Below are 230,686 nucleotides of genomic sequence, written 5' to 3'. Positions count from 1 at the left end.
ACAAGCAACCAAGCAGGCCGCCGCAGAACCAGGAAAGCCGGCGAACCGGCGAACAAGCCGGCGAAGAGCGCGCTGACATGCGAGCGAACGAGCAGGACACGGCAACGGGCCCCTTCACGCCGAAGGGGCCCGTTGCTCATCGGTCACATCAGGGTCGGGTCAGGTGACGCTCCTGCTCGCGACGCGCGCGCATGGCGACCTGGCGGGCGGACGGGTAAGCCTCAGAGTGGATCGCAGTCTGAGGCCGACGCATTCGCGCTCTCGACAGTGCTTCGTGCAGTAGTTGCAAGGACATCGCGGAACTCCTGGGTCGGTCGGTGACGAACTCGGTGGAACGAAGCCGGGTCGGCTGCGCGGCGCGCAGTCCTCGGCTGGCCGGTCGGCGATGTGCGCTCATCTCAGGCCGCCACACCGGCGACCACGGCCGCCGTACGGGCGGCAACCTCGCCACGCAGGACGGCGTCGCGAGCGACGTCCTCCTTGCGCGGGCGGCCCCGCGGACGCTTGCGCGGCACCACGGCGCCGCGCTCGAAGATCTCGCCACCCCAGACACCCCAGGGCTCGGCGCGCTCGATCGCGCCCGCCAGGCACTCGGCGCGGAGCGGGCACTCCACGCAGAGCGACTTCGCGAGCTCGAGCTCCGCCGGCGAGTCGGCGAACCACAGGTCCGGGTCGAAGGTGCGGCACGGCAGGTCGGACTTCACAACACCCCGCGCAGCCGCGCGGAGACGCTCGTCCGAGGCCGGGTCGACGCGCACGTCGATCGATGCCAAGGCCAGACTCATCCCGGTCACCCCTTTCTGTTGGTCGATCGTTTGGTGTGATCGTTCGGTGCAAATAAATGAGGCCGCGGATCCCGGTGTCGGGTTCCGCGGCCTCGAGGTGAGCCGGTGAGTCGGTCTTGTTAGACCGGCCTGCCTCGAGGTGGTATGCCGCGGACTCCGCCATTGGGCTTCGGAGCCGTCATGTCGTGCTTCGCGCTGAACCCAGTGGTCCCCTGAACCTGGATCCCGCGCGGGTCGAGCAGCGTGGTGCTGATATCGGTGTCGTCGATCCGGACCTCGGCCTCGGTCACCCGAACCGTCAGATCCGTCCGGACCGACCCGGTAGCGCGCTCGACGCGCGCGGCCGGAACCAGAACAGCCGGAACCAGAGCAGCCGGAACGACGGCAGCCGGAACGGCAACCGGCGCCGGAGCGACGGAGGAGGTGGCGAGGACGGACTCCTGCCATAGCAACGAGACGGTCGGCGAGACTGAGCGGGCCGGCGCTTTCGACGCGCAGAGGGCAGACAGCAGCGCGCGCCGCTCCAGGGTTTGATAGAGCTTCACGGGTGCCACCTTCTCTCCGCAGATCGTCGTGGTGCGACGGCCGGTCTTCCGGCGTCGTGTTCGCAGGCTATGCCGTGCCTCAACGGTAGGGCAAACGATTTATCGGGGAAAGTTTTTTGTCAGGTTCCAAGCCAGGAACAACCCCGGGGCAACCGCTCGCGCCGGTCCTCAGTGTGCCACGTCGAAGCAGCTCATGGTGGCCCGACACGGTCAAAGTTCATCGATGGATGCGGCCAGCTCGTCGACGCTCGTCCCCCGTACGAGCGCGAGCACGTCGTCGCCGTACAACATCAGCTTCCGCGGCCCGATCCCCCCGATGGCGGCGAGCTCCTCGCGGCGCGACGGCCGCCGCTCGGCGATCGCGGACAGGGTCACGTCGGTGAAGACCACGAACGCGGGCACCTTCTGGATCGCGGCCAGCCGCGCCCGCCAGTCCAGCAGGCGGCCCAGCAGCTCCTCGTCGAGATCCGACGGGCAGGTCGAGCACCGGCCGAGCTTGCGGTCGGCCCCGTTGACCAGCCCGGTGCCGCACACCCGGCACGACACGGCCATGACCCGCCGGACCCGCCCGGCCACCGCGGCCTTGTCCAGCGGCCGGCGCGGGCCCGCGGCGGCACGGCCCGCCGAGGAACCGGACGCGGCCCCCGCCGGGACCGTCGAGGGCACGAACCGGCTCGGGCGCCGGGGCCGGCCGCCCGGAGTCCGCGCCGCGGCGTGCGAGAGCCAGAGGGTGTGGCGGGCGCGGGTGACGCCGACGTACAGCAACCGCCGCTCCTCCTCGACCGCATCGGGCGTGCGGGCGTGGATGACGGGCAGCGTCCCCTCGGTGAGCCCGACGAGGAACACCGCGTCCCACTCGAGGCCCTTCGCGGAGTGCAGTGACGAGAGCGTGACGCCCTCGACGGTCGGCACGTGCTGCAGCGCCGCGCGCCGCTGCAGCTCGGTGTTGAACTCGTCCAGCGAGAGCGTGGGCATGCCCTCGGCCAGGCTCACGAGCGCGGAGACGGCCTCCCAGCGCTCCCGCTGGGCGCCACCGGCGGGCGGGGCGTCGGGGCGCCAGCCGACCCGCTCCAGCGCGGTGTGCACGGTGGCGACCAGCCCGTCGCCCTCCTCGCCGCGGTAGGAGCGCAGCGCGATCATCGCCTCGCGGACCTCGGTGCGCTCGAAGAAGCGCTCGGTGCCGTGCACCACGTAGGGGACGCCGGCCTCGGCCAGCGCCTCCTGGTAGACCTCGGACTGGGCGTTGACCCGGAACAGCACGGCGATCTCGCGGGCCGGGGTGCCGGCGGCGATGAGCTCCGCGCAGCGCGCCGCGACCGCCGAGGCCTCCTCCGGCTCGTCGGCGAAGGTGCGCACGGTCGGCTCCGGGCCGGGCGGGCGCTGCCCGACGAGCTCCAGCCGCAGCCGGGACAGCTCGCCGCGGGCCCGGGAGATGACGGCGTTGGCGAGGCCGACCACCTGCGGGGTGGAGCGGTAGTCGCGGGTGAGCCGCACGACCGTGGCGCCCGGATGGCGGCGCTGGAAGTCCACGAGGTAGGACGCGCTCGCCCCGGTGAACGAGTAGATGGTCTGGCTGGCGTCGCCGACCACGGTGACGTCGTCGCGCCCGCCCAGCCAGGCCTCGAGGAGCCGCTGCTGCATCGGGTTGACGTCCTGATACTCGTCGACGACGAAGTGCCGATACTGCGACCGCACCTGCTCGGCGACGTCGGGGTGCTCCTCGACGGCCCAGATCGCGGCCCGGATCATGTCCTCGAAGTCGATCACGCCCGCGGCGCGCTTGGCCCGCTCGTAGTGTGCGTAGATCTTGGCGACCAGGGCCCCGTCGAACGGCGGCTCGCGCAGCGCCTTGGCGGCCGCCGCGGCGTAGTCGTCCGGCTCGATCAGCGACGCCTTGGCCCACTCGATCTCGCTCGCGAGGTCGCGGAACACCTCGCGGTCGGTCTTCAGCCCGGCCTTGGTCGCGGCCAGGCTCACCAGCCGGGCCTTGCTGTCCAGCAGCTCGGGCATGTCGCGGCCGGAGAAGAGCCGGGGCGCGAAATACCGCACCTGGCGCAGCGCCGCCGCGTGGAACGTGCGCGCCTGCACCCCGCCGGCGCCGAGGCGGCCCAGGCGCTCGCGCATCTCGGCGGCGGCCCGGGCGGTGAACGTGACGGCGAGGACATGCTGGGCCCGGACCTGCCCGGACCGGACGCGATGGGCGATGCGGTGCGTGATCGCCCGGGTCTTGCCGGTCCCCGCACCGGCGAGGATGCACAGGGGCCCCGCCGGGGCGGTCACCGCGATGGACTGGTCCCGGTCCAGTCCCGCGAGAATCTCTGAGGAGTCCGCCACAGCTGGACATCATTCCAGCTGGGTACGACGTTATGCGGTATCGCCTTGTGTGACCCCGCCGATGCTTTCTGGAGGAACAACCCATGCTGACCATGTACTCGACCACCTGGTGCGGGTATTGCCACCGGCTCAAGACGCAGATGGACCGCGAGGGCATCCAGTACGAGGTCGTCGACATCGAGCGGGACCCGGAGGCGGCCAAGTTCGTCGAGACCGTCAACGGCGGCAACCAGACGGTGCCGACCCTGCGCTTCGACGACGGGACCTCGATGACCAACCCGACGATCGTGCAGGTCAAGAAGCATCTGGAAACCGTCGGTAGCTGAACGGGAACAAATCCGTTACGGTGGCTGGCTAGATAGCCGGGAGGCTATGCATTCCTGAGGTTGGGAAGGCCGGCCACCATGCGGGTTGCCCGTCTGTACGCCGTGCGCAACGCGCCGGAGCGCCCGCGGGTGGCGGATCCCGAGCGACGCCGCCTGATCGCGGACTACCTCGCCGGCGGCACGACCATCGGCCGCGGCCACGGGCCCTCGGTGCTGCACACCGACGGGCTGTGGCTGTGGCCGGAGCGCTTCGTGGCCGACATCCTCGACGACGGCCTCGCGCCCGAGCCGGACCTCCTCGTGCGCATGCACGCGTACGCCTACCGGCCTGGGCGGCCCGAGGCCGGGGAGCGGCTCAACGACGAGGCCATGCGCTCCTGGCGGGCCGGGCCGCCGGGCGAGCCGCGGCTGCTGGTGACCTACTTCGTGCGGGTCAGCGCCGAGACGACCCCGCAGCGCCCGCTGTCGCTGCTGCGCCGCACGGTCACGCCCGACGGCGGGGTGACCGAGGAGGCCGTCTGGCGCGACCTCGCCTGGCACCCCACCAACGCCTTCGTGAGCCAGCGCATCGACGACGAGCTGCGCGAGGTGCCCCCCGAGCACGCCGCCGCGGTGCTCGACCGCTGGTGCGCGGCCTGGCACCGGGAGGCGCTCAGCCGTAGAGCCAGGACGTGATCAGGTAATGCGCGATCGAGGCCCGGAACGGCAGCCCGAACGCCTTGGACTCGCCCTCGAGCACCGCCGCGATCTCGCGCCGGGTCAGCCAGCGCGCCTCCGCGATCTCCTCCTCGTCGACCGTGATCGCTGCGCCGGCCGGGGCGAGCGCGTGGAAGCCCAGCATCAGCGAGCCGGGGAACGGCCACGGCTGGCTGGCGAGGTACGTCACCTCGTCGACCCGGACCCCGACCTCCTCGAGCACCTCGCGCGCCACGGCCATCTCGGCGGACTCGCCGGGCTCCACGAACCCGGCCAGCGTCGAGAAGCGCGGCACGGTGGCGCCCAGCGCCTTCCACTGCGCGTTGAACCCGAGCAGGCAGCGCCCCTCGGGCCCGTCCACGCCGTCGTGCACGAGCATGATCACGGCGGGATCGGTGCGCGGCCAGAGCGTCTCCTCGCCGTCCTCGGTCACCCGCACCCACCCGCCCTGCGCGGGGCGGGTCAGCTTGCCGCTGAGCGGGCTGTACGGGTGCCGTGCGTGCCAGTTGGCCAGCGCGACCGCGGTGATGAAGATCTCCGCGGGCAGCGCGGTCAGCGCCGCGCCGACCTCCCGGACGTTCACCCGTGCGGTGCCCTCGGGCGCGGTGACGTCCGCGGCCACGGCGAAGTACACCGTGCCGTCGGCCTCACCGAGGAAGAACCGCTCCCCCGCGGGCGCCGCGGCCGCGTCGATCAGCACCAGCTCCGGCGGCTCACCCGGGTGGACCAGCACGTGCCCGTCGTCGACCACCACGATCCGGGCGCGCTCGAAGGCCTCGGCCAGCCAGGCCTCGTCGGTGCGCCGGTGCGCGGCCCGCTCGAGCGGGCCGCGCGCGAACGACGGAGCGTCCGGGACGATCGCCGTCATGACTCCGAGGCCCGCCGCACCGGGGTGAGCGCGGCCAGCGAGGCCTCGACCTTGGCCGCGTCGCCGAGCACGACGGCGGCGGCCCGGGACGGGGCCAGGTACTGCGCCGCGGCCGCGGCCACCTCGTCCTTGCCGGCCTTGGCCAGCTTGGCGGCGTGCTCGGCCAGGTAGTCCAGCCGCAGCCCGAAGCCCGCGTAGGTCGAGACCAGCCCGGCCAGCCCGGCCTGCGTGGACATCCCGAGCTGCAGTGTCCCCAGCGCGTACTGCCGCGCCTGCTCGAGCTCGTCGTCCTTCGGCGGCAGGCTGGCGATGCGGCCCAGCTCGTACAGGGTCTCCAGCAGGGCCGGGCCGGTCACCTCGGTGGCGACCTCGGCGGAGACCACGAGCGCGGAGCCGGCGACGGAGTGCTCGATGAGCGAGTGGGGGCCGTACGTGTACCCCTTGTCCTCGCGGATGTTCTCGACCCAGCGCGAGGAGAAGTACCCGCCGAAGACCAGGTTCGCCAGCTGGAGCGCGGCGTGGTCGGGGTGGCGGCGCGACACCGCCGGCAGCGCCAGGCGCAGCGAGGACTGCACCGAGTCGGGCCGGTCGACCAGGGTCAGCGGGCCCGGCTCCAGCGCCGGGGCGGGCGGCAGCTCGGCCGGGTGGCCGCCGCCGTTCCACGTGCCCAGCATCCGCTCGGCCGCGGCGATGGCCTGCTCCGGCTCGAGGTCGCCGACGATCACGAGCGTCGCGCCGGCCGGGTGCAGCCGCTCGCCATGCAGCGCCCGCAGCTCGTCGGGCACGACCGCCTCGACCCGCTCCGGGCTCGGGGTCTGCACCGCGTAGGGGTGGCTGCCGTACATCCGCTTGAGCAGGGCGACCCGGGCCAGGTGGCTCGGCTGGCTCTGCGCGACGCGGATGCGGTCGACGAGACGGGCGCGCTCGGTGCCGACCTCCTCGGCGGGGTACGCCGCGTCGGTGAGCACCCCGGCGAGGATCTCCAGCAGCCGGTCCAGCCCGTCGACCAGGGCGTTACCCGAGATCAGCAGGCGGTCGGGGTCGGCCCCGGCGGACAGCCCGCCGCCGACCTTCTGCAGCTCGGCCGCGATGTCGACGGTCGACATGGTCGAGGTGCCGGACAGCACCGTCTGGGTCAGCAGCGCCGCCCGGGCCAGGTCCGCCTGGGCGAAGGGCACCCGGAGGCGTACCTCCGCCAGCGGCACCGACGAGCGGCGCACGGCGATCACGGTGAGCCCGTTGTCCAGCGTGTGCTCGGTGGTCGCCGGCACCTTGAGGGCCCGGTTGGGGCCGAGCACCGGCAGGGCGCGCAGGGGCGTTGTCACAGTCACTTGGCTCCTCCGGCGATGACCTCGACCGCGGCGCGGCGGGACGGCACGAGCTGCGCCGCGGCGGCGACGATCTGCTCCTCGGTGACCTCACCGATCAGCGTGTGCAGCGTGTTGAGCAGCTCCGGCTCGCCGCGCTGCTGCTCCAGCACGGCCATCTGCAGCGCGCGCCCGAGCACCGCGTCGGTGTCACGCAGCAGGTGGGTGGCCATGCGCGCCTGGGTCCGGCTCAGCTCGTCGGGGGCCAGCCCGTCACTCGCGATCCGGGCGGACTCCTCCTCGATGCTGCGCAGCACCTTGTCCACGTCGCCGCCGGGAGGAAGGTGGGCCTGCAGCACCAGGGCGGTGGGGTCGCGCACCGCGAACGGCTCGCCCATGAAGCCGATGTACCCCCCGACGCTGGTCACCGACCGGTCCCGCAGCACCAGCCGCTCGACCAGCCGCGACGCGTCGCCGTCGGTCAGGACCTCGGCGAGCACCACGTAGGGCAGGTAGGCCTGAAGGTCGCTGACCGGGTCGGGCACCCGCCAGGCGGCCGCGATCGCGGGCAGCGGGGCCAGCCGGTCCTCGTAGGTGGAGCGGCGCTCCGCGGTGAGGTCGGGCTCGGCGAAGTCCGGGCGCACCGGCGCGGGCCGGGCCGGGACGTCGCCGAAGTGCCGCTCGACCAGCTCGGTCGCGGTGGCCACGTCGAAGTCGCCGGAGACCGCGAGCACCGCGTTGCCACAGGCGTAGTACCGGTCGAAGAAGTCGGCCGCGTCGGCCACGGTCGCCGACTCGAGGTCCTCGAAGGAGCCGTAGCCGTCGTGCGCGTTGGCGAACGTGTCGAACATGACCGGGGGCAGCCGCAGCCAGGGGAAGCCGCCGTAGGGCCGGTTGAGCACGTTGACCCGGATCTCCTCCTTGACCACGTCGATCTGGTTGCGGAGGTTCTCCTCGGTCAGCCGGGGCGCGCGCATCCGGTCGGCCTCGAGGAACAGGGCCCGCTCGAGCGCGTTGGAGGGCAGCGTCTCGAAGTAGTCGGTGTAGTCGAAGTGCGTCGAGCCGTTGAAGGTGCCGCCCGAGCCCTGCACGTGGCGGAAGTGGGCGAGCTTCTCGAGGTTCTCCGAGCCCTGGAACATCAGGTGTTCGAACAGGTGGGCGAAGCCGGTGCGCCCCTGCGGCTCGGATCTGATGCCGACGTCGTAGACCACCGCGACGCCGACGACCGGCGCGGCGCGATCTGGGGTCAGCACCACCCGCAGGCCGTTGGGCAGGGTGAAGCGCTCGACGGGGTACTTGGAAGCCGGGATCCGCACAGCGGGGCTACGACTGGACACCCACCGAATCTACTTCGTCTCGAGCCGAAATCCGGATCCGGCGTTCCGCGAGCCCGGCGTAGACGCCCACCCCGGCGATCACGGCGAACAGCGGCAGGCCCAACAGCCAGCCGTACGGCCCCCGCGAGCGCGGCGACGAGGGCGCCGCGAGCGGCGTGGCGGCCGGGGACACGCCGGGCCGCGACCCGCCCGCCGAGGGTGAGGGCGACGGGCTCGGCAACCGCCGCGTGAGCGCCTGCAGCAGGTCAAGGCGGCCGAGGCCGTATTCGGCGTCGGGTCCGGCCGCGCCCGCGTCGGCCGCGGTCAGCCGGAGCCGGCGGACGATCTCGGGCGCCTTGAGGCCCGGGTAGGCCGAGCGCACCAGGGCGACCGCGGCGGCGAGGATGCCGGGCGAGGCACTGCCGTCGTCGATGCGGTAGCGGTTGCCGGTGTTCGTGGTCATGATCTGCGACCCGGGGACGCCCAGGCCCAGCCGGCGGCCGCTGGTCGAGCTGACCAGCACCTCGCCGGTGCGGCCGAGCGGCACCGCGGCGAGCACGCCGTCGTAGGCCGCCGGGTAGGGGTCGAAGGCGCGGCCGGGCTGGTCGCCGTCGGCCGCCACGATGATCGCGTCGGCCGCCTGGGCGTCGCGGACCGCCTGCAGCAGCCGCTCGCTGCCGGCGACCGAGTAGCCGATCACGATGACCGCGGTGCGGTGGGCGATCGCCGCCTCGATGCCGGCCGCGAGCTCGTCGGCGGACGGCTCCCGGGTCGGGGGCGTGTCGAGCACGATCGGCTGGATCCGGGCCCCCGGCGCGACCCCGATGACCCCGTCGGCGTGCTCGGGGCCGTGGCCCTGGCCGGCGATGATCCCGGCGAGCGCGGTGCCGCGCCCGTCCGGGTCGTAGCCGGTGCCCTCGGCGACCGGCGGGCCCGACGGCGCGGGCGTGGCATCCGCGCCGGCGCCGGCCGGGGTGCTGACGGCGACGGGGTCGAGCACGGCCCCGGCGAGGTCGGCGTGGGCGCGGTCGACGCCGCGGTCGATCACCGCGACCGTCACGCCCTCGCCGCGGGAGTGCCGGTTGGCCTCGGCGACGCTGAGGTACCGCAGATGCCACTCGTCGTCACGAATGACATCGGCCGGGGCGGCGCCCGCGGGCACCACGGCCGCGACGAGTCCCAGACCTAAGCCCAAGGCCACCGCGGCCAGCCGCTGCTTCATGCCGGACAGCGTGCCGGATCGACGCAAGTGACGCCACTCGCGCCGCTCAGACGGGGCGGATGCTCTGCGGGGCCTCGTCGGCGACGGAGTCGAACTGACGGTGCGTGTCGGGGATGGACACGTACAGGATCGCCGCCTCCGGCTTGCCCAGGTCCACGAGGGCGATGGAGACGAGCTCGCTCTTGGCCCGCAGCCCCGGCGTGTTGAAGTGCAGCCGGAACTTGAGCAGCCGGGCCGGGCGGCCGCCCAGCGTCAGGTCCTTGGCCTCGATCTGCTCGAGCTGGTTGCCCTTGGGGTAGAAGCTGACCCGCACGTCCGCGGCGATCTGGTCGCCGACGCAGTGCAGGTCGAGCACCATGCCGTCGTTGACCGCGGCCGGCACGTGGCCCGACAGGATCGTGGCGTGGTAGTCGGAGCCGACCCCGTCGTAGTTGGGCTCGGTGACGAAGTCCTGGCCGATGCGGTACGTGATCTTGAGTTCGCCCTGGTCGCGCCAGTTCTCGGCGAGCGGGCGCCAGGGCTCGCCGAACTGCTTGTAGCTGATTCCGGACTCCCCGTCGGTCGTGCGCGGCCCCGGCGGGACCTCCTCGCCGCCCGGGCGCGGGTTGTCCGGCGGGATGGTCGGCGGCGGGCAGCGCCGCGCCAGCTCGGGGCGGGTGTCACTGGGCGCCTCGGCCTGCTTGTTGAACAGGCCGCCCGGCGTGGTGGCGTTGTTGGTCAGCACCGACACGAGGATCACGACGAGCCCGACCGCGACGACCAGGATGGCCCCGCCGCCGAGCCACTTCATGATCTTCTGGTTGCGCCTGACCGGATCGTCGTCGTCGCCGCGGCCGTGTTCCAGCACGTCCGGCGGCGGGACCGGCGGCGGCGTCCCCGACCGCCCGACGCGCCCCGACGCGTAGCCCGCCGCGTCCCGCTGCTCGCGCCGGCGCAGCGGCTCGGCGGGTGCGGCTGATGGCGACGCGGGCACGGTGACCGGCTCGATCACGGTCTGTGTGTCCGGCGTCGCCCACGGCGAACTGTGCTCGGTCATGTCACCACCAGTGTCTCAGCCGGATGCCACGACGACCAGCAGCCCCCTCCCCGCTCAGCTGGGGATTTGCTGGAGGTTTCGGGTCACGGCTGCGGCTGGGGCGGGGGGTGCAACTGGGTGACCTGCGGATATCGGTGCGACTCGGCCGCCGCGACCGGACCGATCACGACGAGCGCAGCGGTGAGCACCCCGGCGGTGGCGACGCCCACCACCAGGGCGACTTCGCGAACGTGCGGTGCCTGCATGGTGCGCACTCCCCCTCGCATGCCCTCTTGGACAGCTTCGAGGAGGAGCCGGTTCCACCGACAGCCGCGTGTCAGAACCTTGCCAAAGCATTGAGACTCGGCCGTGACCTACACGGCCGGCAGCGCGGTGATCAGCTCGAGCAGCCCGGCCTCGTCGAGCAGGTCGGCGGGGCGGACGGTCTCGCCGCTGCGCACGTAGAAGAAGGCGGCCCCGACCTGCGCCAGCGGCACGCCCCGCAGCTCGGCCCAGGCGAGGCGGTAGGCGGCGAGCTGCACCGCCGCGGCGGCCGCGTCGGCCCCGCCCGGGCGGGCGCCGGTCTTCCAGTCCACGACGTCGAAGCGGCCGTCGTCGTACCGGTACACGGCGTCCATCCGCCCGCGCACGACCACGCCGGCGAGCACCGACGCGAACGGCACCTCGACGTCCAGCGGCACCCGGTCGGCCCACTCGCTGGCCAGGAACCGCGCCTGCAGGTCGGCCAGGGCGGAGTCGGGCGCGGCGTCCTCGTCGGCCGCGCCGGGCAGCTCGTCGAGGTCGAGCAGGCGCTCCGCCCGGAAGCGCTGCTCGAGCCAGTGGTGGAAGGCGGTGCCCCGGCGCGCGTACGGGTCGGGGCGGGCGGGCAGCGGGCGGCGCAGCGAGCGGGCCAGGCGCTGCGGGTCGCGGCGCAGGGAGACCAGCTGCGACACCGAGAGGTGCCCGGGCAACGAGACCTCGATGATGCCGCCGGCCCGGGGCGCGAGCCGGGCGCGCTCGGCCAGCAGCAGCTCGGCCTCGCTCGCCCAGCGCGCCACCAGCGGGTCGTCCACCGCCGGCGGCGCGGCCGGGTCGGCGGTGTGCACGAGCGCCGCGGCCGCCTCCAGCAGCGGGCGGCGGTGGCCGAGCGGGTCGGCGGGCCAGCTCGCGCTGGGAACGTCGGCGGCGGTCGGGTTCTGCGCGTCCGCCTCCGGCCTGGGCGCCCAGGCGTCGACGACACCGGCCCCGGCCAGGCAGCGCTCGCGGATCTCGTCCAGGAACACCGAGGCGCCGCGGGGCCGCTTGATGCCCTCGCCCCACCAGTACCCGCTGGCCAGCAGCAAGCGGCGGGGGCGGGTGACGGCGACGTACGCCAGCCGCCGCTCCTCGCGGATGTCGTGGTCGCGCCAGTCCCGCGTGAACTGCTCCAGCGCCCGGACCACGCCCTTGATGTCGTCGGCCTCGGACAGCTCGAGCGCGGGCAGCCCGGCGTGGTCGCCGCGCAGGGGGAAGGGCAGCACGCCGAGGCCGCGCAGCCAGTGGTCGCCCGCGTTGCTCGGCCCCGGGAAGACGTCCGTGCACAGCCCGGCGACGGCCACGACGTCCCACTCCAGGCCCTTGGCCGCGTGCGCGGTGAGGATCTGCACGGCCCCGGCGACGACCTCGACCTCGCCCGGGGCCAGGCCGCGCTCCTCGTTCTCGGCCGCGGCCAGGAACGCCAGGAACGCGCTCAGCGTGGCGCCCTCCGACTCTGACGCGAAGCGCGCCGCGATGTTCGCGAACGCGTCGAGGTGGCCGCGGGCCAGACCGGCGTCGCCGGGCCGGGCGGCGACCTCGACGTCGAGGCCCGTGACGCGCTCGAGGTCGGCGACGAGATCGGGCAGCGGCTGGTCGAGCCGGCGGCGCAGGGCGCGCAGCTCGCCGCCGAGCCGGGCGAAGCGGCGGTGGCCCTCCTCGGAGTAGAGCTCGGGCTCGCCGAGGTCGTCGAGGGCTTCGACCAGTACGGCCTCATCCAGCCGGTCCGCGAGCTCCGGCTCGGCGGCACTGTCCCCGTGGCGGCGGGCGGCGGCGAGCGCCCGGGCGCGGCGGTAGAGGGCGACCAGGTCGCGCGGGCCGATCCGCCAGCGCGGGCCGGTCAGGATGCGCAGGAGGGCCGCGCCCTCGGCGGGGTCGGCGAGCACCCGCATGATGCTCACGACGTCGCGTACCTCGGGCGTGTCCAGCAGCCCGCCGAGCCCGACGACCTCGACCGGCAGGCCCCGCGAGCGCAGCGCGTTCTCCAGCGCCGGGATCTGGGCCCGGGTCCGCACGAGCACCGCGGTCGACGGGCGGTCCTCGACCGGGATGTCGTAGGGGAACGTGTCCGGATCGACCTTCGCCGCGAGCCGCCACGAGGCGAGCACCCGGTCGGCGAGCCAGGCCGCCTCCTCGGTGTAGGTGTCGAGCAGGGCGCAGTGCACGGTCGCGGTCGAGGCGGGCTCGGCGAGCACGTCGGCCGGGGCGAGCTCGGCGACCTGGGCGCCGTACGCCCGCAGCGGCGCCGACAGCGTGTTGGCCACGTCGAGGATCTCGGGCCGGTTGCGCCAGCTGGTGGTCAGCTGCCGCAGCGGCGCCGGCTTGCCGTCGGGCCGCACGAACTCGGCCGGGAAACGCTCCAGGGTGCCGGCCGAGGCGCCGCGCCAGCCGTAGATCGACTGGCAGGGGTCGCCGACCGCGGTGACGGGGTGGCCCCCGCCGAAGAGCGCGCGCAGCAGCACGACCTGGGCGTGCGAGGTGTCCTGGTACTCGTCGAGCAGCACGATCCGGAAGCGGTCCCGCTCGACCTGGCCCACCTCGGGGTGCGCGGTCGCGACCGTGGCCGCGCGCGAGAGCTGGTCGCCGAAGTCCATCGCCTCGAGCAGGGCCTTCTTCTCGCCGTACTGCCTGATCAACGGCAACAGTTGCAGGCGCGCCTGCTGCCGGGAGAGCACATCGCGCACCGGCTTGGCCATCTTGCCGCTCTTCGAGCTCATCTCGGCGAAGAACCGGCCCGTCCACGCGGCCACGTCCGCGGGCTCGCGCAGGTGCTCGGCCAGGTCGCCGGCGAGGTGCAGCACCGCGTCGACCACGGTCGACGGGGCGGCCGAGACGGCGGTCATGTCCCCGTCGTAGGCGCGCACCACCGCGTCGGCGAGCTGCCAGCACGCGGCCTCGGTCAGCAGCCGGGTCGACGGCTCGAACCCGGCGCGCACGCCGTGCTCGCGCACGACCCGGGCCGCGTACGCGTGGTAGGTGGCCACGGTCGGCTCGCCCGCGATGAGGTCGTCGCGGCCGAGCCGGCGCACCAGCTGCCCGAGCCGCTGGCGGATGCGGTGCGACAGCTCGCCGGCCGCCTTGCGGGTGAAGGTGAGGCCGAGGATCTGCTCCGGGCGGGCGTGGCCGTTGGCGACGAGCCAGACGACCCGCGCCGCCATCGTCTCGGTCTTGCCCGACCCGGCGCCGGCCACCACCAGCATCGGCCCGACCGGGGCGGCGATGACGCCGGCCTGCTGCGGCGTCGGCGCCGGCAGCTTCAAGAGCCTTGCCAACTCCAGCGGCGTCATGTGACGTGACGTCCCTTGCCCGAGACGGGGCACGAGGTCTTGACCGGGCACACGCGGCACTTGTTGTTCACCACGGCGCTGAAGGTCGAGGCGGCCATCGTCTTGGCCGTGCGCCGCACCAGGGCCTGGGCCCAGTTCGGGTCGTCGGCCTCGCCCAGCGGCGGCTGGACCTGCTCGCGCGCGGTGTTCGTCTCGCCGCCCAGCTGCACCAGCGCCGCCCCGCCGGCCACCGTGGACTCCTCGAACGCGCCGAGCTCGATCGCCGCCTGGTACGCGGCCAGCTGCGGGTGCTCGGCCAGGTTGGCGTTGGCCGGGATCGACTTGCCGGTCTTGAGGTCGACGACCACGAGCCGCCCCTGCTCGTCGAGCTCCAGCCGGTCGACCCGCCCCTTGATCTCCACCGGCGCCTCGGGATCGGCCAGCTCGACCAGGAAGTCCTGCTCGATCGCGACGAGCCGGCGCGGGTTGCCGGCCAGCCAGCCGATGAGCTTGTCGAGCATGGTCTCGGCGCGGTCCCGCTCCCGCCCCGCGAGCCATCGGGCCGAGAGCTCGATCGCGTCGAAGCGGTCGGCGACGTACGCCACCAGCTGCGCCCGATCCGCGGTGGCGTCGGCGGCCAGCATCGCCGCGGCGTGCACGAGGTTGCCGATGGACTGCTCCGGCGACGGGGTCAGCGCCCCGCCGTGGCGTTCGAGCAGCCAGCGCAGGCTGCACCGCTCGACGCTCTCCACGGTCGACGGGGTCACCTGCACCGGCTCGCCCGGGTCGACCAGCGGCCGCTCGTCCGACAGCGCCGGCAGGCCCCACCAGCTGCCGGGATCCGCCCCCGGTACCTCCTGCTGCGCGAGGCGCGCGAGCAGTGCCGCCGCGCTCGCCCGCCGCCGCTCGGGCGCGTCGGGGTCGGCCAGCGCCACCCGCAGCTCGGCGACCAGCGTCGGCAGCGTGAGCGCGCGGGGCGCCTCGAACGCGGGCTGCTCCTCGTCGACGGACAGCTCGGTGAGGAACCGGCTCGGCTGCTCCTCGCCGTCGCCGGACGCGACCGCGGTGACGAGCACCCGCTCCCGGGCGCGCGACACGGCGACGTAGAACAGCCGCCGCTCCTCGTCCAGCAGCGCCGAGAGGCGCCCGACGGTCTCCATGCTCCGCCCGGCCAGCACCTCCACCAGCAGCTCCGAGCCCAGCACGCTGCCGCGCAGCCGCAGGTCGGGCCAGACGCCCTCCTGCACCCCGGCGACCGCGACGACGTCCCACTCCAGGCCCTTGGCGGCGTGCGCGGTCAGGATGCGCACCGCGTCGCCGCGGTCGGCCATCGGGGCGAGGTTGTCGGCCGGCAGGTCCTGGCCCTCGACGTGGTCCAGGAAGACATCGGTGCCGGCCCCCGGCAGCCGGTCCGTGAAGCGCGCGGCGGCGTCGAAGAGCGTCACGACCGCGTCGAGGTCACGGTCGGCGGCCGCGCCCCGGTGCCCGCCGCGGGCGCTCAGCGCCGACCAGCGCTCGGCGAGCCCGCTGGCCTGCCACACCGCCCACAGCACCTCCTCGGCCGTCGCGCCCGGGCGGGCCGCGGCGTCGCGGGCCTGCTGCAGCAGCCCGGCCACGGCGCGCGCGGGGCCGGCCCAGCGCCGCTCGACCATCGCGAGCTCGGCCGGGTCGCGCAGCGCCGCGAGCAGCAGCAGGCCCGACGGGCGCCGGTCCCCCGCGGCCAGCGCGAGCGCGCGCAGCCCCTGCCGCAGCCGCCGCTCGGCCAGCGGGTCGGCCCCGCCCAGCGGCGAGTGCAGCAGCGCGACGGCGGCGTCCTCGTCGAGCCGAGCGTCGTCCAGCGCGCACCGCAGGAGCAGCAGCAGCGGGGCGATCGCGGGCTGCAGGTGCAGCGGCAGGTCCTCGGACTCGGTCGTCGTCGGTACCCCGGCGCTGTGCAGGGCGCGCTGCAGCGGGGCGAGCTGCCGCGCGGTGGAGCGGACCACGACCGCCATCCGCGACCAGGGCACGTCGCGCAGCAGGTGCGCCTCCCGCAGCCGGTGCGCGATGAACGCGGCCTCGGAGGTCTCGGACGCGAACGTGCGCGTCTCCACGGTGCCGCCGGGCCGCTGCGGGAGCATCCGCCGGTGCCGCGAGGGGCCGCGCAGCCGGGCCGCGACCCGCCCGATCGGGGCGAGCAGCCCGGCCCCGAGCCGGCGCGAATGGGGCAGCGTCACCTGTACCGCACCGGGGAAGTGCTGCTCGAAGTCGGGCACGATCCCCGGGTCGGCGCCGCGGAAGGCGAACGTCGAGGAGTCGGGGTCGGCGAAGGCCACGAGGTGCCGGCCGTCGCCCGCGACGAGCTCCAGCAGCTCGATCTGCGCGGGGTCGGTGTCGGGGAGCTCGTCGACGTAGACGTAGCGCAGCCGCCGGCGCTCCTGGTGCAGCAGGTGCTCGTCGTCGGCCAGCAGCCCGGCCGCGGCCCGCACCAGCTCGGCGTAGTCGTAGGCGACCGAGCCCCGGCCGGTCGCGTCGCGCAGGGCGAGCACCTGCAGGTATTCGCGGAAGAACGCGGCCGCGGCGCTCCAGTCCGCGCGGCGGTGGATGCGGGCCAGCTGCGCCAGCCCGTCCGGGGTCACGCCGCGCTCGACGGCGCGCAGCAGCAGATCGCGCAGCTCGGTGGCGAACGCGCGGGTGGTGAGCGCGGCGCGCAGCGCCTCCGGCCACGGCGCCCCCGACTCGGCCAGCAGCTCCCGGATCACCAGGTCCTGCTCGGGGCCGGTCAGCAGTCGCGGGGAGGCCTCGCCGCGGTCGACGGCGGCGCGGCGCAGGAGGCCGAAGGCGTACCCGTGAAACGTCCGGACCATCGGCTCGGCCGTCGTGCGCAGCCCGCTGGAGCGGCCGAGCCGCGCCTCGATCCGGTCGCGCAGCCGCACCGCCCCGCGCCGGCCGAACGTGAGCACGAGGATCTGCTCGGGGTCCGCGCCCTCGGCGACCCGCTGGGCGACGGCCTCGACGAGCGCGGTGGTCTTGCCGCTGCCGGGGCCGCCGACGACGAGCAGCGGGCCGCCCGTGTGCTCCACGACGAGCCGCTGCCACGGGTCCGAGAAGACCGGGACGGCCCTGACCGCGGGCCGGCGCACGAGCGTGTAGGCACGGCTGCGGCCCGCGGGGGAAGCGGTCGCGGTCACGCGACCAATGGAACCACGGCCGCCGTCACTCCCGGGACGTGCCCGGCAGAGACGCCTCGATCAGGTCCATCGAGGTCTGCACGTCGCCGGCGTGGAGGATCATCGACAGGGCCGTCGAGCGCACGAACTCCTGCGCGGCGAGGGTGCGCAGCCACTCCAGCAGGCCGCCGTAGAAGCCGTCGTGGTCCAGCAGCAGGATCGGCTTGCGGTGCAGGTCGAGCGTCGCGGTGGTCCAGACCTCGAAGAGCTCGTCGAGCGTGCCCAGGCCGCCGGGCAGCGTGATGAAGGCGTCGGAGCGCTCGATGAGCAGCGTCTTGCGGGAGGCCATGCCGTCGGTGACCACCAGCTCGTCGGACTTGGTGTCGGCGACCTCGAGGTCGACGAGCGTCTGCGGGATGACGCCGTACGTGCGCGCCCCGCCCTCGCGCGCCCCGTCCGCGACCGCGCCCATCATGCCGACGCAGCCGCCGCCGGAGACGAGCTCGTGGCCGCGCCGGCCGATCTCGACGCCGAGGTTGTGGGCGAGGTCGAGCCAGCGCTGCTCGAGCCGCTGCGACGAGGCGCAGAACACGCCGATGCGCGCCATCAGCTACCGCCGCCCAGCTTGGTCTCGTCCAGGTGCTCGGCCGCCTCGCGGATGTGCTGCACCGCGGCGTCCACGTCGTCGGTGAGGAACAGCAGCTGCAGGTCCTCGGGGCCGATCTTGCCGTCCGGGAGCATCGTGTTCTGGATCCAGTCGAGGAGGCCCTGCCAGTAGGCCGTGCCCATGAGGACCACCGGGAAGCGCGTGACCTTGCGCGTCTGGACCAGGGTCACGGCCTCGAAGAGCTCGTCCAGCGTGCCGAAGCCGCCCGGCAGCACGACGAACGCCTGGGCGTACTTCACGAACATCGTCTTGCGGGCGAAGAAGTACCGGAAGTCGATGCCGATGTCGACCCACTCGTTGAGGCCCTGCTCGAAGGGCAGCTCGATGCCCAGGCCGATGGACAGCCCACCGGCCTCGGCGACACCCTTGTTCGCGGCCTCCATGACGCCGGGGCCGCCGCCGGTGATCACCGCGTAGCCGGCGCGCGCGAGGGCCCCGCCGAGCTCCTCGCCCATGCGCCACTCGGGGCTGCCGGGCTTGCTGCGGGCCGAGCCGAACACGCTCACCGCGGGCGGCAGGTCGGCCAGGGTGTCGAAGCCCTCGACGAACTCGCTGAGGATGCGCAGCGCCCGCCAGGCGTCCTTGGTCTTCCACTCGTGGCGCAGGTGGGAGTCCAGCAGTCGCTGGTCGGCGGTGCTCGGCGGGATGGCGTCGCGTCGCAGGGTCACCATGCCGCGATGCCGCTCCCGCGGCCGGCTGCGCTTGGGCTCGCTCATGCCTGTCACCGTACGTCCTCGCATGGTCCAATACGGCCATGGGGACACGGGGCTGGGCGGTGTCGGCGGCCGTCTGCAGCCTTCTGGCGGGGGCACTGCTCATCTGGTACTCGGTGCGCCCTTCGTCACCGTCCGGCGCCTTCGTGGCCCCCTCCTCGTCGCCGGCCCCGTCTTCGAGCCCGTCGAGCTCAGCACCCCCGTCGATCTCCGCGTCGCCGTCGAGCTCCGCCCCGCCGCCGACCTCGGCCCCGCCCGCGGTGCCGGGGCAGGGCAACGGGAAGTTCGACTTCGCGGCCTCCGGCGGCGAGCGCGTCGGCGGCGCCGGGCACCTGGTGCACTACGTGGTCGCGACCGAGCAGGGCTCCGGGATCGACCCCGAGGAGTTCGCGGCGGCGGTGCAGCACACGCTCGGCGACGCGCGGAGCTGGATCGCGGGCGGGAAGTACTCGTTCCAGCGCGTCGCGGCGGGCAGCGCCTCCGAGCTCACCGTGCACCTGGCCACGCCGTCGACCACCGACTCCATGTGCGCGCGGCGCGGCGTGCGCACCCGGGGCGAGGTCTCCTGCCGCGGCGGCCGCGACGTGATCATCAACCTGAAGCGGTGGCTGCTGGGGGTCGCGTGGTACCCGAGCGTCGTGGAGTACCGGCACATGGTCGTCAACCACGAGGTCGGGCACTTCCTGGGCAACGGGCACGCGATCTGCCCCCGCGCGGGCGCCCCCGCCCCGGTCATGGCCCGCCAGTCGTTCGGGCTCGAGGGCTGTGTCGCCAACGCGTGGCCCTACCCGGACGGTAGGACCTTCGTCACAGGTCCACCCGCGCCGCGATGATCGGACATTCTCGGTAGGAAAACGGGTGCAGAGAGCAACGTTTCCCCTTACCGTCGCGTCCTACCCGATATACCGGTGGCAGGCGTGGGGGTGTGACCGGCATGACACGAGTCGAGGCTGACCGCCAGAGGCGGCAGATGAACCGACGGATTCGCGAGGTGCTCGCGGTGCGCCGCATGCTGCGCACGCTCGAGCCGGCCACCGATGAGCCGCCGGCCTCAGCCCCGTAGCCAGCGGCGCATGACCTCCGCGCCCTCGGCGATCTTGTCGATCTCGACGTGCTCGTCCTGCTTGTGCGCCAGGTTCGGGTCGCCGGGGCCGAAGTTCAGGCCGGGGATGCCCAGCACCGCGAAGCGGGCCACGTCGGTCCAGCCGAGCTTGGCCCGCGGCGGGCGGCCGATCGCGCCGAGCAGCTCCTGCGCCGCGGGGGCGTCGAGGCCGGGCAGCGCGCCCGGGGCCGAGTCCACGAACTCCAGGTCGAAGCCGTCGAAGACCTCGCGCACGTGCGCCTCGGCGGCCGCCTCGTCGCGGTCGGGCGCGAAGCGGAAGTTGACCTCCACCACGCACTCGTCGGGGATGACGTTGCCGGCCACGCCGCCGGAGATGCGCACCGCGTTCAGGCCCTCGTGGAACTCGCAGCCGTCGATGGTGACGGTGCGGTCGCGGTACCGCCGCAGACGCTCCAGGACCGGGGCGGCCTTGTGGATGGCGTTCTCCCCGAGCCAGGACCGGGCCGAGTGCGCGCGCTTGCCGCTCGTGCGCACCATCACGCGCTGCGTCCCCTGGCAGCCGCCCTCGATCAGCCCGTGGGTCGGCTCGAGCAGCACCGCGAAGGAGGCGTCGGTGAGCAGGTCGGGGCGGCGGTCGGCGAGGATCCTCAGCCCGTTGCGCGCCGAGTCGACCTCCTCGCACTCGTAGAACACGTAGGTCACGTCGTGGCGCGGCTCGGCCTCGGTGACCGCGAGGTGCAGGGCGATCGCGGTGCCGGACTTCATGTCGGAGGTCCCGCAGCCCCACATGAGGTTGCCCTCGGTGCGCGACGGGAAGTTGTCGTGCAGCGGCACGGTGTCGAGGTGCCCGGCGAGCACGACCCGCTGGTCGCGGTTCAGCTCGGTCCGCGCGACGATCGTGTGCCCGAAGCGCTCGACCTTGAGCGCGGTGCCGCTCAGCGCCTCCTCCACGCGGTCGGCGATCTCGGCCTCGTTGCCGGAGACCGACTCGATGTCCACGAGCGCCCTGGTCAGGGCCACGGGATCGGCAAGCACGTCACGGGTGAGCATGACTCGACCTTAGACGGGCGGGCGATCCCGCGCGTGCGGTAGCGTTCGCTCCCGTGACGACCGCGTACATCGACTCCCCCGCCTGGGGCCTTGGCCTGGCCACCGTGACGTCTTCAGGACAGGTGCTGGACGCCTGGTTCCCGGCCGGCAACCTGGGCCTCGGGGCGTTCCCGTCCACCACCGGACTCGATCCCGCCACGGCCGTGGCCGCCACCGCCGCCTCCGTCGCGGACCCCGGCGGCGCGGCCGCCGCGGTCGCCGCCTCGGTGGCCGCGACCGGCCCCGAGTTCGGCTCGTTCGTGGAGGCGGAAGGCCCCCTCGGCCTGCGGTCCGAGATCGTGCGCGTGGAGATCCAGTCGCTCGGCGACGCGCCCGCGAGCACGGCCGACGTGTACCTCCGCCTGCACCTGCTCTCGCACCGCATCGTCCGCCCGCACCAGGCGAACCTCGACGGGCAGTTCGGCCTGCTCGCCAACGTGGCCTGGACCTCGGCCGGCCCGTGCCTGCCCGAGCAGGTGGACGAGCTGCGCGCGCTGGAGCGCCGCGCGGGCCGCCGCCTCACCGTGTTCAGCCTCGACAAGTTCCCGCGCATGGTCGACTACGTGACCCCGTCGGGCGTGCGCATCGCGGACGCCGACCGCGTGCGCCTGGGCGCGCACCTCGCCCCCGGCACGACCGTCATGCACGAGGGCTTCGTGAACTTCAACGCCGGCACGCTCGGCAACTCCATGGTCGAGGGCCGCATCTCGGCCGGCGTGGTGGTCGGCGACGGCACCGACGTGGGCGGCGGCGCCTCGATCATGGGCACCCTCTCCGGCGGCGGCAAGGAGGTCGTCTCCCTCGGCGAGCGCTGCCTGCTCGGCGCGAACGCGGGCGTCGGCATCTCGCTCGGCGACGACTGCGTGGTCGAGGCGGGGTGCTACATCACGGCGGGTTCGAAGCTGACCCTGCCGGACGGGCGCGTGGTGAAGGCTCGTGAGCTCTCGGGCCTGCCGAACCTGCTGTTCATCCGCAACTCGGTGAGCGGCCGCCTGGAGGTCCGCGAGCGCCAGGGGCGCGGCATCGAGCTGAACGCCGCACTGCACGCGAACTGAGCACGGGCCGGGCGGGCCTCGACCATTTCGGGGCCCGCCTGGCCGCTGCTCGCTTGGAACCCGGTGAGCGGATCTCAGCCGGTCGCCGAGGCCTACGCGGCGCCGGTGGTGTCGGCGCGAGCCCGATATGTCGGGCGCTACGCGCCACGACATATCGCGCTCCGGTGCGCGACGGTGCCGGTCAGAGCCGCGACGCGGCCGAATCCACGCGCTCGTCCGTGGCCGTGAACGCGACCCGCACGTGCCGCTCCCCCGCCGGCCCGTAGAACGCGCCCGGCGCCGCGAGGATCCCGCGCTCGGCCAGCCAATCCACGGTCGCCCAGGAGTCCTCGCCGCGGGTCAGCCAGAGGTACAGTCCGGCCTGCGAATGCTCGACCGTGAACCCAGCGCGCTCGAAGGCCTCGCGGAGGACCGAACGGCGGCGACGGTACCGCGCGCGCTGCTCCTCCACGTGCACCTCATCGCCGAGCGCCGCGACCATGGCGGCCTGCACCGGGGCGGGCACGATCATGCCGGCGTGCTTGCGCACGGCCAGCACCTCGTCGACGAGGGCGGCGTCACCGGCCACGAACCCGGCGCGGTAACCGGCCAGGTTCGAGCGCTTCGAGAGCGAGTGCACGGCCAGCACCCCGTCGAAGTTCCCGTCGCAGACCGACAGGATCGACACCGGCTCCGACTCCCACGGCAGCGGCAGGTAGCACTCGTCGCTCACCACGATCGCCCCGCGCTCGCGCGCCCACTCGACGACCTTGCGCAGGTGCGCCTCGGGCAGCACCTTGCCGGTCGGGTTGGACGGCGAGTTCACCCACACCATGCTCACCCGCTCCGGCCCGAGCGCGGTCAGCGAGTCGGCGCGGACCACGCGGGCGCCGGAGAGCAGAACGCCCACCTCGTAGGTCGGGTAGCACACCTGCGGAATGACCACGGTGTCGCCGGGGCCGAGCCCGAGCAGCGTCGGCAGCCAGCCCACGAGCTCCTTCGAGCCGATCGTGGGCAGCACGCCGAACTCGCCCGAGCCGGTGCCGCACCATCGCGTTACCCACTCCCGGATCGCCTCGCGCAGGCGCGGGGTGCCGGCGGTGAGCGGGTAGCCGGGAGCGTTCGACGCCTCGGCCAGCGCCGCCCGGATCAGCTCGGGCACCGGGTCGACCGGCGTGCCGATCGAGAGGTCCACGAGGCCGTCGGCGTGGCGGGCCGCGGTGGCCTTGGCCGGCTCGAGGCGATCCCACGGAAAGTCGGGCAGCCCGGCCGCAAGCGCGCGCCGGGCCCCGAAGGCCGTGCCGGTCAGTGTTCGCGCTCCTGGGGCGGGAGGGAAGCGACGAACGGCGCATCCTTCTCGATCTTGCCGACCTTCGACGCGCCGCCGGGCGAGCCGAGATCGTCGAAGAACGAGTAGTTGGCGCCGACGAAGTCCTTCCACTTCTCCGGGACGTCGTCCTCGTAGAAGATCGCCTCGACCGGGCACACCGGCTCGCAGGCGCCACAGTCCACGCACTCATCCGGGTGGATGTAGAGCATGCGGTTGCCCTCGTAGATACAGTCGACAGGGCACTCCTCGATGCAGGCCTTGTCGAGCAGGTCCACGCAAGGTTCGGCGATGATGTATGTCACGGGTCGCCCTCTTTCGCACCTGAGGCTGCCAACCTGGGGCTGGCAAGCCCCGCCGCATCCCTACCGCGGCGGTACGAGCCTAGTATCCAGGTTCACGGGAGGTCGATCGTGCTCGGGCCACAACATGTGGGACAGCGCGTCGTCGTGCGCCGAATCGTCGGGATGCGCGACGCACGCCCCGTGTTTTCGGACATTCTGGGCCAGCTGCTCGAAGCGACCGAGACGCATCTCACAGTCCGTGCCCGCACCGGCGCGGTCCGCGTTCCATTGCATGAGATCGCACGGGCCAAGCCGGTCCCGCCGCGCCGCCGTTTCACGCCGACCGAGTCGCTGGAGGCCGCCGCGGCACGGGGCTGGCCGGCCCGCGAACAGGCCAACCTGGGCGACTGGCTCCTGCGCGCGACCGACGGCTGGACCCAGCGCGCCAACTCCGCCCTCGCGATCGGCTCCCCCGACCTGCCGACGCCGGACGCGATCGATTTCGTCCAGCAATGGTACCGCCAGCGCTCCCTCACCCCCGCCTTCTCGATCCCGGTCCCGCTCTTCCAGCGCCTGGACGACGAGCTGGAGCGCCGCGGCTGGACGGCGATGCCGATGACCCAGGTGATGACGGTCTCCCTGCCGCACCTGCTCAAGGCCCTCTCACCGGCCTCGGCGCCGTCCGAGCACGCGGCCGGCACCGTCCCCACCACCCCGACTTCGGCCGCCGAGCCGCCAGGGCAACCGAGTCCGGCCTCGTCCACCGGCGAGGCCACGGCCGGCACATCCCCCGCCATTTCACCCTCAGCCACGACCCCGTCCACCGCGTCCCAGAGCCCGGGCGAGGCCTCTCCCACGACCGGCGGACGGGTCGAGCTGGCCACCGAACCGTCGGCGGAGTGGCTGGCCGCGATCGCCGGCCGCAAGGGCCCTTTGCCCGACTCGGCCCGGCACTTGCTCACGGCGGTGCCGAACGTGCGATTTGCGCAGTGGTACGACGAGCAGGGCACCCTCCTGGCCACCGCCCGCGGCTGCGTGGCCGACGACGAGTCGCGCTGGCTCGGCCTGTCCGTGATCGGCGTCGACGAACGCCTGCGCCGGCGCGGCCTGGCCCAGCGCCTGATCGCGGCCCTGGCCGAGTGGGCCGTGACCCTGGGCGCCCGCGACGCCTACCTGCAGGTGGAGCAGCGCAACACGGCAGCCGTGGCGCTGTACTCCCGCCTCGGCTTCACGGTGCATCACGTCTACTCGTCGCGCCGCCTGCTGACCGACTGACCAGCAGCCGGACCTCCGGCCCCGCACACACAGGACTGCACATTCGCGCATCGGCTCCCAGCCGCCCGGGCGTTCGCGCCACAAACCCAGCGCCGAACCCGGCGCCGAGTTGCACGTTCGCGCATCGGCTCCCAGCCGCCCGGGCGTTCGCGCCACAAACCCAGCGCCGAACCCGGCGCCGAGTTGCACGTTCGCGCATCGGCTCCCAGCCGCCGGAGCGTTCGCGCGGCAACCCCGCGTCGACTGCACGTTCGAACGCCGCACAGCCGGCGGCCGAGCCGGCGGAGGCGGAACTAGCGGCGAACGGCCTTGCGGGGCTTGGTGCCGGCTTGCTCGATGTACCGCTTCCAGGACTGCGACCTGTAGTCCAGCCCGGCCGTCATGAGCACCAGCAGCCCGATCACCGCGCCGATCGCGGACAGCCCGACGAAGTAGAAGAACTGGCGGAACACGAGCCCGACGCCGTTGCTGAACGGCCCCACCCCGGACACGAACGGCCCGATGAGCACGGCCAGCAGGCACGCGACCACAACGGCCAGCCCGAGCTCGCCGACGACGCGAATCATGGGCACCCGGCGGCCGTACCAGAACGCGACGGGAATCATCACCGCACCGACCGCGAACAGCGCCCAGAGCCCGATGGTGATCTGCTTGGCGTCATCGTCCCCGGCCGCGAACCGCACCACGAGCCGAGCGATGAGATTGACCACGAAGAGACCCCCCGCGACGAGCCCGACGGGCAACCACCGCTCCTTCATAGCCAGCCTCCGTCACTTCAGTTCCCCGATACGCCGAACCCTCGCGATCCCGGCGCGGGAACGTGTTTACCCGTCTACACTGCGTGCGCGCAAGACCCGCCGCCTCAGAGTTCGCTGAACCTCTCCCGGGAGCCGCTTTCGCGCCAGCGGTGAGTCCCCATTCGGCCGAATATTTCCGCACCTCGAACCGACGCTCGGAATCACCACCCGCGCCGCGTTTCCGACGACGCACAACGCGACGCTCCCCCGCCACCCGAAATCCAAACACGACGTTCGCGGACCCCGACGGGAACCGGCACTGGCCGGCCACTCGAACCGCCGGTCCAGACCGCCCGCAACCACAACGACCGCGCGACCCGAGGCCGGCCGAGGACCCCGCACCGAACCAAGCGCCGAAGCCAGTAGCCAGGCCGCCCGCAACCACGACGACCGCGCGGCCCGGGGCGGCCGAGGACCCCGCGCCGAACCAAAGCACCGAGGCCAGTAGCCAGGCGCCGTTATCAGCGCAGACGCCGAATCCGCCGGACGTCAACGAGCCGGCGAGCGTCAACGGCCGACCGCTCAGGTGCCCGCCGGCGTGGGCGGAGTGGTGTCCGGCGCAGGCACGCGCGGCCGCGTGCGCATGGTCGAGACGTACATGCCGATCGCGAACGCCAGCGGACCCGCGAACAGCGTCAGCAGCCCCACCCAGTTGTCCTCGGTGATGATCATGTCGCCTTCGGAGGTGCGGCCCGCCGCCATGATCCACACCACGCACCAGGCGGCCGCCGGCAGCAGCGTCGCCATCCGCCGCCGCGTCGTGGTGTAGGCGAACCAGCCCAGCAGCGGGTTGGTCACCAGCGCCATGAGCAGCGAGACGGGCACGCGCCACCCGCCGATGCGCAGCGGCGAGTAGAGCGCCTCGATGATCGCCAGGGCCGCCCCGAGCAACGTGGCCACGATCAGCCCGGCGACCGTGATGGCGATGTCGAAGGACCGCCGGGCCTCCGGCGACAGGTTGAGCCACGACCGCGAGGGCTCCGCGGCGCCCGGCCACACGACGTCGGACGGCACCGCGAAGCCGCCGTCGGGTGCGGAACCCGCAGACGACGGCTCAACCGGCGCGAACTCGGGCCCAGCCGCGGACCCGGACGCCGACGCGGCCGCGGGGCCGGACGCCGACGCCGACGCGGCCGTGGGCCCGGACGCCGACGCCGACCCGGCCGTGGGCTCGGACGCCGACGCCGACCCGGCCGCGGACTCCGCAACGCCGGTGCCGGAAGCAGCCGCGGGCGCGTCAACGGATCCGGAGCCTCCCGGGCCGCCGTGGACCGGGCCAGCAGAGGCCCCGGAAGCGTCGGTGGGCTCAACCGCGGACTCGCGAGCGAGAGCAGGCCCCGAAGCCGAACGCCCCGGCCGGGGCGGCCCCTTGCGCTTGGTCGTCACGATGCCCCAGGCTCCAGTCCGGACGCCCCCAGCGCCGAGGTCCCCAGCACGGCGGCCGACGAGACGGGCGGCTCCAGCACCGAGGCCCGCGGCGCCGGCACCGCCACGTCGAGCCCGGCGAAGAGGTCTTCCTCCCACCCGTGCGGCCCGACGCCGGGGCCCTTGCTCCCGCGCGCCAGCTGGTAATACTCCACGCCCATGAACTCGGCGCCGAAGTTCCCGGCGATCGAGAACAGCCACGACGTCGGCGGGATCTGCGTGGCGTGCGCCTTGAGGGCGGCCGTCTTCTCCTCCGCGAACTCGTGGGCGTCCACCCGCGCCGCGATGTCCGCGTCCGCGGTGCCGAAGGGCAGGTCCTCCGGACGCTCGATCTCGGCGAACGGGTTGTCGGACGAGCCGCGGAACTGCTCCATGCCGGCCTGCAGGACGGATCGGGGCACGGCCGTCCAGTACACCTTGGCGGGTGCGATCCCCTCCGCCTCGGCCAGCTCCACGGCCCGGGTCAGCACCCGGTGGGCCTGGATGTGGTCCGGGTGGCCGTAGAACCCGTTGGGGTCGTAGGTGACCGCCACCTGCGGGCGGGTCTCGCGAATCACCTCGAGCAGCTCACCCGCGGCCACGTCGAGGTCGGCGCCCCAGAAGGCGCGCGGGTGTTTGTTGGCCGGGGTGTCCATCATCCCGGAGTCGCGGTAGCGCCCGGCCCCGCCGAGAAAGCGGTGGTCGGTCACGCCCAGGTGGCGACAGGCGGTGTCCAGCTCGGCGATGCGATAGCCGCCGAGCTGGTCACCCTCGGCGGCGGCGAGCCCGGCCAGCGCGGGCACGTGGATCTCGCCTTCCTCACCGAGCGTGCAGGTGACGAGGGTGACGTGGGCGCCGTCGGCCGCGTAGCGGGCCATGGTCGCGCCGGTCCCCATCGACTCGTCGTCGGGGTGTGCATGGACGAACAGGATGCTCCGAGCCCTCACGGGGGCAACTCTACGGCCTGCCCCCGACACTTTTCCCAACCGCCACGGTCCGTGTGAGCAGCCACTCACCAAGAGTGACGCCGATGCCCGGTTCCGGGCCAATCACATGACAATCCGCCGGGCACGAGTCAACATTCCGGGGTGGACTATCCGGAGCTGGCCGCACGAACCCGACGTTTCTCCTACGGGGCACCCCGCGCCGTCACGGTGAGCCCGGACGGGGCTCGCGTGATCTTCCTGCGCTCGTCGGGCCCCGAGGACCCGACCGACGCGCTCTGGGTCTTCGACGTCGCCACGCGCACCGAGCGGTGCCTGGCCGACCCGGCGGCGCTGCTGCGGGATCAGCCCGACCTGCCGCCGGCCGAGCGGGCACTGCGCGAGCGGCTGCGGCTGTCCGCGGGCGGCATCGGCTCGTTCGCGCTGGACGGGGCCGGGGTGCTGGCCGTCTTCCCGCTCGGCGGCCGGCTGTTCCGCGCCGACCTGCTCACCGGCGATGTGACCGAGCTCGACACCGCCGGGCCGGTCGTCGACCCGCGGCTCGACCCGACCGGACGCCGGATCGCCTACGTCACCGGCGGCGCCCTGCGGGTGATCGACGCCGACGGCACGGACTCGCTCCTGGCCGGCGAGGAGGGCGTGACCTGGGGGCTCGCCGAGTTCATCGCAGCCGAGGAATTTCACCGCTTCCGGGGATACTGGTGGTCGCCCGACGGCCACAGCATCCTCACCGCGCGCGTGGACGAGTCGCGGGTCCCCCGGTGGCACCTGCACGACCCGTCGCTGCCGGAGCAGCCGCCCACCACGATCGCCTATCCGCACGCGGGCGCGAGCAACGCCAAGGTCACGCTGCACGTGCTCGACCTCGATGGCGGCTGGGTCGACGTGCACTGGGACCGCGAGACCTACCCCTATCTCGTCGCCGCCACCTGGTCGGAGCAGGGCGGACCGCTGCTCGCGGTGCTGCGCCGGCTGCAGCAGCACGGCCTCGTGATCGCCGTCGACCCGCGCACCGGCGAGACGCAGGTCCACGCCGAGCTCGCCGATCCGCGCTGGGTGGAGCCGGTGCCGGGCACGCCCGCGCACCTCGCGGACGGCCGGGTGCTGGTCGGTGGCGAGCTCGCCCACGATGGATACGACGCCCGCTGCCTGTTCGCCGACGGGAGCCTGATCACACCGCCCAATCTGTACGTCCGCCGCGTGGCCGGACGCCTTGAGGGCGACCTGATCGTGGAGGCCAGCGACGGGGAGCCGAGCGAGCAGCACGTCTTCCACATCCCGGTCACCCAGTCCAGCCCGCGCGCGACGCGCCTGACCACGGAGCCGGGCTGGCACGTGGCCCAGGCGGCCGGGCGGACCATCGTGATCGGGTCGCAGACGCTGGAGCGGGCGGGGTGGGAGTACCGCATCATCCACAACGACGAGCAGGTCGGCGCGATCGCGTCCCACGCCGCGCCACCACCCTTCGCGCCGCGACCCGCTCTTGAACGGGTGACCGACCGGCGCGTCCCGACGGGCGTGGTCTATCCCCGCAGCCACGTGGCCGGGCGCCGGCTCCCGGTGCTGGTGGCGATCTACGGCGGCCCGGGCCATCAGGAGGTCGTCGCCGCCCGGGCCCGCTGGGTGGAGAAGCAGTGGTGGGCCGACCAGGGCTTCGCCGTCGTGACCATCGACAACCGTGGAACACCCGGCGTCGCGCCCAGCTTCGACAAGGCCATCCACCGCCGCTTCTCCGACGTGATCCTGGCCGACCAGGTCGACGCGCTCGAGGCGCTCGCCGGCAAGCACCCCGACCTCGATCTCGGGCGGGTCGCGATCCGCGGCTGGTCGTTCGGCGGCTGGCTGTCGGCGCTCGGGGTGCTGCGGCGGCCGGACGTGTACCACTGCGCGGTCGCCGGCGCCCCCGTCACGGACTGGGCGCTCTACGACACCGCCTACACGGAGCGATACCTCGGGCTGCCCGCCGACGCCCCCGACGTCTACGCGCACAACTCGCTGGTCGAGCTGGCCGCCGAGCCGCCGGTGCGCCCCGAGGACGCTCGGCCGATGCTGCTCGTGCACGGCCTGGTCGACGACAACGTGGTCGCCGCGCACACGCTGCGCCTCTCGGCCGCCCTGCTCGCCGCGGGCCGGCCGCACTCGATGATCCCGCTGACCGGCGCCACGCACATGGCCGCGGGCGGGCTGGCCGAGAAGCTGCTGCGCATCGAGCTCGACTTCATCCGCCGCTCGCTACAGGCACCGGGCTGATCGCCGGACCCACGCCCGGCCGCCGCCGATCAGCCGCTCGCGGTGGGCGCCAGGCTGATCACCACGTCGCCGCCGAGGCGCCCGCCCTCGGGTGAGCGCCGCACGGCGCCGGAGTGCAGCAGCGCGACGATGAGCTTCTGGGCGTCGGCGGCGCGGTACACCGTGTCCGTGAGCGCGAACCGCTTCAGCTCGGTGACGGTGAGCCCGCCGTCGCCGAGCCGCGCCAGCAGCTCGCGCCGCAGCGCGCCCGGGTTTGGCTCCAGCGAAATGTCCATCAGGTGCTCCTCGGGGTCGCGCGGGTCGCGATAGCGCACGCCGGCGTACTCGTCCAGCGCCCACAGCTCGCTCTTGAACGCCTCCAGGCTCTTGTCCGAGCGCGTGCCGAAGCCGACGAGCATTTCGCTGTCGCCATCGACCAACTCGACACCCACGGTGAGCCCCAGCCCCGCCGCGTGCAGTTCCGAGCGTTGTTTCTCCCAGGTACCGGCGGGGGCTGTGAGGAGTACGACAGCCGCTTTGAAGCTTTTCCCAACGCTGTCGTCGACCATTGCCAGCAGGGGCCCGCTCGCGGCCCCGGCCGCCTTGAGAACGGCGCCGACATTGCCGCCGGGCACAACGTGAACCGCCATTTCCGCAGGTGTACCGATTTCACGCTGCACAGCCGCGAACCGCCCCACCAACGCCTCGATTCCGGGCGCGACGAACAGCAGCGTAAGCCGCCCACGGAGCCGATCCCCGAACTCCCCGAACGCCCGCAACGCCGCCTCGGCCGCGTCATGATCGATCCCCCGCGCGGACGCGTAGAGAAACGCCGCACCATGCTGCGCATGCAGATTCCCGGGCGCCCAGGTGTCGACACAGCGCACGAGCAGTTCCCGGGTTACCGCACGGATCGACATATCGTCCTTTCTACTCCAGCACCAGTCCCGCTACCTTAAGCACGTCGATACACGGGACGGGGAGGAACACCGTGGCGGACAAGCAAATCAAGATCGACCCGGAGGGCGTGCGCGCGTTCGGCGCCGGCCTCCAGTCTTACGTGGACAAGGACATCGCCCCAACGACGGACTTCGTGACGTACCAGCTGCAGTCCTTCGGCGCCTTCGGCATCCACAGCGCCAGCCCAACGGTCCAGGACGCGGCCTTGCAGTACTGGAACACGATGAACCAGGCCATCACGTTCCTGTCTGCGCTTTCGCACAATACGGGCGCCCTCGCCCGGACGGCGCACGACCTGGTCACCACGTACCTCGATGCCGACATCGACTCCGCCGACTTCCTGAAGGCGGTTGAGGGCGGCGCGTCGAAGGGCCTGACCGCCTCGGAAAGAGCCGCCGACCAGGCAGAACAGGTCCAGACCCGCAACGCGCAGCTCGAGGAGCGGCGCAACATGCACGGCGGCGCCGAATGAGCGCCTACCAGCACTACACGGTGCGCGAACTCTGGCAGATGGTGGCCCACGAGAGCGCGGCCTCGCACGCCGAGGCCATGCGCGGCTGGGACGCCAAGCGCTCGATGCTCAGCGCCCAGATCGGCAATCTCCGACGGCTACGCCAGGACCTCGCCGACGCCTGGAGCCCAGAGGGCAGCCCTGCCGCGCAGGCCTACCTCGCCGAAATCGACCGGACCATCGATGCGATGGCCCATGCGCAGGAAGCGGCCGGCCAGGCCAGAACGATTTATGCCAAGGTGACCGATGCGTTGATAGCGGCGCAGCAGCGGATCAAGCCGTTGCACGATGCCTACGACGATCGGAAGGCGGCCTGGCGGGCGTACCTCGCGAAAACCCCTGCGGGTCCGATGGTCAGCTCCTTGCCCGAAAGCTGGGCACCAGACGTGGGTATGCCAGAGCTCGCCACCTACGCTGTGCTGCGCCAGCATCGAGAGGAACTCGACAAGCAGGCTCGCGCCATCATGGAAGACACCGACGCGAAGGTGACCGCCGCCACCGCTCAGCGAGTCGATATGCCACGAATCCAACGCTTTGACGACGGCGCAACGCCACCTCGGCCGTCGGTCCCGCACGGTGGCCGTAGCAGCGGCTCTTCCGGCACCAGCCGCCAGCCTGCTCCAGTGTTCGATCCGCCTCCGCCCAGTCTCGGGCTGATCAACACCGTCCCTGGCCCATTGTCCCAGCCGATTACCTTTGACCCCGGGCCGTTCCTGACTAGAACGCCACCGCCAGTCGTCCCGCCGGTGCTGATGCCGCCCCCGCCGACCGTTCCGACCGCCGCGCCTACGACCTCGGTGACGCCACAGCTGCCAATGCCGCCAATGACCAGCCGCAGACCGGGCCAGTTGATGCCAACCAACGGCGTCATCGAACGGCCCCTGGCCCAGCCCGGCGCCGGGTTGCCGGGACGCGCGCCGCTCGGTGAGCGCAGGGGCGCTGGCAGTGCCGAAGGGTCGGGCGTCATCCGATCCACGGGGCGCGACAATGGCCGGCGGGCCATGTCCGGCCGAGGCGCGGAGGGCGGCGAACGCTTGCCAGGGGGCGGCTGGCGGGATCGGAGTTACGAGGCATACAGCCAGCGTCGACCTGGACGCCAGCGCTCAGACGACGAAGTATGGCACGTACGGGAGGGCGTTGCTCCTGTGCTCGAGCCACCGCCAGCCGTACCTACTGGCGACGTACCCCCCGGCGTGATCGGTATCGACCGTTGACCCTGCGACGACTCACACAGCCGGTTGTGGTCGCGATGCTGGTGGCGCTGGCCGCACCCACGCCGGCGCTGGCCGACAGTGTTCGCGACCAGCAGTGGCACCTGGGCTTCATGCACGTCACGGAGGCGCAGCGCATCAGTCAAGGTGAGGGTGTACTCGTCGCCGTCGCCGATACCGGCGTCGCGGCGACCGTCCCGGAACTGGCCGGAGCGGTGGTACCCGGCAAAGACTTCGGCGGCAACACCGGCGACGGAACCCGCGACCCGGCCGGCCACGGTACCGCAATGGCCACGCTCATCGCCGGCCACGGCCGCGGCACCGGCAAGGGCGTGCTCGGCATCGCCCCCAGAGCCACGATCCTGCCGATTCAGCTCTCGCCCGACTTCGTCTTCGCCATGGGTTACGCGCGCGATGTGGCCGCCGCCATCGACTACGCCGTGAGCAAGGGCGCCAAGGTCATCTGCCTGTCGATCGGCAGCGGCGACGCCGACATCGTGCGCACCGCGATCACCAAAGCCCTGGCCGCCGACGTCGTAGTGGTCGCCGCGGCCGGCAACAAGCCCGACGTCGGCAGCGTCGACTTCCCAGCCAAGGTGCCGGGCGTTGTCGCGGTCGGCGCCGTGGACCGCAACGGCGACCGCGCCGCGATCTCCGTCGCCGGCCCCGAACTCACCCTGGTCGCCCCCGGCGTCGACATCACCGCGGTCGACGCCGAAGGAAGAACACGCATCGGCACCGGCACCAGCGACGCCAACGCCCTCGTCGTCGGCGCTGTCGCCTTGATCCGCGCGAAGTACCCACAGCTCAAAGGCCCAGAAGTGGTGCGCAGGCTGACCGAGACGGCACAGGACAAGGGCGAGCCGGGCAAGGATCCGGTGTACGGCTACGGCGTCATCGACCTCGTCAAAGCCCTCACCGCCGACATCACCCCCGCCCCGACCAGCGCCTCCCCATCCCCACCAGCGGCAACCGGCGCAGGTGGCGGCCGGACCGCAGCCGTGCTCGCCGCCATCAGCGCCGCCGTCGTCGTCATGGTCCTCATCGCCGTACTCCAGATCATCATCCGCAGCCGCCGGCGCCGCCCATGACATCGCGCCTCACCCCCGTGGTCGCGCTTCATGCTCGCCGTCCCGGGCGATCGGACTCCGCAGTCGTCCGCGGCGGGAGTAGGTTCGGGGCATGGCTGTCGTACTCGGCAATGACGACGTCTCCGCCGCGCTCGCTGAGCTCCCGGGCTGGTCCGGTGACTCGGGCGGCATCGAGCGCTCGGTGACCGCGCCCTCGTTCCTCGACGGTATCCGGCTGGTCGCCGAGGTCGCGCACGTGGCCGAGGCGGCCGACCATCACCCCGAGATCGACATTCGCTGGCGGACGCTCACCTTCCGGCTCTTCACCCACTCGGTCGGCGGGGTGACCGAGAAGGATCTCGCGCTGGCGCGGCAGATCAACGAGTTGATCGGGTAGCCAAGACATCGACGTAGGGTCGTGTCCGCCCAAAGTGTCATACCCCCTCGGTAGGGTCCAACCATGACCCACTTCGACGTGGCGACCGCGGCGGTGGAGGCGGCTCTCGCAGCCGGCGCCCGGTATGCCGATGCCCGCGTGATGCACCGCCGCTCCGAGTCGATGACCGCTCGCAACGGTGAGATCGAGGAGCTGAGCCAGGACGAGGACGCAGGCGTCGGTGTGCGGGCACTGGTGGGTTCGAGCTGGGGCTTTTTCGCGATACCGGACCTGGGCTCCGCGGCCGCCAAGCGCGCGGGCGAGCGGGCTACGGCGATCGCGCGGGCCTCGGCCACGGTGCCGGGGCCGGCGGTCGACCTCGTCGGCGTCGAGGCGCGCGTGGACTCCTGGGCCAGCGCGTGCGAGGTGGACCCGCTCGGGGTCGCGCTGTCGGTCAAGGGCGATCTGCTCACGGCCGCGACCGCGGAGTCGCACAAGGCCGGCGCAGATATCGCCGAGGGGCTCTACCAGATCTGGGACACGCGCAAGTGGTTCGTCTCGTCGCAGGGGCACCGCATCGACCAGCACATTCGCGAGTCGGGGGCGGGCATCTCGGCCACGGTCGTCGGTGAGGGCGAGACCCAGCGGCGGTCGTATCCGTCCTATCGCGGGCAGTACGGCACGCGCGGCTGGGAGATCGTCGACGAGCTGGACCTCACGGCGCACGCGGCTCGCATCGCCGACGAGGCGCGGGCGCTGCTGACGGCGCCGCAGTGCCCGGCGGGTGAGACGACGCTCATCCTCGGCAGCGAGCAGATGGCCCTGCAGATCCACGAATCCGTCGGGCACGCCATCGAGCTCGACCGCATCCTCGGGTGGGAGGCGGCGTTCGCGGGCACGTCGTGGCTGGACCTGGCCAAGATCAATCAGCTGCGGTACGGCTCCGAGCTCATGAACATCACCATCGACCCCACGATCCCGGGTGCGCTCGGGTCGTTCGGCTACGACGACGAGGGCACCCCGGCTCAGCAGCGGTACGCGGTCCGCGACGGCATCTGGGTCGGCACGCTCGCCGGTCGCGACTCGGCCGCGGTGGCGGGGCTGGACTACGCGGGAAGTGTGCGCGCCGACGGCTGGGCCCGCCTGCCGATGGTCCGGATGACCAACGTCGGCCTGCTCCCCGGCCCGCACACGCTCGACGAGATGATCGCCGCGACCGAGGACGGCGTGCTCATGGACATGAACCGCTCCTGGTCGATCGACGACAAGCGCCTCAACTTCCAGTTCGGCTGCGAGATCGGCTGGGAGATCAAGAACGGCCGCCGCGGGCGGATGCTGCGCAACCCGACCTACACGGGCATCGGCCCCCGCTTCTGGGGCTCGATGGACATGCTCAGCTCGGAGACCGTCTCCTGGGGCACCCCGAACTGCGGCAAGGGTCAGCCGGGCCAGATCGGCCACACCGGCCACCCGGCCGCCGCGGCCCGCTTCCAGAACGTCCGGGTGGGAGTCCGCGGATGACGCCCCCGAGCGGCACCATGAACCCGGCGGGAACCCGCCACCACCACACCGGCCAAACCGGCCCACTCCCAGCACCGCCGAACGGGAGCCCGCGAAACGCCCGGCCCGTCGCGACGAACGCGACGACAACGAGGGCGACGCGGAACGCGAGCGGCCCCGCGATGCACGGCGCGCGCGAACGGAACGCGGGAGAGCGCGGTGCGGGACAGCGCAACGCGGGAGAGCGCAGCGCGGGACAGCGCAATGCGAGGAAGACCCCGCCGGTCAGCGGGAACGGGAACGTGACGGATCTGGACACGTGCGTAGGGGTGCGGGGATGAGCGTGACGGCGACGGAGACCGACCTGGCCCAGCGGGTGCTGGAGCTGGTCGGCACCGGGATCGAGGCCGAGGTGACCGTCGAGCGGCAGGAGCTGGCGCTGACGCGGTTCGCCGGGTCGTACATTCATCAGAACGTGGCGGACGAGATCACCGGGGTGCGGCTGCGCCTGCACGCGGACGGCCGCACGGCCAGCGCCTCGACGACGGTGCTCGACGGGCTCGACGATCTCGTGCGGCGCACGGTCGCCTCGATGCGGCTTGCGCCCGCCGATCCGACGTGGCCCGGGCTCGCGCCGCCGGAGCCGCTCGCGTTCACAGGCAACGTGGACGACGAGACCGCGCGGGCGTCGCCGGACGATCGGGCCGCCCGGGTGCGGGCCTTCGTGGCGCAGGCCGAGGGGCTCGACACCGCCGGGTACTGCCGGACGTCCGCGGCCCGCGTGGTCTACGCGAACTCGGCCGGGCAGCACCTGGCCGCGGCGCGGACGAGCGCGGCGATGGACGGCATCGCGCGGACCTCGAGCTCCGACGGGCTGGCCCGGCTCGCCGCGGTGCGCCTGGGCGACATCGACGGCGCGGTGCTCGGGGCGCGGGCGGCCGCGAAGGCCCGGGCCGGTGTCGACCCGGTGGAGCTGCCGCCGGGGCGCTACGAGGTGGTGCTCGAGGCGGCCGCGGTCTCCGACGTGCTGCAGATGCTCGCGATGTACGGCTTCAACGCCAAGATGGTTCTCGACCGCCAGTCGTTCCTGCAGGTCGGGGAGGCGCAGTTCGACCCCTCGGTGACCCTGGTCGAGGACGCGTCGCAGCCGGACGCGACCGCGACGCCGTTCGACGCCGAGGGCACTCCGCGGCGGCGGGTGGTGCTCGTGGACCGGGGCGTGTCGAGCGGGGTGGTGCACGATCGCCGGACGGCGGCGCGGGCCGGGGGCGGGGCGGAGTCGACCGGGCACGCGATCCCGGGCGGGGCCAGCTTCGGGGCGCTCCCGTCGAGCCTGCGGCTGCTGCCCGCGGAGGGGCCGGCCCCGCAGGAGGTCGACGGGCCGGCGACGGACTCGACGGTCGCGGCGCTCGTCGCCGGGGTCGAGCGCGGGCTGCTCGTGACGGACAACCACTACACCCGGGTGCTCGACCCGCGGCCGCTCGTCGTCACCGGGCTCACCCGCAACGGCGTCTGGCTCATCGAGGACGGCCGGATCACGACCCCGGTCCGGAACTTCCGCTTCACCCAGTCCTACGCGCAGGCGCTCGGCCCCGGAGCCGTGCTCGGGATCGGCTCGCACGCGGTGGAGATGCCCGGGCCGTGGGCGGAAGCGGGATTCGTGGCGCCGGCGCTGCGGCTGGCATCGTGGAATTACACCGGGGGCGCATCGGGCTGAGGATTCTTCGCGACGCAAAACCCGGCCCGCCAAACCGGCGAGGCGACGGCGGCCGGGTCAAAGCGCCGACAAGTCGAACGACGGAAAGGCAAAGCGCCAACCACACGGCGTCCTAACCCCGGGACGCCAAGTAGCGGACAATGCGCCAACTTAGGTAAACCTATCCAAAGTTAGGATCATGCGAATGGCGTGGTCACCGCGCCAGGAGTGAAGTTCTCCACAACGGGCAACAGGCTTTCGGCGAAGGTCTTTCGGTATCGAGTCGGCACACGCAAGACTCCCAACGCACGTCGCTGCGGGATCGGGCGTAACGTGTGCACCGACCACAGATCGGTACATCAGAGAACTCTTCACCAGCCCGTCCAGGGAGTACTCACCATGACGACCACGCCTACACGGCCTCGGTCAGTTTCGGGCGCGGGGCCCCGCGCAGCGATCGGCGCCAAGACATTGCGGACGGACGGGTGGCGGACTTACCCGCTGTCCATCGCGGCGATTCTGCTGTTCTTCATCGTCTATTCGACGATCCGGATTTTCATGGCGAAGTGGTACTTCGTCGGGGAGCACGGATACCTGACCCCGCTGTACTCCCCGTGTCTGAGCGACTCCTGCATCAAAGGCTCGAGCCACTTCGGCACCCCCTTCGGCGCGTTCCCGCGCTGGCTCCCGCTGGGCCTGGCCGCGTTCCCGTTCGTCGCCGGCTTCCGGGTGACGTGCTACTACTACCGCAAGAGCGGGTACCGCTCGCTCTGGCTGTCACCGCAGGCGTGCGCCGTGCAGGAGCCGCACAAGAAGTACAGCGGCGAGACCCGCTTCCCGCTGGTCTTCATGAACTCGCACCGCTACTTCTTCTACGTGGCGTCGCTGATCCTGCTGATCAACGTCTGGGACGCCTTCCACGCGTTCAAGGGCACCGACGGCGGCTTCGGCATCGGGCTCGGATCGCTGATCATCGTCGTCAACGTGCTCGCATTGGCCGGCTACACCGCCAGCTGCCACGCCTGCCGGCACGTGATGGGCGGGCGGCTCAAGCACTTCTCGAAGCACCCGGTGCGCTACCGCCTCTGGACGCTGATCTCCAAGCTCAACACCCGGCACGGCACGTTCGCGATGACGTCGCTGTTCACGGTCATCCTCACGGACGCGTACATCATGGCCGTGTCCGCGGGCTGGATCACCGACCTTCGAATCTGGAATTAGGACCCCCCGATGACGAACATCGAGCGACACACCTACGACGTCGTGGTGATCGGTGCGGGCGGCGCCGGGCTGCGGGCCGCCATCGAGGCCCGGCTCGCGGGCAAGAAGACCGCCATCATCTCGAAGTCGCTGTTCGGCAAGGCGCACACGGTCATGGCCGAGGGCGGCGCCGCCGCGGCCATGGGCAACGTCAATGCGAACGACAACTGGCAGGTGCACTTCCGCGACACCATGCGCGGCGGCAAGTTCCTGAACAACTTCCGCATGGCGGAACTGCACGCCAAGGAGGCCCCGGAGCGAATCTGGGAGCTCGAGACCTACGGCGCGCTGTTCGACCGTACGAAAGACGGAAAGATCAGCCAGCGCAACTTCGGCGGCCACGAGTATCCGCGGCTGGCCCACGTCGGTGACCGCACCGGCCTGGAGCTGATCCGCACGCTGCAGCAGAAGATCGTCTCGCTGCAGCAGGAGGACTACGCGGCGCACGGCGACTACGAGGCGCGCATCCGGGTGTTCCAGGAGTGCACGATCACGGAGCTGTTCATCGAGAACGGCGCGGTGGCGGGCGCGTTCGGCTACTACCGCGAGTCCGGCGACTTCGTGCTGTTCGAGACCTCGGCGATCGTGCTGGCCACGGGCGGCGTGGGCAAGTCCTACAAGGTCACGTCGAACTCGTGGGAGTACACGGGTGACGGCCACGCCCTCGCCCTGCGCAGCGGCGCGACGCTGATCAACATGGAGTTCCTGCAGTTCCACCCGACCGGCATGGTGTGGCCGCCCTCGGTGAAGGGCATCCTGGTCACCGAGTCGGTCCGCGGTGACGGCGGCGTGCTGCGCAACACCGACGGCAAGCGGTTCATGTTCGACTACGTCCCCGACGTCTTCCGCAAGCAGTACGCGGAGACCGAGGAGGAGGCCGACCGCTGGTACTCCGACCCGGACAACAACCGCCGCCCACCCGAGCTGCTCCCCCGCGACGAGGTCGCACGCGCGATCAACAGCGAGGTCAAGGCCGGCCGCGGCACCCCGGCCGGCGGCGTGCTGCTCGACATCGCCAGCCGCCTGCCCGCCGAGCAGATCATCAAGCGGCTGCCCTCGATGCACCACCAGTTCAAGGAGCTGGCGGACGTCGACATCACCAAGCAGCCCATGGAGGTCGGCCCGACCTGCCACTACGTGATGGGCGGGGTCGAGGTCGACGCCGACTCGGCGGCCGCGGCGGTGCCCGGGCTGTTCGCGGCGGGCGAGGTCTCCGGCGGCATGCACGGCTCCAACCGGCTCGGCGGCAACTCGCTGTCCGACCTGCTGGTGTTCGGCAAGCGGGCGGGCGAGCACGCGGCGGCATACGCGACCGAGACCGGCCGGCGCAAGCCGACCCCGGCGGCGGTCGAGGCGGCCGTGGAGACGGCGCTGGCCCCGCTGCAGCGCGGTGAGGGCGGCGAGAACCCGTACGCGCTGCACCAGGAGCTGCAGGACATCATGGGCACGCTGGTCGGCATCATCCGCCGCGACGGCGAGCTGCGCGACTCGCTGGTGCGCCTGGCCGAGCTCAAGGAGCGGGTGAAGAAGGTCGGCGCGACCGGCGGCCGGCGCTACAACCCGGGCTGGCACCTGGCGCTCGACCTGCGCAACATGCTCATCGTCTCCGAGTGCACGGCGAAGGCGGCGCTGGAGCGCACCGAGTCCCGTGGCGGGCACACCCGCGAGGACCACCCGAAGATGGACCCGACCTGGCGCAAGGTCAACCTGGTCTGCTCGCTCGACGGGGAGGACGTCCGGCTCGAGCACAAGCCGCTGCCGGTCATGCGTCCGGAGCTGCAGGCCCTGTTCGAGCGCAGTGAGCTGGCCAAGTACATGACCGACGAGGAGCTGTGATGGGTACCAAGCGCCACTTCCGCGTCTGGCGCGGCGACGACACGGGCGGCCGGCTCGAGGACTTCCAGGTGGAGGTCAACGAGGGCGAGGTCGTGCTCGACGTCATCCACCGCCTCCAGGCCACCCAGACGCCCGACCTCGCGGTGCGCTGGAACTGCAAGGCCGGCAAGTGCGGCTCCTGCTCGATGGAGATCAACGGCAAGCCGCGCCTGGGCTGCATGACCCGGATGTCGACGTTCGGCGACAACGAGACCGTGACCGTCACCCCGCTGCGCACCTTCCCGGTGATCCGCGACCTGGTCACGAACGTCAACTTCAACTACCAGAAGGCCCGGGAGATGCCGGCCTTCGCGCCGCCGAAGGGCGTCGAGCCCGGCGAGTACCGCATGCAGCAGATGGACGTCGAGCGCTCGCAGGAGTTCCGCAAGTGCATCGAGTGCTACATGTGCCAGAACGTGTGTCACGTGATCCGCGACCACGAGGAGAACAAGCGGGCCTTCTCCGGTCCCCGCTTCTTCATCCGGGCCGCGGAGCTGGACATGCACCCGCTCGACGCGCGCGGCGACCGCAAGGAGATGGCCCAGGCGGAGCAGGGCCTCGGCTACTGCAACATCACCAAGTGCTGCACCGAAGTCTGCCCGGAGCACATCAAGATCACTGATAATGCGATCATTCCCATGAAGGAACGCGTTGTCGATCGGAGGTACGACCCGGTGACCTGGCTTGGGCGCAAGATCTTCCGCCGTGACCAGCTGGACGAGCCGGCCCTGGCCCACGCGTCGAGCCCGACGGGCGCGGCCGCGGACACGGCCTCGCACTGGCACCAGCAGGGCCCCGTGCCGCAGGACCCCTCCGTGGGCGCCGACGGCAAGCTCCCCGTGGCCGAGCTCTACCTCGACCGGGCGGCCGCGGCCTCCCCGTTCGGCGACGACCAGGAGTTCCCGCTGCCGCCGGAGAAGCTGCGGTACAACCACCCGGACGCGCACTAGCTCGCGGTTCGCGATGCGGGGCCTCGACCGGCGGTCAGAGGTCCCGCATCGCGGCCACGTACCTGTCCGTGACCCGGGCCTGCACCAGCCGGGCCACGGGCGCGCCGAGCTTCGTCCACCACTTCGCCGGGCGGCTGAACGCCCGGACCTCGAACCACACGGCGCCCTCGGCGTCGGTGGAGAGCAGGAACGCCTCCTCGCCGGTCTCCACGTGCCCCGGGAGCGTCCCGAACCCGAACCCGAAGCGGTCGGCCCGATCCTCGATCCACACGATCTTGCACGGCACCCACAGCCGCAGCGGCCCCGCCCCGATGCCGGAGGCGAACTCGACCCCGAGCCCGGCCCGCTCCGCGTCGGTACGCACCCGCAGCCCCGCCCCGCGCTGCGGCCGCCAGTGCGCGAGCGCCTCGGCCGCCTCGGCGAACCCCGCCGTGAGACGGACCCGCCGGGTCACATGCAGATAGCCGGCCGGCAGCGGCCCCTCGCGCGTCGCGCCGACCTCGGCGTAGGTGACATCCACGCGGTTGAAGGTAACAACGCCGCCTACGAGGGCAGCAGGGGCTCCAGCGCGTGCACGATCGGCGCGTCGGCGGGCAGCCACGGCACGCTGTCGAGCTCTGCGGCACCCAGCCAGCGCAGGTCGCTGTGCTCGAGCGGGAGCGGCTGCGCGTCGTTGAGCAGCGTCGCGACGTACACCCGCAGAATCGCGGTCCCGTTCAGCATCGCGATGTCGTCCCCGACGCGCTCGCCCACGGCGATGTCGACGCCGAGCTCCTCCTGGCACTCGCGGACCAGCGCCTGCACCTCGGTCTCCCCCGGATCGACCTTGCCCCCGGGGAACTCCCACTTTCCGGCCATTTCGGGCGGCTGGGCGCGCTCGCACGCCAAAACCCGCCCATTCGCGATGATCGCCGCGCCGACGATGATCCGTGGCATCAACCGTTCGGTCTGCACGGGCAACCAGGGTGCCAGATCCAGATGAAGTTCCGGTGGCGGGCTCTGCCCTGTTGTTCACCAGACGCGGGAAGAGTGGCCGTGGACAGATCCACCGGTTGCTCGTCAGACTTGCAGACACCGTTGATGACGGGCAGGCTTCGAATCGGCCACAAGCCGGCAACGATGCCGTGGGAGGGTAGGTCGACATGCGGGCCCGGTGGAGCGACGATCACCGTGACTATCTCAGCGATGCGCTGGCCTTACTGCAAGGCTGGACGCACGACGGCGGCGAGATCCGCCGGACGCTGCATCTCGACGATTCCCAGCATGCGGCACTCACCGAGCGAATGAAAGTGGTCGCCGACGCGGTCGGTGTCCGCCCGGACGTCCGCCGCCTGGACGGCCGCACGCAGATCCGCTTACGGGTGCCCGGCAGCGACGAGTCGGACCTGTCCCCGGGCGAGGTCACGCTGGCCGCGCGCATCGAGGATCTGTACAAGAACATCATTGCCGGAGCGGCATAAAATTTCTTGCTCGGGCCGCGTCAGCGGCGGACCGTAGCTCCCGCCAGGAATCCCGACGCCCGTAGTGCCAAGACCGCACCAGGCACACGCTTCCCGGCGGGCGGATATGCCGGGCGCTGGCGCGCCACGACATATCCGACTTTTCGTATATGCGCGGTTCAAGGTAAAGACAAGGGCGGCACCCACTCCGACGGTGCCGCAGTGATAGATGGCCCATGGCCCTGCGCAATTACTCCGCCGTCCCCAACCGCGACTCCCGCGCCTACTGCGACGCCGCGGTCGGCTTCCGCGCACGGCGGGCGAACGGGGCGCGCCGCCCGCGAGCCGGCGTCAGTACTCGCCCTTGATGACGAAGAACGAGCCGCGAATGGTGCCGGCCAGCTTGGACCGCTGACGAGCGAACTTGAAGCGCTCGGCCAGCTCGGCCGGGACGTCCATCCCGTCGGAGAGCTTGAAGCCCACGGCGCGCTTCTGGCCGGACTCGAGCGTGTAGAGCACGTTGACGGCCAGCCCCGAGCGGTAGAACACGTAGGTCCAGCGGATGCCCTCGACCTCGAAGGACGTCGCCTCCAGCGGCTCGGAGCCGATGGCGAGGTCGCGCTCCTCGCGCAGGATGCGGTGCACGTACTCCACCGCATCCGCCGCCTCCGACGCCGGCTCGACCGCGAAGACGTGGCCGTACTTGTTCCTGAAGTAGCGCGCCTCGTTGGCGCGCAGGCCGGCCAGGGCCTCGGCCACGGGCGACGACTCCAGCCCGGCGGTGGAGACGTTCTCGAAGTCGACGACGTACGTCACGTGTGCTCCTAGACGTTGAAGCGAAACTCGACCACGTCGCCGTCCTGCATCACGTAGTCCTTGCCCTCGATGCGCACCTTGCCCGCGGCCTTGGCCGCGTTCATCGCGCCCGCCGCCATCAGGTCCTCGAACGACACCACCTCGGCCTTGATGAAGCCGCGCTGGAAGTCCGAGTGGATGACGCCGGCCGCCTCGGGAGCCGTGGCCCCGATCGGGATCGTCCAGGCGCGGGCCTCCTTGGGCCCGGCGGTGAGGTACGTCTGCAGCCCCAGCGTCCGGAACCCCACCCGGATCAGCTGGTGCAGGCCCGGCTCCGGCTGCCCGATCGAGGCCAGCAGCTCCAGGGCCTCCTCCTCGTCGAGGTCGGTGAGCTCGGACTCGATCTTGGCGTCGAGGAAGATCGCCTCGGCCGGGGCGACCAGGGCCCGCAGCTCGCCGAGGAAGGCCTCGTCGGACAGGCCGGCCTCGTCGACGTTGAAGACGTACAGGAAGGGCTTCGCGGTCAGCAGGTGCAGCTCACCGAGCTCGGAGACGTCGAAACCGGCCGCGTAGAGCGTGTTGCCCTCGTTGAGCAGCTCCGAGGCGGCCTTCGCGGCCGCGGCGACGCCGGAGCGCTCCTTGCGGACCTTCGCCTCCTTCTCGAGCCGCGGCAGCGCCTTCTCGATCGTCTGCAGGTCGGCGAGGATCAGCTCGGTGTTGATCGTCTCGATGTCGTCGCGCGGCGAGACCTTGCCGTCGACGTGCACCACGTTGGGGTCCGAGAACGCCCGCACCACCTGGCAGATCGCCGACGCGTCGCGGATGTTGGCCAGGAAGGCGTTGCCGCGCCCCTGCCCCTTCGAGGCCCCGCGCACCAGGCCGGCGATGTCGACGAACGACACCGGCGCCGGGATGACCTTCTGCGAGTCGTACAGCTCGGCCAGCCGCCCGAGCCGCGCGTCGGGCAGCCCGACCACGCCGACGTTGGGCTCGATGGTCGCGAACGGATAGTTCGCCGCGAGCGCGTCACCCTTGGTCAGGGCGTTGAACAGGGTGCTCTTGCCCACGTTGGGCAGGCCGACGATGCCGATGCTGAGTGCCACGACATGTCAGCTTACGCAACCCGCCCTCAGCCCAGTTCGATCCCCAGCTCATCGGTCAGCGCGCGGAACGCCCGGGCCGCCTCCCCGAACCGCCGCGGCCCCGAGAGCACGTCCGGGAAGGCCGGATCGGACAGGTGCGGCTCGAGCGAGGCGAACCCCGCGAAGCCGTCGTCGCGCAGCGCGGTCAGCGTCTCGGCCAGCTGCCCGTCCCCGGCCCCGGCCGGCACCTCGATGCCGTCGGCGGCGCGGGCGTCCTTCACCTGGAGGTACTCGATGAACGGCCGCAGCATCGCATAACCCTCGCTGAAGGGCCGCACGCCCACCTGGACGAAGTTCGCGTTGTCCCACGCGACCCGCAGCGCCGGCGACCCGACGGACTCGACGAGGTCCAGCACGCGGCCGGGCGTGTCACCGTAGATCGCCTTCTCGTTCTCGTGCACGAGCACGACCGACTCCCGCTCGGCCACGTCGGCGAACCCGCGCATCCGCCGCAGCACCGTGTCGCGCACGTCCTCGGCCGCGACGCCGTCGGGCCGGTAGAAGGAGAACAGCCGGACGTACCGTGCGGAAAGCCTCCGGGCCACCCACACCACCCGCTCCAGCCGCGCCTGCTCGACGGCCGGATCGTCGAAGACCCCGCACTTGCCGATCGGCGAGGCGACGGCCGAGACCCCGACCCCGTGCCGAGCGAGCACGTCGGCCAGCCGCACCACGTCCTCGTCGCCCAGCTCGGCGACGTTGACCCCCCACGCGCTACGGACCTCGATGTGCCGGGCCCCAAGAGCCAGAAGCACCGGCAGCTGTACCGCCGGATCCGCATCGATCTCATCCCCGAACCCGGACAGCGTCCATCGCACCATGCCCAACATTCTGTGACACCGACACGAAACCCGCCGAGCACGGTCGGGAAGCCGGCCGCCCCTCTGCCAACGGCGATGATGGGCCGATGGAAGCCGATGCCGTAGCCCGCGCGACCCGCCCCGGCACGATCAGCACCATCGCCGCCGAGCTGCTCACCCTCGGCCTGCCCCCCGGCGCGACCGTGATCACCCACTCCTCCCTGTCGAGGCTGGGCTGGGTCGCCGGCGGCGCCCACGCCGTGGTGCTCGCCCTGCTGGAGGCGCTCGGCCCCGACGGCACCCTCGTCATGCCGACCCACTCACGCCACCTGACCGAGCCCGCCGACTGGGGCAACCCCCCGGTCCCCGAGTCCTGGTGGGAGACCATCCGCGCCGAGACCCCGGCCTACGACCCGCGCACCACGCCAACGGCCTACATGGGCGCGATCGCCGAATGCTTCCGCACCTTCCCCGGCACGCGGCGCAGCGCCCACCCGACGGTCTCCTTCGCCGCCCTCGGCCCCCTGGCGGAGCACCTCACCGCCGACCACGACCTGGACGACGGCCTGGGCGAGTCCTCCCCGCTGGCCAAGCTGTACGAGGCCGACGCCTGGGTCCTCCTGCTCGGCGTCGGACACGACAACAACACCTCGCTGCACCTGGCCGAGTACCGCGCGGACGCCCCGAAGTCCTACCACCGCCAGGGCTCCCCCGTCCTCGTGGACGGAGCTCGCCGCTGGGTCACCTATCGCGAGCTCGACGACGACACCTCGCTCTTCGAGCCCCTGGCCAAGGACTTCGCCACCATCACCGGAGCCGAGCGCGTCGGCCCCGTGGGCGCCGGGACGGCCCGCCTGATGCGACAACGCGAGCTGGTCGACTTCGGCGCTCGGTGGCTGTCTCAGCGGGCCGCAAACGCCACCTGACGCGCCACACCGCGCACCCACGCGTCACACGTCCGTGCGGCACACGAACGCGGCGCGCGGGCGCGGACGTGGGGCCGTGGCGCGCCGACACAGGGTGCGAGGCGCGAGGCGCGAGCGCAGCACGGCGCACGGACGCGGCGCGAGCGCGGGCTCGGGCTCGGGCTCGGCGCGCGGCGGCTGGGCGCGGACGCAACACGGGCGCGGGGCGCAGGGCGGGGACGCGGCGGCTGGGCGCGGACGCGGCTGGGCGCGGACGCGGGGCGGCACGTGGGCGCGGGGCGCAGGGCGGGGACGCGGCGGCTGGGCGCGGACGCGGGGCGGCACGCGGACGCGGGGCGGCACGCGGACGCGGGGCGGCACGCGGACGCGGGGCGGCACGCGGACGCGGGGGGCGACGCACGGACGCGGGGGCGACGCGCGGGCGCGGACGCGGGGCGGCACGCGGACGCGGGGGGCGACGCACGGACGCGGGGGCGACGCGCGGGCGCGGACGCGGGGCGGCACGCGGACGCGGGGGGCGACGCGCGGGCGCGGACGCGGGGCGGCACGCGGACGCGGGGGGCGACGCACGGACGCGGGGGCGACGCGCGGGCGCGGACGCGGGGCGGCACGCGGACGCGGGGGGCGACGCGCGGGCGCGGACGCGGGGCGGCACGCGGACGCGGGGGGCGACGCACGGACGCGGGGGCGACGCGCGGGCGCGGACGCGGGGCGGCACGCGGACGCGGGGGGCGACGCACGGACGCGGGGGCGACGCGCGGGCGCGGGGGCGACGCGCGGACGCGACCACGCGGGGGCGGGCGGGCACACGGCGCGGCGCAGCGCATGGCGCGTGGGCGGCGCACGGGACGCACGGGAGCGCGGCGCACGGGACGCCCGGGGCGCGGGCATGGGGCGCGGACGCGGTTGGGCGCGGGGGCGCGGCGTGCGGACGGCGGAGCACGGCGCGCGGACGGGATGCATGGCGCAGGCGCAGCGCATGGCGCGGATGTGGCACGGGGGCGGCGCTCCGCACGGGACGCAGGCGCGACGCGCCGCGCGGGCGCCGCCGCGCGGGACGCGCGGGAGCGCGGCGCACGGGGCGCGGGACACGGGGCGCGCGGGGTCCCGGGGCGGGGACGCGGCGGCTGGGCGCGGACGCGGCTGGGCGCGGAGGCACAGCGCGCGGACGCGGAGCACGGCGCGCGGACGGGATGCATGGCGCAGGCACAGCGCATGGCGCGGACGTGGCACGGGGGCGGCGTTATGCACGGACGCAGGCGCGACGCGCCGCGCGGGCGGCGCCGCGCGGACGCGCGGGGCGGCGCGGCGCGTGGGGGGCGGCACGGGCGCACGGGCGCGGCGCGCAGGCGCGGAGCACGGCGCGCGTACGGGACGCATGGGCGGGCGCAGCGCATGGCGCGGCGCGCGGACGCGTGGGGCGCCGCGCGGCGCGTGGGGCGGCCCAGCGCGTAGGGCGGCGCGGGCGCGGCGCGCAGACGGGGAGCCCGGCGCGCGGACGGGACGCACGGCGCGGGCGCAGCGCACGGCGCGGGCGCAGCGCACGGCGCGGGCGCAGCGCACGGCGCGGGCGCAGCGCACGGCGCGGGCGCAGCGCACGGCGCGGGCGCAGCGCACGGCGCGGGCGCAGCGCACGGCGCGGGCGCAGCGCACGGCGCGGGCGCAGCGCACGGCGCGGGCGCGGCGTGCAGCGTGCAGCGTGCAGCGTGCGAGACACGGACGCAGCGCACAGGGCGCGGACGCGAAGGCTGGGCGCGGCGCTCATACGCGGCGCATAGCGGGGGCACGCCGCGGGCGCGGAACCGGCGCACGGATGCGGAACCGGCGCACGGACGCGGCGCGGCGCACGGACGCGGCGCGGCGCACGGACGCGGCGCGGCGCACGGCGCGCGGGCGCGACGCACCGCGCACGGCGCGCGGGCGCGGGTGCGGAGGCGGCTCGGAAGCGGCGCGGGAGCGCGGGCACGGCGCAGGGGCGGCGGGGACGTGGCACACAGACGCAGCACACAGACGCAGCGGACAGACGCAGCGCGGGCGGGGCGGTTGGATGCGTGGGCGATCGCTCCGGGCGGTACGCGGTGAGCCGAGGAGCTGGGTGGGCCGCGCGGCGTCGCTGAGGTGGAGGGCTGAACGACGACGCGCGGCCCGGGCATGGGTGACCGGACAGTTGAGGGGGGGATCGTCCGAGCCACCCGACCGAGAAGTCTGAATCCCGAGGCATTCTCGCGACATGTCCGGCCTGTGCCCTAATCCGGACATGGCGCGATGTGGACATCCGCGGCGTCAAGCGGACAGATGCCACGCCTTCCAGAGTCGCCGCGCCGGCTCACACGCCAGACCCCGCCCTCGCATCCACGGCCGCCGACGTCGTCAGGCGTGCCGGCGACGAGACAACGCCACCAGGCCGTGAGCCCCGCAGGCCACGGAACAACGCCCCACGCCGATCACGAAACAGTGGCTCCGTGCCGGCCACGAAACAGAGGGACCGTGCCGGCCACGACACAACACCCCACGGCGACCTCGGGACAGCGCCCCCACGCCGGCCACGAAACGGAGGCTCCGCGCCGGCCATGAAACAACGTCCCACGGCGACCTCGCGACGCCGCCCCCGCGCCGGCCACGAAACAGAAGGACCGCGCCGAGCACGACAGATCAAGTGAGCCAGCCCTGGCGGCCCGCCTCATAGGCCAGCCCCGCCCGAGTGTCCACCGCGGCCGTCGCCATCAGCCGCTCCAACCGCCGCTGCACGGTGCGCTTGCTCACCCCCAGCTGCGAGGCGATCGACTTGTCCGGGAACCCGGCCACGAACAGCGACAACAGCAGCCGGTCCGCCCCGGCGGGGCCTGCTTCCGCATCGCCGGACAGCAGCGGGGTGGCCCGCTCCCACGTCGCCTCGAACAGGGCCACGAACGCGTCCAGCAGCTCGCCCCGCCGGATCAGGGCCGCCGTCGGCTCGACCAGGCCGCGGTCGCGGTCCGGGACCAGCGGGCAGAGTGCCACGGTGCGGTCGGCGATCGCGAGGCGGACCGGCAGGGCGTCGACCACCCGTGCGCGCTCGCCCCGGCGCACCGAAGCGGCGATGCCGTCGAGCTCGCCGGGCATCTCGACGAGGGCGCGTTCGTAGATCGCACGGTACCGAACCCCCCTCGCCAGCGCCGAGGACTCCTCGGTGTTGTCGGGGCCGGCCATCGCGATGGGGTTCACGCGGCAGAACCACAGGATCTCCTCCTGCGCCGACTCCTGCATGTCCCGCAGCCGCTCGCGCAGGGCCGAGGCGCCCACCACGATCTCGACGAGATGGTCGGCGATGCGCCGCCGGGAGGTTTCGCGGTACTCCTCCGTCAGCCCCGCCACCACCCGCCGCGCGGAGTCGAGCGAGCGTTGCCGGCGCAGGAGGGCGTCGCCGAGCGCGACGTCGGGCGGCAGCGGCTCGAAGATCGGGCCGCCGCGCGCGAGGCCCTTGGCCCGCAGCGACTCCAGCAGCCGGGTGACCTCGGCGGCCGGGATGTCCGCGCGGTCGGCGAGGTCGTCGGCGCCGGCGACCGCCAGGCGCACCAGCAGCCGGTACACACTCTGCTCGGCCGGGTCCAGCAGCTCCGTGTCCTCCGACATGATCGCCAGCCTACGAACGGCCGCCGCCCGTGACGAGAGGGGCGGCGGCCGGTTCGCTCAGGCCTGGGCCAGCGGGTCGTTCTTCGGGTCGTCGTAGTGCACGGTGTCGAAGCGGCCATCGTGGTCACTGTCCGTGACGGTGTAATCGCGGCGGCCGTCGCCGTCCTCGTCGCGGGCGATGAAGTCGGCCCGGCCGTCGTGGTTCGTGTCGCGGATGTCGGTGTCGATGCGCCCGTCGCCGTCGGAGTCGACGATCACCCGGTCGAACTCGCCGTCGCCGTCGGAGTCGAGGATCGCGACGTCCTTGTAGCCGTCGCCGTCGGTGTCCACGAAGACCGCGTCGATGCGCCCGTCGCCGTCGAGGTCGCGCATCTCGGTCTCGAGCGTGCCGTCGCCGTCGGTGTCGATCGCGATCCGGTCGATCACGCCGTCGTTGTCGTCGTCGTACGCGGCCGCGTCGGCCACGGTGTCGCCGTCCTGGTCCAGCGCGTAGATAGTCTCGCCGTGCTCGCCGTGGACCTGGACGATCCGCGGCTCGGGGTCGGCGGCCTCAAGTCCCTCGGTGGCCTCGTGGTCAGTCATGCGCACCAGAGTAGGGCCGGGGACCACCCAGATGGACGTCCGAATCCCGCCAGTCGCCGGGTCGTGCACGGGGCAGGATGGAGTCGTGGAACTCGACTTCGACACCTGCCGCAAGGCGGCCACCAGCCGTGACTCACGCTTCGACGGCGTGTTCGTCACGGCGGTCAAGTCGACCAGGATCTATTGTCGTCCGTCCTGCCCGGCCATCACGCCGAAGCGGGAGAACGTGCGGTTCCTGCCGACGGCGGCGGCCGCGCAGCGCGAGGGCTTCCGCGCGTGCCTGCGCTGCCGGCCCGACGCGGCCCCGGGCTCGCCCGACTGGGACGTGCGCGGCGACGTGGTCGGGCGCGCGATGCGGCTCATCGCCGACGGGGTGGTCGACCGCGACGGGGTGCCGGGGCTCGCGGGCCGGCTCGGGTACACCGAGCGCCACCTGCACCGCATGCTCACCGCCGAGGTGGGGGCCGGCCCGCTGGCCCTGGCCCGGGCCCAGCGCGCGCAGACGGCGCGGGTGCTCATCGAGACGACCCGGCTCGGGCTGGCCGACATCGCGTTCGCGGCCGGGTTCGGCAGCGTGCGGCAGTTCAACGACACGATTCGCGAGATCTACGGCCGCACCCCGTCGCAGATGCGCGAGCGGCGCACGCAGCCGGAGGTGGACGAGGGTGTGGTGACGGTACGGCTGCCGCATCGGGCTCCCCTGCACGCCGAGGCGCTGCTGACGTTCCTCGGCGACCGGGCCGTGGCCGGGATCGACGGGCTGGACGAGGAGGGCTACCACCGCAACCTGCGCCTGCCCAACGGCCCCGGCCGGGCGACGCTGACCCCGCGGGAGGGCCACGTCGCCGCCACGCTGCGCCTGACCGACCTGCGCGACCTCGCGCCGGCGGTGGCGCGCTGCCGGCGGCTGTTCGACCTCGACGCCGACCCGGCCGCCGTCGACGCCGTGCTCGGCGCCGACCCGGCCCTGGCGCCGATGGTGCTCAAGGAGGAGGGCGTGCGGGTCCCGCGCGCCACCGACGGATTCGAGATCGCCGTGCGGGCCGTCGTCGGCCAGCAGATCTCGGTCGCCGCCGCGCGCACGGTGCTGCGCAAGCTCGTCGCCGCCGACGCCGGGCTGTTCCCGACCGCGACGGAGCTGCTGGCGCTGCCCGACGAGGCGTTCGCGATGCCCGAGGCGCGCCGGCGTACCCTGCGCGGGCTCGCGGCCGCGGTCGCCGAGGGCGCGCTCGACCTCGACGGCGGCGGCGACCGCGGCGAGACCGTCGAGCGGCTCAAGGCGCTGCCCGGCATCGGGGACTGGACCGCGCAGTACACGGCGATGCGCGCCCTCGGCGACCCCGACGCGTTCCTGCCGACCGATCTCGGGGTGCTGCGCGGGGCGCGGGCCGCCGGGCTCCCGGACACCCCGAAGGCGCTTGCCGCCCACGCCGAGCGCTGGCGGCCCTGGCGGTCCTACGCCGCCATTCGACTCTGGAGGATGCTGTGACCGTGTTCTGGACGACGACCGACACCCCGGCCGGGGAGTTCACGATGCTCACCGACGCGGACGAGACGGTGCTGGCCAGCGGCTGGACCACCGACGTGCCCGGGCTCATGACGCTGGCGAAGCTCTCGGGCACGCTCGAGCGGCGCGCCGATCCGGGAGTACCGCTGAAGGCTCTTCTGTCCTATATGGACGGTGACCTGACCGCGATCGACAGTGTCGCGGTGCGCCAGCGCGGCGGCGCGTTCATCGCGCACGCGTGGGACGTGCTGCGGCAGGTGCCCGCGGGCGCGCCGGTGACCTACAGCGGGTTCGCCGAGCGGGCCGGGCGCCCGGCCGCGGTGCGCGCGGCCGCGATGGCCTGCGCGACCAACGCCGCGGCCCTGTTCGTGCCCTGCCACCGGGTGCTGCGGCTGGACGGGTCGCTCGGCGGGTTCCGCTGGGGGCTGCCGGTCAAGCGCTGGCTGCTAGATCATGAAGTCATCTGAATATCGGTTGGCGCCGATGTGATGTCGCCGTAGCTTGGAGGCATGCCGACGACCGCCGCGCCCCCGCAGGCGCGGCGGTCCAGCGGTGTTCCCGGCAAGGCCCACGCGCTGTGGCGGATGCGGGTCTACCTGCGGCCGTACTACCGGCTCACCGCGTGGTCGATGGTCGCCGCGGTGCTGTCCACCGCCGCCAGCCTCGCGATCCCCCTGCTCATCCAGCGCGTCGTCGACGGCCCGGTGCGCCACGGCGACGTGCGCGGGCTGTTCCTGCTGGGCGGGCTCGCGATCGCGCTCGGGGTGTGCGAGAGCGTGCTGAGCTTCGTGCGGCGCTGGGCCCAGTCGGCCTCCTCGGTGGGCATGGAGGCGCGGCTGCGCGAGGACCTGTACGCCCACCTGCAGCGCCTCCCGATCGAGTTCCACGACCGCTGGCAGTCCGGCCAGCTGCTCTCGCGCGCCACCGCGGACCTGTCCTCGATCCGGCGCTTCCTGTCCTTCGGGCTCTTCTTCTTCGTGCTCAACCTGGCCACCTACCTGGCCGTGTCGGGCCTGCTGATCCACCTGTACTGGCCGCTGGGCGTGTTCGTGGCGCTCAGCGCGATCCCGCTGTTCCTGATCGTGCGGCGGTTCACCGGGCGGTATTTCGCCGCCTCCCGCGAGCTGCAGGACGCCATCGGCGACCTGACCACGCGGGTCGAGGAGTCGGCCCAGGGCATCCGGGTGATCCGCGCGTTCGGCCGGCGCGACCACATGAGCGAGCACTTCACCAGCGGCGCCCGGCACGTCCACGACCTCGGCGTCGGCAAGAGCCGCATGGTGGCCCGCACGCTCTCGCAGTTCGACCTGGTGCCCAACGTGACGCTCGCGGTCGTGCTGGTCGCGGGCGCCGTGCAGGTCTCCCGCGGCCAGCTCACCGTCGGCACGCTGGTCGCGTTCGTGGCGCTGCAGGTGATGCTGGTCTGGCCGATCGACATCCTCGGCTGGATCATCGCCAACGCGCAGGAGGCGATGAGCGCTTCCGTGCGCATCTACGAGGTGCTCGACACCCCACCGTCCATCGTGGACCGTCCCGGCGCCCTCAGCCCGTCCACAGTGCGGGGACGGGTGCGCTTCGCCGGTGTGGCGTTCGGCTACGAGCCGGGCCGGCCGGTGCTGCGCGGCATCGACCTGGAGGTCGAGCCGGGCGAGACGGTCGCGATCGTCGGGCTCACGGGCAGCGGCAAGACGACGCTGGTCTCGCTGGTGCCGCGGCTCTACGACGTGGACGCCGGGGCGATCACCATCGACGGGCACGACGTGCGCGACCTGAAGCTCGACTCGCTGCGGCGGATCGTGGGCACCGCGTTCGAGGACCCGACGCTGTTCTCGATGAGCGTACGGGAGAACCTGACACTCGGGCGGACCGACGCGACCGACGCCGAGATCGCCGAGGCGCTCGAGATCGCCCAGGCCCGGTTCGCGTACGACCTCCCCTGGGGCCTCGACACGCGCATCGGCGAGCAGGGGCTCTCGCTCTCGGGCGGGCAGCGCCAGCGCCTGGCCCTGGCCCGCGCGGTCGTCGGGCGGCCGCGGGTGCTCGTGCTCGACGACCCGCTGTCGGCGCTGGACGTGCACACGGAGGCGCTCGTCGAGTCGGCGCTGGCGACGGTGCTGGCGGGGACGACGGCGCTGCTGGTGGTGCACCGGCCCTCCACGATCGCCCTCGCCGACCGGGTGGCGTTCCTGCAGGACGGCCGCCTGGCCGCGATCGGCACCCACTCGCACCTGCTGGCCACGTGCCCCGGCTATCGAGAGGTGCTGCGTGGCGCTTGACGTCCAGCGGTGGCGGGGTACCGCGACCGAGGAGCCCGACCCGACCGAGCGCGTGGCCAGCCGCCGGCTGCTGGGCTCGCTGCTGCGCCCGCACCGGGCCGCCATCGGCGTCCTCATCGCGCTGCTGCTGACCCAGAACCTGGCCGGGATGGCCGGACCGCTGCTGGTGAAGCTCGGCATCGACCGGGGCATCGGGCACCCGCCGACGCTCGTGCTGGTCACCGTGCTGTTCGGGGTGGCCACCGCGGCCGAGTTCGGCACCCGGCGCGCGTTCCTGGCGATGTCCGGCCGGGTCGGCAACGCGGTGCTGCTCGACCTGCGCACCCGCGTCTACGACCACCTGCAGCGGCTGTCGATCGGCTTCCACGAGCGGTTCACCTCGGGGCGGGTCATCGCGCGGCTCACCAGCGACGTCGACAACATCGCCGAGCTCACCGACGGGGCCCTGGACGACCTGGTGCTCGCCGCGCTGTCGGTGCTCTCGGTGGCCGGCATCCTGCTGTGGCTGGACCCGCCGCTGGCGCTGGTCACGCTCGCGTCGTTCCCGTTCCTGCTGTGGCTCTCGCGCTGGTTCCAGCGGGCCAGCGCGCGGGCCTACCGGCGGACCCGCGAGACGATCGCCCTGGTCATCATCCACTTCGTCGAGTCGCTGGGCGGCATCCGGGCGGTGCAGGCGTTCCGGCGCGAGCGGCGCAACGACGAGATCTTCGCCGCGGTCAACGACGACTACCGCGCGGCGAGCCTGCACGCTCAGCGGCTCGTCGCGACGTACTCCCCCTCGATCAAGATGATCGGCAACGTCTCGATCGCCGTGGTGCTCACCTACGGCGGCTGGCGGGTGCTGCACGGGCACACCGAGGTCGGGGTGCTGGCCGCGTTCCTGCTCTACCTGCGGCGGTTCTACGAGCCGATGCAGGAGCTGTCGCAGTTCTACAACACCCTGCAGTCCGCGACGGCCGCCCTGGAGAAGCTGGCCGCGGTGCTGGACGAGCCCCCGGCGGTCGCCGAGCCGCGTTCGCCGGTCCGCCTCGCCGCGGCGCGGGGCGAGCTCGCCTTCGACGCGGTCGAGTTCGCCTACGACGCCGGGCGCCCGGTGCTGCCGCCGCTGGACCTGTTCGTGCCGGCCGGGCAGACGATCGCGCTGGTCGGCGCGACCGGGGCCGGGAAGTCCACGCTGGCCAAGCTCGTCGCCCGCTTCTACGACCCGACCGCCGGCACGGTGGCGCTCGACGGCGTCGACCTGCGCTCGCTCGCCGAGGACGACCTGCGCCGGGCCGTCGTGATGGTGACTCAGGAGAACTACCTGTTCTCCGGCACCGTCGCCGACAACATCGCCTTCGGCCGCCCGGGCGCGACGCGGGCCGAGGTGGAGGCGGCGGCCGCGGCGATCGGCGCGGACGCCTTCATCCGCGGGCTGCCGCAGGGCTACGACACCGACGTTCGCAAGCGCGGGGGACGCCTTTCGGCCGGACAACGCCAACTCGTGGCGTTCGCGCGTGCCTTCTTGGCCGACCCCGCGGTGCTGATTCTCGACGAGGCGACGTCCTCGCTGGACATCCCGAGCGAGCGGCTCGTCCAGCAGGCGCTGCGCACGATCCTGGCCTCGCGCACCGCGCTGGTGATCGCGCACCGCCTGTCCACAGTGGAGATCGCCGACCGCGTGCTGGTCATGTCGGGCGGCCGGATCGTCGAGGACGGCCCGCCCGCGACCCTGATCGGCGGCGGCGGCCACTACGCCGAGCTGCACACCCAGTGGCGCGACTCGCTGCTCTAGATCTGTCGGGTACTTGACAGCGATCTGCCGCGGGTTGCGTGAATGGCGGGGTTCACGCCGTCGATCTACCGTGGATACATCGGTTCATGGGAAGATTCTCGTCACGCTATGGATCTATGGAGGGTCATCTCGGTTGTCTTAGGGCATGACCACGACTCTGATACGGCGCGGATGAAGAGGACCGATGACTGGCGGACGCTGGAGTGGCCAGACCCGATTTCTCGTCGTGTTCGTCGGGCTGGCGCTGGTCGGCCTGGGTGTGCTGACGACGGTGCAGTTCCGCAGCACCGCCGGGGCCGCCGTTCTGGTCGGTGCCGGGGTCCTGGTGGGGCTCGCGGGCCTGTCCGGCGGGACGATCAACATCCGCTCCACCGACCGCGAGGAGCGGCTGGCCTCCGCGGGCCGGGCGCAGCAGGACGGTGACGCCGAGGGGGCGTACGACCGCTTCGTCCAGCTCATCCGCGGGCACGCCCCGCAGGCCATCGCCTACCACGAGGGCGCCAATGCCGCCCTCTACGAGGCCGCCGGGCGCGAGGGTCAGAAGCTGCAGCCCGTCTTCGGCTACGGCCTGGGCCCGATCGCCATGTCCGAGGCCCACATCATCGTCGACATCCGGGCCGGCACCGGCTTCTCGATCTCGCGCATGCAGGCGACCCTCCAGGCCCTGCTGGTCGGCCCGACCGCCTCGTTCCAGGCCGCGCTGGTCATCGTCAACGCCTCGCCGGACGACTCGATCCTGGGCTCGGTCCGCCAGCTCAGCACCGCGCTGGACCGCCCGGTCTCGGCCGTGGCCTGGCGCATCGGCGACCACTGCGACGCCATCTCCGACGCCATCGTCTCCCTGCGCCGCGAGCTGCGCCGCCGCGAGCGCGAGTCCCCGATCGACGTGCCGTCGGAGATCCTCGACGACTACGAGCCGGCCTACGACCAGCCGGAGCCGTTCGAGCCCGCACGGTTCCCGACCCGGCCCGCGCCTGCGCCGCAGCCCCCCATCCCCCAGCAGCAGCCCCAGCGCATGGACGATGACGACGACGTCTACCCGCACATGACGTCCTCGACCGTCTACGGCTCCCCGGCCGCCGAGCACCACGACGACGAGCCCGACCCGGCCGACTGGCCGGCCCCCGAGCCGCGCCGCCGCCCCTTCCCCGCCCCGGCCCCGGCACCGGCACCGGCCCCACGCGTCTACGACGACTCGGCGACCTGGCAGCGCGCGACCGACCTGCATTGGCGGGGCCAGCTGCAGGAGGCCGAGGAGGCCTACCGCGAGATCGTCGACGCCCGCGCCCACGCCCTGGGCTGGGACCACCCCGACACGCTGACCGCCCGCGACCAGCACGCGACGGTCCTGCGCGACCTGGACCGCCTGGCCGAGGCCCTGGTCGAGTGCGACGAGGCCCTGACCGCCCGGGTGCGCATCCTGGGCGATGACCACCCGGACACGCTGACCAGCCGCAGCCACCTGGCCACGATCTACCACCAGCTCGGCGACCTGACCCGGGCCGAGGGCGAGCACCAGCGGGTCCTGGAGTCGCGCACCCGCGTCCTGGGCGCCAACCACCAGGAGACGCTGATCAGCCGCAGCAACCTCGCCAAGGTCTACCAGGACATGGGCGAGCTCGACCGGGCCATCGAGGAGCACCGCACCGTGATGCGCGCCCGGGCCCGCCTGCTCGGCCCGGAGCACCGCGACACCCTCATGAGCCGCAGCCTCCTGGCCTCGGCCCTGCACCACGCGGGCCGCCTGGGCGACGCGGAGTCCGAGCACCGCGCGGTCCTCGGCAGCCGGCTGCGCCTGCTCGGCCCCGTGCACCTGGACACCGCGGTCTCCCGGCACCGGCTCGCGAGCGTGCTGCACGATCTGGGGCGGCTGGACGAGGCCATCACGGAGTACCGCGCGGCCCAGGCCGTCTACGCCGAGCTCCTGGGCGCGTCGAGCCCCTTCGCCCGCGCGGCGGCGTCGGACCTGACGCTGGCGGAGCGGGCGTTGCGGGGGGCTCAGGGCAGTCGCCGCTACTGAGGGCCCGCTTGGTCATGGCTCGGGTCCGCGGGGGTGCGGACCGTCGCTCCCGCCAGACACCGCTGGGCGCTGGCGCGCCGACGCTGCCAGGCCCGCCGCCGGTCACCCTGGACTGATCCACCAGCTCCTACGACATCGCCACTCCAGCACCGACTCGACGACTCGGCAGGCCCAGCCCACCGCGGCGCGACCCGACAAGCCGAGCCCACCGCGGCGCGACCCGGCAGGCCCAGCCCACCGCAGCGCGACCCGACAAGCCGAGCCCACCGCGGCGCGACCCGACAGGCCCAGCCCACCGCAGCGCGACCCGACAAGCCGAGCCCACCGCGGCGCGACCCGACAGGCCCAGCCCACCGCAGCGCGACCCGACAAGCCGAGCCCACCGCGGCGCGACCCGACAGGCCCAGCCCACCGCAGCGCGACCCGACAAGCCGAGCCCACCGCGGCGCGACCCGACAGGCCCAGCCCACCGCAGCGCGACCCGACAAGCCGAGCCCACCGCGGCGCGACCCGACAGGCCCAGCCCACCGCAGCGCGACCCGACAAGCCGAGCCGCGGTCCCGCAGCCCGAAAGCCGGGAACTCCGCACCGTGATCCGCCAGGCCGAACGCCGCATGCCGTGACCCGATAAGTCGGGCACTCCGTGCCACGAGGTTCGATGGGCTCGCGGACTGCTGGCCGCTTGGGCTGAAAAGGCTCGGAGCGCCGGAGCTGACCTGGGAGGCTCCGGAGCAGCCGGGAATTTACGATCAAAGCCGGGCAATATGGCATTCGGTGTCGGAGGCCGTACTCGCCTCTGTCGCAGACATGATCGAGTCGGTGCTTGCGGGCACCTAAGGTCGCGCCATGTTCAGACTCGGCCGGAAACCCGGTGCCAAGGCGATCACCGCTCGCGGCGAGATCGTGCACGTCGATTTCGGCTCGCAGCACGTCGACAGCCACGGCGGGACCCAGTCGATTCGCTACACCGTGCGCGTCCGCGTCTACCCCGACGACATCGCCTCCTTCGAGGCCTCCATCAAGATCAAGCTGCGCGGCACGGCGGGACCGATGATCGGCGAGGAGACCTGGGTGCGCTACGAGCCCGGCAGCCCGACCCGCATCGACTTCGACCGCGACCGCATCAAGGACCGCAGCTACGACCGCGTCCAGGCGAACCCGGGGCTGCGCGTGGTGGTCGACACCCTGTACCGCCACGGCGATCCACCGGTGAGCGTCATCGCCACCGCTCGCTGAACCTGTCGCAGTCGCCCTGCGGAGCAGGCGCGCCGGCGATGCTGGCTGCCGCCGGGTCGGTGCCGGAGCGGCGGTGTCGTAGGAGCCGGCGGATCAGTCCAGGGTGACCGGCGGCGGGCCTGGCAGCGCGGGTCGGTGCCGGAGCGGCGGTGTCGTAGGAGCCGGCGGATCAGTCCAGGGTGACCGGCGGCGGGCCTGGCAGCGTCGGCGCGCCAGCGCCCAGCGGTGTCTGGCGGGAGCGACGGTCCGCACCACCGCGGACCCGAGTCATGGCCTTGTTCAGGCCATGACTCGGGTCCGCACCACCGCGGACCCGAGTCATGGCCTGAACAAGGCCGACGGCCCCGGGCACGCCGCCCGGAGCCGTTCGCGCGGGGATCGTCAGAAGTCGCCGCCGAAGTCGCCGAAGTCGCCGCCGTCGCCCCAGTCGCCGCCGTCGCCCCAGTCGCCACCGTCGCCACCGTCGTCCATGGCCTGGTCGAAGCCCTGGTCGTAGCCGGCGTCCTGGCCCTGCTCGAAGCCGGCGTTGTACGCGGCGTCGTAGCCGTGGTCGCCCCAGGAGTTGTCGAAGAGGGCGTCGAAGACGAGCACCGAGCCGATGCCCCAGGCGCCGGCCACGAGGGCCGTCTTCCACCAGGGCTCGGAGTACCAGCCGCCGGGCACGCCGCGGCCGGCCACCGCGCCGCCCGGGTAGTAGTAGGGCGTGGCGTTGCTGGGCTGGGGGCTCGCGCGGTACGAGTGGCCCTGAACCGAGACCTCGCGCTCCTTGGTGATCTGGCCGGCCCGGGCGCCCGCCAGCGGGGGCACGTCGGGCCCGGGGTCGAGGCCCATCGCGGTGCGGGCGGCGCGGATGTACATCAGGCCTTCCAGCGACGTCTCCCGCGCCAGGTCGTACTGCTTCAGGCTCGTCGCGCGCTCGAGCTGCCCGCCGGCCGCGTTGTACCGTTCGCTCGCGTCGACCAGCGCCTGCTTGACGGCCGGCTCGTCGCCGGAGAGGTTCATGAGCTGGCCGCCGAGCCGCTCGTACCAGCGCAGGGCATCCTCCCGCGCATCGGCCAGCTGCTGCGCTTCACGCTTCCTGCGACCGAAGCCGAACACCGTCACCACTCCAACCAGGACGAGGAACCCATGCCTTCGACGGTACCGGTTTCTGTCATACCCCTACGGCATGCTGAATACCGTGGATCTCGCACTCCTGATCATCGGCCTCCTGCTCGGCGCCGCGCTCGGCTGGTATGTGGCCCGATCCCGCTCGGCCGTCGACCTCGCCAAGCTCGAGGCGACGCTGCAGGCCACGCGGGAGGGCGAGGCGCGCCTGGAGGCCTCGCTGCGCTCGCTGACCCTGGAGGCGCGCGGGCAGACCCAGGACGCCGTGGCCGACGCGGTCGCGCCGCTGCACGAGGCGCTGCTGCGCTACGAGCGCCGGGTCGCCGAGCTCGAGCGGGACCGGGTGGGGGCCTACGAGTCGCTCCGCGAGCAGGTGCGGGCCATGCACGAGGTCTCGGGCGAGCTGCGCACCGAGACGCGGCGCCTGGTCTCGGCCCTGCGCGCGCCAACGGTCCGCGGCCGCTGGGGCGAGCAGCAGCTGCGGCGCATCGTGGAGGCCGCGGGCATGCTCGAGCACTGCGACTTCGAGGAGCAGGTGAGCGCCGCGACCGAGGACGGCGTCGTGCGCCCCGACCTCGTCGTGCGCCTGCACGGCGGCCGCCAGGTGGTGGTCGACGCGAAGGCGCCGCTGGAGGCCTACCTCGCCGCGCTCGAGTCCCCCGACGAGCAGACCCGCACGGCCAGGCTCACCCAGCACGCCAAGCACGTGCGCGCCCACGTCGAGGCGCTGTCGGCCAAGCGGTACTGGTCCGCCTTCGAGCCCGCCCCCGAGTTCGTCGTCCTCTTCGTGCCCGCCGACACGTTCCTGGACGCGGCCCTGCAGCACGACCCCGGCCTCCTCGACCACGCCTTCGCCCGCAACGTGATCCTCGCCACCCCCGCGACGCTGGTCGCGCTGCTGCGCACGATCGCCTACGCGTGGCGCCAGGACTCCCTCACGACCAACGCGCTCGCCGTGCACCAGACGGGACGCGAGCTGTACGCGCGGCTGAGCACCATGGGCGACCACCTCGCGAAGGTCGGCACGTCGCTGTCGACGGCGGTGACGTCGTACAACCGCGCGGTCGGCTCGCTGGAGGCCCGCGTCCTGGTGAGCGCGCGCCGGCTGGCCGAGCTGGGCGTGAGCGGCGACGCCCTGCCCACCCCGCCCCAGGTCGAGGCGACGCCTCGCCAGTTGCAGGCACCGGAGCTGGTCGAGAACGAGTACGAGGCGCTGCTGGCCGCGCTGCGCGAGGACCCACCGCCGAAGTAGCGCCCGGGCCGCGCCGGGCTCGCCCGCCGGGCCGGGTTCGCTCGCCGGGCCGGGTTCGCTCGCCGGGCCGGGTGGCGACCCGGGTCAATGCTGTTCATGGCTCGGGTTCGCGGTGGTGCGGACCGTCGCTCCCGCCAGACACCGCTCGGCGCTGGCGCGCCGACGCTGCCAGGCCCGCCGCCGGTCACCCTGGACTGATCCACCACCCCCGACGACACCGCCACTCCAGCACCAACTCGACGACCCGACAGGCCCAGCCCACCGCGGCGCGACCCGACAAGCCGAGCCCGCAGTGCCCGCAGCCGAAAGCCGGGCACCCCGCACCGCAATCCGATACGTCAAACGCCGCATGCCGTCATCCGACAAGCCCAGCCCGCCGATGCCGCAGCCCGAAAGCCGGGCACCCCGCACCGCGATCCGATACGTCAAACGCCGCTTGCCGTGATCCGACAAGTCGGGCACTCCGTGCCACGACTTATCGGATGTTTCGGTTATGCCCGAATGGCTGTCAGTCCGCGTCTCACACCGGCGGCGAGGCCGAACGGGCGCGGCCCGAGCCGGACGTCGACAACGGCGCGGATGCGAGGGGCACCGGGCCGACGGGCCGACCGCAGTCCAGCGCTCGACGGGTCGCTGCGGAGGGCGTCGCCGGTGAGGGCAGACCGACGCATAGGCGGCCTCCAAGACGACCTGCGCTGGCACCGACGCAGGCGACGTCCACGACGACCAGCGTTGGCCCAGGCCTCGGCGAGTCACCCATCCCCCTGCTTCGGCGTCGGTCGCCCAACACCTTCACACCATGGCCAGCGTCGCGATCACTGACGCGGGCTGCAAACGCGCCGGATCGGCGACCCCGGGCAACACGGCCGAAGCGGCCTCGCGACGTCGTCGGCCCCGCAGTCCAGGAAGCGGCCCGCGGTGCGCCATGGCCACGGCCGCGACGCCGGCCGGGCGCCGGGCGCCGGGGCCGGGCAGGATCGGCGGCACGGTTCACCGCGCGCGAAGGCGTGCGCGGTGGGGGCTCAGCCGAGGGTCTTGGCCACCTCGGCGGCGCGGGCCGCGGCCTGTGCCTTCATGTCGCGCTTCAGCTCCTGCGGCAGCGAGAACACCAGCTTCTCCTGCGCCGTCGTGATCTCGGCCACATCCGTGAAGCCGCGCTTGGCCAGGAAGTCCAGCACGTCCATGACCAGCTCGTCGGGGACCGACGCGCCCGAGGTCACGCCCACCGTCGTCGCGTCCGTCAGCCAGGACTCCTGGATCTCCGTCGCGTAGTCGATGAGGTAGCCGGCCTTGGCGCCCGCGTCCACGGCGACCTCGCGCAGGCGCTGGGAGTTCGACGAATTCTGCGAGCCCACGACCAGGACGATGTCGCAGTTCGGGGCCATCGCCTTGACGGCGTCCTGGCGGTTGGACGTGGCGTAGCAGATGTCGTCGCTCGGCGGGGACATGAGCAGGGGCAGGCGCTTCTTGAGTCGCGACACCGTCTCCAGGGTCTCGTCCACCGACAGCGTGGTCTGCGACAGCCAGACGACCTTGGACGGGTCCCGCACGGTCACCTTGTCGGCGCCTTCCGGGCCGTCGACGAGCTGGATGTGGGCCGGGGCCTCGCCGGTGGTGCCCACGACCTCCTCGTGCCCCTCGTGGCCGATGAGCAGGATGTCGTAGTCGTCCGCGGCGAAGCGGCGGGCCTCCTGGTGGACCTTCGTGACCAGCGGGCAGGTGGCGTCGATCGCGCGCAGGGCCCGCGCCTTGGCCTGCTCGTGCACCTCGGGGGCGACGCCGTGGGCGGAGAAGACCACGGTCGCGCCCTCGGGCACCTCGTCGTTCTCCTCCACGAAGATGGCGCCCTTGGCCTGCAGCGTGCTGACCACGTGCTTGTTGTGGACGATCTCCTTGCGCACGTAGATCGGCGCGCCGTACAGCTTCAGCGCCTCCTCCACCGTCTGGACCGCGCGGTCCACACCGGCGCAGTAGCCGCGGGGCTTGGCGAGCAGCACGCGCTTCGAAGCAGTCACCCCGCCATGGTACGTGCCACCCGCCCACCGCCCCGGCCCGCGAGGGCGGCGGAGGCGGTGCACGGCCGTCCGGCATGACCAGCGTCACAGCCGGGTTCCGTAACGCCAGCACTACCGCGGGCGGGGCGCCGCGCCGGTACGGTCGGCAGCATGCGGCCCCGTTCGGTCATGGACGCGCTGCGGCTGCCCCCGATGCGGTTCCTGCGGTCCTGGTGGCCGTGGCGCTCACTGCTGTACCTCACCAGCGGCGGCGCCCTCGGCGCGGCCGCCGGCTCGGCGCTGCTCGTCCTGCTGCTCGGCGGCGCGGCGCTCACCCTCGTCGTGATCGGGCTGGCCGGCTTCCTGGCCGCGGCGCTGTCGGGCATCGTGGTGGCCCGCGTCGAGCGCCGCCGCCTGCGCCTCGTCGACGACGTGCGCCTGACCGACCCTCACCGCCGTCCCGACCGCCCCGGCCTGCGCCGCTGGCTCACGACCCGGCTGTCGGAGCCGGCCACGTGGCGCGAGCTCGGGTACACGATGCTCATGGTCACGGCCCTGTGCTGGCTCGACGGGATGGTCGTGGCGCTGTGGGCGTGGGTCGTGGGCGCGCTCGTGGGCGCCCCGTTCTACGTCGCCGACGGCACCCCGCTCGCGCTCACGCTCGCCGGGGCCGTCTTCGGCGTCGTGCTGGGGATCGTCCTGCTGTACCCGCTCACCGCCTGGGCCGCCGCCCGCGCCGCGATCACGCAGGCGGTGCTCGGCCCGCGGATGGAGACCAGCCCGGAGCTCACCGAGGTGGCGCGCTCCCGGGCCCGGCTCGTCGACGCGTTCGAGGTCGAGCGGCGGCGCATCGAGCGCGACCTGCACGACGGCGCCCAGCAGCGGCTCCTGGCGCTGTCCATGCAGCTCGGCCTGGCCCGGCTCGAGCTGGCCCCCGGCGCGCCGGGTGCGCAGCCGGTGGCCCGCGCGCACGAGCTGGCCAAGGAGGCGCTGACGGAGCTGCGGGAGCTCATCCGGGGAGTACACCCGAAAATCCTGTCCGACCGGGGACTGCACGCGGCCCTGCTCGAGGTGGCCGACCGCGCCCCGCTGCCCGTCGACGTCGACGTCGCCCTGCCCGAGCGCTTGCCGGGCGCGGTGGAGGCCTGCGCGTACTTCGTCGTCGTCGAGGCCCTCGCCAACGTGGCCAAGCACAGCCGCGCCACCCGGGCCCGCGTCGCCGCCTCGGTGAGCGGCGAGTGGCTGCGCGTGCAGGTGCGCGACGACGGCCGCGGCGGCGCGGACCCGGCTCGGGGCACCGGGCTGTCCGGGCTCGCGGACCGGGTGGCGGCGGCGGGCGGCAGCGTGGCGCTGGCCAGTCCGGCGGGAGGGCCTACGGTGGTGCACGTGGAGCTGCCTTGCGGGTCGTGATCGCCGAGGACGGCGTGCTCATCCGCGAGGGCATCGCCGGTCTGCTGCGCCGCTTCGGCCATGAGGTCGTCGCGGCCGTCGGGGACCCGGACACGCTGGTGGCGGCCGTGCGCGAGCACCGGCCCGACCTCGTGGTCACCGATGTGCGGATGCCGCCCGGGTTCAGCGACGAGGGTCTGCAGGCCGCGATCCGGCTGCGCGCCGAGGATCCGGGGCTGCCGGTGCTGGTGCTGAGCCAGTACATCGAGCAGACCTACGCCGCCGAGCTGCTCGAGTCCGGCCGCCGCGCCGGCGTCGGCTACCTGCTCAAGGACCGTATCGGCGACGTCGCCGAGTTCGCCGACGCGGTCGGCCGGGTGGCCGCCGGGAGCACCGTCGTCGACCCGGAGGTGGTCGCCCAGCTCCTCGGCCGCCGCCGCGACCCGCTGGCGCGGCTCACCCCGCGCGAGCGCGAGGTGCTGGCGCTCATGGCCGAGGGCCACTCGAACGCGGCGATCGCGCGGGCGCTCGTGGTCTCGGAGGCGGCGGTCGCCAAGCACATCAACGGGCTGCTTTCCAAGCTCGACCTGCCGCCCGACGACGACGTCCACCGCCGCGTCCGGGCGGTTCTCGCGTTCCTGCGCGGATAGGGTGTGGCGGTGACCGATGAGGCGTCGAGCAGTGAGAAGCCCTGGCCGGTCCGGGTCGTCAGCCAGAAGATCGGGCAGTGGATCGGCCGGCTCGGCTGGATCTGGGTCGACGGGCAGGTCGCGCAGGTCACCCGGCGGCCCGGCACCAACACCGTCTTCCTCACGCTGCGCGACCCGTCGGCCGACCTCAGCCTGACCGTCACCACCAACCGCGACGTCGTCGACCTCGGCGCGCCCGGCCTCACCGACGGCGCCCGGATCGTCGTGCACGCGCGGCCCGAGTTCTACGCCGCCCGCGGGTCGCTGAGCCTGCGCGCCGACGAGATCCGCCAGGTCGGCGTCGGCGAGCTGCTCGCGCGCCTCGAGCAGCTCAAGAAGCTGCTCGCCGCCGAGGGCCTGTTCGCCCGCGAGCGCAAGCGGCGGCTGCCGTTCCTGCCCCGCCGCATCGGCCTGGTCACCGGGCGCGCCAGCGCCGCCGAGCGCGACGTGCTCACCAACGCGCGGCGCCGGTGGCCCACCGTGGACTTCCGGGTGATCAACGTCGCGGTGCAGGGCCCGTCGGCGGTACCGCAGATCATCGACGCCCTCGCCGTGCTCGACCGCGACGAGACCATCGACGTGATCGTCCTGGCCCGCGGCGGCGGCTCGATCGAGGACCTGCTGCCCTTCTCCGACGAGGCCCTGTGCCGCGCGGTGTTCGCCTGCCGCACGCCGGTCGTCTCCGCGATCGGCCACGAGACCGACGTGCCCCTGGTCGACTTCGTGGCCGACCTGCGCGCGTCCACCCCGACCGACGCGGCCAAGCGCATCGTGCCCGACCTCGGCGACGAGGTGCGCCTCATCGGCCAGGCCAAGCAGCGCCTCGACCGCGCGCTGCGCGGCCTGCTGGACCGCGAGCAGCACCGCCTCGACGCGCTGCGCTCCCGGCCGTCGATCGCCCGCCCGCTGTCGATGGTGGACACCCGGGCCGCCGAGGTGAGCGCCCTGCGCGCCCGCGCGACCCGCAACCTCGTGCACCGCCTCGACCGGGCCGGCACCGAGCTCGAGCACACCCTCGCCCGGCTGCGGACCCTGTCACCGTCGGCGACGCTGCAGCGGGGCTACGCGATCGTCCAGCGCGCCGACGGCGCCGTGGTCCGCGCCCCGGACGAGGTCACCGGCGGTGAGCGGCTGCGCGTCCGGCTGGCCGAGGGTGAGCTGGCCGCGACGGTGACCGACGCTTGACGTCCGGCATTTATGCGAGATGATGTCGGTCCGGTCCGTTTCTGGTGCTTTCTGGCGGAGGGTTGGGCTTTGTCGCGTCGTCTGCAGGAGTACATGCTGGCCAGCGCCAAGAACGGGCGCGAGGTGGTACGCACCGGGCCGTTCACGGTGACGATCACCGGGCACGACCCGAACGTGTACCTCAACTACGCCGTCCCCGACCCCGGCGCCGACCCGTCCGCGGCCGACATCGAGGCCCTGGTCACGGCGTTCACGACCCGCGGGCGCACGCCCCGGCTCGAATACCTGCCGAAGCTCGCCCCGGCCGTGGAGCCGGCCCTGCTGGCCGCGGGCTTCGCCGTCGCCGACCGCCTGCCGCTCATGGAGTGCGGGCCGAGCGACGCGACCGACCAGCCCGTGCCGCCCGGCTTCGAGCTCGTCACCCCGAAGACCGACGCCGAGATCGAGGCGATGCTGGCCGCCCAGCACGAGGCGTTCGGCGAGGAGCCGCCGACCCCGGCCCACGTCGCCGCCACGCGCGCCAAGGCCGAGTCCGGCCAGCTGCAGCTCCTGGCCCGCGAGCTCGCGACCGGCGAGACGGCGGGCGGCGGGATCGCCGCGGCCGTGCGCGACGGCATCAGCGAGGTGGCCGGGATCGCGGTGCGCCCGGCGTACGAGCGCCGCGGCCTCGGCGCCGCCCTCACCCTGCACCTGACGCGCGCCGCGTTCGCCGCCGGCGCGACCCTCGCGTTCCTGACGCCCGCGGGCGACGCGCAGGAGCGGGTGTACGCGCGCGTCGGCTACCGCCGCGCCGACGCGGTCCTGTTCCTGTCGCACTCCGCGTGACACCCAGTAGGGTTCTGCGCGTGAGTGAGCCGAAGATGGCCGAGCCGGGTTCGGGCTCGGACGGACCGACCCTGACCTACGAGCAGGCGCGGGCCGAGCTGGCGACCGTCGTCGAGCGGCTCGAGTCGGGCGGCTCGACGCTCGAGGAGTCCCTGGCGCTGTGGGAACGCGGCGAGGAGCTGGCCTCGATCTGCCAGCGCTGGCTCGACTCCGCCCGGGCGCGCCTGACCCCGACGGAGTCCTGAGCCGGCCTCAGCCGGGCAGGCCGATGTAGCGGGCCTGCGCGCGCATCTGGTGCTCGAAGAACTCGGCCGGGTGGTTGACCGTGTTGCGCAGCTGGCCGAAGATCTCGAAGCTCACCTGGCCGAACAGCGAGACCCAGGCCGACAGGGCGCGCGCCAGGGTCGCGGGCGCGACGGCGGGGGCGATCACGGCCCGGATGCGCTCCAGGTCGGCGGCCGAGTCCGCGGGCGGGAGCGGATCGTCGTTCGGCGCCAGGGCGTTCGCCTCCGCCGCGGCCTGCAGGATGCCGCCCAGCACCGTCACCGCGCGGATGCCCGCGGCCACGGTGTCCTCCGGCGCCTGGTAGCCGGGGACGGGGCTGCCGTAGATGAGCGCGTATTCGTGGGGGTGCTCGAGCGCCCAGTCGCGCACCGACGTGGCGAGGGCGAGCCAGCGGGTGGTGAAGGCTTCGGACGGTACCGCTGCCACGGCTCTTTCGGCGCAGCCGCCCAGGGCGTTGTAGGCGTCCAGGATCAGGGCGGTCAGCAGGTCGTCGCGGCTGGGGAAGTAGCGGTAGATCGCCGAGCTCACCATGCCGAGGTCGCGGGCGACGGCGCGCAGGGACAGGTTGGCCCCGTCGGTGGCCAGGTGGCGGCGGGCGATCTCCTTGATCTCGTCCGTCATCTCGGCGCGGACGCGGGCCCGGATCGAGTTCGCCTTCATGCGCCCATCTTGACACACGCTCCGAAACGAGAGCACTGCTCTTGCTTTGCCGGCACACCGCGACCTATGCTCCACTTCGAGAGCACTGCTCTCCGAACGAAGGAGGCTGTCATGCAGGTCGTCGTCGGGTCCGGGTCGGTCGGCAGCGCGGTGGCGCTGGAGCTGGCCGGAGACGGGGAGGCGGTCCGGATCGTCACGCGCGGCGGGAGCGGCCCGCAGCACCCGCGCATCGAGCGCGTCGCGGCGGACGCCGGCGACGCGGAGGCGCTGCTGCGCGCCGCGGAGGGGGCGAGCGTGGTCTACAACTGCGCGAACCCGCGGTACTACGAGTGGCCCACCGCCTGGCCGCCGATGCACGACGCGATGCTGCGAGCCGCGCGGGCGAACGACGCGGTGCTGGCGATCACGGCGCCGCTGTACGGGTACGGGCACGTGGACCGCCCGATGACCGAGGACATGCCGCTCGCGGCCGAGACCGTCAAGGGCCGGGTGCGCGCGAAGATGTGGCAGGACACCCTGGCATCGGGCGTCCGCGCGGTCGAGGTGCGCTCCTCGGACTGGATCGGCCCCCGGTACTCCCTCATCGACATGGCCCTGCCGGCCATGCGCGCGGGCAGGACCGTGTGGCTGCCGGGGGCGCTGGACGTGCCGCACACGTACACGTACACCGGCGACGCCGCGCGCACCCTGGTCGCCCTGGCCCGCGAGCCGCGGGCGTGGGGCCGGGCCTGGCACACGCCGTCGGTGCCCGCCCTGACGGCCCGGCAGCTGCTCACGCGGGTCGCGGCGCTGGCGGGGCTCGGCGCGCCGCGGCTGCGGGCGTACCCGGCCCTGGCCGTGCGGGCGGCGGGGCTGTGGGACCGGGTCGCGCGGGAGTTCATCGAGGTGCGGTACCAGCACGACCGGCCGTTCGTCATGGACTCCTCGCTCGTGACCAGCGAGTTCGGCCTGACGGCGACGCCGCTGGACGACGCGGTTCGCGAAACGCTGCGCAGCGCCCGCTGAGTGCCGGCAGGGCATGACTCGGGTCCGCGGGGGTGCGGACCGTCGCTCCCGCCAGACACCGCTCGGCGCTGGCGCGCCGACGCTGCCAGGCCCGCCGCCGGTCACCCTGGACTGATCCACCACCCCCGACGACACCGCCACTCCAGCACCGACGTCCACGGCTCCGAGAGCGCCCACCGCCCGGGCCGGATCCCCGGATCGCGCTTCCACGGCACCACGATTACGCGGAGCGTTGCCCGGGGGCGATACGCCGCCGACCGCAGCGCCACCCGCACCCGATGCCGCACCGCCCGGGCCGGATCCCCGGATCGCGCTTCCACGGCACCACGATTACGCGGAGCGTTGCCCGGGGGCGATACGCCGCCGACCGCAGCGCCACCCGCACCCGATGCCGCACCGCCGCGCTCCACGCCGTGGCGGGCACTGCACCCTCGACAGCCACCGTCCGGGCTTGTCCCCGGATCACGTCGTCGGAGGCGGCCCAGGATCAGCGCCGCGGGTCACCCTGCCCCGGTGCGCGCACATCATCCGCAGCACCACGGGCACCTCACCCCCCGACACGACAGGGACCGCCGACTGACCCTCGCTCCCAGGCCGTGATATCGGACTTGTCGCCCGCCGGGGCATAAATCCGAAATGTCGCGGCGCGTAGCGCCCGACATTTCGCGCGAGGGCGCCTCGACAGCGATCGAGGCGCCCCCATGAGCCGGCTAGGAGAAGTCGACCAGCGAGTAGGCCCGCAGCTTCTCCAGCCGATGGAACGAGTCGATCCACCGGATCGTCCCCGAGCGCGACCGCATCACGATCGACTGGGTGTAGGCGCCGCCGGAGCGGTACCGGACCCCCTTGAGCAGGTCCCCGCTCGTCACCCCGGTCGCGCAGAAGAACATGTTGTCCCCGCTGACCAGGTCGTCGGTGCGCAGCACGCGCGAGAGATCGTGCCCCGCGGCCAGGGCCTTCTCGCGCTCGGCGTCGTCGCGCGGCCAGAGCTTCGCCTGGATGGCCCCGCCCATGCACTTGAGCGCGACCGCCGCCACGATCCCCTCCGGCGTCCCGCCGATGCCCATGAGCACGTCGGTCTCGCTGTTCTCGCGGGCCGCGCTGATCGCCCCCGCGATGTCGCCGTCGGAGATGAAGCGGATGCGGGCGCCGGTCGCGCGCACCTGCTGCACGAGCTCCTGGTGCCGGGGCCGGTCCAGGATGCAGACCGTCAGCTCCGAGACGCTCGAGCGCTTCACCCGGGCGATGCGGCGCAGGTTCTCCTCGACGCCGGCCTCGATGTCCACGACGTCCGCGCAGTCGGGGCCGACGGCCAGCTTCTCCATGTAGAACACTGCGGACGGGTCGAACATGGCGCCCCGCTCGGCCACCGCGAGCACGGCGAGGGCGTTGGGCATGCCCTTGCTCATGAGCGTGGTGCCGTCGACCGGGTCGACCGCCACGTCCACTTCCGGGCCGGTGCCGTCGCCCACGCTCTCGCCGTTGTAGAGCATGGGCGCGTTGTCCTTCTCGCCCTCGCCGATCACCACCGTGCCACGCATGGGCAGCGAGTTGATCAGCAGGCGCATCGCGTCGACGGCCGCGCCGTCGCCGCCGTTCTTGTCGCCCCGCCCGACCCAGCGGCCCGCGGCCATCGCCGCCGCCTCCGTGACCCGGACGAGGTCGAGGGCCAGGTTCCGGTCCATCTCACGACTCATTCGTGCACTCCTCGCGCGTCGTTGCGTGGGTGTGTGTTCAGAACAACGTTCACCACCAACCATCCTCGCAGCGATCCGGTCCGCATGACCTGTCAAGATGGTCACGTGGCAAGTACGACCGAGCAGCCCCGGGCGACCAAGGCCCGCCGGCCGCGGGACATGGCGCTGTCGATGCTGGTGCTGATCGTGCCGGTGTTCCTCATCGTGGCCTTCTACCGGTATCTCGGCCACGAGACCCCGCCCGCCGTCGACACCACCGAGGTCTACGGCTCGGTGCAGCGTGCGGGCAAGTTCCAGGCGCTCAAGCCCGAGCAGCTGCCCGACGGGTGGCGGATCGCCTCGGCGACGTTCACCGGCGGCGTCCTGCGCGTCGGCATCACCGCGCCGGACAACGGCGCCATGCAGCTCGTCGAGAGCGCCGATCCGGCCTCGGTACTGGTCCCGGCCGTCGTCGGGCCGAACCCGCACGACGACGGGGAGACGAGCATCGCCGGCCTCCAGTGGCACCGACTGTCCCAGGGCCGCCCGGGTGAGCGCGCGATCGTGCAGAGCACCGCGAACCGCACGGTGATCATCGTGGGCCAGGCCAAGGAGAGCCAGCTGGCGGACCTGGCCACCCGCCTCAGAGCGTAGGCAGCGGCAGCCCGAAGCCGACCGTCGTGCCGCTGCCCTCGGTCGACTCGAGGGCGATCCACCCGCCGTGCGCCTCCACGATGGCCTTCGAGATGGCCAGCCCGAGCCCGCTGCCCTTGATCGCCCGGCGCTGCGCGTCCGCGGTACGGAAGAAGCGCTGGAAGATCATCCCCTGCTCGGCCTCGGGGATGCCGCCGCCGGTGTCGCGCACCCAGAGCACGACCTCGCCGTCGCGCTCGCGGCCGGTGACGGTCACGCTGCCCGACGGGTCCGAGAACTTGACGGCGTTGTCGAGCAGGTTGAGTACGACCCGCTCCAGCTGCTCCCCGTCGCCCTGCACGAGCGGGATGTGCTCGTCCACGTCCACGGTGAGCCGCAGCCCCGCCGTCTCCATGGCCGGCCGGATCGCCTCGCAGGCCGCGTCGACCAGCCCGCGCAGGCGCACCGGGCCCAGGTCGAGGGTGAGCGTCCCCGACTCGATGCGCGAGAACGTGAGCAGGTCCTCGATCAGGTCGAGCAGGCGGCGGCCGTTGCGGTCGATGATCCCCACGATCCGCCGCTCGGTCGGCCCGAGCGCGGTGGCGTCGCTGTCGGCCAGGATCTCGGTGTAGCCGCGAATCGACGTCAGGGGCGTGCGCAGCTCGTGCGAGACCGTCGCCACGAACTCGCTCTTGAGCCGGTCGAGCTCCTGCAGGTCGCTGTTGGTCCGGGCCAGCTTCTCGGCCTGCCGCTGCAGCGCCTCCTCGGCCCGGTGCCGGTCGCTGACGTCGGCGATCTGGTGCACCACGCCGGCCTCGCCGCCGCCGATGAGCGAGGCCGAGTACTGCCCCCACACCAGTGACCCGTCGGCCCGGCACAGCCGCAGCTCCCTGGTCACCTCGTCGGCCTCGCCCGCGACGAGCCGCTTGAGCCGCTCCTCGACCAGCGGCCGGTCCTCCTCGCAGATCAGGCCGGGCAGGAACGCGCCCGGCTCGATCCCGGTCATCCGGGAGAGCGCCTGGTTGACCTGCAGCACCCGGCCGGTGAGATCGGTGACGGCCATGCCGACCGGCGCGTGGTCGAACGCCGCCCGGAAGGTGCGCTCGGCCCGGTGCCGGTCGGCGAGCAGGCGCCGCTGCGACAGGGCGTGCTCGACCGCCGAGCCGAGCCGGCTCAGCCGGTCCTTGAGCAGGTAGTCCACGGCGCCGTGGCGCAGCGCGTCGACGCACGCCTCCTCGCTCAGCGCGCCGCTGACGACGATGACCGGGATGTCGAGGCCGTCCGAGCCCAGCATCGCCAGCGCCTCGAGCGCGTTGAACTGCGGCAGGGAGTAGTCGGCCAGGATGATGTCGGGCCGCCCGGCGGGGTCGTGCAGCGCGGCGCGGAAGTCCTCACGGGCGTCGACCCGGCGGCAGGCGGGCTCGAAGCCGGCCCGGCGCAGCTCCAGCACCAGCAGGTCCGCGTCGTCGAGGTTGTCCTCGAGCAGGAGAATCTTCATGTCTGCGGGTCCGTGAGGTTGAGGCCCAGCCAGTAGGCGCCGATGTTGTTCATCGCGGCCAGGAACCGCTCCATGTCGACGGGCTTGACGATGTAGCTGTTCGCGCCGAGCTCGTAGCAGGCGTGCAGGTCGCGATCCTGGGCCGACGAGGTGAGCATGACGACGGGGATGTGCCGGGTGCTTGGGTCGGACTTGACCCGCCGCAGCACGTCGATGCCGTCGACCAGCGGCAGCTTGATGTCCAGCAGCACGACCTGGGGCGGCTCGGGCCGCCGGGTGAACAGGTAGTCCAGCGCCTCGGCGCCGTCGCGGGCCACGTCGACGGCGGTGGTCAAGGTGCCGCGGCCGAGGGCCAGCAGCGCCAGCTCCAGGTCGTCCGGGTTGTCCTCGACCAGCAGCACCCGGTTCACGAGACGGTCTCCAGGGCCGGGACGTACGCGGGCAGGGTGAAGTAGAACGTGGCCCCCTCCCCCGGCGCGGCGTCGGCCCAGATCTGGCCGCCGTGGCGGTGCACGATGCGGTGCGCGAGGGCCAGACCGATGCCCGTGCCCTCGTACTCCTCCGCCCGGTGCAGCCGCTGGAAGACCTTGAAGAGCTTGCCGGCGTAGCGCATGTCGAACCCCGCCCCGTTGTCCCGGACGAAGTAGGTCGCCTCACCCGCGGCCGTCACCCGGTGCCCGACCTCGACGCGGGCCGGGTCGGCATCGCGGGTGTACTTCACCGCGTTGCCGAGCAGGTTCGCCACCACGTGCCGGATGAGCCGCGGGTCGCCGAGCGCGTCCGGCAGCTCGCCGACGACGAGCTCGACGGAGCGCTCGCCGCGCTCGACCGCGAGCTCGTCCCACACCTCGGCGACGAGGTCGGCGAGGCGGACGCGGGAGTTGGCCATCTCCTGGCGCTGCAGCCGGGAGAAGGCCAGCAGCCCGTCGATGAGCTCGCCCATCTGCTGCGCGCCGGCCCGGATCCGCCCGACGTAGCGCCGCCCCTGCTCGTCCAGCACCTCCCCGTGGTCGAGCGCGAGCATCTTGGCGAACCCGTCGACGGCCCGCAGCGGGGCCCGCAGGTCGTGCGACACGCTGTACGAGAACGCCTCCAGCTCGTCGTTGGCCTCGCGCAGGTCGGCCGTGCGCTCGGCGACACGCCGCTCCAGGTCCGCGTTGAGCCGCTCGATGACCTCATCGGCCTGCTTGCGGGCGGTCACGTCCTGGCTCACGTTGACGAACCCGCGCACCGCGCCGTCCGGGTCGCGCACCGCGGTGAGCTGCCCCTGCACCCAGAAGCGGGTGCCGTCCTTGCGCACCCGCGGCCCGTCGATCTCGGCCCGGCCGGTCCCGCGGGCCTGGCGCAGCAGGGCCCCGGGCCGCCCGGCCGCGCCGTCCTCGGGGGTGAACAGCCGCGCATAGTCCTCGCCGATGATGTCTTCGCTGCGGTACCCGTTGAGGCGCTCGGCATTGCCCGACCAGCTGACGATCCGCCCGTCCGGGTCGAGCATGTAGATGGCGTAGTCCCGGGCCCCGTCCAGCAGCAGCTGCAGCAGCTCCTCGGAGGAGCGCAGCTGCTCCTCGGCCGCGTGCCGGTCGGTGATGTCGCGCATGACCGCCACGGCGCCGGGGGCCTCACCGTCGTAGACCAGCGCGCGGACGCGCACCTCGATGCGTCGCCCGGCCATCACGCACTCGACGAGCGTCTCGGTCCCCGCCGGCCCGGGCGAGCGGTTCTGGTACCGCGTGACCCCGTCGGCCTCGCGCATGTCCAGCAGCTCCGGCCACTGCGACGCGGACGCCTGCGACGCGTCGGGGCCGAGGATCGCCCGCGCGGTCGGGTTCAGCCAGGCCGCGCGCCCCTCCCCGTCCATCACCGCCACGCCGTCGGCGATCGTGTCCATCACGGCGCCGAGCAGCGTCGCCTGCGAGCGGGCCGTGGCCCCCGCGACCCGCAGCTCACCCGTGGCCTCCTCGACGCGCTCCTCGGCCCGGCGGCGGGACGTCGCGAGGGTGTACACCAGCAGCGCCGTGACGAGCGTGAGCGCGGCCCCGCCGAAGAACATGCCCTCGTCGAGGTGGCCGCCCGCCCCGACGAGCGCGCCGGAGTCGGCGGCCACCCGCAGCCGCCACTGCCGGTCGGCGACCTGCACGTCGACGGTGCGGCGCAGATCGGCGACCCGGCCGGACGGGCGGCGCAGGACGGCGATGGTGCGTAGCTCGGTCCCGGCGTACGCGGCGAGGCTCACGTCGAGCAGCTCGCGCGCGGGCTGGAGCATGGTGTCGCCGAAGAAGTCCTGGACGCGGACGGTCAGCTGGAGGTACCCGCGCAGGGCCCCGGTGCGCCGCTCGACCACCCGCTGCACGAGCGCGACGGTCTGCGGCTGCGGGTCGGCGGAGCTGGACGCGTCCCGCAGCGCGACGTACGGCTCGGACGCCGCCGGCAGCCCGGTCTTCCCGGCCCGCTCGACCGCGGCGCCCGCCTGCGGGGTCGCGGCCAGGTCGCGCCCCGGCCCCGGCCCGCCCGTCCGGCGCACGTCGAGCGGGCGGGCGAGCACGGCGAAGTAGTGCACGCTGGTGCCCGGGGCCGGCGCGAGGTTCAGCTCCGGCACCCCGCGCTCGCGCCAGGCGGCCTGAGCCGCGGCGACGCCGGCGTCGGGCACCGCCACCACGTAGTCGACGCCCGTGGCGCCGGGCAGCCACAGCCGGCCGAGCGGCTCGGTCGCGGTGCTGAAGGCGCCGGCGTCCAGCGCGGGCAGCGCCTCGAGCGCGCCGGCGGCGAGCTGGAGGGCGTCGACGTACCGCTGCGTCGCCGACGCGACCGCCTCCTGGGCGGCGGCGGCGCGCCGGTCGAGGGCCTGGTCGGCACCGTCGCGCTCGACGCGGTGCATGAGCAGCCCCGCGCCGCCGGACACCAGCAGGCCGAGGAGCACCACGCCGAGGACCTGCAAGCGGACGCCCACCACGCCTTGTCCCATCGGCGGTGCGCTCCGGCGGTTGAGGAGTTGCCGTTGCGGTGTGCGCCCGCGTCCGAGCCGGTCGGGTGGTGCGCCGATATGTCGGCCGCTTCGCGGCCGAACCGGCCGACATATCGGATTTTTCGCCTGACGGGGTATTCGCGCATATCAGCGCCCTTGCCCCTTGCATTCGCCGTTACCGCCGCGCCGACCGCACCCAACGCCAGGGCGGTGCCGGCGTCAGACAGTTCGACGCCCATCGCGCCGGGGCTGGCGCGACGGGCGGGTGACGGCACGATGAGTCGCGCCGCGACGGCGGTAGCGCGATGAGCGGCGGCGCGACGACGGCGGGGTGAGCGGCGGCGCGACGGTGGATGAGTTGTGGCGCGACGGCGGTGGCGAGCGCCCGGCCGCAACGGCCACGGGTCCGGCGCACGGCCGCAACGGCCACGGGTCCGGCGCACGCGGTCCCGGAAGCGACCGCGGTGCCGAGGCGCGCGTTGCCAGCGGCCCGCACATATGCGGGGCGTGCCGAAAGTCGGGCATCTGCGGCGCACCGCCGCAGATGGAGCGCCGGTGCGGATCAGCCGTTGTCGCCGGCCGCAGCGCCACGGGTCCGGCGCGCACGGCCCCGGAAGCGACCGCGGTGCCGAGGCGCGCGTTGCCAGCGGCACGCGCATATGCGGGGCGTGCCGAAGGTCGGGCATCTGCGGCGCACCGCCGCAGATGGAGCCCCGGTGCGGATCAGCCGTTGTCGGACGAGTGGCCGGGGAACAGGTGCGCGGCCGGATCGATGATCACGGCGGCGTTGTTCACCGCGGTCGCCGCCTCGCCGAAGCCCACGGCGATGAGGCGGACCTTCCCGGTGTACTCGCTGATGTCCCCGGCCGCGAAGACCCGAGGCAGGTTCGTCGCCGTCGCGCTGTCCACGCGGATGTGCCGCTTGGACAGCTCCAGCCCCCAGTCGGCGAGCGGGCCGAGGTCGGCGGTGAACCCGAGCGCGGCCACCACGGTGTCGGCCGGCAGCGTGCGCTCCTCGCCGCCGCGCACGGTGACGTCGACCCCGGTGACGCGGGCGTCCCCGCGCAGCCGGGTCACCTCGGCGTTGGTCACGATCTCGATGGGCAGCGACTGCACCCGGGAGACGGTCGAGGCGTGTGCGCGGAACTTGTCGCGCCGGTGCACCAGGGTGACCGAGCGGGCGATCGGCTGCAGGGCGAGCGCCCAGTCGAAGGCCGAGTCGCCGCCGCCCACGATCACGACGTCGTGCCCGGCGAGGTCGGCCAGGTGCGGTACGAAAAACAGCAGACCCTCGCCGGAGAAGCCCTCGGCCGCCGGGAGCGGGCGCGCGGTGAAGCTGCCCAGGCCGCCGGTGATGAGGACCGCCCCGCAGGCCAGCGACTCCCCCGAGGACAGCCCGAGCATCGGGCGCTCGTCCACATAGGACAGCGTGTCGGCCCGGACTCCCAGGAAGTACTCGGGGTTGAACTGTGCCGCCTGCTCGACCAGGTTCGCCACCAGGTCGCGGCCGCGGATGCCCGGGAACCCGGCCACGTCGAAGATCATTTTCTCCGGGTACATCGCCGTGATCTGCCCGCCGGGCTCCGGCAGCGCGTCGATGACGGCGGTGGACAGCCCGCGGAAGCCCGCGTAGTAGGCGGCGAACAATCCGGCCGGTCCCGCGCCGACGATGGCGAGGTCGACAGTACGGCGACCCAGGCCTTGTGGGTCGGGGCCCGATGGGCCCGCGACGGCTTCTCGCATGGGTGGGACGCTACGACAGCTCCGGGCCCAGGGATAGGGGATCGGCGTGCTCGACCGGGCGCGGGCGGCGCCGGCGGAACAGGATCGCGGCGACCAGCCCGGCCAGGAACCCGCACAGGTGGCCCTGCCACGACACGTCCGGGTCGCCCGGGAGCACGCCGAAGAGCTGCCAGCCGTAGAGGAGCCCGACGAGCAGGCCGACGCCGATGTACCACAGCCGCCGGCCGACGACGCCGCGCATGAGGATGACGCCGAGGTACCCGAAGATGACGCCGCTGGCCCCGACCACGACGGTGTTGGCGTCCCCGAGGAACCAGACCCCGACCCCGGCGACGATCGCGATGAAGGCGGTCGTGAGCCAGAACCGGGCGCCCCCGTCGGCGAGCACGAAGGTGCCCAGCAGGATCAGCGGGATGCTGTTGCCCAGCACGTGGTCGAAGCTGGCGTGCAGGAACGGCGCGAAGACGATCCCGTCCAGCCCGTCGATGTGGTGCGGGCGGATACCGCCCTCCTGGTCGAGCCGGTGCCCGCTGAGCCCGTCGAAGAACTCGATGAGGAACAGCACCGGCACGAACGCGCACATGGCTACGAAGGCCCGCCCGATGGAGGCGTAGAAGGCCTCGGTCCCGAACCGGGTCGGGTCGGCCTGCCGCTCGATGTCGCTCGACACGCCCAAAGTGGTAGCAGAGACGCGCCAGCGCCGCCACACGAGCGAGGTGTGACGGCGCCGGCGAGCGAAAGTCTCAGTACGAGTGGTGGTTGTTCCAGTAGTTCCAGGCACCACAGGGCGTCTGGTACTTGCCCTTGATGTAGCCGAGCCCCCAGCGGATCTGCGTCTCGGGGTTCGTCTTCCAGTCGGCCCCGGCGGAGGACATCTTGCTGCCCGGGAGCGCCTGCGGGATGCCGTACGCCCCGCTGGGGTTCGCCGCCTTGGCGTTCCAGCCGCTCTCCTTGTCCCACAGCTTCTCCAGGCACGGCATCTGGTCGAGCCCGAAGCCCATGCCGATGAGGACGGCGCAGCCGGTCTTCTTGTTGCCCGAGTACACGTCGCAGGAGGGCGGCACCGGGTACTTCGGCGCCGAGTTGGTCGGTGGCGGCGTGGTGGCGCGGGCCTTGTTGCGGCTCGCCTCCTCCTCGGCCTTCTTGCGCGCCGCGTCGTCGGCGGCCTTGGCCTGGGCGGACGCCTCCTCGGCGGCGGCCTTGGCCTTGGCCAGGGCGTCGGCCTCGGCGGCGCTGCTCGGCGAGCGCGACGCGGACGGCGTGGCGGAGGACGAGGAGACGGGGAACGCGGCGGCATCGGCGGCCTTGACGGCGCTGGCCGAGTCGTCGTCGTGCTGGGTCAGGCCGGCAATCACGAGGCCGCCGACGAGACCCGCGAGGATCACGAGAGCGAACACGGCTCGGATGGTGCCGACCCGGTGCCACAGCCGGATCACAGGGTCATCCATTCGTCGGGGACAGGAAGCGGCGCCCGCTCCTCGCGGGGAGCGGGTCCGGACGGGGTGTTACCCACCATCCGGACCCATACGCACCGTGAGCGCCTGATGCCCACTTGCGTGGCGTCACGCGCTCGAGACCCACCATCGCCCAGCGCAATCGAGGGTGAGAACCCGAACGCTACCTTCTGTGACCCTAATCACGCCGCAATTCGGGCGGTTGTCCTCAAGTCCGACTCGCGGCCGCCGACGATCAGCGCTCGAACGGCAGGTCTTCCAGCAGATCCGTGACCACTTCGGCGATCGGAGAACGCTCCGAACGGGTGAGGGTGACGTGTGCGAAGAGAGGATGGCCCTTCAGCGCCTCGATCACCGCGGCGATACCGTCGTGCCGGCCGACGCGGAGGTTGTCACGCTGAGCGACATCGTGGGTGAGGACCACCCGCGAATTCATGCCGATGCGGGACAGTACGGTGAGCAGAACCCCTCGTTCGAGGGACTGGGCCTCGTCGACGATCACGAACGCGTCGTGCAGGCTGCGGCCCCGGATGTGGGTCAGCGGCAGAACCTCGAGCATGCCCCGCCCCGCGACCTCCTCCATCACGTTGTCGTGCACCAGCGCGCCCAGGGTGTCGAAGACGGCCTGCGCCCAGGGCGACATCTTCTCGGCCTCGCTGCCGGGCAGGTAGCCCAGCTCCTGGCCGCCGACGGCGTACAGCGGCCGGAACACGATGACCTTCTTGTGCTTACGCCGCTCCATGACCGCCTCGAGCCCCGCGCAGAGCGCCAGCGCCGACTTGCCGGTGCCGGCCCGCCCGCCGAGGGAGACGATGCCGATGGAGTCGTCGAGCAGCAGATCCAGCGCCACCCGCTGCTCCGCCGAGCGCCCGCGCACGCCGAACGCCTCGCGGTCGCCCCGCACCAGCCGCACCGACTTGTCGGCCCCCACGCGGCCCAGGGCGGACCCGTTCTGCGAGGTGAGCACGAGCCCGGTGTGCACCGGCAGGTCCCCGGCGCCGTCGAGGTCGACGGCCTCCCCGGCGTACAGCTGCTTGACCTCGGCCTCGCTGATGCCCAGCTCGACCATGCCGGTCCAGCTGTGATCGGCGGCCGGTCCCGGCTGGTACTCGTCCGCGGCCAGGCCCACCGAGCCGGCCTTGACCCGCAGCGGCATGTCCTTCGTGACCAGCAGGACGTCCTTGCCCTCGGCCTGCAGCGCGAGCGCCACGGCGAGAATGCGGGCGTCGTCGGTGTCGGCCCGGAACCCGGCCGGCAGCACGTGCTGGTCGGCGTGGTTGAGCTCGACCCGCAGGGTGCCCCCGGCGTCGGTCAGCGGCAGCGGCTCGTCCAGCCGGCCGTGCTTGGCCCGCAGCTCGTCCAGGAAGCGCAGCGAGCGCCGCGCGAAGTAGCCCAGCTCGGGGTGGTGCCGCTTGCCCTCCAACTCGGAGATGACGACCAGCGGCAGGACGACGTCGTGCTCGCCGAAGCGCAGGAACGCGCCCGGATCGGACAGCAGCACGGAGGTGTCCAGCACGAAGGTGCGCCGGGTGGGAACGGGGACCGGGTTCTCCTCGGCCTTCTTCCGGGTGCGCCGGACGGCCTTGACGGGCGGCGTCGCCTTGCTCGATGGCCCGGTTGCGGCCTGGGCTGGCGCCGGCTCCGCGGAGGTCGAGGAGGATGCTGAGGGACTACGGCGAACGGTCACGGGATCTCCGGGGACGGGCACCTCGCCGCCCGCACTCGCGTCCTCCGACGCCCGCACGGGGTCGGGTGCTTGGCCCCGTGGCTTCACATGCGTTCGCTCGGTCCGGGCCTCGGATGCCGGGGAAAACCCCCGCCACAGCAATGACGCTATCCGGTAGTTGCAAAATCCACTAGATCGCGCAGCCGATTCCCAGCCGATCAGGTCCAAACACCCGACAAACACCAGGTGCACGGGCCGTGACGGACAGTCACGGCACACCGGCCCGTTTGTGCGTCACCACTCACACCGCGATCGGGGCCGCTCCCATACCCACGCACAGGCGCGGGCCACGCTCGGACGCCCTCGGCACCGCCCAGCGCTCGTTCGGGCTCGCAGGCCACGCGCGGACGCGCTCAGGCGCGGGCGAAGCGCGGGGCACGCGGGGCGCACCTGGGCGTTCGCGGCGCCGCCCAGCGCTCGACGCGCTCGCTGGCCACGCTCGGGCGCGGGCGGGCGCGGGCGGGCGCGCGGACGCAGGGCGCGGACGCGGGCACGGGGTGCACTCGGCGAGCCCGGCACCGCCCAGCGCTCGGCCGCGCTCGCACGCCACGCACGGACGCGCGCGGGACGCGCGGAGTCCGCGGGGCGCGGGGCGCGGGGCGCGGGCGCGGGGCGCGGGGCGCGGGCGCGGGGCGCGGGGCGCGGGCGCGGGCGCGGGGCGCGGGCGCGGGGCGCGGGCGCGGGGCGCGGGCGCGGGGCGGGGAGCGGGGGCGGGGCGGGGAGCGGGGGCGGGGAGCGCGGGGCGGGGAGCGGGGGCGGGGAGCGCGGCGCGGCGCGGGGCGGGGGCCCGGAGCTCGGGCGCGGGCGCGGGCACGGAGCGCGGGCACGGAGCGCGGGCGCGGGCACGGAGCGCGGGCGCGGGCACGGAGCGCGGGCTCGGGCGCGGGCACGGAGCGGGGGCGCGGCGCGGGGGCGCGGGCACGGAGCGGGGGCGCGGCGCGGGGGCGCGGGGGCGCGGCGCGGGGGCGCGGGGGCACGTCCGCGGCGCGGGGCGCGGGGCGCGACAGGGGTGCACTTGACGCCCCCGGCACCGCCACGCGCTCGGCCACGCTCGCACGCCACACACGGACGCGCGGGACGCGCGGAGGTCGCGGACGCGACGCAGGGCGCGGGCGCGTCGCGTCCGCGGGGCTGGGCGCGGGGGCGGCGCTGGGCGGAGCGCGGGCGCGTCGCGGCGCGGGGCGAGGGCGGGGGCGCGGGGGCGGGGGCGCGGCGCGGGGCGCGGGGCGCGACAGGGGCGCACTTGACGCCCCCGGCACCGCCACGCACTCGGCCACGCTCGCACGCCACGCACGGACGCGCTGGGGCGCGAGTGGAGCGCGCGGAGCCCACGGGCGCGGGCGCGCGGCGCGGCGTGGGGTGGGACGCGCGGCGCGGCGTGGGGTGGGACGCGCGGCGCGGCGTGGGGTGGGACGCGCGGCGCGGCGTGGGGTGGGACGCGCGGCGCGGCGTGGGGTGGGACGCGCGGACGCGACCCGCTTGCCGCCCTCGACACCGCCCAGCGCTCGGCCGCGCTCGCCGGCCACACGCGCACGCGGCCAGGACGGGGGCAGCGCGCGGAGCCCATGGGCGCGGGGCGGACCAGCGGGTCACACGGGATGCGGGTTCACGAGGTGACGGGCACATTTGCCGCCCTCGGCACCGCCTGGCGCCCACTCACGCACAGGCCACGCGCGGACGCGCTCAGGCCGGGCGGCGCGGCGCCCACGCAGCACGGGGGCGCCGGGGGCGGACCAGCGGGTCACGCGGGATGCGGGGTCCACGAGGCGAGGGGCACGAGCCCGTCCTGCAGCTCGTGCGCGCCCGGGCCCGCGGCGAAATTTGCCGCCCTCGGCACCGCCCAGCGCTCGGCCGCGCCCGCAAGTCACACGCGGACGCAGTTTGGGCCGGGCGGCGCGGCGCGCGACGCCCACACGGCGCGGGGGGGCGCGGAGCGTATCTGGCGCGCTCGACTCCGATCATCGCTCGTCACGCTGACCGGCCACGCACGGACGCGCTCGGAGCCACCGACGCTCGCCCGCGCCCGCGAGCCACGCACAGGCGCCGACCGGACCGACCGCCGGTGCTTCGCACGACACCCCTGAGCACGGCGACCACCGCCCACCGCGCCCAGCCGGCCGCCTTCGAGCCCCGAGACCCACGCCCCCGCGCGCCAACCCACCGCAAAATACGGACAGAACCGATTTATCGCCCCGCAGGCGAAAAATCCGATAAGTCGTGGCGCGCAGCGCCCGACTTATCGAAAAAACCCGAGCTCAAGCCCCGTAACGCCGCTGACGATTGGCATAAGACCGCAGCGCCCGAAGAAAGTCCGTCCGCCGGAAGCTAGGCCAATGCACGTCGCAGAAGTAGAACTCCGAGTGCGCGCTCTGCCACAGCAGGAAGCCCGACAGCCGCTGCTCCCCCGACGTCCGGATCACGAGGTCAGGGTCGGGCAGCCCGCGGGTGTAGAGGTGGTCGGAGATGTGGTCGACGTCGAGGATCTCGGCGAGCTCCTCGATCGTGGTGCCGGCCTTCGCGTGCTCGTGCAGCAGCGAGCGCACCGCGTCGGCGATCTCGCGGCGGCCGCCGTAGCCGACGGCCAGGGAGACCTGGGCCCCCCCGGTGCGGTCGATCGTCTTCTCCTGGGCCGCCTTGAGGGCCTGGGCGCTGGAGCTGGGCAGCAGGTCGAGCGCGCCCACGATGCGCAGCTGCCAGGGGTTGCGCTCGTCGGCGAGGTCCGCGGCGAGGTTCTCGATGATCTGCAGCAGCGGGTCGAGCTCCTGGGCCGGGCGCGAGAGGTTGTCGGTGGACAGCAGCCAGAGGGTGACGTGCTTGACCCCCGCGCCGTCGCACCAGCGGAGGAGCTCCTTGATCCGCTCGGCGCCGACCCGGTGGCCGTCGTTGGGGTCGACGTATCCCATCTCGCGCGCCCAGCGGCGGTTGCCGTCGACGATCACCCCGACGTGGTGCGGCTTCGGTTTGCCGAGCAGCCGCCGGGCGAGACGCTTCTCGTACAGCGAATAAACCACGTCACGCAGGCCCACGGCTGTGAAGACTAGCGACCCCGAGGGCGAAGCAACACCGTCAGGCGGGCACCGGACAGTACCGTTTCAGTAAAGCTACAAGCGGCCGGTCACCCGACGGACCGGCCGCTCACCAGCGATTATGCGGTGCCGAGGCGGGCCCGGAGGGCGTCGAGCTCGGCCCAGAGAACTCCTGGCAACTTCTCACCGAACCGTTCGAACCACGCCTGGATCTGCGGCAGCTCCGCGCGCCACTCCTCCGCGTCGACGCGCAGCGCCGCGGCCACGTCCTCGGCCGTCAGGTCCAGGCCGGTGACGTCGAGCGCGCCGGGCGCCGGGACCGCGCCGATCGGCGTCTCCGCCGCCGCGGCCGTGCCCTCGAGGCGCTCGACGACCCACTTGAGCACCCGCGAGTTCTCGCCGAAGCCGGGCCACAGGAACCGGCCGTCGTCACCGCGGCGGAACCAGTTCACGTAGAAGATCTTGGGCAGCTTGGCCGGGTCGCCGTCGACGCCCTTGCCCATCTCGATCCAGTGGGCGAAGTAGTCGCCGGCGTTGTACCCGATGAAGGGCAGCATCGCCATCGGGTCGCGGCGCACCACGCCGACCTGGCCGACCGCCGCCGCCGTGGTCTCGCTCGACAGCGTGGCGCCGAGGTACACGCCGTGCACCCAGTCGCGCGCCTCGGTGACCAGCGGGATCGTGGTCTTGCGCCGGCCGCCGAACAGGATCGCGTCGATCGGCACGCCGCGCGGGTCGTCGTATTCGGGCGCCAGGATGGGGCACTGGGCGATCGGGGTGCAGAAGCGGGAGTTCGGGTGCGAGGAGAGCTCGTCCGAGTCGGGCGTCCAGTCGTGACCGCGCCAGTCGGTGAGGTGCGCGGGCGGCTCGCCCATGCCCTCCCACCAGATGTCGCCGCTGTCGGTGAGCGCCACGTTGGTGAAGATCGAGTTGCCGCGCGCGAGCGTGCGCATGGCGTTCGGGTTGGTCTTCCAGTCGGTACCGGGAGCCACGCCGAACAGCCCGAACTCCGGGTTGACCGCGTACAGGCGGCCGTCCTCGCCGAAGCGCATCCAGGCGATGTCGTCGCCGAGCGTCTCGACCTTCCAGCCCGGGATCGTGGGCTCCAGCATCGCCAGGTTGGTCTTGCCGCACGCGCTGGGGAACGCCGCGGCGATGTACTTGACCACCCCTTCGGGGCTGGTGAGCTTGAGGATGAGCATGTGCTCGGCGAGCCAGCCCTCGTCGCGCCCGATGACGCTCGCGATGCGCAGCGAGTAGCACTTCTTGCCCAGCAGGGAGTTGCCGCCGTAGCCGGAGCCGAAGCTCCAGATCTCCCGCGTCTCGGGGAAGTGCGAGATGTACTTGGTCTCGCTGCACGGCCACGCCACGTCGGCCTGCCCGTCCTCGAGCGGGGCGCCCACGGAGTGCAGGCACGGCACGAAGTTCGCCTCCGTGCCCATCTTCTCCAGCACCGCGGCGCCCATCCGGGTCATGATCCGCATGGAGGCGACGACGTACGGCGAGTCGGTCAGCTCGACGCCGAACATCGGGTCCTCGGCGCTGAGCGGGCCCATGCAGAAGGGGATGACGTACATCGTCCGCCCCCGCATGCACCCGTCGTACAGCTCCGTCATGCGCCGCTTCATCTCCTGCGGCGCCATCCAGTTGTTCGTGGGGCCGGCGTCGGCCTCGTCGACGGAGCAGATGAAGGTGCGCTCCTCGACCCGGGCCACGTCGGAGGGGTCGGTACGGGCCCAGAAGGAGTTCGGCCGGGCGTCCAGGCGCACCAGCGCCCCGCTCTCGACCAGCTCGTCGGTCATCCGGCGCCACTCGCGCTCGGAGCCGTCGCACCAGACCACGCGTTCGGGTCTCGTGAGCTCGGCGACCTCACGGACCCAGGCCAGCAGCCGGGTGTGGGCGGTGGGCGCCTGATCCAGGCCGGGCACTGTTACCGGGGCAGACATACGGTGACTCCTCTTGGTCGGCATTGACCTCGATCCGCCCGATGGATGCGCGCAAGCGCGGCGCGCGATGGTGCGAGCGCGTCGTGAAAATCCAGCGGGTTTCTCCCAGCCTAGGCCCGCCGACCTGGCCCGGCATCGCGAGACCTTGTGAAAACCTGCACAAGAACGAAAGGTTTTCAAGCCCGCTCGCAGAAATTCGCGCGAACTTTTCGTTCAGCGCGCATTACTGCGCAAACGGTGTCGTGCCTTACCCTGTCCTGCGTGACCGACGTGCAGTCGACGACCCCGCAGCCGACCATGTTCCAGAAGCTCTACGCGCGCTTCGAGGGCCTGGTGCGTGAGGCCGGCAAGTTCGGCACGATCGGCCTGATCACCTTCCTGATCGACACCGGCGTCTACAACCTGCTGTGGGGTCCGCTCAACACGCTGGTCGCCGGCACGATCTCGATGGCGGTCGCGGCCACGTGCGCGTTCATCGGCAACCGATTCTGGACATGGCGCGACCGGGCCCGCACCGACCTGCGCCGCGAATACGCGCTCTACTTCCTGTTCAACCTCGTCGGCCTGGTCATCGCGCTGTCCTGCCTGGGCGTCAGCCACTACGTCTTCGGCTTCACCAGCCAGCTGTCCGACAACATCGCCAAGAACGGTGTCGGGCTCGTGCTGGGGACCCTGTTCCGGTTCTGGTCCTACCGCCAGATCGTGTTCCGCAAGCGCCCCGATCACACCGAGGCCACCCCCGGCAGCCCGGCTGTGACGGAGAGTGAGACCGCGGGGTGACCTGTCCCGCAGTCGGCCTCGCGGCCGCGCGCGGTTTGGTCGCTTACCGTAAGGTTGGCCGGTGCGATTCGCCAGCAGTCTCCGCGACCGCTTCCTGCCTGAGCGTTACCACGCGCTCGCGACCGAGCTGTTCAAGTTCGGCGCGGTCGGCTGCGTCAACACGGCCGTCGACTTCATCCTGGTCAACGCCCTGCTGTTCATCGGCCCGCTGAAGGCGAAGATCGTCGCGGTGGTCGTCGGGACCATCGTGTCCTACCTGCTCAACCGCCAGTGGACCTACAAGGACCGCGAGAGCGGGAGCGCGCGGCGCGAATACGTGCTCTTCTTCGCGCTCAACGGCGTCGGCCTGCTCATCCAGGAGGCGGGCCTGGCGGTGGCCAAATACGGGCTGCACTTCAGCGAGGCCAACCCCGACGACCGGCTGGCGTTCAACATCGCCAACGCCGCGGGCATCCTGCTGGCGACGACGTTCCGCTTCTGGGCCTACCGCACGTGGGTCTTCACCGCGAGCCCCGAGCAGCGCGAGATCGAGGCGCTCGAGGTGGCCTTCTCCGACACCGCGGCGCTCGCCCCGGACGAGCGGCAGATGGAGGCGCTGGAGGCCGCGTTCAGCGACCCCGCGACCACCCCGCCCGCGCCCCGCAAGCCGGCCGACGACCTGGAGACCCCCGCCGCGAAGCGCTGACGGGGGGCACCAGACAAGCCTGAGCACCGGACCGAGGCCCGGGAGCCGGGCGGAACTCAGCTGGTCGCGTCGTCCCGCAGTTCCTTGACGAGCGCGTCGCGGTCGTCGTCGCCGAACGTGTGCTTCTGGCGGTCGGAGTCGACCAGCTCGTACAGCATGCTCTGGGTCTTCTCCACCTGCGGCAGGTCGGTCAGCTGCACCTGGCCGCGCTCACCGGCCGACTCGATGGTCAGCGTGCCGCAGCCGAGCATCCGCTCGAACAGCGAGTGCGAGAACGACACGTCGTTGATCCGGCCCATCGGAATGTCGCGGCCGCTGCGCGAGAAGACGCCGCTGCGCATGATCACCCGCTCGTTGGTGAAGACGTAGTGCGTGGTCCGCCACTTGATCCACGGCCACACGGTGACCACCAGGACCAGCACGAGGGCCACGCCGGAGACGATGAGCATCGGGATCATGCCCCAGCCCGTGAAGATCGCCAGGACGACGACTGCCGCCACGGCCAGCACAAACCAGACCACCGGCAGGAACAACGCCTTCCAGTGGGGGTGCAGGTGCAGCACCACCTGCTCGTCCTTGGTCAGGACGCTTTCCGGGAACCCCACGCGAAACCCCTCCTCGTTCATGAATGTCGGAGGTGAGGCTAGACCCTGAACGCCACCCGGCGGGATGGACTACCCGGACGTATCCAGCCGCGCGTGGACCACGTCGCCGGCGGCCACCGCCCGCACGGCGCCGAAGCGGTCCGTGACCTGCAGCCGGCCGTCGACGTCGACGCCGGCGGCCAGGCCCTCGAGCACCGTGCCGCCGGGCAGGTCCACGCGCACGCGGCGGCCGATGGTGCCGCAGTGCAGGACGTACGCCTCCCGCAGCCCGGACGCCTCGGGGTCCCCGGCGTGCTCGGTGAAGCGCGCGTACCACTCCCCGATCGCCCGCAGCAGGGCCCGCAGCAGCGGGTCACGGTCCGTGTTCGCGGCCCCGGCCAGGGCGAGGGACGTCGCGTCCGGGCGGGGCAGCTCCTCGTCGCGGAGCGTGACGTTGAGCCCGATGCCGAGCACCACCGCCCCGTCGGCCGCCTCGGCGAGGATCCCGGCCGTCTTGCGGTCCCCGGTGAGCAGCAGGTCGTTCGGCCACTTGAGGTAGGCGTCCACGCGGGACACCCGGCGCACCGCCTCGGCGAGGGCCACCCCGGCCAGCAGCGGCAGCCAGCCCAGCCGCGCGGGGGCGACCTCGGGGCGCAGCAGCACGCTGAGCGCGAGCCCGGCCCGCGCCGGCGACTCCCACTGGCGGCCGAGGCGCCCACGGCCGGCGACCTGCCGCTCCGCGACGATCACCAGGCCCTCCGGGGCGCCCTCGCGGGCCGCGGCGATCGCGTCGGCGTTGGTCGAGCCGGTCTCCTCGACGATCCGCAGCTCGGTCCAGAGGCCGCCGGGGACGAGCAGCGCCCGGCGCAGCGCGAGCGGCCGCAGCGGGGGCCGCCCGAGGTCGGACCAGGAGCCGGCGGAGGAGCCGGTGGAAATGTTCACAGCTCGACCCTATGTCGGCGCCATTAAGCTGCCGAGGGTGACCACGAAGCAGGCGGACATCCACTCGACCTCGGGCAAACTCGCGGATCTGCGGCGCCGCACGGAGGAAGCGGTCCACGCCGGCTCGGCCCGCGCGGTGGAGAAGCAGCACGCCCGCGGCAAGAAGACCGCCCGGGAACGCATCGACCTGCTGCTCGACCCCGGCTCGTTCGTCGAGCTCGACGAGCTGGCCCGGCACCGGTCCACCAACTTCGGGCTGGACGCGACGCGGCCCTACGGCGACGGCGTGGTCACCGGCTACGGCACCGTCGACGGCCGTCAGGTGTGCGTGTTCGCCCAGGACTTCACGGTCTTCGGCGGCAGCCTCGGCGAGGTCTTCGGCGAGAAGATCGTCAAGGTCATGGACCTGGCGATGAAGATCGGCTGCCCGGTCGTGGGCATCAACGACTCCGGCGGCGCGCGCATCCAGGAGGGCGTGGTCTCCCTGGGGCTGTACGGCGAGATCTTCTTCCGCAACGTGCGCGCGTCGGGCGTCATCCCGCAGATCTCCCTGATCATGGGCCCGTGCGCGGGCGGCGCGGTGTACTCCCCCGCCGTCACCGACTTCACCGTCATGGTCGACCAGACCTCGCACATGTTCATCACCGGCCCCGACGTGATCAAGACGGTCACCGGCGAGGACATCGGCATGGAGGACCTCGGCGGGGCCCGCACGCACAACACGAAGTCGGGTAACGCGCACTACCTCGCGGCCGACGAGGACGACGCGATCGACTACGTGCGCGCGCTGCTGTCCTACCTGCCGTCGAACAACATGGACGACGCACCGGTGCTGGACGCGCCCTCCGGGGCCGCGGCGCTCGAGATCACCGACGAGGACCTCGCGCTCGACGCGCTCATCCCCGACTCGGCGAACCAGCCGTACGACATCCGCACGGTCGTGGAGACGATCGTCGAGGACTTCCTCGAGGTCCAGCCCCTGTTCGCGCAGAACATCGTGGTCGGCTTCGGCCGCGTCGAGGGCCACCCGGTCGGCGTGGTCGCCAACCAGCCGATGCACTTCGCCGGCTGCCTCGACATCGACGCGTCGGAGAAGGCCGCGCGCTTCGTGCGCACCTGCGACGCCTTCAACATCCCGATCCTCACGTTCGTCGACGTGCCCGGGTTCCTGCCCGGCGCCAGCCAGGAGTGGGACGGCATCATCCGCCGCGGCGCGAAGCTGATCTACGCCTATGCCGAGGCGACGGTACCGAAGGTCACGGTCATCACCCGCAAGGCCTACGGCGGCGCGTATGACGTCATGGGCTCCAAGCATCTCGGCGCCGACCTCAACTTCGCCTGGCCGACGGCGCAGATCGCGGTGATGGGCGCCCAGGGCGCGGTCAACATCCTGTACCGCCAGGAGCTGCGCGACGCCGAGGACCCGGCCGCGCTGCGGGCCGAGCTGATCCAGGAGTACGAGGACACGCTCGCCAACCCGTACGTGGCGGCCGAGCGCGGCTACGTCGACGGGGTCATCGCGCCCTCCACCACCCGTGTCGAGATCGTGCGGGCGCTGCGGCTGCTGCGCACCAAGCGCGAGACCCTGCCGCCGAAGAAGCACGGCAACATCCCGCTGTAGCGGGCGGCGGCTCAGCGCTGGGGGCTGGGCTGGAACGTGGCCCGGATGATGGCGTAGACGTTCTGCGCCGCCGGCTGGGTCCACATGTCGGTCGTGCACTCCCAGTAGATGGCCTGGCCGAGGTCGGGGCGGATGCGGCAGCCCAGGTTGGACACGTGCATGTGTCCCTGCGGGCTGTCGTACGTCCACTGCCAGTCGGCACAGTCCCCGATGTAGTCCTTGACCGGCACGATCTTGAGCCGGTGGTAGTTCGGGTATCTGTTGCCGGCGACCCGGGCCGCCTCCTGCTGCTCCCAGTCCTTGACCGGGTCGCCCTGCGGCGGCTTGAACGTGGTGTCGATGCCGACCCGCATGCCGGGCACCACGTTGGACTCGTAGTAGACCATCGAGTCCGACGACGGGTGCGGCTTGCGGATCCAGCCGACCGGCAGGCCGACGCGCCAGCCGAACTCGGGGTCGGTGATCCACTCGTAGCCGTCCGGCAGCCGCACCGCGTTGCCGCCGATGCTGCCCGCCACAATCGGCGATCGGGTCGCGACCGCCGTCGCCGTCTGCGTCCCCGGCGCCGACGACGGCGCCGGGGCGGCCGGGGCGCCGATCCCCTGCGGGCCGTTCGTGGTGCCGTCCGGCTCGTCGCCGGAGTCGGCCAGCAGCAGCACCGCGGTGATCACGAGGGCCACGACGGCGACGGCCGCGGCCGCCCAGCGCCACGCACCGGCGCGCGGCACGGTGCGGTCCAGGTCGTCGTCGGCGGAGCGCAGCGGCACCAGGCGGTCGCCGGCGCTGTCGTCGTCCGTGGCCGGCGGCGGGGCGGGCCCGAAGAACGAGGCCAGCCCCGGCGAGACGTCCGCGGCGGCGGCCGGCTCGCGGCTCACGGGAACCACCGGCCCGGCCGCCGCTACGGGGGCCGCGACGGCGCCCCGGCGTGGGGTCCCGCCGGACGGCGAGCCGGAGTGCCCCTCGCGGGACCGGCGCGGGCGGGGCAGCGCGGGCATGCTCCACCGGACGCGGCCCTCGCTGGACGCGGCGCGCTGCAGCAGCCGCTCGGTCTCGGCCACGCCGGCCCGGGCCCGCGGATCCTTGCGCAGCAGGGCGTTCAGCACCGGCTTCAGCACGCCGGCCCGCACGGGCGCGTCGGGCTCCTCCGTGGCCAGGGCGGTCAGGGTGGCGTACGTCGTCGAGCGCGCATACGGCGAGCGTCCCTCGACGGCGGCGTACAGCGTCGCCCCGAGCGACCACATGTCGCTCTCCGGGCCCGAGGTCCCCTCGCGGGCCCGCTCGGGCGAGATGTACTGCGGCGAGCCCAGGATCAGCCCCGGCCGGGTCACGGCCCCGTCGCCGCCGTCGAACACGGCCAGCCCGAAGTCGGTCAGCACCACCCGGCCGGTGTCGGCCAGCAGCACGTTGCCGGGCTTGACGTCACGGTGCAGCACCCCGGCGGCGTGCGCGGCCTTCAGGGCGCTCAGCACCGCGAGGCCGATCCCCGCGACCCGCCCGGGCGGCAGCGGGCCGTCCTCGGTGATCACCTGGTGCAGCGAGCGCGACGGGACGTATTCCATGACGATCCACGGCGCGTCCTCGGTGTGCACGACGTCGTAGATCCGCACCACGTTGGCGTCGTTGAGCCGGGCCGCCGCGCGCGCCTCGCGCAGGGTGCGCAGCTGGAGCTCCTCGCGCTCCTCCCGGGTCAGCCCCTCCGGCGGGACGACCTCCTTGACGGCCACGTCCCGGCGCAGCATCTCGTCGCGGGCGAGCCAGACGCGGCCCATGCCTCCGGTGCCGAGCGGCTCGATCAAGCGGTACCGCTCGGCGACCAGTGCCCCGGAGTAGGTCATCACCTTGCAAAGTACCGAACCGGGGCACGCGCGAAAAACCCCGGTTCTGGTGAAGATCGCACGTCAGTCGGTACGCGAGCGCAGCACCATGATCAGCAGGATGAGCAGGCCGAGCCCGACGAGCCCGGCCCCGATGAGGGCGACCGGCAGGACCCGGAAGGTATCGAGCACCTTCTGCTGCGTCGGGCGGGCCGCGTCGGTGTCGAACGTGACCGTGACGACGATCGTGGTCTCCTGCGCGTCCTGGGCGTCGGCGGCGTTCTCGGCCCCGATCCGCAGGGTGCCGGGGATCGCCACCGGGGCGTTGCCCGGGTTCGGGTCGACCGTGGCGGTGACCGAGACCTTGGCGTCCTTCGTCGACGGGGTCTGCGGCTGCTGGACGGTGCACCTCGTCGGGCTGAGGAAGCCCAGCGGCGCCGGCAGCGAGGCCTCGCCGTTGTCGTCGCCGCCGAGCACGGCCCGGCCGCTCGAGCCGTCCTCGCAGTCGATGTCCACGACCACGGCCCCCGCGCGACCGGCCGCGCTGCCGGCGAAGCGCACCGTGAGCTGCAGCTGCCGGGCGGGCTCGAACGTGTAGGTGGCCGTGCACTTGGCGGCGGGGTCGGAGGCGGTCAGCGGTACGACACCCGCCGCCCCGTCATCGGGATCCGCCGACTCGCCCGGGTCGCAGGCGAAGGAGCTCAGCCGCCAGCTGCCGTCCACGGTCGACAGCGGCGCGATGGGCGTGACCAGGTATTCGGCGAACGTCAGCGACCCGGGCACGTCGCCCTTGGCCACCGCGGGCTCGCCCAGCGCGGCCGTGGTCGACACCCCGGACCAGCCGATCAGGCCCTGCTTGCGCGGCGTGAGCGCGAACCCGGCGGCCGCGGTGCCCCCGACGGTGACCGCGCGCAGCTCGATCGAGCCGGCCTTGCGCGTGACCCGCAGCGCGCAGTCGGCCGCGGCGGCGGTCGCGAGCGTCACGGTGACCGTCCAGCCCTCGGGCTTGAGCTCCTGGTCGCCGCAGCCCGCGCCGGCCAGGCTCCACGCGGCGGCGTCGCCGGCGGGGGCGGTGAGCGTGACCGCATAGGCCCCCGGCAGCAGCGTGCCGAGGTCCGCCCCGGACGCGACCGACGCGGACCCGTCCCCGGTGGCGGCGGCGCTCAGGTGCCGGGCGGGGCCGCCGGCCGGGTCGGCGACCGCGAGGTCGAAGGCGCCGCCGGCCGTGTCGGAGTACAGCCGCAGCGTCAACCCGGGCTGGACGGGCGGCGGGGCGAAGGTGAACGTGCACGTGACGATCTCGCCGGCGGCGAGCGTGACGGTGGCCGTGGCGCTCGGCACGTCGGTCGCGGCCAGGCTCCGCCCGGCGCCCGACTTGGTGCAGCTCAGGTCGGCGAGGCTCCAGCCGGCCGGGGTGCGCGCCACGACCGTGCCCGGCGCGCCGCCGGCGCTGCGCACGAGGGTGGCGTCGGTCTTGGCGTCGATGTCGATGCGCCGCTGCGGGTCGTAGCTGGCGCTGGAGTCGAACCGGAAGTGCTGCGGGTAGCCGGGGGCGGTCGTGGTGCGGGCCCGCACGACGAGGGTCGCGGTCGGCTGGGCGGCCTTGACGTAGTAGGCGTAGCAGAAGACGTGGCGGGCCCCGGACGGGAAGCCGACCCACTGCACGTTGCCGTTCGTGTGCCCGTCGATGGCGCAGCGCAGGGAGCCGAAGCCGAAGCCCGCCTGCCCCGGCTGCGCGGCGGCGAGCAGCGGGTCGCCCGGGCTGCCGCCCTGCGCCCAGAGCTGGTGCCGCGCGGCCGCCTTGGCCTGCTCGTCGGTGAGCGTGACGGTGACCGCGCCGTCGATCGTCTGGCCGGTCTTCTGCCCGGTGCGGTCGAGCAGCGGGGCGGCGGCCGCGGTCGGCCCCGAGCCGGCGGCCGGGGTCGTGACGGTCGACAGGGCGCCCTTCTTCTCGTGCCCGGACCCGAGCGAGAACTGCCACCCGTTCAGCGGCGTGCAGCCGGCCGAGCCGGCCGCCTCGACCTGCGGGTCGACCTCGTCGCCGTCGTGGTAGGCGTTGTCGCGCCCGACCGGCGCGGCGTTCTCGGCGTTGTCGTCGCGCACCCGGTTGCCCATGACGTTCTGGTAGCCGTCGCAGGCCCGGGCCACGAAGGTCACCTGGTAGTGCAGCGAGGCGGAGACCGAGGCGGGCGACTCGCCCTCCCGGGCCGACGCCGGGCTCGCCACACCGGCCGCCGACGCCAGCGCGGCAGCGACAGTGATCGATATAGCGCTACAGATTCGGCGCATCAGGACGTTTGTCAATGCGCCCCCAATTCGCCATCGACTCCCGTTCCGTTCGAGTATGCGCTGCTGAGGTGTGCGTATGCTCGCAGGACAGCAACGTTTCGCGAACAAGTCCGGGAGGTCTCCGTGAGCCAGGAGCCGCTGTTCAGGGTGGTCAAGGGCGCGCCGACCGCCGAGGAGGTGGCCGCGATCGTGGGCGCCCTGTTCAGTCTCGCCCCGGCGCCGGCTGCGCCCGCTCGTCCCCGGTCGCGGTGGGCGGCGTCGGCTCGGCCGGGTCGGCCCCGCCATTGGCGCGCCGTCGCGGGATCGTGATCGGCGGCAGTGTCGGCAGCGTCGGCCACTTGCGCGCCTCCCGCTCCAGCTGCAGCCGCTCGGCCTCCTGCGGGTCGGGCAGGTCGGCGACGAGCTGCTGGCCGCACGAGCGGCAGGTCAGCGCGGCCACCGGGATGCGGTCCAGGCAGTAGGGGCAGTTGCGCAGCTCCAGCGAGCGACCGCGGTCGACGCCGATCAGCGTCATGAACTTGATGACGACGAACAGGCCGACGGCGAGCAGCATGAACTGGAGCAGATCGTTCAGGAACGTGCCGTACCGAATCGGCGTGCCGTGCACCGTGATCGCCAGGTTCTTGAAGTCCGGCTCGCCGACCGTGGCCGCGACCGCCTGCAGGAACAGGTTGGTCACGAACGACTGGACGAGCGTGGCGAACGCCGTGCCGATGATGAACCCCAGCGCCAGGTCGAGGACCGAGCCCCCGACGGCGATGGCCTTGAACTCCGCCCACAGCCTGCGCACGGACATAGATGGTAGTTCGCTAACGTTGCCGCCGTGAGAACCTTCATCCTCGCCTCGGCAAGTCCCGCGCGGCGGCGGCTGCTCGCCCAGGCCGGCATCGCGGCACAGGTCGTCGTGAGCGGCGTCGACGAGTCCGTGGTCCAGGCCGGCGACGCCGCGACCCTGGCCGGCACGCTGGCCGGCCTCAAGGCCCGCGCGGTGCTGCCGTCGGCGCCCGCGGACGCCCTGGTGCTCGGCTGCGACTCGGTGCTCGGCTTCGACGGCGAGATCCTGGGCAAGCCCGGCTCGGCCGCGGAGGCGACGGCGCGCTGGAAGGCGATGCGGGGCGGCTCGGGCGTGCTCTTCACCGGGCACTGCCTGCTGGACGCGGCCACGGGGGCGGCGGCCGAGGAGGTCGTGGCGACGACGGTGCACTTCGCGTCGCCGTCCGACGAGGAGATCGCGGCCTACGTGGCCACGGGCGAGCCGCTGGAGGTCGCGGGCGCGTTCACCATCGACGGCCGGGGCGGCGCGTTCGTCGCCGGCATCGAGGGTGACCACACGAACGTGGTGGGTCTGTCGGTGCCCACCCTGCGTCTCCTGCTGGCGCGCCTGGACGTCCCGCTGGTGTCGCTGTGGAGTATTGGCGTATGACCAAGCAGACCCTTGCGCTGACCAGCGCCCTGCACGACTACGTCGTGGCCAACGGCAGCACCCCCGACGAGATCGTCCGCGACCTGATCGAGGAGACGGCCCGGGTCCTGCCGGCCGAGCAGGGCATGCAGATCGCGCCCGAGCAGGCCGGCTTCATGACCCTCCTGACCCGGATCCTGGGTGCCCGCAACGCGGTCGAGATCGGCACCTTCACGGGTCTGTCCTCGATCGCGATCGCCCGCGGTCTGCCCGCGGACGGCCGCCTGATCTGCTTCGACGTCTCGGACGAGTACACGCGGATCGCCCGCCGCCACTGGGACCGCGCGGGGCTGGCCGACCGGATCGAGCTGCGCATCGGCCCCGCCTCCACGACGCTGTCCACCCTGCCGCCGGAGCCGCACCTGGACCTCGCCTTCATCGACGCGGACAAGACAGGCTACCTGGACTACTGGGAGCAGCTGGTCCCGCGCATGCGCCCGGGCGGCCTGATCCTGGTCGACAACGTCCTGCGCCACGGCCACATCGTCGACCCGGACCCGGCGGACACGGGCACCGTGGCGATGGTCGAGTTCAACCGGCACGTCCTGGCCGACGCCCGGGTCGAGTCGGTGCTGCTGCCGATCGCCGACGGCCTGACCATCGCGCGCCGGCTCTGACGCCCTGACGCCCCGGCGCACCGGCGGCGGGATCAGGCGGCCGGAGTGGGTGCGGTGCGTGGCAGTGTCGTGCGGGGCAGTGTTGTGCGGTCCAGGCGCAGGATCGCGGCGGCGGAGAGCACCGCGAAGGCCGGCACCAGCAGGAACGCCCGGTGCGCGCCCACCTGGTCCGCCAGGGCGCCCAGCGCGAAGGGGGCCAGGCCGAAGGAGATGCCCACCGCGAACGACGCTCGCGCCGCCGCCAGGTCCGGCTGGCCGTCCGAGTGGGCCAGCGCCAGGCCGATGCCCAGGGGGTAGTGCAGGCCCATCCCGATGCCGCACAGGCACAGGCCCGCCATCGCCGGCCAGGGGGTCTGCGTCAGCCAGAAGACCGCGAAGCCGGCCACGCTCACCGCCAGCGCGGCCAGCAGCATCCGGGACGGGCGGAAACGCAGGAGCAGCCGGCCGCCCAGCAGCCGGCCGAGCACCATGCCGGCCATCAGGGCCGACACCGCGGCCGTGGCCACGCCGGCCGAGACGTGGGCGTGTTCCCGCAGCACGTCGCTGCCCCACAGGGTCAGGCAGATCTCGATCGAGCCCGTCGCGAAGAGGCTGGTCAGGGCCAGCCAGAAGGCGGCCGGCAGGCGGCGGTGCGGTGCTGCGGGCGCGCCGAAGCCGGCCGGTTCGGGGGGACGCACGCCCTTCGATCTGGCGTACCACGCGGTCGCCAGCACCGGCAGCACCACCACGGCCAGGCCCGAGCGCCAGCCCCAGCCGGCCGCGAAGGTCGCGCCGACCACGAGCGGGGCCACCAGGCCCACGGCCGCGGCGGCCGCGTTCGCCTCGCTGATCGCGGCCGGGGCGGCGGTGCCGTGGTGGTCGGTCAGGCCGGCGTTGATGGCGTTGACCTCCAGGGCCGAGCCGATGCTCGCCAGCGTCGCGAACGTCAGGGTCAGCGCGAGGTGGTGCGCGGCGTACATCCCCACCGCCGCGGTGCTGATGCACGCCAGGCCGATCCAGATGAGCCGCGCCCGGCCCAGCCGGCGGGTCAGGCTGGGCAGGACGAGGCCGCCGAGCACGCCGCCCACGGCGAACGCGGCGCCGTGCAGGCCGGCCAGGGCGCGGCTGATGTGCAGCTCGTCGCGCAGGATCGGGGCCACGGGGCCGAAGCCGTAGAGGAAGTAGACCCACAGGGCCAGCTGGACGTACATGACCCAGGTGAGCCGGTCGCGAACGAGACGAGGCACGGGCGCAACGCTGTCATGCGCTCCGGCGCGGCGGAATTGGCCGTGGCGGCGAGTCTCATTACCGGTACAGCCACATCGGCGCGGCGCCCTGGTGCGGTCTTGGCACCGCGGACCCGGCTAGGGCGGTCCCCTCCGGCCGAAGGCCCTCCGGGGACCGCCCTTTTGTCTGGCGGGAGCGACGGTCAGTGACTGACGCGGACCCGAGCAGGGAAAACCCGGGGTCAGCGAACGCCCTTGGCGAACGCGCGGGACGCCCACACCACCGTGGCCACGGTCAGGACGCCGACGACCACCGCGGCCTGCCAGACCGAGTCGGCGCCCGGGTTGCCGTCGAAGAGGGCGCGCACGCCGTCCACCGCCCACGAGAACGGGTTCCAGTCGGCCACGGTCCGCAGCCACTTCGGGGCGAACGTCAGCGGCAGCAGGATGCCCGCGGTCAGCAGCAGGGGCTGGGAGATCGTGTTCAGCAGCGGCGCCAGGGCGTCCTCGCTGCGCAGCTTGAGCGAGACGGCGTAGGAGAAAGCCGAGAGCATCAGCGAGATCACGGCCATGAGCGCGAACGCGGCGACGACGTCGAGGACGTTCACGCGCAGGCCGAACGCCACGGCGATGACGACGATCAGCAGCGCCTGGAACAGCAGCGAGACCACGTCGCGCAGGGAGCGGCCGACCAGCAGGGCGAAGCGGCTCACCGGCGTGACCCGGCTGCGCTCGATGACGCCGGCGCGCAGCTCGGCGATCAGGCCGAAGCCGGTGAACAGCGAGCCGAACATGGCCAGCAGGACGAGCAGGCCGGGGACGAAGAGCTTGTAGGCCTCGGCGTTGGTGCTCACGCCCAGGGCCGGCTTCAGCAGCGGGGCGAAGAGCAGCAGGTAGAACAGCGGCTGGATGACGCCCACGATCAGCCAGACCGGGTTGCGCAGCATGAGTTGCATCTGGCGCTGGAAGATCAGCCAGGTGTCGCGGAGGAACTTCATCGGTCAGCTCTCCCTCAGGGAACGGCCGGTCTTGGTGAGGAACACGTCGTCGAGGCTCGGGCGGTGCAGCTCCATCTCGCCGAGGGTGACGCCGGCGTGGTCGAGCAGGCGCAGGATGTGCGGGATGGCGGTGGCGCCTTCGGTGACATACAGCCGCAGCCGCCCGTCCGCGTGGTCGATGCTGCGCACGTAGTCCTGGTTGGCGAGCAGGCCGGCCGCGGTCTCGGAGGCGCCGTTGACACCGACGGTCACCACGTCGCCGGCGACCTCGCGCTTGAGGGCGTCGACGGTGCCCTCGGCGACGATCTCGCCGTGGTCCATGATCGCGATCCGGTCGCACAGGGCGTCGGCCTCGTCGAGGTAGTGCGTGGTGATGAAGACCGTCATGCCCTCCTCGCGCAGGCGGCGCACCTCGTCCCACATGTGGGCGCGGCTCTGCGGGTCGAGGCCGGTGGTCGGCTCGTCGAGGAACACGATCTTCGGCTCGTGGATGATGCCGAGCGCGATGTCGACCCGGCGGCGCTGACCGCCCGAATACGTCTTGCAGCGCCGGTCGGCGTACTCGGTCAGCCGGAACGCGTCCAGCGCCCGGCTCACCCGCCGCTGCGCCTCGGCCTTGCCGATGCCGTAGAGGCGGGCCTGCAGCACGAGCTCCTCGCGCGCGCTGCTCTCGTCCCAGGTGCTGCCGCCCTGGGCGACGTACCCGATCCGCCTCCGCACCTCGCCCGGATGCTTGAGCAGGTCGGCCCCCGCGATGGTGGCCTCGCCCCCGTCCGGCGTGATGAGCGTGGCGAGCATGCGCAGCGTCGTGGTCTTGCCCGCGCCGTTCGGTCCCAGAAAGCCGAAGATCTCCCCGCCCCGGACGGAGAGGTCGACGCCGCGCACGGCCTCGACGACTTTCTTGTCGCGACCGGCGCGGGAGCGGAACGACTTGCGCAGGCCCCTCGTCTCGATCATGTCCGTCTCCCCTGTCGATGGGTTCGCGAGGAGACCATAACGCGATATAGTTTTTCCGGTCAAGATTGAGTATGTCGCGTACTACTCGTCTTCGTCGTCGACGGGCTCGCCGTACTCCGCCCGGATGGCCCGGCGCCACTGCTCGGCCCCCTGCTCGTCGGCGTCCTCGCCGCGGTGGACACCCTCGCCGGCCTCGATGCGCGCGGCGATGTCGTGGCACCAGCGGGCCTCGGCCTCGCAGCGCGCCAGGGTCAGCTCGAACTGCCAGCCGACGTGCGGGGGCTTGTGCTCCAGCCACTGGTCCACGTTGTCGCGATAGGTCTTGGTCCAGTCCTCGAGCAGCCGGGCCCGGGCCCGCAGCGCGCCCACCGCCTCCGCGCGCGGCAGGTGCGGCAGGAACGCGAAGGCGGCCAGGAACGGGTCGTGCGGCTCCTGGTACTCCCACCAGAACCGCCGCAGCAGCGCCTGATACTGCGCCGAGCCCGCCGCGGTCAGCCGGTAGAGGGTGCGCGCCGGCCGGTTGCCCACCTGCTCGGTCGCGACCTCCTCGAGCAGCCCTTCCTCGGTCATCCGGCGCAGGGCGTGGTAGATCGAGCCCGGCTGGACGTTGGCCCAGCTCTCGACGTTCCAGCTGGTCAACTCCTTGCGGATGTCGTAGCCGTGGACCGGCTGCAGGTACGACACCAGGCCCAGGATCATCAGACGCGTAGTGGACACGACACAAGCGTAATAGCCAAGTTTGACTAACCGTCGCGAGTGACTTTCTTGGCAACGGAAAGTGTCGGACCCTCGGCATAGACTGCCTGCGTGCGCAAGGTACTGATCGCCAACCGAGGCGAAATCGCCGTTCGGGTCATCCGGGCCTGCCGTGACGCCGGCCTGGCCAGCGTCGCGGTGTATGCCGACTCCGACCGCGACGCGCTGCACGCCCGCCTGGCCGACGAGGCCTACGCGCTGGGCGGCGACTCGGCCGCGGAGACCTATCTGCGCATCGACAAGCTCGTCGAGGTGGCCGCGCGGGCGGGGGCGGACGCGGTGCACCCGGGATACGGGTTCCTGTCCGAGAACGCCGACTTCGCCCAGGCCGTCCTCGACGCCGGGCTCACCTGGATCGGCCCGAGCCCGCAGTCCATCCGCGACCTCGGCGACAAGGTCACCGCCCGGCACATCGCCCAGCGCGCCGGCGCCCCGCTCGTGCCCGGCACCGCCGAGCCGGTCGCCGACGCCGCCGAGATCATCGCGTTCGCGCAGGAGCACGGCCTCCCGGTCGCCATCAAGGCGGCCTTCGGCGGCGGCGGCCGCGGCCTCAAGGTCGCCCGCACGATCGAGGAGATCCCGTCGCTGTTCGAGTCGGCCGTGCGCGAGGCGGTGGCCGCGTTCGGGCGCGGGGAGTGCTTCGTCGAGCGCTACCTCGACCAGCCCCGCCACGTCGAGGCCCAGGTGCTCGCCGACCAGCACGGCAACGTGATCGTGGTCGGCACCCGCGACTGCTCACTGCAGCGCCGGCACCAGAAGCTCGTCGAGGAGGCCCCGGCCCCGTTCCTCACCGACGAGCAGCGCGAGCAGATCCACTCCTCGGCGAAGGCGATCTGCCGCGAGGCGGGGTATCACGGGGCCGGGACGGTGGAATACCTCGTCGGCAACGACGGCACCATCTCCTTCCTCGAGGTCAACACCCGCCTGCAGGTCGAGCACCCGGTCAGCGAGGAGACCACCGGCATCGACCTCGTCCGCGAGCAGTTCCGCGTCGCCGACGGCGAGAAGCTGCGCTTCGACGCCGACCCCGTCCCGCGCGGCCACGCGATCGAGTTCCGCATCAACGGCGAGGACCCCGGCCGCGGCTTCCTGCCCGCCCCCGGCACCGTCACGCGGCTCGCCCTGCCGACCGGCCCCGGCGTGCGCGTCGACACCGGCATCGAGTCGGGCAGCGTCATCGGCGGCAACTTCGACTCCCTACTGGCCAAGGTCATCATCGTCGGCGAGACCCGCACCGAGGCCATCGAGCGCGCCCGCCGCGCCCTGGACGAGATGGTCGTCGAGGGCATGGCCACCGCCCTGACCTTCCACCGCAAGGTCCTGCTGGACCCGGCCTTCACCGACGAGCCCTTCCGCGTGCACACGCGCTGGATCGAGACCGAGTGGGTGAACGACGTGCCGCCGTTCACGGCACCGGCGACGGACGCCGCCGAGGCCGCGGAGCGCTCGACCGTGGTGGTCGAGGTCGGCGGCAAGCGACTCGAGGTCACGCTGCCGGCCGGGTTCGGCACGGCCGCGCCGGCCACCCCCGCCTCGGCCCCCCGCAAGCGGGCGGCGGGCAAGAAGGCGGGCGCCGCGGCGAGCGGCGACGCCCTGACCAGCCCCATGCAGGGCACGATCGTGAAGATCGCGGTGGCCGAGGGGGACACCGTCGCCGAGGGGGACCTGGTCGTCGTGCTCGAGGCGATGAAGATGGAGCAGCCGCTGAACGCCCACAAGGCCGGCGTGGTGACCGGCCTGCAGGCGACGGTGGGCGAGGTCGTGTCGGCCGGGGCGGTCATCGCGGACATCAAGTCGTAGAGCATGTTCGCTCGGGTCCGCGTCAGCTGCGGACCGTCGCTCCCGCCAGGCAAAAGGGCGGTCCCCGGGGGGCCTTCGGCCGAGGGGGACCGCCCTAGCCGTGTCCGCGGTGGCAAGACCTTTGGCTCGCGGCGCTCCCGATCCCGGAAAGTCCGACGCTCCGTGATCGGACTTTTCGCATTTATACGGTGTCAGGCGATAAATCCGTTTCACTCCCGCTCCGGCACGCGCCGCCTTCGACGGGCCGCAACGACCAAGGGCCGCGAGACTCCCAGCCGAAGCCGAGCAGCACCGCAGCGTCGGCACCGATCCCGCGCGTTCGCCAGGCGCGGCGACCGATCGCGCGACGTGTTCGGCCGAAGCCGAGCAGCACCGGGGCGAGCACGATCCGCCGTCGCGCTCAACGCCTCGCGTCACCAGGAGCCGGGTCGAGCGGCGCCGGCCGGACGTGCGATGCGAGCAAGCCCGCACCCCCGGATCGCGCACAACCTGCACCGAGTGGCGCCCGCCCAGGCAAAAGCAGCCGATCGGTGAGATCAGGCGGCGTGAGCCCCCGTCCGGGCGTGCATCGGGACCGCGACCACCGCGGTCCCGTAGGCGCACAGCTCGACCCAGGTGTTCGTCACATCCCGATGGTCGAAGCGCATCCCCACGATCGCGTTGGCGCCGCGGTTCTCCGCGGCCTGGACCATCTGGCCCACGGCCCGCGCCCGCGTCTGGACCAGGAACTGGGACATGTCCTGGCCCGGGCCGCCCTCCGTCGAGCGCAGACCGGCCGCGAACGGGTTGCGGGACGTAGCGACAACGCCGATCACCTCGCCCAGCACGGCGGTGATCTCGTAACCGGGTAAGCCCTCGGTCGTTACTACCAGCACAAAATTGATGGTATGCACAGGTATAACCTGTACGGGGCGATCTGGGCGAATCATCCGATATCTGACCCGAATCGCCGGCGCGGAAATGCCGCGGCTCCCGCCGGAGACGAGGTATCCGCGCGGCGGCCGAACGAACCCCGCCACCCCGCGAATCAGCCCCGGATCACCTGCGCCGGGCGCGGCTCAGCCGTAGGTCACCTGGGCCGACGGTGTCACGCCGATGCCGGCCGCGAAGCGCAGCAGCACGTCCTGCGGCAGCGCCGCCGCCGGGCTCACCTGCAGCATCAGCGAGCGGCCGCCGTCCACCGGGATCTGCAGGAACTGCACCTGCGACGTCGTCGTCAGCCACGCCTGGCGGTCGCCGACGCGGACGCCGACCGTCGCCGGGCCCTCGAGCTTCGGCCGCAGGCCCGGCTCCTCGTCCAGCTGCACGACCAGCTTGGACAAGTAGCCCGCGCCGGGGTCGGTGCCGGGCGGGGCGAAGGTCACCACCGCGGGGCTGATGTCGTCCACGGTCCAGCCGGACGGCATCAGCGTGAAGGTGAACGGCGTCTCGGCCTTGGCGCCGCCGGGCTTGAGCGCCTCCGCGTAGGCGATCAGCAGCGGCACCGCCGTGCCCCCGTCCGCGTCGAGGCGCAGCCAGGTGCGGGCCGACGGGTGCCAGACGAGCGAGACGCGGGGGGCCGAGCCCGGGTTCGTCCGGTCGTCGCCCGACCAGGACCACTCGTAGACCGTGGCCGGGCGCCCGGCGACCGCGGCCGGGGTCGTGCGGGCCTGCTTGGCCGGGCTCGGGGGCTGCGAGTCGTAGGCGGTCACCGTCACCGGGGCGGTCGTCGGCAAGGTCTGCGACAGCGTCAGGCGGTCCGCGGCCAGCGAGATCATCGGGGTGCCGTAGCCGTCGCCGGTGGGCGGCGTGACCGGGAAGACCAGGGACGGCGGCACCGTGGCGGCCACGAGCGTGGCCGGGCGCGCGGAGAACAAGGCCGGGGCGGCCGGGGTGGACACGGCGGGGGCGGGCGAGGCGGGGGCGGGCGAGGCGGGAGAGGACGGGGCGGCCACGACGGCCGGGGGCGCGCCGCGCAGGGCGAACGGGACGGCGGCGCCGATCGCGACCATGGCCGCGGCGCCCGAGGCGAGGGCGGCCAGGCGCACGCGGCGGCCGCGGCGGGCGGACTCGGCCGTGACGGTGCTCAGCATCGACACGCCGGGCGGGGCGTCGCCCGCGAACTGGCGCAGGGCGTCGCGAAGCCGGGCCTCGACCTCGTCGTCGTTCATGAACTGCCTCCCGGCGCGGGGACGGCCTCCCGGTCACTGGACAGGGCCGCCCGGAGCTTCTGCAGGGCGTGGAACGCGTGGACTCGTACGGTGGACTCGGCACACCCGAGGAGCCGGGCGATCTCGGCGTCCGGCAGGTCCTCGTAGTAGCGCAGGACCACCACGGCGCGCGGCGACCGGGGCAGCGTGCGCAGCAGGGCCCACATGGCGTCGGTGTCGGCGACCCGGGCCGCCGGATCGGCCGTCGCGAGCTCGGGGATCTCGGCCACGGGTCGTTCGGCGAACGAGCGGCGCCGGCGCCACGACAGGTACTGCCGCAGCATCGTCTTGCGCACATAGGGCTCGGGACCCTCCTGCCCCACGATCCCGGACCAGCGGCGATGGGCCCGCACGAGCGCCTCCTGCACGAGGTCCTCGGCGAGGTGCCGGTCCCCGGTGAGCAGGTAGGCGAAGCGCAGCAGGCCCTGTGAACGCCCGTGCACGAACTCGGTGAACTCGATCTGCACGGCTCCCCTCCCCCACGGCTCCACCGACGTAGACGAGGGATCGGGCCCCGGACGTTTACGGGTCGTGCGGAGCAGGGTCGTCGTACTGCCCGGAGCGCCCCCCGTACTCCCGCCCGCCGACGATCGGCCAGGCGTTGGCGACGCAGCCGTGCAGCCCCAGCGTCTGCTGCTGCATCACCGGCGCGGGCCGGCCGGGGCCCGGGCACAGCTCGTGGCCGTGGTAGAGCCGGTGCCCGGTCTCGTGATTGATCACGTACTGCCGATAGGTGACCAGGTCCGAGCCGTAGCCGGGCACGCCCCGCACCCAGCGCGCCACGTTGATGACCACGCTGTCGCCGTTGCGGCAGGAGGTGTACCGGTCGTAGGAGCTGGCGCAGAGCCGGTCCCGCGTCGCCGGGGTCGCGAGGTAGATGGTGAAGTCGAAGCGGTCCGCGGCCCCGGCCCGGCGCAGCCGCCACTTGCCGGTGCCGGGCCAGCTGCGCGGGTCGGCGAAGACCGCCTCGACGGCCTCGGCGAACCCGGCGGCGGAGATGCCCGTGATGCCCCGCTCGACGGCGATGCGGTAGGTCAGCAGCTGGCCGGCGGCACCGATGACGGGTCCCGCGGCCGAGGCGGCCTCGTAGTCGCCGCTGCCCTCCGCCGGATAGCCGATCTCGGGCGCCACCGCGTGCGCGGGCTCGCGGCTCGGCTCGGGAGACGGGCCGCGCAAAGGGACCGAAGAGGCCGCGGGCGCGGAACAGGCGGCCAGGGCGAGCACGGCCAGCCCCGCACCCACGACGCGAAGAACACTCACACGGACACTGACGGCTCCGGCACCGCATCCCGTTTACGCGGCCGGCACGCGGCTTCGAGGAGGGCCAGCGCCTCGGCGACCGGCCGCACCGCGACCGAGCCGTCCCGCGAGCGCAGCGAGACGCTGTCCTCGGCCGCCTCCTTCGCCCCGATGACCGCCACGAAGGGCACCCGGCGGCGGGCGGCGTCGCGGATGCGGGCGGAGAGGCTGCCGGAGTGCGACTCCTCGACGCGCAGCCCGAGCGCCCCGGCGCGCCCGAGAAACCCGCGCGCGTCCGCGTCCCCGACGGGCAGCACCTCCAGCTGCACCGGCGCGAACCACGCCGGGAACGCGCCGTCGTGCACCTCGATCAGGTGCGCGAAGAGCCGCTCCATGCTCCCCGCGGCGCTGCGGTGCACCATCACGGGCCGCCTGCGGGCGCCGCCGGCGTCCACGTAGGACAGATCGAACCGGGCCGGCATGTGGTAGTCGACCTGGACGGTGGCGAGGGTGCTCTCCCGGCCGGCGTGGTCGAGCACCTGGATGTCGATCTTCGGCCCGTAGAAGGCGGCCTCGCCCGGCCCGTCCACGGCGTCCACGCCCGCGGCCGCGAGCGCCCGGCGCAGCACCGCGGTCCCGCGCCGCCACAGCTCCGGGTCGTCGACGTACTTCGGCCCCTCCCCGCGCAGCGACAGCCGCCACGACGACGGCGCGAAGCCCAGCGCCCGGTGCGCCTCCCGCATCACCGCCAGCGCCGCGACCACCTCGGCCTCGACCTGGTCCTCGGCGCAGAAGACGTGCCCGTCGTTGAGGGACATCGCACGCACCCGCGACAGCCCGCCGAGCACCCCGGAGCGCTCGGCGCGGTACTGCCCGCCGATCTCGCCGATGCGCAGGGGCAGCTCGCGGTAGGAGCGCCCGCGCGCGGCGAACACCGCGGCGTGATGCGGGCAGAGGCTCGGCCGCAGCACGAACGCGTTGTCCGCGTCGAGCGCCATCGGGGGGAACATGTCGTCGGCGTAGTGCGGCAGGTGCCCGGAGCGGTGGTACATCTCGGCCTTGGCCAGCGGCGGGGAGTACACGTGCCGATAGCCGTGCCGTCGTTCCAGGTCGAGCAGGTAGTCCTCGACGGCGCGCCGGGCCGCGGCGCCCCGGGGCAGCCAGAGCGGGAGCCCGGCGCCGACGAGCGGGTCGGAGTGGAACAGCTCGAGCTCGCGGCCGAGCCGGCGGTGGTCCTGCATGACGAACTCCTCGGAACACGGGGAGCGCCACCTCGGGCCACACAAAAGCTCCGGAGCGCGGCGCCCCGGAGCGGAAACGTGCTGACGTCGATCAGCGCCGCCGGGGAAGGCCCGGCGTCGTCGTGGACAGTGCGCTGCGACTCATGCCGCCGAGGATAGCGCGCCACGCGCGCGACGGTCCGGGTATAAATGCCCGGTGCCCGAAGGTCACACCATCCACCGCCTCGCCGAGCGGCATCGCAAGCTGTTCGCGGGCCGCCCCGTCGCCGTCCGCAGCCCGCAGGGGCGCTTCGCCGCGGACGCGGCGCGGGTCGACGGCCTCGTGTTCGAGGACGCCTCCGCGCACGGCAAGCACCTGTTCCACCACTACGCGAACGGCGAGACGGTGCACGTGCACCTGGGGCTGTACGGCAAGTGCACCGACGGCGACGGCCCGCCGCCCGCGCCCGTGGGCGAGATCCGGATGCGGCTGGCCAACGGCGAGCACTGGCTCGACCTGCGCGGGCCGGCCGCCTGCGAGCTGCTCGACCCCGCGCGGCTGGACGCCCTGCACGCCCGGCTCGGGCCCGACCCGCTCGACGACGACAGCGACGGCGGAAGGGCGTACGAGATGATCCGCGGCTCCGGGCGGCCGCTCATGGCGCTGCTCATGGACCAGTCGATCGTGGCCGGGGCCGGGCTCATCTACGTGACCGAGTCGCTGTTCCGGGCCGGGCTGCCGCCGACCACGCCGGGCACGAGGCTCAGCCGCCGCAAGTGGAACGACATCTGGGCGGACCTGCGCACCCTGATGCGCGCGGGTGTGGCCGAGGGGCGCATCGACACCGTGCGCAGCGCCCACACGCCGGAGGCGATGGGCCGGGCGCCGCGGGTGGACCGGCACGGCGGGGAGGTGTACGTGTACCGCCGCACCGGCCAGCCGTGTCTCGTGTGCGGCTCGCCCGTGCGCACCGCGGTGCTGAGCGCGCGCAACGCCTACTGGTGCCCGCGCTGCCAGCGGGCGCGCTGATGGTCGCGTCGGTGGAGATGTACCTGGACGAGCGGGCGTCCCGGCGCATCCGGGTGCTCTGGGACCAGCTCGAGGAGCTGGGCGTGCAGTCGCTGCGGACCCCGCACGACGGGCGGCACCGCCCGCACGTGACGCTCGCCGTGGCGCGGCAGCTCGACCCGGAGGCGGTGGCCGCGGCGCTGGCCGGCACCCGGGTCGCGGAGCCGTTGCGGGTCAACTTCCAGTATGCCGGCGTCTTCGTCGGCCGCGTGGTCTTCCTCGGCCCGGCCCCGACCCCGCAGCTGGTCGCGCACCAGGCGCGCGTGCACGGCCTGCTCAGCGCGGCGGGCATGGCCTCGCTGCCGCTCTACGAGCCGGGCGAGTGGGTGCCGCACTCGACGGTGTCGATGCGGGTGCCCCGGCCGCTGCTCAGCGACGCCCTGCGCCGCTGCCTGGAGTCGCTGCCGATCGAGGCCACGGTGACCCGGGCGGCCGTCGCCGACTACGCCCGGGGCATCTTCCGGGAGATTCCTTAGCCGCATGACTCGGGTCCGCGGGGGTGCGGACCGTCGCTCCCGCCAGACACCGCTCGGCGCTGGCGCGCCGTCGCTGCCAGGTCCGCGGTCGGTCACCCCCGATCCAGCGGACGGTGCTCGGCCGCACAGGTCCGGGCTCAGTCGTCGTCGTGCTGCATGAGCTGGCGCGCGGCCTCCGCGATCGAGCCCGAGATCGACGGGTAGATCGTGATCGTGTGGGCCAGCTGGTCGACGCTGAGGTGGTTCTCCACCGCCATCGCGATCGGCATGATCAGCTCGCTGGCCTTCGGGGCGACCACGACACCGCCGACCACCAGGCCGGAGGCCGGGCGGCAGAAGATCTTCACGAAGCCGTCGTCGAGCCCGTCCATCTTGGCCCGGGCGTTGCCGCCCAGGGGCAGCATCACCGCGCGGGCCGGCACCCGGCCGCTGTCGATGTCGGACTGGGTGATGCCGACCGACGCGAGCTCCGGGTCGGTGAACACGTTCGCGGCGACCGTGCGCAGCTTCAGCGGGGCGACCGCCTCGCCGAGCGCGTGCCACATCGCGATCCGGCCCTGCATGGCGGCGACACTCGCGAGGGGCAGCAGGCCGGTGCAGTCGCCGGCCGCGTAGATCCCGGGCACGTTGGTGCGCGAGACCCGGTCGACGGTGACGTATCCGCCCGGCGCCACCTCCACGCCGTACTCCGCGAGGCCGAGCGAGGCCGTCTGCGGTACCGAACCCACACACATGAGCACGTGGGAGCCCTCGACGACCCGCCCGTCGGCCAGCTCGACCTCGACCCCGCCGGCGGTGCGGCGCGCGGCGGAGGCGCGGGAGTTGTTGAGGATCGTCATGCCCCGGGTCCGGAAGACCCGCTCGATCGCCATGGCGGCGTCGGGGTCCTCGTGCGGCATGACCCGGTCGCGGCTGGAGACGAGCGTCACGTCGACGCCCATGGCCAGGTAGGCGGAGGCGAACTCGGCGCCGGTCACGCCGGAGCCGACCACGATGAGCTTCTCGGGCAGCTGGGGCAGGTCGTAGACCTGGCGCCAGTCGAGGATCCGCTCCCCGTCCGGCGCCGCGGACGGCAGCACCCGCGGGGTGGCGCCGGTGGCGATCAGCACCGTCGAGGCGGCGATCACATACGGAGCGTCACCGTCGGCCGGCGTCACCCGCACGGCGTGAGTGTGACCGAGCGTGTCCTCTCCGAGGCGCGCCGTGCCCGTGACGAACTCCACACCGGCCTTGAGGAGCTTGGCGTGGATGTCACCGGACTGCGCGTGGGCGAGCCGCTTCACCCGCTGGTGCACCGCCGGACCGTCCACCCGCACGTCGGGCCCCTCGGGGCCGATGACCCCGAACGCCTCCGTGTCCAGGTGCGCGGTGACCACCGACGAGCTGGCGATGAAGGTCTTGCTGGGCACACAGTCGTGCAGCACGCAGGCGCCACCGGCGCCCTCGGCCTCGATCACGGTCACCTGGGCGTCCAGCTGCGCGGCGACCAGGGCCGCCTCGTAGCCCGCCGGGCCACCTCCGATGATCACGATCCGGCCCACGCCAGCCACCCCTCCTCGGCTCTTCTGATGCCATTCTCCCCCGCGGGGGCAACGCTGCGCCGCCGGGCCACCCGCTCGGCCCATGGCGCGCCGACGAGTGGATCTGAATCCGACACGCTCAGCAGTATTCTCTCGCGTACCCGGTCGGGTTTATCGTCATCGCCGTGCGTCATTACGCCGCGTATGGCTCGAACCTGGACCCTGCCCGCATGCGGGCCTACTGTCCGTATTCGCCGATGATCGGGACCGGCTGGCTCGAGGGCTGGCGGCTGACCTTCGCCGGGGAGGACGTCCTCGGCTGGGAGGGCTCGGTCACCACGATCGTCGAGTCGCCGGGCGACCGGGTCTTCGTGGCGCTGTACGACGTGCACCCCAACGACGAGAAGCAGCTCGACGAGGTCGAGGGCGCGCTCGCCGGCACGTATCGCAAGCTCCACCTGCGCGTGGCCACCCTCGACGGCGAGGAGACCGCGTGGGTCTACGTGTTCAACGGCTACGAGGGCGGGCTGCCCACCGCGTGGTACCTCGCCGAGATCGCCAACGCCGCCGCGAAGGCGGGAGCCCCGGCCGACTACCTCGAGGCCCTGCGCGCCCGCCCGACGAAGACCGCGATGCCCTAGCGGCTCCGCTCGTACATGTCGGCGGCGAAGGCCACGGTCATCCCCGCGTTCGTGTAGAGGTGGTACGCCCCGGTCGGGTTGGTGAGGTCGACGCCGAGCCCGGCCGTCGTGCGCCCCTTCGCCGCGTAGATCGCGAAGGCCGCCCGCAGCAGCGCGCCGCCGATCCCGGTCCCGCGGTGCCCGCGCAGCACGGCCAGGTTCTTCACCCAGCCCTCGCCCCGCTCGACGCCCTGGTCCGCGGACTGCAGCACGCCCACGATCGCGCCGCCGGCCTCGGCCACGAGCCACTCGTCCCAGCTCACCGACGGCAGCGCGGCCAGGGCGGCCCGCCAGTGCGCGTAGGAGGTGGGCACGAAGCCGGGCGTGTCGGCGAAGGCGGTCTGCAGCACCTCGTGGAAGCGGGGCAGCTCCGCGTCGCGCACGACCCGCACCCCGAAGCGGGGCTCGGGCGGCCGCTCCTCGCCGGTCAGCACACGGGTCATCCGGGCGTGACGCTTGCGGAAGGCGAAGCCGCGGGCGGTGAGCGCCTCGACGTAGGCGGCCTCGCCCGGCACCACCCCGGCGCGCACGACCTCGGCGCCGCGCTCGGCCACCCGGGCCAGGGCCAGGTCCAGCAGCGGGCCGAAGGCGGGCCAGCCGTCCGGCGGCACCGCGTAGACCTCCACGTTGTCGCGCGGGCCGCGTTCGGGGTTGTCGACGTACGCCCACGCCAGGGCGGTCCCGTCCGGCCCGAACGCCAGCCAGGCGTCGGTGGCCGGGTCCAGGTGCGGCGCGGTGAGGGTCGCGACGACCTCCTCCTCGGTCCAGTCCGGCTCCCCGAGGGACGCGATGTCGCTCGCTCTGGTCACGGCCAGGATCGCGGCCACGTCACGCAGCGCACACCCGCGAACGGTCCATCCCGGCAGACCCAGGTCCATCGCAGCAACCTAGCCCGGGAGGGCTTCCTTGACGGACTGCACGGCCGCGTCGAGCAGGTTCACCAGCTCGGCGCGCTCGGCCGGTGACAGCGACCTGAACGCCTCCCCCGCGATCCGGTCGGTCAGCGCCTCGGCCCAGCTGCGGCGGCGCACCAGCGGCTCGAACGGCGGGTAGGGCGGCTGCCACCCGAACGCGGTCGCCTCGGCCTCGCCCTCCGGGCCGGAGATGATCGCCTCCAGCGGGGTGAGCCCGCTGGCCCGGATCGCCAGCAGGTGGGCCGCCCCGCGGTGCTCGCGCAGCAGATGGGCCAGCACGGCGGCCCGGGCGCCCGGCGAGTCGTCCGGCAGCGGCATGGCGCGCCAGGCGGCGAAGAGGGGCATGCCCGCGGTCTCGGCGCTGACCACCACCCGCTCGGCCAGCTCGACGAGCTTGGGCAGCGCGTAGAAGCTCTCCAGGTGCTCGCGGCCCCAGCGGCAGCACTCGTCGAGGTTGTCGGCGGCGATCTGCTCCGGCGGGGCGATCTTGCGGGCCGCGTCCCAGCCGTCCTGCACCGCCTCGGGCGCGATGAAGCCCAGCGCCGCGGCGACCGTGTCGGCGCGCACCTCGCCCAGGGCGCCGCCGCGTCCGGCCACGTAGAAGGCCCAGCCGGTCAGGCCGATCTGACGGGCGCGGCGCATGGTCTTGGGATCGTCGCTGAAGGCGCCGCCCAGCACCAGCACCGCCTGCTTCGCCGCGGCGGCCGCCTGCTCGGGAGTCATCCCGGTCATTCTGCCTCCCCGCATGGATCACGGTGAAGGCACTCGTTCGGGTACTGACCGTGTGTGGCGAGGGACGAACGACTCGGCCAGGGCTCAGCCGAGGTCGGCCAGGGCGTCCTGGGCGATCTTCACCCGCTTCTCGGCCTGCTGGATGGCCTTGTCGGCGGCGGCCACCGCCCGTTCGGCCTCGGCCTTGGCGTTCTCGGCGTCGGCGACCTGCTGCAGGGCGGTCATCAGCTCCCGCCGCGCCTGCTTCTTCAGCCGGGCGTGCTCCTCCTCGGCCCGCCGCCGCTCCTCCTCGCGCCGCCGGGCCTCGGCCCGCCGCTCCCGCTCGCTCGCGTCGGGCGCGGAGCGCACGGGGGTGACGGTCGCCGTCGACGGCTCGTCGGGCACGGCGCGCATCGGCGTGACGGTCGCCGCCGCAGGAGCGGGGCCGCCCCGCACGAGCCGCAGGTTGGGGCGCGGGGTCTCGCCGAAGCCGGTGTACTCCAGCGCCTTGGTCAGCCGCCCCGCCCGCACCTCGGCGGCCACCTCGGCGTCGGCCAGCGCCGCGGCGAGGGTCGCCTCCACCTCGGCGACCGGCAGGTTGCCGGCCGAGCCGCGGCCGGCGAGCCTGACCGCCTCGCGGGCCAGGGCCGAGACCGTGCCGCGCCGGCGCACCGAGAGCTCGCGCAGGTCGGCCCCGCGCAGCTCGCGCTGGGCGGCGCGCAGCTCTTCGGCCAGCTCCAGCAGCTGCGCGACGAGGTCGGGGCGCTCGTGGGCGAGCCGGTTCACCAGCCAGGCGGCGACGGTGGGCTTGCGCAGCTTGCCGATCGCCGCGGCCAGGGCGGTGTCGCGGGCCGAGCGGGCCTTGGCGACCTCCTCGCCGCGCAGCGCGATGAAGTCCTCCGGCGGGGCCGAGTACAGCCGGGCCGTGACGGCGGCGAGGGCGTCTGCCATGACTGCAACGCTAGATGGTCGTGCCCGGTTCCAGGCGCGTGTAGTGGGTGCCGGACAGGCGCGTCATGTGGCCGGTGACCATCTGCTGGCCGGCGTCCACGAGCAGGCTGTCGTGCAGGGCGAAGGCGCGCTCCGGCGCGACCGCCCGGGTGAAGTCGATCGCCTCGGCGAGCTTGAGCCACGGCGCCGAGACGGGCACGAACAGCGTCGCGATCTCCTCGTCGGGCACGTGGAACGAGTCGCCCGGGTGGTAGATCGGGCCGTCTGGGGCGTCGATGACGAAGCCGAGGTTGACGATCCGCGGGATGTCGGCGTGGATGATCGCGTGCTGCCCGCCGTGCGCGCGCACGGTCATCCCGGCCGCGACGAAGATGTCGCCCGGGTTGACCGCGAAGACGTCGGCGTCGAGGTCGGTCAGCTGCGCCTCGACGTCGGGGTGGGTGTGCACGGTCAGCTCGGGCTGCTGGGCCGCGGCGGCGCGCAGCTTGTCCAGGTCCACGTGGTCCATGTGCTCGTGGGTGATGAGCACCGCGTCGGCGCCGTCGAGGGCCTCCGCCTCGCTGAACACCCCCGGGTCGATCACCAGCACCCCGCCGCTGTGCTCGAGGCGAAGGCAGGCGTGCGTGTACTTCGTGATGCGCATCCGTTGACCCTCTCGTGGCAGAACTGTGACCCGCGGGGGTGGAACGCACCCACCCCGCCCCGCGTCGGACCGGCGCAACCCCCACCGGACCCTACCCAGGAGGCGTCATGTCAGTCAGGCGCACGACCGTGTTCCTCGCGGCGGCCGCCGGCGCGTTGGTCCTCGCGCTGAGCGGGTGCGGCTCCGGCGCGAGCGACACACCGGCCAGCGGCGGCAACAAGGAGGCGGCGGGGCCCGCGGCGGCGCCGCGGCAGGAGGGCGCCGCGGGCGCGGGCGGCAAGGCCGACCAGGCCGACCAGGGCCAGGCACAGAGCGGGCAGAAGGCCCCGGACAACCTCGACACCCTCAACCGCTCGATCATCTACGCGGGCACGATGACGGTCGAGGTCAAGGACGTCAACGCCGCCGCCGCGCAGGCGATCGCGTTCGCCACCGGCGCGGGCGGGTTCGTCGGCGGCGACAACCGGCGCATCGACGGGCAGAGCTCGACCGCCACCATCACGCTGCGGGTGCCGGCCGAGAAATTCCAGGCCACGCTCGATCAGCTCAAGAGCGTCGGCGACGAGAAGAGCCGGCAGGTCTCCGCGCAGGACGTGACCGACCAGGTCGTCGACGTGGAGTCGCGGATCGCCACCGCCCAGGCCAGCGTCGAGCGCATCCGGGCGCTGCTGGCCAAGGCGCAGACGATCGGCGAGATCACGACCCTGGAGTCGGAGCTGTCCCGGCGCGAGTCCGACCTCGAGTCGCTGCAGTCCCGCAAGCGCAAGCTGGCCGGGCTGACCTCGCTGTCGACCATCACGCTGGTGCTGCAGGGCCCGGAGGCGCCCGCGGTGTCCGAAGAGGACACCGGCATCCTGGTCGGGCTGCGCCACGGCTGGGACGCGTTCACGGCGTCGCTGCGGGTGGCACTGACGATCTTCGGGTGGCTGCTGCCCTGGCTGCTCTTCCTCGGCGTGCCGATCTGGCTGGTCGTCTGGCTCACCGGGCGCTACCGCCGCACGCACCCGCGGGCGCCGCGGGCCCCGGTGGCCGTGCCGGCCGGCCCGGCGCCTATGTATCCGCATCCTCGTCCGGCGCCGCCGATGCCGCCGGCTCCGCGTCCGACCTCACCGGCTCCGGCTCCCGCGGCCGCGAAACCGGCTCCGGCTCCCGCGGCTCCGGCTCCCGCGGACCCGGCTCCGGCTCCGGCTCCGGACCCGCGGCCCGCGCCGCCGGCTGAGGCGGCACCGCGGGACGACGCGGAGCCAGATCCGCCACGAGCGCACTGACCACCGCACCGAACTCCGGCCGCAGCTGATAGCCGGAGTGGCCGTCGACCTTGGGGAACACCGTGTCGCCGGGCGCAACCGCGAAGCCCGGCGGATCGACGAGGCGCACGTCGCGCGCCGTCGGCGACCCCACCGGCCCGCCGATGGGGTCGGTGTCGCGCCACAGGTTGACCCAACGGGGGGTGTGCTCGCCCGGCCCGGGCGCCCCGGGCCGGGCGAGCACCGCGCCGACCTGCTCCAGGACCTCGTCGCTGAGGTAGGCGGGGAAGAACCGCGCGTACAGCCGGCGCAACGGCGAGCCGTAGGTCAGCAGGGCCGTGCGCGCCCGCGCCTCGGGCGGCATCTGCAGCACCGTCGCGGCCGCGAGCACGCTGCCCTGGCTGTGCCCGGAGAGGATCACGCCGCCCTGCTCGGCGGCGAGCCAGGCGCCCCGCTGGGCCAGCTCCGGCACCGCGCGCTCGGCGTAGCAGGGCGGGGCGAGCGGGTGGGCGGCGCGGGGCCAGAAGGTGCCCAGGTCCCACAGCACGCCGACGATCCGCCGGAAGCGCTGGTAGCGGTAGGCGAGCACGCCGACGAGCACGAGCGCGAGCGCGGACAGGCCGATGAGGTAGGTGCCGAGGTTGACCGCGAAGGAGATCACCTCGGCGGTCGGCGAGCCCGACGGCGCCAGCGCGATCGGGCGGCGCCCGGCGATCGCGAAGCCGGTCGCGACCACGGCCGCCAGCGCCGCCGGGATGAACACCCACACGAGCAACCGTCCGATGTGGTCGGTCACGAGCGCGTCGGCGACGGCGCGGTCGATGTGCCGGGCCCGGGCCGCGTCCCGCTCGCGCCCGCCGCGGAAGTCGGCGTCGGTGACGACGCGGGCGTGCCGCCGCAGCCGCCGCACGAGCGGAAGCCCACCGGCCAGGGCCACCGCGACGGTGAGCACGAGCAGCAGCACGAACCCGGCCGCGGCCCACTCGTAGGCGGGCGGCGGCTGCAGCGGCTGCCAGGCGGCGTAGTCGGCCGACGACGGGCGGGAGCGGCGGTCGAGGAAGTCCGCGGCCCGGTAGGCCAGGCCGGCCGAGAACGCGGCCGCGACGCCGAGCCCGGCGCTGGCGATGAGCGGCCCGGCCAGCCCTTGCAGGAACGTGCCGCGCGGGCGGCTGGCCAGCACCACGGCGCCGAGCACGAGCATGAGCAGGACCTGCGCCGCGAACAGCCCGGTGATGGTGCCCCCGAGCACCGGCAGGCGGCCGCCGGCCGTCCACGGGTCGCGGGGCAGCAGGGCGTAGCCGAGCACGAGCGCGGTGAGGGCGACGGCGGCGTGGCTCAGCAACCGGGTGCCGGGCGTCGCCCACGGGGCCGGGTTGTCGCGGTCGACCACGGCCCGCACGGCCACCGCGAGCACGCACAGCACGAGAACGAGGCCGGTCAGCGCGGCGAGCGCGAGGCCGGGGCCGGGCCAGCCGTGCGGCAGGAGGTTGCCCAGCAGGATCGCGTCCAGCGTGGCGAACGCGAACGCGATGTGCAGGCAGCGGAGCCGGCCGACGAGCGGCTTGCCGTTCCAGAAGCACGGGTGGGCCAGCCCGTCGCCGTCGCCCTCGGTCTGGGCGGGGAAGGCCTCGTACCGCGCCCACGTGCGCCGCCCCAGGAACCACAGCAACGCGATGGCGAGCACCGGCCCGAGCGCGGCCAGCGCGAGGCGGCGGCTCGGGGTGGCGAAGAACCCGTCGGCGAAGAGCGCCAGATAGCCCCGGCCCCGCAGGCAGCGCGGCAGGCTCGCGCACTGCCAGCCCACGAGGTCGACGGCGACCTCGACGAACGACAGCACGAAGGAGGCGGTCATCGACAGCGCGTAGACGCGCACCAGGGCCCGGATCGCGGCCCGGGGGCCGGGCCGGGTCGCGGGCCGCAGCCACAGCGCGACGTTGGCGAACATGAACGGCAGCAACAGCAGCCAGAGCGCCCGGGCGGCGGCGCCGGCGGTCAGGTTGCCCCAGCGGTAGGCCTCCAGCGTGGCGCCGCCGGGCCCGGTGACGGCGCCGTATTCGGCCCGCGGGCGGAAGAAGCCCGCGTCGGTGTCCCCGGCGACCCGGCGCAGCAGGGGCCGGTCCAGCACGTCCTCGGCCGGGGAGCCGGTGACGCCGTGCACGCGCAGCTCGGTGACCACGCCTGTGTGGTACCAGACGTGGACGACCTTCGCTGTCCGAAACCTTGCTAGAACGCTCCTGCGCTCAGCGCCGCGAGCGCGGTGTGCACCATGATCCGCACGCCGTGGCCGATCGCCCGCTCGTCGACGTCGAACGCGGACTGATGGATGTCGAACTTCGCCTCCGAGCCCGGGATGCCGGTGCCGAGCCGGATCATCGAGCCGGGGACGTTCTCCAGGTAGAACGCGAAGTCCTCGCCGCCCATGCTGATCTCGGCCTCGACCACGCGGTCCGGCCCGAGCGCCGCGCCGGCCGCGCCCGCGATGATCGCGGTGGCGAGCCGGTCGTTGACCACGGGCGGGACGCCGCGGGTGTACGTCACCTCGACGTCGGCCCCGGTCGGCGCGATGACGTCGTGGACGAGCTTGGTGACCAGCTCCGGCACTTCCTGCCAGGCCTCGCGGCTGAGCACGCGGATCGTGCCCCGGGCCATGCCCTCGATCGGGATGGCGTTGGCGGCCTCGCCGGCCCGCACCGCGCCCCACACCATCGACACCCCGGCCCGCGCGTCGAGCTTGCGGTCCAGCAGCGACGGCACGTCGACGAGGATGCGGCCGAGGGCGTGCACCAGGTCGGCGGTCAGGTGCGGGCGGGCGGTGTGCCCGCCGCGGCCGGTCAGCCGGACCTCGATCTTGTCCGCGGCCGCGGTGAACGGCCCGGAGCGCACGCCGACCAGGCCGACGGGCAGGTGGGGCGCGCAGTGCAGCGCGAAGATGGCCACGACGTCCTTGAGCGCGCCGGCCGCGATGACCTCGGGGGCGCCGGACGGCATCGTCTCCTCGGCCGGCTGGAACAGCAGCCGGACCCGCCCGGGCAGCTCGCCACGCTCGGCCAGCTGGGCCAGCGCCAGGCCGACGCCGAGCAGGATCGTCGTGTGCACGTCGTGGCCGCAGGCGTGGCAGACGTTGTCGACCGTCGAGCGGTAGGGCACGTCCTTGGTGTCCGGCAGCGGCAGCGCGTCGAGGTCGGCCCGCAGCGCGATGACGCGCTCGCCGTGTCCGATGTCGCACATGACGCCGTTGCCCTTGGGCAGCAGGCGGGGCGACAGACCGGCCCGGGTCAGCTCGCGGGCGACGAGCGCGGCCGTCTCGAACTCCTGGCCGGACAGCTCGGGGTGCGCGTGGATGTGACGTCGGATGGCCACCAGCTCGGCGCCCCGCGAGGCGAGCCAGCGGTCGAGCTGTCCGGGCAGCGGATCGGCCCCGGGTGGGGTCTCGGGCCAGCCATCGGAAAGACGCTCGGCCCTCGACGACGTCAACTTGCCGACCGGGCGCGCCGCAGCGGCGGCTTCGGTCAACGTCAGCGCTCTCGTCACGGTGAGTTCTCTATTTCGGTCTCATGGAGCGGCCCGCCCCGTGCGTGCCATGGACAGACTAACCGGGTGAAGGTGACGCAGCGCAACATCATTCTCGTGATGCCGGTATAGCTGAGCGTCACTTAACCGCAGCTAAAGGCGCGAAACTGCAGGCGTCACCTCATCCTCTCTAACGCGCGACCACCGTTACGGTCACGCGGTGTCGCGAATAAGTTTCCGCACTGGGTTCCGCGACCTGCGTCGCCACGGTTCAACACACAGTGACGGAAGACGTCGCAGGGTGGCACGGACCACACGGCCGGCGACGCACCCCTCGTCCGTCCATCGGCAGGCGAGATCAAGAATCCAGCAAAGCCGAGTCGCCGGTGTTCCCGAATGGTTTCCGTCTCCTGCGTAGACGCTCCATCCGCCTGTCCAGGTTCCCCGGATGCACGATTTCAATCCTGCGACCGTCCGCAGGGCGACATGATCGGCACGGTCGGTTGTCCGCGGGTCACGGTACGGTGAAGGACCGGACCCCACCTTTCTTCGACGGGCGAGAGCAAGCAAGATAGTGGGGCGAGAAGTCAACCTTCCCCCTCCCCATGACGGTTAACTGCCTGTGACTCAGCTTCCGACGTGGCATGGCGAGCCCCTGCCACCCACCGGTGCTCTGGCCTCGGCCGGAGCCGGGCGCGAACCTGCGCACGGCTCCGACTCCCCCTCCAACGGACCCGCCCGCGAACCACGCGAGCCAGGCTCGACCGCGCCCCCGGTGCCGGGGCAGCGCGCCGCGCCCGGAGTCGTGATCGGCGGACGCTACGCCCTGCGCACCGCCATCGGACACGGCGGCATGGGCACCGTCTGGCGCGCGAGTGACACGCTGCTGCGCCGTGACGTGGCGGTCAAGGAGGTGATCCTCCCTCCGGGTCTCGCCCCGAGCGACCGCGACTCGATGTATCAGCGGACCTTGCGTGAGGCCCGCGCCGCCGCCGCGCTGTCGCACCCGTCGGTCGTGCAGGTGTACGACGTCGTGACCGAGGCCGGCCGCCCGTGGATCGTCATGGAGCTGCTCCAGGCGCGCAGCCTCGCCGAGATGATCGTCGAGGACGGCCCGCTCGCGGCCCGGGCGGTCGCCAAGATCGGCATCGCGCTGCTCGGCGCGCTCGAGGTGGCCCACGCCGCCGGGGTGCTGCACCGCGACGTGAAGCCGGCCAACGTGCTCATCTGCGGCGACGGCCGCTGCGTGCTCACCGACTTCGGCGTGGCCCGCATGCCCACCGACAGCGAGCTCACGACGCCCGGCATGGTGCTGGGCTCGCCGCACTTCATCTCGCCCGAGCGCGCCATCGGGGCCAAGTTCGGGCCCCCGAGCGACCTGTTCTCGCTCGGCGTCACGCTGTACACGGCCGTCGAGGGCCGCCCGCCGTTCGACAAGCGCGACCCGTTCGAGACGATGCGGGCCGTCGTGGAGGAGCCGCCGGCGCAGTCCATGCGCGCCGGGCCGCTGGCCGGGGTGCTCTACGGGCTGCTGGAGAAGGACCCGGCCCGCCGCTGGAACGTCGAGACGGCCCGCGCCGTGCTGCGTGACCTGCTCGCCGGCCCGCTGGCCAGCAACGCGCCGGCGCACATGACCGACCCCTACGCGGTGGTCCGCCCGACCCACCAGCCCACGATGGTCCACCCGCAGCAGCCGACCGGCCAGATCGGCGGGCGGGCGATGATGGCCCCCGGCGAGACCGTCAGCGGCGCGATGCGGCGGATGCAGTCGGGCGCGCCCGCCCCGAGCGGGCCCCGGCACGACGCCGAGCTGGAGCGCACCGGGGCCGACGCCTACAACGCGTATGCGCCCGAATACGCCCAGGACGACTGGGCTCAGGGCCCGACCACGGCCACGCCGCCCGGCCCCGGCAGGACCTTCGGCGGCGGCGCCGGCCTCGTGGCGAAGGTCAAGGCGCTGCCGACCCTGGCCAAGGCCGGGATCGCGGCCGGGCTGGCGCTCGTGCTCTTCCTCGGCATCGGGGCCGCGGCCGGGCTGTTCTCCGGCGACGACGGCGGCAAGAACGGGCTGCCCAACGCGGGCGGCTCCAGCGCCCCGGCCGGGCCGGCGTTCGCGGTGGAGCCGTTCACCCACCCGGGCGGCATCACGGTCAGCGTGCCCAAGGGCTGGAAGGTCACCAAGCTGGGCACGGCCGCCGCGCCGTATTTCGACATCACCGACCCGGCCGACGCCAACCGGCGCATCCGGGTCAACATCGACAAGACGTCGGCCGCCCCGCGCGCCTTCCTGGAGGCGGCCGAGAGCCGGCTCAAGTCCACGCCGGGCAGCTGCGAGAGCCCCTATGCGCGGGTCGATCTCACCGACGCCAAGCTCGACGGGCAGGCGTCGGCGGTGCTGGAGTACACCTGCGGATCCGGCGACCACCTGCGCCACGCGCTCTGGGACGCCGTGGTGGCCAACGGCAAGGCGTACCACTTCTTCGTGACCGTCCCCGACGCCCGGTTCGCCGAGAGCAAGACGATCTTCGACGCGATGGTCAACTCCTTCAAGCTGACGCCGCCGACCGGCGGCTGACGCATGTTATGAAAGGCAGATGACCGCATCCCTGCGCTCCGCGGCTGAAGCCTGGCTCGCCGACGACCCCGATCCGGCGAGCCAGGACGAGCTGCGGGCCCTGCTCGACGACGAGGCCGAGCTGGCGGACCGGTTCGCCGGCCCGCTGCGCTTCGGCACCGCGGGCCTGCGCGGGCCGTTGCGGGCCGGGCCCAACGGGATGAACCTCGCGGTCGTGCGCGGCGCCGCGGCCGGGCTGGTGCGCTGGCTCGCCGCCCAGGCCGCCGGCCCCGACGACCGGCCGCTGGTCATCGGCTACGACGCCCGGCACGGCTCGCACGCCTTCGCCGTCGAGACCGCCCGGGTCGCGACCGGTGCCGGACGCCGGGCGCTGCTCATGCCCCGGCCCCTGCCGACCCCGCTGCTCGCCTTCGCCGTGCGCCGCCACGGCGCCGTGGCGGGGGTGATGGTCACCGCGAGCCACAATCCTCCGCAGGACAACGGCTACAAGGTGTACCTCCACGACGGCGCCCAGCTCGTCCCGCCCGCCGACGCCGGGATCGAACGCGCGATCCGCGAGGTCGGTCCGCTGGCCGACGTGCCGCTCGGCCCGCCCGGCGAGGTGCTCGGCGAGCAGATCGTGCGCGAATACGTCGACGCGGCGGTCGGGGTGATCGACCCGGAGGTGCCGCGGGACCTGGCCGTGGCCTACACCCCCATGCACGGCGTCGGCCGCGAGGTCTTCGAGGCCACGCTCGCCGCGGCCGGCTACCCGGCCCCGTCCGTCGTCGCCGAGCAGGCCGAGCCCGACCCCGACTTCCCGACCGTGGCCTTCCCCAACCCGGAGGAGCCCGGCGCCTCCGACCTGCTGCTGGCGCTCGCCGCGCGGGAGGGCGCCGACATCGCCATCGCCAACGACCCCGACGCCGACCGGTGCGCGGTCGCCTTCCGCAGCGGCGAGCAGTGGCGGCAGCTGCGCGGCGACGAGGTCGGGGTGCTGCTCGCCGACCACCTGATGCGCCGCGGGGTGCGCGGCCGCTACGCGACCACCATCGTCTCCTCCAGCCTGCTGTCCCGCCTGTGCGCGGACCGGGGCCTGCCCTACGGCGAGACGCTGACCGGCTTCAAGTGGATCGTGCGGGCCGGCCCTGACGGCATCGACGGCGCCGATCTGGCCTACGGCTACGAGGAGGCGCTGGGCTACTGCGTCGCCCCCGAGCTGGTGCGCGACAAGGACGGCATCACCGCCGCCCTGCTGGTCTGCGAGCTCGCCGCCGGGCTCAAGGCGGAGCTGCGCACGCTCGGCGACCGGCTGGACGAGCTGGCCCTGCGCTACGGGGTGCACGCCACCGACCAGCTCTCGGTGCGCGTCGAGGACCTCGCCGAGATCACGGCGATGATGGCCACCATCCGGTCCCACCCGCCGGCCGACCTGCTCGACGAGCCGGTGACCTCGATCGAGGACCGCCTGCCCGACTCCGACGTGCTCATCCTGCGGGCCGGGACCAGCCGGGTCGTGGTCCGGCCGTCCGGGACCGAGCCGAAGCTGAAGGCCTATCTCGAGGTCGTCGAGCCCGTCGCCGGCGGCGACATCGCCGGGGCCCGGGAGCGGGCCGCCGCCGCTCTCGTCGCCCTACGCACCCGGACCGCGGAGGCGCTGGGCCTGCGATAGCTAGAGCGTCACGGAGAAGACCTGGGACTCGGCCAGCTTGCGGAACTCGCTCAGCGCGGGCTGGGACGAGTCCGGGCGGGTGTCGCCCTTGGGCGCGTTCGGCGAGTCGAAGTAGACCAGCGCCCGGATCGCCGGGAACCTCCCGATCTGCTGGGCGACGGTCGAGAAGATCCAGGCCTTCTGGGCCGGGTCGGCGGTGTGCTCGTAGACGCCCCACTCCGCGACCATGAGCGGCTTGCTGCCGTGCGTCCGCGTCACCCAGGAGTAGAAGCCGGGCCAGACCGCCGGGTTCGACGTGTGGTTGACCAGGTACGAGAAGTCGCCGTAGCCGTAGCCGCCGGGCCGGGCGAACAGGTACGGGTCCATGCCGATCCAGTCCACGACGTCGTCGCCCGGGTACAGGTCGGCGAACCAGTCCTTCTCGCACCACGGCTGGTAGGCCATGTAGACGAGCACGAAGACGACGTTGCGCACCCCGTCGGCGCGCAGCCGCTGCACGGTGTGGCGGAACATCGCGGCATAGTCGCGGGCCGTCATCCCGCCGCCCGCGCGCACGTCGTTCTCGGGCTCGTGGTGCAGCGCCAGGAACATGGTCCCGGGGAACGACCGGAACCGCGCGGCCGCCCGGTCGATGCGCGCGTCCTCGCCGCCGGCGGCCACGTCCGCCCATGTCGTGCCCCAGGCGACCTTCCAGTTGGCGAACAGGATGCGTTTTCTCGGCTGCTGTACCGCGGCGATCTCGTCGGCGGTCGGGAAGACCTCGTCGCCGCGGTGGTACGAGTGCAGAATGTCGGCCGGGCGGCCCGTCGTGCTCTCGAAGTTGCGCAGGGCCTGGCCGGACGAGAGGTCCGTGAACGCGCCGGGCGCGACGCCCCACAGCAGCCCGCAGCTCGGCACGAGCTTGGTGTCGACGACGCAGCGGCGCTGCCGGTGCTCGCCGTTGCCGGCCTTCGGCGTCGTGCGGGCCTGGAGCCCTTGGCTGGCCTCGGCCTCGCTCAACCCCGCCACCGGCTCCCGCAGCGTCGCCGAGGCGAGCGCGCCGGAGCCGGCGAGGGCCAGCAGGATCGTGGCCGCGATCAGGAGCTTCTTGCGGTATCTCATCGCGGGCCAACGTAAGGCCGGACCCGTTCACCCGTTCAAGGGCACGGCCGCCGTAATCCCTCGTTACGGCGACCTTTCTTAAGCAAGTCTTTAAGAATCGCCGAAGCGCGGCATGCCGCCGAACTGCCGGTCGCCCGCGTCGCCCAGGCCCGGGACGATGAACTTGCGCTCGTTGAGCCGCTCGTCGATCGCCGCGGTGACCAGGCGCATCGGCAGCCCGGAGTTGGCCAGCCGCTCGACGCCGGCCGGGGCCGCGAGCACGCACAGCACCGTGATGTCGGTCGCACCGCGGTCGACCAGCAGCCGCACGCAGTGCTCCAGCGAGCCGCCGGTGGCCAGCATCGGGTCGAGGACCAGCACCGGGATGCCGGACAGGTCGCGGGGCAGCGACTCCATGTAGGCCCGCGGCTCGAACGTGTGCTCGTCGCGCGCCAGCCCCACGAACCCCATGGACGACTCCGGCAGCAGCGCCAGCGCGGCGTCGGACATGCCCAGCCCGGCCCGCAGCACCGGCACGAGCAGCGGCGGGTTGGCCAGGCGGGTGCCCTCGGTCGTCGCGACCGGCGTCTTGACCGGGAACTGCTCGGTGGCGAACGAGCGGGCCGCCTCGTACACGAGCATCGTCGTGAGCTCGTGCAGCGCGGCCCGGAAGGAGCCGTTGTCGGTGCGCTCATCGCGCATCGCGGTCAGCCGCGACTTGGCCAGGGGGTGATCCACCACGAGTACGTCCACGAGGCGAGAGCCTAGTATTTTCCCCATGAGCCTCACCGCCGAGGTCACGCCGCGTTCACAAGGCGCGCTGCGGACCTTCCTGCACGGCCTGCCGGGAGTCGACCAGGTCGGCGCCGAGCAACGCGCCGCGATGCTGGGCACCCGATCGATCAAGACCACGGCCAAGGCCCAGGCGCTCGACCTGGCGATCCGGATGGTCGACCTCACCACGCTGGAGGGCTCGGACACGCCGGGCAAGGTGCGCGCCCTGTGCGCCAAGGCGGTGCGGCCCGACCCGGCCGACGCGAGCTGTCCGAGCGCCGCCGCCATCTGCGTGTACCCCGCCATGATCGCCACCGCCGCCGAGGCCCTGCGCGGGTCGAAGGTCCACCTGGCCAGCGTCGCCACCGCGTTCCCCTCCGGCCAGGCCCCGCTCGCGGTCAAGCTGGCCGACACCCGGGCGGCGGTCGCCGACGGGGCCGACGAGATCGACATGGTGATCTCCCGCGGCGCGTTCCTGTCCGGCCGCTACGCCGAGGTCCACGACGAGATCGCGGCGGTCAAGCAGGCCTGCGGGGACGCCCACCTCAAGGTCATCCTCGAGACCGGGGAGCTGGCCACCCTCGACAACGTGCGGCGCGCCTCCTGGCTGGCGATGCTGGCCGGCGCCGACTTCATCAAGACCTCCACCGGCAAGGTGCAGCCCGCGGCGACCATGCCGGTGACGCTGGTCATGCTCGAGGCGGTGCGCGACTTCCGGGCCGAGACCGGGCGGGTCATCGGCGTCAAGCCGGCCGGGGGCATCCGGACCGCCAAGGACGCGATCAAGTACCTCGTGATGGTCAACGAGACCGCCGGGCCCGACTGGCTCGACCCGGACCGGTTCCGCTTCGGCGCCTCCACGCTGCTCAACGACCTGCTCATGCAGCGCACCAAGCTCGCCACCGGCCACTACAGCGGCCCCGACTACTTCACCCTGGACTAGCGATGGACTTCTCCTACGCCCCGGCGCCCGAGTCGCGCGCCATCGTCGACATCGCCTCGTCCTACGGCCTGTTCATCGGCGGCGAGTTCGTCGACGGCAAGGGCGAGCCGTTCAAGTCGGTCAACCCCGCCAGCGAGGAGACCCTCGCCGAGATCGCGTGCGCCGACGCGGCCGACGTCGATGCCGCGGTGAGCGCCGCCCGGCACGCCTTCGACACCGTGTGGGGGCCGATGCCCGGGCGGGAGCGGGCAAAGTACCTCTACCGCATCGCCCGGATCATCCAGGAGCGGGGCCGCGAGCTCGCGGTGCTGGAGTCGCTGGACAACGGCAAGCCGATCCGCGAGTCGCGGGACGTGGACATCCCGCTCGTCGCCGCGCACTTCTTCTACTACGCCGGGTGGGCCGACAAGCTCCCCTACGCCGGCTTCGGGCCCGACCCGCGCCCGCTCGGCGTCGCCGGCCAGGTCATCCCATGGAACTTCCCGCTGCTCATGCTCGCGTGGAAGATCGCCCCGGCGCTCGCCGCGGGCAACACGGTCGTGCTCAAGCCGGCCGAGACCACGCCGCTGACCGCGCTGCTCTTCGCCGACATCTGCCGCCAGGCCGAGCTGCCGCCGGGCGTCGTCAACATCGTCACCGGGGCGGGCGAGACCGGCCGGCTGCTGGTCGAGCACCCCGGCGTCGACAAGGTCGCCTTCACCGGCTCGACCGAGGTGGGGCGGGCGATCGCGCGGGCGATCGCCGGCACCGGCAAGAAGCTCACCCTCGAGCTGGGCGGGAAGGCCGCGAACATCGTCTTCGACGACGCGGCCGTCGACCAGGCGGTCGAGGGCGTGGTCAACGGCATCTTCTTCAACCAGGGCCACGTGTGCTGCGCGGGCTCGCGGCTGCTGCTGCAGGAGTCGATCGCCGGGGACTTCCTCGCCGCCCTCAAGCGCCGCATGGCGCAGCTGCGCGTCGGCGACCCGCTGGACAAGAACACCGACGTCGGCGCGGTCAACTCCGCCGCCCAGCTGGCCCGCATCCGGGAGCTGTCGCAGGTCGGCGAGCAGGAGGGGGCCGAGCGCTGGTCGGCCCCGTGCGAGCTGCCCGAGCGCGGGTTCTGGTTCGCCCCGACGATCTTCACCGGGGTCACCCAGGCGCACCGGATCGCCCGGGAGGAGATCTTCGGGCCGGTGCTGTCGGTGCTGACGTTCCGCACGCCGGACGAGGCGGTCGAGAAGGCCAACAACACGCCGTACGGGCTCTCCGCCGGCGTCTGGACCGAGAAGGGCTCCCGCATCCTGCAGATCGCGGACCGGCTCCGGGCCGGCGTGGTGTGGGCCAACACGTTCAACAAGTTCGACCCCGCCTCGCCCTTCGGCGGGTACAAGGAGTCGGGTTACGGCCGCGAGGGCGGCCGGCACGGGCTGGAGGCCTACCTTGAGCACTGAAGGCCGGCTGGCCGTCCGCAAGACGTACAAGCTGTTCATCGGGGGCGCGTTCCCCCGCAGCGAGTCGGGGAGGTCCTACCAGGTGCAGTCGGCCTCGGGCGAGTTCCTCGCCAACGCCGCGCTCGGCTCCCGCAAGGACGTCCGCGACGCCGTGAAGGCCGCCCGCGCGGCCGTGGGCAAGTGGTCCGGGGCGACCGCGTACAACCGCGGGCAGATCCTCTACCGGATCGCGGAGATGCTGGAGGGCCGCCGCTCGCAGTTCGCCGAGGAGGTGGGGCTGTTCGAGGACGACGCCGCCTCCCTCGTCGACGCCGCGATCGACCGCTGGGTCTGGTACGCGGGCTGGGCCGACAAGATCGCCCAGGTGCACGGCGGGGCCAACCCGGTCGCCGGGCCGTACTTCAACCTCTCCGCCCCGGAGCCGACCGGCGTCGTCGGGATCGTCGCCCCGGCCGACTCATCGCTGCTCGGGCTGGTGAGCGTGATCGCGCCCGCGATCGTGACCGGCAACACGGTCGTCGTGCTCGCCGCGCCCGACCGGCCCCTGCCGGCCGTGACCCTGACCGAGGTGCTCGCCACCTCCGACCTGCCCGGCGGCGTGGTCAACCTGCTGACGGGCTCGGTCGCCGAGATGGCGCCGTGGCTCGCCGCGCACATGGACGTGAATGCCATCGATCTCACCGGCGTGACGGACGCCACACTCGCAAAGGAGTTGGAGGCGGCCGCGGCGGAGAACCTGAAGCGGGTGATCCGGCCGAGCACTCCGGACTGGGGCGCCGACCCCGGCGTTTCCCGCATGCTCTCGCTGCTGGAGATCAAGACGGTTTGGCACCCCAAGGGGGTCTGACCGCCGCAGACGGTGCACACTAGGGTGTTTTGTGCGCGAGGCCACACACGCCCTGGTGTGCCCGCACGCCGAGCCCGACTACGGAGGTCACAGTGGCCCGCCAGTCTTCCCGGTCTTCCCGGCCCGCATCCTCGCGTCCGGCCAAGCCCGAGCCGGTGGAGGAGGACATCGAGGAAGCCTCGGCCGACGCCGACGTCGACGCCCTGGCCGACACTGAGATCGACGACGACGTCGATGCCGTCGAGGACGCCGACACCGAGGACGACGAGGACGACGCCGACTTCGACGAGGAGGAGGGCGGCCGCGAGCGCACGGCCCAGGCCGACGCGATGTGGAACGACGTGCGCATCGAGCCCGTCGAGATCGCGCTGCTCAAGGGCGTCGGCTTCACGCTGCGGGCCTACCGGCTCAACACCGAGCTGACCCCGACGGAGGTCGACGAGGAGGAGGACGACTTCGCGATCCTCCACCGGCGCCCGGCGGAGGACGAGGACGACGAGCGCGTCGTCATCCTCGAGAACGCGGAGCTGTTCGAGGACGAGCCGGAGCCGGCCGCCGTGGAAGCTTCATCCGCGAAGTCCCGCAAGAAGCCGGCGAAGAAGGATGACGCGGATTCCGACGAAGCCGCCGAATCCGACGAGCTGGACGAGGCCGCCGAGCTCGACGAGGACTCGGACAAGGCCGACGACGAGGACGCCGAGGCCGAGGTCGGCGCGCAGGACGAGGAAGAAGAGGAAGAGGAAGAGGAGGCGGAGCCCGAGGAGGTTCCGGCGTTCCTCTCCCACCGCGGCAAGCTGCTGCTCTTCCGCTCCGCCGAGGGCCTGGTCGAGTTCGTCAAGAGCGACGCCGAGCACGACCTCACCCAGCTCGACACCTGGGAGAGCCTGCGCAAGCGCATCACGGCCTCGGCGGTCGTGCCCACCGACGAGAACCACTACGAGCTCGACCTCGTCGTGGAGAACCTCCGCGGCGGCCAGGACGCGTGGGACACCGACCTGCTGCTCGCCGCGGGCGAGGCGGCGCGTGACCTTGCTTACGCCCTGCGGCTCGAACCGGTCCGCACGGCGCTCTCCCCCGGCTCCCCGCTCGACGACCTCGACGAGGGCCTGCGAGCTGCGGCGGCGGGCGGCATGGGCGGCTTCTTCGCCAAGCGCCGGCTCAAGAAAATCGGGGCACAACAGGCGGCCCTCGGCTGGCGGACGATTATCGGCAAAATTTCTGCCGCCGTGGACTGGCGTGATTGATTTGTGACCGACAGGATCTAAGCCGTGGGCATTTTGGCACGGCGGGCCCGACCCGGCTCCTAGCCGGACGGGTGGCGACGGTGGACGACGATCAGCCACTGGGGCATTCAGCCGTTTCGGCTGATCGCGTCACCGGCCGTCAACCTGTTCACTAGAGGTCGTTCAGTTTGACCTGCGGCAACACGACGGCGGGGCCCCGGGACAGTCCCCGCCGACGTGTCGAAAGCTCAACTGATGTCCCGAGAGGAGGACGACGCGGTGGCGCTCGTTCGGGTGTACTGCGGTCTGGCGTCGGCTGAACCCGCCGAGCCGCAGTCGGGTTCCGACATCTGGTTGACCGTCGCGGTCGTCGACGACGCCGGCCGACTCATCGACATCTGCGAGGTGAGCGACGACGCCGGCGGTTACGCCGAGCTGAGCGCTCTGCTGGCGCAGCGCTCCGGCGGCACCTCCGCCGTGGCGGTCGCGGCCGAGAGCGACGACCACGTCGTCACCCAGCTGCTCACCGCGGCCGGCCGCAACCTCGCGTTCACCGACGACGACTCGGCCGACGACTACGCCGAGCGCTTCGCCGACGACGAGTCGCCGGAGGAGATCCAGTCCAACGCCGCCGAGCGCCGCGCGGTCGGGCTCGCCCGGGCCCTGCAGGCCGGCGTCCTCTCCGCGGTCGGCCAGGCCGCCCCGCGCGACATGCTCCCGCTCAAGCCGGTCCTCGCCGCGCACGCCGCCGTCGTCTCCGGCCGGCAGAGCGCCGCGGCCACGCTGCGCGAGGTGCTCCGCGAGCTCTACCCCGCGGCCCTGCGCGCCTACCCCGACCCGGCCGAGTCGATCCCGCTGGCCATCCTCGACGCGCTGCCCGAGCCGGGCATCCTCGGCGGCGGCGCCACCGGCCGCAAGGGCGACCAGGCGGTCGTCGCCGAGCTGGCCAAGGCCGGGGTCGCCGACGCCGTCACGCTGGGCGAGGCGATCACCGCGCTGCGGGTCGCGATCGCCGAGACCCCGCGCCGCACCGGCGTCAACCGGGCCATGACCACCGCGGTCGCCGAGACCATCCGGCAGTCCGTCGCGGCCGTGCGGGCCGGCGACGCCGCGGCCGCCGCGCTCGTCGCGGTGCTCGCCGACAAGATGAGCCCGGCCGCCCACCGCACACTGCCCAACCGGCAGCGCCCGGCCACGCCGCTGAGCCCGGCCACCGCCCTGAACCAGGGCACCCCGCTCGGCGCGCCCGCCGGCCCGCTGCGCCCGGCCGCCGCCCAGGACGCGCCGTCGCGCTCCCGGGCCGCCGCCGTCGCCTCCAACGCCCGGCCGGCCGCCGCCGCGAGCGACGCCCCGCAGACCCGCTCCCGCGCCGCGACCCGGGCCGCCGAGGCCGCCCGCGCCGCCGAGGTGGCCCGGGCCGAGGAGTCCTCGGCCGCCCGCGCCACCGGCGGCCGCCGCCGCGCCCAGAACGCGCCGGCCCTGCCGGCCCAGGCCCAGCCGCCCGTCGTGTCGGCGCCCCCGGCGACCATCGGCTCCGCGTCCGCCGTCGTCTCCACGCCGCCGGTCGTCTCGACACCCCCCGGCTACGTGCCGTCGGCCCCGCCCGCCTACGGGTCGGTGCCGTCCGCGCCGCCGGCCTACGGCTCGGTGCCCTCGGCCCCGCCAGCCTACGGGGTCACCTCCGCGCCGCCCGGATACACGCCCTCCACGCACGCCGCCCCGCCGCCGTACCAGTCGGCCGCCTACCAGCCGCCGACGCCGATGTACGCGCCCGCGCCGCCCGTGCCCCCGACCTACCAGTCGCAGGCGCCGACCCCGGCCTCGATGCAGTCGATCCCGGTCCCGCTGCAGCCCGCGCCGCCGCAGCCGACGCCCGTCGCGCCGCTGCCGGTGGCCCCGGCCCCGGTCGCCCCGCCGCCGGTCGCGCCGACCCCGGTGATCCCGCCGCAGCCGACGTCATCGAGCAGCGAGCCGCAGTTCACGTCGCTCATGCCGCCCCCGCCGCCGGGCATCGCCCCGCTGATCGGCGGATCCGAGCCGCACGAGCTGCCGCGCTTCGACTCCTACGGCTACGACCCGCTCACCGGCCCGTCCTCCGCGCCGCCGGCCGCCTCGGTCTCGTCCCCGGCCGCGACCGCGCCCACCGCGGGCGGCGGCCTCGACAGCGGCCCGCGCCTGAGCGACCTCGCCGCGCTGGGCGAGCCGCCGACGCTCGACACCGCGAGCGCCACCCGCTCCCGCTGGCCGCTCGGCACGTCGGACACGCCCACGACGGAGACCTCGGTCGCGGCCTACAAGTTCGGCGCCGACCCGCTCGCCTCCCCCTCGGAGCTGAGCAGCCTGCCGAAGCTCAGCGACATCCCGCAGCCGCCGGACTTCTCGGCGCTGGACGCGACGCTCGAGGCCACGACGAAACCCGCCCTGCCCCCGCGCCGCGGCTCCGACGCCGCGGCCTCACGCGGCCCGGCGACCGATGCGCTGTCCTCGTTCGGCTCCGGCGAGTTCCCGCCCCTCAACGGCGAGCGCTCCGCCCGGTCCCGGGCCGAGTCCCCGGCGGCGGCCGCCTCCGCGGGCCTGTCCCGGGCGGAGCGGCGCGCCGAGCGCGACCGCGCCGAGCAGGAGGCCGCGCAGTCGACCCGTGCCGCCTCCCGGCACGCCGACCGCAGCCAGGACGACGAGCAGCCGGCGCGCAGCGAGCGGGCCCGCACCGAGATCCCGCGCTCCTCACGCACCGAGATCCCACGCTCCTCGCGCACGGAGATCCCGCGGTCCGAGCGGGCGCGCACCGAGATCCCGCGCAGCGAGCGGGCCCGGTCGGCGTCGGCCGAGCGCCACGTCGAACTGCCCCGCCAGCGCGAGGGCCGCGTGCCCCCGCCGTGGCAGACGGGCGAGCTGCCGCTCGAGCCCGCGGGCCTGCGCCTTGTCGAGCCGGCCCCGGTGGCCGACCCGGCGCTCAAGGCCGGCTACTCGGACGAGCTCAGCGGGGAGTACAGCGGCGAGTTCCCGTTCGAGCCCCCGGCCCTGCGCCTGGTCGACTCGGACCGCCCGGCGGAGCGCGCGACCGCCCGCAGCACCGGTGCCGGCCGCAGCCGCCGCGCCCCGGCCGCCGACCGCGAGGCCGGCAAGCCGGCCGACGAGGGCGACGGCGACCTGCTGATCTTCGCGGCCGCCCGCTCGGCCTGGTTCACCGACTGGGACGCGGACTCCGAGTCCACCGGCGAGACCGCGGCCCCGCGCGCGACCCCGAGCTGGGAGAACTCGAACGACTCGGCGTGGCAGGCGGCCCAGCGGGCCAGCGCGCCGGAGATCGGCGACGAGACCCGCTCCGGCCTTCCGCGCCGCGTGCCGCAGCAGAACCTGGTGCCGGGCGCCCCGGTGAACAACCCGGAGCGGCCGCTGCGCATCGTGCGCGACGCCGCCCAGATCGCGGCGCACACGACCGGCTACTTCCGCGGCTGGCGCCGAGGCCAGGAGGTCGGCGGCTTCGCGGTCGGCGGCCGGCCGGGGCGCGAGTCGGCGGGCGGCTGGGACTTCAGTCGCGAGGCGAGCCGGGACTACCAGGAGCGGGAGTACGAGTACCGCTCCGCCCGCCGCTAACCGGCACCGCACAGCGTTCGAGGGCCGCTCCCGATCGTCGGGGGCGGCCCTCGCTGGTTCCGTCCTGACGCCGACGCCTACCCACACGCTCGCCCGGGACACCACGCCACGCCAACGGCCCGCCACGCCAACGCCACCCCACGCCCGCCCACGCCCGCCACGGCCCACCCGCCACGCCGCGCCCCGCCCACACCCGGCCACGCCCACGCCCGCCACGCCAGGCCCCGTCCGCGCCCCGTCCACGCCCCGCCACGCCCCGTCCACGCCCCGCCCACGCCCCGCCCGCGCCCCGCCACGCCCACGCCCCGCCCGCGCCCCGCCACGCCCACGCCCCGCCCACGCCCGCCACGGCCCACCCACCACGCGTGCACTCGCCCCGGGGCGCTGCGCCCGTGGCGAGCGTGGGCCAGGCCGGGAGTCGTTCCCGTGTGGATGTGGTGGAGGGTGGCCGCGCGAAGGCCCGTGCGAACGGCCTGTGCGCGCCGTCAGGGCGCCGGGCCGGGCAGGGGCACCCCCATAGGCGCCGCACGGGGTACGAATCGCTCAGCGAGCCCGAGAACGGAAACGGGCGCGTTCCGCACTCGGAACGGTACGCAGGGTGAAGTCCGCCAACGCAAACGCGCACCGGGCGACCCTCACGGGTGCTCGGTGCGCGTCCACGGCTGAGTGGGGTGCTGCGGGGTGTTACGCCGGCGCGGTCGCCCGGCTCCGGCGCATCGACAGGACGTACTCGACGAGCGAGATGAGCACGTTCTTGGTCGACTCGCGGGAGCGAGCGTCGCACGACACCACGGGAACGTCGCTCGAGATCGCGAGCGCCTCCCGCACGTCGTCGGCGTTGTGGTACTGCACGCCGTCGAAGCAGTTGATGGCCACCAGGTAGGGCAGCCGCCGGTGCTCGAAGAAGTCGATCGCGGCGAAACAGTCGGCCAGACGCCGGGTGTCCACCATCACGACCGCCCCGATGGCGCCCCGCACGAGCTCGTCCCACATGAACCAGAAACGGGTCTGGCCCGGGGTGCCGAACAGGTACAGGATCAGGTCCCGGTCGATCGAGATACGACCGAAGTCCATCGCGACCGTGGTCGTCGTCTTGCCGGGCACATTGCGGGTGTCATCCACACCGACACCGGCGGAGGTCATGATGGCCTCGGTGGTCAGCGGCGTGATCTCCGAGACCGAGCCGACCAGTGTGGTCTTGCCCACGCCGAAACCGCCGGCGATGACGATCTTCGCTGACGTGACCCGCCCTGGGCGGTGTGCCACGTCAGAGCCTCCGAAGTCCACTCAGCACCCTCTCAAGCAGTTCTGTGCCCACCGACTCGTTATCGTCGAGCGAGGTCGGCTCGTACACCGCGACCAATCCGTCGGCAGCCATGTCTGCCACGATGACGCGGGCGACACCCAGCGGAAGCTGCATGCGCGCCGCGATCTCGGCGAGAGACTGCAGGCGACCGTCGCAAAGCGTTGAAATGTATTGCTGCTCCTGGCCGTGAGCACCACCCGGCCTGGTGTTGGCCGCCCGGCCACGCACGGTGGTCTCGACCAGCGCCTCGATCGCGATCTCCAGCTTGGGCCGGGTGCGACCTCGGGTGACGGCGTACGGCCTTACCAACGCGCCCGTTGGCTCATCGCGTTCGGCCATGTTCGCCGTTCACCTCCTCACTCGTCGGGCCTCGTAAGCAGCCAATGAGTATGTTGTTGCCACTAATGGATATTGCTCTGTCACCGAGTTCAGTTCAGCTTCAGCCGAGCATCGAGGCCGTGGGGCGAGGCGGCGGCGTGAGAGCGTCACCGACCCGGTCGACCAGCAATGCCATTTCGTAGCCGACCTGGCCGACGTCGCAGGCGCGGGCCGCGAGGACCGCGAACGACGAACCGTCGGAGATCGACATGAGGAACAGGAAGCCGTTGTCCATTTCGACCACAGTCTGCAGCACGGCCCCGCCCTCGAAGCAGCGGGACGCACCCTGGGTCAGGCTCACCAGACCGGACGCGATCGCGGCGAGCTGATCGCCACGGTCGCGGGGCAGGTCGCGAGAAGCAGCCAACAGCAGACCGTCCGCCGAGACGGCGACCGCGTGGGCGACCCCCGGCACTCGGTCCGCGAAGTTGGCTAGCAGCCAACCGAGATCCTGCGTAGATGTCATGCCTCGTGCTCCTTGCCAACCTGCGAGTTTTGAGGCCCGGCCGAAGTCGGCTCCGGGGTTGTCGAGTCGTCGGACCGCGTGCGGCCGCGCTGAACGCCTCGGTGATACGCCGACAACAGACCGCGCACGGACTCCGGCGTCCGCTTGTGCGCAACGGTGGTGTTCTTCTCAACGCCACCCGGAACCAGCTGCGACATCGGCACGCGCTTGGGCAAACCCATGTCGGTTGTCGCAAATTCCTGCGCCTCGGCGATTGCCGCTGCCGCTTGCCATCCTTCGTCTGCCGCAGTGTGCCAGTTTACTGCCGAACCGCTCGACGCCCGGTCGGCCGAACCTCGCGAAGCTTCACCCGGAGTGCGGGTTTCAAATCGCTGCGGCGGGACGTATGGGGACGGCGCCTCACTGTAGGTGACCTCGACCGGCCGGGGGCCGGACGAGGGCGGCTGCGCCGCGGCCGGAGCCGGAGCGGGGGCCGCGGCGGGCGCCGGGGGCGTCGGGTCTGCCAGGGGCTGGCGCGTGGTCGTGAACCAGGCGGACTCCAGCTCCCGGAAGATCGGCAGCTCCATCGTCTCGTCGACGAAGCGCTGCCGCGAGTCTTGGGATTCGGTCTCGCTCGGTGCCGGGTCCCAGTCGAGCCGGACGCGCGGAATCTCCGCGGTCATGTCGACCGGGGCGTAGGACTCGGCCGCGGGCCGCTGCTGCGGCTCGGGCTCGGCCACCGGCCACGGCGATGGCGCCGGCGGCTGAGCGGCCGGCGGGGTGGAGAACCCGTTCTGCGGCGCGGGTGCGCCGCCGAACGCGGAGTCGCCGTCGAACTGCCCGCCGCCGAGGCCGGGCCGCTGCCGCGGGATCGGGCCGCCCACCTCCTCGGCGTCGGTCACCTCGCCCTCGCTCGGCCACGCCTCGTTGGCGCGACGCTGGGGCAGCGGGTTGAGGCCGCCCGGTCCGCCGGGCGCGTCGGAGCGCTCGCGCCGGTAGGCCTCCTCGCCGCCGGCGTCGCCGACGCCGGTGAGGTCGGACCAGGCCGGCAGGTTGCGGCCACCGCCGTTGCGCTCGGCCGGGCGCTCCCCGCCGAAGCCGTTGCGGCTCAGGCCGCCGGTGTCACGCTCGGGGTCGCGGCCGCCGAAGCCGGCGCCGTCGCGGCGGAAGCCGCCCGTGTCGCCCCGGCGGAAGCCGCTGCCGTCCGTGTCCCCGCGCCGGAAGCCGCCACCGTCGCCGCCCGAGGGCGGGAGCGTCGGGCGGGCCGGAGGCGCGGGCGGGGCCGGGCGCGGCGGGGCGCCGTTGGCGAAGCCGTTGACGGTCGGGCGCTCCGCGGTGCCGGGGCCGCCCACGCCGTTGCGCTCGGGACGGTCGCCGCTGAAGAGGCCGCTGCTGGTCAGGGTGCCGAAGCGCGGGCCGCCGCCGTTGCCGCCGGTGCCGGCGCCCGCAAAGCCGCCGCCGAGACCGCCGGGCGTCGGGCCGCTCTCCAGCGCCAGCGGCGAGGCGAGCGGGGAGCGCGGGGCGGGGGTCGACGGGATCGGCCGGGCCTGCACGACGTCGTTGGGGCCGACGGCGGGCATGCCGGCGGTCGGCATCCCCGCGGCGGCGCGCCCGGACAGCGCCCGCGGCACGAGCACGCCGGCCGGCAGCGTCATGTCGGCGATGGTGCCGCGCTCGCGCGCCGCCCGCAGCTCGACCTTGACCCCGTGCCGGGCCGCCAGCCGGGCGACCACGACGAGGCCCATCATCCGGGAGACGGCCACGTCGACCATCGGCGGGTTGGCGAGCCGGTCGTTGAGCTCGGCGAGCTGCTCGGGCGAGATGCCGATGCCGTGGTCCTCGACCAGCAGCACGGCGCGGTCGCCGACGCGGCGGGCCTCGACGATGACGGCCGAGTCCGGCGGGGAGAACGCGGTCGCGTTGTCCAGCAGCTCGGCGACCAGGTGGACCATGTCGTTGACCGAGTGCGCCGCGATCTCGATGTCGCGGTCGATCATGCCGAACTCGATGCGCGTGTAGTGCTCGACCTCGGACTGCGCGGCGCGCAGCACGTCCATCAGCGGGGCCGGCTCGCGCTGGATGCGCGTGGAGTCGGCGCCCGCGAGGACCAGGAGGTTCTCGTCGTTACGGCGCATCCGGGTGGCCAGGTGGTCGAGCTGGAAGAGCTCGGCCAGCCGGTCCGGGTCCTCCTCGCCGCGCTCCAGCCGGTCCAGGTGACCGATGAGCCGGTCGACCAGGATCTGCGAGCGGCGGGCGAGGTTGACGAACATGGTCGCGACGCTGGCCCGCAGGGCGGCCTGCTCGGCCGCGGTGCGCACGGCCTCGAGGTGCACCGCGTTGAACGCCTCGGCCACCTGGCCGAACTCGTCGCGGCTGCGGATCGGCAGCGGCTCGGCGATCTGCAGGGCCAGCTGGTGCGGCGACATCTGGGTGGCCAGCGAGGGGTCCCGCAGCCGCTGCACCGCCTGGGGCAGGCCGAACTGCGCGACCGTGAGCGCGCCGTGACGCAGCTCGCGCAGCGAGCGGGCCATCGACCGGGCCACGATCCAGGCGAAGAGGATCGCCAGCAGCAGCATGCCCAGCAGCGCGCCGGCGGTGACGAGCACCCGGCGCTGCAGGTCGTTGCGGGCCGCGGTGGCGCTGTCGATGTTGTGGTCGTCGAACTCGATCTCGATGCCGCGCAGCAGGTTCGCCTTGTTGATCATGGCGTTGTCCCACGCGGCGGCCGTGAAGTTGACCTCGGCGGGCAGCTGCTCGGTGGTCAGCGGGCCGAGGATGCCCTCGAAGGTGGCGGCCTCTTTGAGGTCCGAGCCGGAGCGCTTCTTGTCGAACACGTCGCGGTGCCAGGGCTGGGAGTTGGTGCGGAACTGCTCCTCCGCCTGATCCTGGCCGGTCAGGGCGGCCTGGAACTCCTTGCGCAGCTGCGGCGTGAACGCCTTCGTCGTGAGCGCCCGGATGCCGACGACCCGCTCCAGGGCCACCTGCTCCTTCATCTCCGAGATGGCGGCCGCGGCGCGCATGTCGACGCCCAGCGACGGGTTGTTCGACAGCTCGGCCGAGCTGCCGCGGATGCTGAGCAGGTCGTCGATGAGCGACTTGTACCGCGCCACGACGGTGCTGGCCAGGATGTCCTTGCTGCCCTCGGTGATCTTCTTGCGCATGCCGGGCAGGTCCTGCAGCTGCGTGTCGATCGAGCCGAGCTGCTTGCGGAAGTCCACGGGCGGGTCGGCCAGGCCGGAGCGGGTCTGCTCGTAGTCCCGGCGCGCGTCGTCGGTCTTCTGGGTCTGGCGCTCGAAGATGCTGCGGGCCTCGACGGCCGCGTCGGTGTTGAGCTGGCCGAGCAGCATCGTCGCGTTCGCCCGCTCGTTCTGCAGCTCGTGCACGAGGGCGGAGGCCTGGGCGGACAGTCCGGAGAGCGTGCGGGCCCGATCGGCGTCGTTCGCGTCGCCGATGTTGCCGACGAGACCGTTGGTGCCGACCACGATCGTCGCGATGATCGGGACGATCATGATGAGGCCGAGCTTCGACCAGATCGGCAGGTCCCGGAGCCGGCCGATCGGGAAACGCAGACGCGACGAGACCGGCTCTTGCGTCGATGGCCGTTTGCTCACTTCACCGCCCTCCGAACCGGCGCCTCGTGGAACAGCAGGCACCCGCGACCGGCCGACCCTACTGGGCCAGACCTCCGAGATTCCACCATGTCCCGTGCCAAGAAGAAAGCCCAGGTCTACCGCTGTGGCTTATGTGCGAGTTTTACGGATATGTCCGTTTAATCGCTCGTTGCGAAGAAGGGTGGGCTACATGCCCACATCACACCAGCTTCGCGTACGCCGGCTTGATGACGTCATTGATCAAGGCGAGGCGCTCGTCGAACGGAATGAAGGCACTCTTCATCGCATTCACCGTGAACCATTGCAATTCCGCCCAGCCGTAGCCGAACGCCTCCACCAGCAGCGCCATCTCCCGCGACATGCTGGTGCCGCTCATGAGCCGGTTGTCCGTGTTGACGGTCACGCGGAACCGCAGGTCGCGCAGCAGCCCGATCGGGTGCTCGCGGATCGAGGGGGCCGCGCCGGTCTGCACGTTGGACGAGGGGCACAGCTCGAGCGGGATGCGCTTGTCCCGCACGTATGCGGCCAGCCGCCCCAGCGTGCTGCCCCGGTCGCCCTCGCGTGCGATGTCGTCGACGATGCGCACGCCGTGCCCGAGCCGGTCCGCCCCGCACCACTGCAGCGCCTGCCAGATCGAGGGCAGGCCGAACGCCTCACCGGCGTGAATGGTGAAATGTGAGTTCTCGCGCTGGAGGTATTCAAAGGCGTCGAGGTGCCGGGTGGGCGGGAAGCCGGCCTCGGCGCCCGCGATGTCGAAGCCGACGACGCCGGCGTCGCGGTACCGGATGGAGAGCTCCGCGATCTCCATCGAGCGCGCCGCGTGCCGCATCGCGGTGAGCAGGGTGCCGACCCGGATCGGGTGGCCCGCCGCGGCCGCCTCGGCCGAGCCGGTCCGGAACCCGTCCAGCACCGCCTCGACGACCTCGGGCAGGGTGAGCCCGGCCTCCAGGTGCTGCTCGGGGGCGAAGCGGACCTCGGCGTAGACGACCCCGTCGGCGGCCAGGTCCAGCGCGCACTCGCGGGCGACCCGGTGCAGCGCTTGCGCGGTCTGCATCACCGCGACGGTATGGGCGAAGGTGGTGAGGTACCGCTCCAGCGACCCCGAGTCCGCCGCCGCGACGAACCACTCCGCCAGCCCGTCGGGGGTGGCGGCCGGCAGCTCGTGGCCGATCTCGGCCGCGAGGTCCAGGATCGTGGCGGGGCGCAGGCCCCCGTCGAGGTGGTCGTGGAGGAGGGCCTTGGGCGCGCGACGGATCTCGTCGAAGGTTGGTACAGCCATAGGCCGACACTAGTGGGGTGCGACCGGCTCTCATCACATATCTGCGCTGTCCCGTGTGCCGCTCCCCGCTCTCCCCCGGCGAGCGGGCGCTGCGATGCCCGCAGGGGCATGCTTTCGACGTCGCCCGGCAGGGGTACGTCGATCTGACCGCCGGCCGCCCCGCCCCCACCGGCGACACGGCGGAGATGGTCGCGGCCCGGGAGGCCCTGCTGGCCGCCGGCCACTTCGGCGCCCTGAGCGCGGCCGTGGCCGGGCTGACCGGGCGCGAACGGCCGGGCCTGGTGGTGGAGGTCGGCGCCGGCACGGCCCACTACCTCGCCGCCGCGACCGCCGGCGAGCGCGACGGGCTCGCGATCGACACCTCCAAGCCGGCCCTGCGCCGCGCCGCCCGGGCCGGCGAGCGCATCGGGGCCGTCCGCGCCGACATCTGGCAGGGCCTGCCCGTCGCCGACCACGCCGCCGCCGTCATCCTCGACGTCTTCGCGCCCCGCTCCGGGGCCGAGTTCGCGCGCGTCCTGCACCCGCGGGGCGCCCTGGTCGTGGCCACGCCGGCCGCCGGGCACCTCGCCGAGCTCGTCGACGCGCTCGGCCTGATCCGCGTCGACCCGGCCAAGGGCGAGCGGCTGCACCGCAGCCTCGACCCCTGGTTTCTGCGCGCCGAGGCCCGGCGGGTCCGCACGCCGCTCGCCCTCGGCCGCGCCGACGCCTTCGCCCTCGTCGGGATGGGCCCGAGCGCGTGGCACACCGACCCGGACAACATTCGTGCGGCCCTGGAGGGGATGGCGGAGCCGATCGCCGCCACCCTCGACGTCGAGCTCACCGTGTGGCGCCCGCGCCCGAAGCACTGAAGCTGGATGGCGGGTGACCAGCGGCGGACCTGGCAGCGACGGCGCGCAGCGCCGAGCGGTGTCTGGCGGGAGCGACGGTCCGCACCCCCGCGGACCCGAGTCATGGGCCGCTACGTGCTGAGATCGACCTGTTCCCAGCTCGGCGCCGCCCCGTGGTACGGCCCGGTGAACACCACCGCCCACTCCAGCGCCCACCGCCGCTGCCCCGCCGCGCCCGCGTCGAGCTGCCCGGGCAGGGGCAGCCGCCGCAGCGCGCACTCCCGCAGCGACCAGTCCAGGCAGTAATACAGGTCGAGCTGGCGGGCCGCGTCGGTGACCGAGCGCGGGGCGGCCAGGGTGCGCCGGCGCCAGGCCGCGAAGCTCTCCCCGTGGGCCAGGTCCGGCAGCCGCTCCATCAGCCCGTCGGCGGCGCCCCGCAGCGGGTCGAGGTCCATCGCGATGCCCAGCAGCCACGCCAGGGCGAACAGGGCCTCCACGTGCAGGGCGAACGCGCGCTCGTCGCCGTCGCCGTCGGCCACGAACCGCCACTCCGGCGGGGTGAGCCGGTCGACCAGCCGCGCCTCGGCCAGCCACTGCACGCCCAGCTCGGGCGGCATGCCCCAGGCCCGGGCGAGCACGACGTTCAGGCACGCGGCCCGGGCCTCGATCTCCGGCCCGGGGCGCAGCTCGATGTGGTCCCCCGGCTCCCACACCAGCGGGAAGTCGGGCGGGGGAAGGGGGAGCCGCAGGCGGTGCAGCTCCTCGAGGCTCGCCTCCCGCACCCGCTGCGGATCCGGCGCCGTGGTGCTCACCCGCGCACAATAACCGCCCGTTCGGGCCGGCCCGGCATCAGGAGATCCGGTCGAGGATGAGCGGCCGCTTGGCCGGAGGCGCCTCGGCGAGGGTGACCGCCCCACGGGCCACCTCCAGCGCCGCCGGCAGCTTCGCGGCGTCCTCGGCCCGCAGCTCCATGATCACGTCGCCGGCGTGCACCGGCTCGCCCGGCTTGCGGTGCAGGATGATGCCGGCCGACGTGCTGACCGGGTCCTCCTTGCGGGCGCGACCGGCCCCGAGGCGCCACGCGGCCACGCCGACCGCGTACGCGTCCAGCCCCGACACGAACCCGTCCGCCGCCGCGGTGATGGTCTCCACCTCGTTCGCCACCGGCAGCGGGGCGTCCGGGTCGCCGCCCTGCGCCCGCACCAGGGCCCGCCACGAGTCCATCGCGCGGCCGGAGGCGATCGCGTCCTGCGGGTCCGCGTCGAGCCCGACCGCGTCGAGCATCTCCCGGGCCAGGGCGAGGGTGAGCGTCACGACGTCCTGCGGCCCGCCGCCGGCCAGCACCTCCAGCGACTCCTCGACCTCGACGGAGTGCCCGACGGCCCGGCCGAGCGGCACCTCCATGTCGGTCAGCAGCGCCACGGTCGTCACGCCGTGCGCCTTGCCCAGCTCCACCATGGTGCGGGCCAGCTCGCGGGCGTCGGCGACCTCGCGCATGAACGCGCCCGAGCCGAACTTCACGTCGAGGATGAGCGCCGACGTACCCTCGGCGATCTTCTTGCTCATGATCGAGCTCGCGATGAGCGGGATGGCCTCGACCGTGCCGGTGACGTCCCGCAGCGCGTAGAGCTTGCGGTCGGCCGGGGCCAGGCCGTCGCCCGCGGCGCAGATCGCGGCGCCGATCGAGCGCAGCTGCTCGGTGAACTCCTCGTTGGAGAGCCTGGTGCCGAAGCCGCGGATCGCCTCCAGCTTGTCCAGCGTCCCGCCGGTGTGGCCGAGGCCACGGCCGGACAGCTGCGGCACCGCCGCCCCGCACGCGGCCACGAGCGGCGTCAGCGGCAGCGTGATCTTGTCGCCGACCCCGCCGGTGGAGTGCTTGTCGACGGTCGGCCGCCCGACCTTGGACAGGTCCAGCCGCTCCCCCGAGGCGATCATCGCCGCGGTCCAGCGGGCGATCTCCCCGGGCGTCATGCCGTTGAGCAGGATCGCCATCGCCAGCGCCGACATCTGCTCGTCGGCGACCTCGCCCCGGGTGTAGGCGGCGACGACCCAGTCGATCTGCTCGTCGCTCAGTACGCCCTTGTCGCGCTTGGCGCGGATGACGTCCACGGCCGCGAAGCTCATCGCGTGCTCCAGTCCTGTTCGATGCCGGCCGGGCGGGGGGTGTCCCCGGCCCAGCTCGCGGTGCCCTGCGCGTCGACGACGACCACGCGCGGGGTGCGGATGCGGCCCCAGTCGACCGCCTCGGCGGCCGTGGCGAAGATCGGGCCCTCCTCCAGGATGCCCGTCGGTTCGTCATCACCGGTGCCGGATGAGCGTTCCCAGTACGACGTCCAGACCTGCCGGCCCTCGGCGACGTCCGGGTGCACGAAGACGGTCCCGCTGCCGACCTTCAGCGCGAGCGCGGCGGGGACCGTCGGGCCCAGATCCACCTCGCGCTCGTTGACGCGGGCGAGGTCGGTGTCGTCGAAGGCGTACGGCAGCAGCGCCGACATCGGCAGCGGCCCGCCCACGTGATCGACGAGCAGCGTGGCCCCGCCGTGCTCCCAGAGCAGCTGGCGGCACCGCCCGCACGGCATGAGCGGCCGGCCCTCGGCGTCCACGCAGGCCAGCGCGACCAGCCGGCCGCCGCCGCTGACCTGCAGGCTCGAGACCAGGCCGCACTCGGCGCACAGGCCGATGCCGTAGGAGGCGTTCTCGACGTTGCACCCGACCACGACCCGGCCGTCGTCGACCAGCGCGGCGGCGCCGACCGGGAACTTGGAGTACGGCGCGTACGCCCGTTCCATGGCCGAGACCGCCGCGCCCCGCAGCGCGGCCCAATCAATCACGAGAGAGTTCACGACTCAATAGTGCCTGGGCAAGGTCCTCCAAGGTCATCCGCCGCGGCGATAGGGCTTGCCGTCGGCCGCGGGCATGCGCAGCCGCTGGGCCGCCAGCGCCAGCACCACCAGCACCGTGATGTAGGGCGCGGCCTGCACGAGCGCCGTGGGGATCTTGTCGACGGTGAAGTAGATGACGTACGACAGGATGCCCAGCACGCCCGCGGCCACCCCGACCACGGTGTTGCGCCGCACGAACTCCCACACCGCCAGGGCCAGCAGCAGCGCCCCGACGAGGATGAGCAGCGCGTGCACCGACTCCGAGCCGCGGCGCAGCTGCAGCGCGTCGGTGTAGCCGAACAGCGAGGCGCCCAGCGCCAGCCCGCCCGGCCGCCAGTTGCCGAAGATCATCGCGGCGAGGCCGATGTAGCCGCGGCCGCCCGTCTGCCCCTCGCGGAAGATCACCGAGCTGACGGTCGACAGGTACACGCCGCCGAGGCCGGCCATCGCGCCGGAGATGACGACGCCGTAGTACTTGTACTTGTAGACGTTGATGCCGAGGCTCTCGGCCGCCTGCGGGTCCTCGCCGACCGAGCGCACGCGCAGGCCGAACGGGCTGCGCCACAGCACCAGCCAGGTCCCGACGATGAGCAGCACCGCGAGCACCGTCACCAGCGACACGTCCACGAGCAGGCCGCGCAGCACGCCCGCCAGGTCGCTGACCAGGAACCAGTGGTGCTTCTCGAGCCCGGCGAGCCGGTCGACGAACGGCACCGAGACGCGCGGCACGGTCTGGTCGGGCTTGAGCGCCGGCGACTGGGTCGCGCCGCCGCTGCCCCACACGATGAAGGAGAGGTACCGCGTGATGCCCGGCGCCAGCAGCGTGATCGCGACACCGGAGATGATGTGGTCGACCCCGAACGTCACCGTGGCCAGCGCGTGCAGCAGGCCGCCGATCGCGCCGCCGGCGATGCCGATGAGCAGGCCGGCCCAGGGCCCGTAGTTGAGGCTGCCCCAGGCGCCGAACCAGGTGCCGAGGATCATCTGGCCCTCGAGGCCGATGTTGACCACGCCGGCCCGCTCCGACCAGAGCCCGCCGAGGCCGGCCAGCCCGATCGGCACCGCGGCCTGCAGCGCGGCCTGGATGGCGCCCTGCGAGGTGACATCGTCGGCCCCGGTGAGCAGATGCACCAGCGACAGGCCGATCAGGGTGCCGGCGATGATGAGCAGGATCCGGGAGGTACTCATGCGGCGCCGCTTGGGCGCGGCCGGTCCCGCCGCGACGGCGGAGAGCATCGCGTCGGTGCTCACTTGGACTCCTCCGATGCCGTGGCCAGCGGGGCCGAGCCGACCGGGGCCGCGGTGGCGGCACCGACCCGCCGCTGCTGGGCGCGGCGGCCGATGCGGTTGGCCAGCTCATAGGCGACGACCACGGACAGGACGGCGACGCCCTGCATGATCACCACGATCTCTTTCGGGATGCCGTCGAGGTCGAGGATGAGCTGGGAGCGGGCCAGGAAGCCCCACAGGATCGCGCCCAGGGCCATGCCGACCGGGTGGTTGCGGCCCAGCAGCGCGACCGCGATGCCGGTGAAGCCGATGCCGCCGAAGCCCTCGGTGTAGGTGTGGGTCTCGCCGAGCATCCGCGGCAGGTTGACCAGGCCGCCGATGGCGCCCGAGATCACCATCGCGGTGATGACCATCTTCTTGGCGCTCACGCCGCTGGCCGTGGCCGCGAACGGGTTGTAGCCCGTGGCCCGCAGGTCGAAGCCGAAGCGGGTGCGGTTGATGGTGAACCAGTAGACGATGCCGAGGACCGCGGCGATGGCCAGGAAGCCCAGCACCTTCTGGTCGGTGCCGGAGACGATCGGCAGGCCGGGCATCCAGGAGCTCTCGGGCAGCACGCCCGTGGTCTTGATCTGCGCGCCGGGCTGCTGCACGCCCCAGTGGTCGTTGAGCAGCCAGGTCACCACCTGGCCGGCGATCGCGTTGAGCATCAGCGTGGAGATGACCTCGCTGACCCCGCGCTGGGTCTTGAGCAGCGCGGCGATCGAGGCCCAGATCGCGCCGACGATGGCCGCGACCACGATGATCAGCACGATCCGCAGCGAGCCGGGCATCCAGCTCATGAAGGAGGCGCTGGCCAGGGCCCCGGCCATGAACGCGCCGATCTTCGACTGGCCCTCGACGCCGATGTTGAACAGGCCCATCTTGAAGCCGATGGCCACGGCGACGGCGGCGATGTAGTACTCGCTGGCCTTGTTCAGGATCTCGACGATCGAGTCCGGCTGCGTGCCGAAGTCCAGCATGTCGCTGAAGGCCTGGGCCGCGTCCTTGCCGGTGAGCGAGAGCGCGATCCAGGAGATCACGGCGGCCAGCAGCAGCGCCGCGACCGGCGCGACGAGCTGGGGCAGGAGCTTGGCCGGGTCGACGCGCCGCCAGAACGGCGGCGGGGAGGCGGTGATGGTTCCCGCGCTCACTGGGAGGCCTCCTCGATCGTGGCGCCCGTCATCGCGACGCCCAGCTGTTCGGGGGTGACGGTGGCCGGGTCGGCGTCGGCCACCAGCCGTCCACCGTAGATGACCTTGAGGGAGTCCGACAGACCGATGAGCTCGTCCAGGTCGGCCGAGATCAGCAGCACGCCCATGCCGGCGATGCGGGCGTTGCGGATGTGGTCCCAGATCGCGGCCTGCGCGCCGACGTCGACCCCGCGCGTCGGGTGGGCGGCGATGAGGACCTTCGGCTCGTGGCTCATCTCGCGGCCGACGATGAGCTTCTGCTGGTTGCCGCCGGAGAGGGCCACGGCGGCGACGTCGATGCTGGGGGTGCGCACGTCGTACTGCTCCACGATGCGCTGGGTGTCGCGCCGGGCGCCGCCGACGTCGATGAGCACGCCGCGGGCGTTGGGCCGCTCGGTCTGGTGGCCGAGGATCCGGTTCTCCCACAGTGGCGCGTCCAGCAGCAGGCCCTGGCGGTGCCGGTCCTCCGGCACGTAGCCGATGCCGGCCTCGCGGCGGCGCCGGGTGCTCCACCTGGAGACGTCGTCGGCGCCGAGCCGGATGGTGCCGGTCGACTCGCGCATGCCGAGGATGGCCTCGGCCAGCTCGGCCTGGCCGTTGCCCTCGACGCCGGCGATGCCGACGACCTCGCCCCGGTGGATGGTGAAGGTCGCGTCGCTCACGACCGGGCGGCCCCCCGCGCCGAGGACCGTGAGCCCCTCGACGACCAGGGCCGGCTCGTCGGTGACGGTCGACTCGCGCGCCTCCGGGCTGGGCAGCTCGCTGCCGACCATGAGGGTGGCCAGCTGGCGGGCGCTCACGTCGGCCGGCTTGACCGAGGCGACGGTGGTGCCGCGGCGGATGACGGTGATGTCGTCGGCGACCGCGCGCACCTCGTCGAGCTTGTGCGAGATGAACAGGACGGTCAGGCCCTCGCGGATGAGCTCGCGGAGGTTGCCGAAGAGCTCGTCGACCTCCTGCGGGACGAGCACCGCGGTCGGCTCGTCCAGGATGAGGATCCGGGCGCCGCGGTAGAGCACCTTGAGGATCTCGACGCGCTGGCGGTCGCCGACCCCGAGGTTCTCGACCAGCTCGTCCGGGCGCACGCCCAGGCCGTACCGCTGGGAGATCTCGGTGATCTTGGCCTTGGCCCGCGACCCGATGCCGTAGAGCTTCTCCGCCCCGAGCACCACGTTCTCGGTCACGGTGAAGTTGTCGGCGAGCATGAAGTGCTGGTGCACCATGCCGATGCCGGCCGCGATCGCGCCCTGCGGCGAGGAGAACCTGACCGCGCCCCCGTCGACGATGATCTCCCCCTCGTCGGGGGGCTGCATGCCGTAGAGGATCTTCATCAGGGTCGACTTGCCGGCACCGTTCTCACCGACGATCGCGTGGATCGTGCCCTTGCGCACGGTGAGGTTGACGTCGGAGTTGGCCACAACGCCGGGGAACCGTTTGGTGATCCCCTTCAGTTCGACGGCGGGTGGTTCCGCGGTCATCCAGGCTCCTAACAGATGAGGCGGGGGACCGGATCACAGTCCCCCGCCGAACACCCGATGTCTACTACCGGGACGTACTACTTACTTGGACGGCACCGTGATCTTGCCAGAGGCGATGTCGGCCTTGGCCGCGTCCAGCTTGTCCTTGATGTCGTCGACCTGACCACCGGACGTGGCGTAGCCCACGCCGTCGACCTTGAGGTCGAAGACGGTCGCGCCGGCCGTGAACTTGCCGTCGGCGTAGTCCTTGACGAAGTTGAACACCGCGTTGTCGACCCGCTTGAGCATCGAGGTCATGATGACCGGCTTGAGCGAGGCGTCGGAGACGGTGTTGTACTGGTCCGAGTCGACGCCGATGGCCAGGGCCTTCTTGTCCTTGGCGGCCTCGAAGACGCCGGTGCCGGAGCCGCCGGCGGCCGCGTAGACGATGTCCGCACCCTGGTCGAACATGCCGCTGGCGGCCGTCTTGCCACCGGCCGGGTCGTTGAAGCCCTTGCAGGCGTCGGCCGGGGTCGACAGGTAGTTCGTCAGCACCTTGATGTCGGCCTTGGTGGCCTTGGCGCCGGCGGTGAAGCCCGCCTCGAACTTCTTGATCAGGTCGACCTGGCAGCCGCCGATGAAGCCGACGGTGCCCTTCTTGGTCTTCAGGGCGGCGGCGACGCCGACCAGGTAGGAGCCCTGCTCCTCGGCGAAGGTCAGGTCAGCCACGTTGGCGGCCTGGGTCCCGCCGTCCACGATCGCGAACTTCGTGTTCGGGCAGTCCTTGGCGGCGCGGGCGAGCGGCCCGTTCGCGGCGTCGGCACCGTCGTAGACGAAGCCCACGGCGATGACCGGGTTGTAGCCGCTGGTGCAGAGCAGCTTCAGGCGCGAGTACTTGTCGTTCTCGCTCTCGCCGGCGACCGCGGCCAGGTCCTTGACCTCGAGGTTGAGGTCGCTCTTGACCCGGTCGAGACCAGCCGCGGCGGAGTCGTTGAACGACTTGTCGCCCCGGCCGCCGATGTCGAACGCGAGGCCGACCTTGACGCTCTTCTTCGCGGGCGGCGCGCTGCCGTTGTCTCCCGTGCCACTGTCCTTGCTGTCACCGCAAGCGGCAGTGCTGCCCAACGCGACAAACGCCACCGCGGCGGCCGCGAGAACCTTCATCCCACGCACTCGGCGCAAGACGGTCTCCCTTCCCAATGCACCGCCCGAACGCGGTGAACCCAACGGCGGGAGCGTACGCCCTCGACGGTCCTGAACCATCGTTTGCTGCCGGGTTGGGAGGAGTGCGTTATAGGGCCGTGACGTGCGGAGCGCGCTCCCGGCCCGCGGGATCGATCTTGTAACACGCCGGTTACCGCCAAAACACGGCAACCGCGGCGTTCACGACCGTCAACCCGCCCAAAGCGAGGAAGTGGCCCCGGTTGACCTCGTCGCGCTTGCGGGAGAAGAAGGCCATCACGAAGATCATCAGTCCGATCACCAGCTTGACGGCGAGCTTGGCGGTCGGCGGCTCGTGATCCCCGCCACCGCGCAGCGGAGCGGCGAGCCCGAGACCGGTCACCACCTGGATGGTCGCGCCCCAGAGCATGGCCGGGTTGATCCGGAACTTCCCGGTGAGGTACTGCGCGATCGAGCCGCCCAGCAGCATCGCGAAGCCGATCAGGTGCAGGAACAGGAGGATGAGCCGCAAAGGTTCCACCCGCGCAACCTAGCGACCCCTTGACGCTCCCGCAGCTGGAGGGTCGAGGATCCGCGGCATGAACATCGGCGAGCTGTCGCGCCTCACGGGCCTGCCGGTCAAGACGATCCGGTACTACTCCGACGTCGGCCTGGTCCCCGAGGCCGAACGGTCGCACGCCGGGTACCGTCGCTACGACCACGGCTCGATCGTGCGCCTGGAGTTCGTGCGCACGCTGCGCGAGCTGGGACTGGACCTGGCCACCATCCGCCGGGTGCTGGAGCGGGGGGCGGACCTGGGCGAGGTGGCCGCGGCCCACGCGGCGGCCCTGGGCACCCAGATCCGGGTCCTGCGCCTGCGCCGGGCGGCCCTGCGCGCGGTGGCCGAGCGCGACGCGACCCCGGCCGACCTGGAGCGGCTGGCCAGGATCGCCCGGGCGAGCGCGGACGAACGACAGCGCATCGTCGACGAGTTCTTCGACAGCATCTTCTCCGGCATCGCGGACTCGCCGGAGTCCCGCGAGTTCACCGCGGGCCTGCGCAGCGTGTCCGCGGACCTGCCGGACGAGCCGACGGACGAGCAGGTGGACGCGTGGATCGAGCTGGCCGAGATGCTGCGGGCGCCGGACTTGCGCGAGCGGCTGCGGGAGATGGGCCGGCGCAGCTTCGCCCCGGACGCGCGCCGGATCGTGCCGACGGACCCGGCCGGCCTGCAGTGGTTCATCGGCCTGGTGGCGGACGCCCAGGACCGCGGCACCCCGTCCCCGGAGGCGACGGTGGACGAGGTGATGGCCCGCTGGGCCGCCGCCTCGGGCCGCACCGACGACGTGGCGCTGCGCCGCGAGGTGGCGGACGCGATCGAGCTGTCGATCGAGCCGCGGGCGGAGCGGTACTGGCAGCTGATGGCGGTGATCAACGGCTGGCCCCCGGTCCCGGCGACGATGCACCGCTGGGCCTGGTTCCTGGATGCCCTGCGAGCGACGCTGCCCGCCTGAGCACCGGTCCGGATTCGCCCTCCCCCGACCCGGAGCGTCGGTAGCGTTGATCACGTGGAGTGGTGGCGTACCGCGGTCATCTATCAGATCTACCCCCGCAGCTTCGCCGACTCCGACGGCGACGGCATCGGCGATCTGCCAGGGATCACGTCGCGGCTGCCGCACCTGGCCGACCTCGGGGTGGACGCCCTGTGGCTGTCCCCGTTCTACCGCTCCCCCATGGTCGACGGCGGCTACGACGTGTCGGACTACCGGGACGTCGACCCGGTCTTCGGCACGCTGGCGGACTTCGACGCCCTGCTGGCCGAGGCGCACCGCCTGAACCTCCGGGTGATCGTCGACATCGTGCCGAACCACACGTCGTCGGCCCATCCCTGGTTCGCGCAGGGCCTGCGGGACCGGTACGTGTTCGCCGAGGGCCGCGGCACCGACCCGCCGAACGCCTGGCAGTCCGCCTTCGGCGGCCCGGCCTGGAGCCGGTTGCCGGACGGCGCCTGGTACCTGCACAGCTTCGATCCCGGCCAGCCCGACTTGAACTGGGACAATCCGCAGGTGCGGGCCGAGTTCGCGGACATCCTGCACTTCTGGCTAAGTCGCGGCGTGGACGGCTTCCGGGTAGATGTCGCCCATGGCCTCATAAAGCCCGACATTTCCGAAATTCCGCTTATTTCGATATTTGATCAGGATCGTGTGCACGAGATCTATCGCGGCTGGCGCAAGATCCTCGACGAGTACCCGGGTGAGCGCATGGCCGTGGCCGAGGTCTTCGACACCGAGCCGGAACGGGTCGCGCGGTACGTGGCCGCGGACGAGCTGCACCAGGCCTTCAACTTCGACTTCCTCGAGGCCCCCTGGGACCCGGCCGAGCTGCGGCGGATCATCGACGCCTCGCTCGCCGCGGCCGCCGGCGTCGGGGCGCCGCCGACCTGGGTGATCTCCAACCACGACCGGCGCCGGCCCGTCACCCGCTTCGGCGACGGCGTCGTCGGCCTGCGCCGGGCCCGCGCCGCCGCGCTGCTCATGCTCGGGCTGCCCGGCGCCGCGTACGTCTACCAGGGCGAGGAGCTCGGCCTGCCCGAGGTGCTCGACCTGCCCGACGAGGTCCGCACCGACCCGCAGTGGGTCCGGTCCGGCGGCGCCGAGCCGGGCCGCGACGGCTGCCGCGTGCCGCTGCCGTGGGAGGGCGACGAGCCGCCGTTCGGGTTCGGGCCGGGCGAGCGCGCCTGGCTGCCGATGCCGCCGGACTGGGCCGGGCGCACGGTCGCCGCCCAGCGCGCCGATCCCGGCTCGACCCTCAACCTCTACCGCGACGCGATCCGCCTCCGCCGGCCCGCCACCACGCTGACCTGGCGGCCGGCCCCGGACGGCGTGCTGTGCTTCGAGACCGAGGGCTTCCTGGTCGCGGCCAACCTCGGCGGGTCGGCGTTCACGCTGCCGCGGGAGCCGGTGCTGGCCAGTTCGCCGGTGGGTGGCACGCTGCCGCCCGACACGACGGTCTGGATGGAACCGGGCTGACGAGCCCCGGCCGACGGACCGCCACAAGCCCCGCAAGCCTCGCGAGACAGCACCGGCGAGCCCCGTCGCCCCCCCCCCGTCGCCACCGCCGCGATGGAACCGGGGACCGGGACCGGGCGGCGAGGGCGACGGGGAATTACAGGACGCGCGAGGTAGAGCTGGGAACAGAGGGCGACCGGGTGTGTGTGCCCGTTCCGCTTATTGGCACCATACACAACCCGAAAAAGTTGGATCTTGCGATCTCACCCAGGGCGAAGCGGATACTGCGAAGCGTAGTCAGCTGCTCAGCTTGGCCGCGATCCTGGAGAAGCCCGCCCGGATCTCCTCCACCGACGGCGGCTCGTGCGTGTGGTCGTCGTCGCCGTGGTCGTGGTCGTGGTACGACTCCTCGTATCCGGCCAGTTCGGCGTCCAGCGCCGCCGTCTCCACGTCCTCGTTCTCCGCCGCCAGCCGGGACGCCGCGATGTCGCCCTCGATCTGGGCCACCGTCACGTGCGGCTGGAGCGGCTCGACGACCGCCATCAGGTCCTCGTCGGCCACCACGGCCTCGGCGAGCGCGAGCGCGTGCGCGCGCTCGTAGGGGCCGCACACGACCGGCTCCCACTCCTCCTCGTCGTTCATCGGGCCGAAGGTGATGATCCACGGCAGGGTCAGCGCCGGCGCGTCGGCCGGCAGGTCCAAAGTCACGAGTGCACCCACGGCGCCCATCATGACGGGTCGGAGCCCTCCGCACCCGCCGAACCGCCGGACGGCCCGACCGGGGGTGTCCCTGGTGGCGCAACGTGAGCGGCCACCTCCGCCGCGTGCTCGGTCGCCACCGCCGCCTTCTCCACCAGCTCCGCCGCCCGCCGGGCCGCCTGCACGTCGGCCCGGGGCGCCCCGCCGGCCAGGTCGCGCATCCGCCCGTGCGGGCTGGTCGCCGAGAGCGCCGCCGCGAAGAGCAGGAGCTGGTGCAGCAGGTACATGTACAGCAGCAACCCGATCGTGCCCGCCACGAGCTGGTAGGCGGGATTGTGTTCGGTGCGGGTGATGTACCACTTCCCGGCCGTCTTGAGCAGGCCCAGCCCGATCGCGAAGAGCAGCGCCGAGGGCCACAGCCGCCGCAGCGACATGCGCAGCCGGGGCACGCCGACGAGCAGGGCCGCGCCCAGGAACACGTCCACGACCCCCGAGAGCAGGGTCGAGAAGCCGCGCAGCGCGACGCGCACCGGGTCCTGGTCCACGTCCCCGGCGAGCCAGTAGATCAGCTCCTGCATCCCGGCGAAGATGCCGATCGAGACCAGCAGCAGCAGGCCGAGCCCGACCAGCACCGCGAGGTCGAGCAGCCAGCGGATCACCGGGTTGCCGGGGTGCTCCTGCAGCTGCCACAGCGCCCGCTGGGACGAGCGCAGGTTCTCCACCCAGCCGACCCCGGCGATGATCAGGCCGGCCAGGGCGATGATGCCGATCTGCTGGCTGCCGGCGAAGATCTGGTCGCTCTGCAGCTGCGGCAGGTTGGCCTGCAGATAGATCTGCACGCGCTCGACGACGAGCTTGTTGCCGCCCAGGACCCGGCCGAGGATGAAGAACAGCACGACGACCATCGCGAACACGGCGAAGAAGCCGTAGTACGCGGTCGCGGCGGCCAGACGGACGGCGTCGACGTCGAAGTACCGCTCCTGGGCCCGCCACACGTGGTCGAACACCCGCGAGCGACCCCGGGCCGCCGCGATCATGCGGTCAAAACCGGCCTCCAGCCGGTCGAGAGCACTCACGCCGCCACCTCCGCAAGCTCCGGTGCCGCCGCGAGAAAACTGCGCCCACGGTGAGCGGCCCCTCCGCTCCGCTGCGGACCGCTCACGCCGCCACCTCCGCAAGCTCCGGTGCCGCCGCGAGAAAACTGCGCCCACGGTGAGCGGCCCCTCCGCTCCGCGCCGGACCGCTCACGTCAATCGTCCGCCGTCAGGCGATACTCCGCATGGGGACGCCACCGGCCGCCGTCCTCGTGCTCGAACAGCGTGAACCCGGCGACCGTGAACGAGGCCTCGTAGCCGGACAGGTCCGCGAACGCCGCGTCGAGCTGGGCGGGCGAGACGTCGTGGGCGATGGTCACGTGCGGGTGGTACGGGAAGCGGGACCCCGAGAAGATCGTCCCGCCGCCGAGCACCGCGGTGTGCAACTGCTCGCACTCGCTGATCCCGGCCGCGACCGCGACGAACACGACCTGCGTGACGGGCCGGAACGTCCCGGTGCCGCGCAGGCGCACGGTGAAGGGCCGGTGCGCCCGCGCGACCTCGCCCAGGTGCCGGTCGATCGCCGGCAGCCGGGCGGCGTCGATCTCGGTCGGGCCGAGGAGGGTGACGTGAGCCGGCACGTGCTGCGCGAGCAGGTCCCCGGCGGCCAGGCGGGCGGCGGTGAGCTCGCCGCCCCAGGGCTGCGGGATGTCGATCGCGACGCCGATGGTGGTCTTGGGCACCTCAGTGCGAGGCCGCGCCGGGAGCGAGGAAGCCGATGCGGTCGTACACCGTCTTCAGTGTCGGCACCGCGACCGCCCGCGCCTTCTCGGCCCCGATCGCGAGCAGCTTGTCGAGCTGGCCCGGGTCGTCGAGGTAGGCGTTCGTGCGCTGCTGGATCGGCTTGATGAACTCGGCCACGACCTCGGCGAGGTCCTTCTTCAGGTCGCCGTAGCCCTTGCCGTCGTACGCCGTGACGAGCTCCGGCACCGTCCGGCCGCTCAGCGCCGAGTAGATGGTGAGCAGGTTGGACACGCCCGGCTTGTTCTCCGGGTCGAAGATGATCTCGCGGCCGGTGTCGGTGACCGCCGAGCGGATCTTCTTGGCCGCGCGGGCCGGGTCCTCCAGCAGCTCGATGAGGCCGTTGGGGGTGGAGGCCGACTTGGACATCTTCGCCGTCGGCTCCTGCAGATCCGTGATCTTGGCGGTGTCCTTGATGATGAACGGCGACGGGAGCGTGAACGTCTGGCCGAACGTGGTGTTGAACCGCTGGGCCAGGTCGCGGGTCAGCTCGAGGTGCTGACGCTGGTCCTCGCCGACCGGGACGGCGTCGGCCTGGTACAGCAGGATGTCGGCCGCCTGCAGGATCGGGTAGGTGAACAGCCCGACGCTGGTGCGGTCTGCCCCCTGCTTGGCCGACTTGTCCTTGTACTGGGTCATCCGGGCGGCCTCGCCCATGCCGGTCAGGCAGTTCATCACCCAGGCGAGCTGCGCGTGCTCGGGCACGTGGCTCTGCACGAACAGGGTGCAGCGCTCCGGGTCGAGCCCGATGGCCAGCAGCTGGGCGACGCCGACCCGGGTGCGCTTGCGCAGCAGCGCCGGGTCGTGGCCCATGGTGATCGCGTGCAGGTCGACCACGCAGTAGAAGGTGTCGTGCGTCTCCTGCATCGGCACCCAGTTGCGCAGGGCACCGAGGTAGTTGCCCAGGTGGTACGAGTCGGCGGTGGGCTGGATCCCGGACAGGACCCGGGGCCGGGCGGGAGACGACATGACGCCATTCTGTCAGGCGCAACCGGATGCTTCACACAGGCGTCTGTCTGGATAGCGTGCTACTCCGCGCCGGTCGAAGAGGGAGGTGGACAGTGGGCGACGAGCTCGAGGCCCGTGAGGCCGTGCGCGATGCGTATCAGGCGCACTATCGCCGCCTCGTGGCCGCCCTCTACGCGCTGACGGGCGACCACGCCGAGGCGCAGGACCTCGTGCAGGAGGCCTACGCCCGGGCGCTGGCCCGGCCCCGGCAGTTCCTCGACGTCGCCGACCCCGAGGCCTGGCTGCGCACCGTCGCCATGAACCTTGCACGCACGCGCTGGCGGCGGCGGCGTCTGTTCGACACACTGGTGCGCAGCGGCCGGGTCGCCCGTCCGGTGGAGAGCGTGCCGGGCGTCGACCCCAACCGGGTCGCCCTGGTCGCCGCCCTGCAACAGCTGTCGCAGGCCACGCGGGAGACGATCGTGCTGCACCACCTGGCCGACATGTCGGTCCACGAGGTCGCCGACGCCCTGGGCGTGCCGGTGGGCACGGTCAAGGCGCGGCTGTCGCGCGGCCGCGCCATGCTCGCCCAGCTCTTGAGCGACGTCGAGTCCGATCCGAGCACCCCGCGCCGCCGTCCGGCCCCGTCCCCCGCCCCGAGCCCCAGCCAGCCCCAGGAGGTGCGAGATGCGCCCTGAGCTGGACTTCCGCACGCTGCGGCAGCAGATCGAGGCGGCCACCTGGGTGCCGGACTTCGTGACCTTGTATCGCCGCGCCGGCCGCGTGCGCCTGCGGGACCGGCTGGCCGTGCTCGGCGCGCTGCTGGGGACCCTCGGGGTGCTCGCCCCGGTCGCGCTGGCCGGGATCTACGGCCGCCCCGGCCCGATGGTGCTCGGCCCCAACCCGGACCTGGGCGAGGCCTGGAGCCCGTCGGTCTCGGACCCGCCGACGGCCCCGGGCAAGTACCCGTCCACGACGACCGTGCTGGCCGCCGCCGGGGACCTGACCAACCTCGTGGCCGCCGTCGACGTCTGCGTGGAGATCCCCCAGGCCCGCCGCTGCAGCCTGCAGGTGACCGGGCTCGGCGGCGCCGCCCAGCGGCCGGGCCCCTACGTCGTGGACGCGCTGCGCACGAGCCCGCTGGAGCGGGTCACCAACGTCCAGCTGCTGCGGATCGCCGCGTCCACGTTCATCCTCAGCGGCGAGGTCGGCGCCGGGTCGCGGGCCAGCGTGCGTTTCGTGCTCACGCCCGGCGCCCAGACCCAGCTCGATCCGCAGGACACCCCGCCGGTGGTGGGGCCCGGCGACCGGCTCGTGCTCGGGCCGGGCGACCGCAGCGTGCAGCTGGTGCAGTACGGCGACCTGTTCGGCGTCCGCGAGAGCGACGGCGCGCTGAGCATCATCGGCCAGCCGCCGATGGCTCGGCGCACGATCGCCCCGGGCCTGCCCGCCAAGGCCGGCTGGTGGGTCACCGGCACCGACCTGCACTCGGGGGCGCCGGCCGTGAGCGTCAGCGCCGACCAGGGCGGGAGCTGGCTCGCCCGCACCCTCGACGCCCCGGCCGGCAGCGACGTGCCGGCGGTGGCCTCGGCGGACGGGCACAGCGCGTGGGCCTTCGTGCCGTACAGCCACGCGATCAAGGTGTTCCGCACGACCGACGGCGGGTTCAACTGGCGCGAGGTGCGCGGCGCGGTCGAGCTGCCGGCGCAGCTCAAGACGCTGGACAACCGCTCGCTCGGGGCGTTGGTGCGCGCGGACCGTTCGGTGCTCATGTGGGTGCACTCGCAGACCGAGACGGTCTTCTTCGGCAGCAACGACGGCGAGCACTTCGCGGTCGTCTCGGGGCCGGGCGGGGTGATCGCCCCGGTCGACAACGGCTACGCGGCGCTCGGCGACTCCCCCAAGGTGTCATCGGACGCGAAGGCCTGGCAGGACGCCGGGCTGTCCGGCACCGTCCTGCCCAACTGAAGTCCGGGAAAGCCCGGCTGAAGTCCGGGAAAGTTCTGGGAACCCGCGGGGTTCGCAGGGGATCGTTGTCAGCGTGGGCGACGTCGGCGAGGTGTACCACGCCTGTTACCGCAGGCTCGTGGTGCAGCTCTACGCGTTCACCACGGACCTGCCGGAGGCGCACGACGCGGTGCAGGAGGCGTTCGCGCGGGCTGTCGGCCGCCCGCGCGGCTTCGCCGGCATCGACAACCCCGAGGCCTGGCTGCGCGCGGTGGCGCTCAACGTCGTCCGCCGCCGCTGGCGCCGCCGCGGCATCCTCGACCGGTTCCTGCTGCGGGAGCGGCCGCTGCAGGAGCACGCGGGCCAGCCCGACGCCGACGCCCGCACCGACCTGACCGACGCCCTCGACGCCATCCCCCGCAGCTACCGGGAGGTCATCGTGCTGCACTACTACGCCGACCTCAGCGTGGAGGAGATCGCCGCCGCGCTGAACGTGCCCATCGGCACCGTCAAGTCGCGCCTCTCGCGCGGCCGCGCCGCGCTGGCCGTGCGGCTGCCCGGATACGAGGTGGCGCGTGCCTGACCAGCCTGTGCGCGACCCGCTGGGGTCGCGGCTGCGGGCCGAGCGCGACCGGCTCGACATCGAGCAGCCGCCGATGGAGGTCATCGCGGCCCGGGCCGCCGCCCTGCGCCGGCGCCGCTTCGTCGCCCGGACCGGGGCCGCCGCGATCGCCGCGCTGGTCGCGGCCGGGGTCGGGGCCGTCGCGCTGGAGCGCCGGGACGACCCGGCCCCGACCCCGGCCGCGTCCGGCCCGGCGGCGGTGTGGAGCGCGGACGGCATCACGATCACGGGGCTGCCGCACCTGCCGGCCGACCTGCCGGGCACCGTGCGCGACGCCGAGTTCCTCGACGCCGACCGCGGCTTCCTGCTCACCGCGGACGGGTCCGGCACGTGGATCAGCCGCACCGCGGACGGGGGCCGGTCCTGGAGCACCGTCCGCTCGCCGATCGCCGGCCGGCCGGAGCTGATCACGATCCCCGGCGGGGCCGTGCTCGTCGGCCCCGGCCCGGCGCACCCGCGCGCGGCCACCTCGGACGGGGTGCAGTGGAGCACCGACGGTGCGCCGGTGGGGCCGGCCGCGGCGCTGACCGGCAACTCCCGGCTGATCGCCCTGGCCGGCGACGCGTGCGGCGCCCCGACGGGCTCGATCACCGGGACCGATCTGGCTGCCCTGCCGCAGCAGCCGCCCCTGACCGTGTGCTGGCGCTCCCGGGTCCGGGCCGGCGACGGCTCGTGGTGGGTGGGCGGGCGCGCCGCGGACGGGTCGCCGGCCGTGGCGGTCTCCCGCGACGGCGGCGTGAGCTGGGAGCCGCACGTGTTCCCGGGCTTCCCCGCGAACGCGTCGGCCCGCGCGGCGATGCTCGGCCGCACGGTCTTCGCCGCGATCGTCGCGCCCCAGGAGGCGGCCGCGGCCCCGGAGCGCCTGCTCGCGGTGGCGACCTCGACGGACGGCGGGGCGTCGTTCGAGGCCCCCCACCCGACCGCGGGCCAGGCCACCATCGGCGGCGACCTGGTCCCGTTGCTCGACGGCCGGCTGCTCATCGTCGACGGCTACGGCCACTGGCTGGTCTCGGAGGACGGGGGTGCGTCCTGGGCACGGCTGGAGGGCCTGCACCAGACGATGCGGCTGGCGCGCACCGAGGCCGGGTACGTCGCCTACCAGATGACGACCATCTACACCGCGTTCTCGGTCGACGGCGTCACCTGGCAGAAGCTCGACGCGCAGTGACCCCGCCCGGCCCGGTCCTCGGCGGTTCTGTCCTCAGCGGTTCATGAACGCCCAGGCGTCGGCGACCATCGTGGCGAGGTCGGCGTACTGCGGCGTCCAGGCCAGCTCGCGCTTGGCCTTGTCCGAGGACGCGACGAGCTGGGCCGGGTCGCCGGGGCGCCGCGGCGCCATCTCGACCGGGATCGGGTGCCCGGTGACCGCGCGCACGACCTCGACGACCTGGCGGTTGGAGAAGCCGGTGCCGTTGCCGAGGTTGAAGATCCGATGCCCGGGCCCGTCCATCGTGCCGAGCGCGAGCAGGTGGGCCGCGCCGAGGTCGGCGACGTGGATGTAGTCGCGGATGTTGGTGCCGTCGGGGGTGTCGTAGTCGTCGCCGAAGAGCTGCAGCTTCTCCCGCTTGCCCGCGGCGACCTGCAGCGCGATCGGGATCAGGTGCGTCTCCGGGTCGTGGCGCTCGCCGATCATGCCGCCGTCGGGCCGGCGCAGGGCTCCGGCGACGTTGAAGTACCGCAGGCTGACCGCGCGGAGCCCGTGCGCGACGGCGAATCCGGTCAGCGCGTGGTCGGCGGCGAGCTTGGAGGTCGCGTACGGGTTCGGCGGGCGCACCGCCGCCGTCTCCGGGATCGGGACGGTGTCGGGGTCGCCGTAGACGTTCGCGGTGGACGAGAACACCAGCCGCCGGACGCCGGCCGCCCGCATCGCGTCGAGCAGCCGCAGCGTGCCGATCGCGTTGTTCTCCCAGTACTTCTCCGGCTTCTGCACGCTCTCCCCGGCGGCGATGAAGGCCGCGAAGTGCAGCACCCCGTCGAAGTCGGGCGTCAGCAGGTCGCCGATCGCGTCGTGAACCCGCCCGCGCACGAAGGCCGCGCCGGCCGGCACCGCGTCCTCGTGGCCGGTGGAGAGATCGTCGAGCACCACCACCTCGTGCCCGGCGTCGAGCAGCAGCGCGGTCACGATGCTGCCGATGTACCCGGCACCACCGGTGACGAGTAGCTTCACTACAACCTCCCAAAAGTCGACGCGTTCCAACAAATTTACACGTCGGGCGTGAATCCGAGTGAGCCGGACGCCTACACTTTCATCCATGCCGGAGCCCGGCCCTCGCAGTGGCCCCGGAACCGTGCGGCAGGCCGCGGCCGCCCTGCTGACCCGCTGGGCGGAGCGCCTTCACGCTACCGCGGCCCCGGCCCGCATCTCCGAGGCTCAGCTACGCACGCTCATCGCGGTGACCGCCGGCACCGGGCACGTGCGCGAGGTCATGGTGCCGCGCACCGAGGTCGTGTTCCTCGACGCCGCGCTCTCCGTCGCCGACGCCGTCCTGGCCGTGCGCGGGGCCCGGCACTCCCGCTTCCCGGTGATCGACGCCGACCCGGACGACGTGCTCGGCTTCGTGCACCTGCGCGACCTGCTGCTCACGCCCGCGGCTGGGAGCGTCGCGCCGGGGGCTGGGAACGCCGCGGCGGCGGCGTCCCTGCGCGGCCTGACCCGCGAGGTGAAGCGGCTGCCGGCCAGCAAGCCGGTGCTGGCCGCACTGTCGGAGATGCGGCGCGAGGGCCATCACCTTGCGGTGGTCGTGGACGAGTACGGCGGCACGGCCGGGATCGTCACGCTGGAGGACCTGATCGAGGAGCTCGTCGGGGAGATCCACGACGAGTACGACGCCCCGCCCGTCCCGGCCCGGGTGGACGAGGTCGACGGGCGTCTCAACCTGGCCGACCTCGCCGAGCGGATCGGGCTCCGGCTGCCCAGCGGCCCCTACGAGACCGTGGCCGGCTTCCTCATGGCCCGGCTCGGGCGGGTGCCCGAGGTCGGTGACCAGGTGCGCCACGACGGCTGGCACCTCCGGGTGAGCACCGTGGAGGGCCGCCGCGTGGCGCGCATCTCGGTCAGCCGGCCTCGATGATCATCCCGGCGCCGACCGTCCGGTTGGTCGACTCGTCGATGATGATGAACCCGCCCGTGGTGCGGTTGCGGCGGTACTCGTCCGCCAGCAGCGGCACCGTCGTGCGCAGCCGGACCCGGCCGATCTCGTTGAGCCCGAGCTGGTTCGCCGACTCGTCCCGGTGCAGGGTGTTGACGTCGAGGCGGTACTGCAGCCCGCGCACCACGGCGCGGGCCGAGCGGGTCGTGTGCTTGATGGCGTACTTCCCGCCGACCGTCAGCGGCCGGGTCTCGTCCATCCAGCAGATCATCGCCTCGATGTCCTGGGCGACCTGCGGGGCGTTGTTGGGCCGGCAGATGAGGTCACCGCGGGCGATGTCGAGCTCGTCGGCGAGGCGGATCGTGACCGACATCGGAGGGTACGCCTCGGACAGCTCGCCGTCGGCGGTCTCGATGTGCGTGATCTTCGTCGTGAAGCCGGACGGCAGCACCATGACCTCGTCGCCGGGCTTCATCACGCCGGAGGCGATCTGGCCGGCGTAGCCGCGGTAGTCCGACACGGTGGTGGACTGGGGGCGGATCACGTACTGCACCGGGAACCGCACGTCGACGAGGTTGCGGTCGGAGGCGATGTGCACGTGCTCGAGGTGGTGCAGCAGCGACGGGCCCTCGTACCACGGCATGTTCTCGCTGCGGGTGACGAGGTTGTCGCCGTGCAGGGCCGAGATCGGGATCACGGTCAGGTCGGGCGCCTCGAGCTTGGCCGCGAACGAGGTGAACTCGTCGGCGATGCGCTCGAAGACCTCCTGCGAGTAGTCGACCAGGTCCATCTTGTTCACGCACAGCACGAGGTGCGGCACGCGCAGCAGCGAGCACAGGAACGCGTGCCGCCGGGACTGCTCGACCAGGCCCTTGCGCGCGTCGACCAGGATCAGCGCCAGGTCGGCGGTCGAGGCGCCGGTGACCATGTTCCGCGTGTACTGAATGTGGCCGGGCGTGTCGGCGATGATGAACTTGCGCCGGGGGGTGGCGAAATAGCGGTACGCCACGTCGATCGTGATCCCCTGCTCCCGCTCGGCCCGCAGGCCGTCGGTGAGCAGCGCCAGGTTCGTGTACTCGTCGCCGCGCGAGCGCGAGGTCGCCTCGACCGCCTCCAGCTGGTCCTCGAAGATCGCCTTCGAGTCGTAGAGCAGGCGCCCGATGAGCGTCGACTTGCCGTCGTCGACCGAGCCGGCGGTCGCGAAGCGCAGGAGGTCCATCTGCCGCTGCTGCGGCGTCTCCAGCACGGAGGTCATGGCTTAGAAGTACCCCTCACGCTTGCGGTCTTCCATGGCCGCCTCGCTCACCTTGTCGTCGCCGCGGGTCGCCCCGCGCTCGGTGATGCGGGTGGCCGCGACCTCGTCGATGACCTTGTCGATCGTGTCCGCGTCGCTGCGGACGGCGGCGGTGCAGGACGCGTCCCCGACCGTGCGGTAGCGCACGCGCTCGGTGAACGGCGTCTCGCCGGCCTTGAGCGGCAGGAACTCGTTGATCGCGTAGAGCATCCCGCCGCGGTCTACGACCTCGCGGTCGTGCGCGTAGTAGATGCTCGGCAGCTCGATGCCCTCGCGGGCGATGTAGTGCCAGACGTCCAGCTCGGTCCAGTTGGACAGCGGGAACACGCGGATCGACTCGCCCGGGGCGATCCGGGCGTTGTACAGCGCCCAGAGCTCCGGCCGCTGGTTGCGCGGGTCCCACTGGCCGAAGTCGTCGCGGAACGAGAAGACCCGCTCCTTCGCGCGCGCCTTCTCCTCGTCGCGCCGAGCGCCGCCGAAGAGCGAGTCGAAGCGGTACTTCTCCACCGCGTCGAGCAGCACCGGCGTCTGGATCCGGTTGCGCATCCCGTCGGCGGACTCGCGGACCATGCCCGCGTCGATCGCCTCCTGCACGCTGGCCACGATCAGCTGCACGTTGAGCTCGGCCACCCGGCGGTCGCGGTACTGCAGCACCTCGTCGAAGTTGTGACCGGTGTCCACGTGCATGACGGGGAACGGGATGCGGGCGGGCGCGAACGCCTTCTCGGCCAGGCGGAGCATCACGATCGAGTCCTTGCCGCCGGAGAACAGCAGCACGGGCCGCTCGAACTCGGCGACCACCTCGCGCATGATGAACAGGCTCTCGGCCTCGAGAGCATCCAGGTGGGAGACCCGGTAGGGCGGCCGGCTCATGAGTGGGCGGGACCTTTCAGCTGTTGATGGCGGCGAGCAGTGACGGTGCCAATGCTTTCCGACACACCACCAGGTCGGGCAGGCGGGGATCGGGCTGGTTGTATTCCAACGTAGTCCCGTCGATACGGGAAGCGTGCAGGCCCGTGGCGAGAGCCACAGCGACCGGAGCGGCGGAGTCCCACTCGTACTGACCGCCCGCGTGCACGTAGGCGTCGACCGCCCCGTCGATCACCGCGGCGATCTTCGCCCCGGCCGAGCCCATCGGCACCAGCTCGATGGGAAGTTTCTCGGCGAGCGTGCTCAGCAGCGCCGGCGGGCGGGTGCGGCTGGCGGCCATCCGGATCGGCTCGCCCTGGACCCCGGGCATCGGCGGGAACGGCGGCGGGGCGTCGGTGCCGAGCACACAGTGCTGGGCCGGCAGCGCCACCGCCCCGGCGACCAGGCGGCCGGAGCCACCGCGGACCGGCCCGGGCCCGGCCGGCGAGTCCAGGGCCATCCGGGAGTCCGGGGCCGTCTGGCAGTACAGCGCGACGTGCACGGCCCAGTCGGCCCGCCCCTCCTCGCCGAACTCGCGGGTGCCGTCGAGCGGGTCGACGATCCAGACCCGCTCGGCCCGCAGCCGGGCCGCGCTGTCGGCGCCCTCCTCGGACAGGATCGCGTCGGCCGGGCGCCAGCGCGTGAGCTGCTCCACCAGCAGCTCGTGCGAGAGCCGGTCGCCGGCCTTGCGCAGCGCGGCGGGGTCGGAGTAGCCCATCTCCTCGCGCAGCTTCAGCAGCAGGTCTCCGGCCCGCTGGGCCAGCCAGCGCGCGAATCCGCCGTCGGTGGCGGGTGGTAGGTCGGTCATCAGTACGCTCCAGCCCCTCGGGTCACAGCGCTCAACGTTCGCAGCAGGATGACCAGGTCGAGCGAGAGCGACCAGTTCTCCACGTACTGCAGGTCGAGGCGGACCGCTTCGTCCCACGATAGGTCCGACCGGCCGGACACCTGCCACAGGCCGGTCATCCCGGGCCGCACGGCCAGCCGGCGCCGGGCGTCGTCCGGATACACGGCGACCTCCTCCGGCAGCGGCGGGCGCGGCCCGACCAGCGACATGCTGCCGCCGATCACGTTGAGCAGCTGCGGCAGCTCGTCGAGCGAAAACTTGCGCAGAAGCCGCCCGACGCGGGTGACCCGCGGGTCATTGCGCAGTTTGAACAGTGCGCCGTCGACTTCGTTGAGGTGCCGTAGCTCCGCCAGGCGGGCCTCGGCATCGATGTGCATGGTACGGAACTTGAAGATCACGAACTCGTGACCGTCCTTGCCCACTCTCGTCTGTCGGAACAGTACCGGTCCGGGAGAGTCCATGCGAACCGCAATGGCGAGAACCGCCAGAAGGGGGCTGGTGAGCACCAGCAGGGCGACCGCGCCCGCCCGGTCGACGAGCGCCTTGACCAGTCGGCGGACCCCGGTCAGGGTCGGGTGTTCGACGTGCAGCATCGGCAGGCCGTCGACCGGACGGATGGTGGTACGGCTGCCGGCCACGTCGATGAGGGTGCTCGCGACGATCAGGTCGATGTCGTCGCGCTCGAGGTGCCAGGCCAGCCGGCGCAGCGCGTGGCCGTCCAGCTCCGGGCAGGACAGCACCAGCACGGTGTCGGCCCGGGCCCGGCGTACCGCCCCCGCGACCTCGTCGAAGCGGCCCAGGATCGGCACGTCCGCGACCTCGCCGGCGCCGGGCAGGCAGGCGCCGACGACCTTCAGGCCGTGGTACCGCTCGCGGCGCAGCTGCCGCGCCATGGCCTCGACCGCGAGCTCGTGGCCGACGACCACGACCCGGCGCATGCACGCGCCGCGCCGCTTGCGCGCCCGGTGCAGCAGCTGGCGGAGCAGGAACCGGGCGAGCAGGCAGCCGAAGGTGACCAGCGGCAGCGCGACGAAGAACCAGACGCGGGCGATGCGGGTCTCGGTGGTGTACGCCACGAAGACGGTCGCGGCCGTCAGCGCCAGGCCCGCCCGCAGCACCCGCTGGTACTCGTCGGTGCCGACGAACAGGTAACGCTTCTCGTAGGCGCGGTTGGCCGCGAGGCTGGCCGTGAACGCGATCGGCAGCAGGACCGACAGCAGGACGTAGCGGGCGTTGTACAGCGTGAGGCCGCCGGAGAAGCGGGCCTCGAACGCCACCGCGCCGGCCATGAGCCCGATGACGAAGTCGAGCACGAGCAGGGTGCGCAGGTAGCGGCCCTCCCACGCCCAGCGGGCGCGGTGGCGGGAGGTGCGGCCGGCGCCGGCGGACATGTCGGGCGCGGCGATGCGCACCGGCGTGCGGGTGAAGGGTGTGGTGCCGCGCACGGCCGCCTCGACCTCGGCGGCCAGGGCCGGGTCGACCTCGGCGGCCGCGGCGGCGCCGGGCGCGGGGGCGGGCGAGACGGGCGCGGCCACCCCGGCGCTCACCGGGCGCGGCTTCCTCGCGGAGACCTGGCGGATCTGGTTGCGCACCGGGCTGGGGCGCCGGCCGCGCGCCGGGGCGGCCGGGCGGCCGTACAAGGGGGGCGGGACGGGCGGCGCGACGGGCGCGGCCTCGGGCTCGGGGCGGGCGTCGACGGTCCGCTCGGGGCGGCGCAGGCCGGCCGGGCGATCCTCGCGGCGGAGATGGGCCGGGCGGTGGAACCCGTCCCGCGTTCGTCCGCTGTCGATCGCCACGCTGCCTCCTTCAGAAGGACCGCTTCCATCAAACGGTGCAACCTGGAGTACAACGTGCAAGTCGGACATTCGTCACGCCGACGGGTTGTCGTGACGGACGTCATCACATGGCCGAACGGCGCGACTATTCGGCGTGGTAACGGTTCTGGGCCGCCTCGAGGCCCTGGTCGACTATCATCTCGACCGCGTCCGCGGTGCGGTCCACGAAGTAGTCCAGCTCCTTGCGCTCGACCGCGGAGAAGTCGGACAGCACGAAGTCGGCCGGGTTCTGCCGGCCCGGCGGCCGGCCGATGCCGAAGCGGACCCGCAGGTAGTCCTTGCCCCCCAGCGAGCTCGACATCGAGCGCAGGCCGTTGTGCCCGCCCTCGCCGCCGCCCTGCTTCAGCCGCAGCTGGGTCCACGGGATGTCGAGCTCGTCGTGCACGGCGATCACCTGCTCGCGCGGCACCTTGTAGAACTGGGCCAGCCCGGCCACCGGGCCGCCGGAGAGGTTCATGAAGGTCAGCGGCTTCACGAGCACCAGGCGTGGCCCGCCGACGCGCAGCCGGCCCTCGGCCACGTCGGCGACGACCCGGCGGTGCTTGCCGAAGCGCAGCCCGGCCCGCTGGGCGAGCAGGTCGGCGACCATGAAGCCGACGTTGTGGCGGTTGCGCGCGTACTCGGGGCCGGGGTTGCCCAGGCCCACGACGAGCCAGGGTGCGGCGTCGGTCACCGGGTCTCCTCACTCACACAGCAAAGTCGCGGCCGCCCGGAAGGCGGCCGCGACTCGACGAAGCTGGTGCGCCGATCAGGCCTCGGCGGCCGCGGGCGCCGGCTCCTCGGCCGGCGCTTCCTCGGCACCCTCGGGCTCGATCGCCTGGTCCTGCGCGGCCGAGACGATCGCGATGACCAGCTCGGGGTCGGCGGCGAGCTCGACGCCGGCGGGGAGCTGGACGTCGGCGCCCTTGACCTGGCTGCCGGCCTCGAGGCCCTCGATCGAGGCCTCCAGGTGCTCGGGCAGCTTGGTCGCGTCGGCCAGCACGGCGAGCGTGTTGCTCTCCGTCATGACCAGGGTGTCGCGGGCCGCGTCGCCGGTGAGCAGGACGGGGATCTCGACGGTCACCCTCTCGCCGCGGCGGACCACGAGCAGGTCCACGTGGTCGAAGGTGTCCTTGATCGGGTCGCGCTGGATCGCCTTGGGCAGGGCCAGGGCGGCACTGCCGTCGGAGATCTCGATGTTGAAGACCTGGGTCATGCCGCCGTGGCGAATGGCCGCGGCGAACTCACGGGCGGGAAGGGCGATGTGGCGGGGGGCCTCGCCGTGGCCGTACAGCACGGCTGGCACCTTGCCGGCCCGGCGCGTGCGGCGGGCACCACCCTTGCCGAACTCCGTGCGGGGCTCGGCGCTGATCTTTACCTCGGACACGACAGAACTCCTGATGCGGTTGTGCGGCGGGCACCGGCCTGCGCGACCGGCTAACAGTTGTCTTCATGCGGCGCTCGGGCGAGGGGGCGCACGGGGCACAGGCCCGGAGCGCCGCGTCGATCACGGAGCCCGCTTCGGCCGTCATGCCGGTTCCTGGGTGGCCGCCGGGGTGACAATCACCCGGCCGTCACACAGCAACCGCACGCCCGGCCCGTGGGGAGCACCCTCGCCGTGGCAACCTGCCTAGCTTACCCGAGGCGGTCCGGCGCCCGAACACCCTCCCCCACAGGCATGACGCACTGCGAAACTCGGGACAAACCGCCGCCAGGAGTGCCGGGGACGGAGTCCCCCGCGGCCACGACTCGTGCGGAGCTTCTAGGACAGCCCGCCGAAGAGGGTCGTCACCGAGCCGTCGTCGAACACCTCACGAATCGCCCGCGCGAGCAGCGGGGCGATGGAGAGCTGCGTGATCTTGTCCACCTTGCGGTCGGGCGGCAGCGGCAGCGTGTTCGTCACCACAACCTCGCTGATCCGGCTGGCATCGAGCCGGGAGCACGCGGGGTCCGACAGCACCGGGTGCGTCGCGGCGACCACGACCTCGGCCGCGCCCTCGTTGAAGAGGATGTCCGCGGCGCTGACGATCGTGCCGCCGGTGTCGATCATGTCGTCGACGATGAGGCAGACCCGGCCCTCGACCTCGCCGACCACGCGGTTGGCCACGACCTGGTTGGGCTTGCTGGGGTCGCGGGTCTTGTGGATGAAGGCCAGCGGGCAGCCGCCGAGCCGGTCGGTCCACCGCTCGGCGACGCGCACCCGGCCGGAGTCGGGCGCGACGACCGTGATCGGGCGGCCCGCGTACTTGGCCTCGATGTGGTCGGCGAGCGTGTTCATGGCGAACAGGTGGTCGACCGGGCCGTCGAAGAAGCCCTGGATCTGCGCGGTGTGCAGGTCCACGGTGAGGATGCGGTTGGCGCCGGCCGTCTTGAGCAGGTCGGCGATGAGCCGGGCGGAGATCGGCTCGCGGCCGCGGTGCTTCTTGTCCTGCCGCGCGTAGGGGTAGAACGGCAGGACGACCGTGGTGCGCTTGGCCGAGCCGCGCTTGAGCGCGTCGACCATGATGAGCGTCTCCATCAGCCAGTCGTTGATCGGCGAGACCATCGACTGCACGACGAACGCGTCGGAACCGCGGACGCTCTCGCGGTACCGGATGAAGATCTCACCGCTGGCGAAGTCGTAGGCGTCCATCGGAGTCGGGTCGACCCCGAGCACGGCGCCGATCTCCTCGGCCAGCGCGGGGAACCCCCGGCCGGAGAAGAGCATGAGGTTCTTGCGGTTCTCCGAACTGATGCTGGCCATTGGGTCGCCCGCTCCCGATCTCGTGGTTGCGCTCATTGTTCGTCGGGAAGACCCGTTTCAGCCACCTGACCGGCCCCGGCGTGGTTTTGTTCACGTGCTTGGGCCGCCTGCGCCGCCTCGGCGGCCGCGGTGCCGGGACGCTTGCGCTCCACCCAGCCCTCGATGTTGCGCTGCTGGGCGCGGGAGACCCCGAGCGCGCCGGCCGGGACGTCCTTCACGATGATGCTGCCGGCGGCCGTGTACGCCCCGTCGCCGATGGTCACGGGGGCCACGAACATGTTGTCGGCGCCGGTGCGGGCGTGGGCGCCGATGGTCGAGCGCTGCTTGCGCACGCCGTCGTAGTTGACGAAGACCGTGGCGGCGCCGATGTTCGTGTGCTCGCCGATGGAGGCGTCGCCGACGTAGGACAGGTGTGGCACCTTCGCACCCTCGCCCAGCGTCGCGGCCTTGGTCTCCACGAAGGTGCCGACCTTGGCCTTGCGCCCGAGCTCGGTGCCGGGGCGCAGGTAGGCGAACGGCCCGACGGAGGCCTGCGGCCCGATGTGGGCGGAGACGGCGTGGGTGCGCACGACCGAGGCGCCGGGGCCGACGACCACGTCGATGAGCGAGCTGTCCGGGCCGACGACGGCGCCCTCGCCGATGCTGGTCGCGCCGCGCAGGTGGGTGTTGGGCTCGACGACCGCGTCGCGCTCGAGGGTGACGGTCACGTCGATCCAGGTGGTGGCCGGGTCGATGATGGCCACCCCGGCGCGCATCCACTCGGCGTTGATCCGGTCGCGCATGAGCGCCCGCAGGCCGGCCAGCTCCGCGCGGTCGTTGGCGCCGAGGGTCTCGGTCGCGTCCGGGGCCCGGTGGGCGACGATCGCGGAGCCGGCCGCGGCCAGCAGGGCGATGACGTCGGTGAGGTACTCCTCACCCTGGTCGTTGTCCGTGGAGAGCTTGCCGAGCATCTCGCGCAGCGCGCCGGCCTCGAAGACGTAGGCCCCCGAGTTGATCTCCCGGATCGCGCGCTGCTCCGGCGTCGCGTCGCGCTCCTCGACGATCGCCGCGAACTCCCCGCCCCGGTTGCGCACGATGCGCCCGAGCCCGGTGGGGTCCGGCACCTCGGCGGTGAGCACGGTGGCCGCCGCCTTCGTGGCCTCGTGGGTGTGCACGAGCGCGGCCAGGGTCTCGGCGCGCAGCAGCGGGATGTCGCCGTTGAGCACGACCACGGTCCCGCTCAGCTCGGGGTTGGCATCGAGCGCGATGCGCACGGCGTGGCCCGTGCCCCGCCGCTCCCGCTGGGTGACCGGCCGCGCCTCGGGGGCGACCTCGGCCAGGTGCTCGCGGACCTGCTCGCCGCCGTGGCCCACGACCACCGTCACGGTGCCGCTGTCCAGGAACGGCTCCGCGGCGGCCAGCACGTGCCCGAGCAGGGTGCGCCCGAGCAGCGGATGCAGGACCTTGGGGACCGCGGACTTCATCCGCTTGCCTTCGCCGGCGGCCAGGATGATCACGTTTCTCACGCAGCGCTCCTCGACGGTGTCGGTGCGCCTCATCGTAGTCAGGTGGCTGGGGTGCCTGGATTCGAACCAGGACTGCGAGGCTCCAAAGGCCTGCGGGCTGCCGTTACCCCACACCCCACTGCCGCCGCCCTTGGAAGCCTAACCTGCGCGTCGATCCCTTTTGCCCCAGGGGCATCCGCCACCCCGCGAGACGAAGTTCAGTCGTTCGGGTCGGCGCCGGGGCCGACGAAGATCACAATGGAGCCACGGGTAATCACCTTGACACGAGCACCGTATGGCCAACCTACGCACCCGTAAGTTACGGTGACGTAAGCGTAGCCCCGCCTGTTACGACTCCCCTTTGAGAGGTGCCATGTCCGTATCGGTCCTTGATCCCACGTCCACCGACGGCCCCGATCGCGGGCCGAAGCCGCTCACCGAGGGCAAGCAGCACCCGGGGATCATCGTCGCGCTGTGGGCCTTCGTGATCCTGCCGTTCGTCGCGCTGGTCGCCGCCGTCCCGGCCGCCTGGGGCTGGGGCCTGACCTGGCTGGACGTCGTCCTCGGCGCGATCTTCTACATCATCGGGGGACTCGGCATCGGGACCGGTTTCCACCGGTACCTCACCCACGGCGCGTTCAAGGCCAACCGCGGCCTGCGCATCGCGCTGACGATCGCGGGCAGCACCGCGATCGAGGGCAACCCGACGCAGTGGGTGGCCGACCACCGCCGCCACCACGCGTTCTCCGACCGCGAGGGCGACCCGCACTCGCCGTGGCGCTTCGGGGAGTCCTTCGGCGGCCTGGTCAAGGGTCTGTTCTACGCCCACGTCGGCTGGCTGTTCTTCCGCGAGCTGTCCAACCGCGAGCGCTTCGCCCCCGACCTGATGGCCGACAAGGACATCCAGCGCATCGACAAGGCGTTCCCGCTCATCGTCACCCTGTCGGCGAGCCTGCCCGCGATCATCGCCGGCCTCGTCACCTGGTCGTGGCAGGGCGCGCTCTCGGCGTTCTTCTGGGCCGGCCTGATCCGCATCGGCCTGCTGCACCACGTCACCTGGTCGATCAACTCGATCTGCCACGTCTACGGCGAGCGGCCCTTCGAGACCCGCGACGGCGACAAGGCCAGCAACTTCTGGCCGCTGGCGATCCTGTCCTTCGGTGAGAGCTGGCACAACCTGCACCACGCCGACCCGACCTGCGCCCGCCACGGCGTGGACAAGGGCCAGATCGACATCAACGCGCGGCTGATCTGGATCTTCGAGAAGCTCGGCTGGGCGACCAACGTCCGCTGGCCCAAGCGCGACCGGCTCGACGCCAAGCGCGTCGCGGCTGGCACGATGAACGGGTGACCGAGCGCCCGGAGGACCTCGCGCAGCCGCGGCCGCTGCCGCCGCCGCCCGCGATCTCGACCAAGTCGCGGGTGCGGATGCCCTCCGCCCAGCGCCGTGAGCAGCTCATCGCCATCGGGCGCGCGCTGTTCGCCGAGCGGGGCTTCGACGCCACCTCCATCGAGGAGGTGGCGTCGCGGGCGAAGGTGTCCAAGCCGGTGGTGTACGAGCACTTCGGCGGCAAGGAGGGCCTCTACGCGGTCGTCGTGGACCGCGAGGTGCGCTCGCTGCTCGACCGGATCACCAACGCGCTGACCGCCGGCCACCCGCACGAGCTGCTCGAGCAGGCGGCGCTGGCGCTGCTGGACTACATCGAGTCGGAGACCGACGGCTTCCGGGTGCTGGTCCGCGAGTCCCCGGTGATGTCGCCCACCGGCAACTTCATGAGCGTGCTCAACGACGTGGCCCACCAGGCCGAGCACATCCTGGGCGCGGAGTTCAAGCGGCGCGGCTTCGACCCGAAGCTCGCCGAGCTCTACTCCCAGGCGCTCGTCGGCATGGTGGCGCTGACCGGCCGCTGGTGGCTGGAGGTGCGCAAGCCCAAGAAGGAAGTGGTGGCCGCGCACCTGGTCAACCTCGCCTGGAACGGCCTGTCCAACATGGAGGGCAAGCCGACGCTGGTCACCCGCGCGGGGAAGTGAAGAACGCGCCAGGAGTTCGCCCCGGGCGGGCGGCTCGTCATCACCGCCGCCGGTGCGAACTCCTGGCGAGCGCTCGCGCGACCGGCAGCCGGTCAGGCCAGGGTGGCGCTGTGGCGGTGCTCGTCCGTGGCCGTCGCCGCGGCCGTCGAGCCGACGCGGTCGTAGAGGCTCGCGGTGCCGATGATCCCGGCGAGGATGAAGGTGACGATCACGTTGGACATGGAGAAGGCGAACACGTTCGCCTCGGTCTGCATGAGCGCCAGCGACGCCATGCCGACCACGGTCAGCACCACGCCCGCGAGCGTGTTGATCGCGTGCGCCACGCCGCGGCCGATGATGTTCGCGCCGAGCACGATCACGCCGGCGACGATCGAGAGCAGGGCGAACGCCGGGTTCGTGCGCAGGCCCATCACCCACTCGGCCTCGTCACGGGTGAAGAAGTCCGAGCCGGACGTCTCGATGAAGCCGACCACGCCGTAGACGAGCATGTAGAGGCCCGCCACCGCTGCGAGCAGCCGGTAGAGCGGCCGGAGGTGGTGGTTGACCGGGAAGTGTGAGGCCATGTGCCAATCCTAAGATGACCTCACCCGGCGATCTCGGCCAGGGCGAGCCATTGCTCCTCGATATCGGCTTTTTCCTGCTGTACGGCCCGAAGCTGAGCGTCCAGCTCGGTGATCTTCGTGTAGTCGGTGGCGTGCTCGGCGAGCTGGGCGTGCAGCTGCGCCTCCTTCTGGCTCAGCTTGTCCATGCTGCGCTCGAGCTTCGCCAGCTCCTTCTTCGCCGCCTTCTGGTCCTTCTCGCTCGCCCTGAGGTCGGGCGCCCGCTCGGTGACGACCGGCTGGGGCTTGGCCGCCCCGAAGCCCGAGGATTCCGACACGTGCGCCAGGTACTCCTCGACGCCGCCCGGCAGGTGCCGCAGCCGCCCGTCGCCGTGCATGCCGTAGACCACGTCGGCGACGCGCTCGACCAGGTACCGGTCGTGGCTGGCCACGATGAGCGTGCCCGGCCAGGTGTCGAGCAGGTCCTCGAGCGCGGCCAGGGTGTCGATGTCCAGGTCGTTCGTCGGCTCGTCCAGCAGCAGCACGTTGGGCTCGGTGGCCAGCAGGCGCAGCAGCTGCAGGCGGCGCCGCTCGCCGCCGGAGAGGTCGCCGACCGGGGTCCAGACCCGGGCCCCGGTGAAGCCGAAGACCTCGGCCAGCTGGGCGGCGGACAGCTCCCGGTCGCCGAGCTTGACCCGCTTGGCCACCTCCTCGACCGCCTCCAGCAGCCGCAGGTCGTTGGGCAGCTCGCGCAGCTCCTGCGACAGGAACGCCGGGCGGACCGTGGTGCCGCGCAGGACGCGGCCGCCGTCGGGCTCGCGGACGCCCGCGAGCACACGCAGCAGCGTGGTCTTGCCCGCGCCGTTGGCCCCGAGCACGGCGATGCGGTCGCCGGGCCCGACGATCCAGTCGGTGGGATCGAGCAGGGTCCGCTCCCCCGCCCGCAGCGTGACGCCGTCGAGCTCGTAGACCTGCTTGCCCAGCCGGGTCACGGCGAGGCGCTGCAGCGAGACGGTGTCGCGGGCGGGCGGGACGTCGGCGATGAGCGCGTTGGCCGCGTCGATGCGGAACTTGGGCTTGCTGGTGCGGGCCGGCGGGCCGCGGCGCAGCCAGGCGATCTCCTTGCGCAGCAGGTTCTGCCGGCGGGCCTCGGTCTCGGCCGCCACCCGCACCCGCTCGGCCCGGGCCAGGGTCCAGGCCGCGTAGCCGCCCTCGTAGGCGCGCACGGTCGCGTCCGCGACCTCCCACGTGGTCGTGCACACCGCGTCGAGGAACCAGCGGTCGTGGGTGACGACGATGAGCGCGCCGCGGCGCTGCAGCAGGTGCCGGGCCAGCCAGGCGATGCCGGCCACGTCGAGGTGGTTGGTGGGCTCGTCGAGGATGAGCAGGTCGGCCGGGCGCACCAGCAGCGCGGCGAGCGCGACGCGGCGCCGCTCGCCGCCGGACATCGGGCCGACGGGCGCGTCCAGGCCCAGGTGCGGCATGCCGAGCCCGTTCAGCACCGTCCGCACGCCCGCGTCGCCCGCCCACTCGTGCTCGGCGGCGAACCCGGCCAGCAGCCAGGCCGTGCCGACGATGACGTCCCGGACGGTGGCCTGCGGCGGCAGGTCGAGGGTCTGCGGCAGCGCGGCGACGCGCAGGTCGCGGCGGTGGGTGACCCGGCCCTCGTCGGGCTCCTCGGCCTTGGTGAGCATCCGCAGCAGCGTCGTCTTGCCGGCGCCGTTGAGCCCGACGATGCCGATCCGGTCGCTGTCGTCGATGCCGAGGGACACCTCGTCGAAGATGCGCCCGGCCGGGTAGGTCTTGGAGACCTTGTCGAGACTGACGATGTTGGCCATCTACGCCCTCACAGCACTCGGGCGCCCGGGACGGGGCCGACGGCGGTCTTCACGGCCCGGCAGCACTGCCGGGACTCCAGCTCGGCGGCGAGCAGCGCGGCGTGGCGGGCGTCCTCGGCCAGGAACACACAGGTCGGGCCGGAGCCGGAGACCAGGCCGGCCAGGGCGCCCGCGTCCAGCCCGGCGTCGAGGACGGCGCGCAGCTCGGGGCGCAGGTGCAGCGCGGCGGCCTGCAGGTCGTTGGCGAGCCGGTCGGCGAGCACCTCGGGGTCGCGCTGGCGCAGCGCCGCGAGCAGGTCGTCCGGCGCCGCGGCGGTGCAGTCGCCGCCGAGCTGGTCGAACGTGCGGTACACCACCGGCGTCGACAGCCCCTCGTCGGCCACGGCGAGCACCCAGTGCCACGCGTGGCCGCCGGTGAGCACGGGGCTCACGAGCTCGCCCCGCCCGGTGCCCAGCGCGGTGCCGCCGAGCACCAGGAACGGGATGTCCGAGCCCAGCGTGGCGGCGATGGCGGCCAGGTCGTCGCGGGACATCCCGGTGCCCCACAGGTGGTCGCAGGCCACGAGCGCGGCGGCGGCGTCGGCGCTGCCGCCGGCCAGCCCGGCCGCGATCGGGATCTGCTTCTTCAGGTGCAGCCGCGCGTGGGCGTCGTGCCCGGTCTCGGCGGCCAGCGCCCGCACCGCGCGCATGACGAGGTTGTCCTCGCCCAGCGACAGCTCGCCGGCGCCCTCGCCCTCCATGGTGAGCGTGAGCGTGTCGCCGCGGCGGGCCGTGAGCTCGTCGTAGAGGCCGATCGCGTGGTAGACGGTGGTCAGCTCGTGGAAGCCGTCCGGGCGCACCGGCCCGACGTGCAGGTGGAGGTTGATCTTCGCGGGCACGCGGACCCGGACCGGTCCGTGCGCGGCCAGGCGCGGCCGGTCGAACTCCTCGTCCTCGGAGAAGAGCGGCTCGGTCACTGCTGCACCCTACCCGGGCGCGTCGCCGGGGCCGCGATGGCTCGCGATCCGGGTGAAGTCGTCCACCGTGAGCTGCTCGCCGCGCAGCCCCGGGTCGACCCCGGCCGCCCGCAGGATGCGCTCGGCCTCCGGCGCGCCCCCGGCCCAGCCGGCCAGGGCGGCCCGCAGCGTCTTGCGGCGCTGGGCGAAGGCGGCGTCGATGACCGCGAAGGTCGCCGCGCGATCAGAGCCGACCCGGCCGGCCCCGTCGTGCACCTCGAAGCCGACCAGCCCGGACTCGACGTTCGGCACGGGCCAGAAGACGGCGGCGGGCACCTTGCCGGCCTGGCGCGCGGTCGCATACCAGGCCAGCTTCACGCTCGGCACGCCGTAGACCCGCGATCCCGGCCCGGCGGTGAGCCGGTCGGCGACCTCCTTCTGCACCATCACCAGGCCACGCCGCAGGGAGGGCACGGTCGCCAGCAGGTGCAGCACGACCGGGACGGCGACGTTGTACGGCAGGTTCGCCACCAGCGCCGTCGGCTTCACCGCGGACAGGTCGGCCCGCAGCGCGTCCCCGGCGATCACGGTGAGCCGCTCGGCCCGCTCCGGCGCGAACTGCCGCACCGTCTCGGGCAGCGCCGCGGCCAGCGGCGGGTCGATCTCGACGGCGCAGACCGCGTTACCGTGCTCCAGCAGCGCCAGGGTCAGCGAGCCCAGCCCCGGCCCGACCTCCAGCACCAGGTCGTCGGGGGCGAGATCGGCGGCGCGCACGATCCGGCGCACGGTGTTGGGGTCGTGCACGAAGTTCTGCCCGAGCTGCTTCGTGGGGCGGATGCCGAGCCGGTCCGCCAGCTGCCGCACGTCGGCGGGGCCGAGGAGGGTCACGTCCAGCTGCCGAAGGCTCGTTCGCCGTTGGCCGAGATCGCGGCGCACAGGGCGTCCAGGTCGTGCCCGGTGACCTCGGCCAGGGCCCGCACCGTCAGCGGGATCAGGTAGGACGCGTTGGGCCGGCCGCGGAAGGGGGCCGGGGTGAGAAACGGCGCGTCGGTCTCGACCAGGATCGCCTCCAGCGGGGTGATGGCCGCCGCCCGGCGCAGGTGGGCGGCGTTGCCGAAGGTCACCGTGCCCGCGAAGCTGAGCAGGAAGCCGCGCGCGAGGCACGCCCGGGCGAAGTCCTCGTCGCCGGAGAAGCAGTGCATGACCACCTGGTCCGGCGCGCCCTCCTCGTCGATGACGGCCAGGATGTCGTCGTGCGCGTCGCGGTCGTGGATGACCAGCGCCTTGCCGTGGCGCTTGGCGATGGCGATGTGCGCGCGGAAGCTCTCGTGCTGGGCCTTGCGCCCCTCGTCGCCGGTGCGGAAGTAGTCCAGCCCGGTCTCGCCGATGCCCCGCACCCGCGGGTGGGCGGCGAGGCGCTCGATCTCGCGCAGCGCCTCGTCGAGGTCGGCCAGCCGGGGCGCGTCGTTGGGGTGCAGCGCCACGGTGGCGAGCACCGCCGGGTGGCGCTGTGCCGCCTCGACGCCCCACCGCGACGACTCGACGTCGACGCCGACCTGCACCAGCCGGTCCACGCCGGCGGCGGCCGCGCGCGCGATCGCGTCCTCGATCGTGGCCGGCCCGCCGGCCGTGTCCCCGTCGAGGTCCCCGCCGAGGTCCCCGCCGAGGTCCCCGCCGAGGTTTTGGTCGAGCGTGATGTCGATGTGGGTGTGGCTGTCGAGCACCCTGACCGGCAGCGGCTCGGGCGCGGGCGGGAAGGCGCCCTGGCGGCTGTGTTTTCTCGCACTCATCGGGGTCAAGCATGCCACCCTCGATTTGCCGTTCACTCGCCGTTCACCGAGCCACAATCACCCGGCCCTAGCGTCGGGCCGGTGACGGTAATCGGACACGCGGAAGGGTCCGCGACCCACAGCGTGACGATCGACGGGGTCAGCTACCCGGCCGAGGAGATCGCCCAGGGCGCGGCCTACGAGGCGTATGCGACCCACCCGGCCCCCGGGTTCCTGCCCAATCCGCGGCCGGGCGCGCAGTGGCCGTACCGCCGCTTCGTGCACGCCACGGAGGTGACCTCCGCCCTCGACGGGCTGGAGGACGAGCCGCTGCTGATGCCGGTCACCCGCGCGCTGGACTGGGCCACGATCCACCGCCTGAGCCAGACCCCCGCCGCCGCGTCCGCGCTCGCCCCGATCCGCCGCACCGCGGTCGTCCGGCGGGGCACCCGGATGATCAAGTTCCTTGCCGGCCGGCAGCTGCAGGGGTACCTCAAGGGCTGGCCGATCAGCGGCTTCTGCTACCGCGCCTTCGACGTCGCCCACCTGCGGACCCCCGAGGACCTGAGCATCCTGTCCGGCGACAACACCGGCGGCGTGGTCTTCGCGGTGCGCTGGCGGGCCGTGGACGCCCACGACTACGACGTGCCGATGGCGAGCAACTACGGCGGCCTGGTGACCATGCCCCCGCACGACCGTCTCGGCCCGCCCGTGATCGGCACCGGCTTCGCCCCGAGCGGCAAGCACATCGTCCCCGAGTTCGTCACCGCCGACCTGGCCGAGCTGCCGGTGCCGGCGAACACGTCGCTGGTCGCCTACACGGGCGACGGCACCGAGGTCACGCTCTACACCTACCTGCCGGAGCAGCGCGCCTGGAGCCGGATGCACGGGCCGCAGTGGCGCCACCTGCTGCCGGACTCCTCCGACCAGGAGTACTTCCCGGTCACCCCGCCGATGACCCGCTACGTGGGCTCCCACCGCGACAACCTGTTCGAGGCGATCGTCGACCCGCCCGGGGAGTTCCGCGTGGCGGCCAAGACCCGCGCGGCCCGCTACCCGCTGGAGACCCTGGCCCGCCGGGTGCCCCGCGCCACCTGGCGCGACGCCCGCTGCACGGTGATCCGCCAGGAGGGCGACTGGCTGCGGCTGCGCCTGTCCCGCCCCGACGGCGACCAGGTCGCCCGCCTGGGCGCCCACTGCGTCGAGCGAGGCCTGTACGAGGCGTGGGCGCCGGTCGGCGAGGTGACCGACGCCCACGAGAGCGACCACTGGTACCAGTTGTAGGCTCGGCGCCCGCTTCGCGTTGCCGCCTAGCTCTGCAGGCGGGCGAGCTCCTCCTCCACGATGGACTCGTCCAGCTTCTTGAAGACCGGGGTCGGGGCCTCGAGCTTCGTCCCGGCCTGGATCGCGACCGGCTCCCACTTGGCGCCGACGGTGTAGTCGCCCATCAGCACCGGGTAGGTGCCGCCGTTGTCGAGGTCCTCGACCTCGCGGATCTCCGGCATCGGCGCGTGGACCCCGGTGCCGCCGAGCAGCTCGTGGATGCGCTGGGCCGCGTGCGGCAGGAACGGCGTGAGCAGCGTGTTGCAGTCGCGCACGGCCTGCAGCGCCACGTGCAGGACGGTGCCCATGCGGGCCTTGTCCTCCTTGAGCTTCCACGGGGCCTGGTCGGAGAAGTACTTGTTGACCTCGCCGACGATCCGCATCGCCTCGGTGATGGCCGCCTTCTGCCGGTGCTTGCCCAGCAGCTGCCCGACCGACTCGAAGCCGGCCCGGACCGCGGCCAGCAGGGCGTCGTCCTGCGCGGTGCGCTCGCCCGCGGCCGGGATCTCGCCGAAGTTCTTGGCGGCCATCGAGATCGAGCGGTTGACCAGGTTGCCCCAGCCGGCCACGAGCTCGTCGTTGTTGCGCCGGCGGAACTCCGACCAGGTGAAGTCGGTGTCGTTGGACTCGGGGCCGGCCACGGCGATGAAGTACCGCAGGGCGTCGGCGTCGTAGCGCTCGAGGAAGTCCCGCACGTAGATGACCACGCGGCGGGACGAGGAGAACTTCCTGCCCTCCATCGTGAGGTACTCCGAGGAGACCACCTCGGTGGGCAGGTTCAGCGCGCCCAGGGACTGCGGCTTCGGCCCGGAGTAGCCCAGCAGGATCGAGGGCCAGATCACCGAGTGGAAGACGATGTTGTCCTTGCCCATGAAGTAGTAGCCCTGGGCCTGCGGGTCCTGCCACCACTGCCGCCAGGCCTCGGGGTCGCCGCTGCGGCGGGCCCACTCGACCGAGGCCGACAGGTAGCCGATCACCGCGTCGAACCACACGTAGATGCGCTTGTCGGCGCGGTCGCGCCACGCCTCCAGCGGGATCGGCACGCCCCACTCCAGGTCGCGGGTGATCGCCCGCGGCTGGAGGTCGTCGATGAGGTTCCGGGAGAACTTCAGCACGTTGGGCCGCCAGCCGTCGCGGGTGTCGAGCCAGGCGTTGAGCTGGTCGGCGAAGGCGGGCAGGTCGAGGAAGAAGTGCTCGGTCTCGACGAACTCCGGGGTCTCCCCGTTGATCTTCGAGCGCGGGTTGATCAGCTGGTCGGGGTCGAGCTGGTTGCCGCAGTTGTCGCACTGGTCGCCGCGGGCGCTGTCGTAGCCGCAGATCGGGCAGGTTCCCTCGATGTACCGGTCGGGCAGCGTGCGCCCGGTCGACGGGGAGATCGCGCCGAGCGTGGTCTTGGCGATGATGTACCCGTTGTCGTAGAGCCCCGTGAACAGCTCCTGCACGACCTGGTAGTGGTTGCCGGTGGTGGTGCGGGTGAACAGGTCGTAGGACAGCCCGAGGCCGTGCAGGTCCTCGACGATCACGCGGTTGTAGCGGTCCACCAGCTCGCGCGGGGTCACGCCCTCGGCGTCGGCCTGCACCTGGATCGGCGTGCCGTGCTCGTCGGTGCCGGAGACCATCAGCACGTCGTGGCCGGCCATCCGCATGTAGCGGCTGAAGACGTCGGAGGGCACCCCGAATCCGGACACGTGACCGATGTGGCGCGGGCCGTTGGCATAAGGCCAGGCGACCGCGGCGAGAACACGACTCATGACCTGCAAGCGTAGTGACCCGTCGTGGTGTTCCGCGAACAGGATAGTTGTGTTCCGGAACCGGATAAGTTCGCCCGACACGCGCCCCACGTCCGAAACGTCGGCTATCACCCGTTGTCCAATGAAAACGTGAGCGAAGAGGCAGTTCGGCGCGCAGGGCCAGGGAACACCGCCGGAACCCGGGGATGGCGGGGTGAGGCCGCGGGGATTCCGCCGGTCCGGGTCCTGGTGCCGGCCGCCGCGCAGCCCGCGTCCGGGCCCGGGGAGCGCGGCGCCGCCGTGCCCCCGCCACCCGCCGGGGAGACCGCCGCCGAGCACTTCCCGCTGTGGCCGACGACGACCACGCTGGCACTGCACGACAGCTCGCCGGCGCACGCCGAGGCGCCCGCGAGCGAGGCCGACGCGACCGGGGCACATGCGACCGAGGCACTTTCGACCGGGGCACATGCGACGGGGGCACATTCGACCGGGGCGTACGCGACCGCGGCCGACGAGCTCGCGGCGCACGAGGCCGGGCGGGCCGCCGCCGCCGACCACCTCGCCGGGCGGGCCGAGGCGTGGCCGCCGCCGGCGATGCGGGTCATGCGCCAGCCCCGCGACGATCGCCGCAGCGCGCCCCAGCGCCGCGCCCGCCAGCGCCGGGTCCGGCCCGCACGCGGCCCGGTCGCCGGGCTCACCGCGATGCTCGTCGTCGCCCTACTCACCGGGTTCTTCGCCTGGACCAGCGCCGAGCCGTTCTGGCTGGACATGGGGCACCGGGTGCGGGGCACCGCCGAGATCACCTCGTGCAAGGGCACCGGGGTGCTGCGCCGATGCATGGCCGAATTCACCCGTCCGGGCGCGGAGGCGGTCGACGGCACCCGGCTGATGGGCCTCGACCAGCCGACCGGCTCGTCGGTGGCCGCGGTGATGGTGCCGGGCGGGCGGGTCGCGTACGCCGGCAACCCATCGGGCCTGCGGGTGCGCTGGGCCACCGGGTTCGGGCTCGTGCTGCTGTGCGCGCTCCTGCTGGCCTGGCTGACCGGGGCCTGGCGCTTCGCCCGCCTGCGCGACCGGCTCACGGCCTGGGCCCTGACCGTGACGGCCCCGCTGGTGCTCGCCGCCGCGATCGTGGTCGCCGCCTACTGAGTCGCCACCTACGGAGTCGCCGCCTACGGAGAGGCCCCTACTTGTGTGCGATGACCGCCGCGTAGACCTCGCGCTTGGCCAGGCCGTGCCGCTTGGCCACGTCCAGGGTCGCCTCCTTGCGGTCGGCCCCCGCGGCCACCAGCGCGGCCACCTCGGCGGCCAGGGCCTCGTCGGAGGGGCGCCCGGCCGCGACCGGGGGCGCGCCCGCGACCACGAGCGTGATCTCGCCCCGGGCCGTCTCGGCGTCCACGGCCAGTTCGGCCAGGGTGCCGCGGCGGATCTCCTCGTACGTCTTCGTCAGCTCCCGGCACAGCGCCGCCGGGCGGTCGTCACCGAAGGCCTGCGCGAGGTCGGCCAGCGTGGCGGCGACGCGGTGCGGGGACTCGAAGAAGACCAGGGTTCTCGGCTCGGCGGCCAGCGTCGCGAAGTACGACCGCCGCTCTGCCTGCTTGCGGGGCGGGAACCCCTCGAAGCAGAAGCGGTCGCACGGCAGTCCCGACACGGCGAGCGCGGTCACGACGGCGCTCGGGCCGGGGGCGGCGGTGACCGGCACGCCGAGCGCCACGGCGGCGCGCACCAGCCGGAAGCCGGGGTCGGAGACGCTCGGCATGCCCCCGTCGGTGACCACGGCGACGGTGCGCCCGGCGGCGAGGTCCTCGGCGAGATCCGGGGTGCGCCGCTCCTCGTTGCCCTCGAAGTAGCTCACCAGCCGGCCGGTGATCTCGACGCCGAGGTGCTGCGCGAGCCGCCCCAGCCGGCGGGTGTCCTCGGCCGCGACGACATCGGCGGTCGCGAGTGTTTCACGCAGGCGGGGGGACGCGTCCTCGGGATTTCCCAGCGGCGCTCCGAGCAGAATCAACGGCACATGTGCGATGGTGGCATCCCGACCCCTACGATCGCCCAATGACCTCGGGTGTGCTGACCCAGACAAGCGAGCCGGAGAGCCCCGCCCCCGCGCCGGAGCCCACGGTGCGCGTGCCCGACATCGTCCGCCGCCGGCTGGCCCGGGCGCCGAAGGGCGGCCTGAACTTCTGGCTCGTCGCGGCATTGATCACCGGCATCGGCCTCGTACTGCGCCTGGTCAACCTCGCGCATCCGAAGGACGTCATCTTCGACGAGGTCTACTACGCCAACGAGGCGCAGGACCTGCTGCAGCGCGGGGTCGAGTGGAACCCCGAGGACAACACCCCGCAGTACGTCGTGCACCCGCCCATCGGCAAGTGGATGATCGGGATCGGCGAGCAGCTCTTCGGCTACAACTCCTTCGGCTGGCGCATCTGCGCCGTCACGGTCGGCGCCATCTCGATCCTGCTGATCATCATCGCCGCCTACAAGCTGTTCCGGTCCACGATCCTCGCGGGCGCCCCCGGCCTGCTCATGTCCCTCGACGGCATGCACTTCGTGCTCTCGCGGGTGGCTCTGCTCGACGTGTTCCTGATGTTCTGGGTCGTCGTCGCGTTCTTCTTCCTGGTCCTCGACCGCGAGCAACGCCGGGCCCGCTGGCTGCGCCTGCTCGAGGGCGGGTTCGACGCGAGCAGGCCGGGCCTGCGCGCACGACTCGGCTTCCCCTGGTACCGCCTGCTGTGCGCGATCTCCCTGGGCCTGGCCTGCGGCGTCAAGTGGAGCGGCATCTACTACGTCGCGATCTTCGCCGTGGCCATCTGGTTGTTCGACCTCAGCGCCCGCCGCAGCGCCGGCGTCAAGCACTGGATCCTCGACACCTTCCTCAGCACCGCCTCGATCTGGTTCTTCGCGATCTTCGTCATCGCCCTGGTCGTCTACATCAACTGCTGGTGGGGCTGGTTCCTCTCCGACGGCGGGTACTTCCGGCACTGGTACGCCGAGAGCAACGGCCTGCCGCACGACCGGTTCATCGACCCGCTGGTGAACCTGTGGCACTACCACTCCGAGGCGTACGCGTTCCACACCGGGCTGAGCACCAAGCACCAGTACCAGTCGTGGCCGTGGCAGTGGCTCCTGCTGGGCCGCCCGGTGGCCTTCTACTGGGACCAGTCCGGCCCCTGCGGCGCGCCCAGCTGCGCCTCCGAGATCCTGCTGCTCGGCACCCCGCTGCTGTGGTGGTCGTTCCTGCCCGCGCTCGTCGCGCTCGGCTGGCTCGCGATCGCCCGCCGCGACGGCCGCGCCTGGCTGATCATGGCGGGCGCGCTGACCGGCATCCTGCCCTGGTTCAACGAGATGCCCGAGCACCGCACGATGTTCTACTTCTACTGCCTGCCGGCCGAGCCGTTCCTGGTGCTGGCCGTGGTCTACGTGCTCGGCGCGATTCTCGGCCCGGCCCGGAAGGTGCGGCCCAACAGCGACCAGCGACTCATCGGCTCGATCATCGTCGGCGCCTACATGCTGCTCGTGGCCGCCTGCTTCGCCTATTTCTACCCGATCTACGCGGGAATGGACATTTCGTATACGGAGTGGTTCTCCAGAATGTGGCTGGGCTCTCGCTGGGTGTAGATCCCTTCCGGGGAGTGGGTACATGAGAGCCGGAAAACCTGCCTTATATTATTTGCCGCACGGCAAGCAAAGGCTGGCGAAAGGCTCGAATGTCCGGCGTTGGCTCCATCGACAAAGCACTGCGCATCACTCCACCCGACCGCCTGGTGGAGACGCTCGACGCGTACCTGAGCGCGACCCACGGCACCAAAAGCAGCACGGTCTGGCTGGCCGACTATCGCACGACGACGCTGTCACCGAGCGGGACCGAGCCCGACGAGGCCCTTGGCGAGCAGCTCGCGTCGGCGATGCGGGCGTTCGCGAGCCAGACCCCGGTGGTGGAGGCGCGCGAAGGGCAGTCCCTCGCGCGGCTGCACCTGCCGGTGAGCGCCTGGGGCGAGCGGGTGGGCGTGCTCAGCGTCGGGCTGGACGCCGACCGGGTGCCGGCCGAACGGCCGGGGCTGGAGGAGCTCGCGGAGAGCTTCGCGGTGGCGCTGGCGGCGGCCTACCGGCGCACCGACCGCTACCACCTGGACCGGCGGCGCAGCGGCCGGCTGACCATGGCCGCGGAGATGCAGTGGGACCTGCTGCCGGCCCGCGCCTACGAGCAGCCGGGCGTGAAGTTCGCCGGGCAGCTGGAGCCGGCCTACACGGTCGGCGGCGACCACTTCGACTGGTCGATCAACGGCGACTGGCTCACCGTGACCGCGCTCGACGGCATGGGCAGCGGCCTGGACGCGGCCCTGCTCACCACGCTCGCGGTCAACGCGATGCGCAACGCCCGCCGCTCGATCCCGGCGGGGCAGTCCCGCCCCGGTGACCTGAGCGACCAGGCGGTGCTCGCGGCGGATGCGGTCTTCTCGCAGTACGGCGGAGCGCGGCACCTGGCCACCCTCCTGCTCGCGCTGAACGTCGCCACCGGCGAGCTGCGCATGATCGACGCCGGCTCGCCACGCATGATCCTGGTCCGCAACGGGCAGGTGAGCGACATGGCCCTCGACGCCCAGCTCCCGCTGGGGATGTTCGGCGACACCCGCTACGTCGAGGAACGCACCACATTGAACCCTGGAGATCGACTTTTCGTAGTCAGTGACGGGGTGCATGAAGCCACCCGGCCGAACGAGCCGACGTTCGGTGAGCGTGAGTTGAGCCGTGCCATACGATCGACCCGGTTGCAGCCACCGGCCGAGGCGATCAGCAGCGTCATGCGGAGCCTTCGTGAATATCACGCGGGCGCCGAGTTTGCCGACGACGCCCTGATCATCTGCCTGGACTGGTCGCCCCGAGCTGACCCGTGACCGCCGCGACACCCGGAGGACAACGTGCGGAGCCGACCCTCACCGCACCCGACGAGCCACGATGACCTCGCCCGCGCGGCGGCTCTGGCGGATGCCACGAGCCAGGCGCTGGTCCTGGCCACGAGCGCGGCCAACGACAACTCCGGCGTGTCCGCCGCCCAGCTGCGCGTGCTCGGCGTCATCGACCAGGCCGGGTCCGTCAATCTGACCCAGCTCGCCATGGCCCTGCACACCGCGCCGTCCTCGGCCAGCCGCCTGTGCGACCGCCTGGAGGCCGCCGACCTCCTGCGCCGCACCGCCGACGAGCGCGACCGGCGCGAGGTGTGGCTCGTGCTCACCCCGACGGCGCACCGGCTGCTGGACCGTCTCGGCCGGCAGCGCCAGGAGACGATCGCGGCGGTGCTGCGGCGCATGTCTCCGGACGACCGCGCGGCCCTGCTGCAGGGCCTCTCGGCATTCGCGCAGGCGTCGGGCATCCCGGTGGCCGAGGACGACGCCGCCGCCCAGGCGAGCTGACCGCCGCTTCGCGCTGACGGCCACTTCGCGCCGACCGCCTCGTGCTGACCGCCGCTTCGCGAAAGGCGCGCGGAAATGTCCGACCTTTTCGATACGGATCTGATCGGACATTCTCAACGTATGCCACGAACACGCTCGCGGCCAATCGGTGATTGGCATTTGTCACCGGCCCGCCCCGGCGTCCGAATCGCCCGTTGTGCACGGCCTTACCGGATGCAATTTGCAAGTTGGCACGGGATTGAGTAAAACGATCTCAATCTCAGAGCAATATCACTGATGACACGATTGTAATTTGGAGCAAAACCTACGGCCGTAGGTCTGGCTCATGAGCAGACGCGCCGGCTCAGACCGGGAAGCTGGGGCCGCAACACGCCGAGATAGTCCGTAATGGCCCGAACTCCATCGCGTTAGGGCGCCATTCGCCTGCGTTTTCACGCACGGTCGGCACGGCGCTACCCAAACGTGAGAAGTCGCGAGTCACGCTCGGTAGCGCGAGCGCGGCCGACAGCAAGGAACCCCGTCGAAAAAATTGGACAAAGGCCCACCATCCGGCGGCGCAGTCGCGCACGCGCCGTTCGCTGCACAGTGGCAATCAATCGATAAACATCTATCAATCACTCCGGCCACACGGAGAAGCGAGGGACCCTCCGCGGCTTCATGCATCGACTTGCATCGATGAAACACTCCACGAAACGGGGTCCGGGTTCTATCGTGTTCGACGTCGAACATGGCCGATATGGAACGGGAAGGTGCCAGTCCGAGCACGTCGTAGACCCGCCTCTTGGGGAGTGACGGTGCATACCAGCCATCACGGCGAAACCACGCTTGGCAGATTGGCGCACAACGACGCCGCCGAGCGGTTCCTCGGCTCGGCGAGCTGGGCCGGGCCCGCGCGGCCCCTGGAGGTGCGGCCGGTGCCGGTCGAGCTCGTGCCCGACCGGGAAGTGCCGGGCCTGCCCGCGGTGCACCTGGAGCGCCGGCGGCTGCTCGACCAGCTCGACGCGGCGGTGGAGCAGCCGGTCACCCTGGTCTGCGCGCCGACGGGCTGGGGCAAGACGGTGCTCGCCGCGTCGTGGGTCCGCGCCGGACGCCCGCCCGGGCGCATCGCCTACGTGCGGTTCGAGCCGAACTGCGGCGCCGGGGCCTGGCGCGAGCTCACCGCCGCCCTGAACGCCGCGGGCATCGCGCTGGACCCCGCCACTTATGCGTGGAGCAGCGGACGGCTCCCCGAGCGCCCCGTGGTGGTCCTCGACGACCTGCACAACGTCACCAACCGCACGGTGCTGCGCCGGATCGAGCGGCTGATGACCCGTCTCGGCGAGCGCATCGGCTTCCTGCTGCTCGCTCGCAGCGAGCCGCCGCTGTCGCTGTACCGCTGGCGCGTGCGCAGCCAGCTCACCGAGCTGCGCGCCGACCACCTCGCCTTCGCCCAGGCCGAGATCGCCGGGCTGGCGGAGCGGCTCGGCGTGCGGCTCGCCCGGCAGTTCCAGCACGCGCTGTGGCACGTGACCGAGGGCTGGCCGGCCGCCGTCGCGGTGGCGCTCTCGGCGATGGTCGGGCGCCACGAGCCCGAACGGGTCGTCACCGACCTGGTCGCGGGCGAGGCCGGGCCGAACGAGCAGGTGGGGCTGACCGAGTACGTGCAGCGGGAGATCCTGGCCCACCTCGACCCCGACGTGCACGAGGTCATGCTGCGCACCTCGATCGTGGAGACGGTCTGCCCGGGCCTCGTCGAGGCGCTGGCCGGCAGCCGCAACGGCACCCGCCAGCTGGCCCAGGCGAGCCGGGCCGACGCGCTGGCCACCTTCTACGGTGGCTCGCACTCGTGGTACCGCTACCGCCGCCTGGTGCGCGCGGTCCTGCGCGCCGAGGTGCGCACCACCCTCGCCGCCGAGGAGCGCGGCCTGCACCGGGCGGCGGCCGGCTGGTACGCCGCGAACGGGCTGCCCGGCGACGCCGTGGTGCACGCCGTCCTCGGTGCCGACTGGGTCAGCGCCGAGCGATTATTTCTGCAGTACTGGCCGGAGCTCTGCGGGTCGGGGTCGCGCGCGATGGCGTTGCGGACCGGCCCGCGGCCTCCCCACGACATCGCCGAACGCCCGATGCTCGCCTTCGCGCTGGCGATCTGCTGCCGCGACACCGGCGACGCGGCAGCCATGTCGGCCTTCATCCGGCTCGGTGAGCGGGCGCTGGGCGAGGCACCGAGCCCGCTGGACGCCGAGATCCTGGCGGCCATGCGCATGGCCGAGGCGATCGCGGCCGACGACCTGGACCGCTTCGCGGACGCGGCCCAGCGGCTGCTGCGGCGCGTCGAGGAGGCCGCCGGCGAGCATCTCTACGCCGACGCGGCCGACGGGGCCCGCGCGGGCGCGCACCTCACGCTCGCCGGCGCCGGGATCGCCCGCGACGCGGTGCAGGACGCCGACGCGGCCCTGGAGCTGGGCAACGCGCTGGCCCGCAAGTCCGGCTTCCCCCTGCTCGTCGTGCAGGCGAACCGGCTGCAGGCCCTGGTGCACCTGCGGCGGGGCCGGCTCTCGGCGGCCGCCGCGTGCGCGCGCCGGGTGCTCGACGCCAGCCGGGACGCGGGCATCGCGGAGTCTCGCAACATCAGCGACGCCCGGCTGGTGCTGGCCAGCGTCTGCCGGGTCCGCGGCCGGCTCGACGAGGCGCGCTTCCACCTCGACGAGAGCATCACCGCGGAGGCGCCGCCCGACCCGCACGGCTGGCTCAGCGGCATCCTGAGCCTGGCCCTGCTGCTGTTCGACTCCGGGGACCCGGCCGGCGCGCAGGAGGCGCTGGAGCCGCTGCTGGGCGACCGGATCGGCGCCCTGCCACCGGCCGCCGAGCTCACCGCCCGCATCCTGCACGCCGACCTGTGCCTGGCCGAGGGGCAGCCGGAGAAGGCCCGCGCGGTGCTCGACGAGCTCGACCGGCACCGGCCCGGAGCCGCCGCCGTGGCGCTCGCCCGCGCCCGGGTGGCCCTCGCCGCCGACCGGCCGCAGACGGCGCGGCAAACGCTGGAGGAACTGCTCGCCGCGCCGGTGACCTCGCTGGTGGCGGCGGTGACGGCGAGCGTCATGCTGGCCCAGGCCCGCCACCGCCTCGGCGACGTCGCCGGCGCGACCGAGCAGATCGAGCGGGCGCTGCGGCTGGCCGCGCCCGAGGGCATCCGGGCACCGTTCGCCGGGCACGGCTCGTGGATCGCCGCGCTGCTCGAGGGGTCGGTGATGGCCGGCCGGGCCGACCATGAGGAGATCGGCCATGAGGCGGACGAGCGGGCGGCGGAGCATCAGGACGCCCGTCCTGGGCAGGCCGATCACGTGGAAGCCGGGCGCGAGGAGGCGAGCCGGGAGCAGGACGAGGCCGTCGCCCACGTGTTCGACGTGGCCGCCGAGCAGATCATCGACCCGCTGACCGAGCGGGAGACGCTGGTCCTGCAGTACCTGCGCAGCATGCTCTCCATCGCCGAGATCGCCACGGTGCTGAGCGTCTCGACCAACACCGTCAAGACCCATGTCCGGCACGTGTACCGCAAGCTGGGCGTGAGCCGCCGCCGCGACGCCGTGCGACGGGCGCGCGCGCTGAGCATCATCTAGGCCCTCACCCGCCGCAGGCGAGTCGGCCGGGGCCCGGCCGGGGCCACGATATCGGGCATGAACGGTTTACGGGAGCAGGTCAACGGGGTGCGGGTGGGCGTGCGGTACGCCGTCGCGAGGCACTCCGGGCCCGTCGGCGGGGACTGGTACCTCAGCACGCCCCTGCCCGGCGGAGACGTCATGCTCGCGGTCGGCGACGTGATGGGCCACGGCCGGCCCGCCGCCGCCACCATGCTGCGCCTGCGAGCCGCGATGACCCGGCTGGCGCTGGCCGGCGACGAACCGGGCGCGATCCTGGCCGCCCTCAACCGCATGCTCTGCCGCCGCCCGTCGACCGTGCTGGCCACCGCCGTGTGCGGCCGCTTCCACCCCGCCGACCACTCGCTGACCTGGGCCCGGGCCGGGCACCTGCCGATCCTGCGGGCCACCACGGCCGGGGTGAGCGCGCTGGCCCAGCCGTTCGGCATGGTGCTCGGCGTCGACCCGGCCGCGCCCTACTCCACCGCGTGCGTGGTGCTCGACCCCGGCGACCTGCTGCTGATGTTCACCGACGGTGTCGTCGAGCGCCGCGACCGCGCGATCGACCAGGGCGTGCAGGGGCTCGCCGACGAGGTGGGGGTGGCCGTGCGCGGCTCCGCACCCGGCGAACGGCTGCGCACCGCGCTGGACTGCGCGCCCCGCGGCAATCCCGACGACGACGCCTGCCTGCTGGCCGCCGAACCGGTGTAGAGCCGCCATCCGGCCGTTCACCCATCGAGGGTGATCCGCATTCACCCGGGCCGCTCGAATCATGTTCTCAGGCACGACACGTTGCCGGCTTGCGGCAGGCGCCGAAGTCCGGGAACGGGAAGGCCGGGGGATCTGCCCACGTCCGCGGGCGGGATCAACCGGCGGCCCGGGACCGGCGTGGAGGGGTCTGCGCCGGTGTCCGGTCCCGCGGGCGGCGGGACCGGGCACCACGGGTCGGGCCTGTTCCGGGGGGAACAAGTTCACGGGGGATATAGGGCCGTGCTGGTCCTCGGTTCGCGAGAACTGGGGATCGGCACGGCCTCATCGTTGTATGCCGTCATGTGAGAACGAGGAGAAAACGGCGGATGCGGGTCAAGGAATTTCGGGCGTTCGGGACGTCCATGCTCACGCTGGTGGGCGCGCTCAACGTCGCGCAGGGACTGCTGGTGGGATTCGCCGGCGACAAGGTCGGATTCGACCGCAACGATGTGGCGTTCACCAGCGCGGGCACCTGGGCCGCGGCCACGGTGACGCTGGGCGTGATGCTCGCGGGGGCCGGAATCGCGCTGCGGGCCCGGCGCCCCAGCGCGAAGGCGGTGGCCGCGAGCGTGGTGGCTTTGCACGCGATCTCGCAGCTGGCCATGCTGAGCGCCTACCCGGCGTGGTCGCTGCTCATGGTCACGCTGGACGTGATCATCCTGTTCATCCTGACGGTCCCGCGCGGCAGCGTCGTGGCCGCGGCGGAGGAGCCCGTCCAGCCCGCGCGCCCGGCACCCACGGCGAAGCTGACCCTGCGGCGCAACAGCCGCTCGGACGCGTACCGCGGCCGTCACAAGGCCGGTCGACCGCCGGTGCGGCACAGCGTCTCCCGCGACGACATCATCACCATCGACCTCCTGCCGCCCGAGGTGGTCGCGGCCCCGTCGGTGCCGGCGCAGCCGGCCGCCTTCGGCCACCAGGACGACACCGTGGTCGTCAAGGCGCTGGTGGGGGCGCCGGTGAGCGCGGCGCTGCACGAGGAGACCATCGAGGCCGAGCTCGTCGGGGACACCCCGACGGTCTGGGTGCGCGCCGTGGGCCAGGCGACCGTGCCGCCGGCCGACGCGGCCATGCCGGTCCAGCGCGCCTCGCTCGAGTCGCTCGACCCGCTCATCGACCCGCTGCCACTGGTCCTGGCCGAGGAGGAGGCGATCGCGGCCGAGGAGCTCGCGGCCATCGGCGCTCGGCCGTACGTGAACCGCTGAGACTGTCCACTCCCCGCCGGAAGCGGCGGCGGTCCTCCCCAGGGGGCCGCCGCCGCTTCGCTGTGTGCCCAGCCCCCTCGACGGCACGCGGTCGTGCGACCACCACTCGCCGGGCGGCAGCCGCCGCACGGCGAGCGGACGCAGCCGCCGCGCGGTGGTCCTCGGCGGTGCGGCAACACCGCGGCCTCGGCCCGTGTCCTGCCGGCGCGTAAGCCCCGCCGCGGCTGCGCACCGGCGGGAACGCAAAAAGGAGCGCGGCCCCGGGATCGGGTCCGCGCTCCTAGCGACGGCGGGCGCTACAGCAGGTTGAGTTCACGAGCGCGCTCGATCACCTCCCGCCGGCGGCCGACGCCGAGCTTGCGATAGATGTTCTTCATGTGCGTCTTCACCGTGTTGACGGAGACGTACAGCATCGAGGCGATCTCCCCCGCCGACAGCGTGCCCTGCAGGTACCGCAGCACGGCCAGCTCCCGCTCGGTCAGCGGCTCCGCCAGCTCCCCCGCCGCGGCCGGGGCGCGCCCGAACCCGGTGAGCTCCTGCGCGATCTCCTCGGCCAGCCCGCGGTAGCCGCTGCCGGCCGGGAGGTACGTCACCAGCAGCTCCCGCACCGGCTGCCCCCCGGCCACGAACGGCCAGCGGATCGCCTCGTCGTCGGCGTGGCGCAGGGCCTGTTCGAGCGCCCGGCCGGCCTTGGAGCGGTCGCCGAGCGCGCGCAGGGCGCGGGCGCTGGTGAGGTTCGCGTCGACCGTCCACACCAGCGAGCCCGTCGTGTGCTCGAGGTAGGGCTGCACCGCCCCGAGCGCCGCGGCCGGCCGGCGCTCGGCCAGGTGGGCCTTGGCGCGCACCACGCCGAGCCAGGGCGCCAGCATCTCGACCGGCTCCAGGGTCAGCAGCCGCTTGGCCGCCTCGGTGTCGCCCGCCGCGAGCCGCAGCTCGGCCTCGGCCAGCGTGACGCAGTGCTGCATCCTCGGCGTGTACCGCCAGTCGGCCAGCTGCCGCCGGATCGCGGCCAGCTCCGTGCACGCGGCGCGCGCATCCCCCGTCGCGGCGCGGATGTGGGCACGGGTCATGGTCGCGACCGCCACGAGCGCCGGGTCGGCGAGGCCGCCGTCGAGGGCGCGGTCGAGGTAGTGCCCGGCCGCCTGGACGCGGGCCTGCAGGTAGCAGACCTCGGCCACGGTGAGCTGGGCCCACACCACGTCGCTGCCCTGGGTGCGCCCCTCGCGGTCGGCCAGCGCCAGCGTCTCCTTGCCGTAGCGCAGGGCCGCGATGAGCCGGCCCCGGGCCGCGTTGAGCTGCGCGAGCTGGCGCAGCGCGGCCAGCTGGGACTGGACGCTGCCGCACCGGCGGGCCAGGTGCAGCGACTCCTGCAGCGCGTGCTCGGCGGCGGCGAGGTCGCCCTGGATGAGCCGGGCCCCGCCGACCGCGACGAGGGCCAGCGCCCGCATGCGGGCCTTGTCCTGATCGTCGAGGCCGGTGTCGTCGCGCAGCAGCAGCGGTGCCGTCGCCAGGACCAGATCGGGCTTCTGGCTCTGATGGGCCTCGGCCATGCGGAAGCTGTCGACGATCGGGCGCAGCTCCGCCCGCGCGGAGTCGACCAGCGCGTGCTGCGAGCGGTCGACCAGGTGCAGGAACGTCTCCGTGCCCTGCGGATCGCTCGCGTCGAGCCGCTCGGCCGCGAAGGCCAGGGCCAGCTTCGGATCGTTGCGCACCTCCTGCGGCGGCGGCGGCACCAGCTCCTTGATGGTGCGCAGCCGGGCGCCCGGCACCAGCTCCTGCCAGCTCGCGGCGAGCAGGTCCGAGGCCTGGCTCCAGTTGCGCGCGGCCAGGGCGTGACGCAGGGCGTCCGCGGGCTGGTCGTGCGCGGCGAACCAGTCGGCGGCGCGCCGGTGCAGCTGGCGCACCTGCTCGGGCCGGCGGTGGCGCAGCTCGTCGTAGAGCATCAGGCCGAAGAGCGGGTGGCAGCGGTACATCCCGGTGTTCCCGCCGCCCTGCACCACGAAGAGGTTCGAGTGCTCGAGCTGGGCCAGGATGCGCGCGCCGTCCACCCGGCCGGTGAGCGCCTCCACGAGCTCGGCGCTGACCTGGTCGAGCACCGAGGTGCACAGCACGACCTCGCGGACGTCCTCCGGCAGCGTGTCGAAGACCTCGCCGACGAGGTACTCCCCCAGCGCCCGATCCTGCAGGGCGAACCGCGGCATCAGGCTGTCCGGCTCGGGGTGACCCTGCACCGCGAGCGCGGCGAGGCGCAGGCCGGCCGCCCACCCTCGCATCACCGCGTGCAGCTCGACGAGGGCCGACTCGGCCAGCCTCACGCCGTGCGCGTGCAGCATCTGCGCGGTCTCGTCCAGGGTGAAGCCCAGCGGACCCGTGCGCAGCTCGCTCAGGGCGCCGCGGATCCGGAAGCGGTACAGCGTGAGCGCCGGATCGGTCCGGCAGGCGATCACGAGACGCAGGCGGTCACCCGCCTGGGAAAGCAGCGTCTCGAGCTCACCCCACACGCGGGGCACCGACAGCTCCTGCAGGTCGTCGAGGACCAGCACCACCGGCGGCCCGGCCCGGCGCAGCAGGGCGACCAGCGACTCCAGTGCCTCACCCGGGCCGTCGGCCGCGGTTGCCTCGCCCGGCTCCTCGCCGGTCGCCTGGGTGACGGCACCGAGCACGTGTTCCCAAAAGCGTGGGCCGTGGTGCGCCTCCACCGTCAGCCACGCCAGCGGCCAGGGTGCTCGCCCGGCCGCCACCCACTCGGCCAGCAGAGTGGTCTTGCCCCACCCCGCCGGAGCACAGATCAATGTCAAAGGCCCCGCCACGGCGCGATCCAGAGCGTCCAGCAGACGCGGTCGCGGCACGTGATAGCGGGGCGGCTCGGGCACTGCGAAGTGCAGTGCGGGACGGGTGATGGTGTCTACGAGCGTTTTCTGCCCCAACGTATTTCGCCCCCTCCCACCCACCGCAGCACGGCGGATGACCACGGGATTGTGAGGCGACAAAAGGTGATGTCGCCTCACCCGTAGGGGGTGAACAAGCACGGTGCGTGATCAACTGGGGTGCGCGGGCCGCCTGGTCACGCGCTGCCGGGGGCCTGTCTCCGAACGCATCGGAAGCCGACATGACAGCTACCGTTGTCGATGGGTTCGGGTTGGCGGGCGGCGGGCCGGAAGCGGTGGTCGTACCCCGTCGAGCAGAGGTAGGAGCCACCCTTCACCACCCGGCTGCTGAACACGGTAGCCGCCGGTGGCACGTCCACGCGCGGGTTCTGCGGCATCTCACCCTCGGCCTCGCCGAAGCGGGCGTTGCCCGAGCGGTAGTAGTCCGACGTCCACTCCCACACGTTGCCGACGACGTCGAAGAGGCCGTACCCGTTGGCCGCGAACGCCCCGACCGGGCTCGTGCCGTGGCCGTCGTCGCTGCGGTCCAGCCAGGGGAAGATGCCCTGCCAGATGTTGGCGCGGCCCGGCTCCGGGTCGTCGCCCCACGGGTAGGGCGCGCCTTCGAGCCCGCCCCGGGCCGCGAACTCCCACTCCGCCTCGGTGGGCAGCTCCTTGCCGGCCCAGCGCGCGTACTCGGCGGCGTCCTCGTAGGCGACGTGCACGACGGGGTGGGCCGAGCGCTTGCGGATGTCCGTGCCCGGGCCGAAGGGGTGCCGCCAGCACGCGCCCGGCCGCAGCTCCCACCAGACCCGCCAGTCGCGCAGCGGCACGGGGCCGGGCGGCTGGACGAACACCATCGAGCCCGGCGGACCCTGCCCGGCATCGCGCTCGGCGAGCGTCACATAGCCGGTCTCCTGCACGAACAGAGCGAACTCGGCGTTCGTCACCGGATGCGAGTCGATCCAGAAACCATCGACGGCGACCTTGCGAACGGGCGCCTCTTCCGGATAGAAGCCCTCGGCACCCATGGCGAAGGTGCCACCGGGGATCCAGGCCATCTCCACGAGCGCATTGTGCGAACGGCCGGGGGTGACTGGTCCTCACCCACCCGGGGTGAGGACCGGCGCCGGAGACCTTCATGCCCGCGGGGTGATGCCCGCTCATCCGGGCAAGCCGAACGATCGCTTCCAAAAGCACCGTTGATCGAGGGAGGTCGCCACACGAGATTCGCCGGATTCGGCCGCGGCGCCTCCTCTCTTGTCCGCCGCGGCCCATCCCGGAAGGAGAACGACATGGCTGACACCGGTACCTCGCGCAGTCCCGCGCAGAGCTCCGCCTGGTTCGGCTGGATCATGTTCGCCGGCGTCCTGCTCGCCGTGATCGGCGTCCTGAACATCCTCGAGGGCCTCGTCGCACTGCTGCGGCGGCAGGTCGCCTTCATCGACGGCGACAGCCTGGTGGTGGTGGACCTGAGCGGCCTGGGCATCGTGATGGTCGTCTTCGGCGCGCTGCTGGTGCTGTGCGGTGCCGGGCTGCTCCTGCGCAACCGCGTGGCCCGGATGACGGCGATCGTCGTCGTCGCGCTGCACGCGCTGTCGCAGATCGGCTGGCTCGGGGCGTACCCGGTCTGGTCCCTGCTCATGATCACGCTGGACGTGATCGTGCTGTACGCGCTGACCGTGCACTGGGTGCCGCCAGAGATCACGGCCCCGGCCCCGGCCGGCGGCGTGCACCGGGCCGATCACCAGCCGCGGGAAACCGACTTCCCGCTCAACCAGCCCCGCCCCACCACCACCCACGCCCACGAGGCCGACTCGCCCGTGTCCGACCGCAACGCCGCCGCACCCCACCGTGCCGAGGACACCACCGAGGCGCCCACCTCGGGCCCGGGCACAGCGCACTGAGCGACCCCGCGACAGATACGAGAAGCCCGGCGACGCGAGTCGCCGGGCTTCTTCGTGTGGTGTCAGTGCCGGTGCCCGGCTGGGGGATGGCGGTGGCGCTCCAGGGCGACGATGGGGCGGCGGAGCCGATCCCTGCGGCCGGTGTGGATGCGGTAGCGCGCGACTACGGCTTTGAGGAGCAGGCCTCCGGTGTCGACCAAGCAGATGCCGTTTCCGGCCCCGGGTGCGTTTGCCCGCCTCCCAGCCGATCTGCTCACCACCTTCGTGGCTGTGCGCGGTCTGGGAGTCCAGGACGGCCGCGGACGGCTGCGGATCCCGGCCTTCAGCGGTGCGCACCTGGGTCCCGCAGCCGATCGTGGACCCGGTCCCAGGGGGTGTCGATGACCAGCCCGCGCGGATACCGCAACGGCCGGCCGCCACGGCGCGGATCCCGCACCGGCAACCAACGGTGCGATGACCGCCCACTCCGAATCGGTCGGCGACGACGCATGCACCGGTTGACAGACACAACGAGGAAAGAAAAAAGGACGGCGCGGGCCTGGGAGCGCGCCGTCCTCGTTCATGCAGTGACCTGCGATGGGTGGGCGGCCTCCTCCGGATCAGCCGCCCACCCATCGACTCCCGCCGCCCTCGCTGAAGGCCGGCCGGTGCTCAGGACGCGGGCCGTGTTCACCGCTGACTCCTGGACCGTCGAGTACCCCCTGCTCGACGGTGTTCACCGAACGACCCAGCTGGGTCCGTCGCGCCGGGGACCACCGACGGCGCGACGCCCGCGGCTGGCGGGACCGGACGGAGCACAGTGGACGGTGCAGCAGTCACCGGCCCTGTTCCGTCCGTCGTTTGCCTTGTCACATCAGCAATCTTGGCCTCGGCCGGAGTGACGCGTCCTCACCCACGGTGGGTGAAGCACCTGCCGGATCGCCATCACGCCGACGAGAGGTCGGCCATCCCCTTCTCGGCCGTCTCCACCTCGGCGAGCAGCTTGGTGTGCTCGGCGATGAGGGCGTCGAGCAGCCGCCGGGTCACCTGCACGGTGTCGGTGCCGACCGAGCGCGTCGTGGCCAGGAGGTTCTCGGCCGCCTCGCGCTGGCGCTGCCGGCGGGCGTCCCACTGGGCCCGCCGGTTCGCCTCGACGCGGGCCTCCTCGGCCCGGCGCTGGGCCAGGGCGCTCTGGAAGTCGCGCATGGCGTCCTCGGCGTGCTTGCGGGCGTCGGCGAGCATCGCCTCGGCGGCCGCGCGGGCGTTGTCGAGGTCCTGCTCGGCCTGGGCCCGCAGGGCGCCGGCCTCTTCCTCGGCCAGCTCGATGATTCGCTGGATGCGCCCGCCGACGACTTTGGCGGACTCGTCCGCGCAGGTGCACTGGGCCCGCTCGGCGCCCAGGCGCTCCACCCGGCCGGTCAGCTGCTGCTCGCGGTAGCGGGCCGCGGCGAGCTCCGTCTCCGCTGTGGTCAGTCGCATCTGCAGGGTGGCGATGTACCGATCGACCTGCGCGCGGTGGTAGCCCCGCAGGCTCAGCTCGAATCCGTTCGCGGGGCTCAGCTCGATCTCGCCCACAACCGCGCTCATGCTCGCTGGTCCTCCTCCCCGACGCCCGCGTCTCGATTGCGCGGGCGGCAGCGCTCAACGCTGCCGAGCATCGTGGTGAGCACGCGTCATCCTTTTCGGGTGAGGCTCCGGCAGGCGGCGCGGCGTTGCAATGGTGTCAATGGAACCGTTGGCACACAAGGGAAATCGCCGGACCGGGAGCGGGTGGACCACCCGGGCCGGGTGAGGCGGCGCAGCGTGCGCCGATGCTTTGCTCGTCTCGTTCAGCCCGGATGAAAGACGAGTGGAAAAGCGCGGCCGGGAAAGCGATTTCGGGGGGCACGGGTGTCACAAGCGTTGGTACAGCAGGATCGCCGGAGTTACTCGGCGCCGCCATCGGTGGCGGTGCCGGACCTGCCGCCTGGCTACGTGCTGCGGGAGCGGGTCGTCGCCCAGCTGGACGCCGCGGTGCGCGCCCCGCTGACGCTGGTGACCGCGCCCGCCGGTTGGGGCAAGACCGCGGCGCTGGTCGCCTGGGCGCGCACGGTGCGCCTCGGCGACGGCGGGGAGCCGCCGGTGGTCCGCTGGGTGACCTCGCACGCCGAGCGGGGCGCGGACGTGCCCGGGCAGCTGCTCGGCGCGCTGTCGGAGGCCGAGCGGCCCGCCAAGCGCGACGGCGACGACCTGCTGCGGGTCGTCGACGAGCTGCAGCGGCCGCACGTCGTGGTCGTCGACGACGTCCGCGAGATCAGCGACCCCGGCGCGCTGGCCGATCTCGAGACGCTGGTCCGGCACGGGATGGGCCGGCTGCGGCTGGTGCTGTCGTGCCGCCGCGACCCCTCCCTGCCCCTGTACCGCTGGCGCGTCGACGGCTCCCTGACCGAGATGCGCACGAACGACCTCTCCCTCACCATCGCCGAGACGGCCGAGCTGCTCGCGGCGCACGACGTGGTGCTGCCCAGCGCGACGCTGTACTCGCTGCACTCCATCACCGAGGGCTGGCCGGCCGGGGTGCGCCTCGCCGCGATGGCGATGCGCGGGCACCCCGAGCCCGAGCGCGTGCTCGACGACGGCGGCCCGTTCAGCACCGCGGTCGGCGACTTCCTCACCGGCGAGGTGATCGACCCGCTGCCGGCCGAGACGCGGCGGCTGCTGCTGGAGACGGCGATCGCCCCGCGGCTCAACGCCGGGCTGGTCGAGGCGATCACCGGCCGCGACGACGGCGCCCGCGTCCTGGCCGAGCTCAAGGGCTCCAACACGTTCCTGACCCGCAACGCCGGCCCGGGCGGCTGGTACCGCTTCCACCCCCTCTTCGCCCGCACCCTGCACGCCGAGCTGCTGCGCCGCAGCCCCGAGCGGGTCGCCGAGCTGCACCGGCGGGCGGCCGCGTGGCACAGCGCCTACGGTCTGCCCGCCGAGGCGCTGCGCCACGCGCTGCTGGCCGAGGACTGGTCCGGTGCCGTCGAGACGCTCGATCGCGCCTGGCCGGACGTCCTCGCCGGGGTGCGGTACGACCGCCCCCACGAGTCGGCCCCGCACGCCCCCGCCGCCGAGGAGTCGACGGACCCCCGGCTCCCGCTGGCCTTCGCGGCCGAGCGGCTGCGGGTGGGCGACCTCGAGGGGAACCGCGACTTCCTGCGCCGCGCCGGCGGCATCCGCAACTTCGACGAGCGCACCACGCCCATGTTCCGCGCGTTCGCGGTGGCCGAGGCGTGGCTCGGCGGCGACCCGCGCCGGATGCTCGCCGAGTTGTCCGAAATATCGGCAAATAACGATGAAAGCAGGGCGCTGACCCTGCTCGACGAGGGCGAGGCCCGCCTGCGCCTGGGCGAGCTCGGCGCGGCCGGGGCCCCGCTGCACGGCGCGCTGGTCCTGGCCCAGCGGGCGGGCATGGCCCAGGCCCAGGTGTGCGCGGCCAGCCGGCTCGCGGTGCTCGAGTCGATGCGGGGCCGGCTGCGCGCGAGCGCCCGGCTCGGCCGGCAGGCGCTGGTGACCGCGGACCGCTTCGGCATCACCGACGCCGTCGACCTGGGCTGGGTGCGGATGGCGCTCGCCGGCGTCTACGGCGAGTGGGACCGCATCGCCGAGGCCGACCGGCTGCTCGACGAGGCGCTCGACCTCGCGGCCGGCGACGCCGACCTGCTCGTGTCGATCGCGACCGTCCGCGCGAAGCTGCGCCACGGCTCCGGGCGCCTCGCCGCGGCGCTGGAGGTGCTGCACACCGCCCGCCGCGACCTGGGCGGGGCCGCGCTGGCCCCGGCGGTCGATCGCGCGCTCGCGCTGACCGAGGCGGAGCTGCGCATCGGCGGCGGCGACCTGGGCGCGGCCCGGCGGCTCGTGGCCACCGGCGGCGACCCGGACGTGTTCCCCGGCTGGGCCGCGTGCGTCGACGCCTCGGCCGCGCTCATCGAGGGCAAGGCGGCGGCCGCGGCGACGACCGCGGCGCAGTTCGCCACCCCGTCCGTCGACACCGCGCTGACCTGGACCGTGCAGGCGGCCATCCTCACCAGCCTCGCCGGGCGCACGCTGGGCGACCGCAACCGGGTGCTGCGGGGCCTCGAGGTGGCGCTGGACATCGCCGAGGAGGAGAGCTTCCGCCGTCCGTTCCTCGTCGGCGGGCACCCGGTGCGCGACCTGCTGGCCAACTTCGCGCCGCTGCTGCCCGTCTACCACCCGCTCGCCGCCGAGCTCGCGGCCGGCTCGTCGCCGCTGGCCGGGGGCGCGCGGGGCGGGGACACCAACCTCGTCGAGCCGCTGACCGAGCGGGAGCTCACGGTGCTGCGCTACCTGCAGGGCACCATGTCGAACCTGGAGATCGCCTCCACGCTGTACGTCTCGGTCAACACCGTGAAGACGCACGTCAAGAACATCTACCGCAAGCTGCACGCCGGGCGCCGGCGCGAGGCCGTCGAACGCGCGCGCGAGCTGCGGCTGTTGTGAAAGGCAGTGCGGTCCGGGTCGTGGAGCCGATGCCGGAGCCGGTGCTGCTGCTGCGCTCCGGCTCCCGCCCGGCCCGCGTCGCCGGGACCGCGACCGCCGCCACCCACCGATGCCTGTGGGGCGCGCTGGCGGCCGCGATCGCCTGGCCGGTCCTGTCCGCGTGCGGGGTGGGCCACCCGCAGGCCGCGGCGGTCGCGGTCGGCCTGCTGACCGTCCTGCCGTGGCTCGGGCCGCTGCTCGGAGTGCTGCTGGCGGCGGTGCTGGCCGCGCTGGTGCCGCAGCCGTACGCCCCGCTGCTGGGCCTGGCCGCCGCCGCGCTCGTCACGCTCGCCGCCGCGCCCGCGCAGCACCTGCCGGGGCGGTTCGGCCCGCTGTCGATCCCGGCCGCGTCGGCCGCGGCGGTGCTCGGCGGGGTCGCCTGGGGCGTGCTCGGGGCCCTGATCGCGCTCGCGGTCGCGAGCCTGACCGCTCGGAGTGTGGCCGCCCGGAGCCTGGCCGCCCGGGGCCGGCGGCCGCGGAGCGCGCGGTGATCGACTACCTGCGCGGCTTCCGCGTCGGCGTACTGCGGCGGGGCGGCAACGCCGTGGAGCGCAGCCTCGCCGCGATCAGCGACGAGACCGGGCCTCGACCGGGCCCGGCACAGGTCGACGCCGGGCCGTTCTGGCCGGTCGACCGGTGGGTCCACGCGCTCTACGCGCTGGGGCTCACGGCGGCGGCGGCCGTGGCGCTCACCATCCACTGGCTCGACCCGCCCGTGCCCGTGCGCGGGATGCTCGCGCTCGCCTCGTCGACCGTGTTCATGCTGGCCGGCTACGCCCTCGTGCGCACGCCGACGCGGCGGGGGCGGGCGCTGCGGCGATACCTGACCGACCCCCGCGACCGCACCGAGTTCGAGGCGGCCGCGGCCAACGCCGACCGCATCCGGCTCACCTGGCCGGCGCTGGAGCGGCTGGGCGACCCGGCCGACCCGACGCCGACGCTGGAGCGGGCGCTGTGGGACCTGGCCCAGGCCCTCGCCGAGCGCGGCGAGCTGCGCACGGCCGACCGGGACCTGCGCGCCTCCGTCGGCGAGCCGATCGGGGCCGGCAGCCTGTTCAGCACCGTCACCGATCGGCAGGCCGAGATCGTCCAGCGGCTCACCGACGTCGACGCCGAGGTGCGCCGGCGGGCCGGGCAGCTGCGCCGGCTGGCCGGGCTGTGCCAGGACTTCCTCGACCAGCGGGCCGCGCAGAACCGGGCCCGGCTGCGGGTGACGGCGGCCGAGGCGCTGCTCGGGTCGCTGCGCTCGCGGCCGGAGCCCGACCTGGTCTCGCGCACGGAAGTGGTGCTCGCCGCATACCGGGAGCTGGCCGACGAATACGGGTGATCCGGTACCCTGCCCGGGTGCGCCAGAAGGTGATGATCGGGGCCGGGTCCGTTGTCGTGGCCGTCGGGCTGTTCGTCGGCCTGTGCGCTGCGTACCTGCGGATGGCCCGCGCCTTCCCGATCAACGGCGACGGGGCGAGCAACGCGCTGCAGGCCTGGGACATGTTCCACGGCAACCCGCTGCTGCGGGGCTGGGCACTGTCCGACGTGTCCTTCTACCCGACGGAGCTGGTGCAGTACGGCATCGTGCAGTGGTTCACCGGCGTCACGGCCGACCAGGTGCACGTGACCGCCGCCATCACCTACACGATGATCGTCTTCGTCGCGGCGGCGCTGGCCAAGGGCCGGGCCGAGGGCCGGGAGGCCGGGCTGCGGGTGGCGGTCGCGGTCGCGATCCTCCTGCTGCCCGTCCCCGGCACCGGATACCAGACGCTGCTGTCCTCCCCCAACCACACGGGCTCGGCGGTGCCGCTGATCCTGGCCTGGCTCGTGCTCGATCGGCTCAGGCACCGTGTGTGGACCCCGGTGCTGGTCGCCCTGCTGCTGGGCTGGGGCGCGATGGGCGACCCGCTCATCACGTTCGTGGGGGCCGTACCGCTGGCCGTGGTCTGCGCCTATCGGGCCCTTCGGCGCGACGATCGCCTCTACGAGCTGTCGCTGGTCGCCGCGGCCGCGGTGTCGGTGGTCCTCTCGCGCGGCCTGCGCCACCTGCTCGACGCGCTCGGCGCGTTCCAGTCGCCGCACCCGCCGATCGAGCTGGCGCCGCTGTCGGACTGGCCGCACCGGGCCTGGATGACGGCCCGGATGGTCGGGGTCGTCTTCGGCACCCACCGCCCCGGCTGGCACCCGGCCGCGTTCGAGATCCTGCTCTCGCTGCTGCACCTGATCGGGTTCGCGGTGGCGCTCGTCGCCTTCGCCGTGACGCTGGTGCGCGCGGTGCGCGGCACGGCCGACCGGGTGGACTCGGTGATGATCGCGGCGATCACCTGCAACCTCGGCGCCGAGATCGTCTCCACCATCTCCGTCGACCTGATGGCGGCCCGGGAGATCGCGCCGGTCCTGCCGATGGGCGCCGCCCTGGCCGCCCGCTACGCCGGTCCCTGGCTGGCCTCCGCCGCTCCCGGGCGCACGGTGCGGGTCGGGCGGGGCGCGCTCGCGGCCGTGCTCGCGGTCTTCGCGCTCACCATGGTGATCTACTCGCCGCCCCGGGCCGAGCCGTCCGAGGCCCAGGAGGCCGCGGACTACCTGCGCGAGCGGGGCCTGTCCTACGGCCTCGGCGCGTACTGGGCCTCGAACAACATCACCGTGACCACCGAGCACAAGGTCGTGGTCGCCCCCGTGGTCGGCGGCGGGGACCGGCTGGTGCCGTTCTGCTGGCAGTCGAAGGACTCGATGTACGACGCCGGCGCGCACGACGCCCGGTTCGTCGTGTTCGAGAAGGACCGCCCGTTCTACGGCACCCCCGAGCAGGCCGAGCACATGTGGGGCGCCCCGGTGGAGCGCCACGACGTGGGCAAGTACGCGATCCTGCTGTACAACGTCAATCTTCTGGTCGGTCTGCCACCCCATTGCGGGTAGCCCCCTCGGCCCCGCCGCTGAGCACCTCGCTTGTGGTGGCACGTTTCCGGGATTCGCCGGGTCCGGTGCGCTCGTAGCGTAGTGCTCAACAACGACTTCCCAGGGGGACACGATGAGCGACTACGACATGGGCGACACGGGTTACGGCGACAGCGGGCACGACGTGGACTTCGGCCACTACGAGGCCGGTCAGGAGCAGGGCTCGCTGGACCAGATGCACCACGCCGCGGGCTCGGAGGCCGACGCCAGCAGCCAGTTCGGGGTGTACGAGGAGGGCCACCACGACACGGACTCGACGGACTTCTCGCAGGGTCACCACGTCGAGTACGACGCGCCGGCGGCCGTGCACTACGAGTCGGACGACTACACGAACTACTCGCACGACGCGACCTCCGACGACCACGTGTTCGCGGCCGAGGGCAGCGAGAACGCCCACCAGGCCCAGTTCAGCGAGCTCGACCAGCTGGAGCAGAGCTTCGGCAAGTCGTTCGTCGACGGCACCGAGTTCCACTCGGGTGGCGGCCAGTTCGGCGTCGCGGCCAACTAAATCCCGACTGCACGAACGGCCGGTCACCCCGCGAGGGTGGCCGGCCGTTTCGCTGTGCGTCAGCGGCTGTAGAACTCGACGATCAGCTGCTCGTCGCAGAGCACCGGGATCTCCGGGCGCAGCGGCAGCCGAATCAGCCGCGTGGTCAGCCCGGCCAGGTTCGTGTCCAGGTAGGGGGCGGTGCGCTCCCCCGCATGGGCGCCCGCGGCGGCGACCATGAACGGCGTCTTCGTGCGGCTGCGCTCGGCGATCTCGACGACGTCGCCGGGGCGGACGCGGTAGGACGGGCGGTCCACCCGCCGGCCGTTGACGTTCACGTGCTGGTGCGTCACCACCTGGCGGGACTGGTAGATCGTGCGCGCGAACCCCGCCCGCAGCACCACGGCGTCCAGCCGCAGCTCGAGGTCCACGACCAGCTCCTCGCCGGTCTTGCCGGGGCGGCGCACCGCCCGGTCGAAGGCGGCCCGCAGCTGGTTCTCGCGGATGTTGTACTGCGCCTTCAGCCGCTGCTTCTCCAGCAGCCGGACCTTGTAGTCGCTGACCTTCGGGCGCGCGCGGCCGTGCTGGCCGGGCGGGAACGGGCGCCGCTCGAAGTACTTGACGTCCTTGGGGGTCAGCGCGATGCCCAGCGCGCGGGAGCGGCGGACCTTGGGGCGTGACTGGTTCACGGGGCTCCTTTCGAATAAGGTAAGCCTAACCTTAGGAGGTCGGATGTCAACGCTCCCCACCCCGGCCGAGCGCCTGCGCTCGCTGCTGGCCGCCGCCGGCTCGCTCACCCTGCACGTTCCCGGGCGCCGCTGCGACCTGGTCGGGGCGCACCGGGTCGAGGGCGGGCGCATCCTGCTCGACGTGCCACGCAACGCACTCGATACCGACGACAGCGCCGCCGTGCTCGAGCTCACGGACGTGGCCCCGACCTCGGTGCGCTCGCGCGTGCGGGCCCGGGCCACGTTCGGCGGCTGGCTCGGCGTGCACCCCGCGGGCGGGCTGGTGCTCGATCTGGCCGAGGCGACGCTGCAGGACCCCGCCTACGGCCGCGACGCCGAGACCACCGTCGACCCCGACGAGTTCGCCGCCGCCGAGCCCGATCCGCTCGCGCACGTCGAGGCGGACCTGCTGTGCCACCTCAGCGACGCTCACCCCGACGCGGTCGACCGCCTGGCCCGGCTCGTACGGCCGCACCACCTGCACGGCGTCAAGCGCGTCGTGCCCGTGCGCCTCGACCGCTACGGCGTGGTCCTGCGCCTGGAGTTCGCGGGGCGGGCCCGGGACGTACGGCTCCCGTTCCCGACGCCCCTGAACCGCCCCGAGGAGGCCGGCGACCGGATGCGGGAGCTGTATGCGCAGGCCCGCTGCTGCCCGGGCGGGCACTAGACGCTGAAGCGCGACACGAGCGTGCGCAGCCGGCCGGCCGTCTCGGTGAGCGACAACGCGGCCCGGCTCGAGGCCGCGGCCGCCTCGGTGACCGCCTGCGCCGTGGTCGCCAGGCTCGTCACGTTCGCCGCGATCACCTGCGTCCCGGCCGCGGCCTCGCTCACCGAGCGGTTGATCTCCTCGGTGGTGGCCGTCTGCTCCTCGACCGCGGACGCGATGGTGTTCTGGTAGTCGTTGATCTCGTCGATGATCCCGGCGATGCGCCCGATCGCCTCCGTCGTCGCGCCGGTGTGCGTGCGGATCGACTCGATGCGCCGGGCGATGTCCTCGGTGGCGCGGGCGGTCTCCTGGGCCAGGTCCTTGACCTCGCCGGCGACGACCGCGAAGCCCCTGCCGGAGTCGCCGGCCCGGGCCGCCTCGATGGTCGCGTTGAGCGCGAGCAGGTTGGTCTGCGCCGCGATGCTCGTGATCGTCTTGAGCACCTCGGCGATCTCGCCGGAGGCCACCCCCAGCAGCTGTACCGTGCCCGAGGTCTGCGCCGCCGTGTCCACCGCGCTCGTGGCGACCACCGCGGCCCGGGACGCGTTCTGCGCGATCTCGGCGATCGCCGCGGTCATCTCCTCCGAGGCCGTGGCCACCGTGCTCACCCCGGCCGAGACCTCCTCCGCCGCCGAGGCCGTGGTCTGGGCCTGCAGGTTCGCGTTGCCGGCGCTCACGGCCGTATCCCCGGCCGAGCGGCTCAGGTCGCCGGCGGTTTCGGTCAGCGATGTCGCCGTCGCGCCGAGCGCGCCGACCGTCTCGCGCATCGCCGCCGTGGCCCGGTTCAGCGCCCGGCTCATGTCCGCCAGCTCGTCGCCGCCGCGCACCGCGACACTGCCGGTGAGGTCCCCCTCGGCCACCCGCCCGAGCGCCGCGACCGCCGTGCGCAGCGGGCGCACGATCCCGCGCACGATGACGATCGCGAGCCCGGTCACGACCGCCAGGGCCACGAGGGGGATGACGACCGCGAGCCAGGCCCCGCGGGTGACCTGCCGCTCCCCGGCCGCGGTGGCCTCGGTGATGGTGGTGGTGTTGAGATCCTCCAGGTCCGTGAGGCCCTTGAAGATCTTGTCCTCGAGCGGGCCGAGGACGTCGTTCGAGGCCCTGGTCGCCGCGGCGGGGTCCCCGGCCCGGACCAGCGCGACGACCTTCTGGGCCTCGCTCTCATACGCCGCGTCGGTGCTCGTCACCGTGTCGAGCACGCTCGCCTCGTGGGGGGAGATCTCCAGCCGGCGGTAGGCGTCGAGCCACCGCACGAACTCGGCGTGATCGGCGTCCCATGCCGTCAGGAACGCGCGATCGCCGCTGGCGACGTAGCTGCCCAGGTCGTCGGCCTGCCCGGTCTTGGCCACCTCCATCTCGAGCGCGGCCCGCACCGACGGGTGGTCCTGCTTGGCCACCTCGTCGAAGCGGCTCGCCAGCCCGTTCAGCAGCGCGCCGAGCACCACGGCGGTGGCGGCGATGCCCAGCGCGGCGAGCACGATGAGCGCCGTGAGCTTCCGGGCCACGGTGAGCTTCATGTCCGGCTCTTCGGCGCCCGTCCGCGACAGGTGAGCGAAACGGGCGAGGCCGCCGCCCGATGACCCTTCGGGCGGCGGCCTCGTCACTGGTGGTGCCGGTCAGCAGGCTCCGTTGTCGGTCCACACGTTCTGCGAGTTGTTGCCGGGGATGTCGCCCTGGGTCCACCACTTCGCGGTCCACTTGTGACCGCCGTAGGAGACCGTCGCCCCGCCGCTGTACGCGGTGCCGGAGTTCCAGGCCGCCGGGCAGGTCGGCGGCTGCGTGGTGCCCCCGCCGCCGCACGCGCCCTGGTCCACCCAGACGCTCGCGGTGCCGGGCGTCTCGCCCTGGGTCCACCAGGCCGCCTTGTAGGTGTGGCCGTTGTACGACACCAGCGCGCCACCCGAGTACGCAGTGCCCGAGTTCCAGGCCGCCGCGGTGCACGTGCCGGTGCCGGGCGTGGTGGGCGGCGGGCCGCCCGTGGTCGGGTTCGTGGTGGGCGGCGTGGCCCCCGCGAAGCGGGCCGTGTACTTCGTGAACTCCCACGCCGTCTGCGGCACGCTGCTGCAGGTGCCCGACGTGGTGGACTGGTTCGGGTCGGCGCACTGGCGGTCGCGGTTGACCGACCAGTACGTGTACCGCGCCAGGTGGTGCGAGGTCGCGTAGTCGAGCACGGTCTGGAAGTCGGCCTGGCGGAAGTACTCGCCGGCGTCGCTGCGCCCGTTCATCAGCGAGACGCCCTCGTGGGCGTAGGCCGTGGCGCTGTCCCAGCCGAACGTGCTCATCAGGATGCCGTGGAACGCCTCGGCCGCGGCGGTCTGCGCGGACGCGCCGTTGAAGCCGCCGTCGAACGGCATGATCGAGTAGTTGTTCGGGGTGAAGCCGAGGCTCTTGGCGTTCTTGAGCATCTCGGTGCCGAACCAGCCCGTGCCCGCCGCCGTGCCGGCCGTGGTCACGGAGACGTAGAGGCCGGGGTTGTCCCGCTGCAGGATCTGCGCGGCGCCGAGCTCGTTGTTCACGGCCGCGGCGTTCTCGTACTCCGGCTCCTCGAGGTCGAAGTCGATCGCCTTGAGGGAGTACTTGGTGACCACCTGCTGGTAGGCGGCGGCGGTCGCGGCCGGGGTGCCGCAGGTCTGGCCGAGCTTGGTGCCGCCGTATCCGCCGATGGAGACGCTCACGTCGCCGCCGGCGGCCCGGATGCGCGAGATGAGCGCCGCGGCCTCGGTGTCGGAGGACACGGGCCGGGTGCCGTCCCACGTGGGCGTGCAGCCGCCGCCGTTGGGGGCGAGGATGAACGCCAGCTGGAAGGCCTTCTGCCCGGTCGCGTTCATGACCGCGATGGCGTCGGGCGGGCTGTTGTCGAACGGCATCAGGTACGGCGCCGAGGCGTACCAGTTGCTGGTCAACGCGGCACTGGCGGACTGCGCGTTGATCACGCCGAGGGTCGTCGCACCCAGGGTGGCGGCGGCGGTCAGCGCGAGGGGGATCAGGGTTTTGCGTTTCATGGACCCCTCCACGAGCATTACGGACGTGACGCTAACTGTTAACAAAGTTAAGCGTTGTGGAGGGAACGTACAACGTTGTCGATGCCTCCGCAAGTGCTCTTAAGGTCCTTAACAGTTTGAATATTTTCAATGCCCCGACCCGCGCCTACGCCCGGCCGCGCGCGAGCGCGTCGACGCGGCGCAGCGCGTCCGGCATCCGGAAGGGGCCGCACATCCCGGCCACGAAGGCGGCCGCGTCGGACCGCGGCAGGCCGATCGCGGTGACGAAGAGCGGCTTCGACGCCCCGCCGCGCAGCACCGCCACCGCGTGGGTCGCGGTGTGGAAGGACGTCTTGGCCACGCCGATCACCGGGATGCCCAGGGCCTCGTGCACGTGGGCGCCGAGCCCGGGCCGCCCGCCGGGGTCGAGGTCCACGTAGCCGTCGACGATCAGCAGCTCGAGGGGGTCGACGCCGGCCAGGACGGCCCGGATCGCCGGAAGCTCGCGCCGGTAGAACTGCCCGGGGACGTACGCCTCGACCTCGTCCAGCCACGCGACGCGCTCGGTCTCGACCGCGAACCCGGGCAGGGAACCGGCCACGAGCGCGGCCCGGCCGCCGCCCGAGTCCGGGTAGTCCACGTCGACGGCGCCGCTGCGAATCATGCCGGTCAAACCAGCCCGAGCCGCCGCGCGGCCGCCGCCGCCTGGGTGCGCGAGCTCGCGGACAGCTTGGCCAGGATCGCCGAGACGTGGTGCTGCACCGTCTTCTCGGACAGCGTCAGGGCCGCGGCGATCTCGGCGTTGGAGCGCCCGTCGGCGAGCAGCCGCAGCACCTCGGCCTGCCGGCCGGTCAGCCCGGCGGCGTTGGCGGCGGTCGCCGGCCGGGGCCCGCGCGGCACCCGGCTCACCCCGCGCCGGCGCAGGTCCGCCCGCAGCCACGCGGCCGCGCGCGCGGCTCCGAGCGCGTCCAGCGCGGCGAGCGCCTCCCCCGCCGCCGCCGCGTCCCCGAGCCCCAGCGCGTGCACCCGCGCGAGGTGCCGCCCGCCGCGCGCGAAGCCGTCCGCCGCCGCCCGCCAGTCCACATCGGACGGTGCACCGGTCGCGCGCAGCAGAGCGAAGGCCAGTTCCCGGGTGTACCTGCGGTGCCCGACCGACTCCGCCAGCTCGAGCCCCCGCCGGGCCTCGGCCGCGGCGCGCCCGGCCTCGCCGAGGTGCAGGAAGTGCTCGGCGCGGGCGATCGCGACCGGCCCGATGCGCTGCAGCTCCTCGGTCGCGAGCGCCTCGCGCAGGGCCGTGTCCAGGGTCGCCTCCGCCTCCGGCTCGCCCCGCGCGGACTGCACCCGGCCCCGCGCCACGAGCGCGGGCAGCGGCCCCACCCCGCCCCGGCTCGGGTACGCCAGCGACTCCTCGGCATCGGCCAGCGCCGCCTCCCAGTCGCCCGCCTCGACCCGCACGGCCGCGCGGACGCCGAGCAGGTACTGCCGGTAGCCCCCGAGATCGTGCGCGTCGGCGTAGGCGAACGCGAGCTCGATCGCGGCCAGGGTCGCGGCGAGGTCGTCGCCGATCCACAGGTCCGTGGCGGCCCGGTTGACCAGGGCCCGGGCCGCGTGGTCGGCGAGCCCCGCGGCGTCCGCCCGCTCGTGCAGCCGCACCAGCTCGGCCGCCGCCCCCGGCTCGCCGCGCACCAGCCGGGCGGTGGCGACGTTGATGCCGGCGTGCACGGCGGTCTCGCGGTCGCCGAGCCGGTCGGCCAGCTCCGCCGCGCGGGTGCCCCACGCGACGGCCGGCTCGACCTCGTAGGCGAGCATGTGCAGCTGGGCGCGGGTGCTCAGGGCCATCGCGAGCTCGCGCCCGGGCGGGCCCTGGCTCAGCGTCGCCACCGCGTCCTCGACCGCGCGCCGGGCCAGCGCCGTGTCGCCGCTCCACCAGGCCAGGCGCGAGATCCAGCGCTCGTTCGCCCCGGCGCCCTCCCAGTCGCCGGCCGCGCGGCGCCGACCGGCCGCCCGCCGGCGCGCGTCGAGGGCCTCGGCGGACAGGCCGGCCAGATACGCCTGGAACGCGTAGGCCTCCAGGACCTCCACCCCGGCGTCGAGGTCCACGACGGCCCGGTAGTGCGCCGCGGCCTCGCGGTGGGCACCCTGGGCGGCGGCGGACTCGGCGGCGATCAGGCAGTACCGTCGCAGCAGCTCCGGCTCTTCGCTGTGTCTGGCGTGATGGGCCAGGCGGGCCGGATCGACCCCGGGGCGGGCCGCCAGGCGCTCGACCGCCCGCAGGTGCAGCGCGCGGCGACGGCCCGGCGGGAGCGCGTCCTCGACGGCCCGGCGCAGCAGCTCGTGGCGGAACCCCGCCCCGCCCTGCGCCGCGACCAGCACCCCCTCGGCCACGCAGCGGTCCACGAGCGCCCACTCGGCCTCGTCGGCCCCGTCGAGGCGCTGCATGACGGCCGCGAGCTCGGCGAGGTCCCGCGCGGCGGCCGGGAGCCGCTCGATCCTGGTCAGGATCAGGTGCCGGACGGCACCCGCCGGCTCCTCGCTCAGCGCCTCGGTCACGAGCAGCGGGTTGCCGCCGGTGAGGGCGTAGACGGCCGCCGGGTCGCGACCGGCCCGCCCCGCCTGCTCGGCGACGCAGGCGCGGGACAGCCGGGGCAGCGGCACCCGGCGCACGACGTCGCGCGGGAAGGCGGCCAGGGCCGCGTGCAGCGGGTGGCCGGGGGTCTCGTCGTCGCGGTAGGTGAGCACGAGCCGCGCCCGGAGCCGCTCGATCCGCCGCGCGAGCAGGACGAGCAGGTCGAGCGAGGCCTCGTCGGCCCAGTGCAGGTCCTCGATCACCATGACCGGCCGCGCTCCGGGGCGTTCCAGCGCGTCCAGCAGGGCGGGCAACGGCGGCCGCTGGGCGTCGAGGGCCTCGGCGAGAGCGCCGCCGGCCTGCCGGGCGATGTCGTGCCACGGGCCGAGGGCGCGCGGCGTGACGAGGGGGTCGCAGGCGCCCAGCCACACCGGGTCGCGCGCGGCCCGGATGAAGGCCCGCACGAGGCTGGTCTTGCCGATGCCGGCCTCGCCCGCGACCAGCGCGATGCGCCCGGCGCCGAGGCCGCGCAGGTCGTCGAGCGCCTCGGTGCGCTCCCACAGGGTCATGGCGGGCGGGCCGGTCAGGCCACGCGGCTGGTCGCCTGCGGCTTGTCGTCCCCGAGGGCCTCGGCCAGCGTGGTCAGGTCCAGCCCGAGCACCCTCGCGAGCGCCGCCACGGTGAAGAACGCCGGGGTCGCGATCGCCCCGCGCTCGATCTTCCGCAGCGTGTCGAGCGAGATCCCGGCCTCGAACGCGACGGCCGCCGCACTGCGCGCCCCGCGCGCCTGCTGCAGCATTCTGCCCAGCACCAGCCCGCGGTGCCGCTCGTCATCGGTCAGCGGGTTGCGCACCATGTGACGATGATAATCCTGGTATTAGAATATGCGGCATGGTGGTCCTGAAGAGTGCGGCGGAGCTCGCGACGATGCGCGAGGCCGGCCGGGTGGTCGCCCAGATCCTGACGGCCGTGAGCGCGGCCGCCAAGCCGGGGGCGACCCTGCTGGAGCTGGACGACCTGGCCCGCGAGCTGCTGGCCGAGAAGGGCGCGAAGTCGTCGTTCCTGCACTACCACCCGTCGTTCGCGCCGATCCCCTACCCGGCGGTGCTGTGCCTGTCCGTCAACGACGCCATCGTGCACGGCATCCCGGACGCCCGCCGGCTGCAGGAGGGTGACCTGCTCTCCATCGACTTCGGCGCCCACATCGACGGCTACCACGGCGACTCCGCCGTGACGGTCGGCATCGGCCCGATCGACGAGGCCGCCCAGCGCCTGTCGGACGTGGGCCGGCAGGCCCTGGAGGCGGGCATCGCCGCCGCGGTGCCGGGCAACCGGCTGGGCGACATCTCCCACGCGGTGCAGAGCGTGTGCCGCGCCGCGAAGTACGGCATGCCGACGGGCTACGGCGGCCACGGCGTGGGCACCGCCATGCACGAGGACCCGCACGTGCCGAACGAGGGCCGCCCCGGCCGCGGCCTGACCCTGCGCCCCGGCCTGGCGTTGGCCATCGAGCCGATGGTGGTGGAGAGCGGCTCGGACCGCCACCGGCTGCAGCGCGACGGCTGGACGGTGTCGACGGTCGACGGCTCCCGGGCCGCCCACTGGGAGCACACGATCGCCGTCACCGACGACGGCCCGGTGATCCTGACCGCCCTCTGACCCGCCCCGACGCAGCGAAACGGCCGGCCACCCTCGCGGGGTGACCGGCCGTTCGTGCAGTCGGGATTTAGTTGGCCGCGACGCCGAACTGGCCGCCACCCGAGTGGAACTCGGTGCCGTCGACGAACGACTTGCCGAAGCTCTGCTCCAGCTGGTCGAGCTCGCTGAACTTGGCCTGGTGGGCGTTCTCGCTGCCCTCGGCCGCGAAGACGTGGTCGTCGGAGGTCGCGTCGTGCGAGTAGTTCGTGTAGTCGTCCGACTCGTAGTGCACGGCCGCCGGCGCGTCGTACTCGACGTGGTGACCCTGCGAGAAGTCCGTCGAGTCCGTGTCGTGGTGGCCCTCCTCGTACACGCCGAACTGGCTGCTGGCGTCGGTCTCCGAGCCCGCGGCGTGGTGCATCTGGTCCAGCGAGCCCTGCTCCTGACCGGCCTCGTAGTGGCCGAAGTCCACGTCGTGCCCGCTGTCGCCGTAACCCGTGTCGCCCATGTCGTAGTCGCTCATCGTGTCCCCCTGGGAAGTCGTTGTTGAGCACTACGCTACGAGCGCACCGGACCCGGCGAATCCCGGAAACGTGCCACGGCTCCCTCCGCCCGGTCGCGGCGGCCGGCCCGGCCCCGGCGCTCGTCGCCGTCGCGCTCGCGACCGTGATCAGAACGCAAGCAAGGGTGGCTACGCTGCCCTGATGGCACAGCAGTACGACGTGGTCGTGGCCGGCCTCGGGGGCATGGGCAGCTCGGCCGCCTATCACCTCGCCGCCCGCGGGCAGCGGGTCCTCGGGCTCGAACGCTTCGGCCCCGCCCACGATCAGGGCTCCAGCCACGGCGGCTCGCGGATCACGCGGCAGGCCTACTTCGAGGACCCCGCCTACGTCCCGCTGATCCTGCGCTCCTACGAGCTCTGGGAGCGCCTGCAGCGCGACTCCGGCCGCGACCTGCTCACGCTGACCGGCGGGCTCTTCATGGGCCCGCCGGCGTCGCTCACCGTCGAGGGCAGCCGGCGCGCGGCCGAGCAGTGGGGGCTGCCGCACGAGATGCTCGACGCGGCCGGGATCCGCCGGCGGTGGCCCCAGTTCACGCCGCGCGACGGCGAGGTGGCGCTCTTCGAGCGCAACGCCGGCGTGCTGCGGCCCGAGGCGGCGGTCCAGGCCAACCTCGACCTCGCCGGGCGGCTCGGCGCCGAGCTGCGCTTCCACGAGCCGGTGGAGGCGTGGACGGAGGACGGCGGCGGGGTCACCGTGCGCACCGCGGCGGGCACCTACCGCGCGGGCGCGCTCGTGATCTGCCCGGGCGCGTGGGCGCCGGAGCTGCTGCCCGAGCTCGGCGTGCCGCTCGTGGTGGAGCGGCAGGTGCAGTTCTGGTTCGAGCCGAGCGGCGACATCGCGAGCTTCGGGCCCGACCGGCACCCGATCTTCATCTGGGAGGACCCGCCAGGGACGCAGGTGTACGGCTTCCCGGCCCTCGACGGCCCGGGCGGCGGGGTCAAGTTCGCGTTCTTCCGGCGGGGCGAGACGACCACGCCGCGGACCATCGACCGCGCCGTGCGCGACGAGGAGATCGCGTTCCTCGCGCGGCACCTGGCCGAGCGGGTGCCGGCCGCTCCCGGGCGCTTCCTGCGGGGCAAGACCTGCATGTACACCAACACGCCCGACCAGCACTTCGTGATCGCCCGGCATCCGGGCCGGGAGCGGGTGACCGTGGCGTGCGGGTTCTCCGGGCACGGGTTCAAGTTCGTCCCCGTCGTCGGGGAGATCCTCGCCGACCTGTGCCTCACCGGCGCGACCGCGCACCCGATCGCCCTCTTCGATCCACTGCGAGGGTGGACGAGCGGGGCCGAATAGTCCGGATCGCCGGTAGCTTGCATCGAGACAGCGGAAAGTCTCGATGTGGAGGTACCGCATGACCCGATTCCGACGGGCGCTGCTCAGCGTGGCGCTGATGCTCGGGATGCTCGGCACCGTGGCCGTGGCCGCGCCCGCGTCGGCCGCGACGGAGACCGACATCAAGGACCGCCTGGCGGCCGTGCCCGGGCTCACGGTGCTCTCGGAGCAGCCGGTCGCCGCGCCGTACCGCTTCTTCATCCTCAGCATCACCCAGCCGGTCGACCACACCAACCCGCGGGCCGGCACGTTCCAGCAGCGCTTCACCCTGCTGCACCGCGGCACCGACCGGCCGATGGTGCTGCACACCACCGGCTACAACGTGCCCGAGTACGCGTTCCGCTCCGAGCCGACGCGGCTGATCGACGGCAACCAGATCTCCGTCGAGCAGCGCTTCTTCACCCCGTCGCGCCCGGCGAACCCGAACTGGCAGCAACAGATGACGATCTGGCAGGCGGCCACCGACCACCACCGGATCGTGCAGGCCCTCAAGCCGATCTACGCGCGGAAGTGGGTCTCCACGGGCGCCAGCAAGGGCGGCATGACCTCGGTGTACCACCGTCGTTTCTACCCGGATGACGTGGACGGCACGGTCGCGTACGTCGCGCCGCAGGACGTCGTCAACGACGAGGACTCCGCGTACGACACGTTCTTCACCAAGGTCGGCACCGCGCAGTGCCGGGCCGCGCTGGACGGCGTGCAGATCGCGGCCTTCCAGCGGCGGGCGGAGCTCGTCGCGCGGTACCAGGCCTGGGCCACCGAGAACCAGCGCACCTTCGACATCGTCGGCGGCGTCGACCGGGCCTTCGAGTTCATGGTCAACGGCACGACGTGGGCCTTCTGGCAGTACAGCCTGGAGAGCGACTGCGCCGACGTGCCCCCGGCCACGGCCGGCAGCGACGACATCTGGAACTGGATCGACCTGATCTACGGCCTGGACTCCAACACCGACCAGGGCATCACGCCCTACATCACGTACTACTTCCAGGCCTCGTACCAGCTGGGCTACCCGGACACCTCCCAGCCGCACCTCAAGGGCCTGCAGCACTACCGCGGCCAGGACCGGGCCCAGTCCTACATCCCGCGCGAGCTCGTGCCCCGGTTCCAGCCGTTCACGATGCTCGACATCGACATCTGGGTGAAGTTCGCGGGCAGCCGGCTGCTGTTCGTCTACGGCGCGAACGACCCCTGGGGCTCCGAGCCGTTCCGTCTCGGGCCGTTCACCCGCGACTCGCAGTGGTACGTGGCGGCGGGCGCCAACCACGGCGCGAACATCGCGGCCCTCAAGCCCGACGAGACCGCGAAGGCCACCTCCGCACTGCAGCGCTGGGCGGGCGTGACCCCGCCGGCGGCGTCCTTCGGGGCGTCGGGGACGTCGTCGTACATCCCCGGGCTGGACGACCACAACCTCGCGCTCGACCGCAGGTTCAGCCTGTAGCGCGCCGATGCGAGCCGGTGGCCGGGACCCCGTGCGGGTCCCGGCCACCGCCGTGTCACGGCACGACGATGTTCGCCGTCGTCGTCCTGTTGTTCCTGACCTGGTAGGTCGTGGCCGACGCGAAGTCGGTGCCGCCGGCCCAGCCGCTGTGCCCGAACCCGGCGGAGTAGAACAGCTTCACCGGCTGCGGCGCCGCGAGCAGCGACAGCGCGTAGGGCCCGCCGCCGTCGGCGTACGCCCCGAGCGAGACCGCCTCGCCCGTGACCGCGTTGTAGGCGATCACCATGCCGTCGATCGTGTGCCCGGCGGCGTCCTTGATGGTGCCGGTGACGGTGCCGCCCCCGGTGCGCAGCTTGATGTTCGCCGCCACGCTCTTGCCCACGCGCACGGTCACCTTGGTCGCCTCGGGGCGCGTGACCTTGTTGCCGGACCAGCGCCACTGGTAGGCCTGGTGCGAGAACTGCACCGGCCACGCGTAGGGCCCGAGCCCGCCGATCGTGTAGGTGCCGTCGGTGGCGGTCGCCTGGTTGCAGCCGTCGCCGCTGAAGCCCGGCGTCCGCGCGACGACCGAGACGCAGGCGTAGGGCACCGGGGCGCCGGTGTTCACGTCGGTCACGGTGCCCCGGATCGAGCCGGCCCCGTCGAAGCGCACCGGCGCCAGGGTGGCCTGGTCGCCGGCGGCGAGGGTCACGGACGCCGCCGCGTCGCGGTCGCCGGTGCCGCCGGTCGCGCCCACCCACTGCGACCCGAGCGCGCCGTCGCCGGGGTCGGCGAAGACCTGGTACGTGCCCGGCTCCAGCGGCCCGATGAGCACCGAGCCCGGGGTGGGCGGCGACTGCCAGTCGGAGCAGCCGGAGCCGTAGGGGACCGGGAACTCGCCCCCGGACCGGGCGACCTGCGCGCAGCCGTCGGCGGCGGCCCCGCTCGCCCGCGCGGTCATCGGCACCGTGAGGGAGGCGCCGAGGCGCATCGCCACGTCCACCGTGGTGGTCTGCCCCGCGGTGACGACGGCCGGCTGGTCGATGACGTCGAAGTGCCGGTGGTCGCCGAGGTTGACCGAGAAGTGCCAGGTGCCGACGAACATGTCCGCCACCACGAGCTCGGTGGTCTCGGCACAGCCGCCGACGCTCGAGGAGGCCTCCCACGCGCAGAAGCCGGTCAGCGGCGCGCCGGTGGTGGCGTCGTGGGCGACGAGCCGCACGGACCCGGTCGGCAACAGCTGGTCGTCCACGGTGGTCACCTGGCCCTCGGTCACCGCGACGCGGTCGGCCGACTCCTGGGTGAGCTTGCCGTGGGCGTACTGCGTCCGCCCGCCCGGCCCGCGGAACGCGACGTACCAGTCGGCGCGGACCGGCACGTCGTCCATGCGGTAACGGCCGTCCGCGCCGGTCGTCGCGTAGCGGCCGGGGCCGTCGGGCACGTTGGCGGAGACATTGACACCGGCGGCCGGGGTGCCGTCGGCCTTGAGCAGCTGCCCGGCGATCGAGCCGGTCGCGATCACGGTCTCCGCCAGCGGCGTCGCCTGGCCGGCCACGACCGTGATCGCGGCGGCCGACTCGGAGGTGAAGGTGCCGCCGTTCCACTGGTACACCAGCGGGTACTGATAGAACTCGATCTTGTACGTGCCCGGCAGCAGCTCGAAGGAGAACGTGCCGTCGGCCGCGGTGTTCACCGTGCCGGCCATGACCTGTTCGCCGGCGGTGTAGGCGGTGAGGTAGGCGCCCGCGACCGGCGAGCCGTCGCGCTTGTGCAGCGACCCGGTGATCCGGCCGGACGGCAGCGCCTGGTCGTCGACGACGACCGTGGCCCCCGCGGCGACCGCGATCTGATCGGCGGTCTCCCAGGTGCGCTTCTGGTGGGCATACTGCCGGAACTGCGCGCCGGCCGGGACGAAGGACACGGTGTAGCTGCCGGCGTCGAGGCCCGGCGCGCTGTAGGCGCCGCTCGCGTCGGTGGTGACCTGAAACGTCTCCTGGGAGTTGGAGACCTGGACGGCGGCGTTGGCGAGGGGCTGGCCGGAGGAGCCGGTGAGGTGGCCGGTGATGGTGGCCGTGCCGGCGGCGAAGGCCGGCCCGGACGGCACCGCCATGACGCCGATGATCGTGGCCGTGGCTGCGGCGGACAGCAGCGAACGGCGCAGGGCATGCTGACGCAAACTGCGCTCCCGAGGGTGGTTGGGGTTGCGCATCGATCATCGCCGAATCCGGGCCGGCCGGGGGGCCCCGGCGACGTTCTACGCCGTTCTAGGTTGCAGGGGTCAAAACCGGGCGGAGCCGAGCCGGAGGGGCGGCCCGTTTGCTCCATTCGCGGGGGTACCCGACCGAGACCTCCTCGTGCCGGACGCCGTCGTGCCACGTGGTGCGCGGGATGTGCAGGTGGCCGTAGACCACGACCTCGGCGTTGAAGCGGGTGGGCCAGTCGCGCGTGCGGGTCGTGCCGCACCAGAGCGCGAACTCGGGGTACCACAGCACATCCGTCGGCTCGCGCACGATCGGGAAGTGGTTGACCAGCACGGTGGGGCCGTCGATCGCGGCCAGCCGGGCCTCGGTGTGCTCGAGCCGGGCCGCGCACCACTCGGCCCGCCCGGGGTAGGGGTCGGGGTGCAGGAGGGCCTCGTCGGTGCCCACGATCCCGGCCGCGTGCGCCATCCGCAGGGCCTCGTCGGTCGAGGTCGCGCCCTTGGGCCAGAACGAGTAGTCGTACAGCACGAAGAGCGGGGCGATCGCGAGGCGGTCCTCCCACCGCGCGTACGGGTCCTCGGGGGTGAGCACGCCGAGCTCGCGGCACGCGTCGACGAGCCGGTCGTACCGCGCCACCCCGCGCGACTGCTCGGGGTCGTTCCGCGGCGTCCACAGCTCGTGGTTGCCCGGCGCCCAGATGACCTTCGCGAACCGCTCGCTGAGCGTGCGCAAGGCCCACGTGACGTCCGCGAACCGCTCGGCCACGTCGCCGGCCACGATGAGCCAGTCGTCGGGGTGCGTGGGCCGCATCTGCTCGACGAGCGCGCGGTTCTCGGCGTAGCCGACGTGGAGGTCGCTGATGGCCAGCAGTCGCCCGGTCACCGTGGAAGCCTACCGACCCGCCCCGCCGAGCGCCGCGATCCGGTCAGGGCGCCAGCTCGCGGCCCAGGCGCATCGCCAGGGTGGACGGGTCGGCGCCGTACGCCCGCAGCATCTGCGCCCCGGGGCCGGTCGCGTCCGAGGCGATCGCGAAGAGCAGGTGGGACGAGCCGGCGTACCGGTGCCCGAGCTCGCTCGCGAGCCGGGAGGCCTCGCCCGCGGCGTGGTAGAGGTCGGCCCCGAACGGCGGGTCGCCCCGCCCGGCCCGCCAGGCCTTGTCCTCGCGCGGGATCTCGGCCGGGCCGGGCGAGAGGTCCATCGCGAAGTTCTTGACGTCCGGATACGTCACGCCCAGCTCGGCCAGCGCCCGGGCGCCCCCGTTCGTCGCGACGGCGTCGTCGGCGAGCCGGACCCGGGTGATCGCCATCAGGTGGTCCAGCGCGCAGACGGCCATCACCGCGTGCGCCTGCCCGACCAGCGCGCAGCCGCCGCGCACGGCCTGCTGCACGGCCTCGCCCCGCAGCACCGCCGGCGCGGCCAGCGCCGAGAGCACCGGGTCGCCCTTGCGGACCGGCTTGAGAAACGCCGAGGCCGAGCTGACCGGGGGCGTGCCGTCGAGCAGGAACTCCTCGTCGGGGCGCAGGTGGAAGCGGCGGATGAACTCGCTCCACTCCCCCGGCGAGGCGCACTCCACCAGCAGCGCGCGCAGGAACAGCCGGAAGCCCACGCAGCGGATCGAGGGCGCCTCGGCGGCGGCCGCGAGGGCCCGGCCGAGCCCGACGCGCACCCGCGGGTCCCACTCCGGCAGCGGGTCGGCGGCCGAGCGGCGCAGCTCCCGGCGGGCCCGCCACTGCGCGAGCCGGAGCGTGGCCTCGACCTCGTCCTCCTGCGCGACCGGCACGCTCTCGCCGGAGGCGCCCCAGCCCGGCAGCATCTGCCAGCGCACCTCGTCCGCGCCGAGCATGCGCAGCATCGCGTCGGCGGCCCGCTCGGCGCTGACGCTCGGCTCGCGCGACTCCAGCGCCCGGCGGACGGCCCAGGACAACGCGACCTGGATCTCCAGGGACGCGACGGGTTGACCGAAGCTCACCGCGCCACCGTACGCCGCGCACAGACGAAACTCCCCCCGCCCGGTCGGCCGACCGGGCGGGGGGAGTCCGTGGTGACGGGTCAGAACACCTCGCCGACGTTGATGACCTGGAAGACCTCCCAGGCCCCGACGGCGGTGCGGTTGGCGGTCAGCGTCCCGGCGTTGTTGAGATCCGCCGTGACGTACCGGCCGTTCGCGTTGGCGTAGAAGCCCGAGACGAAGACGCCCGCGGCGTTGGGCGAGAACCGCTCCCAGGCCCCGATCGCCGTGCGGTTCGCGATGAGCTTGCCGCCGTTGTTGAGGTCCGCGGTCACGAGCTTGTTGTTCGCGTGCGCGACGAACGCGGCGTAGCCGCCCCCGTCCACGACGTCGAACTGCTCCCACTGCCCGATCGACCCGCGGTTGGCGATCAGCGGCGAGTTGCCGCCGCTCTCCGCCGTGACGAAGTAGCCGTTGGCGTTCGCCCACAGGACCACCGTGGTGGCCGCGCCGGCGAAGTCGAACGTCTCCCACGGGCCGGCGGCGTCGCGGTTGGCGATGAGCTTGCCGCCGTTGTTGAGGTCGGCGGCGACGAACTTGCCGTTGACCTCCGCTTTGAAGCTCACGCTGCCGTCGGCGTTGTTGACCAGCCTGAACTTCTCCCACGCCCCGATGCTCGCCCGGTTGGCGATCAGCGGGGCCGCGCCGCCGGACTCGGCGGTGATGTACTTGTTGCTGGCGCTGGACAGCAGGCCGACGAGGCCGCCGCCGGCGTCCACGACGGTGATGCCCTCCCAGGCGCCCGTGTTGAAGCGGTTCGCGGTCATCGGCTGGTTGCCGGCGCTCTCCGCCGTCACGACGAGCCCGTTGGCGCGGGCCCGCAGGCCGAACTGCTGCGAGGTGACCGCGGCGGGCTCGCCGACGCGCAGCAGCTTGGTGGGCGATCCGGGGCCGGCCGCGTGGACCGTCCCGCTCACGCCCGCCTTGAGGATCGCCGCCTGCACCTGGGCCGGGGTCCAGTCCGGGTGGGCCTGCAGCAGCAGGGCCGCGTCACCCGCGACGAGCGGCGCCGCCATCGAGGTGCCGCTGGCGAACGCGGACTGCGACCCCTGGGAGAGGTCGTAGTACGCCGACTGGATACGCGCCCCGGGCGCGAACAGGTCGACGCACGGGCCGTAGTTCGAGAACGACGCACGGAAGTCGGTCTCGTCGGTGGCCCCGACGACGATCGCCTCCTGCACCCGCGACGGGGACTGCGTGCAGGCGTCGACGTTGTCGTTGTTCGCGGCCACCGCGTAGGTGATGCCGCTGGCGATCGACGCCCGCATGGCGTCGTCGACGGCCTGGCTCGTGGTCCTGCTGCCGATGCTGACGTTGGCCACGGCCGGCTTGACCGCGTTCTCCGTCACGTAGTTGATGCCGGCGATGAGCTGGTCGGCGTAGCCGTTGCCGTTGCAGTCGAGCACCTTGACGGACTCGATCGCCACCCGCTTGGCCACGCCGTACGTCGATCCGGCGATCTCACCGGCCACGAAGGTGCCGTGGCCGTTGTCGTCGGCCCCGGCGGCGGGGGTGCCGCACTCGGCCTTCTGGTCGTCCTTCCACACGGCCGACCAGGGGTGCTTGAAGCCGGGGTTGCCCGCGAACTCCGAGTGCCCCGCGTTGACGCCCGAGTCGATCACGTACACCGTGACGCCGCTGCCCGCGGCGGGGTAGGTGTAGCGGTGGTCGAGCGGCTGGAACGCCTGGTCGATCCGGTCGAGCCCCCAGAGGTTCCAGTCCTGCACGCTCGGCCAGGTGTTCTGGACGTCGGCCCGCTGGATGCGGGTGTTCTGCTCGACGTAGGCGACGTCCGCTTCGGTGGAGAGCTTGCGGGCGTCGGCCTCCGACATGGTGGTGGTGAAGCCGTGGACCGACTTCGACCAGACCTTGCCGACCTTGCCGTTGTGGGCCTTGGTGAGCGCCGCGGCGCTGGCGGTCACCTGGTCCTGGGTCGCCTTGCCGTTCTTGAGCACGACGATGTAGTCGTTCGCGACCGCTCCGGCGCCGCCGGAACGGAACTTGCCCGACACCGTCGGCGCCTTGACCTTCTGGCCGGAGACGTCGGAGGTGAAGTCGAGCTCGTGGGACGGTGTCTTCTTGCCGGCCGGGCCGGCCGTGCCTTGCTTCTCGGGCGCCGCGAACGCCGCGGTGGTTCCGGCGGCGACGAGGGCCGAGGCGACCGCACTGATGACCGCGATCCGGGTCATCGAGGTGCGCCTGGGAAGGCGCGATTCAGTCACTGGCTGAACTCCCCGTTGAAGTGGACCCTGATCCGAAAGGACGAGGGATGGGTCACAACGGGGCCATGATCCTCAGAGCCGGGGGTTCCCGGCTCCATCGATCGGTCAGACTTTGCCGTACGAATAGCGAGTCATGCGGCTGAATACCGCACATCGACCAGCGCTGAGCTACTGATCGACGGCGGTCGGTGCACCCCGACCGCCGGACGCTGTCGTCAGATGTTCTTCGGGGGTTTGCGGATCCGCTCCTTGAGCAGAATCCAGAGCGCCTCGACCCCGTCCATCGCGGTGATCTTCTTGCCCTCTTCCCGCGAGCGGGCGGCGTAGCTGATCGGCACCTCGAACGGGCGCACCTTGCGGCGCAGCAGCTTGCCGGTGACCTCGGCCTCCATGCCGAAGCCCTTCGACTTGACCGCCAGCGAGCGGTACAGCGGCAGCGGCATCAGCTTGAAGCACGTCTCAAGGTCCGACAGGTAGCAGTTGTAGAGCATGTTCGCGGCGGTCGTGACGGCCTTGTTGCCCATCACGTACCAGAACGAGAACGAGCTGTGCGACCCGAACGTCCGGTTGCCGTAGACGACCTCGGCGCGCCCGTCGAGCACGGGGTCGAGCAGCCGCGGAATATCGTTGGGGTCGTACTCCAGGTCGGCGTCGAGGATGACCATGTAATCCCCGGTCGCCTCGGCCACGGCCGTCTTGATCGCCGCGCCCTTGCCCTGGTTGCGCGGATGCGTGATCGGCCGGAGCCGGCTGTCGTCCGCCGAGGCCAGGATCTGCGCCGTTCCGTCCTTGCTGCCGTCGTCGACGACCACGAGCTCGATCTCGCACGGATAGTCAACGGCAAGGGCCTGCTTCAACGCGTCAGGCAGCCGGGCCTCTTCGTTGTACACCGGCATCAGGATGGAGAGCTTCACGGAGGACTCCAGCAATCGGTTACGAGACTGGCTCACAGTACGCTGCCGGAGCCGCCAGGTCACCCAGCCCTCTCCCAATCAACCCAACCACCCTGAGTAACCCCCCACCCACCCCGCGAACCCGGACCCCGTTACCGGGGCCGTGGGCGGCGAAGCCCTCCACTGGGAGCGAGCGAAGCAAGCAAGAGCCAAGCCGAGCCACCACAGACCGCGACCCAACGACGAACCGCAAGCCCCGACCATGGGGGTGTGGGTGGCGAAGCCCCCACCGGGGAGCGAGCGAAGCAGCAAGAGCCAAGCCGAGCCACCCACAGACCGCGACCGAACGACGAACCGCAAGCCCCGACCATGGGGGTGTGGGTGGCGAAGCCCCCACCGGGGAGCGAGCGAAGCAAGCAAGAGCCAAGCCGAGCCACCACAGACCGCGACCCAACGACGAACCGCAAGCCCCGACCATGGGGGTGTGGGTGGCGAAGCCCCCACCGGGGAGCGAGCGAAGCAAGCAAGAGCCAAGCCGAGCCACCACAGACCGCGACCCAACGACGAACCGCAAGCCCCGACCATGGGGGTGTGGGTGGCGAAGCCCCCACCGGGGAGCGAGCGAAGCAAGCAAGAGCCAAGCCGAGCCACCACAGACCGCGACCCAACGACGAACCGCAAGCCCCGACCATGGGGGTGTGGGTGGCGAAGCCCCCACCGGGGAGCGAGCGAAGCAAGCAAGAGCCAAGCCGAGCCACCACAGACCGCGACCGAACGACGAACCGCAAGCCCCGACCATGGGGGTGTGGGTGGCGAAGCCCCCACCGGGGAGCGAGCGAAGCGAGCGCGAGAAACCAACTCCACCACAAACGCGAACAGGCCCAACCTGTGAACAGGCTGGGCCTATTGGTGGAGTTGAGGGGACTCGAACCCCTGACCCCCTCGATGCGAACGAGGTGCGCTACCAGACTGCGCCACAACCCCAATCGGTCCCGGTGAAGCGGACCGGCGCTAAGACTAACAGGTCGTGGAGAGGGATTGCGAACGGGTTCACTGTCCCGATGCCCGCGTGTCGTAGGGGCGGCCGCGCAAGGCGTTCAAGCGGGCCGCTTCCCGCCGCGCGCGGTCGCGTTCGGCCAGCTGACGGGCCAGGGCCTCGCGGCGAGCGGCGGCGCGGCGCGACTGCTCGCGGCGGACCAGGGCCTGGCGGCGGGCGATCCAGGCCGCGTACCGCGCCTCCTCACGCCGCCGCCGGCGGTCGCGCAGGGCCCGGGTGCGCAGGTGCGCGAGGTAGTAGACGAGCAGTCCGCCGGTCACGGCGAAGCTCACCCAGAAGCCGGGGCTCACGAGCGTGATCCCGCACACCTCGGCGAGGTTCAGCAGCACGAGCGCGAGCAGCACCCGGCGGCGGCGGTAGATCGCGCGCGGGGCCCGCTGGACCCGGCGGCGGGCGGCCGGTGACACGGTCGTCAGGCGCGGGGCGGGCAGCGGGCCGGCGGCCGAGGTGACCCGCGGGACGAGCAGCCGCGGCGGGTTGACCGGGCGGCGGCCGGGCACGGTGCGGCGGCGTCGATCGGCGCGGGACAGCACCCGCGCGGTCGACAACGCCCGCTCCGCCACCAGCCGCTCTGTTGCGTCGTATCGGCGCACCAGTGCGGGCGCCAGGGCGAGGAGCCCAGCAGCGGCGAGGACGGCGAGGAGCACCGAGGTCGGCACCCTCACCCCTCCTGTTCCAGCCTCGTGCGCCGGTCCCCCCAGGCGCGCGAGTCATCCAAGTCTGTGGAAGTTACAACGCGGTAACTCCGATTCATGACCTTACGACGCGCCGGGGCCGGTACCACGTCAACACGCAGGAGGAAACGCCCGAAAGGGCAAATCGGATTTGTCCGAAAAGACCGAAATGTCTAAGTCGCGGCGAGGGTCTTGTGCCAGCGGGCCAGCAGCCCGCCCTCGCCGGCGAGATCCTCGGTGGTCATCGCGTAGCCGAGGTGGTCGCGCCAGTCGCCGTCGATGTGCAGGTACCGGTGGTGGTAGGCCTCCTGCCGGAAGCCCAGCTTCTCCACGACCCGCCGGCTCGCGGCATTGTCGGGGCGGATGTTGACCTCGATGCGGTGCAGCCCGCCGACGGCGAAGGCGTGGTCGACGACCAGGGCGAGCGCGGTGGGGATGATGCCCCGGCCGGCGGCGCGGGAGTCGACCCAGTAGCCGGCGTAGCCCGAGCAGAACGCCCGCCGCACGATGTTGCCGAGCGTCAGCTGCCCGACGAGCCGGTCCTCGTAGCAGACCGCGAACGGCATCGCGGTGCCGTGGCGCGCGGCCCGGCGCAGGTCGGCGTGGACGGCCCGGAAGGCGGCCACGGAGTTCAGGTCGTGCCAGGTGCCGTACGGCGTCGGCTCCCACTTGCCCAGCCACTGCTCGTTCGCCCGGCGCACCTCGGACCACGTGCGCGCGTCGGATCGCCGATACGGCCGCAACGTGACCGGACCGTCCTTGAGGACCGCGGGCCAACCGGGCTGACTCATCGCCGCCTATCCAAGAGTATGACGTCCACCGTGGAGCCCGCGGCCGCGCTGATGACCTTCTCCCCCAGCACCATGAGGCCGTTGGCGTCGGCCAGGCCGGAGAGGGTGTACGGGCCACCGGCGAGCGGAGCGACAGTGTACCCGCCACCGCGGCGCTCGGTGATGTACGCGGGCCGGAACTCGCGCATCCCGGAGGGCGAGTTGACCGTCTCCAGCAGGTGGGCGCGCACGCTCGGGCGGAACACCGGATCGGCCCCGGCCAGCAGCTGGATGACCGGGCGGGCGAGCACCTCGAAGCCGATGAGGGCCGCGCCCGGGTCGCCGGGCAGGCAGACGATCGGCACCCCGTTGGGGCCGCCGACCGTTCCGTAGCCGAGAGAGCTGCACGGGTACACCGAAAGATCGGAGAAGACCACGGTGCGCGAGAGGATCCGGCGCACCATGTCGCCGGGGCCGGTGCCCGTGCCGCCGGTGGTGATGATGAGGTCGGCCCGCAGCATCTGGTCGTCGAGCAGGCCGCGCAGCCCCTCGGGGTCGTCGTCGCAGATGCCGACGCGGTACGCGTGCGCACCCGCCTCCGCGGCGGCCGCGGTCAGCGCGTGCGAGTTGGCGTCGACGACCTGGCCCGGCTGGCTGGCCCGGCCGACGTCGACGAGCTCGTCCCCGGTCGCGATGACCACGACGCGCGGGCTGGGGCGGACCACGACGTGCCCGATGCCGCTCGCGGCCAGCACCGAGACCAGCGGCGGGGTCACGTAGGCCCCGGCCCGGGCCAGGATCGCCCCGGCCGGCAGCTCGTCGCCGGCGCGGCGCACCCCGTGGCCGCGCTTCGTCGGGTGGTACACCTCGACCGCGGCCATCCCCTGGTCGGTCATCCCCGGCGGGACCACCACGTCGGCGGAGACCGGCATGAGCGCGCCGGCCGCGACCGAGAAGCAGGTGCCCGGGGTGAGGCGGACCGGGCGCCAGCTCGAGGCCACCAGGTCGCCGACGACGCTGAGCCGGACCGGCCGGCCCGGCTGAGCGTCGCTGATGTCGTCGAAGCGCGCGGCGTAGCCGTCGATGGCGGCGTGGTCGAACGCGGGCACGGGGCCCGGCCCGACCACGTCCTCGGCGAGCACATTGCCGTGCGCCGCGGTGATCTCGAGGTCCAGCGGGGGCAACGGGCGCAGCCCACGGAGCACGCCGGCGAGATAGTCGGCGAGGGGGACGCGCGCGTTCGACCCGACGCCGGCGTCCCGCGCCGCGTCGTGGTGGGAGCCCGTCGCTGGAACCGCTGTCACCCGCGCAGATCCTTCTCCACGAACTGGGTCAGCCACTGGCTGAACGCCGGACCGAGGTCGTCGCGCTGCACCGCGAGCTGGACGACCGTCTGCAAGTACCCCAGGGGCATGCCGGTGTCGTACCGGGTGCCCCGGTAGACGATCCCGTGCACCGGGGTGCCCTCCGCCAGCAGCAGCGCCATGGCGTCGGTGAGCTGGATCTCGCCGCCGGCCCCGGGGCCGATGCGGCGGATCGCGTCGAAGATCTCGGCGGGCAGCACGTACCGCCCGACGATGGCGAGGTTGCTCGGGGCCACTTCCGGCTTCGGCTTCTCGACCAGCGCGGTGACCTTCACCGTCTCGCCGGCGTCGACCTTGAGGTCGCAGGGCTCCACGGCGGCGATGCCGTAGCGGTTGGTCTCCTCGGGGTCGACCTCGATGAAGGCGAGCACGATGCCGCCGGTCTGGGCCTGCAGGTCGAGCATGGCCGGCAGGAGGGGTTCCGCCTCGTCGCAGAACTCGTCGCCCAGCAGCACCGCGAAGGGCTCGGGGCCGACGTGGGACTCGCCGTACGACACCGCGTGGCCCAGCCCGAGGGGTTCGGCCTGGCGGCAGGTGTAGATCTCGGCGAGCTCGGCCGGGCGCTTGATCGCCTCCAGGCGCTTGGTGTCGCCCTTCTCGATGAGGCGGGCCTCGAGGTCGGGGCGGCGGTCGAAGTGGTCGACCATCGAGGTCTTGCCGCGGCCGGTCACCAGGAGGATGTCCCTGATGCCGGCGGCGGCCGCCTCCTCGACGATGTACTGGAGCACGGGCCGGTCGACCACCGGCAGGAGCTCCTTGGGGACGGCCTTGGTTGCCGGGAGGAAGCGGGTGGCTAGCCCCGCCGCCGGGATCACGGCTTTGACAGCCCGCTGACGCGTCGCGGACTGGTGAGGAGTCGTGTCAGGCATGTAAGCAGGCTAGCCGCCGCGGCTCTGTCGCGGTGGTTGCGACGCCTTTGGCGCGCCGGGCGTCACCTCGGCGCTCGCCTTCACGCCGCCGCCACCCGCCGCCAGCCGATACGTGTCCCGCCCGCCGGCCTTGGCCGCGTACAGGGCGTCGTCGGCCGCCTCGAGCACCGCCGCCCCGGTCGCGCCGTGGTGCGGGAACACTGCGATGCCGATCGATACGGTGACGGGAATCCGACGCGGCGCCGGGGCGCCCGAGGCCGACACGACGAGCACCGGGCTGCGCCGCACGGCCGCGCCGAGCCGCTCGGCGAGCGTGGCCGCGCCGGCCGCGTCCGTCTCCGGCAGGAGCACCACGAACTCCTCGCCGCCCTGGCGGAAGGCGAAGTCGACCTCGCGGATCTCGGCGCGCAGCCGCCGCGCGAACTCCGCCAGCACCGCGTCGCCCGCGGCGTGGCCGTAGCCGTCGTTGACCTCCTTGAAGTGGTCCAGGTCGAGGGCGAGCACGGCCAGGTCGCGGCCGAAGCGGCTGGCCCGCTCGACCTCCCGGCGCAGCGACTCGCGCAGGTAGCGGTAGTTGGACAGGCCGGTCAGCGGGTCGGTGAGGGAGAGCCGCTGAGCCTCCTCGTGCACCCGGACGTTGTCGACGGCGACGGCCGCCTGCCCGGCGAAGGTGCGCAATGTCACCAGGTCGGCGTCGTCGAACTCGTCGAAGCCGTGCCGGTCGTAGAGGGCGAGCACGCCGCGGGCGGCCGGGGGGCGCTCGGTCGAGGGCTCCAGCCCGGTGGTCGGGCCGGCCGCGGGGGCGGCGATGGGCACCGCCACGTAGGTCACGCACCGCGGCTCGTTCGCCGAGAGCACGGGCCCGTCGCGGTCGACGCGCCCCCGCATCGGCTCCCCGGACGCGGCGACCGTGCCGAGCAGCCCCTCACCCGGCGAGAGCCGCAGCTCGGTCACGTCGATGCCGCCCGGGATCGACGTCAGGCCCTCGGCGACCTGGCCGCGCAGCTCGACGCCGGCCGGGTCGGCCATGAGCACGACCCCGGCCTGCGCGCCGGTCGCGGCCGTCGCGGTCTGCAGGATCACCTGGAGGATGCGGTCGAGGTCGTGCGTGCCGGCGAGGGTGTCGCCGAGCACGCCGAGCTGGCCGCGGAGCTGGTCGCGGCTGGCGGTGAGGGCCTGGACGTATCCCTGCATCTCCCGCGTCATGCGGTTGAACGTCTGCCCGAGCCGCCCCACCTCGTCCTGGCTGCGCACGGGCACCCGGGCGCCGAGGTCGCCGTCCGCGACCCGCTCGACGGCCTGGGCGAGCTCGGTGAGCGGCTGTGTGGTCGAGCGGGCCAGCCACCAGGCGACGCTGATCGCGACCAGGCCCGCGCAGACGACGACGGCGACGAGCACCGCGTAGAGGCCCTGCACGTCCGGGGCGGGCACGCTCACGGCCAGGGTGAGCGGCTGGCCCGGCTGCGGATCGAGCCGGCGCACGAGCCGGCCGCCGTCGGTGGTGCCGGTCGCGCCCGGCACCAGCCCGCGGGCGAGCTCGGCGATGGCGCCGTCCTCGGCGGTGGGGGGCGGCCCCGGGGCGAGCGAGCTGACGCGCACCCCGCTGGCCGAGGCGAGCCGGCCCAGCAGGGTGGAGTCGACGGGCTCGACCGCGTACGCCCGCCCGGCCCGCCGCCCGTTGACGTCGAGCACGTCGACGGAGGCGGCGATCGCGGCGAACGCGCTGCCGGTCGGCGCGGCGCAGTCGGCCCAGGGCCGGGGCGGCAGGTCGCCCGCGGTGGCCAGCACGCCGCCGTCGGGGCCGGTCACCTCGACCGTGCGGGCCAGGCCGCGTCCGACGGCGGTCTGGGCCGCGTCCGGGCGGTCACCGAGCAGTGCGGCGGTCTCGGCCGCGAGCAGCAGCCGCTGGCAGGTGACGGCGAGGGCGGCCCGCAGGTTGTCGGCGCCGGCGCCGAGCCGCTCGGAGGCACGCTGGTCGCTGACGGTGGCCACGGCGATGCCGACGAACACGGCGCCGAGCAGCACCGGGCCCAGGACGACCGCGAGGAAGGCGGCGGTGAGGCGCGCCCGCAGCGTCATGATGCGATGCTGTCACAGATCGGGAGGAATCGAGTGGTGCTGCCTGGGGTGTCCCCCAAAACCGAGCTCCGAGCGCACATCCGGTCCGTCCGCCGCGCCATGCCGGCCGCCGATCGGGCGAACGCGGACCGTTCCCTGGTGGCCGCGGTGATGGATCTGGTACCGGAGTCAGGCGCCCGGACCGTGGCCGCCTACGTG

General features: G+C 73.1%; 193 protein-coding genes and 2 tRNA genes (1 of these 195 only partly in view). 78 read left to right on the top strand and 117 right to left on the bottom strand.

The genetic code is table 11. The features are described 5' to 3' along the window. Positions 1 to 398 precede the first annotated feature (398 nt). From ACQP2P_RS04925 to ACQP2P_RS04915, 3 genes are all read right to left on the bottom strand, one after another. The gene (locus ACQP2P_RS04925; protein WP_433083485.1) at positions 399 to 785 is read right to left on the bottom strand and encodes a WhiB family transcriptional regulator; all 387 of its coding nucleotides are present in this window, start codon (positions 783 to 785) and stop codon (positions 399 to 401) included. A gap of 119 nt (positions 786 to 904) precedes the next feature. Beyond that, on the bottom strand, positions 905 to 1,330 hold the full coding sequence (locus tag ACQP2P_RS04920; protein WP_433613690.1) for a hypothetical protein: 426 nt from the start codon (positions 1,328 to 1,330) through the stop codon (positions 905 to 907). A 210-nt stretch (positions 1,331 to 1,540) separates the two neighbouring features. Further along, positions 1,541 to 3,664 (bottom strand): ATP-dependent DNA helicase UvrD2, encoded by a 2,124-nt coding sequence (locus tag ACQP2P_RS04915; RefSeq protein ID WP_433613688.1) that lies wholly within the window; start codon positions 3,662 to 3,664, stop codon positions 1,541 to 1,543. Positions 3,665 to 3,747: 83 nt separating this feature from the next. On the opposite strand from ACQP2P_RS04915, the gene ACQP2P_RS04910 reads away from it, so the two are divergent. Together ACQP2P_RS04910 and ACQP2P_RS04905 are read left to right on the top strand one after the other, a co-directional pair. Continuing rightward, positions 3,748 to 3,990 (top strand): mycoredoxin, encoded by a 243-nt coding sequence (locus tag ACQP2P_RS04910; protein WP_433613686.1) that lies wholly within the window; start codon positions 3,748 to 3,750, stop codon positions 3,988 to 3,990. Positions 3,991 to 4,068: 78 nt separating this feature from the next. Then, positions 4,069 to 4,665: a hypothetical protein gene (locus ACQP2P_RS04905; protein ID WP_433613684.1), complete on the top strand. Its 597-nt coding sequence runs from the start codon at positions 4,069 to 4,071 to the stop codon at positions 4,663 to 4,665. Here ACQP2P_RS04905 and nudC read toward each other — a convergent pair. From nudC to ACQP2P_RS04855, 10 genes are all read right to left on the bottom strand, one after another. Next, the gene (nudC, locus tag ACQP2P_RS04900) at positions 4,643 to 5,554 is read right to left on the bottom strand and encodes an NAD(+) diphosphatase (RefSeq protein WP_433613682.1); all 912 of its coding nucleotides are present in this window, start codon (positions 5,552 to 5,554) and stop codon (positions 4,643 to 4,645) included. The two genes, ACQP2P_RS04905 and nudC, sit on opposite strands and share 23 nt — an antisense overlap. Next, complete coding sequence (locus tag ACQP2P_RS04895; RefSeq protein ID WP_433613680.1) at positions 5,551 to 6,885, bottom strand: M16 family metallopeptidase; 1,335 nt, start codon at positions 6,883 to 6,885, stop codon at positions 5,551 to 5,553. Before ACQP2P_RS04895 ends, nudC begins: the two co-directional genes overlap by 4 nt. After that, positions 6,882 to 8,177, bottom strand: a complete 1,296-nt coding sequence (locus ACQP2P_RS04890; protein WP_433618985.1) for a M16 family metallopeptidase — start codon at positions 8,175 to 8,177, stop codon at positions 6,882 to 6,884. Before ACQP2P_RS04890 ends, ACQP2P_RS04895 begins: the two co-directional genes overlap by 4 nt. A gap of 7 nt (positions 8,178 to 8,184) precedes the next feature. Beyond that, a complete protein-coding gene (locus tag ACQP2P_RS04885) occupies positions 8,185 to 9,399 on the bottom strand; it encodes a S8 family serine peptidase (RefSeq protein WP_433613678.1) in 1,215 nt (404 codons plus the stop codon). Between the two features lie 46 nt (positions 9,400 to 9,445). After that, positions 9,446 to 10,435, bottom strand: a complete 990-nt coding sequence (locus ACQP2P_RS04880) for a hypothetical protein (RefSeq protein ID WP_433613676.1) — start codon at positions 10,433 to 10,435, stop codon at positions 9,446 to 9,448. 83 nt (positions 10,436 to 10,518) lie between these two features. Beyond that, the gene (locus tag ACQP2P_RS04875; protein ID WP_433613674.1) at positions 10,519 to 10,680 is read right to left on the bottom strand and encodes a hypothetical protein; all 162 of its coding nucleotides are present in this window, start codon (positions 10,678 to 10,680) and stop codon (positions 10,519 to 10,521) included. A gap of 108 nt (positions 10,681 to 10,788) precedes the next feature. Continuing rightward, a complete protein-coding gene (locus tag ACQP2P_RS04870; RefSeq protein WP_433613672.1) occupies positions 10,789 to 14,055 on the bottom strand; it encodes a UvrD-helicase domain-containing protein in 3,267 nt (1,088 codons plus the stop codon). After that, a complete protein-coding gene (locus ACQP2P_RS04865) occupies positions 13,992 to 17,093 on the bottom strand; it encodes an ATP-dependent helicase (RefSeq protein ID WP_433618983.1) in 3,102 nt (1,033 codons plus the stop codon). The genes ACQP2P_RS04870 and ACQP2P_RS04865 overlap by 64 nt, the downstream gene beginning before the upstream one ends. A gap of 73 nt (positions 17,094 to 17,166) precedes the next feature. Next, on the bottom strand, positions 17,167 to 17,727 hold the full coding sequence (locus tag ACQP2P_RS04860; protein WP_433613670.1) for a TIGR00730 family Rossman fold protein: 561 nt from the start codon (positions 17,725 to 17,727) through the stop codon (positions 17,167 to 17,169). Beyond that, a complete protein-coding gene (locus ACQP2P_RS04855; protein ID WP_433613668.1) occupies positions 17,727 to 18,503 on the bottom strand; it encodes a TIGR00730 family Rossman fold protein in 777 nt (258 codons plus the stop codon). The genes ACQP2P_RS04860 and ACQP2P_RS04855 overlap by 1 nt, the downstream gene beginning before the upstream one ends. A gap of 38 nt (positions 18,504 to 18,541) precedes the next feature. Here ACQP2P_RS04855 and ACQP2P_RS04850 point away from each other — a divergent pair, with 38 nt between their 5' ends. After that, positions 18,542 to 19,333 carry a DUF3152 domain-containing protein gene (locus tag ACQP2P_RS04850; protein ID WP_433613666.1) on the top strand — a complete coding sequence of 264 codons (792 nt, stop codon included), beginning with the start codon at positions 18,542 to 18,544 and terminating at the stop codon, positions 19,331 to 19,333. A 218-nt stretch (positions 19,334 to 19,551) separates the two neighbouring features. Here ACQP2P_RS04850 and dapE read toward each other — a convergent pair whose 3' ends face one another. Beyond that, complete coding sequence (dapE, locus tag ACQP2P_RS04845) at positions 19,552 to 20,613, bottom strand: succinyl-diaminopimelate desuccinylase (protein WP_433613664.1); 1,062 nt, start codon at positions 20,611 to 20,613, stop codon at positions 19,552 to 19,554. Between the two features lie 53 nt (positions 20,614 to 20,666). On the opposite strand from dapE, the gene dapD reads away from it, so the two are divergent. Continuing rightward, positions 20,667 to 21,707 (top strand): 2,3,4,5-tetrahydropyridine-2,6-dicarboxylate N-succinyltransferase, encoded by a 1,041-nt coding sequence (gene dapD / locus ACQP2P_RS04840; protein WP_433613662.1) that lies wholly within the window; start codon positions 20,667 to 20,669, stop codon positions 21,705 to 21,707. Positions 21,708 to 21,888: 181 nt separating this feature from the next. Here dapD and dapC read toward each other — a convergent pair whose 3' ends face one another. Both dapC and fdxA read right to left on the bottom strand, forming a co-directional pair. Then, complete coding sequence (gene dapC / locus ACQP2P_RS04835; protein WP_433618981.1) at positions 21,889 to 22,995, bottom strand: succinyldiaminopimelate transaminase; 1,107 nt, start codon at positions 22,993 to 22,995, stop codon at positions 21,889 to 21,891. Next, positions 22,992 to 23,318 carry a ferredoxin gene (gene fdxA / locus ACQP2P_RS04830; RefSeq protein WP_433613660.1) on the bottom strand — a complete coding sequence of 109 codons (327 nt, stop codon included), beginning with the start codon at positions 23,316 to 23,318 and terminating at the stop codon, positions 22,992 to 22,994. The genes dapC and fdxA overlap by 4 nt, the downstream gene beginning before the upstream one ends. A 267-nt stretch (positions 23,319 to 23,585) precedes the next feature. Between fdxA and ACQP2P_RS04825 the strand changes: the two genes are divergently transcribed. Next, entirely contained in the window at positions 23,586 to 24,572 is a 987-nt protein-coding gene (locus tag ACQP2P_RS04825) for a GNAT family N-acetyltransferase (RefSeq protein ID WP_433613658.1), read from the top strand. A gap of 293 nt (positions 24,573 to 24,865) precedes the next feature. Here the strand turns inward: ACQP2P_RS04825 and ACQP2P_RS04820 are convergent, their stop codons facing one another. From ACQP2P_RS04820 to mshB, 3 genes are all read right to left on the bottom strand, one after another. Beyond that, complete coding sequence (locus ACQP2P_RS04820; RefSeq protein WP_433613656.1) at positions 24,866 to 25,330, bottom strand: hypothetical protein; 465 nt, start codon at positions 25,328 to 25,330, stop codon at positions 24,866 to 24,868. A gap of 561 nt (positions 25,331 to 25,891) precedes the next feature. Beyond that, positions 25,892 to 26,383: a hypothetical protein gene (locus ACQP2P_RS04815; RefSeq protein ID WP_433613654.1), complete on the bottom strand. Its 492-nt coding sequence runs from the start codon at positions 26,381 to 26,383 to the stop codon at positions 25,892 to 25,894. Positions 26,384 to 26,751: 368 nt separating this feature from the next. Beyond that, the gene (gene mshB, locus ACQP2P_RS04810; protein WP_433618980.1) at positions 26,752 to 27,669 is read right to left on the bottom strand and encodes an N-acetyl-1-D-myo-inositol-2-amino-2-deoxy-alpha-D-glucopyranoside deacetylase; all 918 of its coding nucleotides are present in this window, start codon (positions 27,667 to 27,669) and stop codon (positions 26,752 to 26,754) included. A gap of 192 nt (positions 27,670 to 27,861) precedes the next feature. Between mshB and ACQP2P_RS04805 the strand changes: the two genes are divergently transcribed. Further along, positions 27,862 to 29,967 (top strand): prolyl oligopeptidase family serine peptidase, encoded by a 2,106-nt coding sequence (locus ACQP2P_RS04805; protein WP_433613652.1) that lies wholly within the window; start codon positions 27,862 to 27,864, stop codon positions 29,965 to 29,967. A gap of 29 nt (positions 29,968 to 29,996) precedes the next feature. Here the strand turns inward: ACQP2P_RS04805 and ACQP2P_RS04800 are convergent, their stop codons facing one another. After that, positions 29,997 to 30,866 (bottom strand): hypothetical protein, encoded by an 870-nt coding sequence (locus ACQP2P_RS04800; RefSeq protein ID WP_433613650.1) that lies wholly within the window; start codon positions 30,864 to 30,866, stop codon positions 29,997 to 29,999. A gap of 71 nt (positions 30,867 to 30,937) precedes the next feature. On the opposite strand from ACQP2P_RS04800, the gene ACQP2P_RS04795 reads away from it, so the two are divergent. The 9 genes from ACQP2P_RS04795 to ACQP2P_RS04755 all read left to right on the top strand — a co-directional run bounded on the left by ACQP2P_RS04795 (position 30,938) and on the right by ACQP2P_RS04755 (position 41,355). Next, complete coding sequence (locus ACQP2P_RS04795; protein WP_433613648.1) at positions 30,938 to 31,378, top strand: hypothetical protein; 441 nt, start codon at positions 30,938 to 30,940, stop codon at positions 31,376 to 31,378. After that, positions 31,375 to 32,631, top strand: coding sequence for a flagellar export protein FliJ (locus ACQP2P_RS04790; protein WP_433613646.1), 1,257 nt, complete (start codon positions 31,375 to 31,377; stop codon positions 32,629 to 32,631). The genes ACQP2P_RS04795 and ACQP2P_RS04790 overlap by 4 nt, the downstream gene beginning before the upstream one ends. Before the next feature lie 35 nt (positions 32,632 to 32,666). After that, positions 32,667 to 33,719 (top strand): S8 family serine peptidase, encoded by a 1,053-nt coding sequence (locus ACQP2P_RS04785; protein WP_433618979.1) that lies wholly within the window; start codon positions 32,667 to 32,669, stop codon positions 33,717 to 33,719. 91 nt (positions 33,720 to 33,810) lie between these two features. Next, positions 33,811 to 34,095, top strand: a complete 285-nt coding sequence (locus ACQP2P_RS04780; protein WP_433613644.1) for a 4a-hydroxytetrahydrobiopterin dehydratase — start codon at positions 33,811 to 33,813, stop codon at positions 34,093 to 34,095. A 63-nt stretch (positions 34,096 to 34,158) separates the two neighbouring features. Then, complete coding sequence (locus ACQP2P_RS04775; RefSeq protein WP_433613642.1) at positions 34,159 to 35,595, top strand: TldD/PmbA family protein; 1,437 nt, start codon at positions 34,159 to 34,161, stop codon at positions 35,593 to 35,595. 316 nt (positions 35,596 to 35,911) lie between these two features. Then, entirely contained in the window at positions 35,912 to 37,291 is a 1,380-nt protein-coding gene (locus tag ACQP2P_RS04770; protein ID WP_433613640.1) for a TldD/PmbA family protein, read from the top strand. Between the two features lie 378 nt (positions 37,292 to 37,669). Further along, positions 37,670 to 38,491 carry a hypothetical protein gene (locus ACQP2P_RS04765; protein WP_433613638.1) on the top strand — a complete coding sequence of 274 codons (822 nt, stop codon included), beginning with the start codon at positions 37,670 to 37,672 and terminating at the stop codon, positions 38,489 to 38,491. 9 nt (positions 38,492 to 38,500) lie between these two features. After that, positions 38,501 to 40,366, top strand: a complete 1,866-nt coding sequence (locus ACQP2P_RS04760) for a fumarate reductase/succinate dehydrogenase flavoprotein subunit (protein ID WP_433613636.1) — start codon at positions 38,501 to 38,503, stop codon at positions 40,364 to 40,366. Then, positions 40,366 to 41,355, top strand: coding sequence for a succinate dehydrogenase/fumarate reductase iron-sulfur subunit (locus ACQP2P_RS04755; protein ID WP_433613634.1), 990 nt, complete (start codon positions 40,366 to 40,368; stop codon positions 41,353 to 41,355). The genes ACQP2P_RS04760 and ACQP2P_RS04755 overlap by 1 nt, the downstream gene beginning before the upstream one ends. A gap of 34 nt (positions 41,356 to 41,389) precedes the next feature. Here the strand turns inward: ACQP2P_RS04755 and ACQP2P_RS04750 are convergent, their stop codons facing one another. Together ACQP2P_RS04750 and ACQP2P_RS04745 are read right to left on the bottom strand one after the other, a co-directional pair. Continuing rightward, positions 41,390 to 41,875 (bottom strand): DUF1990 family protein, encoded by a 486-nt coding sequence (locus ACQP2P_RS04750; protein WP_433613632.1) that lies wholly within the window; start codon positions 41,873 to 41,875, stop codon positions 41,390 to 41,392. Positions 41,876 to 41,898: 23 nt separating this feature from the next. Next, complete coding sequence (locus ACQP2P_RS04745) at positions 41,899 to 42,282, bottom strand: (deoxy)nucleoside triphosphate pyrophosphohydrolase (protein WP_433618977.1); 384 nt, start codon at positions 42,280 to 42,282, stop codon at positions 41,899 to 41,901. A 215-nt stretch (positions 42,283 to 42,497) separates the two neighbouring features. Between ACQP2P_RS04745 and ACQP2P_RS04740 the strand changes: the two genes are divergently transcribed. Further along, positions 42,498 to 42,815 carry a pterin dehydratase gene (locus tag ACQP2P_RS04740; protein WP_350611762.1) on the top strand — a complete coding sequence of 106 codons (318 nt, stop codon included), beginning with the start codon at positions 42,498 to 42,500 and terminating at the stop codon, positions 42,813 to 42,815. Positions 42,816 to 43,145: 330 nt separating this feature from the next. Here ACQP2P_RS04740 and ACQP2P_RS04735 read toward each other — a convergent pair whose 3' ends face one another. Genes ACQP2P_RS04735 through ACQP2P_RS04725 form a run of 3 tightly spaced genes read right to left on the bottom strand, consistent with a single transcriptional unit; the run spans position 43,146 to position 45,552 of the window. Beyond that, positions 43,146 to 43,610, bottom strand: coding sequence for a phage tail protein (locus ACQP2P_RS04735; RefSeq protein ID WP_433613630.1), 465 nt, complete (start codon positions 43,608 to 43,610; stop codon positions 43,146 to 43,148). An 8-nt stretch (positions 43,611 to 43,618) separates the two neighbouring features. Next, positions 43,619 to 44,692 (bottom strand): redox-regulated ATPase YchF, encoded by a 1,074-nt coding sequence (gene ychF / locus ACQP2P_RS04730; protein WP_433613628.1) that lies wholly within the window; start codon positions 44,690 to 44,692, stop codon positions 43,619 to 43,621. Between the two features lie 26 nt (positions 44,693 to 44,718). Further along, complete coding sequence (locus ACQP2P_RS04725) at positions 44,719 to 45,552, bottom strand: sugar phosphate isomerase/epimerase family protein (protein WP_433083420.1); 834 nt, start codon at positions 45,550 to 45,552, stop codon at positions 44,719 to 44,721. An 86-nt stretch (positions 45,553 to 45,638) separates the two neighbouring features. Between ACQP2P_RS04725 and ACQP2P_RS04720 the strand changes: the two genes are divergently transcribed. Next, complete coding sequence (locus tag ACQP2P_RS04720; RefSeq protein ID WP_433613625.1) at positions 45,639 to 46,457, top strand: aminoglycoside N(3)-acetyltransferase; 819 nt, start codon at positions 45,639 to 45,641, stop codon at positions 46,455 to 46,457. Between the two features lie 2,652 nt (positions 46,458 to 49,109). On the opposite strand, the gene ACQP2P_RS04715 is transcribed toward ACQP2P_RS04720, so the two are convergent. Beyond that, the gene (locus tag ACQP2P_RS04715) at positions 49,110 to 50,069 is read right to left on the bottom strand and encodes a helix-turn-helix domain-containing protein (protein WP_433613623.1); all 960 of its coding nucleotides are present in this window, start codon (positions 50,067 to 50,069) and stop codon (positions 49,110 to 49,112) included. A gap of 57 nt (positions 50,070 to 50,126) precedes the next feature. Further along, positions 50,127 to 50,651 carry a hypothetical protein gene (locus ACQP2P_RS04710; RefSeq protein WP_433613621.1) on the bottom strand — a complete coding sequence of 175 codons (525 nt, stop codon included), beginning with the start codon at positions 50,649 to 50,651 and terminating at the stop codon, positions 50,127 to 50,129. An 85-nt stretch (positions 50,652 to 50,736) separates the two neighbouring features. On the opposite strand from ACQP2P_RS04710, the gene ACQP2P_RS04705 reads away from it, so the two are divergent. The 6 genes from ACQP2P_RS04705 to ACQP2P_RS04680 all read left to right on the top strand — a co-directional run bounded on the left by ACQP2P_RS04705 (position 50,737) and on the right by ACQP2P_RS04680 (position 59,464). After that, on the top strand, positions 50,737 to 52,140 hold the full coding sequence (locus tag ACQP2P_RS04705; protein ID WP_433613619.1) for an AlkA N-terminal domain-containing protein: 1,404 nt from the start codon (positions 50,737 to 50,739) through the stop codon (positions 52,138 to 52,140). A 44-nt stretch (positions 52,141 to 52,184) separates the two neighbouring features. Further along, positions 52,185 to 52,625 carry a methylated-DNA--[protein]-cysteine S-methyltransferase gene (locus ACQP2P_RS04700; RefSeq protein WP_433618975.1) on the top strand — a complete coding sequence of 147 codons (441 nt, stop codon included), beginning with the start codon at positions 52,185 to 52,187 and terminating at the stop codon, positions 52,623 to 52,625. Positions 52,626 to 52,742: 117 nt separating this feature from the next. Further along, positions 52,743 to 54,434, top strand: a complete 1,692-nt coding sequence (locus ACQP2P_RS04695) for an ABC transporter ATP-binding protein (protein ID WP_433618974.1) — start codon at positions 52,743 to 52,745, stop codon at positions 54,432 to 54,434. Further along, positions 54,424 to 56,208, top strand: a complete 1,785-nt coding sequence (locus tag ACQP2P_RS04690; protein ID WP_433613617.1) for an ABC transporter ATP-binding protein — start codon at positions 54,424 to 54,426, stop codon at positions 56,206 to 56,208. The genes ACQP2P_RS04695 and ACQP2P_RS04690 overlap by 11 nt, the downstream gene beginning before the upstream one ends. A 184-nt stretch (positions 56,209 to 56,392) precedes the next feature. Further along, positions 56,393 to 58,228 (top strand): tetratricopeptide repeat protein, encoded by a 1,836-nt coding sequence (locus tag ACQP2P_RS04685; protein ID WP_433613615.1) that lies wholly within the window; start codon positions 56,393 to 56,395, stop codon positions 58,226 to 58,228. 846 nt (positions 58,229 to 59,074) lie between these two features. Continuing rightward, positions 59,075 to 59,464, top strand: coding sequence for a hypothetical protein (locus ACQP2P_RS04680; protein ID WP_433613613.1), 390 nt, complete (start codon positions 59,075 to 59,077; stop codon positions 59,462 to 59,464). Positions 59,465 to 59,845: 381 nt separating this feature from the next. Here the strand turns inward: ACQP2P_RS04680 and ACQP2P_RS04675 are convergent, their stop codons facing one another. Beyond that, on the bottom strand, positions 59,846 to 60,562 hold the full coding sequence (locus ACQP2P_RS04675) for a hypothetical protein (RefSeq protein WP_433613611.1): 717 nt from the start codon (positions 60,560 to 60,562) through the stop codon (positions 59,846 to 59,848). Positions 60,563 to 60,644: 82 nt separating this feature from the next. On the opposite strand from ACQP2P_RS04675, the gene ACQP2P_RS04670 reads away from it, so the two are divergent. Continuing rightward, complete coding sequence (locus tag ACQP2P_RS04670) at positions 60,645 to 61,823, top strand: DNA recombination protein RmuC (RefSeq protein ID WP_433613609.1); 1,179 nt, start codon at positions 60,645 to 60,647, stop codon at positions 61,821 to 61,823. 1,022 nt (positions 61,824 to 62,845) lie between these two features. On the opposite strand, the gene ACQP2P_RS04665 is transcribed toward ACQP2P_RS04670, so the two are convergent. Further along, positions 62,846 to 63,838: a 4-hydroxy-3-methylbut-2-enyl diphosphate reductase gene (locus ACQP2P_RS04665; RefSeq protein WP_433613607.1), complete on the bottom strand. Its 993-nt coding sequence runs from the start codon at positions 63,836 to 63,838 to the stop codon at positions 62,846 to 62,848. Between the two features lie 150 nt (positions 63,839 to 63,988). On the opposite strand from ACQP2P_RS04665, the gene ACQP2P_RS04660 reads away from it, so the two are divergent. The 5 genes from ACQP2P_RS04660 to ACQP2P_RS04640 all read left to right on the top strand — a co-directional run bounded on the left by ACQP2P_RS04660 (position 63,989) and on the right by ACQP2P_RS04640 (position 68,150). After that, on the top strand, positions 63,989 to 65,227 hold the full coding sequence (locus ACQP2P_RS04660; RefSeq protein ID WP_433613605.1) for a sensor domain-containing protein: 1,239 nt from the start codon (positions 63,989 to 63,991) through the stop codon (positions 65,225 to 65,227). Then, positions 65,215 to 65,856 carry a response regulator gene (locus ACQP2P_RS04655; RefSeq protein WP_433613603.1) on the top strand — a complete coding sequence of 214 codons (642 nt, stop codon included), beginning with the start codon at positions 65,215 to 65,217 and terminating at the stop codon, positions 65,854 to 65,856. Before ACQP2P_RS04660 ends, ACQP2P_RS04655 begins: the two co-directional genes overlap by 13 nt. A 9-nt stretch (positions 65,857 to 65,865) precedes the next feature. Continuing rightward, entirely contained in the window at positions 65,866 to 67,080 is a 1,215-nt protein-coding gene (gene xseA / locus ACQP2P_RS04650; protein ID WP_433613601.1) for an exodeoxyribonuclease VII large subunit, read from the top strand. Between the two features lie 69 nt (positions 67,081 to 67,149). Further along, on the top strand, positions 67,150 to 67,905 hold the full coding sequence (locus ACQP2P_RS04645; RefSeq protein ID WP_433613599.1) for a GNAT family N-acetyltransferase: 756 nt from the start codon (positions 67,150 to 67,152) through the stop codon (positions 67,903 to 67,905). A 35-nt stretch (positions 67,906 to 67,940) separates the two neighbouring features. Beyond that, positions 67,941 to 68,150: an exodeoxyribonuclease VII small subunit gene (locus tag ACQP2P_RS04640; protein ID WP_433618972.1), complete on the top strand. Its 210-nt coding sequence runs from the start codon at positions 67,941 to 67,943 to the stop codon at positions 68,148 to 68,150. A 7-nt stretch (positions 68,151 to 68,157) separates the two neighbouring features. Here ACQP2P_RS04640 and ACQP2P_RS04635 read toward each other — a convergent pair whose 3' ends face one another. Beyond that, positions 68,158 to 68,850, bottom strand: coding sequence for a TetR/AcrR family transcriptional regulator (locus ACQP2P_RS04635; RefSeq protein ID WP_433613598.1), 693 nt, complete (start codon positions 68,848 to 68,850; stop codon positions 68,158 to 68,160). A gap of 111 nt (positions 68,851 to 68,961) precedes the next feature. Between ACQP2P_RS04635 and ACQP2P_RS04630 the strand changes: the two genes are divergently transcribed. Then, positions 68,962 to 69,855: an NAD-dependent epimerase/dehydratase family protein gene (locus tag ACQP2P_RS04630; RefSeq protein ID WP_433613596.1), complete on the top strand. Its 894-nt coding sequence runs from the start codon at positions 68,962 to 68,964 to the stop codon at positions 69,853 to 69,855. 710 nt (positions 69,856 to 70,565) lie between these two features. On the opposite strand, the gene glpX is transcribed toward ACQP2P_RS04630, so the two are convergent. Next, entirely contained in the window at positions 70,566 to 71,552 is a 987-nt protein-coding gene (glpX, locus tag ACQP2P_RS04625) for a class II fructose-bisphosphatase (RefSeq protein WP_433613594.1), read from the bottom strand. A gap of 105 nt (positions 71,553 to 71,657) precedes the next feature. On the opposite strand from glpX, the gene ACQP2P_RS04620 reads away from it, so the two are divergent. Then, positions 71,658 to 72,185: a DUF4245 domain-containing protein gene (locus ACQP2P_RS04620; RefSeq protein WP_433613592.1), complete on the top strand. Its 528-nt coding sequence runs from the start codon at positions 71,658 to 71,660 to the stop codon at positions 72,183 to 72,185. Here ACQP2P_RS04620 and ACQP2P_RS04615 read toward each other — a convergent pair. The 9 genes from ACQP2P_RS04615 to ACQP2P_RS04575 form a co-directional block, all read right to left on the bottom strand. Next, the gene (locus ACQP2P_RS04615) at positions 72,175 to 73,662 is read right to left on the bottom strand and encodes an ATP-binding protein (protein WP_433613590.1); all 1,488 of its coding nucleotides are present in this window, start codon (positions 73,660 to 73,662) and stop codon (positions 72,175 to 72,177) included. The genes ACQP2P_RS04620 and ACQP2P_RS04615 overlap by 11 nt on opposite strands. Beyond that, a complete protein-coding gene (locus ACQP2P_RS04610; RefSeq protein WP_433613588.1) occupies positions 73,659 to 74,072 on the bottom strand; it encodes a response regulator in 414 nt (137 codons plus the stop codon). The genes ACQP2P_RS04615 and ACQP2P_RS04610 overlap by 4 nt, the downstream gene beginning before the upstream one ends. Next, positions 74,069 to 76,606: a PAS domain S-box protein gene (locus ACQP2P_RS04605; RefSeq protein WP_433613586.1), complete on the bottom strand. Its 2,538-nt coding sequence runs from the start codon at positions 76,604 to 76,606 to the stop codon at positions 74,069 to 74,071. The genes ACQP2P_RS04610 and ACQP2P_RS04605 overlap by 4 nt, the downstream gene beginning before the upstream one ends. A 738-nt stretch (positions 76,607 to 77,344) precedes the next feature. After that, positions 77,345 to 78,364, bottom strand: a complete 1,020-nt coding sequence (locus ACQP2P_RS04600) for an NAD(P)/FAD-dependent oxidoreductase (RefSeq protein WP_433613584.1) — start codon at positions 78,362 to 78,364, stop codon at positions 77,345 to 77,347. 10 nt (positions 78,365 to 78,374) lie between these two features. Further along, the gene (locus ACQP2P_RS04595) at positions 78,375 to 79,034 is read right to left on the bottom strand and encodes a rhomboid family intramembrane serine protease (RefSeq protein ID WP_433613582.1); all 660 of its coding nucleotides are present in this window, start codon (positions 79,032 to 79,034) and stop codon (positions 78,375 to 78,377) included. A gap of 73 nt (positions 79,035 to 79,107) precedes the next feature. Further along, positions 79,108 to 79,761: a transglycosylase SLT domain-containing protein gene (locus tag ACQP2P_RS04590; RefSeq protein WP_433613580.1), complete on the bottom strand. Its 654-nt coding sequence runs from the start codon at positions 79,759 to 79,761 to the stop codon at positions 79,108 to 79,110. A 292-nt stretch (positions 79,762 to 80,053) separates the two neighbouring features. Next, positions 80,054 to 81,505, bottom strand: coding sequence for a PhoH family protein (locus tag ACQP2P_RS04585; RefSeq protein WP_433613578.1), 1,452 nt, complete (start codon positions 81,503 to 81,505; stop codon positions 80,054 to 80,056). Positions 81,506 to 83,799: 2,294 nt separating this feature from the next. Then, the gene (locus tag ACQP2P_RS04580) at positions 83,800 to 84,570 is read right to left on the bottom strand and encodes an isoprenyl transferase (RefSeq protein WP_433613576.1); all 771 of its coding nucleotides are present in this window, start codon (positions 84,568 to 84,570) and stop codon (positions 83,800 to 83,802) included. Positions 84,571 to 84,689: 119 nt separating this feature from the next. After that, positions 84,690 to 86,516, bottom strand: coding sequence for a phosphoenolpyruvate carboxykinase (GTP) (locus ACQP2P_RS04575; protein ID WP_433613574.1), 1,827 nt, complete (start codon positions 86,514 to 86,516; stop codon positions 84,690 to 84,692). A 261-nt stretch (positions 86,517 to 86,777) separates the two neighbouring features. Here ACQP2P_RS04575 and ACQP2P_RS04570 point away from each other — a divergent pair, with 261 nt between their 5' ends. After that, a complete protein-coding gene (locus ACQP2P_RS04570; protein ID WP_433613572.1) occupies positions 86,778 to 87,296 on the top strand; it encodes a GtrA family protein in 519 nt (172 codons plus the stop codon). Positions 87,297 to 87,357: 61 nt separating this feature from the next. Then, positions 87,358 to 87,981, top strand: a complete 624-nt coding sequence (locus tag ACQP2P_RS04565; RefSeq protein WP_433613570.1) for a GtrA family protein — start codon at positions 87,358 to 87,360, stop codon at positions 87,979 to 87,981. Positions 87,982 to 88,037: 56 nt separating this feature from the next. On the opposite strand, the gene ACQP2P_RS04560 is transcribed toward ACQP2P_RS04565, so the two are convergent. After that, positions 88,038 to 88,586, bottom strand: coding sequence for a PH domain-containing protein (locus ACQP2P_RS04560; protein WP_350611796.1), 549 nt, complete (start codon positions 88,584 to 88,586; stop codon positions 88,038 to 88,040). Positions 88,587 to 88,655: 69 nt separating this feature from the next. Continuing rightward, complete coding sequence (locus ACQP2P_RS04555; RefSeq protein ID WP_433618970.1) at positions 88,656 to 89,501, bottom strand: biotin--[acetyl-CoA-carboxylase] ligase; 846 nt, start codon at positions 89,499 to 89,501, stop codon at positions 88,656 to 88,658. Here ACQP2P_RS04555 and ACQP2P_RS04550 point away from each other — a divergent pair. Beyond that, positions 89,500 to 91,128: an acyl-CoA carboxylase subunit beta gene (locus ACQP2P_RS04550; protein WP_433618969.1), complete on the top strand. Its 1,629-nt coding sequence runs from the start codon at positions 89,500 to 89,502 to the stop codon at positions 91,126 to 91,128. The two genes, ACQP2P_RS04555 and ACQP2P_RS04550, sit on opposite strands and share 2 nt — an antisense overlap. An 11-nt stretch (positions 91,129 to 91,139) precedes the next feature. On the opposite strand, the gene ACQP2P_RS04545 is transcribed toward ACQP2P_RS04550, so the two are convergent. After that, complete coding sequence (locus tag ACQP2P_RS04545; protein WP_433613568.1) at positions 91,140 to 92,963, bottom strand: serine/threonine-protein kinase; 1,824 nt, start codon at positions 92,961 to 92,963, stop codon at positions 91,140 to 91,142. 63 nt (positions 92,964 to 93,026) lie between these two features. After that, a complete protein-coding gene (locus ACQP2P_RS04540; RefSeq protein WP_433613566.1) occupies positions 93,027 to 95,168 on the bottom strand; it encodes a prealbumin-like fold domain-containing protein in 2,142 nt (713 codons plus the stop codon). On the opposite strand from ACQP2P_RS04540, the gene ACQP2P_RS04535 reads away from it, so the two are divergent. Then, positions 95,106 to 95,540, top strand: a complete 435-nt coding sequence (locus ACQP2P_RS04535) for an acyl-CoA carboxylase subunit epsilon (protein ID WP_433613564.1) — start codon at positions 95,106 to 95,108, stop codon at positions 95,538 to 95,540. The genes ACQP2P_RS04540 and ACQP2P_RS04535 overlap by 63 nt on opposite strands. Here ACQP2P_RS04535 and ACQP2P_RS04530 read toward each other — a convergent pair. After that, positions 95,434 to 96,021: an MscL family protein gene (locus tag ACQP2P_RS04530; RefSeq protein ID WP_433613562.1), complete on the bottom strand. Its 588-nt coding sequence runs from the start codon at positions 96,019 to 96,021 to the stop codon at positions 95,434 to 95,436. The genes ACQP2P_RS04535 and ACQP2P_RS04530 overlap by 107 nt on opposite strands. Before the next feature lie 33 nt (positions 96,022 to 96,054). On the opposite strand from ACQP2P_RS04530, the gene ACQP2P_RS04525 reads away from it, so the two are divergent. Continuing rightward, complete coding sequence (locus ACQP2P_RS04525; RefSeq protein ID WP_433613560.1) at positions 96,055 to 96,654, top strand: Maf family protein; 600 nt, start codon at positions 96,055 to 96,057, stop codon at positions 96,652 to 96,654. Continuing rightward, positions 96,651 to 97,310, top strand: coding sequence for an O-methyltransferase (locus tag ACQP2P_RS04520; protein ID WP_433613558.1), 660 nt, complete (start codon positions 96,651 to 96,653; stop codon positions 97,308 to 97,310). Before ACQP2P_RS04525 ends, ACQP2P_RS04520 begins: the two co-directional genes overlap by 4 nt. Before the next feature lie 32 nt (positions 97,311 to 97,342). On the opposite strand, the gene ACQP2P_RS04515 is transcribed toward ACQP2P_RS04520, so the two are convergent. From ACQP2P_RS04515 to ACQP2P_RS04500, 4 genes are all read right to left on the bottom strand, one after another. Next, entirely contained in the window at positions 97,343 to 98,536 is a 1,194-nt protein-coding gene (locus ACQP2P_RS04515; protein ID WP_433613556.1) for an MFS transporter, read from the bottom strand. Between the two features lie 221 nt (positions 98,537 to 98,757). Further along, positions 98,758 to 99,513 (bottom strand): ABC transporter permease, encoded by a 756-nt coding sequence (locus ACQP2P_RS04510; RefSeq protein ID WP_433613554.1) that lies wholly within the window; start codon positions 99,511 to 99,513, stop codon positions 98,758 to 98,760. A gap of 3 nt (positions 99,514 to 99,516) precedes the next feature. Beyond that, complete coding sequence (locus ACQP2P_RS04505; protein WP_433613552.1) at positions 99,517 to 100,470, bottom strand: ATP-binding cassette domain-containing protein; 954 nt, start codon at positions 100,468 to 100,470, stop codon at positions 99,517 to 99,519. Between the two features lie 81 nt (positions 100,471 to 100,551). Further along, positions 100,552 to 101,187, bottom strand: a complete 636-nt coding sequence (locus ACQP2P_RS04500; RefSeq protein WP_433613550.1) for a PadR family transcriptional regulator — start codon at positions 101,185 to 101,187, stop codon at positions 100,552 to 100,554. A gap of 90 nt (positions 101,188 to 101,277) precedes the next feature. Here ACQP2P_RS04500 and ACQP2P_RS04495 point away from each other — a divergent pair, with 90 nt between their 5' ends. Further along, positions 101,278 to 103,026, top strand: a complete 1,749-nt coding sequence (locus tag ACQP2P_RS04495; RefSeq protein ID WP_433613548.1) for an acetyl/propionyl/methylcrotonyl-CoA carboxylase subunit alpha — start codon at positions 101,278 to 101,280, stop codon at positions 103,024 to 103,026. A gap of 536 nt (positions 103,027 to 103,562) precedes the next feature. Here ACQP2P_RS04495 and ACQP2P_RS04490 read toward each other — a convergent pair. From ACQP2P_RS04490 to thrS, 5 genes are all read right to left on the bottom strand, one after another. Then, entirely contained in the window at positions 103,563 to 103,901 is a 339-nt protein-coding gene (locus ACQP2P_RS04490) for a YbjQ family protein (protein WP_350611809.1), read from the bottom strand. Positions 103,902 to 104,084: 183 nt separating this feature from the next. Then, entirely contained in the window at positions 104,085 to 105,176 is a 1,092-nt protein-coding gene (locus tag ACQP2P_RS04485; protein ID WP_433613546.1) for a hypothetical protein, read from the bottom strand. Beyond that, the gene (locus ACQP2P_RS04480; RefSeq protein ID WP_433613544.1) at positions 105,173 to 105,682 is read right to left on the bottom strand and encodes a SigE family RNA polymerase sigma factor; all 510 of its coding nucleotides are present in this window, start codon (positions 105,680 to 105,682) and stop codon (positions 105,173 to 105,175) included. The genes ACQP2P_RS04485 and ACQP2P_RS04480 overlap by 4 nt, the downstream gene beginning before the upstream one ends. Positions 105,683 to 105,737: 55 nt before the next feature. After that, positions 105,738 to 106,475 (bottom strand): DUF3152 domain-containing protein, encoded by a 738-nt coding sequence (locus ACQP2P_RS04475; protein WP_433613542.1) that lies wholly within the window; start codon positions 106,473 to 106,475, stop codon positions 105,738 to 105,740. Beyond that, positions 106,472 to 107,695, bottom strand: coding sequence for a threonine--tRNA ligase (gene thrS, locus ACQP2P_RS04470; protein ID WP_433613540.1), 1,224 nt, complete (start codon positions 107,693 to 107,695; stop codon positions 106,472 to 106,474). The genes ACQP2P_RS04475 and thrS overlap by 4 nt, the downstream gene beginning before the upstream one ends. Before the next feature lie 196 nt (positions 107,696 to 107,891). Between thrS and ACQP2P_RS04465 the strand changes: the two genes are divergently transcribed. Next, positions 107,892 to 108,704 (top strand): Fpg/Nei family DNA glycosylase, encoded by an 813-nt coding sequence (locus ACQP2P_RS04465; RefSeq protein WP_433613538.1) that lies wholly within the window; start codon positions 107,892 to 107,894, stop codon positions 108,702 to 108,704. Further along, positions 108,677 to 109,219, top strand: coding sequence for a 2'-5' RNA ligase family protein (locus ACQP2P_RS04460; RefSeq protein WP_433613536.1), 543 nt, complete (start codon positions 108,677 to 108,679; stop codon positions 109,217 to 109,219). Before ACQP2P_RS04465 ends, ACQP2P_RS04460 begins: the two co-directional genes overlap by 28 nt. A 137-nt stretch (positions 109,220 to 109,356) precedes the next feature. Here ACQP2P_RS04460 and ACQP2P_RS04455 read toward each other — a convergent pair whose 3' ends face one another. Continuing rightward, entirely contained in the window at positions 109,357 to 110,760 is a 1,404-nt protein-coding gene (locus ACQP2P_RS04455; RefSeq protein ID WP_433613534.1) for an NAD(P)H-quinone dehydrogenase, read from the bottom strand. 164 nt (positions 110,761 to 110,924) lie between these two features. Between ACQP2P_RS04455 and ACQP2P_RS04450 the strand changes: the two genes are divergently transcribed. Next, on the top strand, positions 110,925 to 111,380 hold the full coding sequence (locus tag ACQP2P_RS04450; RefSeq protein WP_344616602.1) for a gamma-glutamylcyclotransferase family protein: 456 nt from the start codon (positions 110,925 to 110,927) through the stop codon (positions 111,378 to 111,380). On the opposite strand, the gene ACQP2P_RS04445 is transcribed toward ACQP2P_RS04450, so the two are convergent. The 4 genes from ACQP2P_RS04445 to ACQP2P_RS04430 form a co-directional block, all read right to left on the bottom strand. Continuing rightward, the gene (locus ACQP2P_RS04445; protein WP_433613531.1) at positions 111,377 to 112,297 is read right to left on the bottom strand and encodes a GNAT family N-acetyltransferase; all 921 of its coding nucleotides are present in this window, start codon (positions 112,295 to 112,297) and stop codon (positions 111,377 to 111,379) included. The genes ACQP2P_RS04450 and ACQP2P_RS04445 overlap by 4 nt on opposite strands. Before the next feature lie 9 nt (positions 112,298 to 112,306). Beyond that, on the bottom strand, positions 112,307 to 113,056 hold the full coding sequence (locus ACQP2P_RS04440; protein WP_433613529.1) for an SCO6745 family protein: 750 nt from the start codon (positions 113,054 to 113,056) through the stop codon (positions 112,307 to 112,309). 93 nt (positions 113,057 to 113,149) lie between these two features. After that, positions 113,150 to 113,995 (bottom strand): hypothetical protein, encoded by an 846-nt coding sequence (locus tag ACQP2P_RS04435; protein WP_433613527.1) that lies wholly within the window; start codon positions 113,993 to 113,995, stop codon positions 113,150 to 113,152. A 10-nt stretch (positions 113,996 to 114,005) separates the two neighbouring features. Further along, complete coding sequence (locus ACQP2P_RS04430) at positions 114,006 to 114,638, bottom strand: MBL fold metallo-hydrolase (RefSeq protein WP_433613525.1); 633 nt, start codon at positions 114,636 to 114,638, stop codon at positions 114,006 to 114,008. A gap of 107 nt (positions 114,639 to 114,745) precedes the next feature. Between ACQP2P_RS04430 and ACQP2P_RS04425 the strand changes: the two genes are divergently transcribed. Further along, complete coding sequence (locus tag ACQP2P_RS04425) at positions 114,746 to 115,906, top strand: DUF4349 domain-containing protein (RefSeq protein ID WP_433613523.1); 1,161 nt, start codon at positions 114,746 to 114,748, stop codon at positions 115,904 to 115,906. Between the two features lie 2,202 nt (positions 115,907 to 118,108). Here ACQP2P_RS04425 and ACQP2P_RS04420 read toward each other — a convergent pair. Beyond that, positions 118,109 to 119,398 carry an amidohydrolase gene (locus ACQP2P_RS04420; protein WP_433618967.1) on the bottom strand — a complete coding sequence of 430 codons (1,290 nt, stop codon included), beginning with the start codon at positions 119,396 to 119,398 and terminating at the stop codon, positions 118,109 to 118,111. Positions 119,399 to 120,248: 850 nt separating this feature from the next. On the opposite strand from ACQP2P_RS04420, the gene ACQP2P_RS04415 reads away from it, so the two are divergent. Continuing rightward, on the top strand, positions 120,249 to 121,970 hold the full coding sequence (locus tag ACQP2P_RS04415) for a serine/threonine-protein kinase (protein ID WP_433618966.1): 1,722 nt from the start codon (positions 120,249 to 120,251) through the stop codon (positions 121,968 to 121,970). Between the two features lie 19 nt (positions 121,971 to 121,989). Next, positions 121,990 to 123,621: a phospho-sugar mutase gene (locus ACQP2P_RS04410; RefSeq protein WP_433613521.1), complete on the top strand. Its 1,632-nt coding sequence runs from the start codon at positions 121,990 to 121,992 to the stop codon at positions 123,619 to 123,621. On the opposite strand, the gene ACQP2P_RS04405 is transcribed toward ACQP2P_RS04410, so the two are convergent. Together ACQP2P_RS04405 and upp are read right to left on the bottom strand one after the other, a co-directional pair. After that, positions 123,622 to 124,722 carry a glycoside hydrolase family 26 protein gene (locus tag ACQP2P_RS04405; protein ID WP_433613519.1) on the bottom strand — a complete coding sequence of 367 codons (1,101 nt, stop codon included), beginning with the start codon at positions 124,720 to 124,722 and terminating at the stop codon, positions 123,622 to 123,624. It lies immediately after the preceding gene. A gap of 90 nt (positions 124,723 to 124,812) precedes the next feature. Beyond that, positions 124,813 to 125,454, bottom strand: coding sequence for a uracil phosphoribosyltransferase (gene upp / locus ACQP2P_RS04400; protein WP_433613517.1), 642 nt, complete (start codon positions 125,452 to 125,454; stop codon positions 124,813 to 124,815). A 25-nt stretch (positions 125,455 to 125,479) separates the two neighbouring features. Between upp and deoC the strand changes: the two genes are divergently transcribed. From deoC to ACQP2P_RS04375, 5 genes are all read left to right on the top strand, one after another. Beyond that, positions 125,480 to 126,418 (top strand): deoxyribose-phosphate aldolase, encoded by a 939-nt coding sequence (deoC, locus tag ACQP2P_RS04395; protein ID WP_433613515.1) that lies wholly within the window; start codon positions 125,480 to 125,482, stop codon positions 126,416 to 126,418. Between the two features lie 2 nt (positions 126,419 to 126,420). Next, the gene (locus ACQP2P_RS04390) at positions 126,421 to 127,851 is read left to right on the top strand and encodes an aldehyde dehydrogenase family protein (protein WP_433613513.1); all 1,431 of its coding nucleotides are present in this window, start codon (positions 126,421 to 126,423) and stop codon (positions 127,849 to 127,851) included. Further along, complete coding sequence (locus ACQP2P_RS04385; RefSeq protein WP_433613511.1) at positions 127,841 to 128,698, top strand: aldehyde dehydrogenase family protein; 858 nt, start codon at positions 127,841 to 127,843, stop codon at positions 128,696 to 128,698. Before ACQP2P_RS04390 ends, ACQP2P_RS04385 begins: the two co-directional genes overlap by 11 nt. A 155-nt stretch (positions 128,699 to 128,853) precedes the next feature. Next, complete coding sequence (locus tag ACQP2P_RS04380) at positions 128,854 to 129,942, top strand: DNA primase (protein WP_433613509.1); 1,089 nt, start codon at positions 128,854 to 128,856, stop codon at positions 129,940 to 129,942. Positions 129,943 to 130,176: 234 nt separating this feature from the next. After that, the gene (locus tag ACQP2P_RS04375) at positions 130,177 to 133,518 is read left to right on the top strand and encodes a hypothetical protein (protein ID WP_433613507.1); all 3,342 of its coding nucleotides are present in this window, start codon (positions 130,177 to 130,179) and stop codon (positions 133,516 to 133,518) included. Positions 133,519 to 134,202: 684 nt separating this feature from the next. On the opposite strand, the gene ACQP2P_RS04370 is transcribed toward ACQP2P_RS04375, so the two are convergent. The 5 genes from ACQP2P_RS04370 to ACQP2P_RS04350 form a co-directional block, all read right to left on the bottom strand. Beyond that, positions 134,203 to 134,805, bottom strand: a complete 603-nt coding sequence (locus tag ACQP2P_RS04370; protein WP_433083288.1) for a GTP-binding protein — start codon at positions 134,803 to 134,805, stop codon at positions 134,203 to 134,205. After that, on the bottom strand, positions 134,786 to 135,163 hold the full coding sequence (locus ACQP2P_RS04365) for a DUF742 domain-containing protein (protein WP_350611831.1): 378 nt from the start codon (positions 135,161 to 135,163) through the stop codon (positions 134,786 to 134,788). The genes ACQP2P_RS04370 and ACQP2P_RS04365 overlap by 20 nt, the downstream gene beginning before the upstream one ends. A 100-nt stretch (positions 135,164 to 135,263) precedes the next feature. Beyond that, positions 135,264 to 135,668, bottom strand: coding sequence for a roadblock/LC7 domain-containing protein (locus tag ACQP2P_RS04360; RefSeq protein ID WP_033358336.1), 405 nt, complete (start codon positions 135,666 to 135,668; stop codon positions 135,264 to 135,266). Then, positions 135,665 to 139,258 (bottom strand): sensor histidine kinase, encoded by a 3,594-nt coding sequence (locus ACQP2P_RS04355; RefSeq protein WP_433613504.1) that lies wholly within the window; start codon positions 139,256 to 139,258, stop codon positions 135,665 to 135,667. The genes ACQP2P_RS04360 and ACQP2P_RS04355 overlap by 4 nt, the downstream gene beginning before the upstream one ends. Before the next feature lie 199 nt (positions 139,259 to 139,457). Then, positions 139,458 to 140,537, bottom strand: a complete 1,080-nt coding sequence (locus ACQP2P_RS04350; RefSeq protein ID WP_433613502.1) for an adenosine deaminase — start codon at positions 140,535 to 140,537, stop codon at positions 139,458 to 139,460. A gap of 17 nt (positions 140,538 to 140,554) precedes the next feature. Here ACQP2P_RS04350 and ACQP2P_RS04345 point away from each other — a divergent pair, with 17 nt between their 5' ends. Further along, entirely contained in the window at positions 140,555 to 141,385 is an 831-nt protein-coding gene (locus tag ACQP2P_RS04345) for a putative RNA methyltransferase (RefSeq protein WP_433613500.1), read from the top strand. A 110-nt stretch (positions 141,386 to 141,495) separates the two neighbouring features. On the opposite strand, the gene ACQP2P_RS04340 is transcribed toward ACQP2P_RS04345, so the two are convergent. The 8 genes from ACQP2P_RS04340 to ACQP2P_RS04305 form a co-directional block, all read right to left on the bottom strand. Next, a complete protein-coding gene (locus ACQP2P_RS04340; RefSeq protein ID WP_433613498.1) occupies positions 141,496 to 142,176 on the bottom strand; it encodes a DUF4272 domain-containing protein in 681 nt (226 codons plus the stop codon). Between the two features lie 37 nt (positions 142,177 to 142,213). Beyond that, the gene (locus tag ACQP2P_RS04335; RefSeq protein ID WP_433613496.1) at positions 142,214 to 143,488 is read right to left on the bottom strand and encodes a thymidine phosphorylase; all 1,275 of its coding nucleotides are present in this window, start codon (positions 143,486 to 143,488) and stop codon (positions 142,214 to 142,216) included. Next, positions 143,485 to 144,153, bottom strand: a complete 669-nt coding sequence (locus ACQP2P_RS04330; RefSeq protein WP_433618965.1) for a cytidine deaminase — start codon at positions 144,151 to 144,153, stop codon at positions 143,485 to 143,487. The genes ACQP2P_RS04335 and ACQP2P_RS04330 overlap by 4 nt, the downstream gene beginning before the upstream one ends. Before the next feature lie 87 nt (positions 144,154 to 144,240). Further along, entirely contained in the window at positions 144,241 to 145,497 is a 1,257-nt protein-coding gene (locus tag ACQP2P_RS04325) for an ABC transporter permease (protein ID WP_433613494.1), read from the bottom strand. Next, on the bottom strand, positions 145,494 to 146,666 hold the full coding sequence (locus tag ACQP2P_RS04320; RefSeq protein ID WP_433613492.1) for an ABC transporter permease: 1,173 nt from the start codon (positions 146,664 to 146,666) through the stop codon (positions 145,494 to 145,496). Before ACQP2P_RS04320 ends, ACQP2P_RS04325 begins: the two co-directional genes overlap by 4 nt. Continuing rightward, positions 146,663 to 148,183: an ABC transporter ATP-binding protein gene (locus ACQP2P_RS04315; RefSeq protein WP_433613490.1), complete on the bottom strand. Its 1,521-nt coding sequence runs from the start codon at positions 148,181 to 148,183 to the stop codon at positions 146,663 to 146,665. Before ACQP2P_RS04315 ends, ACQP2P_RS04320 begins: the two co-directional genes overlap by 4 nt. An 81-nt stretch (positions 148,184 to 148,264) precedes the next feature. Further along, positions 148,265 to 149,326: a BMP family lipoprotein gene (locus ACQP2P_RS04310; protein WP_433613488.1), complete on the bottom strand. Its 1,062-nt coding sequence runs from the start codon at positions 149,324 to 149,326 to the stop codon at positions 148,265 to 148,267. A 190-nt stretch (positions 149,327 to 149,516) separates the two neighbouring features. Beyond that, positions 149,517 to 149,864, bottom strand: a complete 348-nt coding sequence (locus ACQP2P_RS04305) for a hypothetical protein (protein ID WP_433083268.1) — start codon at positions 149,862 to 149,864, stop codon at positions 149,517 to 149,519. Between the two features lie 58 nt (positions 149,865 to 149,922). On the opposite strand from ACQP2P_RS04305, the gene ACQP2P_RS04300 reads away from it, so the two are divergent. Beyond that, positions 149,923 to 150,837: a MerR family transcriptional regulator gene (locus ACQP2P_RS04300; RefSeq protein WP_433613485.1), complete on the top strand. Its 915-nt coding sequence runs from the start codon at positions 149,923 to 149,925 to the stop codon at positions 150,835 to 150,837. 54 nt (positions 150,838 to 150,891) lie between these two features. Next, entirely contained in the window at positions 150,892 to 152,352 is a 1,461-nt protein-coding gene (locus ACQP2P_RS04295) for a glycoside hydrolase family 13 protein (protein ID WP_433613483.1), read from the top strand. A 276-nt stretch (positions 152,353 to 152,628) separates the two neighbouring features. Here the strand turns inward: ACQP2P_RS04295 and ACQP2P_RS04290 are convergent, their stop codons facing one another. The 4 genes from ACQP2P_RS04290 to trpS all read right to left on the bottom strand — a co-directional run bounded on the left by ACQP2P_RS04290 (position 152,629) and on the right by trpS (position 155,834). After that, on the bottom strand, positions 152,629 to 153,051 hold the full coding sequence (locus ACQP2P_RS04290) for a hypothetical protein (RefSeq protein WP_433613482.1): 423 nt from the start codon (positions 153,049 to 153,051) through the stop codon (positions 152,629 to 152,631). Between the two features lie 8 nt (positions 153,052 to 153,059). Next, positions 153,060 to 154,106 carry a YihY/virulence factor BrkB family protein gene (locus tag ACQP2P_RS04285; protein WP_433613480.1) on the bottom strand — a complete coding sequence of 349 codons (1,047 nt, stop codon included), beginning with the start codon at positions 154,104 to 154,106 and terminating at the stop codon, positions 153,060 to 153,062. Positions 154,107 to 154,279: 173 nt separating this feature from the next. Further along, positions 154,280 to 154,807 (bottom strand): 2'-5' RNA ligase family protein, encoded by a 528-nt coding sequence (locus tag ACQP2P_RS04280; RefSeq protein WP_433613478.1) that lies wholly within the window; start codon positions 154,805 to 154,807, stop codon positions 154,280 to 154,282. Between the two features lies 1 nt (position 154,808). Next, on the bottom strand, positions 154,809 to 155,834 hold the full coding sequence (trpS, locus tag ACQP2P_RS04275; protein WP_433613476.1) for a tryptophan--tRNA ligase: 1,026 nt from the start codon (positions 155,832 to 155,834) through the stop codon (positions 154,809 to 154,811). 92 nt (positions 155,835 to 155,926) lie between these two features. On the opposite strand from trpS, the gene ACQP2P_RS04270 reads away from it, so the two are divergent. From ACQP2P_RS04270 to ACQP2P_RS04255, 4 genes are all read left to right on the top strand, one after another. Beyond that, positions 155,927 to 156,511, top strand: a complete 585-nt coding sequence (locus ACQP2P_RS04270; RefSeq protein WP_433083254.1) for an RNA polymerase sigma factor — start codon at positions 155,927 to 155,929, stop codon at positions 156,509 to 156,511. Then, on the top strand, positions 156,501 to 157,781 hold the full coding sequence (locus ACQP2P_RS04265) for a hypothetical protein (RefSeq protein ID WP_433613473.1): 1,281 nt from the start codon (positions 156,501 to 156,503) through the stop codon (positions 157,779 to 157,781). The genes ACQP2P_RS04270 and ACQP2P_RS04265 overlap by 11 nt, the downstream gene beginning before the upstream one ends. A gap of 73 nt (positions 157,782 to 157,854) precedes the next feature. Further along, positions 157,855 to 158,343, top strand: coding sequence for an RNA polymerase sigma factor (locus tag ACQP2P_RS04260; RefSeq protein WP_433613471.1), 489 nt, complete (start codon positions 157,855 to 157,857; stop codon positions 158,341 to 158,343). After that, a complete protein-coding gene (locus ACQP2P_RS04255; RefSeq protein ID WP_433613469.1) occupies positions 158,336 to 159,550 on the top strand; it encodes a sialidase family protein in 1,215 nt (404 codons plus the stop codon). Before ACQP2P_RS04260 ends, ACQP2P_RS04255 begins: the two co-directional genes overlap by 8 nt. A gap of 33 nt (positions 159,551 to 159,583) precedes the next feature. On the opposite strand, the gene galE is transcribed toward ACQP2P_RS04255, so the two are convergent. Further along, positions 159,584 to 160,549: a UDP-glucose 4-epimerase GalE gene (gene galE / locus ACQP2P_RS04250; RefSeq protein ID WP_433613467.1), complete on the bottom strand. Its 966-nt coding sequence runs from the start codon at positions 160,547 to 160,549 to the stop codon at positions 159,584 to 159,586. Between the two features lie 85 nt (positions 160,550 to 160,634). On the opposite strand from galE, the gene ACQP2P_RS04245 reads away from it, so the two are divergent. After that, entirely contained in the window at positions 160,635 to 161,453 is an 819-nt protein-coding gene (locus ACQP2P_RS04245; RefSeq protein ID WP_433613465.1) for a hemolysin family protein, read from the top strand. On the opposite strand, the gene cysN is transcribed toward ACQP2P_RS04245, so the two are convergent. From cysN to ACQP2P_RS04200, 9 genes are all read right to left on the bottom strand, one after another. After that, a complete protein-coding gene (cysN, locus tag ACQP2P_RS04240; RefSeq protein ID WP_433613463.1) occupies positions 161,437 to 162,726 on the bottom strand; it encodes a sulfate adenylyltransferase subunit CysN in 1,290 nt (429 codons plus the stop codon). The two genes, ACQP2P_RS04245 and cysN, sit on opposite strands and share 17 nt — an antisense overlap. A 3-nt stretch (positions 162,727 to 162,729) precedes the next feature. Next, a complete protein-coding gene (cysD, locus tag ACQP2P_RS04235) occupies positions 162,730 to 163,638 on the bottom strand; it encodes a sulfate adenylyltransferase subunit CysD (protein WP_433613461.1) in 909 nt (302 codons plus the stop codon). A 16-nt stretch (positions 163,639 to 163,654) separates the two neighbouring features. Next, positions 163,655 to 164,482: a 3'(2'),5'-bisphosphate nucleotidase CysQ gene (locus tag ACQP2P_RS04230; protein WP_433613459.1), complete on the bottom strand. Its 828-nt coding sequence runs from the start codon at positions 164,480 to 164,482 to the stop codon at positions 163,655 to 163,657. After that, entirely contained in the window at positions 164,482 to 166,317 is a 1,836-nt protein-coding gene (locus ACQP2P_RS04225; protein WP_433613457.1) for a sugar transferase, read from the bottom strand. Before ACQP2P_RS04225 ends, ACQP2P_RS04230 begins: the two co-directional genes overlap by 1 nt. Before the next feature lie 124 nt (positions 166,318 to 166,441). Beyond that, a complete protein-coding gene (gene pth, locus ACQP2P_RS04220; protein ID WP_350611858.1) occupies positions 166,442 to 167,029 on the bottom strand; it encodes an aminoacyl-tRNA hydrolase in 588 nt (195 codons plus the stop codon). Between the two features lie 75 nt (positions 167,030 to 167,104). Then, positions 167,105 to 167,722 (bottom strand): 50S ribosomal protein L25/general stress protein Ctc, encoded by a 618-nt coding sequence (locus ACQP2P_RS04215; protein WP_433613455.1) that lies wholly within the window; start codon positions 167,720 to 167,722, stop codon positions 167,105 to 167,107. Between the two features lie 375 nt (positions 167,723 to 168,097). Further along, positions 168,098 to 169,078 carry a ribose-phosphate diphosphokinase gene (locus tag ACQP2P_RS04210; protein WP_433613453.1) on the bottom strand — a complete coding sequence of 327 codons (981 nt, stop codon included), beginning with the start codon at positions 169,076 to 169,078 and terminating at the stop codon, positions 168,098 to 168,100. Positions 169,079 to 169,110: 32 nt separating this feature from the next. Continuing rightward, a complete protein-coding gene (glmU, locus tag ACQP2P_RS04205; protein ID WP_433618963.1) occupies positions 169,111 to 170,541 on the bottom strand; it encodes a bifunctional UDP-N-acetylglucosamine diphosphorylase/glucosamine-1-phosphate N-acetyltransferase GlmU in 1,431 nt (476 codons plus the stop codon). Between the two features lie 85 nt (positions 170,542 to 170,626). Further along, positions 170,627 to 170,701 (bottom strand) — tRNA-Gln (locus ACQP2P_RS04200). 234 nt (positions 170,702 to 170,935) lie between these two features. Here ACQP2P_RS04200 and ACQP2P_RS04195 point away from each other — a divergent pair. Together ACQP2P_RS04195 and ACQP2P_RS04190 are read left to right on the top strand one after the other, a co-directional pair. Beyond that, a complete protein-coding gene (locus ACQP2P_RS04195) occupies positions 170,936 to 171,913 on the top strand; it encodes an acyl-CoA desaturase (RefSeq protein WP_433613451.1) in 978 nt (325 codons plus the stop codon). Positions 171,914 to 171,990: 77 nt separating this feature from the next. After that, entirely contained in the window at positions 171,991 to 172,593 is a 603-nt protein-coding gene (locus ACQP2P_RS04190; protein ID WP_433618962.1) for a TetR family transcriptional regulator, read from the top strand. Positions 172,594 to 172,685: 92 nt separating this feature from the next. On the opposite strand, the gene ACQP2P_RS04185 is transcribed toward ACQP2P_RS04190, so the two are convergent. The 5 genes from ACQP2P_RS04185 to ACQP2P_RS04165 are packed head-to-tail and all read right to left on the bottom strand — an operon-like array spanning position 172,686 to position 177,695. After that, positions 172,686 to 173,156, bottom strand: a complete 471-nt coding sequence (locus ACQP2P_RS04185; protein WP_433613449.1) for a DUF4383 domain-containing protein — start codon at positions 173,154 to 173,156, stop codon at positions 172,686 to 172,688. A gap of 20 nt (positions 173,157 to 173,176) precedes the next feature. Continuing rightward, the gene (locus ACQP2P_RS04180) at positions 173,177 to 174,970 is read right to left on the bottom strand and encodes an ABC-F family ATP-binding cassette domain-containing protein (RefSeq protein WP_433613447.1); all 1,794 of its coding nucleotides are present in this window, start codon (positions 174,968 to 174,970) and stop codon (positions 173,177 to 173,179) included. 8 nt (positions 174,971 to 174,978) lie between these two features. Continuing rightward, positions 174,979 to 175,926 carry a 4-(cytidine 5'-diphospho)-2-C-methyl-D-erythritol kinase gene (locus ACQP2P_RS04175; RefSeq protein ID WP_433613445.1) on the bottom strand — a complete coding sequence of 316 codons (948 nt, stop codon included), beginning with the start codon at positions 175,924 to 175,926 and terminating at the stop codon, positions 174,979 to 174,981. Between the two features lie 9 nt (positions 175,927 to 175,935). Beyond that, positions 175,936 to 176,793 carry a 16S rRNA (adenine(1518)-N(6)/adenine(1519)-N(6))-dimethyltransferase RsmA gene (gene rsmA / locus ACQP2P_RS04170; protein ID WP_433613443.1) on the bottom strand — a complete coding sequence of 286 codons (858 nt, stop codon included), beginning with the start codon at positions 176,791 to 176,793 and terminating at the stop codon, positions 175,936 to 175,938. Further along, on the bottom strand, positions 176,790 to 177,695 hold the full coding sequence (locus tag ACQP2P_RS04165; protein ID WP_433613441.1) for a TatD family hydrolase: 906 nt from the start codon (positions 177,693 to 177,695) through the stop codon (positions 176,790 to 176,792). The genes rsmA and ACQP2P_RS04165 overlap by 4 nt, the downstream gene beginning before the upstream one ends. Before the next feature lie 81 nt (positions 177,696 to 177,776). Between ACQP2P_RS04165 and ACQP2P_RS04160 the strand changes: the two genes are divergently transcribed. Beyond that, positions 177,777 to 178,958 carry a hypothetical protein gene (locus ACQP2P_RS04160; RefSeq protein ID WP_433613439.1) on the top strand — a complete coding sequence of 394 codons (1,182 nt, stop codon included), beginning with the start codon at positions 177,777 to 177,779 and terminating at the stop codon, positions 178,956 to 178,958. 26 nt (positions 178,959 to 178,984) lie between these two features. Here the strand turns inward: ACQP2P_RS04160 and metG are convergent, their stop codons facing one another. Continuing rightward, on the bottom strand, positions 178,985 to 180,748 hold the full coding sequence (metG, locus tag ACQP2P_RS04155; RefSeq protein ID WP_433613437.1) for a methionine--tRNA ligase: 1,764 nt from the start codon (positions 180,746 to 180,748) through the stop codon (positions 178,985 to 178,987). A gap of 279 nt (positions 180,749 to 181,027) precedes the next feature. Here metG and ACQP2P_RS04150 point away from each other — a divergent pair, with 279 nt between their 5' ends. Further along, the gene (locus ACQP2P_RS04150; RefSeq protein WP_433613435.1) at positions 181,028 to 181,876 is read left to right on the top strand and encodes a hypothetical protein; all 849 of its coding nucleotides are present in this window, start codon (positions 181,028 to 181,030) and stop codon (positions 181,874 to 181,876) included. Between the two features lie 37 nt (positions 181,877 to 181,913). Here ACQP2P_RS04150 and rsmI read toward each other — a convergent pair whose 3' ends face one another. Further along, the gene (gene rsmI, locus ACQP2P_RS04145; RefSeq protein WP_433613433.1) at positions 181,914 to 182,741 is read right to left on the bottom strand and encodes a 16S rRNA (cytidine(1402)-2'-O)-methyltransferase; all 828 of its coding nucleotides are present in this window, start codon (positions 182,739 to 182,741) and stop codon (positions 181,914 to 181,916) included. A gap of 38 nt (positions 182,742 to 182,779) precedes the next feature. Here rsmI and ACQP2P_RS04140 point away from each other — a divergent pair, with 38 nt between their 5' ends. The 6 genes from ACQP2P_RS04140 to ACQP2P_RS04115 all read left to right on the top strand — a co-directional run bounded on the left by ACQP2P_RS04140 (position 182,780) and on the right by ACQP2P_RS04115 (position 191,707). Next, positions 182,780 to 184,345, top strand: coding sequence for a dolichyl-phosphate-mannose--protein mannosyltransferase (locus tag ACQP2P_RS04140; RefSeq protein WP_433613432.1), 1,566 nt, complete (start codon positions 182,780 to 182,782; stop codon positions 184,343 to 184,345). 89 nt (positions 184,346 to 184,434) lie between these two features. After that, entirely contained in the window at positions 184,435 to 185,622 is a 1,188-nt protein-coding gene (locus ACQP2P_RS04135; protein ID WP_433613431.1) for a PP2C family protein-serine/threonine phosphatase, read from the top strand. A gap of 24 nt (positions 185,623 to 185,646) precedes the next feature. Next, positions 185,647 to 186,138: a MarR family transcriptional regulator gene (locus ACQP2P_RS04130; protein ID WP_433613429.1), complete on the top strand. Its 492-nt coding sequence runs from the start codon at positions 185,647 to 185,649 to the stop codon at positions 186,136 to 186,138. Between the two features lie 833 nt (positions 186,139 to 186,971). Beyond that, positions 186,972 to 189,734, top strand: a complete 2,763-nt coding sequence (locus tag ACQP2P_RS04125; RefSeq protein ID WP_433613427.1) for a LuxR C-terminal-related transcriptional regulator — start codon at positions 186,972 to 186,974, stop codon at positions 189,732 to 189,734. Between the two features lie 57 nt (positions 189,735 to 189,791). After that, on the top strand, positions 189,792 to 190,463 hold the full coding sequence (locus tag ACQP2P_RS04120) for a PP2C family protein-serine/threonine phosphatase (RefSeq protein ID WP_433613425.1): 672 nt from the start codon (positions 189,792 to 189,794) through the stop codon (positions 190,461 to 190,463). Between the two features lie 365 nt (positions 190,464 to 190,828). Continuing rightward, complete coding sequence (locus ACQP2P_RS04115) at positions 190,829 to 191,707, top strand: DUF7144 family membrane protein (RefSeq protein ID WP_433613423.1); 879 nt, start codon at positions 190,829 to 190,831, stop codon at positions 191,705 to 191,707. 296 nt (positions 191,708 to 192,003) lie between these two features. Here ACQP2P_RS04115 and ACQP2P_RS04110 read toward each other — a convergent pair whose 3' ends face one another. Next, positions 192,004 to 194,517 carry a LuxR C-terminal-related transcriptional regulator gene (locus tag ACQP2P_RS04110; protein ID WP_433613421.1) on the bottom strand — a complete coding sequence of 838 codons (2,514 nt, stop codon included), beginning with the start codon at positions 194,515 to 194,517 and terminating at the stop codon, positions 192,004 to 192,006. Between the two features lie 254 nt (positions 194,518 to 194,771). Then, positions 194,772 to 195,635, bottom strand: a complete 864-nt coding sequence (locus tag ACQP2P_RS04105; protein WP_433618960.1) for a formylglycine-generating enzyme family protein — start codon at positions 195,633 to 195,635, stop codon at positions 194,772 to 194,774. 234 nt (positions 195,636 to 195,869) lie between these two features. On the opposite strand from ACQP2P_RS04105, the gene ACQP2P_RS04100 reads away from it, so the two are divergent. Continuing rightward, the gene (locus ACQP2P_RS04100) at positions 195,870 to 196,481 is read left to right on the top strand and encodes a DUF7144 family membrane protein (RefSeq protein WP_433613419.1); all 612 of its coding nucleotides are present in this window, start codon (positions 195,870 to 195,872) and stop codon (positions 196,479 to 196,481) included. Positions 196,482 to 197,405: 924 nt separating this feature from the next. Here ACQP2P_RS04100 and ACQP2P_RS04095 read toward each other — a convergent pair. Continuing rightward, positions 197,406 to 198,047, bottom strand: a complete 642-nt coding sequence (locus tag ACQP2P_RS04095) for a hypothetical protein (RefSeq protein WP_433613417.1) — start codon at positions 198,045 to 198,047, stop codon at positions 197,406 to 197,408. Between the two features lie 363 nt (positions 198,048 to 198,410). Between ACQP2P_RS04095 and ACQP2P_RS04090 the strand changes: the two genes are divergently transcribed. The 5 genes from ACQP2P_RS04090 to ACQP2P_RS04070 all read left to right on the top strand — a co-directional run bounded on the left by ACQP2P_RS04090 (position 198,411) and on the right by ACQP2P_RS04070 (position 204,435). Beyond that, complete coding sequence (locus ACQP2P_RS04090) at positions 198,411 to 200,945, top strand: LuxR C-terminal-related transcriptional regulator (protein WP_433613415.1); 2,535 nt, start codon at positions 198,411 to 198,413, stop codon at positions 200,943 to 200,945. A gap of 20 nt (positions 200,946 to 200,965) precedes the next feature. Then, positions 200,966 to 201,475, top strand: coding sequence for a hypothetical protein (locus ACQP2P_RS04085; RefSeq protein WP_433613413.1), 510 nt, complete (start codon positions 200,966 to 200,968; stop codon positions 201,473 to 201,475). Next, the gene (locus tag ACQP2P_RS04080) at positions 201,472 to 202,311 is read left to right on the top strand and encodes a hypothetical protein (protein ID WP_433613411.1); all 840 of its coding nucleotides are present in this window, start codon (positions 201,472 to 201,474) and stop codon (positions 202,309 to 202,311) included. Before ACQP2P_RS04085 ends, ACQP2P_RS04080 begins: the two co-directional genes overlap by 4 nt. Positions 202,312 to 202,328: 17 nt before the next feature. Further along, on the top strand, positions 202,329 to 203,888 hold the full coding sequence (locus ACQP2P_RS04075) for a hypothetical protein (RefSeq protein ID WP_433613409.1): 1,560 nt from the start codon (positions 202,329 to 202,331) through the stop codon (positions 203,886 to 203,888). A gap of 112 nt (positions 203,889 to 204,000) precedes the next feature. Continuing rightward, positions 204,001 to 204,435 carry a hypothetical protein gene (locus ACQP2P_RS04070; protein WP_433613407.1) on the top strand — a complete coding sequence of 145 codons (435 nt, stop codon included), beginning with the start codon at positions 204,001 to 204,003 and terminating at the stop codon, positions 204,433 to 204,435. 59 nt (positions 204,436 to 204,494) lie between these two features. Here ACQP2P_RS04070 and rpsD read toward each other — a convergent pair whose 3' ends face one another. Further along, positions 204,495 to 205,103: a 30S ribosomal protein S4 gene (gene rpsD, locus ACQP2P_RS04065; protein ID WP_433613405.1), complete on the bottom strand. Its 609-nt coding sequence runs from the start codon at positions 205,101 to 205,103 to the stop codon at positions 204,495 to 204,497. A gap of 43 nt (positions 205,104 to 205,146) precedes the next feature. On the opposite strand from rpsD, the gene ACQP2P_RS04060 reads away from it, so the two are divergent. Further along, the gene (locus ACQP2P_RS04060) at positions 205,147 to 205,809 is read left to right on the top strand and encodes a DUF2470 domain-containing protein (RefSeq protein ID WP_433613403.1); all 663 of its coding nucleotides are present in this window, start codon (positions 205,147 to 205,149) and stop codon (positions 205,807 to 205,809) included. On the opposite strand, the gene ACQP2P_RS04055 is transcribed toward ACQP2P_RS04060, so the two are convergent. The 5 genes from ACQP2P_RS04055 to ACQP2P_RS04035 all read right to left on the bottom strand — a co-directional run bounded on the left by ACQP2P_RS04055 (position 205,806) and on the right by ACQP2P_RS04035 (position 212,254). After that, positions 205,806 to 207,368: a methyl-accepting chemotaxis protein gene (locus ACQP2P_RS04055; RefSeq protein ID WP_433613401.1), complete on the bottom strand. Its 1,563-nt coding sequence runs from the start codon at positions 207,366 to 207,368 to the stop codon at positions 205,806 to 205,808. The two genes, ACQP2P_RS04060 and ACQP2P_RS04055, sit on opposite strands and share 4 nt — an antisense overlap. Before the next feature lie 99 nt (positions 207,369 to 207,467). Continuing rightward, positions 207,468 to 208,853 carry a carbohydrate-binding protein gene (locus tag ACQP2P_RS04050; protein WP_433613399.1) on the bottom strand — a complete coding sequence of 462 codons (1,386 nt, stop codon included), beginning with the start codon at positions 208,851 to 208,853 and terminating at the stop codon, positions 207,468 to 207,470. A gap of 145 nt (positions 208,854 to 208,998) precedes the next feature. Next, entirely contained in the window at positions 208,999 to 209,496 is a 498-nt protein-coding gene (locus tag ACQP2P_RS04045; RefSeq protein ID WP_433613397.1) for an endonuclease V, read from the bottom strand. 5 nt (positions 209,497 to 209,501) lie between these two features. Next, the gene (locus ACQP2P_RS04040; protein WP_433613395.1) at positions 209,502 to 211,967 is read right to left on the bottom strand and encodes an ATP-binding protein; all 2,466 of its coding nucleotides are present in this window, start codon (positions 211,965 to 211,967) and stop codon (positions 209,502 to 209,504) included. A 14-nt stretch (positions 211,968 to 211,981) separates the two neighbouring features. After that, positions 211,982 to 212,254, bottom strand: a complete 273-nt coding sequence (locus tag ACQP2P_RS04035; protein ID WP_350626933.1) for a helix-turn-helix domain-containing protein — start codon at positions 212,252 to 212,254, stop codon at positions 211,982 to 211,984. 35 nt (positions 212,255 to 212,289) lie between these two features. Here ACQP2P_RS04035 and map point away from each other — a divergent pair, with 35 nt between their 5' ends. Continuing rightward, the gene (gene map / locus ACQP2P_RS04030) at positions 212,290 to 213,057 is read left to right on the top strand and encodes a type I methionyl aminopeptidase (RefSeq protein ID WP_433613392.1); all 768 of its coding nucleotides are present in this window, start codon (positions 212,290 to 212,292) and stop codon (positions 213,055 to 213,057) included. 67 nt (positions 213,058 to 213,124) lie between these two features. Here the strand turns inward: map and ACQP2P_RS04025 are convergent, their stop codons facing one another. Then, positions 213,125 to 213,559 carry a hypothetical protein gene (locus ACQP2P_RS04025; RefSeq protein WP_433613390.1) on the bottom strand — a complete coding sequence of 145 codons (435 nt, stop codon included), beginning with the start codon at positions 213,557 to 213,559 and terminating at the stop codon, positions 213,125 to 213,127. Between the two features lie 181 nt (positions 213,560 to 213,740). On the opposite strand from ACQP2P_RS04025, the gene solA reads away from it, so the two are divergent. Continuing rightward, positions 213,741 to 214,895, top strand: a complete 1,155-nt coding sequence (solA, locus tag ACQP2P_RS04020) for an N-methyl-L-tryptophan oxidase (RefSeq protein WP_433613388.1) — start codon at positions 213,741 to 213,743, stop codon at positions 214,893 to 214,895. A 58-nt stretch (positions 214,896 to 214,953) separates the two neighbouring features. Then, positions 214,954 to 216,372 (top strand): S28 family serine protease, encoded by a 1,419-nt coding sequence (locus ACQP2P_RS04015; protein WP_433613386.1) that lies wholly within the window; start codon positions 214,954 to 214,956, stop codon positions 216,370 to 216,372. 55 nt (positions 216,373 to 216,427) lie between these two features. Here the strand turns inward: ACQP2P_RS04015 and ACQP2P_RS04010 are convergent, their stop codons facing one another. The 11 genes from ACQP2P_RS04010 to ACQP2P_RS03960 form a co-directional block, all read right to left on the bottom strand. Next, complete coding sequence (locus tag ACQP2P_RS04010; protein WP_433613384.1) at positions 216,428 to 218,527, bottom strand: carboxypeptidase regulatory-like domain-containing protein; 2,100 nt, start codon at positions 218,525 to 218,527, stop codon at positions 216,428 to 216,430. A gap of 88 nt (positions 218,528 to 218,615) precedes the next feature. After that, a complete protein-coding gene (locus tag ACQP2P_RS04005) occupies positions 218,616 to 219,434 on the bottom strand; it encodes a metallophosphoesterase family protein (RefSeq protein WP_433613382.1) in 819 nt (272 codons plus the stop codon). A 43-nt stretch (positions 219,435 to 219,477) separates the two neighbouring features. Continuing rightward, positions 219,478 to 220,521: a Clp protease N-terminal domain-containing protein gene (locus tag ACQP2P_RS04000; RefSeq protein WP_433613380.1), complete on the bottom strand. Its 1,044-nt coding sequence runs from the start codon at positions 220,519 to 220,521 to the stop codon at positions 219,478 to 219,480. Positions 220,522 to 220,601: 80 nt separating this feature from the next. After that, a complete protein-coding gene (locus ACQP2P_RS03995) occupies positions 220,602 to 222,782 on the bottom strand; it encodes a S8 family serine peptidase (RefSeq protein WP_433613378.1) in 2,181 nt (726 codons plus the stop codon). A 215-nt stretch (positions 222,783 to 222,997) separates the two neighbouring features. After that, positions 222,998 to 223,696: a glycosyltransferase family 2 protein gene (locus ACQP2P_RS03990; RefSeq protein WP_433613376.1), complete on the bottom strand. Its 699-nt coding sequence runs from the start codon at positions 223,694 to 223,696 to the stop codon at positions 222,998 to 223,000. An 886-nt stretch (positions 223,697 to 224,582) separates the two neighbouring features. Then, positions 224,583 to 224,659 (bottom strand) — tRNA-Ala (locus tag ACQP2P_RS03985). A 66-nt stretch (positions 224,660 to 224,725) separates the two neighbouring features. Then, a complete protein-coding gene (gene sepX, locus ACQP2P_RS03980) occupies positions 224,726 to 225,397 on the bottom strand; it encodes a divisome protein SepX/GlpR (RefSeq protein WP_433613374.1) in 672 nt (223 codons plus the stop codon). A 182-nt stretch (positions 225,398 to 225,579) separates the two neighbouring features. Then, on the bottom strand, positions 225,580 to 226,197 hold the full coding sequence (locus tag ACQP2P_RS03975) for a GNAT family N-acetyltransferase (protein WP_433613372.1): 618 nt from the start codon (positions 226,195 to 226,197) through the stop codon (positions 225,580 to 225,582). Beyond that, positions 226,194 to 227,480 carry a molybdopterin molybdotransferase MoeA gene (locus ACQP2P_RS03970; protein WP_433613370.1) on the bottom strand — a complete coding sequence of 429 codons (1,287 nt, stop codon included), beginning with the start codon at positions 227,478 to 227,480 and terminating at the stop codon, positions 226,194 to 226,196. The genes ACQP2P_RS03975 and ACQP2P_RS03970 overlap by 4 nt, the downstream gene beginning before the upstream one ends. Next, positions 227,477 to 228,409 carry a UTP--glucose-1-phosphate uridylyltransferase gene (locus ACQP2P_RS03965; RefSeq protein WP_433613368.1) on the bottom strand — a complete coding sequence of 311 codons (933 nt, stop codon included), beginning with the start codon at positions 228,407 to 228,409 and terminating at the stop codon, positions 227,477 to 227,479. The genes ACQP2P_RS03970 and ACQP2P_RS03965 overlap by 4 nt, the downstream gene beginning before the upstream one ends. Positions 228,410 to 228,418: 9 nt before the next feature. Further along, positions 228,419 to 230,488: a diguanylate cyclase gene (locus ACQP2P_RS03960; RefSeq protein ID WP_433613366.1), complete on the bottom strand. Its 2,070-nt coding sequence runs from the start codon at positions 230,486 to 230,488 to the stop codon at positions 228,419 to 228,421. 6 nt (positions 230,489 to 230,494) lie between these two features. On the opposite strand from ACQP2P_RS03960, the gene ACQP2P_RS03955 reads away from it, so the two are divergent. Then, a protein-coding gene (locus ACQP2P_RS03955) for a 5-formyltetrahydrofolate cyclo-ligase (protein ID WP_433613364.1) crosses the window boundary here: on the top strand, positions 230,495 to 230,686 show its beginning. 474 nt of this gene lie beyond the right edge of the window; the window shows 192 of its 666 coding nt (coding positions 1-192); its start codon is at positions 230,495 to 230,497; the stop codon falls past the right edge of the window.

The sequence above is a fragment of the Dactylosporangium sp. CA-139114 genome, assembly GCF_050955725.1.
In the GTDB taxonomy this organism is placed as follows: domain Bacteria; phylum Actinomycetota; class Actinomycetes; order Mycobacteriales; family Micromonosporaceae; genus Dactylosporangium.
This window is presented reverse-complemented; position numbering and strand designations above follow the sequence as displayed.

Coding starts and splice junctions, on each gene's coding strand:
- glmU (WP_433618963.1), bottom strand. CDS start 170,541: ATGAAGTCCGCGGTCCCCAAGGTCCTGCATCCGCTGCTCGGGCGCACC.
- ACQP2P_RS04520 (WP_433613558.1), top strand. CDS start 96,651: ATGACCAAGCAGACCCTTGCGCTGACCAGCGCCCTGCACGACTACGTC.
- ACQP2P_RS04405 (WP_433613519.1), bottom strand. CDS start 124,722: ATGAGATACCGCAAGAAGCTCCTGATCGCGGCCACGATCCTGCTGGCC.
- ACQP2P_RS04210 (WP_433613453.1), bottom strand. CDS start 169,078: ATGGCCAGCATCAGTTCGGAGAACCGCAAGAACCTCATGCTCTTCTCC.
- ACQP2P_RS04330 (WP_433618965.1), bottom strand. CDS start 144,153: ATGGAACGGGCGTACGCGCCGTACTCCAAGTTCCCGGTCGGCGCCGCC.
- ACQP2P_RS04390 (WP_433613513.1), top strand. CDS start 126,421: ATGGACTTCTCCTACGCCCCGGCGCCCGAGTCGCGCGCCATCGTCGAC.
- ACQP2P_RS04680 (WP_433613613.1), top strand. CDS start 59,075: ATGTTCAGACTCGGCCGGAAACCCGGTGCCAAGGCGATCACCGCTCGC.
- ACQP2P_RS04800 (WP_433613650.1), bottom strand. CDS start 30,866: ATGTCGATCCGTGCGGTAACCCGGGAACTGCTCGTGCGCTGTGTCGAC.
- ACQP2P_RS04185 (WP_433613449.1), bottom strand. CDS start 173,156: ATGGCCTCACACTTCCCGGTCAACCACCACCTCCGGCCGCTCTACCGG.
- ACQP2P_RS04430 (WP_433613525.1), bottom strand. CDS start 114,638: ATGCGCATCACGAAGTACACGCACGCCTGCCTTCGCCTCGAGCACAGC.
- thrS (WP_433613540.1), bottom strand. CDS start 107,695: ATGCAGGACCACCGCCGGCTCGGCCGCGAGCTCGAGCTGTTCCACTCC.
- ACQP2P_RS04360 (WP_033358336.1), bottom strand. CDS start 135,668: ATGACATCTACGCAGGATCTCGGTTGGCTGCTAGCCAACTTCGCGGAC.
- ACQP2P_RS04165 (WP_433613441.1), bottom strand. CDS start 177,695: ATGAGTGCGAGAAAACACAGCCGCCAGGGCGCCTTCCCGCCCGCGCCC.
- nudC (WP_433613682.1), bottom strand. CDS start 5,554: ATGACGGCGATCGTCCCGGACGCTCCGTCGTTCGCGCGCGGCCCGCTC.
- glpX (WP_433613594.1), bottom strand. CDS start 71,552: ATGAGTCGTGAGATGGACCGGAACCTGGCCCTCGACCTCGTCCGGGTC.
- ACQP2P_RS04425 (WP_433613523.1), top strand. CDS start 114,746: ATGTCAGTCAGGCGCACGACCGTGTTCCTCGCGGCGGCCGCCGGCGCG.
- mshB (WP_433618980.1), bottom strand. CDS start 27,669: ATGGGGACCGGCGCGACCATGGCCCGCTACGCGGCCGACGGCGCCCAC.
- ACQP2P_RS04310 (WP_433613488.1), bottom strand. CDS start 149,326: ATGAAGGTTCTCGCGGCCGCCGCGGTGGCGTTTGTCGCGTTGGGCAGC.
- ACQP2P_RS04135 (WP_433613431.1), top strand. CDS start 184,435: ATGTCCGGCGTTGGCTCCATCGACAAAGCACTGCGCATCACTCCACCC.
- ACQP2P_RS04770 (WP_433613640.1), top strand. CDS start 35,912: ATGAGCGTGACGGCGACGGAGACCGACCTGGCCCAGCGGGTGCTGGAG.
- ACQP2P_RS04300 (WP_433613485.1), top strand. CDS start 149,923: ATGAACATCGGCGAGCTGTCGCGCCTCACGGGCCTGCCGGTCAAGACG.
- ACQP2P_RS04445 (WP_433613531.1), bottom strand. CDS start 112,297: ATGGACCTGGGTCTGCCGGGATGGACCGTTCGCGGGTGTGCGCTGCGT.
- ACQP2P_RS04925 (WP_433083485.1), bottom strand. CDS start 785: ATGAGTCTGGCCTTGGCATCGATCGACGTGCGCGTCGACCCGGCCTCG.
- ACQP2P_RS04140 (WP_433613432.1), top strand. CDS start 182,780: ATGACCTCGGGTGTGCTGACCCAGACAAGCGAGCCGGAGAGCCCCGCC.
- ACQP2P_RS04600 (WP_433613584.1), bottom strand. CDS start 78,364: ATGCGAGAAGCCGTCGCGGGCCCATCGGGCCCCGACCCACAAGGCCTG.
- ACQP2P_RS04640 (WP_433618972.1), top strand. CDS start 67,941: ATGGCCGAGCCGGGTTCGGGCTCGGACGGACCGACCCTGACCTACGAG.
- ACQP2P_RS04695 (WP_433618974.1), top strand. CDS start 52,743: ATGCGGGTCTACCTGCGGCCGTACTACCGGCTCACCGCGTGGTCGATG.
- ACQP2P_RS04875 (WP_433613674.1), bottom strand. CDS start 10,680: ATGCAGGCACCGCACGTTCGCGAAGTCGCCCTGGTGGTGGGCGTCGCC.
- cysN (WP_433613463.1), bottom strand. CDS start 162,726: ATGACCTCCGTGCTGGAGACGCCGCAGCAGCGGCAGATGGACCTCCTG.
- ACQP2P_RS04120 (WP_433613425.1), top strand. CDS start 189,792: ATGAACGGTTTACGGGAGCAGGTCAACGGGGTGCGGGTGGGCGTGCGG.
- ACQP2P_RS04055 (WP_433613401.1), bottom strand. CDS start 207,368: ATGAAGCTCACCGTGGCCCGGAAGCTCACGGCGCTCATCGTGCTCGCC.
- ACQP2P_RS04820 (WP_433613656.1), bottom strand. CDS start 25,330: ATGAAGGAGCGGTGGTTGCCCGTCGGGCTCGTCGCGGGGGGTCTCTTC.
- ACQP2P_RS04860 (WP_433613670.1), bottom strand. CDS start 17,727: ATGGCGCGCATCGGCGTGTTCTGCGCCTCGTCGCAGCGGCTCGAGCAG.
- ACQP2P_RS04060 (WP_433613403.1), top strand. CDS start 205,147: ATGTCAACGCTCCCCACCCCGGCCGAGCGCCTGCGCTCGCTGCTGGCC.
- ACQP2P_RS04195 (WP_433613451.1), top strand. CDS start 170,936: ATGTCCGTATCGGTCCTTGATCCCACGTCCACCGACGGCCCCGATCGC.
- ACQP2P_RS04740 (WP_350611762.1), top strand. CDS start 42,498: ATGCGGGCCCGGTGGAGCGACGATCACCGTGACTATCTCAGCGATGCG.
- metG (WP_433613437.1), bottom strand. CDS start 180,748: ATGAGTCGTGTTCTCGCCGCGGTCGCCTGGCCTTATGCCAACGGCCCG.
- ACQP2P_RS04245 (WP_433613465.1), top strand. CDS start 160,635: ATGCCGGAGCCCGGCCCTCGCAGTGGCCCCGGAACCGTGCGGCAGGCC.
- ACQP2P_RS04545 (WP_433613568.1), bottom strand. CDS start 92,963: ATGACCTACTCCGGGGCACTGGTCGCCGAGCGGTACCGCTTGATCGAG.
- ACQP2P_RS04785 (WP_433618979.1), top strand. CDS start 32,667: ATGCTGGTGGCGCTGGCCGCACCCACGCCGGCGCTGGCCGACAGTGTT.
- ACQP2P_RS04045 (WP_433613397.1), bottom strand. CDS start 209,496: ATGATTCGCAGCGGCGCCGTCGACGTGGACTACCCGGACTCGGGCGGC.
- ACQP2P_RS04880 (WP_433613676.1), bottom strand. CDS start 10,435: ATGACCGAGCACAGTTCGCCGTGGGCGACGCCGGACACACAGACCGTG.
- ACQP2P_RS04775 (WP_433613642.1), top strand. CDS start 34,159: ATGACCCACTTCGACGTGGCGACCGCGGCGGTGGAGGCGGCTCTCGCA.
- ACQP2P_RS04755 (WP_433613634.1), top strand. CDS start 40,366: ATGGGTACCAAGCGCCACTTCCGCGTCTGGCGCGGCGACGACACGGGC.
- ACQP2P_RS04440 (WP_433613529.1), bottom strand. CDS start 113,056: ATGACTCCCGAGCAGGCGGCCGCCGCGGCGAAGCAGGCGGTGCTGGTG.
- ACQP2P_RS04720 (WP_433613625.1), top strand. CDS start 45,639: ATGGAAGCCGATGCCGTAGCCCGCGCGACCCGCCCCGGCACGATCAGC.
- ACQP2P_RS03960 (WP_433613366.1), bottom strand. CDS start 230,488: ATGACGCTGCGGGCGCGCCTCACCGCCGCCTTCCTCGCGGTCGTCCTG.
- cysD (WP_433613461.1), bottom strand. CDS start 163,638: ATGAGCCGGCCGCCCTACCGGGTCTCCCACCTGGATGCTCTCGAGGCC.
- ACQP2P_RS04015 (WP_433613386.1), top strand. CDS start 214,954: ATGACCCGATTCCGACGGGCGCTGCTCAGCGTGGCGCTGATGCTCGGG.
- ACQP2P_RS04910 (WP_433613686.1), top strand. CDS start 3,748: ATGCTGACCATGTACTCGACCACCTGGTGCGGGTATTGCCACCGGCTC.
- ACQP2P_RS04435 (WP_433613527.1), bottom strand. CDS start 113,995: ATGGCAGACGCCCTCGCCGCCGTCACGGCCCGGCTGTACTCGGCCCCG.
- map (WP_433613392.1), top strand. CDS start 212,290: ATGGTGGTCCTGAAGAGTGCGGCGGAGCTCGCGACGATGCGCGAGGCC.
- ACQP2P_RS04510 (WP_433613554.1), bottom strand. CDS start 99,513: ATGAAGTTCCTCCGCGACACCTGGCTGATCTTCCAGCGCCAGATGCAA.
- ACQP2P_RS04375 (WP_433613507.1), top strand. CDS start 130,177: ATGTCCCGAGAGGAGGACGACGCGGTGGCGCTCGTTCGGGTGTACTGC.
- ACQP2P_RS04115 (WP_433613423.1), top strand. CDS start 190,829: ATGCGGGTCAAGGAATTTCGGGCGTTCGGGACGTCCATGCTCACGCTG.
- dapE (WP_433613664.1), bottom strand. CDS start 20,613: ATGCTCACCCGTGACGTGCTTGCCGATCCCGTGGCCCTGACCAGGGCG.
- ACQP2P_RS04485 (WP_433613546.1), bottom strand. CDS start 105,176: ATGAACGACGACGAGGTCGAGGCCCGGCTTCGCGACGCCCTGCGCCAG.
- ACQP2P_RS04850 (WP_433613666.1), top strand. CDS start 18,542: ATGGGGACACGGGGCTGGGCGGTGTCGGCGGCCGTCTGCAGCCTTCTG.
- ACQP2P_RS04780 (WP_433613644.1), top strand. CDS start 33,811: ATGGCTGTCGTACTCGGCAATGACGACGTCTCCGCCGCGCTCGCTGAG.
- ACQP2P_RS04230 (WP_433613459.1), bottom strand. CDS start 164,482: ATGACCGACCTACCACCCGCCACCGACGGCGGATTCGCGCGCTGGCTG.
- ACQP2P_RS04615 (WP_433613590.1), bottom strand. CDS start 73,662: ATGAAGATTCTCCTGCTCGAGGACAACCTCGACGACGCGGACCTGCTG.
- ACQP2P_RS04885 (WP_433613678.1), bottom strand. CDS start 9,399: ATGAAGCAGCGGCTGGCCGCGGTGGCCTTGGGCTTAGGTCTGGGACTC.
- ACQP2P_RS04035 (WP_350626933.1), bottom strand. CDS start 212,254: ATGGTGCGCAACCCGCTGACCGATGACGAGCGGCACCGCGGGCTGGTG.
- trpS (WP_433613476.1), bottom strand. CDS start 155,834: ATGTCGTCTCCCGCCCGGCCCCGGGTCCTGTCCGGGATCCAGCCCACC.
- ACQP2P_RS04685 (WP_433613615.1), top strand. CDS start 56,393: ATGACTGGCGGACGCTGGAGTGGCCAGACCCGATTTCTCGTCGTGTTC.
- ACQP2P_RS04040 (WP_433613395.1), bottom strand. CDS start 211,967: ATGACCCTGTGGGAGCGCACCGAGGCGCTCGACGACCTGCGCGGCCTC.
- ACQP2P_RS04505 (WP_433613552.1), bottom strand. CDS start 100,470: ATGATCGAGACGAGGGGCCTGCGCAAGTCGTTCCGCTCCCGCGCCGGT.
- ACQP2P_RS04335 (WP_433613496.1), bottom strand. CDS start 143,488: ATGAGCTTCGCGGCCGTGGACGTCATCCGCGCCAAGCGCGACAAGGGC.
- deoC (WP_433613515.1), top strand. CDS start 125,480: ATGAGCCTCACCGCCGAGGTCACGCCGCGTTCACAAGGCGCGCTGCGG.
- ACQP2P_RS04700 (WP_433618975.1), top strand. CDS start 52,185: ATGCTCACCGACGCGGACGAGACGGTGCTGGCCAGCGGCTGGACCACC.
- ACQP2P_RS04765 (WP_433613638.1), top strand. CDS start 37,670: ATGACGACCACGCCTACACGGCCTCGGTCAGTTTCGGGCGCGGGGCCC.
- ACQP2P_RS04050 (WP_433613399.1), bottom strand. CDS start 208,853: ATGAAACGCAAAACCCTGATCCCCCTCGCGCTGACCGCCGCCGCCACC.
- ACQP2P_RS04660 (WP_433613605.1), top strand. CDS start 63,989: ATGCGGCCCCGTTCGGTCATGGACGCGCTGCGGCTGCCCCCGATGCGG.
- ACQP2P_RS04100 (WP_433613419.1), top strand. CDS start 195,870: ATGGCTGACACCGGTACCTCGCGCAGTCCCGCGCAGAGCTCCGCCTGG.
- ACQP2P_RS04315 (WP_433613490.1), bottom strand. CDS start 148,183: ATGACCGCGGAACCACCCGCCGTCGAACTGAAGGGGATCACCAAACGG.
- ACQP2P_RS04855 (WP_433613668.1), bottom strand. CDS start 18,503: ATGAGCGAGCCCAAGCGCAGCCGGCCGCGGGAGCGGCATCGCGGCATG.
- ACQP2P_RS04350 (WP_433613502.1), bottom strand. CDS start 140,537: ATGGCTGTACCAACCTTCGACGAGATCCGTCGCGCGCCCAAGGCCCTC.
- ACQP2P_RS04715 (WP_433613623.1), bottom strand. CDS start 50,069: ATGTCGGAGGACACGGAGCTGCTGGACCCGGCCGAGCAGAGTGTGTAC.
- ACQP2P_RS04365 (WP_350611831.1), bottom strand. CDS start 135,163: ATGGCCGAACGCGATGAGCCAACGGGCGCGTTGGTAAGGCCGTACGCC.
- ACQP2P_RS04095 (WP_433613417.1), bottom strand. CDS start 198,047: ATGAGCGCGGTTGTGGGCGAGATCGAGCTGAGCCCCGCGAACGGATTC.
- ACQP2P_RS04790 (WP_433613646.1), top strand. CDS start 31,375: ATGAGCGCCTACCAGCACTACACGGTGCGCGAACTCTGGCAGATGGTG.
- ACQP2P_RS04630 (WP_433613596.1), top strand. CDS start 68,962: ATGCAGGTCGTCGTCGGGTCCGGGTCGGTCGGCAGCGCGGTGGCGCTG.
- ACQP2P_RS04905 (WP_433613684.1), top strand. CDS start 4,069: ATGCGGGTTGCCCGTCTGTACGCCGTGCGCAACGCGCCGGAGCGCCCG.
- ACQP2P_RS04105 (WP_433618960.1), bottom strand. CDS start 195,635: ATGGCCTGGATCCCCGGTGGCACCTTCGCCATGGGTGCCGAGGGCTTC.
- ACQP2P_RS04710 (WP_433613621.1), bottom strand. CDS start 50,651: ATGACTGACCACGAGGCCACCGAGGGACTTGAGGCCGCCGACCCCGAG.
- ACQP2P_RS04550 (WP_433618969.1), top strand. CDS start 89,500: ATGTTCACAGCTCGACCCTATGTCGGCGCCATTAAGCTGCCGAGGGTG.
- ACQP2P_RS04070 (WP_433613407.1), top strand. CDS start 204,001: ATGAGCGACTACGACATGGGCGACACGGGTTACGGCGACAGCGGGCAC.
- ACQP2P_RS04635 (WP_433613598.1), bottom strand. CDS start 68,850: ATGAAGGCGAACTCGATCCGGGCCCGCGTCCGCGCCGAGATGACGGAC.
- ACQP2P_RS04415 (WP_433618966.1), top strand. CDS start 120,249: ATGGGCACCGTCTGGCGCGCGAGTGACACGCTGCTGCGCCGTGACGTG.
- ACQP2P_RS04760 (WP_433613636.1), top strand. CDS start 38,501: ATGACGAACATCGAGCGACACACCTACGACGTCGTGGTGATCGGTGCG.
- ACQP2P_RS03975 (WP_433613372.1), bottom strand. CDS start 226,197: ATGAGTCAGCCCGGTTGGCCCGCGGTCCTCAAGGACGGTCCGGTCACG.
- ACQP2P_RS04410 (WP_433613521.1), top strand. CDS start 121,990: ATGACCGCATCCCTGCGCTCCGCGGCTGAAGCCTGGCTCGCCGACGAC.
- ACQP2P_RS04265 (WP_433613473.1), top strand. CDS start 156,501: ATGCGCCCTGAGCTGGACTTCCGCACGCTGCGGCAGCAGATCGAGGCG.
- solA (WP_433613388.1), top strand. CDS start 213,741: ATGGCACAGCAGTACGACGTGGTCGTGGCCGGCCTCGGGGGCATGGGC.
- ACQP2P_RS04025 (WP_433613390.1), bottom strand. CDS start 213,559: ATGAGCGACTACGACATGGGCGACACGGGTTACGGCGACAGCGGGCAC.
- ACQP2P_RS04725 (WP_433083420.1), bottom strand. CDS start 45,552: ATGGTGCGATGGACGCTGTCCGGGTTCGGGGATGAGATCGATGCGGAT.
- ACQP2P_RS03965 (WP_433613368.1), bottom strand. CDS start 228,409: ATGCCTGACACGACTCCTCACCAGTCCGCGACGCGTCAGCGGGCTGTC.
- ACQP2P_RS04575 (WP_433613574.1), bottom strand. CDS start 86,516: ATGTCTGCCCCGGTAACAGTGCCCGGCCTGGATCAGGCGCCCACCGCC.
- ACQP2P_RS04180 (WP_433613447.1), bottom strand. CDS start 174,970: ATGGCCAACATCGTCAGTCTCGACAAGGTCTCCAAGACCTACCCGGCC.
- ACQP2P_RS04190 (WP_433618962.1), top strand. CDS start 171,991: ATGCCCTCCGCCCAGCGCCGTGAGCAGCTCATCGCCATCGGGCGCGCG.